The 167897-nt window shown below is 40.3% G+C and carries 157 protein-coding genes, 1 tRNA gene, 1 rRNA gene, 1 other RNA gene and 1 pseudogene; 138 read left to right on the plus strand and 23 right to left on the minus strand.

Features of this window, described 5'->3' with window-relative positions; all coding sequences use genetic code 11:
* The coding region (locus ACQ5H4_RS13735) for an IS3 family transposase (protein WP_430775524.1) at window positions 1-306 on the plus strand (306 nt) is incomplete at its 5' end.
* 187 nt (window positions 307-493) lie between these two features.
* Here the strand turns inward: ACQ5H4_RS13735 and ACQ5H4_RS13740 are convergent.
* Window positions 494-2149 carry a methyl-accepting chemotaxis protein gene (locus ACQ5H4_RS13740; RefSeq protein ID WP_430775525.1) on the minus strand — a complete coding sequence of 552 codons (1656 nt, stop codon included), beginning with the start codon at window positions 2147-2149 and terminating at the stop codon, window positions 494-496.
* A 12-nt stretch (window positions 2150-2161) separates the two neighbouring features.
* Window positions 2162-3136 carry a BMP family lipoprotein gene (locus ACQ5H4_RS13745; protein ID WP_430775526.1) on the minus strand — a complete coding sequence of 325 codons (975 nt, stop codon included), beginning with the start codon at window positions 3134-3136 and terminating at the stop codon, window positions 2162-2164.
* A gap of 175 nt (window positions 3137-3311) precedes the next feature.
* On the opposite strand from ACQ5H4_RS13745, the gene ACQ5H4_RS13750 reads away from it, so the two are divergent.
* The 6 genes from ACQ5H4_RS13750 (at window position 3312) to prfB (ending at window position 11231) form a co-directional block, all read left to right on the plus strand.
* Complete coding sequence (locus tag ACQ5H4_RS13750; protein WP_430775527.1) at window positions 3312-3881, plus strand: chromate transporter; 570 nt, start codon at window positions 3312-3314, stop codon at window positions 3879-3881.
* The gene (locus ACQ5H4_RS13755; protein WP_430775528.1) at window positions 3878-4408 is read left to right on the plus strand and encodes a chromate transporter; all 531 of its coding nucleotides are present in this window, start codon (window positions 3878-3880) and stop codon (window positions 4406-4408) included. The genes ACQ5H4_RS13750 and ACQ5H4_RS13755 overlap by 4 nt, the downstream gene beginning before the upstream one ends.
* Window positions 4409-4508: 100 nt before the next feature.
* Window positions 4509-5348 carry a DUF1028 domain-containing protein gene (locus ACQ5H4_RS13760; RefSeq protein WP_430775529.1) on the plus strand — a complete coding sequence of 280 codons (840 nt, stop codon included), beginning with the start codon at window positions 4509-4511 and terminating at the stop codon, window positions 5346-5348.
* A 332-nt stretch (window positions 5349-5680) separates the two neighbouring features.
* Window positions 5681-6769: an SEC-C metal-binding domain-containing protein gene (locus ACQ5H4_RS13765; RefSeq protein WP_430775530.1), complete on the plus strand. Its 1089-nt coding sequence runs from the start codon at window positions 5681-5683 to the stop codon at window positions 6767-6769.
* A gap of 410 nt (window positions 6770-7179) precedes the next feature.
* The gene (gene secA / locus ACQ5H4_RS13770; protein ID WP_430775532.1) at window positions 7180-9696 is read left to right on the plus strand and encodes a preprotein translocase subunit SecA; all 2517 of its coding nucleotides are present in this window, start codon (window positions 7180-7182) and stop codon (window positions 9694-9696) included.
* Window positions 9697-10126: 430 nt separating this feature from the next.
* Window positions 10127-11231 (plus strand): peptide chain release factor 2 gene (gene prfB / locus ACQ5H4_RS13775; protein ID WP_430775534.1). Its coding sequence is split into 2 segments (ribosomal slippage): window positions 10127-10198 and window positions 10200-11231, totalling 1104 coding nucleotides; the frame shifts between segments, so codons are not numbered across the junction.
* A 43-nt stretch (window positions 11232-11274) separates the two neighbouring features.
* Here the strand turns inward: prfB and ACQ5H4_RS13780 are convergent.
* Window positions 11275-12828, minus strand: coding sequence for a glycine betaine uptake BCCT transporter (locus ACQ5H4_RS13780; RefSeq protein WP_430775535.1), 1554 nt, complete (start codon window positions 12826-12828; stop codon window positions 11275-11277).
* A gap of 252 nt (window positions 12829-13080) precedes the next feature.
* On the opposite strand from ACQ5H4_RS13780, the gene ACQ5H4_RS13785 reads away from it, so the two are divergent.
* From ACQ5H4_RS13785 to ACQ5H4_RS13925, 29 genes are all read left to right on the plus strand, one after another.
* Complete coding sequence (locus ACQ5H4_RS13785; protein ID WP_430775536.1) at window positions 13081-13386, plus strand: hypothetical protein; 306 nt, start codon at window positions 13081-13083, stop codon at window positions 13384-13386.
* 556 nt (window positions 13387-13942) lie between these two features.
* Window positions 13943-14806, plus strand: coding sequence for a YitT family protein (locus ACQ5H4_RS13790; protein ID WP_430775538.1), 864 nt, complete (start codon window positions 13943-13945; stop codon window positions 14804-14806).
* Between the two features lie 52 nt (window positions 14807-14858).
* A complete protein-coding gene (cccB, locus tag ACQ5H4_RS13795; RefSeq protein ID WP_430775539.1) occupies window positions 14859-15176 on the plus strand; it encodes a cytochrome c551 in 318 nt (105 codons plus the stop codon).
* A gap of 480 nt (window positions 15177-15656) precedes the next feature.
* On the plus strand, window positions 15657-16343 hold the full coding sequence (gene ftsE / locus ACQ5H4_RS13800; RefSeq protein WP_430775540.1) for a cell division ATP-binding protein FtsE: 687 nt from the start codon (window positions 15657-15659) through the stop codon (window positions 16341-16343).
* Window positions 16333-17226 (plus strand): permease-like cell division protein FtsX, encoded by an 894-nt coding sequence (gene ftsX / locus ACQ5H4_RS13805; protein WP_430775541.1) that lies wholly within the window; start codon window positions 16333-16335, stop codon window positions 17224-17226. Before ftsE ends, ftsX begins: the two co-directional genes overlap by 11 nt.
* 111 nt (window positions 17227-17337) lie before the next feature.
* Window positions 17338-18624, plus strand: a complete 1287-nt coding sequence (locus ACQ5H4_RS13810; RefSeq protein ID WP_430775542.1) for a murein hydrolase activator EnvC family protein — start codon at window positions 17338-17340, stop codon at window positions 18622-18624.
* 287 nt (window positions 18625-18911) lie between these two features.
* Window positions 18912-19367 carry a hypothetical protein gene (locus tag ACQ5H4_RS13815; protein WP_430775543.1) on the plus strand — a complete coding sequence of 152 codons (456 nt, stop codon included), beginning with the start codon at window positions 18912-18914 and terminating at the stop codon, window positions 19365-19367.
* Window positions 19368-19617: 250 nt separating this feature from the next.
* Complete coding sequence (locus ACQ5H4_RS13820) at window positions 19618-20382, plus strand: alpha/beta hydrolase (RefSeq protein ID WP_430775544.1); 765 nt, start codon at window positions 19618-19620, stop codon at window positions 20380-20382.
* A gap of 420 nt (window positions 20383-20802) precedes the next feature.
* Window positions 20803-21810, plus strand: coding sequence for a sodium-dependent bicarbonate transport family permease (locus ACQ5H4_RS13825; RefSeq protein WP_430775545.1), 1008 nt, complete (start codon window positions 20803-20805; stop codon window positions 21808-21810).
* 12 nt (window positions 21811-21822) lie between these two features.
* Window positions 21823-22290 carry a carbonic anhydrase gene (locus tag ACQ5H4_RS13830; RefSeq protein WP_430775546.1) on the plus strand — a complete coding sequence of 156 codons (468 nt, stop codon included), beginning with the start codon at window positions 21823-21825 and terminating at the stop codon, window positions 22288-22290.
* Window positions 22291-22456: 166 nt separating this feature from the next.
* On the plus strand, window positions 22457-23521 hold the full coding sequence (locus tag ACQ5H4_RS13835) for an HD-GYP domain-containing protein (protein ID WP_430775547.1): 1065 nt from the start codon (window positions 22457-22459) through the stop codon (window positions 23519-23521).
* A 910-nt stretch (window positions 23522-24431) separates the two neighbouring features.
* Window positions 24432-25013, plus strand: coding sequence for a methyl-accepting chemotaxis protein (locus ACQ5H4_RS13840; RefSeq protein WP_430775703.1), 582 nt, complete (start codon window positions 24432-24434; stop codon window positions 25011-25013).
* A gap of 216 nt (window positions 25014-25229) precedes the next feature.
* Window positions 25230-26684, plus strand: a complete 1455-nt coding sequence (locus ACQ5H4_RS13845; protein WP_430775549.1) for a S41 family peptidase — start codon at window positions 25230-25232, stop codon at window positions 26682-26684.
* Window positions 26685-26859: 175 nt separating this feature from the next.
* Window positions 26860-28059 carry a PDZ domain-containing protein gene (locus ACQ5H4_RS13850; protein ID WP_430775550.1) on the plus strand — a complete coding sequence of 400 codons (1200 nt, stop codon included), beginning with the start codon at window positions 26860-26862 and terminating at the stop codon, window positions 28057-28059.
* 303 nt (window positions 28060-28362) lie between these two features.
* Window positions 28363-30417 (plus strand): BglG family transcription antiterminator, encoded by a 2055-nt coding sequence (locus tag ACQ5H4_RS13855; RefSeq protein ID WP_430775551.1) that lies wholly within the window; start codon window positions 28363-28365, stop codon window positions 30415-30417.
* An 80-nt stretch (window positions 30418-30497) separates the two neighbouring features.
* Window positions 30498-30962 carry a PTS sugar transporter subunit IIA gene (locus ACQ5H4_RS13860; RefSeq protein ID WP_430775552.1) on the plus strand — a complete coding sequence of 155 codons (465 nt, stop codon included), beginning with the start codon at window positions 30498-30500 and terminating at the stop codon, window positions 30960-30962.
* Window positions 30963-30979: 17 nt separating this feature from the next.
* The gene (locus ACQ5H4_RS13865; RefSeq protein ID WP_430775553.1) at window positions 30980-31264 is read left to right on the plus strand and encodes a PTS sugar transporter subunit IIB; all 285 of its coding nucleotides are present in this window, start codon (window positions 30980-30982) and stop codon (window positions 31262-31264) included.
* Between the two features lie 170 nt (window positions 31265-31434).
* Entirely contained in the window at window positions 31435-32697 is a 1263-nt protein-coding gene (locus ACQ5H4_RS13870; protein WP_430775555.1) for a PTS galactitol transporter subunit IIC, read from the plus strand.
* Window positions 32698-32984: 287 nt separating this feature from the next.
* Window positions 32985-34016, plus strand: coding sequence for a zinc-binding dehydrogenase (locus ACQ5H4_RS13875; RefSeq protein WP_430775556.1), 1032 nt, complete (start codon window positions 32985-32987; stop codon window positions 34014-34016).
* A 93-nt stretch (window positions 34017-34109) separates the two neighbouring features.
* Window positions 34110-34316, plus strand: a complete 207-nt coding sequence (locus ACQ5H4_RS13880; RefSeq protein WP_430775558.1) for a hypothetical protein — start codon at window positions 34110-34112, stop codon at window positions 34314-34316.
* 221 nt (window positions 34317-34537) lie between these two features.
* Window positions 34538-35611, plus strand: a complete 1074-nt coding sequence (locus ACQ5H4_RS13885) for a galactitol-1-phosphate 5-dehydrogenase (protein ID WP_430775560.1) — start codon at window positions 34538-34540, stop codon at window positions 35609-35611.
* Window positions 35612-35673: 62 nt separating this feature from the next.
* Window positions 35674-36333, plus strand: coding sequence for a ribulose-phosphate 3-epimerase (gene rpe / locus ACQ5H4_RS13890; RefSeq protein WP_430775561.1), 660 nt, complete (start codon window positions 35674-35676; stop codon window positions 36331-36333).
* A complete protein-coding gene (gene rpiB / locus ACQ5H4_RS13895) occupies window positions 36330-36788 on the plus strand; it encodes a ribose 5-phosphate isomerase B (protein WP_430775562.1) in 459 nt (152 codons plus the stop codon). The genes rpe and rpiB overlap by 4 nt, the downstream gene beginning before the upstream one ends.
* A 38-nt stretch (window positions 36789-36826) precedes the next feature.
* Window positions 36827-38848, plus strand: a complete 2022-nt coding sequence (gene tkt / locus ACQ5H4_RS13900) for a transketolase (protein ID WP_430775564.1) — start codon at window positions 36827-36829, stop codon at window positions 38846-38848.
* 307 nt (window positions 38849-39155) lie between these two features.
* On the plus strand, window positions 39156-39848 hold the full coding sequence (locus ACQ5H4_RS13905) for a hypothetical protein (RefSeq protein WP_430775566.1): 693 nt from the start codon (window positions 39156-39158) through the stop codon (window positions 39846-39848).
* A gap of 336 nt (window positions 39849-40184) precedes the next feature.
* Window positions 40185-40712 (plus strand): RNA polymerase sigma factor, encoded by a 528-nt coding sequence (locus ACQ5H4_RS13910; RefSeq protein WP_430775570.1) that lies wholly within the window; start codon window positions 40185-40187, stop codon window positions 40710-40712.
* Window positions 40696-41727, plus strand: a complete 1032-nt coding sequence (locus ACQ5H4_RS13915) for a hypothetical protein (RefSeq protein WP_430775571.1) — start codon at window positions 40696-40698, stop codon at window positions 41725-41727. The genes ACQ5H4_RS13910 and ACQ5H4_RS13915 overlap by 17 nt, the downstream gene beginning before the upstream one ends.
* A 102-nt stretch (window positions 41728-41829) precedes the next feature.
* On the plus strand, window positions 41830-42087 hold the full coding sequence (locus ACQ5H4_RS13920; protein ID WP_430775573.1) for a hypothetical protein: 258 nt from the start codon (window positions 41830-41832) through the stop codon (window positions 42085-42087).
* Window positions 42084-42254 carry a hypothetical protein gene (locus ACQ5H4_RS13925; RefSeq protein ID WP_430775575.1) on the plus strand — a complete coding sequence of 57 codons (171 nt, stop codon included), beginning with the start codon at window positions 42084-42086 and terminating at the stop codon, window positions 42252-42254. The genes ACQ5H4_RS13920 and ACQ5H4_RS13925 overlap by 4 nt, the downstream gene beginning before the upstream one ends.
* A 125-nt stretch (window positions 42255-42379) precedes the next feature.
* Here ACQ5H4_RS13925 and ACQ5H4_RS13930 read toward each other — a convergent pair whose 3' ends face one another.
* From ACQ5H4_RS13930 to dcuS, 4 genes are all read right to left on the minus strand, one after another.
* Complete coding sequence (locus ACQ5H4_RS13930) at window positions 42380-42592, minus strand: alpha/beta-type small acid-soluble spore protein (RefSeq protein WP_430775576.1); 213 nt, start codon at window positions 42590-42592, stop codon at window positions 42380-42382.
* 560 nt (window positions 42593-43152) lie between these two features.
* Window positions 43153-44349, minus strand: coding sequence for an NAD(P)-dependent malic enzyme (locus ACQ5H4_RS13935; RefSeq protein WP_430775704.1), 1197 nt, complete (start codon window positions 44347-44349; stop codon window positions 43153-43155).
* Window positions 44350-44464: 115 nt separating this feature from the next.
* Window positions 44465-45178, minus strand: a complete 714-nt coding sequence (locus ACQ5H4_RS13940) for a response regulator (RefSeq protein ID WP_430775577.1) — start codon at window positions 45176-45178, stop codon at window positions 44465-44467.
* Window positions 45175-46782, minus strand: coding sequence for a DcuS/MalK family sensor histidine kinase (gene dcuS, locus ACQ5H4_RS13945; protein WP_430775578.1), 1608 nt, complete (start codon window positions 46780-46782; stop codon window positions 45175-45177). Before dcuS ends, ACQ5H4_RS13940 begins: the two co-directional genes overlap by 4 nt.
* Window positions 46783-47022: 240 nt before the next feature.
* Here dcuS and ACQ5H4_RS13950 point away from each other — a divergent pair, with 240 nt between their 5' ends.
* From ACQ5H4_RS13950 to ACQ5H4_RS14055, 22 genes are all read left to right on the plus strand, one after another.
* Complete coding sequence (locus ACQ5H4_RS13950) at window positions 47023-48285, plus strand: dicarboxylate/amino acid:cation symporter (RefSeq protein WP_430775579.1); 1263 nt, start codon at window positions 47023-47025, stop codon at window positions 48283-48285.
* A gap of 727 nt (window positions 48286-49012) precedes the next feature.
* A complete protein-coding gene (locus ACQ5H4_RS13955; RefSeq protein WP_430775580.1) occupies window positions 49013-49675 on the plus strand; it encodes a DNA-binding response regulator in 663 nt (220 codons plus the stop codon).
* Between the two features lie 391 nt (window positions 49676-50066).
* A complete protein-coding gene (locus ACQ5H4_RS13960) occupies window positions 50067-50309 on the plus strand; it encodes a hypothetical protein (RefSeq protein ID WP_430775581.1) in 243 nt (80 codons plus the stop codon).
* Between the two features lie 217 nt (window positions 50310-50526).
* Window positions 50527-51837: an MFS transporter gene (locus tag ACQ5H4_RS13965; protein WP_430775582.1), complete on the plus strand. Its 1311-nt coding sequence runs from the start codon at window positions 50527-50529 to the stop codon at window positions 51835-51837.
* A gap of 213 nt (window positions 51838-52050) precedes the next feature.
* Window positions 52051-53085, plus strand: a complete 1035-nt coding sequence (locus tag ACQ5H4_RS13970) for a LacI family DNA-binding transcriptional regulator (protein WP_430775584.1) — start codon at window positions 52051-52053, stop codon at window positions 53083-53085.
* 48 nt (window positions 53086-53133) lie between these two features.
* Window positions 53134-54366, plus strand: coding sequence for an ABC transporter substrate-binding protein (locus ACQ5H4_RS13975; RefSeq protein ID WP_430775586.1), 1233 nt, complete (start codon window positions 53134-53136; stop codon window positions 54364-54366).
* A gap of 150 nt (window positions 54367-54516) precedes the next feature.
* Window positions 54517-55368 (plus strand): carbohydrate ABC transporter permease, encoded by an 852-nt coding sequence (locus ACQ5H4_RS13980; RefSeq protein ID WP_430775705.1) that lies wholly within the window; start codon window positions 54517-54519, stop codon window positions 55366-55368.
* A complete protein-coding gene (locus ACQ5H4_RS13985) occupies window positions 55368-56186 on the plus strand; it encodes a carbohydrate ABC transporter permease (RefSeq protein ID WP_430775587.1) in 819 nt (272 codons plus the stop codon). The genes ACQ5H4_RS13980 and ACQ5H4_RS13985 overlap by 1 nt, the downstream gene beginning before the upstream one ends.
* 27 nt (window positions 56187-56213) lie before the next feature.
* The gene (locus tag ACQ5H4_RS13990) at window positions 56214-58409 is read left to right on the plus strand and encodes an alpha-galactosidase (protein WP_430775589.1); all 2196 of its coding nucleotides are present in this window, start codon (window positions 56214-56216) and stop codon (window positions 58407-58409) included.
* A 234-nt stretch (window positions 58410-58643) separates the two neighbouring features.
* The gene (locus ACQ5H4_RS13995) at window positions 58644-59816 is read left to right on the plus strand and encodes a hypothetical protein (protein ID WP_430775590.1); all 1173 of its coding nucleotides are present in this window, start codon (window positions 58644-58646) and stop codon (window positions 59814-59816) included.
* Between the two features lie 138 nt (window positions 59817-59954).
* Complete coding sequence (locus ACQ5H4_RS14000) at window positions 59955-60902, plus strand: NAD-dependent epimerase/dehydratase family protein (protein WP_430775591.1); 948 nt, start codon at window positions 59955-59957, stop codon at window positions 60900-60902.
* Window positions 60886-61827: a lysylphosphatidylglycerol synthase transmembrane domain-containing protein gene (locus ACQ5H4_RS14005; RefSeq protein WP_430775592.1), complete on the plus strand. Its 942-nt coding sequence runs from the start codon at window positions 60886-60888 to the stop codon at window positions 61825-61827. The genes ACQ5H4_RS14000 and ACQ5H4_RS14005 overlap by 17 nt, the downstream gene beginning before the upstream one ends.
* Window positions 61824-63281 carry an alkaline phosphatase family protein gene (locus ACQ5H4_RS14010; protein ID WP_430775593.1) on the plus strand — a complete coding sequence of 486 codons (1458 nt, stop codon included), beginning with the start codon at window positions 61824-61826 and terminating at the stop codon, window positions 63279-63281. Before ACQ5H4_RS14005 ends, ACQ5H4_RS14010 begins: the two co-directional genes overlap by 4 nt.
* Window positions 63282-63283: 2 nt before the next feature.
* Window positions 63284-64084: a glycosyltransferase family 2 protein gene (locus ACQ5H4_RS14015; RefSeq protein ID WP_430775594.1), complete on the plus strand. Its 801-nt coding sequence runs from the start codon at window positions 63284-63286 to the stop codon at window positions 64082-64084.
* Window positions 64085-64147: 63 nt separating this feature from the next.
* On the plus strand, window positions 64148-64909 hold the full coding sequence (locus ACQ5H4_RS14020) for a hypothetical protein (RefSeq protein ID WP_430775596.1): 762 nt from the start codon (window positions 64148-64150) through the stop codon (window positions 64907-64909).
* Window positions 64910-64936: 27 nt separating this feature from the next.
* Window positions 64937-65848 (plus strand): FTR1 family iron permease, encoded by a 912-nt coding sequence (locus ACQ5H4_RS14025; protein WP_430775597.1) that lies wholly within the window; start codon window positions 64937-64939, stop codon window positions 65846-65848.
* A 73-nt stretch (window positions 65849-65921) separates the two neighbouring features.
* Window positions 65922-67382, plus strand: coding sequence for a hypothetical protein (locus tag ACQ5H4_RS14030; protein ID WP_430775598.1), 1461 nt, complete (start codon window positions 65922-65924; stop codon window positions 67380-67382).
* 159 nt (window positions 67383-67541) lie between these two features.
* Window positions 67542-68426, plus strand: coding sequence for an AraC family transcriptional regulator (locus ACQ5H4_RS14035; protein ID WP_430775599.1), 885 nt, complete (start codon window positions 67542-67544; stop codon window positions 68424-68426).
* Window positions 68427-68514: 88 nt separating this feature from the next.
* Window positions 68515-69840 (plus strand): prolyl oligopeptidase family serine peptidase, encoded by a 1326-nt coding sequence (locus ACQ5H4_RS14040; RefSeq protein WP_430775600.1) that lies wholly within the window; start codon window positions 68515-68517, stop codon window positions 69838-69840.
* 89 nt (window positions 69841-69929) lie between these two features.
* Entirely contained in the window at window positions 69930-70484 is a 555-nt protein-coding gene (locus ACQ5H4_RS14045; RefSeq protein ID WP_430775601.1) for a thioredoxin family protein, read from the plus strand.
* A gap of 59 nt (window positions 70485-70543) precedes the next feature.
* Window positions 70544-70792, plus strand: coding sequence for a GlsB/YeaQ/YmgE family stress response membrane protein (locus ACQ5H4_RS14050; protein ID WP_430775603.1), 249 nt, complete (start codon window positions 70544-70546; stop codon window positions 70790-70792).
* Between the two features lie 124 nt (window positions 70793-70916).
* The gene (locus tag ACQ5H4_RS14055) at window positions 70917-71384 is read left to right on the plus strand and encodes a hypothetical protein (RefSeq protein WP_430775604.1); all 468 of its coding nucleotides are present in this window, start codon (window positions 70917-70919) and stop codon (window positions 71382-71384) included.
* A gap of 68 nt (window positions 71385-71452) precedes the next feature.
* On the opposite strand, the gene ACQ5H4_RS14060 is transcribed toward ACQ5H4_RS14055, so the two are convergent.
* Window positions 71453-73072 (minus strand): PucR family transcriptional regulator, encoded by a 1620-nt coding sequence (locus tag ACQ5H4_RS14060; protein ID WP_430775605.1) that lies wholly within the window; start codon window positions 73070-73072, stop codon window positions 71453-71455.
* Between the two features lie 33 nt (window positions 73073-73105).
* Entirely contained in the window at window positions 73106-74104 is a 999-nt protein-coding gene (gene eutB, locus ACQ5H4_RS14065) for a hydroxyectoine utilization dehydratase EutB (RefSeq protein ID WP_430775607.1), read from the minus strand.
* 251 nt (window positions 74105-74355) lie between these two features.
* On the opposite strand from eutB, the gene ACQ5H4_RS14070 reads away from it, so the two are divergent.
* The 10 genes from ACQ5H4_RS14070 (at window position 74356) to ehuA (ending at window position 84835) form a co-directional block, all read left to right on the plus strand.
* Window positions 74356-75543, plus strand: a complete 1188-nt coding sequence (locus ACQ5H4_RS14070; protein WP_430775608.1) for a M24 family metallopeptidase — start codon at window positions 74356-74358, stop codon at window positions 75541-75543.
* Window positions 75544-75617: 74 nt separating this feature from the next.
* Entirely contained in the window at window positions 75618-76589 is a 972-nt protein-coding gene (locus ACQ5H4_RS14075) for a cyclodeaminase (RefSeq protein WP_430775609.1), read from the plus strand.
* Between the two features lie 23 nt (window positions 76590-76612).
* On the plus strand, window positions 76613-77827 hold the full coding sequence (locus ACQ5H4_RS14080) for a cystathionine gamma-synthase family protein (protein ID WP_430775610.1): 1215 nt from the start codon (window positions 76613-76615) through the stop codon (window positions 77825-77827).
* Window positions 77828-77847: 20 nt separating this feature from the next.
* Window positions 77848-79077, plus strand: a complete 1230-nt coding sequence (locus tag ACQ5H4_RS14085; RefSeq protein WP_430775611.1) for a M20 metallopeptidase family protein — start codon at window positions 77848-77850, stop codon at window positions 79075-79077.
* Window positions 79074-80138 carry a homoserine dehydrogenase gene (locus ACQ5H4_RS14090; RefSeq protein ID WP_430775612.1) on the plus strand — a complete coding sequence of 355 codons (1065 nt, stop codon included), beginning with the start codon at window positions 79074-79076 and terminating at the stop codon, window positions 80136-80138. The genes ACQ5H4_RS14085 and ACQ5H4_RS14090 overlap by 4 nt, the downstream gene beginning before the upstream one ends.
* A 13-nt stretch (window positions 80139-80151) precedes the next feature.
* The gene (locus ACQ5H4_RS14095) at window positions 80152-81618 is read left to right on the plus strand and encodes an aldehyde dehydrogenase family protein (protein WP_430775613.1); all 1467 of its coding nucleotides are present in this window, start codon (window positions 80152-80154) and stop codon (window positions 81616-81618) included.
* Window positions 81619-81660: 42 nt separating this feature from the next.
* Window positions 81661-82542: an ectoine/hydroxyectoine ABC transporter substrate-binding protein EhuB gene (ehuB, locus tag ACQ5H4_RS14100; RefSeq protein WP_430775614.1), complete on the plus strand. Its 882-nt coding sequence runs from the start codon at window positions 81661-81663 to the stop codon at window positions 82540-82542.
* Window positions 82543-82639: 97 nt separating this feature from the next.
* Window positions 82640-83287, plus strand: a complete 648-nt coding sequence (ehuC, locus tag ACQ5H4_RS14105; RefSeq protein ID WP_430775615.1) for an ectoine/hydroxyectoine ABC transporter permease subunit EhuC — start codon at window positions 82640-82642, stop codon at window positions 83285-83287.
* A gap of 2 nt (window positions 83288-83289) precedes the next feature.
* Window positions 83290-83955 carry an ectoine/hydroxyectoine ABC transporter permease subunit EhuD gene (ehuD, locus tag ACQ5H4_RS14110; protein ID WP_430775616.1) on the plus strand — a complete coding sequence of 222 codons (666 nt, stop codon included), beginning with the start codon at window positions 83290-83292 and terminating at the stop codon, window positions 83953-83955.
* 52 nt (window positions 83956-84007) lie between these two features.
* Complete coding sequence (gene ehuA, locus ACQ5H4_RS14115; protein WP_430775617.1) at window positions 84008-84835, plus strand: ectoine/hydroxyectoine ABC transporter ATP-binding protein EhuA; 828 nt, start codon at window positions 84008-84010, stop codon at window positions 84833-84835.
* Window positions 84836-85086: 251 nt separating this feature from the next.
* Here ehuA and ACQ5H4_RS14120 read toward each other — a convergent pair whose 3' ends face one another.
* Window positions 85087-86001, minus strand: a complete 915-nt coding sequence (locus tag ACQ5H4_RS14120) for a LysR family transcriptional regulator (protein WP_430775618.1) — start codon at window positions 85999-86001, stop codon at window positions 85087-85089.
* A gap of 141 nt (window positions 86002-86142) precedes the next feature.
* Here ACQ5H4_RS14120 and ACQ5H4_RS14125 point away from each other — a divergent pair, with 141 nt between their 5' ends.
* The gene (locus tag ACQ5H4_RS14125; RefSeq protein ID WP_430775619.1) at window positions 86143-87255 is read left to right on the plus strand and encodes a 5-methyltetrahydropteroyltriglutamate--homocysteine S-methyltransferase; all 1113 of its coding nucleotides are present in this window, start codon (window positions 86143-86145) and stop codon (window positions 87253-87255) included.
* 21 nt (window positions 87256-87276) lie between these two features.
* Window positions 87277-88614, plus strand: coding sequence for an MFS transporter (locus ACQ5H4_RS14130; protein WP_430775621.1), 1338 nt, complete (start codon window positions 87277-87279; stop codon window positions 88612-88614).
* A 56-nt stretch (window positions 88615-88670) separates the two neighbouring features.
* On the opposite strand, the gene ACQ5H4_RS14135 is transcribed toward ACQ5H4_RS14130, so the two are convergent.
* The 5 genes from ACQ5H4_RS14135 to ACQ5H4_RS14155 form a co-directional block, all read right to left on the minus strand.
* Window positions 88671-90131, minus strand: coding sequence for a DHA2 family efflux MFS transporter permease subunit (locus ACQ5H4_RS14135; RefSeq protein WP_430775623.1), 1461 nt, complete (start codon window positions 90129-90131; stop codon window positions 88671-88673).
* 12 nt (window positions 90132-90143) lie between these two features.
* Window positions 90144-90722, minus strand: coding sequence for a TetR/AcrR family transcriptional regulator (locus tag ACQ5H4_RS14140; protein WP_430775625.1), 579 nt, complete (start codon window positions 90720-90722; stop codon window positions 90144-90146).
* A 689-nt stretch (window positions 90723-91411) separates the two neighbouring features.
* Window positions 91412-91546 (minus strand): hypothetical protein, encoded by a 135-nt coding sequence (locus tag ACQ5H4_RS14145; RefSeq protein WP_430775627.1) that lies wholly within the window; start codon window positions 91544-91546, stop codon window positions 91412-91414.
* Window positions 91547-91568: 22 nt separating this feature from the next.
* Window positions 91569-91733: a hypothetical protein gene (locus ACQ5H4_RS14150; RefSeq protein WP_430775628.1), complete on the minus strand. Its 165-nt coding sequence runs from the start codon at window positions 91731-91733 to the stop codon at window positions 91569-91571.
* A gap of 74 nt (window positions 91734-91807) precedes the next feature.
* Complete coding sequence (locus ACQ5H4_RS14155; RefSeq protein WP_430775706.1) at window positions 91808-92107, minus strand: ArsR/SmtB family transcription factor; 300 nt, start codon at window positions 92105-92107, stop codon at window positions 91808-91810.
* Between the two features lie 297 nt (window positions 92108-92404).
* Here ACQ5H4_RS14155 and ACQ5H4_RS14160 point away from each other — a divergent pair, with 297 nt between their 5' ends.
* The 8 genes from ACQ5H4_RS14160 (at window position 92405) to ACQ5H4_RS14195 (ending at window position 98181) form a co-directional block, all read left to right on the plus strand.
* Complete coding sequence (locus tag ACQ5H4_RS14160) at window positions 92405-92755, plus strand: ArsR/SmtB family transcription factor (protein ID WP_430775629.1); 351 nt, start codon at window positions 92405-92407, stop codon at window positions 92753-92755.
* Between the two features lie 12 nt (window positions 92756-92767).
* Complete coding sequence (locus tag ACQ5H4_RS14165; protein ID WP_430775631.1) at window positions 92768-94066, plus strand: arsenic transporter; 1299 nt, start codon at window positions 92768-92770, stop codon at window positions 94064-94066.
* A 15-nt stretch (window positions 94067-94081) separates the two neighbouring features.
* Window positions 94082-94501: an arsenate reductase (thioredoxin) gene (arsC, locus tag ACQ5H4_RS14170; protein ID WP_430775632.1), complete on the plus strand. Its 420-nt coding sequence runs from the start codon at window positions 94082-94084 to the stop codon at window positions 94499-94501.
* Window positions 94502-94590: 89 nt separating this feature from the next.
* Window positions 94591-94944, plus strand: a complete 354-nt coding sequence (gene arsD, locus ACQ5H4_RS14175; RefSeq protein ID WP_430775633.1) for an arsenite efflux transporter metallochaperone ArsD — start codon at window positions 94591-94593, stop codon at window positions 94942-94944.
* Between the two features lie 20 nt (window positions 94945-94964).
* A complete protein-coding gene (gene arsA, locus ACQ5H4_RS14180; RefSeq protein WP_430775634.1) occupies window positions 94965-96731 on the plus strand; it encodes an arsenical pump-driving ATPase in 1767 nt (588 codons plus the stop codon).
* A 174-nt stretch (window positions 96732-96905) separates the two neighbouring features.
* A complete protein-coding gene (locus tag ACQ5H4_RS14185; RefSeq protein WP_430775636.1) occupies window positions 96906-97034 on the plus strand; it encodes a hypothetical protein in 129 nt (42 codons plus the stop codon).
* A gap of 15 nt (window positions 97035-97049) precedes the next feature.
* Window positions 97050-97478 carry a protein-tyrosine phosphatase family protein gene (locus ACQ5H4_RS14190; protein ID WP_430775638.1) on the plus strand — a complete coding sequence of 143 codons (429 nt, stop codon included), beginning with the start codon at window positions 97050-97052 and terminating at the stop codon, window positions 97476-97478.
* A 190-nt stretch (window positions 97479-97668) separates the two neighbouring features.
* Window positions 97669-98181, plus strand: a complete 513-nt coding sequence (locus ACQ5H4_RS14195; RefSeq protein WP_430775639.1) for a DoxX family protein — start codon at window positions 97669-97671, stop codon at window positions 98179-98181.
* A gap of 38 nt (window positions 98182-98219) precedes the next feature.
* Here ACQ5H4_RS14195 and ACQ5H4_RS14200 read toward each other — a convergent pair whose 3' ends face one another.
* Window positions 98220-98528: a winged helix-turn-helix transcriptional regulator gene (locus ACQ5H4_RS14200; RefSeq protein WP_430775640.1), complete on the minus strand. Its 309-nt coding sequence runs from the start codon at window positions 98526-98528 to the stop codon at window positions 98220-98222.
* A 205-nt stretch (window positions 98529-98733) separates the two neighbouring features.
* Here ACQ5H4_RS14200 and ACQ5H4_RS14205 point away from each other — a divergent pair, with 205 nt between their 5' ends.
* From ACQ5H4_RS14205 to ACQ5H4_RS14235, 7 genes are all read left to right on the plus strand, one after another.
* Window positions 98734-99585 carry a VOC family protein gene (locus ACQ5H4_RS14205; RefSeq protein WP_430775641.1) on the plus strand — a complete coding sequence of 284 codons (852 nt, stop codon included), beginning with the start codon at window positions 98734-98736 and terminating at the stop codon, window positions 99583-99585.
* Window positions 99586-100018: 433 nt separating this feature from the next.
* Window positions 100019-101401, plus strand: a complete 1383-nt coding sequence (nhaC, locus tag ACQ5H4_RS14210) for a Na+/H+ antiporter NhaC (RefSeq protein WP_430775642.1) — start codon at window positions 100019-100021, stop codon at window positions 101399-101401.
* 41 nt (window positions 101402-101442) lie between these two features.
* Entirely contained in the window at window positions 101443-101988 is a 546-nt protein-coding gene (locus tag ACQ5H4_RS14215) for a cysteine hydrolase family protein (protein ID WP_430775643.1), read from the plus strand.
* A gap of 173 nt (window positions 101989-102161) precedes the next feature.
* Complete coding sequence (gene ltaS, locus ACQ5H4_RS14220; RefSeq protein ID WP_430775644.1) at window positions 102162-104111, plus strand: lipoteichoic acid synthase; 1950 nt, start codon at window positions 102162-102164, stop codon at window positions 104109-104111.
* A 126-nt stretch (window positions 104112-104237) separates the two neighbouring features.
* Window positions 104238-104660 carry a MerR family transcriptional regulator gene (locus ACQ5H4_RS14225; RefSeq protein WP_430775645.1) on the plus strand — a complete coding sequence of 141 codons (423 nt, stop codon included), beginning with the start codon at window positions 104238-104240 and terminating at the stop codon, window positions 104658-104660.
* A 54-nt stretch (window positions 104661-104714) separates the two neighbouring features.
* A complete protein-coding gene (locus tag ACQ5H4_RS14230) occupies window positions 104715-106007 on the plus strand; it encodes a hemolysin family protein (RefSeq protein ID WP_430775646.1) in 1293 nt (430 codons plus the stop codon).
* Window positions 106008-106072: 65 nt separating this feature from the next.
* Complete coding sequence (locus ACQ5H4_RS14235) at window positions 106073-106888, plus strand: undecaprenyl-diphosphate phosphatase (protein WP_430775647.1); 816 nt, start codon at window positions 106073-106075, stop codon at window positions 106886-106888.
* 418 nt (window positions 106889-107306) lie between these two features.
* Here ACQ5H4_RS14235 and ACQ5H4_RS14240 read toward each other — a convergent pair whose 3' ends face one another.
* Window positions 107307-108746 carry a glycoside hydrolase family 1 protein gene (locus ACQ5H4_RS14240; protein WP_430775648.1) on the minus strand — a complete coding sequence of 480 codons (1440 nt, stop codon included), beginning with the start codon at window positions 108744-108746 and terminating at the stop codon, window positions 107307-107309.
* 588 nt (window positions 108747-109334) lie between these two features.
* On the opposite strand from ACQ5H4_RS14240, the gene ACQ5H4_RS14245 reads away from it, so the two are divergent.
* From ACQ5H4_RS14245 to ACQ5H4_RS14260, 4 genes are all read left to right on the plus strand, one after another.
* Window positions 109335-111254, plus strand: a complete 1920-nt coding sequence (locus ACQ5H4_RS14245; protein ID WP_430775649.1) for a beta-glucoside-specific PTS transporter subunit IIABC — start codon at window positions 109335-109337, stop codon at window positions 111252-111254.
* A 59-nt stretch (window positions 111255-111313) separates the two neighbouring features.
* On the plus strand, window positions 111314-112744 hold the full coding sequence (locus tag ACQ5H4_RS14250) for a 6-phospho-beta-glucosidase (protein WP_430775650.1): 1431 nt from the start codon (window positions 111314-111316) through the stop codon (window positions 112742-112744).
* 125 nt (window positions 112745-112869) lie between these two features.
* A complete protein-coding gene (gene licT / locus ACQ5H4_RS14255) occupies window positions 112870-113700 on the plus strand; it encodes a BglG family transcription antiterminator LicT (protein WP_430775651.1) in 831 nt (276 codons plus the stop codon).
* A gap of 61 nt (window positions 113701-113761) precedes the next feature.
* On the plus strand, window positions 113762-113899 hold the full coding sequence (locus tag ACQ5H4_RS14260) for a hypothetical protein (protein WP_430775652.1): 138 nt from the start codon (window positions 113762-113764) through the stop codon (window positions 113897-113899).
* 50 nt (window positions 113900-113949) lie between these two features.
* On the opposite strand, the gene ACQ5H4_RS14265 is transcribed toward ACQ5H4_RS14260, so the two are convergent.
* Entirely contained in the window at window positions 113950-114861 is a 912-nt protein-coding gene (locus ACQ5H4_RS14265) for a TIGR03943 family putative permease subunit (RefSeq protein ID WP_430775653.1), read from the minus strand.
* 13 nt (window positions 114862-114874) lie between these two features.
* On the minus strand, window positions 114875-115870 hold the full coding sequence (locus tag ACQ5H4_RS14270) for a permease (protein WP_430775654.1): 996 nt from the start codon (window positions 115868-115870) through the stop codon (window positions 114875-114877).
* 214 nt (window positions 115871-116084) lie between these two features.
* Here ACQ5H4_RS14270 and ACQ5H4_RS14275 point away from each other — a divergent pair, with 214 nt between their 5' ends.
* From ACQ5H4_RS14275 to ACQ5H4_RS14295, 5 genes and pseudogenes are all read left to right on the plus strand, one after another.
* Window positions 116085-116504, plus strand: coding sequence for a universal stress protein (locus tag ACQ5H4_RS14275; protein ID WP_430775656.1), 420 nt, complete (start codon window positions 116085-116087; stop codon window positions 116502-116504).
* Between the two features lie 535 nt (window positions 116505-117039).
* A pseudogene (locus ACQ5H4_RS14280) lies at window positions 117040-117582 on the plus strand (methyl-accepting chemotaxis protein); the annotation flags it as partial.
* A 273-nt stretch (window positions 117583-117855) separates the two neighbouring features.
* Window positions 117856-118293 carry a MarR family winged helix-turn-helix transcriptional regulator gene (locus ACQ5H4_RS14285; RefSeq protein WP_430775657.1) on the plus strand — a complete coding sequence of 146 codons (438 nt, stop codon included), beginning with the start codon at window positions 117856-117858 and terminating at the stop codon, window positions 118291-118293.
* 223 nt (window positions 118294-118516) lie between these two features.
* Window positions 118517-118915, plus strand: a complete 399-nt coding sequence (locus ACQ5H4_RS14290; RefSeq protein ID WP_430775658.1) for a DoxX family protein — start codon at window positions 118517-118519, stop codon at window positions 118913-118915.
* A gap of 201 nt (window positions 118916-119116) precedes the next feature.
* Window positions 119117-121480 carry an EAL domain-containing protein gene (locus ACQ5H4_RS14295; RefSeq protein ID WP_430775659.1) on the plus strand — a complete coding sequence of 788 codons (2364 nt, stop codon included), beginning with the start codon at window positions 119117-119119 and terminating at the stop codon, window positions 121478-121480.
* Between the two features lie 243 nt (window positions 121481-121723).
* On the opposite strand, the gene ACQ5H4_RS14300 is transcribed toward ACQ5H4_RS14295, so the two are convergent.
* Window positions 121724-122002: an alpha/beta-type small acid-soluble spore protein gene (locus ACQ5H4_RS14300; RefSeq protein ID WP_430775660.1), complete on the minus strand. Its 279-nt coding sequence runs from the start codon at window positions 122000-122002 to the stop codon at window positions 121724-121726.
* A 121-nt stretch (window positions 122003-122123) separates the two neighbouring features.
* On the opposite strand from ACQ5H4_RS14300, the gene ACQ5H4_RS14305 reads away from it, so the two are divergent.
* The 27 genes from ACQ5H4_RS14305 to ACQ5H4_RS14435 all read left to right on the plus strand — a co-directional run bounded on the left by ACQ5H4_RS14305 (window position 122124) and on the right by ACQ5H4_RS14435 (window position 149166).
* Window positions 122124-122351 carry a CsbA family protein gene (locus ACQ5H4_RS14305; RefSeq protein WP_119709995.1) on the plus strand — a complete coding sequence of 76 codons (228 nt, stop codon included), beginning with the start codon at window positions 122124-122126 and terminating at the stop codon, window positions 122349-122351.
* 294 nt (window positions 122352-122645) lie between these two features.
* A complete protein-coding gene (uvrB, locus tag ACQ5H4_RS14310) occupies window positions 122646-124625 on the plus strand; it encodes an excinuclease ABC subunit UvrB (RefSeq protein WP_430775661.1) in 1980 nt (659 codons plus the stop codon).
* A gap of 7 nt (window positions 124626-124632) precedes the next feature.
* A complete protein-coding gene (uvrA, locus tag ACQ5H4_RS14315) occupies window positions 124633-127512 on the plus strand; it encodes an excinuclease ABC subunit UvrA (protein ID WP_430775662.1) in 2880 nt (959 codons plus the stop codon).
* 110 nt (window positions 127513-127622) lie between these two features.
* Entirely contained in the window at window positions 127623-127949 is a 327-nt protein-coding gene (locus ACQ5H4_RS14320) for a magnetosome magnetite crystal formation protein family (RefSeq protein WP_430775663.1), read from the plus strand.
* A 21-nt stretch (window positions 127950-127970) separates the two neighbouring features.
* A complete protein-coding gene (locus ACQ5H4_RS14325; protein ID WP_430775664.1) occupies window positions 127971-129077 on the plus strand; it encodes a DUF4097 family beta strand repeat-containing protein in 1107 nt (368 codons plus the stop codon).
* A 15-nt stretch (window positions 129078-129092) separates the two neighbouring features.
* The gene (locus ACQ5H4_RS14330) at window positions 129093-129455 is read left to right on the plus strand and encodes a phage holin family protein (protein WP_430775665.1); all 363 of its coding nucleotides are present in this window, start codon (window positions 129093-129095) and stop codon (window positions 129453-129455) included.
* A 455-nt stretch (window positions 129456-129910) separates the two neighbouring features.
* A complete protein-coding gene (locus tag ACQ5H4_RS14335) occupies window positions 129911-131515 on the plus strand; it encodes an alkaline phosphatase (RefSeq protein ID WP_430775666.1) in 1605 nt (534 codons plus the stop codon).
* A gap of 130 nt (window positions 131516-131645) precedes the next feature.
* On the plus strand, window positions 131646-132584 hold the full coding sequence (hprK, locus tag ACQ5H4_RS14340) for an HPr(Ser) kinase/phosphatase (protein ID WP_160548664.1): 939 nt from the start codon (window positions 131646-131648) through the stop codon (window positions 132582-132584).
* A gap of 21 nt (window positions 132585-132605) precedes the next feature.
* A complete protein-coding gene (gene lgt, locus ACQ5H4_RS14345; protein ID WP_430775667.1) occupies window positions 132606-133424 on the plus strand; it encodes a prolipoprotein diacylglyceryl transferase in 819 nt (272 codons plus the stop codon).
* Window positions 133425-133621: 197 nt separating this feature from the next.
* On the plus strand, window positions 133622-134566 hold the full coding sequence (locus tag ACQ5H4_RS14350) for a nucleoside recognition domain-containing protein (RefSeq protein WP_430775668.1): 945 nt from the start codon (window positions 133622-133624) through the stop codon (window positions 134564-134566).
* Window positions 134556-135206, plus strand: coding sequence for a pyrophosphatase PpaX (gene ppaX / locus ACQ5H4_RS14355; protein WP_430775669.1), 651 nt, complete (start codon window positions 134556-134558; stop codon window positions 135204-135206). Before ACQ5H4_RS14350 ends, ppaX begins: the two co-directional genes overlap by 11 nt.
* A complete protein-coding gene (locus tag ACQ5H4_RS14360; protein ID WP_430775670.1) occupies window positions 135206-135745 on the plus strand; it encodes an acyltransferase in 540 nt (179 codons plus the stop codon). Before ppaX ends, ACQ5H4_RS14360 begins: the two co-directional genes overlap by 1 nt.
* 224 nt (window positions 135746-135969) lie before the next feature.
* Window positions 135970-137148: an ATP phosphoribosyltransferase regulatory subunit gene (locus tag ACQ5H4_RS14365; RefSeq protein WP_430775671.1), complete on the plus strand. Its 1179-nt coding sequence runs from the start codon at window positions 135970-135972 to the stop codon at window positions 137146-137148.
* Between the two features lie 11 nt (window positions 137149-137159).
* Window positions 137160-137789, plus strand: a complete 630-nt coding sequence (hisG, locus tag ACQ5H4_RS14370; protein ID WP_160548689.1) for an ATP phosphoribosyltransferase — start codon at window positions 137160-137162, stop codon at window positions 137787-137789.
* Between the two features lie 5 nt (window positions 137790-137794).
* On the plus strand, window positions 137795-139060 hold the full coding sequence (gene hisD / locus ACQ5H4_RS14375; RefSeq protein WP_430775672.1) for a histidinol dehydrogenase: 1266 nt from the start codon (window positions 137795-137797) through the stop codon (window positions 139058-139060).
* Window positions 139061-139172: 112 nt separating this feature from the next.
* On the plus strand, window positions 139173-139760 hold the full coding sequence (hisB, locus tag ACQ5H4_RS14380) for an imidazoleglycerol-phosphate dehydratase HisB (protein ID WP_430775673.1): 588 nt from the start codon (window positions 139173-139175) through the stop codon (window positions 139758-139760).
* A complete protein-coding gene (gene hisH / locus ACQ5H4_RS14385; protein ID WP_430775675.1) occupies window positions 139761-140396 on the plus strand; it encodes an imidazole glycerol phosphate synthase subunit HisH in 636 nt (211 codons plus the stop codon).
* Complete coding sequence (gene hisA, locus ACQ5H4_RS14390) at window positions 140393-141121, plus strand: 1-(5-phosphoribosyl)-5-[(5-phosphoribosylamino)methylideneamino]imidazole-4-carboxamide isomerase (protein WP_430775677.1); 729 nt, start codon at window positions 140393-140395, stop codon at window positions 141119-141121. Before hisH ends, hisA begins: the two co-directional genes overlap by 4 nt.
* 1 nt (window position 141122) lies before the next feature.
* Window positions 141123-141881, plus strand: a complete 759-nt coding sequence (gene hisF / locus ACQ5H4_RS14395) for an imidazole glycerol phosphate synthase subunit HisF (protein ID WP_430775678.1) — start codon at window positions 141123-141125, stop codon at window positions 141879-141881.
* Window positions 141878-142519: a bifunctional phosphoribosyl-AMP cyclohydrolase/phosphoribosyl-ATP diphosphatase HisIE gene (gene hisIE / locus ACQ5H4_RS14400; RefSeq protein ID WP_430775679.1), complete on the plus strand. Its 642-nt coding sequence runs from the start codon at window positions 141878-141880 to the stop codon at window positions 142517-142519. The genes hisF and hisIE overlap by 4 nt, the downstream gene beginning before the upstream one ends.
* A 176-nt stretch (window positions 142520-142695) precedes the next feature.
* Complete coding sequence (locus ACQ5H4_RS14405) at window positions 142696-144177, plus strand: tetratricopeptide repeat protein (RefSeq protein WP_430775680.1); 1482 nt, start codon at window positions 142696-142698, stop codon at window positions 144175-144177.
* A gap of 102 nt (window positions 144178-144279) precedes the next feature.
* Window positions 144280-145230: a thioredoxin-disulfide reductase gene (gene trxB / locus ACQ5H4_RS14410; protein ID WP_430775681.1), complete on the plus strand. Its 951-nt coding sequence runs from the start codon at window positions 144280-144282 to the stop codon at window positions 145228-145230.
* A gap of 302 nt (window positions 145231-145532) precedes the next feature.
* Window positions 145533-145991, plus strand: a complete 459-nt coding sequence (locus ACQ5H4_RS14415; protein WP_066058777.1) for an NUDIX hydrolase — start codon at window positions 145533-145535, stop codon at window positions 145989-145991.
* 12 nt (window positions 145992-146003) lie between these two features.
* Entirely contained in the window at window positions 146004-146897 is an 894-nt protein-coding gene (gene rapZ / locus ACQ5H4_RS14420) for an RNase adapter RapZ (protein ID WP_160548677.1), read from the plus strand.
* A complete protein-coding gene (locus ACQ5H4_RS14425; RefSeq protein ID WP_430775682.1) occupies window positions 146894-147877 on the plus strand; it encodes a gluconeogenesis factor YvcK family protein in 984 nt (327 codons plus the stop codon). Before rapZ ends, ACQ5H4_RS14425 begins: the two co-directional genes overlap by 4 nt.
* A gap of 37 nt (window positions 147878-147914) precedes the next feature.
* On the plus strand, window positions 147915-148868 hold the full coding sequence (gene whiA / locus ACQ5H4_RS14430; protein WP_430775683.1) for a DNA-binding protein WhiA: 954 nt from the start codon (window positions 147915-147917) through the stop codon (window positions 148866-148868).
* A 40-nt stretch (window positions 148869-148908) separates the two neighbouring features.
* Window positions 148909-149166, plus strand: a complete 258-nt coding sequence (locus ACQ5H4_RS14435; protein WP_119709969.1) for an HPr family phosphocarrier protein — start codon at window positions 148909-148911, stop codon at window positions 149164-149166.
* Between the two features lie 51 nt (window positions 149167-149217).
* On the opposite strand, the gene clpP is transcribed toward ACQ5H4_RS14435, so the two are convergent.
* Complete coding sequence (clpP, locus tag ACQ5H4_RS14440) at window positions 149218-149859, minus strand: ATP-dependent Clp endopeptidase proteolytic subunit ClpP (RefSeq protein WP_391559099.1); 642 nt, start codon at window positions 149857-149859, stop codon at window positions 149218-149220.
* 669 nt (window positions 149860-150528) lie between these two features.
* Between clpP and ACQ5H4_RS14445 the strand changes: the two genes are divergently transcribed.
* The 10 genes from ACQ5H4_RS14445 to eno all read left to right on the plus strand — a co-directional run bounded on the left by ACQ5H4_RS14445 (window position 150529) and on the right by eno (window position 160219).
* Window positions 150529-151077 (plus strand): DUF6241 domain-containing protein, encoded by a 549-nt coding sequence (locus tag ACQ5H4_RS14445; protein WP_430775686.1) that lies wholly within the window; start codon window positions 150529-150531, stop codon window positions 151075-151077.
* 90 nt (window positions 151078-151167) lie between these two features.
* Window positions 151168-151239, plus strand: a tRNA-Arg gene (locus ACQ5H4_RS14450).
* Between the two features lie 106 nt (window positions 151240-151345).
* Window positions 151346-152659, plus strand: coding sequence for an RNA polymerase factor sigma-54 (gene rpoN, locus ACQ5H4_RS14455; protein ID WP_430775688.1), 1314 nt, complete (start codon window positions 151346-151348; stop codon window positions 152657-152659).
* A 13-nt stretch (window positions 152660-152672) separates the two neighbouring features.
* The gene (locus tag ACQ5H4_RS14460; protein ID WP_430775690.1) at window positions 152673-152921 is read left to right on the plus strand and encodes a glutaredoxin family protein; all 249 of its coding nucleotides are present in this window, start codon (window positions 152673-152675) and stop codon (window positions 152919-152921) included.
* A gap of 127 nt (window positions 152922-153048) precedes the next feature.
* Window positions 153049-154068, plus strand: coding sequence for a sugar-binding transcriptional regulator (locus ACQ5H4_RS14465; RefSeq protein ID WP_430775692.1), 1020 nt, complete (start codon window positions 153049-153051; stop codon window positions 154066-154068).
* Between the two features lie 50 nt (window positions 154069-154118).
* Window positions 154119-155126, plus strand: a complete 1008-nt coding sequence (gene gap / locus ACQ5H4_RS14470) for a type I glyceraldehyde-3-phosphate dehydrogenase (protein WP_160549601.1) — start codon at window positions 154119-154121, stop codon at window positions 155124-155126.
* 153 nt (window positions 155127-155279) lie between these two features.
* Window positions 155280-156464, plus strand: a complete 1185-nt coding sequence (locus ACQ5H4_RS14475; RefSeq protein ID WP_430775694.1) for a phosphoglycerate kinase — start codon at window positions 155280-155282, stop codon at window positions 156462-156464.
* Window positions 156465-156487: 23 nt separating this feature from the next.
* The gene (gene tpiA / locus ACQ5H4_RS14480; protein ID WP_430775696.1) at window positions 156488-157249 is read left to right on the plus strand and encodes a triose-phosphate isomerase; all 762 of its coding nucleotides are present in this window, start codon (window positions 156488-156490) and stop codon (window positions 157247-157249) included.
* The gene (gene gpmI / locus ACQ5H4_RS14485) at window positions 157242-158777 is read left to right on the plus strand and encodes a 2,3-bisphosphoglycerate-independent phosphoglycerate mutase (RefSeq protein ID WP_430775697.1); all 1536 of its coding nucleotides are present in this window, start codon (window positions 157242-157244) and stop codon (window positions 158775-158777) included. Before tpiA ends, gpmI begins: the two co-directional genes overlap by 8 nt.
* Window positions 158778-158923: 146 nt before the next feature.
* Window positions 158924-160219 (plus strand): phosphopyruvate hydratase, encoded by a 1296-nt coding sequence (gene eno, locus ACQ5H4_RS14490; protein ID WP_066058826.1) that lies wholly within the window; start codon window positions 158924-158926, stop codon window positions 160217-160219.
* Between the two features lie 148 nt (window positions 160220-160367).
* Here eno and ACQ5H4_RS14495 read toward each other — a convergent pair whose 3' ends face one another.
* Window positions 160368-161402 carry a nuclease-related domain-containing protein gene (locus tag ACQ5H4_RS14495; protein ID WP_430775707.1) on the minus strand — a complete coding sequence of 345 codons (1035 nt, stop codon included), beginning with the start codon at window positions 161400-161402 and terminating at the stop codon, window positions 160368-160370.
* Window positions 161403-161500: 98 nt separating this feature from the next.
* Here ACQ5H4_RS14495 and secG point away from each other — a divergent pair, with 98 nt between their 5' ends.
* The 5 genes from secG (at window position 161501) to ssrA (ending at window position 166063) form a co-directional block, all read left to right on the plus strand.
* Window positions 161501-161731, plus strand: a complete 231-nt coding sequence (secG, locus tag ACQ5H4_RS14500) for a preprotein translocase subunit SecG (RefSeq protein WP_430775698.1) — start codon at window positions 161501-161503, stop codon at window positions 161729-161731.
* A 139-nt stretch (window positions 161732-161870) separates the two neighbouring features.
* The gene (locus ACQ5H4_RS14505; RefSeq protein WP_430775699.1) at window positions 161871-162617 is read left to right on the plus strand and encodes an alpha/beta hydrolase; all 747 of its coding nucleotides are present in this window, start codon (window positions 161871-161873) and stop codon (window positions 162615-162617) included.
* Window positions 162618-162636: 19 nt separating this feature from the next.
* Window positions 162637-165000, plus strand: a complete 2364-nt coding sequence (gene rnr, locus ACQ5H4_RS14510; protein ID WP_430775700.1) for a ribonuclease R — start codon at window positions 162637-162639, stop codon at window positions 164998-165000.
* Between the two features lie 99 nt (window positions 165001-165099).
* Window positions 165100-165564 (plus strand): SsrA-binding protein SmpB, encoded by a 465-nt coding sequence (gene smpB, locus ACQ5H4_RS14515; RefSeq protein ID WP_119709954.1) that lies wholly within the window; start codon window positions 165100-165102, stop codon window positions 165562-165564.
* A 163-nt stretch (window positions 165565-165727) separates the two neighbouring features.
* Window positions 165728-166063: a transfer-messenger RNA gene (gene ssrA / locus ACQ5H4_RS14520) on the plus strand.
* Window positions 166064-166172: 109 nt separating this feature from the next.
* Here ssrA and ACQ5H4_RS14525 read toward each other — a convergent pair.
* Window positions 166173-166343 (minus strand): hypothetical protein, encoded by a 171-nt coding sequence (locus ACQ5H4_RS14525; protein ID WP_430775701.1) that lies wholly within the window; start codon window positions 166341-166343, stop codon window positions 166173-166175.
* Between the two features lie 707 nt (window positions 166344-167050).
* Here ACQ5H4_RS14525 and ACQ5H4_RS14530 point away from each other — a divergent pair.
* Window positions 167051-167434, plus strand: coding sequence for a cupredoxin domain-containing protein (locus ACQ5H4_RS14530; protein ID WP_430775702.1), 384 nt, complete (start codon window positions 167051-167053; stop codon window positions 167432-167434).
* Window positions 167435-167818: 384 nt separating this feature from the next.
* Window positions 167819-167897: ribosomal RNA gene (locus tag ACQ5H4_RS14535) — 16S ribosomal RNA — on the plus strand; the annotation flags it as partial.

Here is a 167897-nt window from a genome sequence, read left to right on the forward strand (position 1 = left end):
CACCAGCTACTCATGCATTCTGATCAAGGGTGGCATTATCAGATGAAGCAATATCGTCACGCACTTAAATCAAGAAAGATAGTCCAAAGTATGTCTCGAAAAGTAAACTGTTATGACAACTCTGTCATGGAGAATTTCTTTGGAATTATGAAATCTGAGTTCCTCTACACAGAGGAATTTGAGAGTGTGGAACATTTTAAAATAGAATTACAAAAATATATCAATTACTATAATACGAAACGGATTAAGGCAAAATTAAAAATGAGTCCGGTACAATACCGAACTCATTTTACCCACGCTGCCTAATGAAATAACCGTGTCTAACTTTTAGGGGTCACTTCAGAGTAGGCATTATTTATGGTCCTAATATTAGGTTTGTTGCAACTTTCATTGGATTTCTTGCAACTCTGACTCAGTTTCTTGCATCTTCGATCGGTTTTGTTGCAACTTTTCCGATTCGACATACATTTCATACTAAACCGACAAAAATCACCTACAACCGAAACTTCGCCAATTCCTTCTTCATCTCCACCGTCAGCTCCTGCAGCTGCTCCATCTTCTCATTCACCTGCTCAAACGCCTGAAGCTGCGCATCCGTAGAAGCACTAATCTCTTCCGTTCCAGCCGCAGTTTCCTCGGTAACCGACGAAATATTCTCAATCGCAGATATAACAGAAGTACTCATGCTGCTAGAAGTTTTCATCCCCGCAACCAATGCATCCAATTGCTCATTGATCGCCATCACATTCATAGAAATCACTTCAAATGAAGATTCTGTTTCCTTCATAGATGACTGCTGTTGATTGGATAACTCATATCCAAGCTCCGTTGCTTCTACAATGGTCGCAATGCCTTTTTTCATATGGCTAACCATCGTTGTGATGTGTTCCGTTGCCTTAGTGGAGTCGTCTGCCAGCTTACGAACTTCGTCGGCTACAACGGCAAATCCTTTACCAGCCTCGCCAGCGCGTGCCGCTTCAATAGCCGCATTTAAGGCTAACAAATTCGTTTGATCAGCGATTTCACGTACGGAACGTGCTGCTTCCTCAATTTGTCCTGCGAATTGCGTGAAGCCCTCGACGGATGTTTTAATATGATCGGTTGACCTAGACAACTGTGAAGCGAGTTCAACTTGTTTTTCCAACGACACTCGACCAGTTTGAACCGAATTCAACGCAGCGGATCCAGCCTGTGATGATTGCTCGGTTTTATCCTGAACGCGAGAGAATTCTTCGTTCATCGCACCCATAGAGCCAGCTGTCGATTGAATGTCTTCTGAAACCGATTGGCTTCCGCGCGCAAGTTCTTCTGTTGAAACAGCCACCTGGTTGCTGATTTCACGCAAATTTACCATATGTCCAGATACTTCAGTGGTAAAGCCCGTCACTCGTTCGCCGACTTGTTCAATTGATTGAACGGTTTGTTTTACATTCGAAATCATTAACGAAAAAGCAGATTTTAGCTGATCTAGCTCGTAAGAACTATCTTCCTTTACTGATTCCACTTCCACAGTGAGGTCTCCGTCCGCCACTTTAATCGCGTGATCCACCACTTCACGTAATGGTTTCGCAATACGTCTAGCCAAGAACCAAGTTGAAAGGCTAGATAATACAATTAATATAACAATCGCAATGATTGAGAATAATACAACAAACTGAATCTTCTTCTCGGTTTGTTGGAGCATTTCGTCATACCATTCTCCAGTCTGTTTATCCAACAGGTATACATCATTCAAGACACCAGAAATACGAATCGATTGTCTTTTAATCGCCGAGGGGTCGTTACTTCCAAACCCCGCATCAACCTCAGACGATAGGGCGTCAAACTTTTCTTGTACTTTCCCTAGCGTTGCTTTCTGCTCATCCACTCTAATCACTTTTGTAAGTGCCGCCATTTGCTCATCAATGTTCTGTAATTGTGTCACAGCTTCTGATTTGTTTGCTTCACTTTGGTTGAATGTATAATTTGAGAGTGCTTGCTTGGCAACTACCAGCTCTCCTTGAATACCTTCCACCAATAATAAAACCTGTACATCATCCTTAGCGGAGCTTTGCATACTCACTAGCTGAGATATCATAAATCCAATAATCAATGTTGATAATAAAAGTGGAATGATGGCGATGATGAGTAAGCGAGATCTAAGTTTCATGTCATTCCCTCCTTATTCCATTTCGACAGTAATGTCGCCCGAAATGATTTTCTCTTTTGCTTCTTCAAGCTGGCTGTTTTCAGCATCTGTTAGTTGTACCACACGAATGTCCGCTAAGCCAACACCGTTTTCAGACAGACCGAGCACATATGCGGAAGAACCAATTTTTCCTGTTTCCTTCAATTCTTTAGCGATATCGTATACGGCCACGTCAATATTTTTTAACATAGAAGTGGTAACAGCCTTTTCAGCTACGAAAAATTGGTCAGAATCCACACCAGCTGCTAGCTTACCTAGTTTTTGAGCGGTCTGAAGTGCTCCGAAGCCAGTAAATCCAGCTGCAGGATAGATGAAATCCGCACCAGCTGCGATTTGTTTTTCGGCAATTGTCCCACCAAGTGTCGCGTCTCCAAAGGAATTCGCATACTCGACCATTACTTCTACATTCGGATTGACGTATTTGGCTCCTTGTATGTAGCCTACTTTAAAATGATTCACGACAGGCACATCAAAGCCACCGATAAATCCAATCTTTCCCGTGGTGCTCTTCATCGCAGCGACCATTCCTACTAAAAAGCTTCCTTCGTATTCCTTAAAGGTGAGGGATACGACGTTTTCAAGCTCGGAAACCTCATCTATAATCATAAATTGCTGATTTGGATGGTCCTTTGCCACCTTCTCCAACGCTTCCTTGACAGAGAAACCAAGACCGATAATCAGGTCATATTCTTCCTCGACAAGTTCCGTTAGTTTTTCTTCGAAGTCTCCATCTGGAGCTTCTTTATAGTCAAATAAAATTCCAAACTCATCGCGAGCACGTTCTAGACCTCGGAACGCCGAATCGTTAAAGGACTCGTCTCCAAGTCCACTATCAGATAAAAGAATTCCAATTTTATATTCTTTTTCTGTCTTTGTTTGCTGTGCTCCGAGTGAACATGCGCTTAAAACGTTCACGACTAGGAACAATAAGAATATTCTTTTTAGCATATTGCTGTCCTCCTCTTGGTTGTACATACCTCTTATGTATCGGACAAAATTCGACAAGTTTAAGTAAATTGTTTCGATTTTGTGAATATCTCGAATTCCGAAATAAACGGTTAACGAAAACACATAAGTTTGGTATGATGAAACTATCTGAATTTTTTAATTTAGGAGGAATGTTATGAAGCACAGACAGTTATTTATCGCCTTCTTCCGCTCAGGAATTCTGGGCTACGGTGGGGGGCCATCATCAATTCCTCTTGTGAAAAAGGAAGTTGTCGATACATTCAAATGGATGGATTCGGATGAGTTTGGGGATATTTTGGCACTTGCTAATGCCTTGCCAGGGCCGATTAATACGAAGATGGCCGGTTATATTGGGTATCGTGTGGGTGGTGTGTTAGGACTTTTAAACGCTCTTTTTGCCTCGATTTTACCGAGTATTTTTTTCATGATTATCTTGCTAAATGTACTAAATACCTACAAGGACGAACCATGGGTGCGAGGGATGTCGATGGCGGTAGTGCCGGTTGTTGCGGTGATGCTTGCAACATTAACTTGGGATTTTGTAAAAAAATCATCGAGCTCTAGTCTCGGTTGGGGCTGGACACTTCTTTTTGTTTTAGCGAGCCTTGTGTTACTTCAATTTTTAAACGTGCATCCTGCAATCATTATTTTTGCTTTATTACTCAGTGCTTTATTGAAAAAAGATCCTGAGAAGTCTAAGGAAAAGGAGAAGACGTCGGCATGATTTATTGGCAATTGTTTTTGGCGTTTTTTATTCCGGGAATTCTCGGGTATGGAGGGGGACCGGCTTCGATTCCACTGGTTGAAAATGAAGTGGTGGATCGGTATGAATGGTTGTCTGTTAATGAATTTAGTGAGGTGCTCGCGTTAGGGAATGCACTGCCAGGACCGATTGCGACCAAAATGGCCGGTTATATTGGTTATGAAGTGGGTGGTGTGTTCGGAGCAGTGGTTGCTGTATTTGCTACGGTGGCACCGTCGTTAATTTTGATGGTTACTTTACTCGGTTTATTGATGAAATATAAAGAATCACCAAAGGTTAAGCGACTCACCGTATTGGTGCGACCAGTCATTGCCGTCCTATTAGGGGTGATGACATATGATTTCTTTTTCTCCTCATATGAAGGAGCGGGCATTTGGCAGACGATAGGGATTGGTGTCATTGCCTTTGTGTTGATGGAAAGGCTGAAGGTTCATCCTGCCTATGTGATAGCGGGTGCGCTTGTTTATGGTGGGGTATTCTTAGGATAAGTCAGGATCAGTAGCACATTCCACAAGCTGGTGTTGCTAGCGCAACAAAGGCTTGCTTCATGTGCGACTGACCTTATTAGAAGCGTGAGGAGGCAGAAACATGACGTTTTCAATCGTAGGTTATGATCCAAAGGAAAAAGAATGGGGAATTGCGGTACAATCAAAGTTTCTTGGAGTCGGAGCCGTGGTTCCGTTTGCGAAGGCTGGAGTAGGTGCTGTTGCGACGCAGTCATATGCGAATACGGCGTATGGTCCGGAGGCACTTCAGTTATTTTCAGAAGGGAAGTCAGCAGAAGAGGTGATCGAAATCATTACCTCTCGTGATGAGGACAAGGATCTCCGACAGGTTGGAGTGATCGATGCTAAAGGAAATGCCGCTACTTTTACCGGTGAAAAATGCTATGACTGGGCCGGTGGAATCACTGGCGAGCATTTTGCTACACAGGGGAATATTTTAGTCGACGAAAAGACCGTACAAGCGATGGCAAACACGTTTCAAGAGACAAGTGGTACTCTGGCTGAACGTTTGCTTGCCGCGTTAAATGCGGGGCAAGAGGCTGGAGGTGACAGTCGTGGTCAGCAATCAGCGGCCCTATTAGTAGTGAAGGAAGCGGGTGGTTATGGTGGCTACAATGATCGTTTCATCGATCTTCGTGTCGACGATCATCCGGAGCCCATTAAAGAGCTCATTCGTGTGTTTGGTTTGCAGCAACTTTACTTTGCTCCTCCTAAGCAAGAGCGGATTGCTGCGATTGAAGGGCATGTGAAGGAAGAATTGGTTGCCTGCTTGAGACGTCACAGATATTTGGAACTGTATGTGGATGAGGAAAGTGTTCACAAGGCACTGACTCGTTATATACATACCGAGAACTTTGAAGCGCGTGAGTTAGAGCGTGGGAAAATTGACTTGGACGTTCTTGATTATATGAAAAAGCAATAGTTTTAATAGTGAGCACTTCTTCCTAGCCTAGAAGTGTTTTTTATTTTGAAAAACACGACCCATTTTCTCCTCTATCCCTTTTGTATTCCACCAGAATCGTTTACACTAAAGAGATAGATATTTGGATAAAGGCTATGTTCACATAGAGTGTTGTTAAAATCTAAAAGCCGATTTTAACGTAGAAACAAGCTATTTTGTGCTTGAAATTAAGAATGCAAGCTCTTTTCTTACAATTGGAGTCTATTTTGCTATATATTGTAGCTCAGGTTAAGCGTTTTTTATCTCCAACAATAAAGTTTAAGAAAAGAGCCTTGATAAAGAAGGAGAACCGAATGGCAGCATCATTTAACCGAAATGCACCATGTACATGTGGGAGCGGGAAAAAATATAAAAAATGTTGTGGCTTAAAAGAAGCCATTTCGATTAGCTCATTAATTGAACGTGAGATTGAGCAAATTCAGGCAAAGATCATCAGCGATGTGGATTATATGTACGGTGATGAAATAGACGAGGATTTTGATACATATGTCTTACCGGCGTTAGTGGACGATGAAAAGGAAATTGAATTTTTTGGTTTTATCCACACGGTGTGGTTTGCTCTTTTCAAGCTAGTGGACCAAAATAGGACGTTTTTACAAGACTTCATCGATCACCGTGATAAAACGGTCACAAGAGCGAGTTTGCGAGATATCGTCGCTTCCTGGCACAATCCTCGCCCGGTAGCAGGGAGAATGCTGGAGCTTACGCCAACAAGTGTAACGATGAAGGACACGTTGACTGATGAGCATCTACAGATAAAGCTTCTTCAGCCATCAGAGGCCGAGCCAAATTCCTTTATTTTCGGATTTATCGTTCCTTATCGTGACGAGTGGATCTTTTTCCCGACCTTCTTCGACCTTGAAGGGGAGTCTGATCAAAGAGATGAAGAGTTTATTAAGCAGGAGTTTGCTGAAAGCAAGTACGATGACCCCATCGAGTTTTTGAAAAATCAGCTTCTTTATGTGATGAACGAAATTCAATTTTTATCTGCTGAAGTGAACATCGACAATTTCAACTGGCCACTTCCTGTTCACAAGGTGGTAGCGGACCTTTTAGTTCAAGAGTTTAAGAGCTATGGTTCTCCACCAGAACTAACAGGAACGGGAATCGCACTTTGGAATCGTTATTGTCAAATCAAGCCGAAGCAGTTGAAAAACAAATCTGTGTACGTGGCGGCTGTTCAGTACGTGGCAATGGAGGTTCATCCGTTAGTCGATCTAACGATTAATGAGTTTGCCTTGGAGACGGGAGTATCTGCTACTAGTCTTGGAAGAATTGTCAGGGACTTAAAAACCACGCTCACTCCTGAGTTACGAGAACTCCGTGCGATGATTTTAGAAGACTTACAGATTGAACTAGAAGAGGACGAGTATTTAAAGTAGGTTGTTCTTTTCTGCGGAAACTCAGAACAATCATTCAAATATGTTCCATAATTTAAGAAAAGAGCCTTAGTAACACATTCAGGCTCTTATTGGCACTGATTACCCAAAAGTGATAAAATAATAGGTAAACATTCGAATAACGAAGGGTTCGCCAAGCTACCTGGCGAATTTATACATAATAGCCATAACCCAAGGCTCTTTTCTAAAACATTGTTGCTATATACACACTTTTTAGGAAATTAACTATTCGTTTCAATAGCCAATCAGAATATTTTTATCTTTAGAAAAGAGCTACTCTCCAAATAGACCAATAAAACCCAGCGTTATGCGGGGAAAAATCCGGCATTTGGGATTTTTACAAAACAACAAACTTTACGAAAACAACTTTATCCAAAAAGGAGCGTTTCTAAATGCTTGGAATGTTAAATAAAGTGTTTGATCCAAATAAAAGAGAATTAAAACGCCTAACCAAACTGAGTGAAGAAATTGAAAAATTGGCACCAAGAATGGAAGCGTTGAGCGATGACGAGCTTCGTGCTAAAACGGACGAGTTCAAGTCTCGCTATCAAGGTGGCGAGTCGTTGGATGATTTGCTTGTTGAAGCATTTGCCGTTGTTCGCGAAGGGGCCAAGCGAGTTCTAGGACTATACCCGTATCCTGTTCAGCTCATGGGGGGCGCGTCTCTTCATGAAGGGAACATTTCCGAGATGAAGACAGGGGAAGGGAAAACGTTAACGTCTACCATGCCTGTATATTTAAACGCCTTGTCTGGAAGAGGCGTTCACGTCGTAACGGTCAACGAATACTTGGCAAGCCGTGACGCGACAGAAATGGGTCAACTTTATACGTTCTTAGGCTTAACAGTGGGTCTAAACACAAACGGCCTTTCAAAAGAAGAAAAGCAAGCTGCGTATGCTTGTGATATTACTTATTCAACGAATAATGAACTTGGATTCGATTATCTTCGTGACAACATGGTTCTGTACAAAGAGCAAAAGGTACAGCGTCCGCTTTTCTATGCGGTCATTGACGAAGTCGACTCCATCCTCATCGACGAAGCGCGTACACCATTGATCATTTCTGGTTCGGCTCAAAAGTCGACAGCTCTTTATATTCAAGCGAATGCGTTTGTTCGTACGTTGAAAAAAGAAGAGGACTACACGTACGATGAAAAGACAAAGGGTGTTCAGCTGACGGAAGACGGAATCAACAGAGCAGAGCGCGCGTTTGGCATCGAGAACTTATTCGATATCCGTCATGTCGCGTTGAACCATCATATCGGACAAGCGCTTAAAGCACACGCGAGCATGCATTTAGATGTAGACTATGTGGTGCAAGACGGGGAAATCGTGATCGTTGACCAATTTACAGGTCGTCTCATGAAGGGACGTCGTTATAGCGATGGTCTTCACCAAGCGATTGAAGCGAAGGAAGGTCTGGAGGTTCAAAACGAGAGCATGACGCTTGCGACGATTACGTTCCAGAACTACTTCCGTATGTATGAAAAATTGTCAGGAATGACGGGTACAGCGAAAACAGAGGAAGAGGAATTCCGCAATATTTATAATATGAATGTTGTTGTCATTCCTACGAATCGTCCGATTGCCCGTGATGACCGTGCCGATTTAATCTACGCATCAATGGACGGGAAATTCCGTGCCGTTGTGGAGGATATTGCAGAGCGAAACAGCAAGGGCCAACCCGTTCTTGTTGGTACTGTTGCGATTGAAACATCTGAATTAATTTCAAAATACCTAACGAAAAAAGGTATTCGCCATAATGTATTAAATGCGAAGAATCACGAGCGCGAGGCAGAAATCATTGCAGAAGCAGGTTATAAAGGTGCGGTAACGATCGCTACCAACATGGCTGGTCGTGGTACAGATATTAAACTTGGTGAAGGTGTAAAAGAGGTTGGCGGCTTAGCCGTTATTGGTACGGAGCGCCATGAGAGCCGTCGTATCGATAATCAGCTTCGTGGACGTTCGGGTCGTCAGGGAGATCCAGGGGTCACACAGTTCTATCTATCAATGGAAGATGAGCTAATGCGCCGCTTCGGTTCAGACAATATGAAGGCAATGATGACACGTCTTGGCATGGACGATTCTCAGCCAATCCAAAGTAAAATGGTATCAAGAGCCGTAGAATCGGCGCAAAAACGTGTTGAAGGAAACAACTTCGATGCGCGTAAGCAGCTTCTTTCTTACGACGATGTGCTTCGTCAGCAGCGTGAAATTTTATACACGCAAAGAAATGAAGTGCTTGAGTCTGAGAATCTGCGTGAAATCGTAGAGAAAATGATTGAAACGGTTGTTAGCCGCAGCGTGGAAGTTCACACACCGAGCTTTGAGGATCGTGACAAATGGAACCTGCAAGGAATCATTGACTATGTGAACGGAAATCTTCTACACGAAGGTGTTGTAACAGTTGATGACCTGAAAAATAAAGAGCCAGAGGCCATGGCAGAATTGATTCTTGCGAAAGTGAAGGAGCGCTACGACGAAAAAGAAGAGCAGCTTTCATTCGAGCAAATGCGTGAATTCGAAAAAGTTGTCGTGCTTCGTGCTGTTGACTCGAAGTGGATTGATCACATCGATGCAATGGATCAGCTTCGTCAAGGAATTCACTTACGTGCGTACGGTCAAATTGACCCACTTCGCGAATATAACCACGAAGGCTTTGCGATGTTCGAAAGCATGATCGCAGCCATTGAAGAGGATGTGGCGAAGTACGTCATGAAGGCAGAAATCCGCAACAACCTAGAGCGCCAAGAGGTTGCCAAGGGCCAAGCAGTGAACCCAAAAGAAGACGGCGAAAAGGCAGTCAAGAAAAAGCCAGTAACCAAGGCAATGGATGTCGGTCGTAACGACCCATGTATTTGCGGAAGCGGCAAAAAGTATAAAAACTGCTGCGGAAGCTTAGACTAGAGGCAATAAAAGTGGCTGGATTTTTGGCATTAAGGTGATTTTAGGACAAGAATGGGCGGTTTTTAGTGAGTTTGCAGTAGTTTTGGGGAGAGAAAGTTTCGATTCTCAAGATTTACTTGGGATTTTAGAAATATATTTGCGATTACAAAAATATATTTGCGATTCTCAGGATTTACTTGCGATTGCAAAAATATATTTGCGATTCTCAAGATTTACTTGCGATTATAAAAATATATTTGCGATTCTCGAAAATTACTTGCGATCCTAACCATATATTTGCGATTCGCAAAAAATACTTGCGAAACAAAACCCAACTCACGTTCCAATCCCAAACAAACATAATAAAATAGAGGGTCGGTAGCAACAGATTCTACCGTCCTCTTTTTATGGAAAACGATCTTATTAAAATTCTTATAGAGGTGGCACAATTATGGAATTAGCAGATATTCGTAATGAGCTTGAAAAAACAGCTAAGAAATTAGCGGACTTTAGGGGGTCTCTTTGACTTAGAAAACAAAGAGGCACGAATTGCGGAGCTTGACGATGTCATGCTTCAACCTGAATTTTGGAATGACCAGCAAGCAGCGCAGGCGGTGATCTCGGAATCCAACGAATTAAAAGATCAGGTACATGAATTTCATGACCTGTACGAAGTGTACGAAAACTTAGATCTCACGTATGAACTTGTTCGTGAAGAAACAGATGAAGAAATGCAAAACGACCTGGCAACAGAGCTAAAAGAATTCTCGGAGCGTCTTGCTCAATTCGAATTACAACTCCTACTAAGTGAAGAATATGACAAAAACAATGCGATCCTTGAGCTTCATCCAGGTGCTGGCGGAACCGAGTCACAGGACTGGGGTTCGATGCTTCTTCGTATGTATACAAGGTGGGCAGAGAAGAAGGGCTTTAAGGTGGAGACGCTTGATTACCTACCAGGTGACGAAGCGGGGATTAAAAGTGTCACTTTAGCGATCAAAGGTCATAATGCGTACGGCTACCTAAAAGCAGAAAAAGGGGTCCATCGTCTAGTGCGTATTTCGCCGTTCGATTCATCAGGTCGCCGTCATACGTCCTTCGTTTCTTGTGAAGTGATGCCAGAATTCAACGATGAAATTGAAATCGACATCCGTACAGAAGATTTAAAAATTGATACGTACCGTGCGAGTGGTGCCGGTGGACAGCATATTAACACGACAGACTCTGCCGTTCGTATTACTCACTTACCAACGAATGTCGTGGTGACGTGTCAAACCGAGCGTTCGCAAATTAAAAACCGTGAGCGTGCGATGAAGATGCTTCAAGCCAAGCTTTATCAGAAAAAGATTGAAGAGCAAGAAGCAGAGCTGTTGGAAATTCGTGGCGAGCAGAAGGAAATTGGCTGGGGATCACAAATTCGGTCGTACGTATTCCACCCGTACTCGATGGTAAAAGACCACCGTACAAGCACGGAGACAGGAAATGTGCAAGCGGTTATGGATGGAGATCTTGAAATTTTCATCAATGCGTACTTGCGTTCGAAATTAAGCTTATAAAATAAGAAAGCCTTCTAAGCATCAAAGCTAGAAGGCTTTTTCTCTACAAATCACTTTCTCTTAACAGCTGGTCTAACTTTTTATTCCGACGCTTTTCAATCCTCTTCTGCTCTCGTACTTCCTCATTTAATGACATACTCAAGGAGACGACCATCAGTACCATAATCACCGCAAATGGCAAGGCAGCTACAATTGAAGCAGTTTGAAGCCCATTCAATCCTCCACTCCACAATAACACCGCAGCGATGCTTGATTGCAGGAAACCCCAAATGATTTTTGTAGAATTCGCGGGATTTAACACCCCTTTGGACGTGAGCATTCCAAGCACTAATGTAGCGGAGTCAGCAGAGGTAATGAAGAACGTAATAATTAACAATGTTCCTAAGCCTGCTAAAATGGTTCCAAGTGGGAACTGCTCTAAGGTGATGAAAAGGGCAGTTGTCACGTCGTTGCTCACCGCATCGACAATTCCTTTGTTTTCAAAAAGCTCAAAGAAAAGAGCGGAGCCTCCAAAAGCTGAAAACCAAATGGTACCGAATAAGGTTGGGACGAGCAAGACCCCTAGGACAAACTCCTTAATGGTTCTTCCTTTAGATACGCGAGCGATAAACGTTCCAACAAATGGCGCCCAGGATATCCACCATGCCCAGTAAAATAGGGTCCATGCGCCAACCCATGTTCCTTGTGTAAAAGGTGATAAACGGAAGCTCATTGGAATGATGTTTCCTATGTAGCCACCAATTGTAGTGGTTAAGGCATCAAATATAAAGGAGGTCGGTCCAACGACTATCACAAATAATAAGAGCGCGACTGCCAGTCCTAAATTCAAATTACTTAAGTAACGAATTCCTCTATCTAGTCCTGTGGTAGCAGAAACCATATAAAGGATGGTAACAATAGCGATAATGAACATTTGAATCGTCGTATTGTTTGGAATTCCAAATACATGGGAAAGGCCACTGTTAATTTGGAGGGTCCCTAATCCAAGTGAAGTCGCCACACCAAACGTCGTTGCGATTGTAGCAAATGTATCAATTCCCTTTCCAATCGGTCCCTCGACCCTGTTTCCAAGCAGAGGGCGAAAGGTTGAACTAATCAGTCCAGATTCCCCTTTTCTAAATTGTGAATAAGCAAGTCCAAGGGCAATGATGCAATAAATCGCCCAAGGGTGGAGCCCCCAGTGGAAAAAGGAGTATCGTAATGAATAACGAGCTGCTTCTGCTGTTTGACCTTCAGCCAAATCAAGCGGGGGATCAATATAATGAGTGATGGGTTCAGCTACTCCCCAAAAGACCAATCCAATCCCCATCCCTGCGGAAAATAACATGGCGAACCATGAAAAGTATGAGTATTCGGGGTCATCATCATCTTTCCCGAGCTTAATTTTTCCATATGGACCAAATGCTAAGTACGCCGCAAATACTAAAAAGATAAAGGCAGCTAATAGATAAAACCAGCCAAAAGTCCCCGTTGTAAAGGCGAGTGCCGCATTTGCAGAATTAGCCAAGTGATCTGGTGCGATTAATCCCCATAAAACAAATAAACTAATTATAATGACAGATATGTAAAATACCGAGCCTAGTTTCTTCTCTTGCACAGAATCATCCTTTCTACAGTTCTTTCTCACATAGTATACAATCTTTCTACTAATTCATACGTTTGTCAAGGAATTAGGAATGGCTGGAAAAAAAGCGGTGAAATTAATACCAAATGCCCTTGAAGGATAAAGGGTTTTCAAAAATAATAGAGAAAGGATCAAGAATTTTGTGAAGAAATAGGCACAACGCTAGTTTTTTGTTATCATAATGAAAGGAATGCGAACGTGCTGGACAGAGGTGAAAAAATAGTTATGATTAATGAGCAATCAATGCTCTATTTAACCGAAAAACTCCGCAAAGAGGATGAATTGGTGGAGCTAAAATATGAATATTATAAGCGACTTTTACGTGATGAACTCCGTACATATAAACAAATTAAAGTACCTACCGAAAATTATGCCATCTCCAATGAGGAATTTGTGGATTGGGCAATTGAGCTTTTAACGCCACAAGAGCTGCATGATGTGATTATGATGATCCGATATGCGAAAAATCGATCTACGAGCGTTCGTCCGTTTCTCGAAACGATCGCGGTTGGAATCGTGAATAAACAGTAATAAGACCGAGCATGGTGAATGCCCGGTCTTATTTTGTATCATATTAATAAAACGCTGTTGTCGTAATGTTTGTTGTTAAAATCTTAAAGCCGATTTTAACGTGGAGATAGCTATTTTGCGCTTAAGAATTTTGTTTACAGGCTCTTTTCTTATTAAATTTATACAAATTTTCTACGGAAACTTAGACAATCATTAAAATTATGATTCAAAAAGCAACAAAGTTTAAGAAAAGAGCAATATATAAGAAGGTTTTTTAACCCTTTAACACGGTGGTACAGTGGCATTTACAACCTTTTTCCTCCATGCTATACTCGCCTAGTTATTTATAAAGATTGTTTTCTTAAAGTTTGTTGTTTTGGAAAAATCCCAAATGCCGGATTTTTCCCCGCATAACGCTGGGTTTATTGGTCTATTTGGAGAGTAGCTCTTTTCTAAGGATGAAAATATTCTGAGTGGCTGTTGAAACAAATAGTTACTATCCTAAAAAGTGTGTATATAGCAACAATGTTTTAGAAAAGAGCCTTTGAAAAAGAGGTTGGTAAAGGAGACACGGTTAATGAATCGAAAAAAGACATCGGGAGTCCCTCCGAAGGTAGAAGTATTTTTAGAATACATATATGTACTAATTGGATCAGCTATTGTGGCGATTGCCTTTAACTTATTTTTATTACCCAATCAAATTGCTTCTGGTGGGGTAAGTGGGATATCCACCATTCTCTATTCTCTATTTGGATTTGAACCAGCTATTGTTCAGTGGACTTTTAATATTCCTTTATTTATTGCTGGTGTTCTTTTATTAGGGAAGAATTTTGGTGTGAAAACGCTGGTGGGAACGATTTTTCTGCCATTAGTCGTGTTTTTTACGAATGATTATGAGCCTTGGACGAATGATCCACTACTCGGTGCATTGTTCGGGGGAATTGGAGTGGGTCTAGGATTAGGAATCGTGTTCCGCGGCAAGGCGTCAACCGGTGGAACGGATCTGGCGGCTCAGATTATTAACAAATACACGGGTCTTACATTGGGAACATGTGTGGCAATTATCGATGGATTAATTGTTTTGTCTGCTGCGATTGTGTTTGATATTGAACGAGGCTTGTATGCATTGATTGCCTTGTATGTAACAACGAAAACGATTGACTTGGTTCAAGTTGGTCTCGGTCGTTCTAAGATGGCGATGATTATCACCAACAAGCAGGCGGAAGTACGTGAATGCATTCTGAATAAAATCGACCGTGGTGTGACAAAACTATCAGCATACGGTGGTTATACCGATCACGAGCGACCAATCCTGATGTGTGTTGTTGATCAAACAGAGTTCACGAAATTGAAACAACTAGTGAAAACCATTGACCCATCTGCATTTGTCATTGTTATGGATGCTTCCGAGGTGCTTGGTGAGGGTTTCAAACGAGCCTAGTCTTGGTATAATATTACCGACTATGTATTTTTTTCCTTAGGGGGGAGTTTGGATGAAAAAGAAGCTTCTTGCACTATTGATGGGATCATTATTTGTATTAGCTGCATGTGGCGGCGGTGAGGAAGCAAGCGATGACAGCGCAACAGCTAGTGGCGGAGACGCTGAAAAGCTTTACGGGCAAAAATGCTCAAGCTGTCACGGCGGAAACCTCGAAGGTGGAGTAGGACCGAAGCTTGATGCCATCGGTGCTAGTTTATCAAAAGAAGATATTGAAAATGTAATTGCCAATGGCCAAGGCGCTATGCCGAAGGGACTTCTACAAGGCGAAGATGCTTCCACTGTTGCGGAATGGCTAGCTGGAAAGAAATAATGGTAGATGAAAAACGTCCTGAGCGGGCGTTTTTTGTTTGTATCGGAGGTCGTTGATATATTTAAAAAGTCGCTGATAAAGTAGAGAAAGTCGCCGATATCATAGAAATGTCGCTGATATATGCTTGAATATCATGTTACTTTTCTAAAGTCCACCATAAAAATACAAAATTCCACAACATATCGCCCTCATAAAATAAAGGAATTCCACCAATCATGTCGAATCATTTACATGACTATTTCCAACTCTCACCATAATATGACAATACTTGAAAAGAAAATGTAATATTTTTATACCGCTTTTTGTATTAGGATAGTGCTATAATGTTTCTTGTATGTGATTTATGAAGAATACTGTCTAAAGTAGCGGTCAACTTTTGTCGAATTTCGACGATAATTCATTTGAGCATCATCCATGTAATGTACCAACATCCAAAGGCTAATTGATAGATATGACAAAAACAATATAGGTGATAGTTAAATGATACAAATGAAAGAAGTGTATAAAAAGTATCCAAACGGCGTAACAGCCGCAAATGGTATAGACGTAGAAATTCAGCAAGGTGAGTTTGTGTACGTGGTTGGGCCGAGTGGTGCGGGGAAGTCCACTTTTATTAAAATGATGTACCGGGAGGAAAAGCCCACAAAAGGTACGATTATGATAAATGGAATCAATCTTGCCACACTCAGACCCTCAAAAGTTCCACTGTTACGAAGAAATATTGGCGTGGTTTTCCAAGACTTTAAGTTACTTTCGACGTTAAATGTATATGAAAATGTTGCGTTTGCACTTGAAGTTATCGAAGAGCAGCCGAAATATATTAAGAAGCGAGTAATGGAGACGTTGGATCTCGTTGGCTTAAAGCATAAAGCGAGAATGCTGCCAACTGAGCTTTCTGGTGGAGAGCAGCAGCGTATTTCTATTGCCCGTTCGATTGTCAATGCACCCAAGCTTGTGATTGCCGATGAGCCGACAGGGAATCTTGATCCTGAGACTTCATGGGAAATTATGAACATCTTTGAAGAGATTAACACAAGAGGGACAACCATCGTGATGGCGACCCATAATAAGGATATTGTAAACACGATTAAGCATCGCGTGATTGCGATTGAAAGTGGAAAAATAGTTCGAGACCAAATGCGAGGTGACTACGGTTATGAAAGCTAGAACGATCCGTCGTCACATGAAAGAAAGCGTCAAAAATCTTGGTCGTAACGGTTGGATGACATTTGCGTCTGTTAGTGCCGTTACGGTTACATTGATTCTTGTTGGCGTGTTTTTAGTGTTAATGATGAACTTGAATAAGGTAGCCGATTCGATTGAAGAAGACGTGGAAATCCGCGTTCATATAGATATAGCAGCTACGAAAGAAGACCAGGCAGCGCTTGAGGAACAGATTAAGAGTCTCTCGAAAGTGGAAAGTGTCACCTTCTCTGCAAAAGAGGAAGAGCTTGATAATTTGATCTCTAGTCTTGGCGAAGAAGGAGAAGTGTTTAACCTTTTTGAGCAAGACAATCCTTTAAATGATGTATTTATCGTCAAAGCGAAAAATCCTACTGATACGATGAATGTCGCGAAACAAATTGATAAATTTGAGTACACGACAAAGGTGAAATATGGACAAGGCTCTGTTGAAAAGCTATTTAGCTTTTTATCCGTCAGCCGCAATGTTGGACTTGTGCTCATCGTTGGGTTGCTTTTTACAGCGATGTTCCTAATTTCCAACACGATTAAAATTACGATTATTGCTCGTAAACGTGAAATTGAAATTATGCGCTTAGTGGGAGCAACGAACTCGTTTATTCGTTGGCCGTTTTTCCTTGAAGGGCTTATGCTCGGAGTACTAGGTTCTATTATTCCTATCGCATTGATTTCAGTGTTATATACAGAAGCCCATGCTTATATTGCACCAAGATTAGAGGGCAATTTCATTCAAATATTAGATGTGAATCCATTTATTTTCCAAGTCGCTGGAATCCTTGTGATCATGGGCGCCTTTATTGGAATTTGGGGAAGCTTAATGTCCGTACGTAAATTCTTAAAAATATAAGGAAAAGGAATGTACGAAGTTCCTTTTCTACATAAATAATGGCTAGATTAATAGACTAGAATCTATCTGTCTATCGAACGACTAACTTAGCATTTGGAAGGAGAAATCGGAGTGAAAAAACAGATAACATATGTCACACTTGCTGCTGCAATAGGTTTCGGAAGTGTTCTTGTCTCTCCAGTAAAGGCGAACACCCTCGATGACCTTAAGGAAGAAAAGAGTCAAATTCAAGAAGAAAAATCAGAAGTAGAAACGAAGCTTGATGAAGCGGAACAAAAGCTTTCTGAAAATCAAGCCCAACAGGATAACATTCAAGCTCAAATTAAAGAGATTGATATGAAGGTAACAGATACGGAAAATAAGATTGCTGAAAAGAATGTTGAAATCGAGAACACAAAGGCTGAAATTGAAACATTAAAAGCAGAAATCGTTGTTCTAGAAGAGCGTATTGCCAAGCGAAATGAGTTGCTTAAGGACCGTGCTCGTAACTTCCAGGAAAACGGGAGTATGGTTAGTTATATCGATGTATTGATGGGGGCAAAGAGCTTTTCAGACTTTATCGATCGCATGAGTGCGGTGGCAACCATTGTGGAAGCTGACCAAGATATTTTAAGAGAGCATCAAGCAGATAAAGAAGAACTTGAAGCGAAGAAAAAAGAAGTAGAGGACAAGCTTGCTGGATTAGAAAAAATGCTTGCTGACCTTGAAGGAATGAAGCAGAGCCTTGAATCACAAAAGGCTGAAAAGGACAAGTTAATGGCGACTCTTCAACAAGAAGAGACCGAACTTCATAACCATCAAATGGCGCTAGCAGAAGAGCAGTCGATTTTAGCTAATCAAGCTGCTGCGATGCAAAAAGCCATCCAAATGGAGCAAGAACGTCAGGCCAAAGCAGCAGCTGCAGCAGCGGCCGCAGCAGCAGCCGCAAACAGTTCGTCAGGTGGCGGTAGTACAGAAAGTAGCGGCGGAGGAAGCACCGTTTCAGCTCCAGCTGTATCCGGTGGATCTTTCACAAGACCATCAGCGGGTTACCTGTCTTCAGGATTTGGTGTTCGTTGGGGTAAATTACATGCAGGGGTCGATATAGCAGCAAAAGGAACAGTACCTGTTGTATCAGCAGCGGATGGGGTAGTTATTCGTTCGTACTACTCTTCAAGTTACGGGAACGCGATCTTTATTGCACACAGCATTAACGGTCAAACCTATACAACGGTCTATGCTCACTTAAGCAGCCGTGCCGTGGGTGAAGGACAAGTCGTATCTAAAGGCCAATTTATAGGAAACATGGGTAACACAGGTGATTCCTATGGCCAGCATTTACACTTCGAGCTTCACCGTGGAGGATGGAACGCATCGAAGTCCAATGCGGTTAATCCGGTTGGAATCGTGCCATTGTAAAATTTACATGTCATAATAAAATGAAGTGCATCATGTCTACTCTCAATTATAGACATAATGTGCTTCTTTTTTTAGGATGGATATTTATTCAACAATTGTAGTCCTGCTTCAACATCTGTCTTTCGATTCTAATGCAATTGTAAACTGCTAATTTTATGATTAGCTAAAATAGGAATATCACCAGAATTTTAGGTTGAGAAACAGCAAGGGTTTAATTGATGATTAATTTAGAATCACTTCCAATTAACTGGGTAAATTATAAAATAAAAAGGAGAATTTATTTATAAATGCCCAATACAATTAGAATCATTCAGTTAGTATTGCCTTGGATAACCATCGTTTTCCTCCCAAAGAAATCATTTAGACAATATTTTCCTGTTTCAATTTTTGCCTCATTTCTGGTGACAGGCATGTGTTTACTGGCTATTCCATATAAGTGGTGGAGTGTTAAAGGAGGATGGAGAGCTAAGGTATTAAATGATTGGAGTTTTATTTTAGGACCATTTATTGTAGGTACTTTATGGATTTTTTATTTTACCTTTGGGAATTTTAAAAAATATTTTGTAGTTAATTTATTTATGGATTCATTATTCTCTTTCCCTTTAAGCTATTTGTTTCAAAGGTTAAAACTTTTTAAATTAGTTAACTTTAGACCGAAGCACATATTTATTACATTCATTAGCTTTTCCCTAATAATTTATGGTTTTGAATTGCTATTAAAAAGGATTAAATTAAACAAATAATTAGTAGTATTTAATGTAATTCAATTTTAAATTTACCTAATGGAAATATCTTTTTATGACAGCTATGTATAGTGGGATCTTTTCTATTTAAGGAACTATTTCTATTAGCATTATACCAGCGAAGGTATATATCCATGAAATGAGTTTTGTATTATTTCTGTTGAATATTTCAATTCCCAGTTTACAGATGGGTATAATGTGGATTATAGTAAGGTAACAGATAAAAAGCTTACTATTGGAGGCGAAACAGATGGCAGAAACATATCCGGTTATCGAGGGAGCAGAGGAATTTTTCTTCAAGGGAAGTCAAGTAGGAGTACTAATTTCTCATGGATTTCTTGGGACACCTCAAAGTGTACGGTATATTGGGGAAGAGTTTGCAAGATTAGGGTACTCGGTGTTAGCTCCTAGATTAAAGGGACACGGAACTCACTATAAAGATATGGAAGCTTGCTCATATCATGACTGGTTCTCTTCATTAGAAAAAGCTTATTTACAATTAAAACAACATTGTTCACATATTTATGTGATCGGACAGTCAATGGGTGGAACACTATCTCTTCGATTAGCTCATCGTCACAAAGAAATAAAGGGGCTTCTCTTAATAAACGCCGCTTTAGAAGTTCCAGCCTACGACTATTTAAAAGATCAAGTTGAACCAAGGTTTTTAGATGAGTCAGAACCAGATATTCATGCAAAGAATGTTCATGAAATTACTTATTCAAAGGTACCATTAAAAGCGGTTCATGAATTACAAAGGGTCATGAAGGATACGTTAAGCATCCTTCATGAGGTAGAGAGCCCGGTTTTAGGTATCCGCTCAAGTGTGGACCATGTGGTTCCGCCTGAAAATACCGATTATATCCTTCAAACGGTACACTCTACTAATAATGAGAGGCTCATATTACCAAATTCCTACCATGTGGCATCTATGGATTTTGATAAAGACGAAATTGTGAAAAGTGGACATCAGTTTATTCAACAGTTAGTCGCAAAGGAACTGGTATTCAGTTAAATTTGAAGTGAATATTTATAATAATTAAAATTTATTATTGAGTTTTGTTCCTTACATGGATATAATGAAACCATATATTACAATCGAGAGATCATTTCTTTAAACTTCTAACAGAATAGGTGTATTTAGCATATAGTTAATACCTTTATTGGCTATGTGAAAAATGAGTGAATCCTAAAGAATAGAAGGAAAAGGAATATAAATCGGTATATTTTCTGGACTTGTGCAGTCTTGGGAAATATACCTTTTTTGTTGGTGAGGAAATAAGAAGGGCTTCTATTCAGTGAAAGAACAGAAACAAAATAAAGGGAGATTCTCAGAAGGCACTTTTAGCTAGCTGAGGGTAAACCGACAACTCTCGGAAGATGGAATGCCATCCTTCTATTGTTGTCGGTTTTTTTATTAAATAGGGGGATTTAAATGCTAGAAATCATACTTCAAAATTTAATGTCGCCAGTAGTTTTATTTTTCATATTAGGTGTAATGGCGGCTGTAGTAAAATCTGATTTAAAAATTCCTAATGGTCTAAGTGAGGCATTAAGCATTTATTTATTAATTGCGATTGGTTTAAAAGGGGGAATAGAACTCTCGCACTATCCTATTGAAACCGTTGTAGGTCCTATTCTAGGAGCACTTTTTATCGGGTGCATTATCCCTATTATTACGCTATTTATCTTAAGATTCATTCAGATGGATGTGGAAAATTCCATTGGTTTAGCAGCTACATATGGCTCTATAAGTATAGTTACCTACGGTGCTGCACTTACCTTTTTAGACAAAAATGGAACCTCTTATGAAGGCTTTATGAATGCGATTGTTGTACTTATGGAAAGCCCGGCAATATTAGTTTCATTGCTTTTATACAAAATATTAGAGGCGAATAAGGGAACTGGAGCATTTTCTACTCGGAATCTAGGGTTTCTTCCTCCATCATCAAGATTGCTTAATAGAGAAGTTTTAAGGGAAAGTATTTTTGGGAAAAGTATCATTCTTCTAGTAGGAAGCTTATTCATTGGTCTATTTCTTGGTGAACGTGCTGTTTCAACAGTTAAACCTCTGTTTATTGATTTATATAGTAGTATTTTAATTCTATTCCTTTTAAATATGGGGTTGGTTGCCGGGAAACGGTTACCAGAAGTAAAAAAACATGGTCTATCATTGTTAATGTTTGGTATGCTTACTCCTCTTCTATTCGGAACGTTGGGGATCTTTGTAGGGGATCTCGTTGGACTCTCTTTAGGAGGCACTACCTTAATGGGAGTTTTAGCAGGAAGTGCGTCTTATATCGCTGCTCCAGCCGCTTTAAAAACATCTGTCCCAGAAGCAAACCCATCTATTTATCTTGGTTTATCTTTAGGAGTGACGTTCCCATTTAATCTAGTTATCGGGATACCTGTTTATTATGAAATAGCAAAATGGATGCACTAGGGGGAAGACTTTATGATAAAAAAGACTTTAATTATAACAAGTTTCAATGAGAAAATTCTACAATACATTCCAGAGATTTCACAAAAAACGACGGAAGAGCTACTTATTTTTAATAGTTTAGGAGAAGTAATATCCCAACCGTATGGGTGCTTAGTTAGGGATATTATTTTGGCCATAAACTTTGAAAATGTAGTTGAAATTTATGTAATAGGTGACGAAAATAAATCAAGCATTTCAGAAGAGGAACTTATCATTAGATTGGAAAAGTCTGGTGTTACCAAGCAAGCAATTGAAACGCTTGATTACATTAATTTTGTAGGGGATAGTACCATCAACTGGTTAAAAGGTCCACAGGTTACTAGAGACAAAATAAAAAGAAATGTAGATTTAATAAAGAAGCATCCACTTATTCCAAAATCACTACCGGTGAAAGGATTTATTGTTAACACAGAAAAAAATGAGATCGATTTGATTTCTTAAAGTAGAAGAGGAACTCCCTCTTCTTTTTTTATCTCAGAGTCGAAATTTGTAGAAATATTTTGAGCATTACGAAATAAAACCTCCCCCATTCCTATACTCAAAACTAGAATTTGGCACTATAATAGTAATAATTGCACAGGTAAAACGGACTATAGGGGTGTATGAAATGTTAACAGAGGGGAGTCTTTCCTTACAATTAGTAGGATCGGTGCTAGCGGAAGATGTGTATGCAAAAAACAAATCGATTCCACTACTACGAAGAGGCACGGTATTAAACGAAAGACATATCTTTGTTTTACAAAGTCACTTGAATCATAACAATTTGCGTTTGGATACGTGTTCAATTAACCAACCGTCTATTAGTGTTGAAAAACTAGAACAGAACTACAAGGAATCACTTGGACAGTTAAAAACGATTTTCGAAGATTTGGAAGCAACTATAAATGGTAGCGCTTCCAACCAACCATTACAAAAGCTCGAGCATATGTATACACCGATGCTGAATACGATTGTAGCGGAAGATGAGCATTTTGAGTTACTCAAACTCCTTAGGAAGGATGATGAGTTCACATATGTTCATTCGTTAAATGTAGCGGTCGTCTCTTCCATTATCGGAAAGCTATTAGCTATGGATAAATCAGAAATATTGCTGCTTGGGGAAACAGGAATATTACATGATATCGGCAAGCTTGCTATCCCACTTTCGGTGTTAAAAAAGAACGGAAAACTAGATCCTGAAGAATGGGAGCTGATCCGAAACCATACCGTTGAAGGGGTACAAATTCTGAAAAGTATGGGTGAGACTCGCTCGAAGGTGATTATGGGAACACTTATGCATCATGAAAGATTAGACGGTTCTGGGTATCCGTATGGTGTTCGAGAAGATGTTATTCCTTTTCATGCCCAAATCATCTCGGTTGCTGATACGTATGACGCCATTACGGCGGTCCGTCCGTATAAGGGGGAGCAGTCACCGATCGTTGCTGTCATGATTTTAATGGAGGAAACCGCAAAGGGAAAGTTCAACTCAGCGATTACAGTACCATTTACCAAATACTTAATGGACCAATTTATCGGAAAAAAAGTTGTGTTAAATACAGGGGAGCAAGGGACAATCATTACGGTGTACGAGGATATGCCACATTGTCCACTTGTGTATTTAGGTGATAATCATTATGTAGATTTACGTTATGACTTTACACGCTCATTAAAGGATGTTGTTTCATTTTAACAATGGGGGAATTGATATGGACAGAATTCAGTATATGCAGGAGAGAAACAAGCTCGTCACGATCTTACTATGGATTTGCTTTGCCTTAGGTCTTGCTAGTAACATTGCTGCAAACGTTAGCACACAGGGAATTGTTACGTTTGCCATTGTTGGTTTCACACTTGTTTCGATCATTACGACATTAACCGTAACCAAAAAGTTTACACTACATATTCATTACATCGTGGCTGTTGGGATCGCGATTCTTATTTTCTTTATGGTCTCTAGTTCTCCAAAGCTATCAAGCTACTTAATGATCTATTTTGCTTTAGCGGTTGTTATGATTTATAACCAAGTGGGATCCATGGCCATTACGGGAGTGATCGGCTTAGCTCTGAGCAATTATTTCTTTTTCAAATTTAATGATCAAATGTTTTACGGTGCTGACGTTTCGATCTTAATCTCATTGAATGTCATCAATATTGTGACGCTAATGATGTTCCTCACACAGGCTCGACTTACTTCAAGACTAACCCAAAAGGTGGAAGCCGACGGAATTGAGTTGAAGCAAGGTAAAGAACAAGTGGATGAATTGCTAGAGAAAGTAAAAGAGTCGGTAGGTGTGCTTCAAAACTTTAGTCACTCTTTTAAAAGAAATATTGAGAAAACCAATCAAATTTCTGTTGAGCTGACCTCAGCTTTCTCCGAAATATCAAAAGGAATGGAGACCCAAGCAAGCTCCGTAACCGGTATGAATGAGACGATGCAATTGTCAGGAGAGATGATTCGTAGGGTCGTAACATCCGCTCAAACGCTGCATCAAATCTCTCTAGAAACAGAGCACACGTCGCAGGTAGGCACAGAAAAAATTCACACGCTTGAAACAGAAATGAAAGATGTATATGACTCAGTCGAAAATACAAGTCAATTGATGAAAGAGCTCAATGATCAAACCCAGCAAATCGGGGCGATTGTTTTAAAAATTAGAGAAGTCACTAATCAAACGAACCTACTTGCCTTAAACGCAGCAATTGAAGCAGCGCGTGCAGGAGAAGCGGGTAAGGGCTTTGCGGTGGTAGCTGGAGAAGTTCGTAAGCTCGCAGAAACCTCTCAAGCATCCACACATGAAATCGAAGCCATTCTGGATGGAATCCAAAGACAGACGATGCAAGTAACCGGCCAAGTACAAGGCGGCCAGCTGGCGGTTGAAAAAGGGTTAGAAATGACCCAGCAAACAAGTCAAACCTTCCAGTCGATGCTCACCTCTTCAAAGCAAGGACTACAGCAAGCAGAAGAAGTAGAAAAAAGTCTCGTTAACTTCTCTAAAAACTCAGAAGTGGTTATCGACGAAATCTCCTCGCTATCCAGTGTTTCCGAGCAGTCCAGTGCAGCAGTAGAAGAAGTACTAGCAAGCGTCGAAGAGCAATCCAACCAAATCACCCAAGTAGTCGAGAGTTTCAAAGAACTAGAAACCTTAACACAACAACTCGCCACACTCGTCGTCCGGAATTAATTCATAACTCGTCCCTTTCACACATATAGTGGTTATACAAAGACATCTCACAACTTTGTGGGATGTTTTTTGTATAGTTAATAAAATGGGGCTATTTCTCCTGGAGGGAGCCTTTGTTGCGTAGTAACAACAGCTCTCGGAAGGAGAAATAGACCCTTAAACGGACACAAAGTTAACGCCGGAAAAATAGTGCTTTTCTTTTAGGGAGGATTTTTCATGAATCGAAAATGGGTCGCCTTGCTAATGACAGGATCATTGCTAACAGGTGCTGGAGGAACATATGGGTTTTTGCATTATACTGGTGCGTTAGCGGCAGAGTCCAAGGTGGAATTACATACCGGAAGTAATGACGAGGGAACTCCTCAGAATATTAATCTAGAAGAATTGGACAAAGTCGAAAAAGCCTACGAGTTAATTTTAAATAGTTATGTAGAAAGTGTGGATCAATCAAAGCTCATCGAAGGTGCGATTCAAGGCATGCTCACCACACTTGATGACCCGTATTCCGTGTACATGGATAAAGAAACGGCCAAGCAATTTAGCAGCACACTTGAATCTTCGTTTGAGGGGATTGGAGCAGAGGTTGGGCTAGTTGATGGCAAAATTGTCATCGTATCCCCATTTAAAGACTCGCCAGCTGAAAAAGCAGGCTTGCGTCCAAATGACCAAATCCTATCGGTGGATGGAGAAAGCTTGGACGGGGTGGACCTCTATGAAGCAACCCTAAAAATCCGAGGCGAAAAAGGAACAAAGGTAAAGCTGGAAATCGCACGTAGTGGCTTGAATGAGCCTCTTGTTGTCAACGTGAAGCGCGATGAAATTCCACAAATCACGGTGCATAGTGATGTGAAAAAGCAGAATGGGAAAGAAATAGGTTATCTTGAGATCACTACATTCTCAGAGGAAACGGCTAAAGAGTTTAAAAAGGAGTTAAAGGCGCTTGAAGATCAAGGGATCGATGGATTACTGATTGATGTGCGTGGCAATCCAGGTGGACTATTATCGAGCGTGGAGGAAATTTTAAAAGAATTCGTGTCAAAGGAAAAACCATTCGTCCAAATTGAGAAACGAGATGGCGAGAAGATGCGCTATTTTTCAAATCTAACCAAGGATAAGGACTATCCTGTTGCCGTGTTGATCGATAAAGGTAGTGCCTCTGCCTCGGAAATTCTTGCTGGTGCATTAAAGGAAGCGGAAGGGTTCCAACTGATCGGGGAAACCACATTCGGAAAAGGAACCGTTCAGCAGGCTGTGCCGATGGGAGATGGCAGCAATATTAAGCTGACGCTGTTTAAGTGGTTAACTCCTGATGGAAATTGGATCCACAAAAAGGGAATTGAACCCGATGTGAAGGTGGTTCAATCGGAGCTCTATCACACGCATCCGCTCCAGCTCACCGAGGCATTAGAAAAGGATATGAACAACGAGCAAATCAAAAACGCCCAGCAAATGCTGAAGGCACTTGGACTTGACCCAGGTCGAGAGGACGGCTACTTTAACGACCGTACTGAAACGAGCGTCATGGCCTTCCAACGTCAACATGATTTAGAGATGACGGGGAAAATTGACAGCAAAACAGCCAGTGCTCTAGAAAGTGCAGTGATTGAAGCAATGAAGAAGGATAGCAACGACACCCAGCTTCAGACGGGACTTCGGTTGTTGGCGAAATAAGATTGACCCTCTTATCCCTATGGATAAGAGGGGTGTTTTTGTTATGGAAGGTCCGCGAATATTCACCTAAAACCCCTTATCCACTATTATCCAAAATATTTCTAATATCGAATTCTCCTTTCATTTGGTAAAATAAAGATTAATAGGAAAGTTCGGAAATAGATTGATAAGGTTGGTGGCTAGTTTGGTTCTAGAGTGGCTATTAGAAATGGCTTGGGGATTCGCAAAACTATTAATACATCCAGTGTTTTACTTCACATTCCTACTCGCGGCATTTTTAGGAGTTTCTCGAGTAAAAAGGGAGCGAAGTCATTTTCACGTTCGAGCCGAAAATGCCTACTATGAGCTCCGTCAATTACTACCGCTCGGACTATTGCTCGGATCCGTACTCTCGATCATCATGATCGCCGCGGGAGTGGTCATTCCGCTTGCGGCCATCCTGTTTATCGCAGCAATTACCATAATCCTAAGCATACGTGTACGCCTGCTATCATCGGTATACACCGTGGGTCTCACCTTCTTCGCCCTCTTTTTCACAGCGGGCAAAGACTGGAGTATCCCGATTTTCCCAGAGCTCTTCAGCAGTCTAGAAGACAAGCTCTACCCGTCCATCACGGTCCTTCTAGCTCTACTAGTCATAGCAGAAGGCATTCTTATTTTGAAAAATGGAAAGAAGGGGACCTCGCCTAAGCTTATGAATAGCAAGCGCGGCCAACGAGTAGGCGTTCACGAACTCAAGCGAGTGTGGATGTTGCCGCTTCTTCTGTTGATCCCTGGAGATGCCCTCCAGCAGCTGCCGTTTGAATGGTGGCCAGTGTTTGATGTAGGTGGAGAAGGCTACGGACTACTACTAGTTCCGTTTGCGCTCGGTCATTATCAGCATATCCAAGGAGCACTGCCAACTCAGGCAGTCACACATGTTGGAAAACAAATCATGGCCCATGGTTTCGTTCTAACAGCCATCGCCATCGCTTCATACTGGGTGCCGATTTTATCATTAGCGGTCGTTGCGATCGGAATTCTTGGACGCGAAGTGATCTATTTTAGTCAAAAAACGAAAGAAGAAAGTGGTCCCTTCTATTTTTCCAAGCGCAATCAAGGTGTTATGATTTTAGGAGTGTTACCATATTCTCCTGCACAAAAAATGCAGCTATCCGTTGGGGAGATTGTTTCTAAGGTCAATGGAACCATCGTGCATAACGAAGCAGAGGTCTATGAGGCGTTGCAACGGAACCGTGCTCACTGTAAGCTTGAGGTGTTAGATGTTAATGGACAGATTCGCTTTGTTCAGCGAGCTCTTTATGAAGGTGATCATCACGAGTTAGGAATTCTGTTTGTTCAGGATGAGAAGAAGTGGGGAACGGAAGCAGTTTGATTTAAGTTTCCATAAGCGGAATATTCCAAATAGAAAAGAAACCTTCAACAAATAAGTTAGCAATTTAAATTTATAGGAATACTGCCTAATCAAGAGAACGCAATCAATCATTGCGTTCTTTTTATATTGTCAGCAACCTATTGACAAATCCCTATTAACGAAATCTTTTGACAGAATGTACAATGTGAGACAATACACATTGTACATCCCATTGATGTACATCACCATGGTAATAATTTGGAATGAAAACGTGTACATTTTTATTTTTATGAATGATACTATGTAACCAAGGAGGACATGACAATGGATTTAGACGAGAGAAGCAGTCAAATACTTCATGAAATTCTTATTAATCCGAGTATAAAAAACAAGGATCTGGAAGATCGGTTTTCTCTTAGCAGAAGACAGGTCGGATATAGCATTAACAAAATTAACGATTGGTTAATAGCGACAGGTTTACCTGAGATCAAAAGAACAAAGTCTGGATTATTTCTTCTAAATAAAGTGCATTTTACAACTCTCCTAAATGAAAATGCCTTAGATGAAACAGATGCATACATTCTTTCTGAAAACGAAAGAGTAAATCTATTGATACTCATGCTATTAAGCAGAAGTGAAGAACTTTCACTTTACCATTTTACTTCGTGCCTTAGTGTAAGTCGTAATACTATAATTAACGATCTAAAAAATGCTCAACTCCAGCTTGATATCTTTGATTTAACAATTAAGTACTATAGGCAGTATGGCTACCTTATCGAAGGTAAGGAGTTTAATAAGCGACAGCTATTGATTAACATTATCTTTAAAACGATTGAAATGACGAATGGAAAAAGGTGGATTGAAGAGTTAACTTCCATTCTACTATCAGAGATTGATACCTTTCATGAACGTGTGGAAGAGGTTGAAAGAAAATTAAATCTGAAGTTTACTGATGAAAAAATCGAATCAATGCCCTACATACTCATATTACTTCTAAGACGCATTACTCAAGGGAAATTAATTGAACCTTTTCACATTCATTATTATGAGCTGTCTGATACGAAGGAATTTCAAGCAGCAGAAGAGCTTTTACAGGATTTAGATCAAATCCCAATGGAAGAAAGATTATTTATCACATTACACCTTTTAACAACAAATGTATCCTCTTCCGAACGCAATGCAGACAATACATTTCCTGAATTATATCATTCTATTAGTCTTATGCTCTCTCTATTTGAGAAAAATGCATGTGTACGATTACAAGAGAAAGATCAGCTTTTAAATAAAATCCTTCTACATGTTAAACCAGCGTATTACAGAATTAAATATAAGCTATCGATTACAAACCCCTTAGAAAATACAGTAAGCAATGAATTTAAGGAGCTACATCATCTTGTAAGAAAATCTATGAGACCATTAGAACAGCTTATTGGAGGAAATATTCCGGAGAGCGAATCCACTTATTTTACAATGCTTATCGGCGGTTGGCTTTCTAGACAAGGGGATAGCCTCCAAAAGAAAATTAAAGCTCTCGTTGTTTGTCCGAAGGGGATTTGTGTATCAAGATTACTCGAAAGTACCTTACGAGAATTGTTTCCAGAGTTTGTATTTATTGATGCTTTGTCAGTCCGAGAATTTCATGTTTATACACTTGATTATGATCTTGTCTTTACTACCACTTTTCTACAAACGAATCGGAAACAAATCCTTGTTAAAACGTTTCTGGAAAGAGAAGAAAAATATCGGTTGCGAAAACAGGTAATGCAGGAGCTAAACGGCTACACACCATCGGTTATGAATGTGTATCACGTAATCGATATTATTGAAAAACATGCGACCATTGAAAGTCGAGAGCAGCTACAAAAGGAGCTTGAATCACATTTTCGTCTAGATCATTCACCGCATATGCCAAAACCTATGGAGCTACCGAAGAGAAATTTAAATGAGCTTATCGTACCTGAAACGATCACCTTAGAAAAAAGGATGAATTCGTGGCAGGAAGCACTTCAAATTTGCTCAAGACCTTTAGTTGAGAGTGGTAGTGTTACACCCTCTTATGTAGAGGAAATGCTTCGGTTGTACGACAGCGAAGACCCTTATATTATTATCGGGAACAATATAGCCATACCGCACGCAGATCCTGAAAGTGGTGTAAACGAGGTTAGTATGAGTCTTCTTAGATTAGAAGAACCTGTTCAATACAATGAATATTCAGTCCAAATAATTATTACAATTGCTGCTTTAGACAAGCACCAGCATTTAAGAGCTTTGATGCAGCTCATGAAGCTAGCTAGTAATCAGGAGGATACTAAGAGGCTAATAGAATCCAAGTCGTCAGATGATCTTCTCCAGGTGATTTCGAAATACTCAGCTGTCTAATAATCTATCTTATGAAAGGGGGAATGCTTAAAAATACAAACTTAGTAAAACTATAATCGAAAGTAAGGAGAAGAATGAAAATGGACACCGTTTGTCTAGAAGAATCACTCATAATGGTAGACTTGGATGGAACAACAAACGAAGAAGTTCTTCAAAACATGGCTAGAAATTTATACGAACAAGGTGTCGTCAAAGAAAGCTATATCTCTGCAGTGATCGAAAGAGAGAAGACTTTTCCAACAGGCCTGCCAACACTAGGATGTTCTGTCGCAATTCCACATACGGACATTGAGCATGTGAATAGAAAAGCCATTAGTGTGGCTGTTTTAAAAAACGAAGTGGATTTTGGAATTATGGGGGAAATGGGAAACGTTACTCCAGTGAAGCTTGTCTTTATGCTTGCAATGGATCAACAGCATGCTCAATTAAAATTACTTCAAAGCTTAATGCAAATCTTTCAAAATGAAGAAACATTGAATGAAATATCAAGGGAACATAGTAAAGAAAAAATCATTGATTTACTTGAAAGTAAATTAAATCATTAGAGGGGCAGGGGTTTTCTATGAAGAAAAAGACGATTTTAGTAGCATGTGGTGCAGGTATTGCAACTTCTACAGTGGTAAATGAGGCAATTCTAGAAATGTGTAGTGCAAACAACATCCAGGCTAACTTAGTTCAGTGCAAAATAACTGAGGTATCAGGATATTTAGATTCTGCTGACTTACTTGTGACAACAACTATAACTGGTAAGGATTACCCATTCCCAGTCATCAACGCAAGAGCTTTCTTAACAGGAATTGGATTAGATGATGTGAAGCAGCAGATTCTTGAGGAGATTAAAAAATGATTTAATCGTTTTTTATAACTGTTTTCGAAAGCAGTTGTTTCCTTAACGAAAATCAAGATTTTGTAAAACCCGTCTTCTTAACTATGGGTGAAAGATAGGTTCATGTGAAACGACTTATCCGAAAACAGAGTAGTAGAAAAGTATTGTACTTAGTTTGAGGAGGAAGAAATATGAAGGATATGGTTGAAGCTTTACAGGCATTTTTAGGACTAGGACCAACGGTTATTTTACCAGTAGCCATCTTTCTTCTAGGTATGCTTTTTGGTCAAAAGCCAGGGAAGGCATTTCGTTCAGGTTTAACGATCGGCGTTGGATTTATCGGTATTTTCATGGTCGTAGATTTGCTAGTTAATAATCTTGGACCTGCCGCTAATGGGATGGTTGAGAGGTTTGGAATAGAATTAAATGTGATTGACGTTGGTTGGCCAGGTGCAGCAACTATATCATGGGCATCACCAATCGCAGCATTTATTATTCCTCTAGGGTTAGTGATTAATATCATCATGCTTGTTACAAAAACGACGAAAACGATGATGGTAGATATTTGGAACTTCTGGCACTTTACATTTGCTGGTGCAGTAGTTTACGCATTATCAGGTAGTATCGTTCAAGCTTTAATTGCTGCAGTTATTTTCCAAATTATCATACTTAAAATTGCTGACTGGACAGCGCCTATGCTAGAAAACTACTTTCAGCTACCAGGAATTTCGATTCCAACAGGAAGTACAGCATCTTATGCACCAATTGGTATTCCACTTGTTTGGTTAATTCAGAAAATTCCCGGAATAAAAAATCTTCACGCTGATCCAGATACCATTCAAAAAAGATTTGGTGTTTTCGGTGAACCAATTTTTATGGGGCTTATTTTAGGTATTGGGCTTGGTGCACTGGCTGGTTATGGCGCTGGAGATATCATTAAGGTCGGAATGGCAATGGGTGGGGTAATGTTCCTTATGCCTAGAATGGTTAAAATTCTCATGGAAGGATTGCTGCCAGTATCAGAAGCTGCTCGTAATTTCTTAAGTAAAAAGTTCGATGCAGACAATATTTACATCGGGTTAGACGCGGCTGTAGCCATCGGACATCCATCAGTCATAGCAACAGCTCTTATTCTTGTGCCTATTACCGTTGCATTAGCAGTTATTTTACCTGGTAACAATCTATTACCATTCGGTGACTTGGCAACTATTCCATTTATCGTTGCGTTTATTGTCGGTGCCGCAAGAGGGAATATTATCCACTCTGTTATCGCAGGTACTGTAGTTATCGCATTATCACTTTACATGGCAACAGATCTTGCTCCGCTTCACACCCAAATGGCCATTGATGCACACTTTGATATGCCTGAAGGAACCAACATGATCTCTAGTATCGACCAAGGCGGTAACCTAGTAAACTATGTTGTTTATAAGCTCTTTGCACTTTTTAATTAGGGCTATAAATAGCAAGAGCTAATACATGCAAAAATGCAGCATTAGCTCTTGAAATCTCGACTTAAATTGGCGTTTAATTCGAGAGGCTTAGAGACGGGAATCTCTAAAAAATATAATTTGATTTAACAATACTATAATTAATACCTTTTGTCAAAATTGGCTATTTCTACCTTAGTTTTATACGTGATACTGACAGTAGTATACCGTATAGACAAGGATTGGCTATTGACAAAGAGTAGTCATTAGAAAACAGCCTTTTAAAAGAAATCCTTTTAGGAGGAAACTAAATGAAATCACTTGTAAAATTAGAACCAGGCTTCGGACACCTAGAATTAATAGACGTTGAGGAGCCAACGGTTGGCGAAGATCAGGTAAAAATACTTGTAAAATATGCTGGAGTTTGTGGTACTGACCTTCATACCTATGAGGGTAAATACAAAGTGAATGCACCAGTCACTCTAGGACATGAGTTTTCTGGAGAAGTAGTAGAGGTTGGTTTGAATGTTAAAGACATTCAAGTTGGAGATCGTGTGACTTCAGAGACGACCTTTACTATTTGTGGTAAATGTAAGTATTGTCAATCGAAGAATTATAATTTATGTAGTGATCGAAAGGGTTTAGGTACACAGCAAGATGGTGGATTTGCAAAATACGTAATTGCTAGGAAGGAAAGTGTTCATAAACTTCCTGAAAACGTTAGTTATTTATCAGCCTCATTAACTGAGCCCTTAGCTTGTTCACATCATGCGATTGAAAAAGGTCGTATCCAACCAGGTGAAGTTGTTGTCGTATTAGGTCCTGGACCAATCGGACTACTTACAGCTCAAATTGCAAAGCACAAAGGAGCAACAGTGGTAATTACAGGTCTAGAAAAAGATGAACACCGCTTAGAAAAAGCCGTTGAGCTTGGTATCGACCATATTGTTAATATTCAAGAAAAAGATGTAAAGCAAATTGTAAATGAAATAACAGAGGGCTATGGTGCGGATGTGGTGCTAGAGTGTACCGGTGCACCACCTGCCCTTTCCATGGGATTAGATTTGCTACGAAAGAAAGGGCGTTACGTCCAAGTAGGTATTTTTGCAACCCCTGAAATAGTAGTTGATTTTGAAAAAATCATTCAGAAAGAAATTGAAGTCATCGGTTGTAGAAGCCAAAACCCATTTGACTGGGAGCCTTCACTCCAATTAATGAACGAATCACGCGTAAAAGCGGATGCACTAGTGACCCATCAATTCACGATTTCGGAATGGCAAAAAGCGTATGAAACGATCAAAAGTGGCGAAGCAATTAAAGTAGTGTTAACACCTGTTGAATGAATAAACGCACAGGTAAACTATTAAGAATTACAGGCTAGTCTTCGAGTCCGTGGACTAGCCCGTAGTTTACGTGTGAAAAATTGAAGGAGTAAGGTGAATATTATGGTAGAAAGTATGATCGATTACGCATTAGGACCACATGGAAGATTTTTAAGTGAGTATTATATGCAATATCAATTTCCCATCAACAGTGCGGTTTTTGCTATTGCGGTCTATCGGTTAACTGTATCCAGATTGAAGAAAAGAAAGCTCCAGAATTCCACACGTGCTACGGGTCTCGAAGACATAAAAGTTGACTGATTGCGTTTCAGAAAAGCTGATTTCATAAAGATTGTTGTTAAAATCTTAAAGCCGATTTTAACGTGGAAATAGCTATTTTGCACTTTAAGAATTTAGTTTGCAGGCTCTTTTCTTATTAAATTCATGCTATTTTCTGCGGAAACTTAGTATTATCAATAAAATTCATTCCCAAAAATCAACAAAGTTAAAGAAAAGAGCCTTTAGAAAAGAGGAGGCCGAAGATGAAAGCAGCAGTTCTTTATTCTGAAAATTATTTTGTGTACGAAGAAGTTGATATTTCGCCTTGTCAAAAAGATGAAGTGAAAATAAAAGTAATGGCTGCGGGCATTTGTGGGTCAGACACACATAAAATGACAAGCAAATGGAAGTATGATCTTCCAGCTATCATGGGTCATGAATTCTCTGGTGTTGTTGTAGAAAAGGGTAGTGATGTTAGCCATTTAAATCTTGGGGAGAGAGTAGTTGGTATCCCTTTTCTACCATGCTATTCATGTGAATATTGCAAAAGAGGGCAATTTTCATTATGTGAAAATTACGGAATGATTGGTTCTAAGTCTCCAGGTGCGTTTGCCGAATATGTCAATATAAAAGCAACCAATGTTCTTCCGGTAGGAAATATGAGATTTGAAGAGGCGGCCATGATTGAACCTTTAGCTGTAGCCCTGCATGGTGTTTTGAATATTTCTTCGCGTATAGGTGATGTGGTGGCGGTATTTGGTGTTGGGACGATTGGAATACTCGTCATTGAATGGCTAAAAGTATCTGGTGTACAAGAAATCATTGCTATTGATATTTCGGAAGAGAAACTAGATTACGCTAAGTCAATCGGTTGTAAACGTACCATCAATCCATTAAGAGAAGATTTAGCAAGAAAAATAAAAGATTACACAAACGGTCTTGGTGTGGATATCGCCTTAGAGTGTGCCGGATCAAAAATTACGCAGGAACAATGCTTGCTTGTTATAAGGAAACAGGGGAAAGTTGGTTATCTAGGAATTGCTTATTCAGATGTTTTACTTTCGGAACAAGCATTTGAAAATATTTTTCGAAGAGAACTTACCTTAAAGGGCTTTTGGAATTCTTATTCTGCACCATTTCCTGGTGAGGAATGGACGAAAAGTATTGAGTTTCTTTTACAGAACAGAATTCAAATACGAGATCTTATATCTCACCGCTTTACTTTAGAGGAAACTCAAAAAGCATTCAATATGATCATAAATCGGGAAGAACCATTTAATAAGGTGTTGATTTTACCTAATGGGCAAGAAGCCATTGATCAAGAAGAGGCGATTTAGATATTAGTTGACTAAACATTGTTTTGTGAAGTAATGAACAATGAGAAAAAGAGGAGATTCATATGAAAATAGCGCCTTCAATACTAGCAGCAGATTTTTGCCATCTAGAGGACCAAATGCAGCTTTTAGAAAAAAGTAATATTAGCATGCTTCATATTGATGTAATGGACGGAAACTTTGTTCCCAATATTACTTTCGGTCCCGATCAAATCAAAATGCTTCGGCAACGTTCAAAGCTCATTTTTGATGTTCATTTAATGGTACAAAATCCAGATTGGATTATTCCGATTATAGCTGAGGCTGGGGCGGATATCATTACCATTCATCAGGAAGCAACAACGCATCTCCATCGAAGTTTGCAATTAATAAAGAAATACAATAGAAGAGCTGGTGTAGTCCTAAATCCTGCGACCCCGATTGAAACGATTAAGCATGTTCTAGATGAAATTGACATGATTCTACTTATGACCGTTAATCCAGGTTATGGTGGTCAGTGCTTCATTTCAAGTATGCTACCGAAAATTCAGGAAGCAAAAAAGCTTGTAGAAGGTAGAAATATAGACATCGAGGTTGATGGGGGAATTAACCTCGAAACAGCCAAGCTATGTGTAGAAGCAGGTGCCAATGTAATCGTTGCAGGTTCATACACATTTCATGGTGATGTTAAGGAGAATTTAGAGAAGCTAACTAGAGTAATAAACAAACAGGGGGCAACCGTATGAAAATCGCATTAGGCTGTGACCATGGTGGATATTTGTTGAAGGAGTCTATTAAGCATCACTTAGAGAAAAAAGGATTCGAATGCCTAGATTACGGAACTCACTTTACAGAAAGTGTTAATTATCCTTTATATGCAAAAAAAGTGGGAGATTCGGTTGCCAATCTAGAATGTGAATTAGGAATTCTTTGCTGTGGAACAGGTATTGGAATGTCCATTGCTGCTAATAAAATTCAAGGTGTTCGTGCGGCAGTTGTAAGTGATACATTTTCCGCGAGAGCAACCAGAGAGCACAATAACAGCAATGTGCTATGCCTAGGTGAGCGGGTATTAGGAGAGTCACTTGCACTAAACATTGTTGACATCTGGCTCGAAGCAGAATTTCAGGGTGGTCGACACCAAGAGCGACTAGCTTTAGTGGAACAGCTAGAAATATCTTTAAAATCTAAAAATATATAGATCTATTACGACGAACTGCTAACAAAAGGAGTGTCAGTATGAGTTCAATAGAAATGAAAAAAACAGTAGATGAATTAGCGATTAACACCATTCGCACATTATCCATCGACGCCATTGAAAAGGCAAATTCAGGACATCCGGGAATGCCAATGGGGGCTGCACCAATGGCTTACGCACTTTGGGCAAAGGAAATGATTCATAACCCCAAAAATCCTAATTGGTTCAACCGAGATCGCTTCGTTTTATCAGCGGGTCACGGATCCATGCTCCTATACAGCTTATTGCACTTGTTTGGTTATAATGTCACGCTAGATGACTTGAAAAATTTCCGCCAATATAAGAGTAAAACACCGGGTCATCCTGAATTCGGGCATACACCTGGTGTAGATGCAACAACAGGTCCACTTGGTCAAGGGATTGCGATGGCAACAGGGATGGCGATGGCCGAGCGTCATTTGGCAGAAACCTACAATCGCGAAGGCTATCCTATTGTCGATCATTTTACTTATTGCATCTGTGGTGATGGAGATCTGATGGAAGGAGTATCAGCAGAAGCTGCTTCATTAGCAGGTCATTTAAAGCTTGGACGCTTAGTAGTACTTTATGACTCAAATGATATTTCTTTAGACGGTGACTTGAGCCTTACATTCTCCGAGAATGTCCAACAACGTTTTGAAGCATATGGCTGGCAAGTGCTCAGAGTAGAGGATGGAAATGATGTAACTGCCGTCCAAAATGCTGTGGAACGTGCAAAGCTTGATGAACAAAGACCAACACTTATTGAAGTGAAAACAACCATTGGCTTTGGTTCTCCTAATAAAGGAGGGAAATCCGATTCTCACGGTTCTCCGCTTGGTCCCAAGGAGACGGAACTGACGAAAGCAGCCTATGAATGGGAAGAAAAAGAGCCATTCCATGTACCAAATGAAGTGAGAGAGCACTTCCAACAATTTGCAAGCATTGGTAAGCAATTTGAAGATCAATGGAACTCCCTTTTCGAGAGCTACAAACAACAATACCCAGAGCTTTCACAGCAGTTTGAGCGTGCAATCAAAGGTGAATTGCCTGAAGGCTGGGAACAAGATCTACCACAGTTTTCAAAAGGTGAAAAAATGGCAACTCGTGCATCTTCAGGGAAAATGCTAAATGCAATCGCAAAAAAACTCCCGCAATTAATTGGAGGTTCTGCTGATCTCGCGTGCTCGAATAAAACAACATTAACTTTTGAAGGAAACTTTGGTGTGGATGGATATCAAGCACGAAACATTTGGTTTGGAGTTCGAGAATTTGGAATGGGTGCGGCGTTAAACGGAATGGCTTTACATGGAGGAGTTAAAGTATTTGGGGCAACATTCTTTGTCTTCTCCGACTACTTAAGACCAGCAATGCGTCTGTCTGCATTAATGAAGCTACCTGTTACCTATGTATTTACTCATGATAGTATTGCAGTTGGTGAAGATGGGCCCACACATCAACCGATTGAGCATCTAGTATCATTACGTGCTATGCCAGGATTGTCATTAATTCGCCCTGCTGATTCAAAGGAAACTGCAGCAGCTTGGAGATTAGCTGTGGAAAGTGAGAGCAACCCAACCGCTCTAGTACTAACTCGTCAGGATCTACCAACACTTGAAATGTCTGAAGATGAAGTATTTGAAGGTGTTCAAAAAGGTGCCTATGTGGTATCTAAGGCAGCCAAAGAAGTAGAGGGCTTACTATTAGCTAGTGGATCAGAAGTGGCCCTCGCAATTGATGCACAAAAGCTTCTCGAACAAGATGGCATCTATGTTTCCGTTGTGAGCATGCCAAGCTGGGATCGTTTTGAGAAGCAAACGAAGGAATATCGCGAAAGCGTCCTTCCTAAAGGGCTTCTAGCAAAATTTGCAATCGAAACAGCATCTTCCTTTGGTTGGAGAGAATATATCGGAGAATATGGTGAGGTCTTATCTATTGACCACTTTGGCGAATCAGCGCCAGCGAGTCAGTTGCTTAAAGAATATGGATTTACTGCCAAGAATGTTGCAGAAAGGTTTAAAGCTCTTTCAGAAAAGATTAACTAAATTAATTTTCAAACCTCTATTTTTAACAGACTGTAGACAAACTCAAAGTATTTTGAGTTTGATTGCAGTCTTTTTACTTTATGGCTCTGTTAAATATAAATGTTGATATTTCTCCCTGTCAGGTTTCTTTGTAAAACACTTTTAAGAACGCACATTAAATAGGATCATTAAATATTTAATATACGAATCAAAGGTAAAAGGTCGAATGAGAAAAATAACCTCAATGGCCTATTTTAGCTATAGTTGAACGGGACTTTCCTATCAAATTAATATGTTAGTAAATCATAATTTACTAAATATGGTATATTTGTATAATGGTGTATTTGAAATTGTTGAAGTTTTTAACTTACATATTAATATGAAAAAGAAAAGAATTTGGTTGTTCATTGCAATGATAACTGTATTGATTTTAGTCGCTTGTGGAAAATCAGAAGAATCCTCAACAAAAGTAGTTGAAGAAACTAATGGTAAATCATCAGGTGAAAATAGTGAAGAAGACAAAGATGTGTTTGAATCTTCATCAAGCAAAGAAGAGGAGGTTCAACCTTCTAAAAATTTATTGGATAAAAACAAAGAGTTTAAATATGAAGATGGTTCGGTTGTCATGACACTTACAAAAGCCGAGTTTACTAAAAAATTTGGAGCATCAAACGCTGATCCAGAAGATACTTGGGCAAACCATGAGATCACCACTGATTCGGAAATTTATCTTCACTTAACTGGAACAATTAAAAACGATACAACTGACTTATTTTCTTTTGGGAATAAGCTTGGGGAAATAAATTTTTCTTTGTTATATGATGGGAAACATACATTTGAGAACACAAGTTCAGCGGAAGAAGAAAACGGAACAAAATTAGGCGCATCAAGTATCGATGCATTAAAGGAAGGGAATATCCATGTTTTCTTTCAAGTACCAAAGACGGTCTCTGAATCAGACAAACCTTTAGTTTTAACAGTAACATTGGGTGAAGAACCTTTTGAAATTCAGTTGCACTAAACGGATGAAGAGCCCCTCTCATATGAGAAGGGCTTTTATAGTAGTTTTTTGCTATTGTCTAGGCACGAGGAGAGGAGGACATTTGTTGGAAAACTATATGTTCAAAGGAAAGTGGGTTAACGAGTATCAATATTCATTACTGAGTTCGGAATGGGAGAAGAGTTAAAAGGCAAGTACAAGGTAAAAGAAGATCAATATTATTAGCGAAGAGCAGTAATCTGTCATGGTTAGTGTTCTTTTTCAATTTATAAAAAGATTTTAAATAAATTTATAATAAGTAAAACCTTTGACAGAGATATACGTCTAAACACTGTACTAGAAAAAGGAGGTTAATCTGTGGAAAGTGATAAAAGTAAGAATATACGAGATTGGTATGATGAATATAATGAACCTATTTTTAAATTTATATTTATGATGATTCAAGATTACCAACAAGCAGAGGATTTACGACATGAGACATTTATTAGGGCATTTGTAAATTATGAATCTTTTAAGCATCAATCTAGTCCTAAAACTTGGTTATATAGTATCGCGCATAATGTAACCGTTGATTTTATTCGAAAAAGAAAGCCTTTGATTATGTTAAAAGAAGTGCTTTTGTTAAAAAAAGATGGAGGACTTTTACCCTCTGAACAAATTGAAATTAAAGAATCCTCTTTGGAGTTATTCAGAGCGTTGGCCACTTTAAAGGATACATATAGAAAAGTAATCATTCTTCGAAAGGTCAAGGGCTTTTCCATACAAGAGACAGCCATCATATTAGATTGGTCAGAAAGTAAGGTAAAATCAACTTTGTTCCGAGCCATTCAAGCTTTGGAGAAGAAGATGCTTAAGGAGGACTTGTTAAATGAAAAAACAGTATGACTTTAGTTATCTTGATTATGCACTAAAACAACTAGAATCAAATATTGAATGGAAAAAAGCAAATGACATTGATTTAAAGCAGAAACTTATAAGGGAAATCAATAAACGCAAAACTAACGAAATATTTAAATCGGTGTTGGGTGTGGCCTATAGAGTCAGTATTGTTACGGTTGTTGTGTTGATCGTATTTATCATGGTGAAACAGGAGTCTTTACTCAATCAAAACACTTCTTCAAAATCCACAGCTACTTTTGAGCAAAAAGAACACGAAAAGAATGAAGAAAATACAGAATCAGTTCAATCTATAGTGGAAAAAATGGCAGGGAGTCCAGAACAAGCAAGAACTAATCTTGGAATGAAAGAGGAGCATTATAAAATGCTGTTAAATGAAGTAGCTGTTGCCCAAAAGTACTTGTCAAAGGGGGAATTTGAAAACCTGTATATCCCGTTAACTAGTAAAATTGTCGCTTTGGATGGGAAAGAACAAACTGGAGATCCGGATAAACCGTTTAATCCTGATTTACTTACTCCTGAAGAGAAAGCATCTTTAAAAGAGGCAACAAAAACAATTACACCTATTCGAAAAAAATTTTATTCGCGTTTTGTATATACACTGGAAGAGGCTCAAAGCTTAGTCGATTTTGCAATTAAAAAGCCTAGCTATACAGTTGAAGGTTATGAACTAGTAAAAGAAGAGTATAGATCGGAAATTACAACGGGAACACCAGAGCCTGTTAGTAGATGGGAGTATAATGGTGGTGAATTTGGGTATTACGTAAATCAAGCTTCTATTACAGCAGAGTCTCCTGCTTTATCTTCTTTTCTTGATGCAAAGTTGGAAACATATAGCCTTGAGGGTAAGCAAGTTACTTATGGTGATAACCCGAATTCAAATACGAATATGATAAAAATGATAGTGCCAGCACAAAAAGGAAATGAAGCATACCAAATAATTATTAATAGTGACATGCTAAACAAAACTGAATTAGAAAAAATCCTTATCTCAATGTTGTAATATACAAAATAACCTAACAAAAAGCAGCTAATATTTATTGTCTACTCCAAAGCCCTTTAAGATAATATTCTTAAAGGGCTTATTTGCTCTAAGGAGGTATCTATGAAAACAGTTCTACAAGCGGTTTTAGCATCAATCATTCTACATATCATTTATATATTGAACACGATAGGTATTGGTTATCTGAAAACAATGTATTATAAACCGAACCTACAAGGAGAAGGGTACCTCCTTCAAAATGAAGTAGTTTTTGTTATGGTGATTTCCCCCTATATTTATCTCATTTCATTGCTAGGAGTTTCTATTAGTTGCGCAAGTATCATAGTTTTTTATAAGAAAATAAAAAGGAGAGAATTATGAACTTCATCGCTAAACATTCCACTGTCATATTGTTTTCCGTAATTGCAGTAATGATCGTAAAAAATGCTCTTCCCATCTCTCAACTTTTAAAAGAAGTGTTAAGTATCGTCTCGCTCTTTGTTGTCCTATTGGTAGTAATTATCAAGAAAGGATTTAAGAGAACGTAAAGAATCATGTCGAATATTTCCAAGGAAATTACGACTTATTTCCTCAATTATTTACACGAAACTGGGAAACGCAACAAAATAAATAGGAGAGGTAAGTTAGATTACCTCTCCAAAGAATAAAAAAATTATCGAAAGTTACCGCCCATTGATTGTTCAGCCATTTGCACTAGGCGTTTTGTGATTTCTCCACCTACAGATCCGTTTGCACGAGCAGATGTTTCTGGTCCTAAATTTACACCAAATTCACTAGCAATTTCGTACTTCATTTGTTCAAGTGCTTGCTCAGCTCCAGGTACTACTAATTGATTAGAGTTATTTCCACGGTTGTTTCTGTCCATTTCAATCTCTCCTTTTCGTTGGTGTAGCTATATATTTTGCACCTTTAAAAAAAATATACATTCATATAAAAAATTATTGTAAAAGAAAAAATGCGGTTCCGTTTCTTGTCAAAAACAATAAAAATGTAAGTTAAAATGAGTCCCAATTTGTTTATTTGGATGGAGATAGCATATACAATTTATCTTACAAAAAAATAAGCGGAGGTTTTCCGGTTATACTGCAGAATAGAGCTCTGTTCAGGGTATATAAGGGGAGGTTTTCCGATTAAGTAAAGTGAAATTGCCCATTCTTCCGTTTTTTAAGCAAATAGCCGGAATCTCTCCGTCTATTTCTGCTATTTTCATTTCTATTAGATAAGTTAAGAGGAATTTCTCCGCTTAATTATCTACCCTGCTGAATCCCTCCTTGATGTCCGCTCTTTTATGGTTGGGAAGGGAGCTTAGTTTAACAAGAAACCAAAGATGGATATTAAAAATGGCTCAGTATTGTGAACTGAGCCATGCAGTACAAATGGGGCTACATTTTTGATTTTACTAATCTGTGACCAGAAAAGGGCGTTTTACGATACTGATACCGAACTTTTGCTTTTGTTCTGCTGAATAGCAGCAACCGAAACGGCTTTGGCCACCATTTTTGCCACTCTTTCATCCAGTGCGCTCGGAATGACATGGTCGGCTTTTAAATCTTTTTCTGAAACAGCCTCTGCAATCGCATAAGCGGCAGCCAATTTCATTTCTGTTGTAATATCCTTTGCTCCCACATCCATGGCGCCTCGGAAAATGCCAGGGAAGGCAAGTAAGTTATTTACCTGGTTCGGGTAATCGGATCGACCTGTTCCCACGACAGCGGCACCTGCAGCAAGGGCTTCTTCTGGGTAAATCTCTGGGATCGGGTTTGCCATAGCAAACACAATCGGATCCTTCGCCATGGATTGGATATGTTCTGGCTTCATCGCACCGGGTCCAGATACTCCAATAAACACATCTGCTCCATGGATCGCATTAGCTAATGTTCCGCGAACTCTTTTTAAATTGGTCACTTCTGCCATCTCTTGTTGGGCTGAATTCATCCATCTTTCGCCTTTGCTGACCACACCTTCAAGGCTTACAAGGGTAATGTCTTGAAATCCTGCCTGCATCAAAAGCTTGGCAATCGCAATTCCGGCTGCTCCTGCCCCGTTAATCACAATTTTAAGGGATCTGTGCTGTTTATTGACTACTTTTACTGCATTGATTAACGCAGCAAGAACGACAATGGCTGTACCGTGTTGATCATCGTGAAAAACGGGGATATCAAGTTCTTGCTTTAATCGTTCTTCAATTTCAAAGCAACGAGGAGCGGAAATATCCTCAAGATTTACTCCTCCAAAACTAGGAGATAGTGCCTTTATGATTCCGACAATCTCATCTACATTTTTCGTATCTAAGCAAAGTGGAAAAGCATCTACATTGGCAAACTTTTTAAAAAGAAGAGCTTTTCCTTCCATAACAGGGAGGGCTGCCTTTGGTCCGATATCGCCCAAGCCTAAAACGGCTGTCCCATCTGTCACAATAGCAACCATATGTCCTCTGGATGTTAACACATCAACTTGCTCTGGATTCTCCACTATTGCTTTACAAACGTCCGCTACTCCAGGTGTATATACGAGACTCAGTTGTTCCTCAGTTGTTACATCAATTTTGCTGACAATCTCAATTTTCCCCAAATGTTTTTTATGAAGCTTAATGGCTTCCTCTTTTAGATTTATCAATGATATCTACCCCTTTGGTAATCGCTTTCAATCTTCCTACATCGTAATGAAAATGACCAAGGTTTGATAGATTTTGTAACTATACAACTTTATTAAATTAAAAAAAGTGGAAATGCACTTTTTAAAGATACATGTCCACTTGGTTTAGTTTTTCTACTTGTAGTGTATATAAATATACCGGTCTACCAATTCCGTAGGTTAATGATTCCTTTAAAACACCTATCTGGGTTAAGAACTTTAAATATTTCCTTACTGATACACGGGAGATATATGTACTTTCTGAAATATCATCAGTAGAGAACGGGTGTGTTCCTTTTGTTTTCATCATCTCTACTACAACTTGTAGAGTGCTGCTCGTTAATCCTTTGGGTAAATCAATGATCGGTTCTTCAACCTGAGTTTGCTCTGTACTGAGAATTCGATCATCAAGATCTTCTTGTTTAAGCACGGCATGACTAGCGAAAAACATATATTTATCTTGAAACTTCAGCAGTGCTTGTTGAAATCGATCAAACTCAAATGGTTTGATTAAGTAGTCAACGGCACCGAGCCTAAGCGCCGTTTGAACTTTATCCTTCTCCCCGGCAGCGGTAATGAGGATCACATCTGTTTCTAGATGGTGTTCTCTGATATATTTGAGCAATACTAGTCCGCTATCACCTGGCATATACACATCTAGTAAAATAAGCTCAACGGATTCCTTTTGAAGAAAGGTGATCGCATCCTTTACATTATGTACCATGCCTGAGAGACGAAATCCTTTCATATCTTGGAGAAAACGTTTATTAATTTCAGCAACCATCGGATCATCTTCAACGATTAGAACCTTTATCATGATTCCACCTCTTTGCTTTTATAAGGTATTTTTATATAAATATTGGTTCCTAACATCCATTTCGAGTCGATTTGGAGTTCGCCACCGAGCGTTTGGACGCTCTTTTCTACTAAGTGTAGTCCATAGCCTCGGTTGTCTCCTTTAGTGGAGTAACCTTTTTCAAAGATTCGTTCCTGCGTTTCATCAGATATTCCCGGTCCGGAGTCCATCACTTCCATGTCCAGCCACTCACCATCATAGCTAAAACTCACTTCAAGCGTTTTTTCTTCGCAATCGACCATTGCCTCAATCGCATTATCGATCACATTCCCGAGAATAGTGATCAGCTCATGTGTGGTTGTTTGATCGGCAGGTTCAGGAATGACGGTCCCAGTTTTAATCGTGAGATCGACGTTTTGTTCCCTGGCAAAACTCAATTTTCCAAGAATAAACCCTCCGAGAGCAGGGTCCTTGAAATGTTCGGTGATGTTTCCAAATTCTTGGTTTCTGTAACTGACCAAAGTACGAATAAAGTCGGTGAGTTCACTGTAAGACTTTAACTCGATCATTCCTCGAATCACATGTAGGCGATTCATAAATTCATGAGATTGGGCCCGAAGCGCATCGGTATAGGCTCTAACTCCTGTTAATTGCTCAGCGAGCTGATTGACCTCTGTTTTATCACGGAAGGTGGAAATAGCTCCGACTACTTGTCCATTAACCAACAGTGGGACGCGATTGACGAGAATCGAGACTCCATTAATGTTCTGTTCCTCATCTAGTTCAGGCTCACCCGTTTGTAACACTCGATCCAATCCGGTGGAAGGCATATAGTCATGAATGTTCATCCCCACTGGATTAGAATCTAGGCCAGCTTTTTGAAAAATTTGAAGGGCGGACTTGTTAACGAGTGTGATCGTCGATTGATGATCCACCGCAATAATACCTTCATGAACGGATTGAAGCATCGTACTTCTTTCCTCTGTGATCTTTGCTATGGCAAAAGGCTCTAGCCCAAGTAGTGTCCTTTTAATATATCTCGCTAGTAAAATAGCGCCGATCACACCGACCAATAGTCCAAAAAACGTAACGATCAAGATGTTCCGATGGCTTCGTCCGAGTGCAGTCTCTACACTTTTTAACGATATTCCGACTGCTACTACTCCGATTTGTTCGTTATTTTTATTGTAAATGGGCGTAAATGCACGTACTGATTCACCTAACGTACCCTTTGAGATGGACACATACTCTTTTCCTTTTAGCGCCTGCTTTTCATCTCCTCCCACAAAATGCTTTCCGATTTCGTCCGGGTTTGGATGTGTTCTCCGTATGCCCTTCATATCCATCACCACAACGAACATCATTTCTGTGGCTGTTTGAATATCATTTGTATAGTCTTGAACGGAGTTGGAGTACGTTCTGTTTTCTAACGCGTCTATGACTATATGAGACTTTGAAACGGTTCTTGCGACGATCCTCGCTTTTTCCTCTGAATTGGCTTGTATGCTTTTACTAACTGAATGGCTGATTAATAGGTCAGTGATCATCAATGAAATGAGGACGACCAGACAGACAAGGAAGATGATCACCGTACTAAGTTTAAAACGAACATGCCGTATACGCACTTTCGTAACCTCCAAACCAAGGACTGTTGTTATTTTTAAACTATAAAATGAAATCGCTTTAAAATAAAGGATTTGTTTTTGGAAGAGTCTCAATAACCTCATTACTATGTTGCTTACATTAATTACAAAAAGATTTTATAAGTTTTATTAACTATTCTTAGTTTTCGCAAAATTGTAACATGTGTTTAACAGAATAAATGAAATCGTTTTCAAAATAATTTTATTTTAGGAGGAGACCACATGAGAATTAATTTTAAGAGTCTTACCACTCAAGTAATTCTAGGTATTATTCTGGGTATAACTGTCGGGTTCGTGTTTCCGGAGATTGGATCACAGTTAAAGGTGATCGCTGATATATTTATTAAGCTAGTAAAAATGGTCATCGCGCCAATTATTTTCCTAACGATTGTCATCGGGATTGCAGGAATGGGAGATTTAAAGAAGGTTGGAAAAATTGGTGGGAAAGCCTTACTATATTTTGAAATCGTCTCAACGATTGCGTTAGCGATTGGAATTATCGTTGCGAATGTGATTAAAGCAGGTAAGGGAATTGATGCGGAGGCAGGGAAGGGAGATATCTCTCAATACACAAAGGCTGCTGAAGAAACGAGTCACGGATTTATGGACTTTGTTGTTTCCATCATTCCTGATAGCTTTATTGGTGCGTTTGCGAATGGTGAACTGCTACCTGTTCTTTTATTGGCTTGTTTGTTTGGAATTTCTCTTGCTCATTTAGGAAAGAAAGGGAAACCAGTTATTGAGTTTTTTGAAAAGATCACAGAGGTGTTCTTCGGCATTGTAAATATCATCATGAAGGTTTCTCCGTTCGCTGCATTTGGAGCGATGGCGTATACGATTGGTGAATTCGGAATTGGCTCACTTGTTTATCTTGGAAAGCTGATGGGATCGGTTTATATCACCATGGCTCTATTTATTGTTCTTATTCTTGGTGGAATTGCTAAAATGTTCGGATTCAGTATCTTTAAGTTTATTGCATACATTAAAGAAGAAATTCTTCTTGTGATTGGGACTTCCTCGTCTGAAGCGGCTCTTCCTAAAATGATGGAAAAGCTTGAGAAGTACGGTTGCTCCAAGCCGGTGGTAGGACTTGTTCTTCCAACGGGGTATTCCTTTAATCTAGATGGAACATCCATTTACCTGTCAATGGCTGCATTATTTATTGCTCAGGCCTATGGGGTAGACCTAAGCATCTGGCAACAGCTGACCCTTCTAGGGGTATTGATGCTCACGTCGAAAGGTGCTGCTGGTGTTACCGGTTCAGGCTTTGTCACGCTAGCTGCTACATTAGCCGTATTCCCTTCGATTCCAGTAGAAGGTATGGCACTTATCCTTGGGGTTGACCGTTTCATGTCAGAAGCACGTGCTATCACGAACCTTATCGGTAACGGTGTTGCAACGGTTGTTATTTCAAAGACAGAAGGGGAGTTTAAACCCGTTCAAGAGATTGAGGCTACGGTGAATAAAAAGGAAATCACTGCGTAAGTATTTTCGGATGCTTTTTTCAGAAAAGATGTATGGATTTTGTCATACGTCTTTTCTTTATTTATTAACGTTTCCAAGATGGTCGGTTGGCGGATCAGGTTAAAAGCACCCGAGCTGATAAATAGACGGAGAAATTCCGCTTAATTAGAAATTATTATTAAAAAAGGGTTAAATAAACGGAGAGATTCCGACTATTGGCTCGAAAACTTCGAAAATAGGAGATTTTGCTTTGCATAAGCGGAAAACCTCCCCTTATTTACCCCCAAACGAGGCTCCATTTTGCATCTAACCGGAAATTCTCCGCTTAGTTTTGCTGGTCACTCGATTAGAGACAAGACATTTTATTTAAAAGAAAGTAATCTTATCTCCAAAAGTCCAAGAGCACCTCATTTTGATGAATGCTGACAGGATGGAGAAGTTAAAATGTTGTAGAAAGAAAAAAATGGATTGACAAATGTAAGATTTCTATTAATCTAAAAATAGTTCTATCCCCAAGTTATTCTCAAAATAGTCTTTTTTCTTAGCTACTCCGCAAGTCTTTATTTGTCGTTTACAATTCTCCAACCACATTAAACTTCTTTTTCACTCGCATTTACACTCATAAAGTTAATAATTTTTCCGAAGTTCAACTGAATAAATAATTGAATGATTCATTCGTAGCACCGATTATTAAATGCCCATGTTGTGGATGTTCTACATCAGTATTTAGATAGGAGGGAAAGATGTTATGGGATTTGAAGAAGAATACCAGGCCTTTTTGAATGCTCACTTGCAAGCAAGAACCGGTGAACGGTTGCGGCGTTTACAAGAAGGTCACAATCAGGCTGAAATGGTGTTTTTGAGGCAAGTGTGGTGGTCTTTATATCACCATTTCAAGTACCTTCATCCAGAATATGAAGTTGATGATTTCAAGGATGGCAAAAGGTATTTGGATTTTGCTTATATTCGTCCAGCCATCCGGATTTGCCTGGAAGTCGACGGGTATGGCCCGCACCTAAAGAGCATAAGCAGATGGCAATTTTCTGACAGCCTGGAACGTCAAAACCAGCTGGTGATTGATGGATGGACTGTGATCCGCTTTTCCTATGACCAAGTGAAAGAGCAGCCCCGTCGATGCCAACAGATTATTCAGCAAGTGATTGGCCGATGGCTGGGTGATGAACTAGACCAGACATCTCTGTCCTTTCTAGAAAAGGAAGTGCTTCGGCTAGCGATTCGAAAAGGAGAAGTTATATCCCCTAAAGAAGTTGAGATGTATTTGAAGCTAAGTGACAAGACGGTAAAAAAAATACTTTCTCAACTGGTCGCTAAAAAAATGCTGATTCCCGCATCTGGGACTATGAGGGTTCGCTCTTATCGGTTGGGAGATCAGGTTAAGCAGCCTATCTGATCAATAGACGGAAAAATTTCGCTTAAGTAGTAAATAATATAAAAAAAAAGTCCTAATAGACGGAGAAATTCCGCCTATTTCCTCGAAAAACGTAAGAATAGATGGTTTTGCTTTGCCTAACCGGAAAACCTCCCCTTATTTACCCCCAAACGAGGCTCCATTCTGCATCTAACCGGAAATTCTCCGCTTATTTACTGGATACCAATAACGATGCAAATACAACTGTATTTTATGAAAAGCACTCCAATAACGATCTCCCCTTAATTAAGTTGAGTCAGCATGTAGATTCAGGCTTAACAAAATCTCTTTCGCAAAGGCGTTCACCCATACCCAATAGGCTGGCGCCGCATATCCTTTTATTGTATTTAATTACAATAGAGGAGGAATTACCTTGAATAATGAACATCAAATGTTAACACATGATGTAAGAATTCGTCCTGGATTTGGTTATGGAAGAAGACCGTTTGGTAGACCAGGTTTCGGTCGTCCTGGCTTTGGAGGTTTTGGTCTAGGCTTCTTAGGAGGTCTTGCTGCAGGTGCATTATTAACTCCAGGGCCTGGTTTTGGATATGCGTACCCTTATCCTTATCCATACCCTTATTATCCGCCTTATCCGTATCCTTATTATTATTAATAATGTAAAATCATTTTCGCAGTAAAGGCTGTTTCGTAAACAGCCGTTTTTCTATGTAAAATGAAATTCCTTTATCTAAAAATACATATTTTGTATGATATGGTAGTCTTATATAATAGTGAGATGATGTTGGAAATAAGATTTATTATCTTACCAATTCATACCCCTAGTAGTATAATAGAGGGATCAGTACAATGGAGGAAAGGGGATTAGAAATATGTCAACTAAAACTGAAAACCATCCATCCTGGGTGCAGCCATACATTGACTCCAAAGAAAAGCAACAAGCACTATACAAACGAACGCTTCTGATCGTCGTGTTATCTCAAATTTTTGGAGGGGCGGGGCTTGCGTCGGGCATCACTGTGGGGGCGCTTCTTGCCAAGGATATGCTTGGGACGGATAGCTTCTCAGGTCTTCCGGTCGCATTGCTGACATTAGGATCTGCGGGTTCGGCATTGCTAGTTGGTCATCTTTCTGACCGATATGGACGCCGATTTGGTTTAGCTGCTGGCTTTTTAGCGGGAGGACTTGGAGCAATAGGTGTAGTCCTTGCTGCGGTAGCTAGCAATATCATCCTCCTTTTTGCTTCTCTGTTAATCTATGGAGCAGGAACGGCAACGAATTTACAGGCTCGCTATGCGGGAACTGATTTAGCCAATGCAAAACAACGAGCAACAGCCATTAGTATTGCGCTTGTGTCCACAACGTTTGGAGCGGTTGCGGGCCCGAACTTGGTTGGTCCTATGGGAGAGTTTGCTGCCTCAATTGGGGTACCGACATTAGCTGGTCCCTTCCTATTAGGTGCGGCTGCCTTCATCTTAGCGGGACTTATGATACTTATTTTTCTACGACACGATCCACTTATTGTCGCAAAGGCGATTGCTAAGAGAGAGAGTCAAAACAATCACCTTAACAAGGAGACTGCTGTAACGGCTATTAATAAAAAAGGAATCATTGCGGCTGCAACCATCATGGTGCTAACTCAAATAGTCATGGTAGCGATTATGACGATGACTCCCATTCATATGGGGCATCATGGCCATGGTTTACAAGAGGTAGGGATGGTTATTGGCTTTCATATCGGTGCCATGTACCTGCCATCTCTTTTAACGGGGATGCTTGTTGACAAGGTAGGACGGACCTCCATGGCGATTGCAGCAGGTAGCATTTTACTTGCCGCAGGGGTGATGGCTGCATTTGCTCCGACGGATAGCATGCTTGTTCTAACGTTCGCTCTTATTCTTTTGGGACTCGGTTGGAATATCGGTTTGATTAGTGGAACGACGATTTTAGTGGATGCGACAAGTCTTTCCACGCGTGTGAAGACACAAGGGACCATTGATGTTCTTGTTGCGTTATCAGGTGCATCAGGTGGGGTGCTTTCTGGGGTAGTGGTTGCGTATTCTAGCTATGCGGCACTTTCTATTGCGGGAGGAGTTCTTTCGTTACTGCTTATTCCGGTGGTAATGTGGTCGTTAAAGCAGCCTTTAGTGGAGGAACAGCTTAATCAAAAGGTAGGAATTTAGTAAACAAAAAGGGATCTTCCATAGGGAGATCTTTTTTTTGTCGGAATAACTAGTTAACGTAACTAAAATTATAAGTTATTTTACTAAGTATTTACTAAGATTCATGATAAAAATTCAATTATTTTATAAAAACCTATTGAATGAAACCGCTTTTACTGATATATTCTTAACAAGGAGTTTAGTAAACTTTACTTAATAAAAGGCTGTGATCACATGACTACAATCAAAGACATTGCGGTGCAAGCTAATGTCTCAACGGCAACGGTTTCGCGAATTTTAAATAATGACCCTACGCTTTCTGTTTCTGATATCACACGTAAAAGAGTTCAGGAAGTTGTTCATGAATTAAATTATAAGCCTGCAAGAAAAAAGAGTGTGAAAGCGGAAAAGGGTCCGGAAACACACAATATTGGGCTTTTGTTAACTACAACAAAGGAGGAGGAGGCGCGAGATCCATATTTTATGAGCATCCGTAATGGTGTAGAAATGGCTAGTGGAGAATATGGGTTAAATATTACCTCTGTGTTTAATGTTGGGTTAAGTGACATAAATCCCGCGGTCTTGTCTGGATTAAGCGGATTAATCGTTATTGGTAGAGTGAACGTTGAAGAACTGCAAGATGTTTACTTCGATAACAAGAAAATAGTTTTTGTCGACTCAGTTCCAGAGCAAAAGGGATATGACGTGGTGATCTCAGATTTAGAACATGCTACCGATGAAGTGCTCAAACATCTATTTGAGTTAGGACATAAGGATATTGCCTATATGGGTGGAGGAGTATTTTTCAAAGGCCTTTACAACCAAGAGTTTGTTGGAGATGAGGATGCTCGTAAGCTAGCATATGAAAAGATCATGAGGGAAAAAGGTTTTTATCAAGAAGAACGTGTGCTAGTGGGAGATTGGAGTCCGAATGGGGGCTATGTTCTGATGAATCAACTCATCGAGTCGGGGGAATTACCAAGTGCAGTGGTTTGTGCTTCAGACCCTATGGCTCTCGGGGCTTTCCGAGCCTTGCATGAAGCGGGGATCAAGGTTCCTGAAGACATATCCATCATCAGCTTTGACGATATTGATGCGGCTGCATATCTCCAACCAGCCCTTTCAACGGTGAAAATCCATTCATTTGAAATGGGAAAAACAGCCGTGAAACTACTGCAAGATCGAATTAAAGGAAGAGAACTTCCAATGAAGGTGATTCTTCCAACTGAACTCATCCTTAGGGAAAGCGCAGGAATGAAAAAAGTATGAACATGATGTTGGTTCCTAATAAAAATTAATCATAGGGGGATTTTTTTCATGAAAAAGACAATTGCAATTCTTTCTGCTGGTGTATTATCACTGTCTCTTCTAGCTGGTTGTGGTGGAGGGGATGCAGCTTCATCTGATGGCAAAGTAAAGATTGAGTTTTTCCATCATAAGCGTGAAGGAATGGAAACCATTGATAAGCTGATTGCTAAATTTGAAAAGGAAAATCCAAATATCGATGTGGAGCAAGCGAGCCCGCCTGAGCCATCGACTGTTTTAAGAACAAGAGTTTCTAAGAGTGATATTCCTGATATTATCGGAGTCGGTGGGGATATGACCTATAAGGATCTTTCCGAAGCTGGAGTTTTTACCGATATCTCTGATGATAAAAGTTTGGAAAAGATTCAACCAGCATACGTACAGATGCTAAAGGATGTGTCTGGCCTTGATGAAGTGTATGCGATTCCATTTGCTACAAATGCGGTAGGCGTCATTTACAATAGAGCTATTTTCACAGAGCTTGGTTTAGAAATTCCAAACACATGGGATGAATTCATTGAGGTCTCTGAAAAAATTAAAGCAGCAGAGAAAACGCCTTTCTTCCATACATATAAAGATGCATGGACAACCTTGCCTTCATTTAATGCACTAGTTGCGAACACACAGGGTGATGATTTCTACTCAGAATTAAACAAGGGCAAGATTCTTGCTGGTGAAAGATACGAAGAAGCAGCAGAGAAGATGATTCAATTAACGGAATATGGTCATAAAAATCAGCAGGGTGTTGGCTACAATGATGGAAACACAGCCTTTGCTAACGGAGAAGCAGCCATGTACTTACAAGGGGTTTGGGCAATTCCTGAAATTAAAAAGGCAAACCCGGATCTTGAACTAGGAGTATTTCCTTTCCCTGCCACCAACAATGCGGACGAAGTTAAAGTGATCTCTGGTGTGGACCTTATCTTAGGCTTAGCGGCATCTTCTAAACATCCTGAAGAAGCGAAAAAGTTTATTGAATTCCTATTAGAAGAGGAAAATGCGAAGCAATATATTCAGGAACAAAACTCCTTTTCTGCTTTAAATGGGATTACGCAGGATGACCCATCTGTAGAAGATCTAAAAGCGAGCTTTGAGAAGGGTGCTCTAACGGATTTCCCTGACCATTATATTCCTACGGGAGTGGCACCAGAGAAAACGCTACAAACATTAGTACTTGAGAAAGATGTGGATGCGTTCCTTGAAAAACTGCAAAAAGATTGGGAAAAAGTTCAAGATCGTAAATAAATTTTTAGGAGGAGAAATTGGGATTCCCAATTTCTTTTTCCTTACATTGGGAGTGGAAAACTGATGAAAGAAGACAACCCTGCTATCCAAGCGCAGAATATTTCTCCTAAGGTTGCTAATAAAACAAAGAGAAAAATCAAGTCTAGAGAAATGGCCTATTACTTAATGGTATTACCAGCCGTTATTCTATTTGCAGCATTTCACACATTCCCAGCTCTACAAGGAATTTATTATTCTTTTACGAATTGGAATGGAATCAGCTTAGATTATGATTTTGTTGGATTGAAGAACTATATCAATCTATTTAAAGATGTAACCGTACTAGATTCCTATCTTTTCACCTTTAAGTTCGCTATTTTTGCTGCCATTCTTGTCAATATCATTAGTTTGGCAGTTGCCATCGGATTAAATTCGAAAATTAAAGGGCGAAACTTTTTTAGAGCCGTTTATTTCTTGCCGAATGTGTTAAGTGTTTTGATCGTCGGCTTTATCTTTAATTTCTTTTTCACCAATATTCTTCCTGATCTAGGTGAAAAATACAAAATTGAGTTTTTAACAACCAATATTCTTGGAAGCGTAGACCTTGCCTGGATTGGAATTCTACTTGTGTTTGTATGGCAGGCTTGTGCATTTAATATCATTTTATATTTATCAGGCTTACAAACGGTTCCTTCTGAGCTTTATGAAGCCTCTAGCCTGGATGGAGCAAATAAGTGGCAACAATTTTGGAAGGTGACCTTCCCGATGATTGCTCCGTTTTTCACGATTAACATGGTGTTATCGATGAAGAATTCTTTGATGGTATTTGATCAGATTGTGGCGATGACCGGAGGAGGGCCTGGGAATTCGACTACATCAATCTCTTTACTCATTTATACTGGCGGGTTTAGTGGTGGAGAGTTTGCCTTCCAGTCTGCGAATGCAGTGATTTACTTTATTGTGATTATGCTAATCTCAGTGTTTCAGTTAAAAATTTTACAAAAAAGGGAGATGGATATGTGATGGAAAAAAGAACGAATTGGCCGGTAACGATACTCATCACTTTAGGCTCCTTACTCATCATTTTTCCGTTATATATGGCTATTTCTATTGCGCTGAAAAATCCTCAAGAGCTGGCTCAGTCAGCCTTGTCTTTCCCGATGAACTGGCACTGGGACAATTTCACGAGAGCGATCGAAGCGACTAACTTCTTTAGTGCCTTGAAAAATAGTGCGATTATTACGATTTTTACATTAGTGTTCACGATTTTATCAAACTCCATGGTTGCGTATGCAATTGCTAGAAATATGCATCGTAAGCTGTTTAAAACCCTGTATTTCTATTTCGTCAGTGCTTTGTTTATTCCGTTTCCCATAATCATGTTACCGGTTGTGAAACAAACGTCTGCACTAGGTTTGAATAATCCGGCTGGCTTGATTCTTCTTTATGTAGTGTACGGAATGGCAATGAATATCTTTATTTATGTAGGCTATATTCGTTCCATTCCACAAGAGCTGGAAGAGGCGGCGATTGTTGATGGTTGCAGTACCTGGGGAGTGTTCTGGAAGGTGATCTTTCCTCTCTTGACACCGATCAATGCGACTGTAGGAATCTTAACCTGCCTATGGGCTTGGAATGATTTCTTGCTTCCGTTAATTATTTTAAGTGATTCGGCTGACGCAACACTTCCACTCGTGCAATATGTGTTCCAAACAGAATTTGGAACGGATTATAATTTGGCATTTGCTTCTTATTTATTAGCGCTAGCTCCAATGGTTCTCGTGTATTTATTTGCACAAAGATGGATCATTGGTGGAGTGGTAAAAGGTGCGATCAAGTAAACTATTCAGTTAGGAGTTGTACTCAACATGGGAATTCAATATCGTTCGGAAGATAGCCTCTTTCATTTGCAGGCAAAAGATACAAGTTATGTGATACAAATCGCGAAAGGTGGCTATTTGCTTCATTTATACTGGGGTAAGAGAATTAAGGCATACCGTCATTCGAATTATATCCAACAGGTAGACCGTGGGTTCTCTGGAAATCCTTATGAACAAAAGGAGGATCGTACGTTTTCATTAGATACCTTGCCACAGGAATACCCTCAATACGGAAATACAGATTTTAGAAAGCCTGCTTACCAAATTCAATTGCCAAACGGATCGACGGTCTCTGACTTACGTTATGATTCGCATGTGATTTTTAAAGGGAAAAAGATGCTTGAGGGTCTGCCAGCTACCTATGTGGAGGACGAAAACGAAGCGGAGACTCTAGAGATCACCCTGAAGGATCGAGTAGCGGGGCTAACTGTTATCCTGAGCTATACAGTGTTTGAACAGCTGAATGTGATTACGAGGTCGGTCAGATTTAAAAATGAGAGCTCAGAAAATATGAATCTCTTGAGTGCGCTAAGTATGAGCGTTGATTTTATGGATGCAGACTTTGATTTCTTACATCTTCACGGTGCGCATGTGAAGGAAAGACATATTGCCAGACAGCCTCTTCGTCATGGCATTCAATCGATCGAAAGTACAAGAGGAGCAAGCTCTCATCAGCATAATCCGTTTATCGCTTTGTTACGAAAAGGGACAACGGAAGATGTAGGCGAAGTGTACGCATTTAATTTCGTGTACAGTGGGAATTTCCTGGCTCAGGCAGAAGTGGATCAGTTTAGCACCACCCGAGTGACGATGGGAATTAATCCATTCGATTTCAGTTGGAAACTGGAAGGTGGGGAAGAGTTTCAAGCTCCTGAGGTCGTCATGGTGTATTCCTCATCAGGTGTAGGTGATATGTCTAGAACCTTCCATGACCTTTATCGTTCACGACTAGTAAGAGGAACGTTTAGAGATAAAGAGCGTCCGATTTTAGTAAACAACTGGGAAGCGACGTATTTTGACTTTCATGCAGATAAAATTATGGATATTGCTAAAGCAGGAAATGAGTTAGGAATTGAGCTTTTTGTATTGGATGATGGTTGGTTTGGAAAAAGAGACAATGACAAGACATCATTAGGCGATTGGTTTGTTAATCATAACAAGCTCCCTAAAGGATTAAATCATCTTGCCAACGAAGTAAATTCGTTAGGAATGCAGTTCGGATTATGGTTCGAGCCTGAAATGATCTCAGTGGATAGCGACTTGTACCGCGAGCATCCAGATTGGTGTCTGCATGTGCCACATCGTCCGAATTCAGAAAGTAGAAACCAGTTAATCCTTGATTTTTCAAGAGAGGATGTGTGCGAGGAGATTACAAAAAGGGTCTGTGATATACTAGCAAGCGCCCCAATTTCTTATGTGAAATGGGATATGAACCGCCATATGACAGAAATCGGCTCTGCTCTTCTTCCACCGGACCGTCAAAGAGAGACGGCGCATCGATACATGCTTGGGTTGTATCAGGTGATGGAGGAGATTACTTCTTCCTTCCCAGATGTGTTATTCGAAAGCTGTTCAGGTGGTGGAGGAAGATTTGACCCTGGCATTCTGTACTATATGCCTCAAACATGGACGAGTGATAACACAGATGCCATTTCTCGCTTGAAAATTCAGTATGGAACGAGCCTTGTGTATCCAATCGTATCGATGGGGTCTCATGTATCGGCTGTTCCGAACCATCAAGTAGACCGAATCACCTCACTAGATATTCGAGGGGATGTGGCGATGTCAGGAAACTTAGGATACGAACTCGACTTAACCAAGCTGCCGGCAAGTGAAAAAGATGTGGTTAAAAAGCAGGTGGAATCATACAAGGAAATCAGAGGACTGGTCCAATTCGGACATTTTTACCGTCTATTAAGTCCGTTCGAAGGAAACGAAACTGCGTGGTTATTTACGAATGATGATCAATCGGAAGCTCTCGTTTTCTATTTCTCGGTTTTAGCAGAACCTGCGGCACCATTGAAATTTTTAAAGGTAACTGGTATTGATCCAAACAAGCAATATCAGTTGGTTGGAACGGATCAAGTGTTTGGTGGAGATGAGCTTATGTATGTAGGATTAAGTATTCCAGTGGAGCTTAGGGGAGATTTTCAAAGCTGTAGTTGGTATTTGAGGGAAAAATAATTATATAGAGAAAAACATTTTTTGTTAATAGGTAGCAGTAGATTCGGGAAGAATCTACTGCTTTTTTATGGTTTTTCCCCTATATGTATGTCGAAACTATGAAAGATGACCTAATTTATAAAATTATCTAAAAAATAGTATTGACGATGATAATCATTCTCTATTATAATCACAATTGTGAATGAAAATCATTATCAATGTTAAAGATAAATATGATCAACGGGGGATTATTTTATGAAAAAGAGAGAGTTAAAGAAAATTTTTGCAGGTTTCTTACTAGCTAGTTCAGTTTTAACAGCATGTAGCTCAACTACTTCTACAGAAAAGACAGAAGAAAAGAAACAAGAAGAAGTGAAAGAGGAAGAAGTACAAACGGAAGAAGTAAGCTATGGACAGGCATTCCAAGAAGCAGTTACAGAATTAGAAAAAGCAAAAGAAGACAAAGAAGTTGATTTCGATAAAGTGACTGAACTTTATACCACAAACCTTCAAGGTCTCGTAAAAGAAAGAGATGCAGAATTTGAAGATACGATTGACCAACATATTACAACGGCATTAGCGGCTGGTAAAGATGGTTCTATGGACAAAGTAGTTGTAAAACAACTTTTTGATAAATTAATGCAAAAGGTTTTCTATACAACGATTAAGCATGAGTTTACGGAAGTAACGGAAAACTGGGCGAATAAGGAAGCAGTAAAAGAAGAAGTTGAAGAAGCAAAAGAATTCTACTCAATTATTCAATCGACTGTTGAAAAGCGTGATGCTGCTTACGGTACAAACATGGTGGATGCGATCGCAGGTGGATTTGATGAGATCGAGAAAGCAGTAGAAGCTGACGATCAATTAGGCTTCAACCTTGGAAAGCAAGTAGTGGACAAAACATTGATGAAGACTTTCTACTTTGCAACGGGCGCAGTTCCGAACGGATATGCAACAAAAGCTGCTGCTGCAGCGAAGGAAAATGCGGAAGAAGCAAAAATTGAGCAAGCTGAAGGCTGGGCATTTTATCAATCAATTTTCACTTATCTAGATAAGCACGCAGAAGAAGATGCTGCATTCATCCTAAGTCAATTCGATCTTCAAACAGACGTAACAACACTTGATCCTGCAGCTGTAAACCAAGCTTTTGTACGTGGGTTCTCAAAAATTGCATTGCATGAGTATGCAGAGAGTGTGGAAACTTGGGGTGAAGACAAATCTGTTATCACTGCATTAGAAGGTGCTCTATTCATTGATGTTATTGGTGAAGATATTAAGACAATTATTGGTGAAGCGGAGTTTACTGCTTTAACTGAAAAGGCGCAAAAATATTTAGAAGCAGCAAAAGCACAAGATAAAGCGACTGCAGATGCTACGCTAGCTGAAATTCAAGCGACTCTAAATACGGTTATTAACAGCGCTAAATAATTCACACAGATAGTTAGGAGAAAACCTTGGCATGATCAAGGTTTTTTCCTTTTCACTAACCCTCTCCTAGCAAAACTGCTTTCCATTCTTACTTAAGATATAATAATTGGTAAAGTGTAAAACTAGAGGTGTTGTTTTATGAAGATTGTTGTAACGGGTGGAGCAGGATTTATCGGAAGCCATCTTTCTAGAAGATTATTATTAGAGCAACATGAAGTGTTTATTATCGATTGTCTTCATTCCTATTATTCTCCAGATAGAAAAAGAACGCATCTGGATGAAATAAAAAAGCTGGGTGCCTATCACTTTTTTAATTTAGACCTGCTTGATCGAGAGGGGACGATTCGGCTATTAAAGGAAATCTCTCCTGATGTCGTGATTCATCTTGCAGCTCTTCCAGGTGTTGCTTATTCCATAGATCAACCACTCGAATACGTGGATTATGATATCAAGGCAACGATTAATGTGTTAGAAGGAGCAGGAAAAGCGGGAACAAGACAAGTGATTTTTGCTTCCTCGTCCTCGGTTTATGGAAATCAAGAAGGGCCATTCCTTGAAGAAATGGCGATCGGAAAAGTCATATCTCCATACGCAGCTGCCAAATACTCTGCTGAATCCTTCTGCCATGTGTATGAGCATTTATATGGATTCCAAATGAATATACTGAGGTTTTTTACGGTATATGGCCCATGGGGAAGACCGGATATGGCGATTGGTCATTTTATTAAAAAGCTTATGAACGGCGAAAGTATTCGCGTGTTTGGCTCAGGGAGCGCACGTGACTATACGTATATTGAAGATATTATAGAAGGAATCAACTTGACGATGATGAAAAGCAAAGAAAGTGAAACGTTTAATATTGGCTCAGGAAGACCGATTACGATGGAGCATTTGTTATCTGAGTTACACATCCATTTTCCGAACATGGTCGTGAAAAGGGAAGGCAATCGAGTAGGGGATGTTCATCAAACATGGGCGGACATCTCAAAAGCTGCAAATCAGTTAGGTTATCAACCAAAGGTTGAGTTTTCATTAGGGCTAGAGGAAACGGTGAAATGGGCGAAAGAGTATGAGAGTTCTCTCTAAAAAAATCGTTAAGAATAGCATCTCATTGATCATCATTTTGATCTTTATTGTGCTGACCACCATGTTTTTTGATGCTAGCCATGTATGGAAGGCGGGTAAACTACTTGCTCATCATCCTTTTTGGCTTCTTTTCATGTTTGGTCTATATTTTCTTTCTTTTTTTTTAAAAGCGGTGGCTTGGAAGCTGTACCTAAAAGGGAAACCAAGCATTTTCTCTTGCTTATTAGGGATTCTTTATAGCTTATGTATTAATCACCTTCTTCCTATTAAGGTCGGTGATTTGGTTCGAGCGGAAGTGTTGAAAAACAGAGAAAAGGTAGTAAATAGAGAAGAAGCCTATCATTCTGTTATCGTCCTAAGGGCGATGGATATGGTCTGTTTAATCGGTATCACTTTTGTTGGGTTACTCGCTTTAGACATCATCTACAGTATCCCAACCTGGCTGATTCTCGGTGGGCTATTGCTTGTTTTGCTAGTTCTAATCATTAGTAGACAATTCTTTAGCAGGTTTTTTCAAAGGCAATTTGTTTTAATGAAGAGTGCGTTATTAGGATGGAACGGATTCGTTATTATTATTTCCACATTGATTAGTTGGATATTAGAAGCAGGGGTATTGTACGGTACAGTACATATTCTTACAGAAAAGGCGAGCTTACTAGAGTTAGCTTTTGTAAACAGCTTGACGATTGCTGGGCAAGTATTTCAAGTGACCCCTGGAGGAATCGCCAACTACGAAAGTGTCATGACCTTTGGTTTAGGTATCTTAGGAATGTCGTTGAAAATGGGATACACAATTGCGGTCTTTAATCATGCCATTAAGTTCTTTTTTTCCTATATCGTTGGAGCATTTTGTTTTTGGATTCATCCAATCAAATTAGACACCATTAAGAGTTTGGCAAGATCGAGAGGAGTTAGTAGAAAGTGAAAAGTGCTTCAAAGTTTGAAAAAGTGGCAGCCCGATGTTGGAACTTACTTAACGAAGGCAAGCCCTTTACACCTATTTTTGTATTAGGAACGTTTCTTTTGTTTCATTTTAGGGATATAGCTTCGGTCGCGAATCTATCTTCCATCTTTTTATCATTACTGGTGATTATCCCGATTTTAGCCTTGTATTTTATTTTTGATTTTCCTTTATTTTTAAGAAATTATTTATGGATTCCTTTCATTGCTTATTTAATGGTATGGAATGATGTTCATCTTCCATTATTACTGTTTGCGATAGGTCTTTATTTCTTTTTTACCGTCTTTTTCTGGGGTACTCTTTATTATCATTTAAGAATCGGGACATCGTGGTTAAATTTCACCCGTTTTTGGAAGCTAGTTATGAAAAATAGTGATTCAACCAGCGGGAATGCGCAGGAACAATTGCCGAAGTTTTTACTCGTGTTATCTATTTGGCAGGTAGTTTATGATAATTATCGTTCTGGCGAGCCTGTTGAGTATCTTTCCATCTTCGTGTTCTATGGTTTTATTTTCATTTTTGCTTGGATTTTACACCGTTACTTGTTTGATTGGAAGCCGGCGATGTATGCGGACTATACAAAGGATTCTAAGGTGCCACCAATGAAAGCTCTCTCTGATAAAGTCGTTGTCATCGTTATTGATGGGATGAGAAAGGAACGATTTTACGAGGCAAATACGCCTTTCCTCGACTACTTGAAGGAAAACGGGACGGAGTATACGAATATGGAGACGGTGTATCCGGCAAGAACAGTGGTTTGTTTTACGTCGATGTTTACAGGAACGTATCCATTTGAGCATGGGATTACGTCCAACATGGTTTGGAAGCTGGGGATCAAGGTAGAGAGTATTTTTGACTCGTTACGTAAGGTAGGGAAAAAAGGCAGGCTTTTAGGGATTGCCCATTTGGTTGATTCGATGGGAGACGATGTCGAAACCGTTACAGCTGTTATGCATAATGATGAAGCAGATCCGAACATCATGAAAAGGGCAAAAAAAATCATGAAGGAACAGGATCCGGACTTATTCATTGTACAAATGATTGCAACGGATCAAACAGGTCATTCAAGAGGGGTCCTGTATGATGAGTACATTCAAAAAATCGAAGAAGCAGACGTTTTGGTTAAGGACTTTGTTGGGTGGCTTGAAGCAGAAGGGAAAATGGAGAATACGACATTATTTATTTGTGCGGACCATGGACAGGCAGACGGAATTGGCGGACACGGTCACCTCGATGAAGGGGAGCGCTACGTCCCATTTTTTATCCACGGTCCACATATTGAGAGAGGCAAGAAAGTAGAGCAAAAGCATAGCCTCGTTTCTATGGCTCCAACATTAGCACATCTTTTAGGGGCACCATTCCCTAGCCACAGCCGGGGAAAAGTACTAATCGAAGCGATTAAGGAAAGTAGAGAGTAAAAATGAATAGACAGAAGGTAATCGTATTTTTACCCGCCTATAATGAGGAAGAATCAATTGGGGAAGTCATAAAAGGCATTCCCCGTGACTTCCATCATGCGGTCGAGGTTCGTGTATTAGTGATAGACGATGGTTCTACGGATGATACTGTTCAAGTAGCGAAACAAGCGGGTGCTGATTATATCGTAAGCTTTGAAAAAAATCAGGGTCTTGGAGCCGCGGTTCGAGCAGGGGTCAAGGAATGCTATAAGCATGGTGCTGATATTGGAGTCATGATTGACGCAGATGGAGAGTATCCAGCAAAGCAAATACCTGAATTGTTACAACCGATATTTTCAGGAGAAGCGGATTATACGATGGGCTCACGATTTTTAGGAACGATTAAAGGGATGAAAATCCATCGTCGACTTGGCAATTATTGTTTCACTTTCATTCAAAGTCTGTTATTGAAAAAGTGGATATACGATGGCCAATCCGGAATGAGAGCCTTCTCCCGACAAGCTCTTGAGCATGCGGAGATCATTCATGATTATAATTATGCACAAGTCATTACATTAAATTTAGTGAGAAAGGGATTCCGTGTCCAAGAAGTACCTATTCAATATCAAGTACGAACGACAGGAGAGTCATTCATTACCTTCAGAGGGTATCTTTCAACGGTACTTCCAGCAATTATAAAGGAAATGAGTAGACCCGTTCAGAAAGTAGAGATTGATTACTCAGCTCACATACTCAGTCAATCATCAAAGGATAGAAATCAATTGATTCAGGGGATTTATCCATCGAAATTACACGCAAAATAGATATAAAGTTTAAATTGACACTTATAATGATAATCATTATCATTGAAGGTAGGAGGAAGGTATATGTTTAAGAAGCTTTTGTTTTTTGGTTTACTAGTAATTCTAATTTTTACCAGTTTATTTACAACATCAGCTAGTGCCTATACGTACGGAGATCCAAACAAAGAAGAGGTGGCAGAAGCCTATAAAGAAATTCTCCTAAAGTTGGATCAAGATCCACCTAATTTTGCTGAGTCGAGAGAGATTTATGAGTCGGTAAAAGAAGAAATAGATATGCATATGGGAGCAGAGCCTTCTGAGTTTATTCTTGCTGGAATGGATTCCGAGGACAAAGAAGCTACTATTGAAAATATGGAAAAACTTTTAGTACTAAACATTGCAAGAAGAATGGTAAATATCGAGGGAAAATTTACCGAATATGACACAAGTAAAAAGTTATTAGCGAAGGCATTTGCTACATATGAAGCATTGTCACCTAGAGTTGAAGCGGAAAATCCTGAATTAGACGAGGAATTAAAGGCAAGCTTTGATGAAGCGTTGAATGCACTTGGTAATCCGGGACTATTCGGGGTTGGCAAGAAGGAATCAGACCTAGAGGCCTTTAAGACAAATAAGGAAGAAATCCTAACCAATTTGCAGAAGGAATTTCAGTTAAAAAGCTTGGAAGTAGGTCATTTTTCTGAAAGTGCAACAGAAACAGAGTCTGCGGGAAAGCAAGAATGGACGGACATCTCTAATATCCGAAATTGGATCCCGTTAATTCTGATAACTGCAGCGATTGTAGGGGTTATTGTCTTTACGATTCGAAAAAGAAACCGTAAATAAAATTCATCATGGGGAAGGTGAAAAACTGTGGAAATTCAGGCCTTGTTGATTACATTTCGTGAAGTACTTGAAGGACTTCTCATAATCGGAATCATCACAACTTATCTGAAAAGAATGGATCACGCGCAATACAATAAATATGTTTGGCTTGGTGCAGGTCTAGCGGTTATAGCGAGCGTTGGGGTTGCTATGCTATTTCAAGTGGTATTTACAGGTTTTGCAGCAATGGGGAATGAAATCTATTTGAAAATAGGAATTATGCTCGTGTCCACAATTCTCTTGACCCAGATGGTTTTTTGGATGGCAGAACATAGTAAGGATATCAAAGGAAACATGGAAGGAAAAATGAACAAATTTATTTCGACTGGTAATATTGTTGGTATGGTCATTCATTCCTTCTTAGTTGTCCTCCGTGAAGGGGTAGAAACAGTCTTCTTTTTTGCGGCTATTACAGGTGGAAATATTGGAGCCGCCTTACAAGGCTGGGGTGCTCTTACGGGAGTCATAATCGCGGCTGTTGTATCGTACTTCTTCTTTAAAGGTACGATGCGCATTTCATTAAAAACTTTCTTTAAAGTAACGGGAGCCTTCATTATTTTAATTGCGGCAGGGTTACTCGTTCAAGCAATATCTATGATGCAGGATGTTGGAATTATCGGCAGTGTCATTCCACATGTATACGATATTACCTGGTTTTTACCAGAGCACTCTATCGATCATGCTCATTATGTTAGAGACCATGGGGCTGAACCACTTCTGTCTGGTGATATAGGAATCTTCCTAAAAGCATTATTCGGATATTCATCCATGCCTTCAATAGAAGAAGTGATTGCTTATATTGGTTACTTTGTAGTGATCTATCTATTAACAGGGTATCAACCTAAAGAGAAGTCAAAAAGTGCTGCGGAAGTAACTACGTTCAACGCACAGGTAAAATAATTTTGTAAGGGTACAAGGCACATGTCTTGTACTTTTTCTTTAGAAGTTGCTTGAAATAAAGGTGTGATTTATGTTGAAAAATGTTAAACCAAATATCATTATTTCTCTGAGCCTTATGTTCATCATATGGATGCTTTTATCACAGGTGAAAAATCTAAATTCATTTGCTTCCACCTATGATCAAGTCGACTTTGCTTTAGCACTTGAGCGTTATGATCTTTTAGCTATGCAGCCTCATTTTCCTGGATATCCATATTTTATTCTAGGGGGCTATCTCGTGCACATTTGGGTACAAGATAAAGCGGCATCCTTGACGTTATTTAATATTCTTCTATACACGAGTGCCATGATCCCGATGTATAAAATATCGCGAGCTCATCTTTCCGGAGCAATAAGTGTTTTAGTCGCAACATTAACTTATTGTTCGGGGTTCGTTGTTCTTATGGTTAATCAGCCGATGTCGGAAGGGGCAGCGATTGCGGTACTATGGTGGTATGTTTGGAGTATCCATGTTGCATGGAAAAAACAAAGCTTTTGGTCACAGGTTATTCCGTTATTCTTATTAAGCATATTGCTAGGGATTCGATTATCATACCTTCCGTTCTCCATTGGTGTACTCTTTCTTTTGTATAAGCTATGGAGAAAAAAACAATTGCCACTGAAGGACATGGCGCCCCTAGGACTTCTAGCTGTTCTTTTTCAGTTGCTTTGGGTTAGTGGAGTCGCACTTACGGAGGGGGGCTTCGCCGGTTTTATGAAACTCGCTCTGTCTTTTACGAGCGGTCATTTCAATGATTGGGGTGGTGCAGCCACCTCGGTAGACCAACCAATTTTTAGCCGTATGTATCAACTAATCATCGAAAACATAGGCTGGACAGGGATTGGGATAAGGTCCTTTATTCTAATAAGTATGTTTGCAGTAATGTTTCTATATTTTTTTCGGGCTATCAGTTGGAAAAGGATCAAGTCAAACTATTTATTTCAACTTTTCACCATACTAATCGTTGTTTATTTTTTATGGGTGTTATTTGCGCAGAATGTAGAAAAGCCAAGGCATATTATTCCCCTGATTACTTTAGGGACATTTTGTTTATTTTCAATGGTTTTTTCGAAATGGAAAACCACCTTTATGATCGCCTTTTCATTATTCCTATTGTCTGTTCAAGCTTACCAAACTACGCTTTTATTAAAAGAGCAGGCAAGCGAGCTTCCAGCTACCTATCAATTGGGGGCTTATTTGGAGAATCAAACAGAACCTTTTGTTATTTATGCTTGGGAGGAATCGAGGGTTTTTACGTATTTAGATACGTCGTTTCCTCATAAGGAAATTAACACATACTCAAAATTTTTACATGATCAATCGTATTATAAAAATAAGGATATCTTGTTAACCAATAGTGTTCTCGAAGGATTTATATCACAAGGTGTAGATCTAACAGGTAAGGTGGAGGTAGTAGAGGAGTTTTCCTCAAACTCATTGTTTGACCCTGTCTATCATCATATTATTTTGTATAGGTGGAAGGGAGGGAAATGAGAGTAGCATCCGTAACTCTTACTTGGAAGGCAGAAGATATCTTGTAGATTTTTCTATGTATATAGTAAAAAACTTACAATGTTGAAAAAAAGGATTTTAACAGCCTTCAAGCGAAACCTAACTAAGATAGTCTGTTTGTATTTATCGAGGGGGGATTAGATGGAATACGCGTATGAATGGGTGGAAACAGATGGGCTCTTCCCAATTAAAATCATTTATCACGTATCGGACGAAGCAGGATATATCCCAAATCATTGGCATGAGAGTATTGAAATCTCCTATGTTCTTTCCGGAAAGATAGAGGAGATTTATGTTGATGGGAGAACCTATACCTCCCGTGAAGGAGATATTGTAGTCATTAACTCAAATTCAATCCATTCCTTTACGGTGGATAGAGGTCCGGGGCGAAAAGCTATATCGGTCTTTATCCCTCCTGAGTTGTTGAAAGAAAAGGGTGTAAAAATAGATGAAGTGGCTTTTAACTGTGTATCAGCCGGGGAGCGGGATGAAGACCGGCTTCAACAGCTTCATGAGTTACGGATGGTTTTAGATCAAATGACATACGCCTACTTGAACAGGGAGAAAGAACCTTTTTCTTTTGTGAAAATTACTGCTTTATCGTATGAATTACTGTACGTGTTATTAAAGTATTTTCAAGTCCCTAAGGAAAGGCACCCGAACATTCATTCTAAAAAGCATCTAGACCGGTTGGCGCAGATCTTTGATTTTATTAAAGAAAACTATCATCAGAAACTATCTTTATCGATGATCGCTAATGAATTTGGGATTACGACAGAATATTTATCTCGCTTTTTTACGAAGCATATTGGTGTCACTCTTCTGCATTATATCAATGCCGTTCGGCTCGAATATGCACACCGAGATCTTGTAAATACCGACCTTTCTATACTAGAGATTGCTTTAAAAAATGGCTTTCCGAATGAGAAGTCATTTAATAGAGTATTCAAGTCGGTGTATAAGCTCGCGCCTAGTCAATATCGCAGGGAGTCGAAAGTACCTAATCAAGAATTGACGTCATTTTAGCTAGAAAAGGACAAGACGAAAACGGTTATTCCTACTAAAATCAAAAATGTAAACGCTTAAATAATTGATTTCGTAGGAGGAATTTTCATTGTTAAAAAGAATGAAGAAACAAGCACGAAAGGCATTTCTATTATCACTAGTAGCATGTACGACTTTTTCTTTTAGTAGTGGAGTGATGGCAAAAGATTTGAAAACACAACCAACCTCTTATCAAACTGTAACAGAAATTGAAGACTGGGGACCCGCGATTACGAAGGTGATTGTGGATTTAGGAAGACCTGTTCCGGTTAATTCTGTATCCGAGGATACTTTTAACGTTCACGTGAAACTTAGTGATCCGCGTTTAAAGAGTCCATTCTTATTTGAAGGTGATCGAAAAATTACTAACGCGTATGTTTCTGATAAAGATGGCAATCCAGCCGTGGCCACAGGAAAATACGTAGTGTTAGAAATGAAATTTGGACCTAATGAACCTCTAGGTAATACCATGAATTATGATTGGCAGACAACTGGTTTTAATGATTGGACAGAAAACGAATATACAATCACACAGGAAGAAGATATTGTTACAAAAGCGGGAACGATCTCAGACCTTGTGATTGATCATTTCTCAGGTGGAGTAAGAGAGCTAGTGGATGAGTTCTCTACAGGTGAAGCTACATATGATGATGTGACACTAACATATGCGGATTTTGAGCCGAAGAAGGATAATAAGAAAAATCCTCTGGTCATCTGGCTACATGGTGCTGGCGAAGGTGGAACAGATCCAACGATTCCGATTTCAGGAAACAAGGCGGTGAACTGGGCTTCTGATGACATTCAAGCCTACTTTGGTGGAGCGTATGTGTTAGCCCCTCAAACACCAACGTTCTGGATGGATGGCGAAACTGGCTTTGGTGATGGAACGTCGAAATATGAAGATGCATTAATGAGCTTGATTCAAGACTATGTGTCTAACAATAAAGACATCGACACGGACCGTATTTATATCGGTGGAGATTCAAACGGTGGATACATGACGATGCTCATGATTCGTGATTATCCAGAATATTTCGCAGCGGCTATTCCAACTTGTGAAGCACTAGCGGACACACTCATTACAGATGAGCAAATTGAAAACATGAAAAACGTACCAACTTGGTTTGTTACTGCTGCGAACGATCCAGTTGTAAATGTGAACAATTATACGGTTCCAACGTATGAGCGTTTAGTCGAAGCGGGTGCTCCCAATGTACACTTATCACTATTCGATAACGTGGTAGATACTTCAGGCTTATACAAAAATGAAGATGGCACACCTTACGAGTACAACGGCCACTGGTCATGGATCTACGTGTACAACAACGATGTAAAAACAACAATCGATGGAAAAGAAATCACCCTTATGGAATGGTTAGCAAGCCAGTCTAAATAATATTCAAAAGCAGTGTGCTTCTAACAAGAATCACACTGCTTTTATTTGGTATAGTTAGTACATAGAATGAGAAGAGGGGTGCCTACTACGTGAAATCAGAACAGCAATATTTTGAAGAAGGAAAATCCATCCAAGCATATATGGACGAAATGAGTACATTAAAAGAGGAAAGCTTTGCGGTGTATGAGCAATTCCAATTACCTGATGACGGCTTGGTAGACACACTAAAACAACATTCACTTCACTTTTTAACGATTACAGAAGATTGGTGTGGAGATGCCATGATGATTAATCCGGTTATTCGCAAACTAGCTGAAGCGGCAAACATTGACATGCGTGTCACTTTACGTGACGTTGACACCGATTTGATTGACCGACACCTAACAAACGGTGGACGAGCAATTCCAATGATATTAATTCTAAATGAGCAAGGAGAGTTAGTGGGGAAATGGGGACCTCGTGCACCTGAAGTTCAACAAATGGTGGACGATCTCCGTGCCACTCTGCCAGCCAAAGAAGATCCAACTTTTGCGGAAAAACAAAAAGAACTCTTTGGCAAATTAAGAAAAAGCTATGTTGAAGACCAGACCCTTTGGTTATACGTGTATGAGAGCTTTAAGGGAAGAGTATTAGATGTGATGTAAGTTTAAATTTTTTATGATCCGGGTATTAGTCTACTACCATCACAAAGGAGGACATACATATGGGATTACTTCTTTATTTGATCGTAGGCGGTATCATCGGGTGGTTAGCGAGTTTAATTGCAGGAAACAATCTCCCCTATGGGATCATTGGGAATATTATTTGCGGAATTATAGGTGCGTGGATTGGTGGGATGCTTCTAGGAACATGGGGACCAGCATTTGCAGGCATTGCCATTTTACCAGCATTGGTCGGTAGTATATTGTTTGTTTTACTATTGCGGGTGATCTCAAATATTCTTTCCAAATAACGAGTGAAGGCAGCCTTAAGGGTTGTCTTTTTTTTGTTCCACCTACTGCTAAATGATGGATTTTTTTGTGGGAAATGGACAATTTAATAAAAATAACTAAAATTGGTTGAGGTGAAATCGTTACATGATCAAGAGAAGACATTTGCTTTTTAATCTAGCAATTATCGCCATTCCGTGGTTATCGTTATTGTTTATCGGAAAGAAAAGCTTCAAGCGGTATTCTTTTACCGGTTTATTTATTGTGGTATTTGAAATCATCAATCATATTTACGGTCATAGGAGGAACTGGTGGAAGTTTTACGATGGGTATAAATCTTTCTTTAAGGATGAACTTCCTTTTAGTATTGGCCCCTACATGCCTTTTACGATGTGGCTGTTGAAGTATTCGTATGGCAATTTTAAAAAGTTTGTATTACTTAATGTGATTGCAGATGGAGTCTTTGCTTTTGTAATGATGGATGTATTGAAAAAATGTAAAATCATCAGTCTAAATGGGCTAAGTCGTGTCCAGTTTTTCTTCTACATACACTATAAAGCGTATTTATTGTATGCTGTCCAGTATTTGATTGAAAAATATAGAAAAAGTCGCTAAAGGAAAGGGTAGAACGAGGACCTGTCCTTCAGATTTCAAGAAAAAAGCGGGGACAAGGAACATGTCCCCTAGGATTGAACGGCGAATCGGATTGACCATGATTTTAGGCTTAAGTGTAGTAGTAGTAGATCGTCTGGGTCTGTGAGTGTTTTGCCTGTGATGGATTCAATTTTCTTTAATCGATAGAGTAAAGATTGGCGGTGTAGGTTTAAGGCACGTGATGTTTGGCTGATGTTACCGAAATTGCTTATATAAGCAGTAAGTGTATTGATTAAGTCAAGTCCCCGTTTTTGCTCGTAATCGACGAGGGTGTAAATCAAGTTTTGAAGCACTTTGTGTGATTCTGGTGTGGTGGAGAGTGATAGCAGGATATTGTATAGCTCTGTGTCCGCGTAAGTCCCTCTATGTCCAGGGCCTTGTTGAGCCCGTCCAATTTCAAGGGCTGTTCGTGCATCCTTATAGCTTTCGGAGAATGTGTGTACACCTGCTCGATTTTCTCCGATTCCCCATGAGATCACAGCCTTCTGATCAATCCGTCCTTCGAAGTGATCAAGAAACTCCATCGCATCTTGACGGATGTGGTTTAATGGAATCTCTAAAAATAGTAAAAAGCGGCCACTTCTCACCGTTGACAAAATTCTTCTATCTAATATTGATGCAGCGGATGAAAGTTCGTTTTGGCCCATTCTTTCCCATTTTTCCAACCAGAAGTCAAAGGATTCATCTGTATGATCTCCGTCATACAATTGCTGACTGTTCTCAAGTTGTCCGATGAGGCAAACATAAGGTCTATCAATATCAAAAGAAAGGGCTTTTGCTTTGTTTAAAAATACTTCTGAATTGTCAAATGCATCGTTTGCTAGACTCCAAATAAAATCCTCTTTTATTTTTGCTAGAGTCGCCTCTGTTGATTCGTACCGCTGAAGCCATAAGCTTAGTGGCAAAATGGTTTGCTTAAGAATAAGAGATTGAAACATGTACATTTCAGAAAGAGCGGTTTGTTTTACAATGAGCAAATAGCCTAATATTTTTTGATTGGTCTCAATCACTAACTTAAATATTGTCTTCTTCCCGCTAGTGTATTTTTTCTTTTGAGAACGAATAAAAGAAATGATGCTTTCTGAAGGAAGGGAGTAATGATTGCTTTTTCCCTTTACTTGACCCTCCACATTGACTATGGCTACTTCCGCATTAATTTCTTCCGCTATTTCATTAGCAGCAGCGTCTAACGTTTCTCCGCTTAGGTACCTATTGAGCAAAGACCGTTGAACGATATCCGACTTTGTTTGAAGTTGTTGCTCCCAAATGTAGATATTCTCAATTATGGCACGAGTAATGTCTGAAAAGCGAATCTCCCATGGCAGTTGAATGAGAGGAAAGTGATGGTTCTGAGCAAATGTGATCACTTCACTTGGGATCTCCTTTACATGTCTTCCCACAGCAATAGCAAGGGCTGCAGCCCCTGAATGGTATACATCACGTACAAAGGATAAAAGAATTGAAGGGTTTTCACCACATCCAATGGCAGTCGTTAATACAAACTCATGTTTCCGAACAAAATCCTCGACGGGTATCTCTATGACTGAAACGGAGTTGACTAGATTTTCTTCTGTTCGGTGTTCAGCTGTTAGTAAAATAGCTCCCTCCATCATGGGGATTGACATTACGCTTTTTACATTAAAGGACACGGACATTCTCCTCCTTTTAGAAGACTACCTAATTTAGAATATTGGAACATGTAGCTTGATGGATTCAATATGGGAATCAAGATCCACATTGTTTCCGCTTAAAATAACAACTGTTGTATCGCCAGGCGGTTTTACCAATCCATCTATTAGGGCTCCAACTCCAATGGCAGCTGCTCCCTCGACGATCATTCGATGTTGCTCGTATAAAAGCGCCATTCCTTTGGCGATCGTTGATTCTGGGATAAGAACATAGTCATCCACATATTTCTTCACAAGTGGAAATGTGTACTGATTGTCTACCCCTATGCCTCCAAGTAAACTATCCGCTAAAGTATGGAATTCTTTTACTTCGACTGGTTGACCAGAAGCGATACTGGCATGCATAGCGGCTCCTTTTTCCATTGTTACTCCAATTATTTTAATAGACGGATCACTTTGTTTCATTGTTACTCCAACTCCAGAAAGTAAACCTCCTCCAGATAGCCCGCCGATCACCCCGTTCACATCAGGAAGCTCCTCGAGAATTTCCAAGGCCATCGTTCCTTGACCTCCGATTATTAGCGGATGGTCAAACGGGGGAATAATGGTGAGCCCTTCCTGGTAATGAAGCTCGTAGCATCGTTTTTCTGCATCATCCTGACCATCTCCATATATCTCAAGCTCAGCTCCCATTTTTAAAATTGCTTCGGATTTGGCTTTTGGAACCCTTGTAGAAACACAAATGACAGCTCGTATACCTAACTGCTTGGCAGCGTAAGCAACAGCAAGTCCGTGATTTCCAGTTGAAAAGGTTGTGACTCCTCGTGCTTTTTCCTCCGAAGAGAGGCTGTTAATCATATTAGTGGCCCCTCGAAGCTTAAAAGAACCTGTTTGATGAAGGTGCTCACACTTGAGATAGATGGAAGCACCACATTTTTCGGATAACACCGGCGAAAAAACGAGTGGGGTTTTTTGAACAATTCCTTGTATATTCTTTTTTGCTTTCCATACATCTCGTATCGTTAATTCTTTTGAAAACAGAACTGCTGACAAGTGTGAATCCTCCTTTATTTAGTAATTACAAATTTTTGTATGTAAAGAAAGATAACATAATTTATAGTCTAGTTCTACAAATTGCGTAAAAAATTTGGATAATTTTACTGACTCTTTTAAAAGTGTAGTAGAAATCGTGGCAAAACTTCATACATTTTTGCCAATAGTTATTAAATCTTCAGATAACTATAATGACAATATCAATAGATGTTACAAAAAGTTACATTAGATGTTAGGAGATGTGATGGTAAATGTTGGCGTTCGAGCGGGAGGAATTTTTAGAGCGATTAAAAAAAACGAAGCAAAGAATGAGTGACCAAGGAATTGATGTATTGCTAGTAACAGACCCTGCAAATATGAATTATCTAACAGGATATGATGGGTGGTCTTTCTACGTACACCAGTTATTAATGGTTATCATTGATGAAGAGCAGCCGTTTTGGATTGGGCGTTATCAAGATGCGAGCGCTGCGAAGGTAACGACTTGGTTAGATGAAACTCATATTATCCCTTATTCAGATGATTATGTTCAATCGTTAATCAAGCATCCGATGGATTTTGTGTGCGACATATTAAAAGAAATTGGTCAGGACAAGCGCAGTATTGGAGTGGAAATGGACACTTACTACTTTACGGCTAAATGCTTAGAGCAGCTAAGAAGCGGCCTGTCAAAATCAACCTTTAAGGATGCCACTAATCTAGTAAACCATGTTCGTATCATAAAATCTGATAGAGAAATTGAGTATATGAAAAGAGCAGCCAAGATTGTCGAAAAAGCCATGAAAACAGGTATAGACCGTATTCAAGAAGGGGTACGTGAATGCGATGTGGTAGCAGACATTTACCACACACAAATCTCAGGAACAGAAGAGTTCGGAGGGGATTATCCAGCGATTGTTCCACTTCTACCAGCTGGGGAAAAAACTTCGACACCACACATGACCTGGTCGGATAGCCGCTACAAAGTAGGGGAACCTGTGATATTAGAGCTTGCAGGCTGCTATAAGAGGTATCACTCACCACTTGCGAGAACTGTTTTTATCGGTGAACCAGATTCGAAAATCAAGTTCCTTTCTGATGTAGTTGTAGAAGGCTTGAATGCAGCACTAGATATCGTGAAGCCAGGGGTTACTTGTGAGGAGGTGGAGTTTGCTTGGAGAAAGGTTCTTGAAAAGAGTGGCTTTCAAAAGGAATCTAGAATCGGATATTCAATGGGCTTGAATTATCCTCCAGATTGGGGCGAGCATACAGCGTCTCTTCGACAAGGAGACCAAACAATTCTACAGCCAAATATGACCTTCCATTTGATCCCGGGAATGTGGCTAGATAACTATGGTATAGAAATTAGTGAATCCTTCCGGGTCACAGAAACAGGTTGTGAAGTATTTGCCAACTTCCCAAGACAGTTATTTATAAAAAAGGCGGAAGCCCGCGTTTAGATTGTTATAAGAGGATAGGGGTACTTAATACTTCCCCTCCCCCTTTTTAACTCATAGGACTGGAGGTGTAAAGAATGTATGTGTTTGATGAGAAGAGCATTCGTGAATATGTAAAAACAGATGATAAGATCCTTTCCGTTATTGAGGAAGGTTTTTCAAAGCTTGCAAACGGTGAGGTGACTCTTCCACCGATTATGCGCATTGATATACCGGAGAATAACGGCGAGGTCGATGTGAAAACAGCTTATATTAAAGGGTTTGATAAGTTTGCGATCAAGATATCCTCAGGTTTCTTTAATAACTCACAAAAAGGGTTGCAGAGCTTAAGTGGAATGATGATTTTGTTAAGTGCGGAAACGGGTTTCCCCCAGGCAATTTTTCAAGATAACGGGTATTTAACAGATGTTCGAACAGGTATCGCTGGAGCGATTGCGGCGAAGTATTTAGCAAAGTCATCCATCGATACGGTTGGTGTTATTGGAACAGGGACACAAGCCCGCTATCAAGTATTGGCATTATCACATGTTCGTGAATTCCGTGAGGTGATTGTGTACGGTCGCTCAGAGAGTAAGGCAAAGGAATATGCCGCCGAAATAGAGGAGCTACTTGGCGTAACTGTTACATGTACCAATAGTATTGAAGAGGTGATCAGGGGAAGTGAGGTTGTTATTTCGACCACCCCTTCGACCGCCCCGCTAATCAAAGCAGAATGGCTTCACCCAGGGCTTCATATTACAGCGGTGGGTTCAGATGCCGAACATAAACAAGAGCTTGACCCGAAGGTTTTTGATTTTGCTCATCTCATCTGTTGTGATGTCAAGGCACAGTGTGTTCGTTTAGGAGAGCTACATCATGCGGTGGATGCAGAGGTGGTTCGGTTAGATCAAGAAAATCTTATTGAGCTAGGACAACTTACAACCGGGTTGAAAAAGGGAAGAACGAGTGATCATGAGATTACAATTTGTGATTTAACTGGCACGGGGGTTCAAGATACGGCGATTGCCCTCTATGCCTACAAAAAATTAACGGCAAAAAACCTAGTATAGGAATTTAATTGGGAGGGAACGAAATGACAAACTTTGAAACGGCAAATCTAGGAACAAAATCGGTATGGGCTGGGGAGAAGGAAGTGCTTGTTCATGGTGCCACACAGGTTCCTGTTGTGGTAAGTGTGGCTTATAACTATGACGACATGGATGAATGGTATGAGGTTGCTGTTGGAAAGAGACAAGGCCATATTTATGGTCGCAATACAAACCCGACCGTACAAGCATTTGAAGATAAAGTGAAAATTATGGAGGGTGCTCAAGCAGCAACCAGCTTTTCAACCGGTATGGCGGCCATTAGCAATACACTGTATACATTTTTAAAACCGGGCGATCGTGTTGTTTCCATCAAGGACACGTACGGTGGGACAAACAAAATTTTCACTGAATTTTTACCAAAAATGCAAGTTGAGGTGGCGCTTTGTCCAACTGGTGATCATGACGCTATTGAGGTAGAAATTGCAAAGGGCTGTGACATTCTTTATTTAGAAACACCAACAAATCCGACGGTGAAAATAACGGATATTGAACGGATGGCCAAAGCTGGAAAAGCTGTCGGGGCGTTAGTAGTTGTTGATAATACGTTTGCGACTCCTATTAATCAAAATCCATTACAGCTAGGAGTGGACTTGGTGCTACATAGTGCTACCAAATTTTTAGGAGGTCATGCGGATGCCCTTGGTGGGGTTGTTTGTGGAAGCAAGGAACTAGTTGAGCAAATTTATCATTATCGTGAAATTAACGGAGCAACAATGGATCCTTGGGCAGCTTACTTAATTTTAAGAGGGATGAAAACTCTCAAGCTTCGAGTGGAGCAGCAAGCCAAAAGTGCGTTTGCAATCGCGAAGTTTTTGGAAAAAGAAGAGCTCGTTGAAGCGGTCTTTTATCCAGGACTAGAAACCCATGTGAACCATGACATAGCGAAAAAACAAATGCGCGGTTTTGGTGGAATGTTGAGTTTCGCGCTAAAAGGCGGAATGGATGCGGTTAGAATCCTTCTACCGAAATTACAATATGCGAATCGTGCGGCAAACCTAGGCGCGGTGGAAACAACGTATGGACCAGCAAGAACGACAAGCCACGTGGAGTGCACTCCAGAAGAGCGTGCAGCCATGGGAATTCCTGATGGACTTGTTCGTATCTCGGTGGGAATTGAAGATATTGAAGATTTGTTAAGTGATTTAGAGCAAGCATTTTCATATTTAAGAGAACATTCTGTGGCTGAAGCGACCAACTAATAGCTAAAGGAGGTGGAGATATGACTGTGCATACACATTCCATGGAGGAGCTAGTGGCTCAGATAAAAGAGAAAATCATCGGTTGGCGAAGACATCTCCATGCACACCCTGAGCTAAGCTTCTGTGAATATCAAACATCAGCGTTTATTGTTGACGTGTTGCAGAAAATCCCTGGTGTTCATATTGACACTAGTGTCGGGACGGAGACAGCGGTTGTTGCTACTCTTTCGAATGGTGAAGGACCGACGGTTGCTTTACGAGCGGATATGGATGCACTCCCGATTGTGGAAAAAAATGAGTGTGACTACCGCTCACTGAACGACGAGGTCATGCATGCTTGTGGACATGATGGCCACACATCCATCCTACTTGGCGTGGTACATGTATTAGCGGAATGCTTTGCAAGAGGAGAAATCACTGGAACTGTAAAATTTCTTTTTCAGCCTGCGGAAGAAGCGACCGATGAAAAAGGGCTGACTGGTGCTCCTTATATGATTCAGGCGGGTGTGCTAGATGGAGTGGATTGTGTCATGGCTCTTCATTTAAATCCTGAAAACCCAGTGGGTGAAGTGCTTGTTCATGATGGCTACAGCATGTCAAACGTTGATGTCTTTGAAGCGGTGATTTCTGGGGAAGGGGGGCATGGGGCATACCCACATTTAACAAAGGATCCCATCTGGCTGCTCGGTCCCGTCTTGCAAAGTTTGCATGGGATTGTGGCACGGAGAGTATCTGCCCTTGATCCTGCTGTAGTGAGTATAGGCAAGATTGAAGCTGGTTCAGCTAGCAATATTATTCCAACAGAGGTTCGGTTGGAAGGGACGATGAGAAGCTATCGTCCAGAGGTTCGTAGCTTACTAGAAAAAGAGCTGAAACGAGCTTTTTCCATTGTAGAACCACTTGGAGGTAGCTTTACCCTTAAGGTTACACACGGTGAGCCTGCCCTTTATAATCATCCCGAAGTAAATAATGACCTTCGGGAAACGATTCAAGATGTTTTTGACAATATGACAATCATTGATTCGTCGTTTGGACTGGGTGGGGAGGATTTTTCTCATATGACAAAAGTGGTGCCAGGAGCAATGATTTTCCTTGGATGTGCACTATCTGATGGGGTAAAGCGAGATCTGCACACACCTATCTTTGATATAGATGAGGAATGTCTCCCCATTGGGACCATGATACTTGCTGAGACAGCGTTTAGATATTTATCGGGCCAATACAAGCTACCTGGGGAGGGAAAAGAATGACACATCGAATTGCCATGCTGGGATTTGGCGTGGTAGGGCAAGGTTTTATTGAGATATTATTAAGGAAAAAGCAACTGCTACAGGAAAAATTTCTGTTAGATACAAAGGTAGTTGCTGTGTCAGATATTCGAAAAGGTTCTATTTACAACCCAAATGGATTAAAGCTTGATGTGTTATTGTCGACAGTTGTTGAAACGGGGAGTTTGGAAAGTTATCCGGATGAACCGGGATTGATTCGCCACTTTGATAGCTTTGAAACGATTGTGAACACCAATGCAGATACGATTATTGAGGCGACCTATACGGATGTGAAAACCGGTCAGCCTGCGATTGATCATTGTAAGGTTGCGTTTACTCATGGAAAACATGTCATCATGACAAATAAAGGTCCTGTTGCTTTAGCATATGAGGAATTGATCTCACTAGCAGAGAAAAATAATGTTCGATGGGGCTTTGAAGGATCAGTGATGAGTGGTACCCCTACTCTTAAGATGCCGGATGTATCTCTTGCAGGAAATGAAATTATCGAGATTAAAGGTATTTTAAATGGGACAACAAATTACATTTTAACGAAAATGGAAAACGGAATTTCGTACGAAGATGCGTTGGTGGAAGCGCAGCGTCTTGGTTACGCAGAGGCTGATCCAACCAGTGATGTTGAAGGATATGATGGACTCTATAAAATACTTATCCTCTCCAAGGTGGTGATGGGGCAACCGCTAAAGGGAGAAGAAATCTTGCGAAAAGGAATCTCTCATTTAACTATCGAGGATATTGAAGAGGCACGAATGGAGAATAAGCGCTGGAAGCTCATTGCGAAGGTGAAAAAAGATGGAGAGGAAGTCATTGCTTCAGTCATGCCAGAAAAGCTCCCATCAGACGACCCGCTTGCCAATATAGCGGGTGCCACAAATGCCATTACGTATACATGTGACCTCTCAGGTCCTATTACGGTTATCGGTGCGGGAGCTGGGAAGGTGGAGACAGGATACGCTTTGTTGATTGACTTATTAAATATTCATCGAGCTCAAGTGAAAGAAGTGACAAGTCTAGTGATGTAGGGAGGAGGAACATATGCAAGCACAAACATTGCTTAATAAACCGATGCTTTTAGCAGGGGAATGGGTTATGCGTGAAGAGACGATCGATGTGTTGGATCCGAAAGATAATGGCTTGATTGCGAAGGTACCAGCTGCATCAAAAGAGGATGCTATGTTTGCCATTCAAGCAGGGCTCGAGGGAGCAAAAGTTGCAGCAAATTTATCGAGCTTTGAAAGAATATCCATTCTAACCAAAGCGGCGAATTATGTGGAAAAGAATCATGAGGATTTTGCTCGGATGATTGCCCTTGAAGGTAGTAAAACGATTCGAGAAGCTCGAAAAGAAGTGACGCGCTGTGTGAATACCTTACGTGTAAGTGCAGAGGAAGTGCGTAGATTAAATGGGGAAACGATACCTTTTGATCAGATGAGTGGAAGTGAGGATCGTGTTGGTTATTATTATCGCATTCCAATCGGACTTATTGTAGCCATAACTCCTTTTAACGACCCGTTGAATCTTGTTGCTCATAAGATTGGTCCCGCAATTGCTTCTGGAAATGCCATAATCGTGAAGCCAGCAACGGTTACCCCCTTAAGTGCGTTAAAGCTTGCTGAAGCGTTTGTAAATGCAGGCTTGCCTAAGAAGGTGTTGACGATCATAACGGGACATTCAAAGGAGATCGGGGAAGAACTCGTTACCCACCCTGATGTCCGCATGGTTTCCTTTACAGGTGGAGTAGAAGCAGGAGAAAAAATTGCAAAAACAGCAGGGTTAAAAAAGCTTGCAATGGAGCTTGGTTCAAACTCTCCTTGTATTGTAATGGCTGATGCTGACGTAAATGAGGCGGTGAGTTCTCTTGTGTCTGGCTCGTTTTGGGCGGCTGGACAAAATTGCTTAGGTGTTCAACGGATTTATGTCGACGAACAAATATATGAAGAGTTTGAACGGAAATTTGTCTCACGTACGAGGGCGTATGTCATTGGAGATAAGCTTCTTGATACAACTGATATCGGCCCGATGATTACAGAAAAAGAGGCATTAAGGGTGGAAACTTGGGTCAACGAGGCTGTTGAAAAGGGTGCAACCATTTTATGTGGAGGGAAAAGAAACGGTGCTTATTATGACCCTACCATTGTCACAAGGCTTCCCTCGGATTGCACATTAGCAACAGAAGAGGTGTTTGGTCCGGTTGTCATCTTATATCCTATCAATAATATTAAGGAGGCGATTGAAAAGGCAAATGATGCAAAATATGGCCTGCAGGCAGGTATTTTTACAAAAAACTTAGACCATGCATTTTATGCGATTCGTCATATCGAGGTAGGGGGAATTATGGTAAATGACAGCAGTGATTATCGCATTGATTCCATGCCGTTTGGTGGTCTCAAGCAATCTGGCCTAGGTCGGGAAGGGGTCAAGTATTCCATCCTTGAAATGACCGAGCCGAAAGTGGTTTGTTTTAAAACAATGGCAGTCACGTTAGCCTCTGCCGGATTGTAATGGGGGCTGTTAGCTTAAAAATATTACAGGGGGTAATATGTGATGCGTAAATATATGAAAGCTTTTTTAACAGTACTGTTGATTTTCAGCTTAGTGGCATGTAGCCAAACAGAGGGGACGTCAGGAAGTGAAGAAAAGGGAGAAACTACGCTAGAAAAAGTAAAAAGTGAAGGCTTTGTTACCGTTGGATTTGCCAATGAAGTTCCGTACGCGTATGCCACTCCTGATGGAAAGCTAACAGGAGAAGCTGTTGAAGTAGCGCGTGCTGTGCTGAAAAAGATGGGGATTGAAGAAATGAATGGGGTTTTAACTGAGTTTGGTTCCCTCATTCCTGGTATTCAAGCGAAGCGTTTCGACTTAATTACTGCTGGGATGTATATTACACCTGAAAGAGCAAAGCAGGTGGACTTTGCGGATCCGGAGTATAGCATTGGGGAAGCGATTGCTGTTAAAACAGGGAATCCTTTAAATATTAAAAGCTATGAAGATATTAAAAATAACTCGGATATAAAAGTGGCAGTTATGAGTGGAGCTATTCAAAGTGATTACTTAAAGAGTGTTGGTGTAGACGAAAGTCAAATCCAAGTAGTTCCTGATAACCCGTCTGCCCTTGCCGCACTACAAGCTGGACATGTGGATGTCATCGCAATGACTGGTCCATCACTTCAGTCTGTGCTGGATGCAGCAAATGATCCTGACGTTGAACGTGTTATGGATTTTGAAGATCCAATCATTGATGGGAAGAGTGTTCGTGGATATGGTGCAACGGTATTCCGTCAAGAAGATGATGATTTTAGAGAAGCGTTTAACAAAGAGTTAGCTGCCATGAAGGAATCAGGAGAATTGCTAGAGATCATTAGCCAATTTGGATTTACGGAACAAGAGCTTCCAGGAGACGTGACTGCTGAAGAATTAAGCAAATAATTTTAATGTTCTATCTACCATAAGGGCTGCAACCGAGAGAGTTCCTTCTCTCGGTTTTACCTTAGCTATATTTTTCAAATAAAGGAGGGGTGCCTGAATGTATTCATTTGTTGATTTTATTCCGCCATTGCTAGACGGTGCGATTGTGACTTTAAAGGTCATGATATTCTCTATGCTTATTGCGTTGGTCTTTTCTTTTCTATTCGGATTTATGAAATTGTCAAAGTGGAAGGTAGTTAGATTTATTGCAAACGTCTATATTGAAGTGTTTCGTGGGACATCTCTTCTTATTCAATTGTTTTGGTTATATTTTGCACTCCCGATGCTGGGCGTAAGCATTCCTGCGATGACAGCAGGAATTCTTGCAATCGGCCTGAATTATGGAGCTTATGGAGCGGAGGTTGTTAGAAGCTCTATTTTAGCAGTGCCAAAGGGGCAAACAGAAGCATCCATTGCATTGAACATGACTCCGTTTCAAAGGTTACGATATATTGTTTTGCCTCAAGCTATGCTCATCATGCTTCCAACCTTCAGCAACTTATCAATCGAACTTTTAAAAGGGACTGCACTCGTTTCGTTAGTTACCTTGTCTGATTTAACCTTTCAAGCGATGTCTCTCCGGACGACAACGATGCAAACAACGGAAATTTTCACTTTGCTACTTGTCTTCTATTTTTTAATTGGCTATCCAATGACATTAGGTTTTAAATGGCTAGAGAGAAAATTATCCGTAGGGAGGGTGTAAGCATGTGGGATTCTAATTTTGCCATTTCAATTGTTCCTGATTTAGTTGACGCGATGTGGATTACGTTAGGTGCAACTGTTACGGCATTTATTGTTGCTGCACTTCTCGGGCTGGTGTGGACAGTGTGTAAACGATCAAACTTCAAGCCCTTGTTGTTTTTAGTAACTGCTTTTGTCGAGTTTATTCGTACCACTCCATTGCTCGTTCAATTGTTCTTCATTTTTTATGTTCTCCCTGAATTTGGAATATCGCTAACCCCTTTTGTGGCAGGTGTCATTGGACTGGGGATTCATTATAGTACGTATTTATCGGAAGTGTATCGCTCAGGGATTGAAGCAGTTCCAAAGGGTCAATGGGAAGCAGGTACTGCCCTTAATTTTACCAAGAGACAAACGTGGTTTCGTATCATTTTACCCCAGGCATTACCTCCTGTTTTCCCGATGCTAGGAAACTATTTCATTGTTATGTTTAAGGAAACTCCAATACTTTCGGCTATTACACTAGTAGAAATGATGCAGACGGCAAAAATCATTGGGTCTAGTTCTTTCAAGTATATCGAAGCTTTTACAATTGTAGGGCTATTGTTCTTCTTGTTAAGCTACCCTGCATCTCTTGTTGTCCGTTATTTAGAAAATAAAACGGCTAATCGTTTTAATCGAGCTGCATGACGTTTGTTGCATGGAGCTTGATGCTTTTAATTGAAAAGAAAGGAAGATGAGTATGAGCCAAACATCCATTCTACCAATCAAAATAAGCGAGGAGACGGGAAAACTAGAACAAACACCGATTGTTCGTTATACAAAAATAAGTAAATCTTATGGTGATCTCGAAATATTGAAAGAGCTTGACTTTACAATTGACCCAGGGGAAAAAGTCGCTATTATTGGGCCTAGTGGGTCAGGAAAAACGACACTCGCACGAATGCTCATGACTTTAGAACAACCTAGCTCTGGTACAATAGAGGTGAACGGTGAACAACTTTGGCACAAGACGGTGAACGGCAAACTCGTTCCTGCAGCAGAAAAGCAGATTAGCAAGGTGCGTGGAGATATTGGTATGGTCTTTCAGCATTACAATTTGTTTCCGCATATGACAATCCTACGAAATGTTACGGCAGCCCTCGTTCATGTGGCAGGTGTTGAGAAGAAGGAAGCGGAAAAACGCGCGATTGAAATGCTGAAGAAGGTTGGATTGGACCACAAGCTTGACGTGTATCCTTCGCAATTATCAGGTGGTCAGCAACAGCGTGTGGCCATTGCACGTGCCCTTGTAATGAAACCAAGAATCATGCTCTTTGATGAAGTCACTTCAGCCCTCGATCCAGAGCTGGTAGGAGAAGTACTCGAGGTCATTCGTGAGATTGCTGTACAAGGTGAAATGGCTATGCTATTAATCACACACGAAATGGACTTCGCTCGAGACATCGCGGACCGCGTAGTATTTATGGAAGGTGGAAAAATTGTCGAACAAGGCCCGCCACACATCCTATTCACCAAACCAAAGCACCAACGAACAAAAGAATTCCTAACCCGCTTCCACTCACGCTAAACTGGACCTTGGGACAGGCATGAAGTGACCCCGGAAGTTAGAGTCTATATTTAAACGGGTAATTGGCAGATATGAGTCCGGTATTTGAACCGGACTCATACCTGCCAATTTTTTGCTTTATATTCATAAAAAATTAATATAATCTACAATTCTTTGTTTTAATTCCTCAAGTGAGTCAGTGCATCCCCATAGTACATTCTTTTTTCTTCGGTGTGTTTATTTTCTATCCTTAGCTTATCACGTCCCCGTTGTTAATGTAAAAGATAAAAATCAATGATTTGCTTGAGCTCCTCTAAATACAATTTAGCGATCCGGCTAAGTTGTGTTTTTTTATTAACGACGCAGCCGACTGTAATCAGTTCGCCTTCCTCCAGTGGGACAGACACAATATTAGATCCATTTAAATCTTCACTTAAAATTCCAGTAGATATGGTATACCCATTCAACCCGATTAACAGATTAAAAAGGGTTGCTCGATCACTAACCTGAATGCTTTTTTTACAAGGAATGGTGCTGAATAGTTCTTCTGAATAATAAAACGAGTTATACTCCCCTTGTTCAAACGTAAGACGTGGAAATTCTTCTAGCTCCTCTAACGTGACCGTTGATTTCTTAGCCAGCGGATTATGAGTACTGACGAATATATGAGGTTTTGCTTGAAAAAGAACTTCAAAATCTAACCCTCGTTCTTTTAGTAAAGGCATCATGACTTTTTCATTAAAGGAACTCACATACAAAATGCCTATTTCGCTTCGTAGGTTTTTGACGTCTTCGATGATTTCATAGGTTCTCGTTTCCCTTAGTGTAAATTGGTATTTATCCTCACCATGTTTTTTAATCATTTCAACGAATGCGTTAACGGCAAATGCATAATGCTGGGTGGAAACGGAAAAGAGCTGCTCAGAAGGGGCCGTATTAAAGTAACGGCGCTCTAACAATTCCGCTTGTTCCACCACTTGCCTAGCATACCCAAGAAACTCCGCTCCATCTGGAGAGAGGGTAATTCCTGTCGATGTACGAGTGAAAATGGTAATCCCTATTTCTCTTTCAAGCTCTTTGATCGCTTTTGATAAGCTAGGTTGCGAGATATATAGTCTTCGCGCTGCTTCATTAATCGAACCGCATGCCACCACTTCTATCACATATTTTAGCTGCTGTAACTTCATCTTGATTCCCCGTTTTTCGTCTGTGTATTTCAGAACGTTATAGTTTTTGGTTATAACGACTGATTACTTTTATCAGTTACACTATAGCACGAAAATCGTGATAGGATACAAACAATAGAGAAACAGAAAAGAGGGAATATGATGACAGTAGAAACGAAGGGGAAGAATCAAACGATTTTTCGTGCCGATCAAGTTGGGAGTTTATTACGTTCAGATGTTATTAAAACAGCTCGATTACAGAGTGTAGCTGGTGAGATTACATTAGGTCAATTAAGAAAAATCGAGGATAAGGAAATTGCAAGGATCGTTGATAAACAAAAGGAGATCGGTCTACAGGCTGTGACGGATGGAGAATTTCGAAGAGCTTGGTGGCATTTTGACTTCTTAGAAAACTTGATTGGCGTGGAAGGATTTTGGTCAGGAAACGGAATTCAATTTCACCAAAAACAAACAAAATCTCGTGTCATTAAAGTGACTAGTAAACTAGACTTTGGAAATCATCCGATGCTAGAAGACTATCAATATCTTCATCAAGTAGCAGGGGACCATACAGCAAAGTTTACGATTCCAAGTCCAAGTATGCTTCATTTTCGTGGAGAAGTGGATGAATCGGTGTATCCAGACGAGGAAGAGTTATTTGCTGATTTAGCTGCCACTTATAAAAAGGCGATTCAAGCTTTCTACGATGCGGGTTGCCGTTATTTACAGTTAGATGATACCTCTTGGGCGTATTTATGTTCAGAGGAACAAAAGGAATTGCTTCGGGCCAAAGGATTAAACCCGGATTACTTAATTAAAATGTATTTACAAACGCTAAACAAAGCTGTAGCTGATCGTCCGGAAGATTTAAAAATTACGATGCATATTTGTCGTGGAAATTTCCGCTCCACATGGATTTCTTCTGGTGGATATGAGCCGGTTGCTGAACAATTATTCGGTCACTTAAATATCGACGGTTTCTTTTTAGAATATGATAACGATCGTTCAGGCGGGTTTGAACCACTTCGTTTTGTTACTAGACCGGACCTGCAAGTTGTTTTAGGCTTGGTTACTTCCAAATTTGGAGAACTAGAAAACAAGGATGTTATTAAAAAACGAATAGAAGAGGCGTCCAAATTTGTACCATTGGACCAATTATGTTTAAGTCCTCAATGCGGGTTTGCGTCAACGGAAGAAGGAAATCTTTTGACTGAGAAGCAACAATGGGCAAAGCTTCAGCATGTTGTTGACATCTCTAAGGAAGTTTGGAAATAAACACGAGATGAGGGGGATAACATGCGCATAGTTCAGGCTTCTCAAGTCGTTGCTGAAAGTAAGTTCAATCGATTTCATTTATTAGTATTTTTATGGTGTTTTTATGCCATCGCCTTTGATGGATTTGATATTGCTTTATACGGGATCGGTTTGTCTTCGATGATGAATGATTACGATTTAACCCTTGTAGAGGCTGGAGCGATTGGCAGCTACACGTTAGTCGGGATGATGCTTGGATCATTTATCCTTGGATCGCTTTCCGATCTTATCGGTCGGAAAAAGATACTAGCACTTTGTATGATCTTATTCAGTGTGTTTTCATTATTAGCTGGTTTAGCTCCCAATTCACTCACTTTTACAATTATGCGATTTATTGCTGCCTTAGGAATGGGGGGATTAATGCCAGCGGTCATTGCCATAATGACTGAATATTCACCTAAGAAAAAGCGAGCAATGATTGTTGCGACGATGTATTGTGGTTACTCCATTGGAGCGATATTGGCATCACTGATAGGCATGTATGTGATGGAAAGTCTTGGTTGGAGATTCTTGTATTGGCTAGGGATTATCCCATTATTCACGCTTCCAATCTTTCTAAAACAATTCCCTGAATCGCTTTCTTATTTGATCGTCCGTAACCGGGGAAAAGAAATCGCAGACATTTTAGACAAAGTAGATCCAAAAGGGAAATATGAAGCAACAGATGATTTTGAATATGTGGCTGTAAAAGAACGGGCAAAAGGCTTACCTGCGAAAAAATTATTCACCGACAATCGTGTGGTTAGTACATTGGCTTTTTGGACGATGGTATTTAGCTGTCTCCTTATGATTTATGGATTAAACACCTGGCTTCCAAAAATCATGCAAGGATCTGGATACGGAATCACGTCCAGCATATCCTTCAGCCTCGTGTTAGGAGTCGGGCAAATTGGTGGTTCTTTACTAGGTGGATATTTAGTGGATCGAGTCGGGCACCGAACAGTCCTATTATTTATGTTTATCATAGGGGCGATCTGCTTTGCTTCTTTAAGTATCACATCAAATACGTATCTTTTATATGTATTAATAGCCCTAGGTGGTGCTTGCACAGGAGGAACACAGAATCTAGTAAATCCTTATATTTCTGAATTTTACCCTCAAGAAATTCGAACGACAGGTCTTAGTGTAACCGTAGGAATTGGAAGAATCGGAGCGATTTTAGCTCCTCTGATCATTGGTCTGTTGCTAACGACCAATTTAGAGCCACAGCAGGCATTTATGGCCTTTGCCGTTCCAAGTATTATCGGTGGACTTGCCCTTTTAGCCGTTCAAGAGAAATACGGCAGTTTTGACATGGTACTAACTAAAGACAATAAATAAAAGTGCGTAAAGAAAAAACAGAGCTAATGGAAAAATAAAATTAGCTCTGTTTCTGTTTATGAAGCTTGATGCTCCACATGAACTCTTTTAATAAAGATACTAACGATCACCCCAACTACAGCAATGACAATGGCAAAAATAAAGGCATCCTGTACCCCTGAAGTGAAGGCTAGTAAGGGATTGAGTGGATTCGTTGCATCTGTCACGTTCTTCATATAATCTTCCACGCCAGAGGATAAAATCGAAATCGCAATGGCTGTTCCAATCGCACCAGCCACCTGCTGTAAGGTGTTCATAATGGCGGTTCCATCTGGATACAGTTCACGTGGCAATTGGTTTAATCCATTGGTTTGAGCTGGCATCATAATCATGGAAACGCCAACCATCATCAAGATATGCATCGCAATAAGGAATGCTGAAGACGTTTCTAAATCGATCGTTGAGAAGCCGAATAAGGAGCCAGTGACAATCACAAGACCAGGGATGACTAACCATTTTGGTCCAAATTTATCAAATAAGCTACCCATGACAGGTGATAATAATCCGTTCACAATTCCACCAGGTAATAGAAGAAGTCCGGCAGCAAATGTACTTAAAGCAAGAGATGTTTGTAAGTACAGCGGCAAAAGAATCATTGACGATAAAATAACCATCATACAAATGAGAACTAATAATAATCCAACCACAAACATCGGGTATTTAAAAGCACGAAGATTAAGCATCGGCTGATTCATTTTGGTTTGACGGATACAGAATAAAAGAAGTCCGATTAAACCTACTGAAATGGCAGTAATCACGGTTGGGTCTCCCCAGCCACCGCCTTCACCTGCAGAACTAAATCCGTACACTACTCCGCCAAATCCAATCGTTGATAAAACAATCGATAACACATCAATCTTTGGCTTCGTTGGTGTGGATACATTTTGCATATAAAAGTATCCAAAAACTAGAGCAACGATTAATAATGGAAGGCAAATCCAGAAAATCCAGTGCCATGTAAGATTTTTTAAAATAAGACCAGAAAGTGTTGGTCCAACTGCAGGGGCAAACATGATGACAAGTCCCATGAGTCCCATGATTTTCCCGCGTTTATACGGTGGAACAATTAATAAAATCGTGTTGAACATCAATGGCAACATTACCGCCGTTCCCATTGCTTGCACCACACGTGCTAACATTAAGACGGCGAAGGAAGGAGCAATCGCTGCGATAAATGTTCCAATAATGGAGAGGGCAAGTGAAACAATGAACAATTGTCGGGTTGAAAACCACTGTAAAATAAGACCGGATACTGGAACGAGAATTCCTAATGTTAATAAGTAACCAGTTGTTAGCCATTGAACCGTTGTTTCTTTGATTGCAAAGTCTTCTATTAAACTACCAAGTGCCATGTTTAAAGCTGTTTCACTGAATAAACCGATGAATCCAGCAATTAAGAAAGAGACAAGAATCGGGAGTATTTTATATTCACCCGTTTCTTTCCCCTGTGTTTTACTTACTTGAGCGTCGATATTCATTCTTTTTTCCTCCTAGTTCCTATGGCTAAGTAAGTTGGGAATTTGGTTAGCAATCAACCGTAAAGTATCCCCATTTTTACTAGTTAATGAAAGTGTTGTTGCACCCTCAAGCAGGGCATTGATGGTAACGGCAAGCTCTCGAGCCTTTGTGGTTTCGTAGCCATTTTGTTCAAGCTTTTCCGCGTAAAGATCCTGCCATTCTTTGAAGGTTTTTTCACAAGCAAGTCGAAGTGTTTCATGAGTATTCGCGGTTTCTGCAGCAAGTAAGCCAATTTTTAACCCTTCTAAGCTGCAAGGTGAATCAAAAAATAAAGCAATGTTGTTCACATGATGTTGAAAAGCATGAATCAGATTATCTGTGGAAGCAAGGTCTTGTGAGGTTTGCTCTAGAACATGTTGCTTCATTAGGTTAATTGCTTCTAAGGCAATTTCTTCTTTCCCCTTTGGAAAATGGTAATACAGAGAGCCTTTAGGAGTACCACTCTCCTCAATAATTTGATTAACCCCGGTCGCGCTATATCCTTGACGTTGAAACAAGCGAGAAGCGGTTTGTAAAATAATCTCTTTTGTATGTTCTTTTTTGGTTTTCATCGTATGAAGTCATCCTTTAGAAAATTATAGAGATCGGTCTATATAAATATAGTTAGAATTTGAGGGAATGTCAATTATTAAGTTGGGGGTGTTGTTAACTTGGTGGGGGAGGGGGATTTGAACAGGGTTCGCGGGAAAAAGGAAGATGGAGTCTGAATGGGAGGGTGATTAGGACAGGGGACGCTGGAAAAAGAAAGATGGAGTCTGAATGGGAGGGTGATTAGGACAGGGGAGGCTGGAAAAAGGAAGATCGAGTCCGAATGGGAGGGTGATTAGGACAGGGGAGGCTGGAAAAAGGAAGATCGAGTCCGAATGGGAGGGTGATTTGGACAGGAATCACCGAAAAAAGAAGGCTCGAGTCTGAATGCAGAGTTGATTCGGACAGGGGGCACGGAAAAAAGGAGGACAGAGTCCAAATGCAGAGCTGATTCGGACAGTAGTCGCGGAAAAAAGGAGGACAGAGTCCAAATGCAGAGTTGATTCGGACAGTAGTCGCGGGAAAAAAGGAGGACAGAGTCCAAATGCAGAGCTGATTCGGACAGTAGTCGCCGAAAAAAGAAGGCTCGAGTCCAAATGCAGTGGTGATTCAGACAGGAATCACCGAAAAAAGAAGGACAGAGTCCAAATACAAGCACCTAAAAAAGAATGGCACGAACATACCCATTCGAACCATTCCTAAAATATATCTATTAACAACACTTCGTCTGGTCGTCCCCACTACAGCAAGCGCTAGTCTTCTCATCTTTTTCACTAACTTCTTTGATTTCCACACCACAGCAATCTGAATTCTTATTGTTTTTTACTAGTTTCTTCAAAAAGCTCATTATTAGTCACCTCCTTTCAAAATTATGCGTTAGCTGGTGTAACACAGCAATTTGGATCTTTACGTGGAGCAGGGATGGAGATTTTTTTCGTTTCTTCTCTTTCAAAAAACTTCCAAGCGTGTCTAGCATTTCTTTCTACTTCCTGTTGCTTTAGCTTTGCGATTGTTTGATAGTCGTGATAAAACATGTGATCGTCTCCTTTAATCAAAATATATTGATTTATTAATCAAAAAAAATTGATTTAATCCTTTAAAAGAAAACCTAACAGCAGCTAGGTCTAAATAGGCAGCAAAGTTCAGGGGACAGTAGGTGATTGACTTCTTCGGTGTTTACTTGGTAATAGCTCCACGTACCTTTTGTTTCTTTTGTGATTAAACCGGCATCAAGCAAAATCTTTAAGTGATACGAAAGCTTGGATTGAGGCATGTCAATCAACTCACTCAAATCACAAACACAGCTCGAGTTTTGTTGAACCAAAAGGTGTAAGATGTATAGTCGTTTTTGATCTGCAAGGGCTTTGAATTTGGCTTCGTATGTTACAAGCTTGCTTTGCAAAGAAATCTCTTCATTAGTTGCATTACGAGTTACGTCCGTTAAGGGAATGAACTGTTTCACTTTTCGTTCTCCTTTAATCAAAAATACTTGATATACTGTATTATACTTCCAGTGGTAGGTTTTGGCAACTGTTAAATCAAAAAAAATTGATTTTATTTTTTCGACTTTACAAAAGCTTTACAAAAAACTGATTGAGCTATGTATATAAGTGTATTATTATATAAGTAATCGATTATATGATTATTTACATCAAATATTTGGGGAAGATAAACGTATTCTAATGGCCAATTAGGAGGTGTTTCCGTGCAACAAGAATCTGTCATTGAGATTGAAGAAGTCGCTAATGTCTTAAAGCTTCTAGGAGACAAAACACGATTAACGATCGTGAAAATATTAGATTCACACGACTGCTGTGTGTGTGAGTTTGTTGAGATTTTTAAAACCAGTCAGCCTGCGATTAGTCAGCATGTCCGAAAGCTAAAGGATAAGGGAATTGTTAAGGAATCAAGAAGAGGACAGTGGATTATTTATTCTTTAAATAAGGAAAGTGAATACTATCCATTCTTGCAGGATGTGCTTAAATCTTTACCCGATCAAGGCTTCAGACTGGATGAATTAGAAAAACAAGGTTTGCGTATTTCTTGTTGTGAATAAGGAGGTTCATTTGTGACATCTATTGTATTAGCATCAGTGATTTTTTTGCTGACATTAGTTTTAGTTATTTGGCAGCCGAAGGGGTTGTCGATTGGATGGTCCGCTTGTGGTGGGGCAATTCTAGCGTTGCTTGTTGGAGTGGTGGATTTTCAGGATGTTCTTGATGTAACAAGCATCGTTTGGAATGCGACATTAGCATTTATCGCCATTATTATTATTTCTTTAATTCTTGATGAAATTGGTTTCTTTGAGTGGTCTGCCCTTCATATGGCTCGTGCCGCTAAAGGTAACGGTGTTCTCATGTTTGTGTATGTTTCAATCCTAGGTGCAATCGTTGCGGCATTCTTTGCGAATGACGGAGCAGCGTTAATTCTCACACCAATCGTTCTGGCGATGGTTCGAAACTTACAATTCAATGAAAAGATGGTGTTTCCATTTATTATCGCGAGTGGATTTATCGCTGATACCACTTCATTACCACTTGTCGTTAGTAACCTGGTGAATATTGTTTCTGCTGACTTTTTTGGCATCGGCTTTGCTGAATTCGCCTCAAGGATGATTGTTCCAAACTTCTTTTCATTAGCAGCGAGCATTCTGGTTCTTTATCTTTATTTTCGAAAAAGTATTCCAAAATCCTATGACCTCACGCAGCTGAAACAACCGGTGGACGCCATACGAGATCAGAAAATGTTCCGTCTCTCTTGGCTAGTATTAGCGGTTCTACTCATTGGGTATTTTGCGAGTGAGTTTACAGGAATTCCTGTTTCCATTATCGCCGGAATTGTCGCGATCTTCTTCCTCTTCATGGGCAGAAGAAGTCCGGCTGTTAATACTCGCACCGTTGTAAAAGGAGCACCATGGGCGATTGTCTTTTTCTCGATTGGGATGTATGTGGTTGTTTACGGTCTGCGAAATGTAGGCTTAACGAATTTATTAGCAGACCTGATTCAGGTGACGGCTGATCAAGGATTGTTCGCAGCTACTGTAGGAATGGGCTTTATTGCTGCGATTTTATCGTCTGTGATGAACAATATGCCGACCGTAATGATTGATGCGTTAGCGATTGCTGACACCAATACAACGGGAGTCATTCGAGAGGCGCTCATCTATGCGAATGTGATTGGTTCGGACCTTGGACCGAAAATCACCCCGATTGGATCACTTGCGACGCTTTTATGGCTTCATGTTTTATCGCAAAAGGGAGTCAAAATTTCATGGGGCACTTATTTTAAAACAGGTATCATTCTAACCATCCCAACATTATTTATTACGTTAGTTGGGCTATATATTTGGTTATTAATCATCCACTAAAAGGAGAAGGAAAACATGACGAAAAAAACAATCTACTTTTTATGTACTGGAAATTCTTGCAGAAGCCAAATGGCTGAAGGTTGGGCGAAAAAGCATTTAGGAGAAGAGTGGGATGTAAAAAGTGCTGGACTTGAGGCACATGGTTTGAACCCAAATGCAGTAAAAGCAATGACAGAAGCAGGTATCGATATTTCCAATCAAACATCTGACACGATTGATCCTGAAATCTTAAATAAAGCGGACTTAGTGGTCACTCTATGTGGACACGCAGCAGATCATTGCCCAGTGACTCCTCCACATGTGAAGCGTGAGCATTGGGGCTTTGATGATCCTGCGAAAGCAGAAGGAACAGAAGAAGAAAAATGGGCATTTTTTCAACGTGTTCGTGATGAAATTGGCGATCGAATCAAAACATTTGCTGAAACAGGGAAATAAGCATAAAACCCGGGGATGAATACATCTCTGGGGTGTTTTCTACCTTATATATAAGTATATGCTTATAAAATTAAAGGGGGTGCTTTACCATGACCAAAGTAGAAATCTTTGACCCTGCACTATGCTGTCCAACAGGTGTGTGTGGACCAAGTGTTGATCCTGAATTAACAAGAATGGCCACTTCTGTGTTTATTTTAGAAAAAAAAGGCTTCGATATTACAAGGTATAACTTGGCGAGTGAACCGGGTAAGTTTGCTGAGAATACGAAGGTGAACCAATTGTTGCATGAAAAAGGTCCAGATTCGCTGCCAATTACGTTAGTCAATGGGGAAGTCAGTCAATCAGGAAGCTATCCATCAAATGAAATTCTGGCTCAGTGGTTTGGGATCAGTATGACTGAATTAGAGAAGAAGAAGGTTACGAATAAAATCAATCTAATCTAACCGATGGAAGGTGTAAGGTAATGTTCCAACCATTTGATCCCAAAACTGTTGTTCATACGCCGTTTCTGTTCTTTACCGGAAAAGGTGGGGTAGGAAAAACATCGACTGCCTGTGCAACGGCTGTTGCGCTTGCGGATGAAGGAAAGAAGGTTCTTCTTGTAAGCACAGATCCAGCTTCGAATCTTCAAGATGTTTTAGAACTCAAACTAACGAATATTCCAGTCGAAATTCCACAGGTGAAGAATTTATTTGCTTGTAATTTAGACCCGGAACAAGCAGCGAAAGCCTATCGTGAAAAGGTTGTTGGACCGTATCGAGGGGTACTACCCGATTCCGTCGTAGCCACGATGGAAGAGCAATTATCCGGAGCATGTACGGTAGAAATAGCGGCATTTGATGAATTTACCAGTCTTTTAGCTGACCCAGCGATTGTAGATGTTTTTGACCATATCATTTTTGATACGGCTCCAACGGGACACACGCTTCGGTTGCTTCAATTACCATCCGCTTGGAGTGGCTTTTTAGAGGAAAGTACTCATGGTGCTTCTTGTTTAGGACCGTTGTCAGGACTCGGGGAGAAAAAGGATTTATATGCAAAAACGGTTCAAGCATTATCCGATTCTGCTAAAACGATGCTCGTTCTTGTCGCTAGACCGGATGAATCATCGCTTTACGAGGCCAATCGGGCAGCAAAAGAACTAAAGGAAATTGGCATACAAAATCAAGCGTTAATTCTTAATGGAATCCTACAAACGTATTTTCCGGATGATAAGATTTCTACGGCTTTTTATAAAAAGCAAAGAAACGCGGTAAGTCAGTTGCCAGATGAATTAAAGCAGGCGGTCATCTACTCCTTGCCGTATGTTTCTTACTCTTTAACAGGGATAGAGCATTTGCGATACCTGCTGAAGCATTATTCGATTCCGCCTGTTCAATTAGCGGGAGAGCTTGAAAAAGGACACACCCTTCCCGACTTAGAACAACTAGTGACGTATTTTTCTACTCAACAAACCCTGGTGATTTTAACGATGGGAAAAGGGGGAGTAGGGAAAACGACGATTGCCTCGGCGATCGCGGTGGGCTTAGTGGAAAAAGGTCATAAAGTGCATGTAACCACAACAGACCCGGCGGCCCATTTGGAGTTAATGTTTGAAAATCAGGAATATCCCGATTTATCCATTAGCCGAATTGATCCGAAGCATGAGGTGGAGATGTATAAAAAAGAGGTACTTTCAACTGCTGGACAGAACTTGGATGAAGAAGGCCTTGCTTATTTGGAGGAGGATTTGAATTCACCGTGTACAGAGGAAATTGCCGTCTTTCGAGCGTTTGCTGAAGTGGTGGACCGATCACAGGATGAAATTGTAGTGATTGATACAGCTCCAACCGGACATACTTTGCTACTATTAGATGCGGCACAGTCGTATCATAAAGAGCTATCTCGATCAACGGGAGAAGTTCCAGAGAGTGTTCAAAAGCTTTTGCCACGCCTAAGAAATCCTCAGGAAACAGCGGTTGTGATCGTGACGTTAGCGGAAGCAACTCCCGTATTAGAAGCACAGCGTTTGCAAGAGGATTTGAAGAGAGCTGAGATCCTTCCACAGTGGTGGGTGATTAACCAAAGTCTTTATGCAACGAATACAAAGGATCCGGTGCTAAAGGGACGAGCCATCGCAGAGGAACAGTGGATTCAAAAGGTAGAAGATATTTCAAAGAAATGTGCCATTGTTCCACTGATGAATGAAGAACGATCAGGTTACGAACACTTAAAAGCAATGGTGGAGTAAAACATACTAGAGAGGATGAAGATGATGCAAATCACTAATGAAGCACGTGAACAATTAAAGCAAGTATTTGTAGAACAAGCGGCCAATGGTCTCCGCGTATATTTTGCGGGCTTTGGCTGAGGACGACCACAAGTAGGGCTGGCTCTGGATGAGCCGGAAGAAAATGATAAAGTAATGACAATTAATGAGATTCAAGTTGCAATCGATCCACATATTGAGGATCATATTGGAGATCTGATTTTAGGACTTAATGAAGAGCGAACCGCTTTTGTGCTTGTTGGAAACGAAAGCGATTGTTGCTAACAGGAGGATACCCAGATGAGTGAAAAAAACTATCAGGCTTTAATCAAGGATCGAATTTTTATCGGTGGGGCGGATCAAGTGGAAGAGGTTATGGAAAATGAGAAAGTCGACGTGATCTATGATTTGCGCGCGGAGGCTCCAACAGAAGAATCCCAATATAACCGAATTCATCAGCCCATTGTTGATGATGAAGAGCACCAAGAAGAGTCTGTAAAAAAGGCCATTAATGAAGTGATTTCTTCCTATAACGAAGGCAAGAAAGTGTATTTTCATTGCGGTGGAGGCAGCAACCGTACAGGTACAGTTGCGATTGGTACCTTGTTAGGATTAGGGCATGCTGAGAGAATCGACAAGGCGGAAGAAATGGCTCAAGGAATTCGTTCGAAAATTAAGGTAAAGCCGGAGATGAAGGCAACATTGAAAAAGATTTACCCGAATGCTTAATTGGAAATCGTACAGCTGACATATAGTCGGCTGTATTTTTCTTTAGTATACATTGTGATATTATTCACAAAAAGTCCATAACTTTGTAGCAGAAATTTGAACAATGCTTTGAAGTGATGATATTTGAAATTGAGAATGTTAATCTTAGGGCATAGAAATAATACATTTTATTGTTGAAAGGAAGATTCATATGATTAACAAATGGTGGAGAAACAACAATATTGCAGCAGGGATTGTTACAGTCATTCGATTGTATTTAGGATACGGCTTTCTAACAACAGGTTGGGGGAAAATAAGCGGAGGAGCATTTGATGCAAGTGGCTTTATTGGAAATGCCATTAAAAATCCGGTGGTCGGTCCAGATGGTAGTGCCGTGTTTGGTGCGTATACATCATTCCTAGAAAGTGTCGCTTTACCGAATGTGGAGTTATTTAATTTTATGGTTCCATGGGGCGAATTTTTAGTGGGCTTAGGCTTAATTTTAGGATGCTTAACAACAGCTGCTTCTTTCTTTGGAATGGTATTGAACTTTTCATTTTTATTAGCAGGTACAATTTCTCATAATCCTACAGATATCTTAATGGGCTTCTTAATTATCACTGCCGGTGCCAATGCTGGTTTATTCGGACTAGATCGTTATGCATTGCCATATTTACGCAAGTTAACAAAAAAAGGAAAAGAAAGTAAAATCGTAACAAACTAATGAAAAAGGGTTGCAATCTTTGAATTGCAACCCTTTTGTTATGCTTCTAGCCAGGATTGTGACCATTTTTCTATATCTCTCATAAGAGGCTCTAAGGCTACTCCCTTATCAGTTAGTGAATATTCAATTCGAACAGGAGTTTCTGGGAATACTTCGCGATTCACAATGCCTTCATTCTCCAGATCTTTTAACCTCTCTGAAAGTACACGACCACTTACACCAATAGAGGATTCTAGGCTACAAAAACGCTGTGGGCCACCTAGTAACTGGTAAATAATTAAGCCGGTCCATCTTTGGCTTAAAATACTCATCGCTTTTTCAAATCTAGGACAAATGGATTTATCCATGACAATCACTCCTTCCTTCTATTATAACCCCTTTTTTACATAATTAAATTATTTTTTATAAAATACTTACTTGAAGTTTGTTTGTTATTAAAATATAATTACTTACATAAAGTAAGTTACTAATAATTATTTCAAACCGGTTTTTAAAAGATAAACAGTAAATGATAACTATATATGTAGGAACATACTAAAGGAGAGATCGTAAATGGGATTTCATCGGGAACCAAATACATTTGTTAGCCAAGTAAAATTAAAAGTAGCAAACCTAGAACGTTCGCTTACGTTTTACCAAGAAGTCATTGGACTACAGGTGTTACAGCAAACAAACACTACAGCCGATCTAACAGCTGATGGTAAAACAGTGCTTGTTTCTATTCAACAACCGGTTAATGTCGTGTCAAAGCAAGGACGTACGACTGGACTGTATCACTTCGCATTATTATTACCGACACGTGCAGATTTAGGAAGATTATTAAAGCATTTTCTCCAGGTGCGTTATCCATTACAAGGCGCATCCGACCATTTGGTAAGTGAAGCGATCTATTTAGCTGACCCAGATGGGAATGGAATCGAAGTGTATGCGGACAGACCAGCTTCTAGTTGGAGTTGGAATAATGGAGAAGTGGAAATGCCCACGGTTGCGATAGATGCGGAAAGTCTTCTTGCTGAGGGAGAAGGAAAAGCATGGAACGGAATGCCAGCTGAAACGATTATGGGTCATATCCATCTTCATGTGTCAGAGTTACAGAAAACTGAGGAGTTTTATACAAAGGGACTCGGATTTGAAGTTGTTACTCGATACGGAGGCCAGGCCTTATTTATTTCTACTGGTAAATACCATCACCATATTGGATTGAACATTTGGAATGGTGTTGGTGCCCCGCCTGCTGCTGAAAACAGTGTGGGCATGGAATCTTATACAATGGTGTTTCCTAGTGACGAAAAGCGAAAGCAGATCCTCTCTAAGTTAAAGGAAATGGGCGTAACAGTTACAGAGGAGAAGGGTGCATATATTACGGCAGATCCTTCGGGAAATCGAATTCGATTAGTGGTTTAATGGTAAAAGCAGTGAGGTTCTTTTTAGGGCCCACTGCTTTTTGTTGTTTTTAGTTACCGTGGGGCTTTGTTTTTGAATTTGATGGGCAATGAAAGAGGAGTAGAGTGCCCGTGAGATGAAAATGTTGGTCATGGCGGTAACTGAAAGGGAGATAGAGTGCCCGTAAGCGAAAAAATTTGTGCGTCCCGGTAACTGCAAGAACAAGTAGCTAGCCAACATCGATTTCTCTTGACAGAAACCTAGTAAATTATTATATTAGTAACATACTTTAGTGCTAAAAAGCGTTTAAGTAAAATAGAGACTTTCTGTAGGGTTGAGAGCTGGAAAGTCTGCTATTCATATATAAATTAGGGTGGTAATATGGAGCTCCTTTGTCCCTATTGACGTGAGGGCTTTTTTTCTTTGCTCAAAACCCTTATTGGAGGAAAACATCATGAATCAAGACAGCGTACTAACATTAAAACCAATGGAAGCTTTTATTATTTCTTTGATCGTTATTGGGGGAATTAGCTATTCTCTTATATTTGCTGGTGCCGTTCCTCATATTCCGATTGTTTTAGCGATCATGGGATTGTTTGTTTACGGTATTTATAAGAAGGTTTCGGTTAACGAATTGGAAGAGGCGATCATTAATGGAGCGAAATCAGGAGCTGGAGCCGTATTTATTTTTCTCTTTATCGGGATGCTGATTAGTAGTTGGATGGAAAGTGGGACGATTCCTACTTTTATCTATTTGGCGCTTGAAGTTGTCAGTGACAAATGGTTCTATGCCATCGCATTTACCGTGTCTGCTATTATTGGCATGAGTATTGGAAGTTCGTTAACGACTGCAGCAACGATTGGCGTTGCCTTTATGAGTGTGTCCACTGCGCTGGGACTTTCAGATGCCATAACAGCTGGAGCCGTGATTTCAGGTGCGTTTTTTGGCGATAAAATGTCTCCTCTATCAGACACAACGATTTTGGCATCTTCTACTGTTCAAGTAGACTTGTTTGACCATATCAGAAATATGGCTTGGACAACGGTCCCGGCATTTGTCTTATCTTTCCTATTATTTGTTATGTTGTCACCGGCAGAATCTGCTGCGAATTTTGCTGATTTAGATCTTTTAAAAGAAAGTTTAAAAAATCATGATCTTGTACATTGGTACTCTTTATTACCATTTGTCGTGTTAGCACTGTTAGCGATTAAAAAAGTGCCAGCAATTATCACTTTAGCATCAGGAATTGCTACTTCTTTGATTGTTACGTTATTTGTACAAAAGGAGATCGATCTTCAGGGACTAATGAACACCCTATTTGCTGGATATTCTTCCAATACAGGAGTGGAGGAAATCGATTCCATGCTTTCTAGAGGTGGAATGGAGAGCATGATGTTTTCTGTTTCACTTATTCTTTTAGCATTAGCCATGGGTGGGTTATTTTTTAAGCTTGGAATTCTCCCAGCTTTGCTTGCAGGAATTAGCGGCATGTTGAATAAGGTGTGGAGCCTTGTGGTTTGGACGGCAGGAACAGCCGTTACCATTAATTTCTTAGTTGGGGAACAATATCTTTCCATCCTTTTAACAGGAAGTTCCTTTAAAGAAAGGTACAAAAAGATGGGTCTTCACGGGAAAAACCTTTCGAGAATATTGGAGGATGCGGGGACAGTAGTCAATCCACTTGTTCCATGGAGTGTGTGTGGAGTCTTTTTGACGGGGGTATTAGGAGTAGAAACATTATCTTATCTTCCTTTTACGTTCTTTTGTTTATTGAGTCCGATCATTACGATGATATTCGGTTTAACTGGCTTTAAACTTTCAAAGCTAGAGAAATAACCTTACAATGAACGTATGACGGATTCTTGAGGAGTGTAACGATGACGAAGAGAGCTTTGATTAATATCGATTATACGAATGATTTTGTTGTAGGTGCTTTGCCATGTGGAGAGCCTGGTATAGCTATCGAAGGAGAAATCACCAAGATTACTGAGGAATTTATTAATAAAGGCGAGTATGTGGTGTTCGCAATTGACCTTCATAAAGAAGGCGATCATTTTCATCCAGAAACAGAACTGTATCCTCCTCATAATATTGAAGGAACAGAGGGCAGACATTTGTATGGGACGTTAAACACGCTGTATCTTCAAAATCTTGAGAAGGAACATGTGTATTGGATGGATAAAACACGCTACAGTGCTTTTGCTGGAACGGATTTAGAAATCAAGCTAAGAGAGCGAGGCATCACAGAGGTCCACTTAGTTGGGGTTTGTACCGATATTTGCGTGCTACATACAGCTGTTGATGCTTATAACAAAGGCTTTAAAATCGTCGTACATGAAAATGCAGTAGCTAGCTTTAATCAAGCTGGACATGATTGGGCATTAGGGCATTTTAAAGGAAGCATGAATGCACGAATTAAATAATTATCTTTAGGCGTAATCACCATTGGTGGTTACGCTATTTTATTGTACAGCCAGTAGCTACAAGCTATGATCAATATTTGCGGAAAATTTACTAGTCTTCTAGAACTTCACTATATTTCAAGTTTCATGGTACACTGTTTTTTATATAATTATGAAATAGGAAGGAAGGTAATATGAAACTTCTAAATAAATTTCAGTTATTTAATAGTTTTACAGGAGTTTTCTTTTTAGCAGTTGTACTTTTATGGACTAAAACATATATCATTCAATATACACAATTTGATTTAGGAATTGAAAGTTCGCTACAGCAGTTTTTATTATTTCTGAATCCTTTAGGTTCGGCCATGCTATTTTTAGGCTTTTCCTTTTTTATAAAAGGAAAGGGCAAATATATAGGGTTACTCGTTTTACACACGTTGTTATCCCTCCTTTTATTTGCCAATGTATTGTACTATCGATTCTTTACTGATTTCCTTACATTGCCAACATTCACACAAACTCAAAATATCGGCGATGTTAGTGGAAGTATCACTTCGCTACTAAAGCCATTTGATCTATTCTTCTTTGTAGATACTTTATTGTTACTTGCAATAATTGTAATTGGGTTTCGGAAAATAGAAATGAAGCCGATGGCAAAGAGAAAAGTGGCAGCTGTCTTTTCCTTTGCTCTTGGTGTGTCTACGTTGAATTTAGCTTTAGCAGAGTCCGATCGACCGGAGCTATTAACAAGAGGTTTTGATCGTAACTATATTGTTAAGTATTTAGGGATGTATAATTACACGATTTATGATGCCGTGCAGAGTACAAAGGCTTCTGCTCAAAGAGCACTAGCAGACGGTGATGATACAACCGAAGTTATTAATTTTACGAAGTCTAATTATGCTGAACCGAATCCCAATTACTATGGGATAGGAAAAGGGATGAATGTGATTTATGTACACATGGAATCTATTCAAAACTTTCTGATTAATTACGAACTACATGGGGAAGAGGTCACTCCATTTTTAAATTCTTTAACGAAGGAAGAAAATACCCTTTATTTTAACAATTTCTTTCATCAAACTGCACAGGGAAAAACGGCAGATGCTGAATTTATGGTAGCAAATTCTCTTTATGGTTTACCACAGGGATCTGCTTTTACGATGAAGGGGATGAACACATATCAGGCAGCTCCTGCTCTTTTGGGGCAACAACAAGGTTATACGTCTGCTGTATTCCATGGTAATACTGGAAGCTTCTGGAATAGAAACGAAATATACAAGTCGTTAGGATATAATCACTTCTTTGACTCTAGCTTCTATGACATGAATGAAGAACAATTAGCAGATTATGGGTTAATGGACAAGCCATTTTTCCAGCAGTCTATGCCATATTTGGAATCATTGCCACAGCCATTCTATGCTAATTTTATTACGGTCACTCATCATTTTCCGTTTACCATTGATGAAAAAGAGGCAACTATCGCTCCTCATACGACAGGAAATAAAACGGTAGATAATTATTTCCAGACAGCACGTTACGCAGATGAAGCTCTTGAACAATTTTTTGTTTATCTAAAGGAATCGGGATTATACGATAATTCTATTATTATTATGTATGGAGACCATTATGGGATCTCAAAAAATCATAATAAGGCAATGAAAGAAGTGATTGGAAAGGAAATCACTCCTTTTGAAAGTGCTGGATTACAGCGGACTCCATTATTCATACGAGTTCCAGGTATGAATGGAGGGGTGAATGAAGAATACGCAGGACAAATTGATCTTCTTCCTACGCTTCTCCACCTGCTAGGTGTGGACTCAAAGGATTATGTACATCTTGGCACAGATTTGCTTTCTGAACAGCATGATGACGTGATTCCATTTAGAAATGGAGACTTCGTAAGCTCAGAAATCACTTCAGTTGATGGGATTTTTTATGATTCGAAAACTGGGGAAATACTAGCCAGCGAACGACTAGAAGAAGCGAAAACGTACCAGTTGTCAGCAGAACAAAAACTAGCCTATTCGGATATGATTGTAAACGGAGATTTATTGCGTTTTTATACACCAAATAACTTTACTCCAGTGGATCGGTCAATTTATGATTATAGTGTGACTAAGAATAAGAAATTGGTTGAATAATGTTGTAAGGCTGTCAATCATAAGGTTGGCAGTCTTTTTTTAAAGACTTTGAAACTATTTAAATAGGGATACCGTATTAGTTGTTAAAGATTATACTTCATTGTATAATGTTTACATAACTATCACGTGACGGTTTGGAGGGACTCCATTGGGGCTGGGAAGTTAAAAATTGGTGAATTGGCTGAAATCGCAAATGTTACTAAGAGAACAATTGATTATTATACCAATCTCGGACTATTGAAAGTAGAACGTTCCACTTCGAATTATCGCTATTACGACAAGTCGGCGGTAGAACGGCTACACTTTATTGAACAATGTAAGAAGGACGGAATGTCTCTTGAAGAGATTAAGAAAATAGTAGCAGAAAAAGACGCAGAAGAAATAGATGTGCTTGAGCTAAGACTAAAGATAAAAGGGTTAGAAAAAGAGGTTTCAGACGTACTGGCTCATCTTGATAAAAATGATTTAAAAAATATTGAATATGTGAAAAAGAATGTATCAAACGAAAGTCTTTCATTAATACAAACACTTTTGTTATTGCTCAATTAATTTATTTTTTTTACTATATTAGGAGGTGTAGGTCTTACTTTGTAAGACCGATCGTTGACAACTATTAATTTACTTTTGATTGCTTTATTAATTGCTTTAACCGCTTTTTTCGTAGCTACAGAGTTTGCTATTGTAAAGGTTCGTGTGTCGAGAATTGATCAATTGATTGCGGAAGGAAGAAAGGGTGCTGTATCGGCAAAACGAGTGGTAACCCATTTGGATGAATATTTATCGGCCTGTCAATTAGGGATTACAATTACCGCATTAGGTTTAGGGTGGTTAGGTGAACCGACTGTTGAAAAAATATTACATCCAGTATTTGAACATTTTCATTTAAATGAATCGTTGATTGGAATTCTGTCATTCGGGATTGCCTTTGCTTTAGTTACATTCCTGCATGTGGTTGTTGGTGAGCTTGCACCTAAGACGGTGGCTATTCAAAAAGCTGAAGCAGTTACATTGATGTTTGCTGTACCAATCATTTGGTTTTACCGTATCATGTATCCATTTATTTGGTTCTTAAACGGTTCTGCTCGTTTATTGGTTGGCGCATTTGGTTTGAAACCAGCATCCGAACACGAAGTAGCACACTCTGAAGAGGAACTTAGGATTTTACTATCTGAAAGTTATAAGAGTGGAGAAATTAACAAAAACGAACTAAAATATATGAACAATATTTTTGAATTTGACGAAAGAATAGCGAAAGAGATTATGGTTCCTCGAACAGAGATGGTATCCATTTCTATTGATGAGTCGTATGCTGATATTCTAGCAACTGTTAAATCTGAAAATTATACGCGATACCCAGTTGTCAATGGTGACAAAGATAATATTGTTGGCTTCATTAATGTGAAAGAGCTGTTAACAGCTGATATACCAGAAGAAGAACGGGCTGGCTTTACGATTGAGTCCTTTATTAACCCGATTATCCGTGTGATTGAGACCGTTCCAATTCATGACTTACTGGTAAAAATGCAAAAGGAACGTACACATATTGCGATTTTAATAGATGAGTATGGTGGAACATCTGGATTAGTTACTGTTGAAGACATTCTAGAAGAAATTGTTGGGGAAATTCGAGATGAGTTTGATGAGGATGAATTACCTGACATTCGAAAGGTAAACGAAAACCACTACATTGTAGATTCTAAATTGCTAGTTGAGGACGTTAACCATCTGTTAGAAACCACTTTATCAAATGAAGATGTGGATACCATTGGTGGATGGTTCATGACTCAGGATATGGAAGCACAGGTGGGTACAGAGCTAGAAGCAGAAGGATATGTGTTTAAAGTCCAGAAGAAGGATGGACACCATATTCAATATTTGGAAATTAAAAGAGCTTAATAGTATAATAATGTGGGCTTGGGTCATTTCCAAGCCTCTTTCAATTTTTGTCAAGGAGTGAGTCGGTGGAAGAGATACTTATCATAATAAAATATGCGTTTTTAGGAGCACTACAAGGTTTTACAGAACCTATTCCCATTTCCTCTAGCGGACACTTGGTGCTCGTTCAGGAATTTTTAGGAATTAATGTGGCTGAAGGCGATTTTAGCTTTGAAGTATTAATGAATTTCGCTTCCCTTTTGGCTGTATTGCTTATTTATCGAGACGATCTCATCAGATTAGTTAAAAACGGAAGCAATTATATGGTTAAAAAGGACCCCAGTGATAAGAATGATTTTCTCTTTATCGTTTATTTAATTATTGGTACCATTCCTGCGGGTGTGATCGGTATTTTATTAGAAGATACGATCTCTAGTTATTTCAGGGGGATTGCTCCGATTGGTGGAGCTTTACTCGTGACAGGGATAGCACTTTGGCTCATTAGAAATCTTAAGGGAACAAAAGGCGACAGAGGGTTAACCGTGAGAGATGCCCTAATTGTTGGTTGTGCTCAAGCAGTGGCATTAATTCCTGGAATTAGCCGCTCGGGTGCTACGATTGTTGCTGCGATGGGAATAGGGATGAAAAGGGAAACCGCCTTACGATTCTCATTCCTTCTATATATTCCTGTTAGCTTAGGGGCGATAGTGTTAAAAGTAGGCGACATGCAATTGGGCGACATGCTTATTCCTTATATCGTCGCGTTTGTAATGTCCCTTCTGTTATCTTATTACTCATTAAAATGGTTTATGGGGTTAATGGAGAGAGGGAATCTGAAGTATTTCGCGTATTATTGCTTTATTGTCGGCCCGTTGGTGTTGGTAATGTCGCAGTTTTCATAAGGGCTAGTGCAGCTTTTCGATGGATTGAGGGATAATGAGTTCAATGAGCTTATTAAGAGCAAAGAAATGTAGGACCCGATAGAAATGAAGTACATCGGGCTTATGAAAACCAGAAGAACTAGTTTAACTAGAAGAAACGGTCATCATTCTGGTTATGAAGACCAAAAGAAGCTAGGGAACAAGAAGAAACGGTCATCATTCTGGTTATGAAGACCGAAAGAAGCTAGGGAACTAGAAGAAACGGTCGTCATCCCGGTTATGAAGACCAAAAAGAGCCTGGAATCTAAGAAAAACAGTCGTTATCCCTCATTCCTAGGCCAACCCAACGCTCAATTGCCGAAAAAGCCAGCTATAAAAACCTTTTCACCCAAATAAAAAAGCATTGGCCCACCAAAATGGACCAATGCTTTCTTATTTATTATAGTTCTTGACCGTTCGTAGCAATAACATTCTTATACCAGTAGAAGGACTTCTTCTTACTACGCTCAAGTGTACCGCTTCCGTCGTCGTGCTTGTCTACATAGATGAAGCCATAACGCTTGGACAATTCACCTGTAGAAGCACTTACTAGATCAATACAGCCCCAAGAAGTGTAACCCATTAAATCTACGCCGTCTTCAATTGCTTCACCCATAGCTTCGATATGCTCACGAAGGTAATTGATACGGTAGTCGTCGTTGATGCTTCCATCTTCTTCAACCTTATCATATGCACCAAGTCCATTCTCAACGATGAATAAAGGAACACGGTAGCGGTCATATAATTCATTTAATGCAATTCGTAGACCAGTTGGGTCGATTTCCCAGCCCCAATCACTTGCTTTAAGGAATGGGTTTTTAACACCAGACATGATGTTTCCTGCTGATTTTTCTTCTTCTGTTTTCACTTTCTTTTCTGTACGTGACATATAGTAACTGAACGAAATAAAGTCAACAGGATATTGCTTGATCGTTTCTAAATCGCCTTCTTGCATATTGATTGAGATGCCGTTTTCTTTAAAGTAACGCTTAGAAAATGCTGGGTACTCTCCACGAACTTGTACATCTCCACAAATATTGTTAAAGATTTGCGCTTCTTGTAATGCATACAACACGTTCTCTGGATTACAGTCGACTGAGTAAACAGGAGCATAAATTAACATACAGCCGATTTGAGATCCAGGAATGATTTCGTGACAAGCTTTAACTGCTAAGCTGCTCGCTACAAATTGGTGGTGCAAGCCTTGGAAACTTTCTTGTAGGCGAACATCTTCTGTAGCTGGAGAGAAACCAAGACCAAATATTGGCATATGTGTTGCTCCATTAATTTCGTTAAAGGTTAACCAGTATTTTACTTTGTTTTTATAACGGTTAAATAAAGTCGTTGCATAGCGCTCAAAGAACCCAATCACTTCACGGCTTCTCCAACCGCCGTACTCTTTAATTAAATATAAAGGCATTTCATAGTGAGAGATCGTAACGACAGGTTCAATTCCGTGCTTAAGGCATTCATCAAATACTCTTTCGTAGAATGCTAGACCTTCTTCATTTGGCTCCAGCTCGTCTCCTTTAGGGAAAATACGAGACCAAGCGATTGACATACGGTATGTTTTAAAGCCCATCTCAGCAAAAAGAGCGATATCTTCTTTATAACGGTGATAGAAGTCAATTCCATCATGGTTCGGATAGGCATATTTTTCCTTATCGATCTCAAAGTCAAAACCAGGAGTCATGATCAACTTCAAACGTACTTTACCACCAGGCATTACGTCTGCAAGGTTCATTCCTTTGTTGCCTTCAAGATACCCACCTTCTAATTGGTTGGCAGCTGTAGCACCGCCCCATAAAAATCCTTCTGGAAATTGATATGTTTTTGTCATCTGGAATTACCTCCATTTATGTTTTTCTGGCTACGCTTTCACTGGAATAAAATAAAAAAACCTAAATCACGTAGAGAAGACATAATAGTCTCATAGATTACGTGATTTAGGTTTTGCCTGCATAACCAGTAACAATCCTAAAAAGGTTGTTTGTTTAATTGCGTTAACTATAACATGAATATTTTGTCGAAGCAAGAATTTTGTAAACGTTATTTTCAAAATTTGTCGGATGGGATCCAGGAACGAGCCTTTATTCCAAAGGAATAACAGCGAAGGATATGGAGCCCATCCGACATGCATCTCCTAGTTGAACATTATTTTTGCATTTATATATATATAAGAAATAAACCAGAAATCTATAAAATTATTTATTTTTTTAAAAAGAAAGCGTTGACACCTACCAAATTCCCGTGATAAATTACACGTATCAAATAAAACTTAATAAATTCCTTGAAGGAATGTTACCTTAAGTGGGCATAACCTGATCCGATTAGAACACGCTATCGCTAGCAGTGTGTGTTCCTAATTGGCTCAGGTTTTTTATTTGGAAAAAATAAATCAATCATATAAAAGAAGGAAGGGTCAAAAATGAAATATGAGCAATTAGCAAATGATATTATTGCCAATGTGGGCGGAAAAGAAAACGTTTCCAGTGTGGTCCACTGTATTACCCGCCTACGCTTTAAATTAAAAGATGAAAGCAAAGCAAACACAGAAGTGTTAAAAAATATGGATGATGTTGTAACTGTTATGAAAAGCGGTGGACAATATCAAGTAGTAATCGGAAACCATGTACCAGATGTGTACAAAGCAGTAACTACTGTTGGTGGATTCCAAGGTCAAACGCCTGTTGAAGAAGAGGAAGGTCCAAAAGGATCACTATTAAGTCGCTTTATTGATATAATTTCAAGCATCTTCACTCCTGTTCTTGGAGTTTTAGCAGCAACAGGGATGATTAAAGGATTTAACGCTTTATTTGTCGCATTTGGGTTGGTTGATAGTACATCAGGTACGTATCAAATTTTAAACGCAACTGGGGACGCATTGTTTTACTTCCTACCAATCTTCTTAGGTTATACAGCAATTAAGAAATTTGGTGGTAGCCCATTCGTAGGGATGGCGATCGGGGCAGCATTAGTGTATCCAACTTTATCAACACTAACAGCAGGTGAGCCTCTTTATACGGTATTTGCAGGAACCATGTTTGAATCACCAATTTTTGTTACATTCTTAGGTATTCCAGTTATTTTAATGTCTTATTCTTCATCTGTTATTCCGATTATTATCTCAGCATTCTTTGCAGCTAAAGTGGAAAAATGGTTAAAGACAGTTATTCCAGATGTAATTAAAGCATTCGTTGTACCAATGTTAACATTATTAATTGTTGTACCACTTACATTTATTGCAATTGGCCCGGTAGCAACATGGGCAGGAAGCTTATTAGGTCAAGGGACATTAGCAATCTATAACGTAAGCCCAATGATTGCAGGTCTGCTATTAGGTGGTTTCTGGCAAGTATTCGTTATCTTCGGTCTTCACTGGGGATTAGTACCAATCGCATTCAACAACCTAGCAACACTAGGTTATGACACAATCCTTGCAACAGTATTCGCAGCATCATTTGCTCAAACGGGTGCGGTACTAGCAATTTTAATCAAAACAAAGAACCAGAAATTAAAAACTTTAAGTATCCCGGCATTTATCTCAGGTATTTTTGGTGTAACTGAACCAGCTATTTATGGTATTACACTTCCATTAAAGAAAGCATTTATCATGAGCTGTATCGCTGCAGGTATTGGTGGAGCTATTGCAGGTGCTACAAATGTAACGGGTTACATTATTGGTGGTCTTGGGATTTTCGGAATTCCATCTTATATTAGCCCTGAAGGAATCGATTTCGGTTTCTATGGTGCAATCATCTCTATCGTAGTAGGTTTCATCGCAGGTTTCGTTCTAACATTATTATTCGGTGGAATTAACAAAGAACAAAACGCAACAACAGAAACAACGTCAGCAGCTAGTGAAGTAGCAGCAACAAAGGTTCAAGATGTTCAAAATGAAGAAGTAGTTAGTCCATTAAATGGTGAAGTAATTGCATTATCAGAAGTAAGAGACGCAGCATTTTCGTCAGGTGCATTAGGTCATGGTGTAGCGATTGAGCCAAGTGAAGGGAAATTAGTTGCACCAGTAGCAGGAACAGTTTCTGCACTATTCCCAACCAAGCATGCAATTGGTATTACAACAGATTCAGGTGCTGATCTTTTAATCCACATCGGTATGGATACCGTTCAATTAGAAGGGAAGTTTTTCACCGCTCATGTGTCTCAAGGTGATTACGTGAAAGCAGGTCAATTACTAATTGAGTTTGATATGGAGCAAATTAAGGAAGCTGGTAAGCCGTTAACCACTCCAATCGTTGTCACAAACCATAAAGAGTTCGATTTACAACTTGCGGATGCAAAACAAGTGAAAACAGGCGCACCATTATTTACACTAGATAGTAAGTAATCAACATGTTAGGAGAAAGGAAAAATACGTTTCCTTTCTTCCTGTTGTTTTAAGAAAGGATGGATAGAATGGCATTTCCAAAAGGATTTTTATGGGGCGGCGCTATTGCCGCAAACCAAGCAGAAGGTGCTTATTTAGCAGATGGCAAAGGATTAACAACGGTTGATTTAATGCCAACTGGAAAACTAAGATGGGAGATTTTATTAGGGAATCTACCATCGTATGAACCACTTGAAGGCGAATTTTACCCTTCTCATGAAGCGATTGATTTTTACAATCGTTATAAAGAGGATATCGCGCTTTTTGCAGAAATGGGTTTTAAAGCTTTGCGTTTATCAATCTCTTGGGCGAGAATTTTTCCAAATGGTGACGATGCAGAACCAAACGAAGCAGGACTTCAATTTTACGATAAAGTATTTGATGAATTATTAAAGTATGGCATCGAGCCTGTTGTGACGATTGCTCACTTTGATGTACCAGTGAACCTTGTAAAGAACTATGGCAGTTGGAGAAATCGCAAGCTTGTTACTTTCTTTGAAACGTATGCAACGACACTTTTTAAAAGATATAAGGACAAAGTAAAGTACTGGATGACGTTTAACGAAATCAATATGCTCCTACACTTGCCATTCGTTGGTGCCGGTCTTGTATTTGAAGAAGGCGAAGATAAGAAACAAGTGAAGTATCAAGCAGCACATCATCAGTTAGTTGCCAGTGCTTTGGCTGTAAAAGCAGGTCATGAAATCAATTCGGATATGAAAATTGGCTGTATGTTAGCAGCGGGTCAAACCTATCCATACTCTTGTAATCCGGATGATGTGTTTGATGCGATGGAAAAAGATCGTGATTCATTCTTCTTTATCGATGTTCAATCTCGCGGTCAATATCCTGGATATGCGAAGAGATTCTTCAAAGACAATAACTTGAATATTGTGATGGAAGCAGGCGATGAAGAGCTTCTTAAGAATCATACAGTAGATTATCTTGGCTTTAGTTACTATGCAAGTCGTACGACTAGTACAGATCCTGAAATTAACAAGACCACATCTGGAAACGTGTTTGGTTCGATTGAGAATCCATACTTAGAGAAGTCTGAATGGGGATGGACAATCGATCCAAAGGGCTTCCGTATTACAGCGAACCAATTATATGATCGTTATCAAAAACCTCTATTCGTTGTAGAAAATGGTCTTGGTGCGGTTGACGTTCCAGGTGAAAACGGTGAAGTGAACGACGATTACCGAATTGAATACTTACGTAAGCATGTATCGGAAATGTCAGAAGCGATTGAAGACGGTGTAGAAATCCTTGGATATACGAGCTGGGGCCCAATCGACCTTGTGAGTGCATCAACGGGTGAAATGAAAAAACGCTATGGCTATATTTATGTGGACAAGGATAATGAAGGCAATGGAACATTAGAGCGTTCTAAGAAGAAGAGCTTTGACTGGTATAAAGAAGTGATTGCTTCAAACGGGGAAAAACTATAGGTTGGATAAAAATGGGAAAGCTTTTAATTAGCTTTCCTTCTTTTGAATGTCTAAAGATTTTATAACGCTCACTATTTCCATTATAATAAAAATAAGAGAACCATAATAAACTTATAGGTGGTCAAATGAAAATAGCCAAAGTGTACAATAACAACGTTATCAGTGCGTTTAATGAAAAAAACGAAGAGTTAGTGGTTATGGGGAGAGGTTTGGCCTTTCAAAAAAAGCCAGGAGATTCTGTAGAAGAAGACAAAATTGAGAAGATTTTTGCTCTCAAAAATAATGATATGTCAGAAAAATTTAAAACTCTTTTATATGAAGTCCCGATTGAATATATGGAAGTTACAGAGGATATTATTAAGATTGCCAAATCAAGACTAGGACGAGACCTAAACGATAGTATCTATATATCTTTAACTGATCATATTCATTTTGCGGTCGAGCGTAATCAAAAAGGGTACGACATTAAAAATGCTCTTTTATGGGAAATTAAGCGATTTTATAAGCAAGAATTTGTCATTGGGATGGAAGCCTTGAAGATCATTCAGGAGAAACTGGGGGTCCTTTTACCAGAAGATGAAGCAAGCTTTATCGCGATGCATATCGTCAATGCTGAGCTCAACCAGGAAATGCCGAATGTCGCTAATATAACGAAAGTCATGCAGGATATTTTAAATATTGTTAAGTATCATTTTAAAATGGACTTTGACGAGGAATCATTAAATTATTTTAGATTTATTACGCATTTAAAATTTTTTGCCCAGCGATTATATAGCAAAACATATATCGAAGATGACGATCCGTTCTTATTCGAAACGGTGCGTGAGAAGCATCGAGCAGCTTTTGAATGTACGGAGAAAATTAATGAATATATCGAAAATCAATTCGATTACAGTCTTACGAATAACGAAAAATTATATTTAATCATCCATATCCAAAGAGTCGTGAACCGCTAACTGCATAATTGAGATAAGACATGGAAAAAATCTAATTATCACCTTAGAAAGGGGTACTTAGATGAGTGTGTATGAAAATTTTCCTGTAGCTGATCTTGAGAAAAGCCAATTAGACAAAATTACCTCTCTTGAGAAGGAATTGCGGAAGGAAACAAACGAAAATATCGTGCTAATCGCCTATGATGAAAAAGATGAATAATAGAAAAGGAGGGGAGAATGACTAATTGATGCCATTCTCCCCTTTATTTATTATAAAATCCGCACATTTAACGGAAATAGATAGGGTTCGGATGGTTCCTCAATCGTTTTCCAGTCGGTAATTTTGATAAAAGGCATCTCCGTCCCGTTATAGGTTGTCACATCTATTACACCAGTGGCTTCCACCCATGTGTCTTTTTCGAGAGTAGCTGCTTCATCAAATTGTGTTAAAAAACCGATAATGCTTGCATCCGCCACACAGTGTGTGATCAAGAAACGGGAGATGACAAGCTGATCCGTTTGAAAGCCTTCCTCTTTATAAACGAAGCCCTTTAAGGTGATTTCTCTTCCTTTAAAAGTTGCTACGTCCTTACTAATTTCTTCATAGTTTAAATAATACACATAATCATTCATGTCAATCGGATCACTTTGCTTTAGTTTTTGAACAAGAGAATTCATCTCATCTTGAGTGATTTCTCCATGCGGATTTGGAAGTACCTCCGTGTCGGATGGTTGAACATCTTCTTCATTTGTTGACTCATCGGTTGAAGGTGTTTCACTTTTTCCAGTAATCACCGCCATTCCCCCTTTTTTCTCTGCGATAGAGGAATCAAGCACTTTTGCTGGTATGGTAAAACCAGTAACGAGAGGAAAGGCAATAATGACGTACGAGAGCACTTTTTTTAGTGTCATAGGTGTATTTCCATGGTCATGGTTATGATCACAGTCGTGATTATGGCTGCACTCATGGTCGTGATGATGGTGATGAGTCTTTTTCTCCCAAATACGCGTGATTTGGATGAAGAACAAGATTAGGAACAGAACAGATGCGATCTGACTGAGTCCGATGTATTTTGGATTAATAAACTTGGTAATCTCACCCGTATAGTGAAATTTGAAAATTAATACCGTGAAAAAAAGCAATATGGCTGCACGTAGAGCTTGTTGTGCTTGGAAGACCATCTAAAATCCCTCCTTATAAAAAGCTCTGTACGAGCACAATGGATAGAAACACAGTCGTTGCAACAAAGAACAGTACACTAAAAACAAATTTTGCACGGAACACACTTAACATCATAAGTGTATTTTTTAAATCCATCATCGGTCCGAAAATTAGAAAGGCTAGGACAGATGGTGTTGGGAAAATGCTATTAAAGGATGAACCGATAAATGCATCTGCTTCCGAGCAAAGAGATAATACATAAGCAAGACCCATCATGACAGCGACGGAGGAAAAAGGACCATCTCCTGCTTCTAATAGGGATTTTGCTGGCATATACGTTTGAACAGCTGCAGCAAGTAAGGCTCCAAAAATTAAGAACTTCGCCATATCAAAAAACTCATCGATGGAGTGGGTAAGCATCGAGAAGAAACGCTTGATAAAAGATTCTTTTTTTCTACCTACAGGGATGGTTTGCGTACTAACAAGTGCCTGCTTGAATTGATGACCTCTGAAGAAAAAGCTCACTAGAAACGCAACAAAAAGAGCAACTGCAAATCCAAGTCCCATTCTCCACCCCGCAATGGCCGCGTTATTTCCAAACGCCATATACGTGGATGCAATCACGATCGGGTTAATCAGTGGCCCTGTTAGCATAAAGCCAATGGCTGCATATAGAGGGACCCCTTTAGCTACAAGTCGTCTAACAATCGGTACAATTCCACATTCGCAGGCAGGGAATAATGCACCGACCACACAACTCATGATAATCGCCTTTGTCCTGCTTTGAGGAATCCACCGCTGAATATGTTCTTCTGTTACAAAGATTTGAATCACACCTGCAATCAGAACACCAATAAGCACAAAAGGAAAAGCTTCTATTAATATACTTAGAAAAATGGTATTAAGATTTAAAAATGAAGAGGGAAGAACGTCCCCAACGTCTAATTTTAATGGTAGTAAAAGAAAAGCAGCTGCTAATAAAATCAATCCAGCGATATCAATCAAGTTCGTTCGAACAATTCGATTCATATGTCCCTCCTATGTATTAATTAAACCGTAATAATTACGTTTTATATTCTACCTTAAACTATATGGGCTTGTACATGGGAATATGTCTCTCTTTTTTTAATAGCAAGTATGTGAAGGAATGAGAGGGTGCGGTGAGGAACATCACTGCGATAATGATGCATTTCACGCATAATTAACATATTAGACTTTTTTAACAAAAGAAGGAGGTTATCCATTGTATAGAAATATTATCTTAGCCACCGACGGATCGGATCATGCGAAAAGAGCCGCAGAAAACGCTATGCATATGGCAAAATGCACCCCAGGGTCATTAGTAGAGATTGTTATTGTTGTTGATGCTGATAAAGTGAAATCAGACGTGCTGAGCCATTGGAACTCAGCAGACTTGGATGGAAAACGTAAAGAACGAATAAGAGAGGTCGAAAAAATGGCCAGAACCCATGAAGTATCCTATAAGGTAACGATTCTCCAGGGTGACCCGGGCCCTGCGATAGTTGAATATGCAAACAATCATCATGCAGACATTATTGTGATTGGCAGCAGAGGATTAAGTGGCTTGCAGGAATTTGTTCTCGGAAGTGTGAGTCATAAAGTAGCCAAACGAGCAAACTGTCCGGTGCTAATTGTGAAATGAACACCAAGCATTTAAAAATGCTTGGTGTTTTTTTGTACCTATGACATATATCACAAAAAGAGATATCTGAATGCGATATGATTTTACTATCATTTGATAAAAGGGGCATCTCTATATGTTTAGGACCATTCGTGAAAACAAAAGATTACAAAGTGAATTAGACTTTTTCAAAGCTGAATATATGAAAGCAAAACACAAAAATCAGGAGATGGAGAACCGGATGGAGGATTTTTTACATAGCTTGTATGGGGATTTGTTGTCAACAGTGAACCAGCACGAGGTTGTGAATGGACAGCATCATGATCTAGCAGAACTCGTCGAAAAAATTAAAAAAAGGTTCGATAAAGTGGAAGAAATCAGTCAACACTCTAATCAAATTTCGACCAAGATGCTTGTGATGGGACAAACTTTGATAGATTCCACGGAGGAAATGGTGAGAGAGTCGAAGGAGGGTAGAGAGTCTGTTGGAAAAGTAGAAACAATGATCAAGAAGCTTGGGGAGCAATCGAGCTTAGCGGCAACCAGTATGAATCACCTTAATATACGTTCAAAAGAAATTGAGGACATTGTCAAGGTCATTCATGCCATTGCCGAACAAACCAATTTGCTTGCCTTGAATGCATCAATTGAGGTAGCACGAGCAGGAGAACATGGAAAAGGCTTTGCTGTGGTCGCAAGTGAGGTGAGACAACTTGCGGAAAGTACAGCCAAAAGCACCATGGACATCGACGGCCTCACGAGAAGTATTCAGCAGGAAATTAACAAAGCGCTCACTGAAACACAAACAAGTCTGACAGTTGTTAATGAAGGAATTGAGCTTAGTACGGGAACAACCGCGAAGATTGATCATATCCTTGAGGTGATTGAAACGGTGCAAACCGAAGTACAATCGGTTCTCCACACCATTCAAGAACAAAAATCGTTTAGTGGAGATATCATTGAAGAAATCTGTATGACAAAAGAAGTGTTCAATAAAGTAAATGACGCGATTTTACAACATATCGACGACGCTCACATTGTTGATCAGCGATTGGAAGAAGGAATTATGCAGATTAAGGGGATTGGTCAGGAAGAGTGAAAATGGCATGAAGCGGTCTTAGTCTTATGACTCGTGGAGCTAGTTTTACTTGTGCATCAGGTCATAAAAGGCATCTTATGACCTGATGTATTTCATCTTAATGGTCTGTCACGTCATAAAGTCATGTTTATGACATTAGGAGGTAATTTTTCAAGGGCAAGCAGGTCATAAAAAAATTGCCACTCACCCATTGACAATATCTCGAATTCATAATATTATTATCTCATATTCAAGATATTTGAATCGAAGATAAAAAGACAAGGGGGTGAGCATATGGATAAGATTTGTTCTAATGAACCTTTTCTGCTCCTCATGCAAACAACAAAGGCGATTCAAGAATGTATAAAGTCCAATGTAACAAAACATGATCTAAGCGTGACAGAGTTTTCGGTTCTTGAAGTTCTTTATCATAAGGGGACGCAGACGATTCATCAAGTGGGGAGCAGCATTCTTGTGGCTAGCGGATCGATGACGTATGTAGTTGATAAGCTGGTACAAAAGGGTTTTTTAGAGCGGAATATTTGTCCAGGAGATCGGCGAGCCATTCATATTTCTTTGTCGGATAAAGGGAGAATAGTAATGGATACCCTTATTCCGGAGCATCAAGTACTGATTGATTCCATGTTTGCTTCATTAGATCATCAAGAGGTAAACAGTTTAATAGATGTACTAAGAAAAACGAAGAAGAAAGTAGAAGAGCTATCAAATTAACAAAGCTGTTTTCGTAAAGATTGTTGTTTTTGGAAAAATCCCAAATGCCGGATTTTTCCCCGTGTAACACTGTGTTTATTGGTCTATTGGGAGAGTAGCTCTTTTCTAAGGATGAAAAAATTCTGATTGGCTGTTGAAACATATAGTTAAAATCCTAAAAAGTGTGTTTATAGCAACAATGTTTAGAAAAGAGCCTTAATAAACAACTAGGAGGAATTACAAGATGTTAGATTTAGGATTATTATTGATTCGTGTCGTTATCGGTTTATTATTCATAGGTCATGGTGCACAGAAATTGTTTGGTTGGTTCGGTGGTTACGGACTAAAAGGGACCGGTGGCTGGATGGAGTCGCTTGGATTAAAGCCAGGTGTAACAATGGCTCTTCTTGCTGGTTTAGCAGAGTTGGTGGGTGGCTTATTCTTTGCTGTGGGATTCTTAACTCCACTTGCAGGTCTACTTATTGCTGCAACTATGGTTATGTCCATTGTAAAAGTTCACGGTGCCAATGGGTTATGGTCAACAGCAAATGGATATGAATACAACTTAACGTTATTAGTTATCGCTATTGGTGTTGCATTAACAGGTCCTGGAGCTTACGCAATCGACGCATTTATTTTCTAAATTATCTCGATTTTGAGAATCATGAAACTAGACGAAGACTCACCTTCAAATCAGGTGGGTCTTTCATTCGTTGATCGAATAAATAATCCCTTTTCCCTGCGAAAATAGTAGGATATTACTGTCGAATCATGGTAAAATGGAGTCCACAGTAGGTCGAAAAAGGGCAGTCTACTGAATTTTGCTCTGGGATGAGGGGTTACTTTGCTTGGGTCTGCCACATTTTATGTGTTCAATTTAAGCGATGTGTTGATTGCTATCTTCATTTCGATAATATGCTGTACACTTGGGGCAGAATTTTGTCGTCGGTTGAAGCTAGAAAATTATACGTTTATGAGAAGAGCAATATACTCGTTAATGCTTGGCTTTACTTTTTGGTTAGCGTTGTTATTGGTTTGTTTGGCAATGGAATTACCTTACTCTACAGGAAATATCAATTTATACTTTCAATTAAGTTTTTATTTTTGCTTTATCGGATCTTATATTGCTCTTGGGGTAACGAAACAGAGACTAAATAGTTCGATTCAGTATATATTTGCAGGATTGTTCGTTACGGTTTGTATTTTAGGTACACTTAGTCTTGGTTTTTATCTTCTATACTCGGATCATCTAGATATTAAGCCGATGCTAGGGACCATGACTGTATTTTTAACATTAGCAACGATGTTTTCCTTGCTTCGCTTTCTTATTCAAATAACGAATTCGGATATCTATCAATTCCTGTCTCGTTGGAAACTTGTTGGTAGTATTCTTGGCGGAGCTGCTTTTGCAGGAGTTCCTTTTATGGTTGTTGTATCTATGCTGAATCTTGAAGAAATTGGTGTGGGGAATACAAATCCATTGGTTATGCTTTTGCCTTTTACATATAGTGTCATTACGAATCTTGCTTTCATGCTAGTTCCTGACCTGTTTGGTGAACGTTTATTGATGCGTAACATTCAATCGTATTTATCACTATTTAATCATAATCCTGATGCCGTATTTGCCGTAAACTTGTCAGGCAACATTATGCATGCGAATAAGGAAGCCTTTAAACTTACAGGCTATGATCAAAAAGCGATTAAGGGATTGCATTTCAAGGAGCTATTAATCTGCGACGAAGAGGAATTCAATCACTATCTTCAAAGCTTCCTTCAAGAAGATATTCAATCGGTTGAAGTAAAACTTCGACATCGAGATGGCTTTTTTATTGATGTTAGAATTACACCTGTTCGAATCATTGTGAAAGAAGAACTGATCGGGGTATATGGAATTGTCCGAGATATTACAGAGAAGACGCATGCCGAGGAGACGATTCGTTACCTTGCTTATCACGATGATTTAACCAATTTACCGAATAAACGGAAGCTTGAAAAAGTGGCAGCAGAGGCGATTGATGAAAATAAACCTTTTTATCTTTTTTATATTGATTTTGATCGTTTTAAACGGATTAATGATACCTTTGGTCATTTTTTCGGTGATAAAATTCTTCAAGAAACCGGGAAAAAGCTTGAGGAGCTCATGCCTGAAAATTGTACGATTGCAAGGCTTGGGGGAGATGAGTTTGCTGCGTTACTACCTCATCCAGCAGACTATGATGAGGTTGCTCAAATGATTATTGAAGGTTTTCGAACCCCCATCGTACTCGATGGCTTTGACTTTTTACTTACAGCGAGTATCGGTGTGGCTTATTTTCCAAAAGATGGAGAAATGATTTTAGAATTATTGAAGGCGGCAGATCTTGCGATGTATCGTGCGAAAAATGAAGGATCCAATCGATATGTTGTGTATGAGGCGACGATGAAGGAACAATCACTTAATAAAATAAAGATAGAAAGTGATCTTCGAAGAGATATTGCGAATCGCAAGTTAACGGTTTATTATCAACCGAAATATGATACGGGTTCAAATCTATTGGTGGGATCCGAGGCACTCATTCGTTGGGAACATGAAGAGAACGGATTTATTCCTCCAAGTAAGTTTATTCCTATCGCCGAAGAAAGTAACTTAATTATTGATCTTGAGAGATTTGTAATTACGGAAGTATTCGAAACGATTGGGGAGTGGAAACGGAAAGGCATGCCGGTGCCTAGAACTTCTATTAATATTTCCGTCATTCATTTTTACCAAGAAGACTTTGTCGATTTTATCATAAAAAACTTAGCCTCCTATGAGATCGATGGCAGTGATATTGAGATTGAAATTACGGAAAGTGTTATTATGCGTGGAGAGGAGCGAGTCAATCGAAACCTGCTTGCCCTTAGAGAAGTCGGGGTTGAGATAAGTGTCGATGACTTTGGAACAGGGTATAGCTCCTTAAGTTATTTGCAAAAGTTATCTGTCGATCGTTTGAAAATTGACCAGTCCTTTATCGCTGATTATGAGAGCAATAAAGAAATTATATCTGCCATCATTTCGATGTCTCACAACCTAAATCTGAAGGTCATTGCAGAAGGTGTGGAAACGTCGAATCAAATCGGTTTCCTGCAAAACATGAATTGCTTCGAGGTGCAAGGTTATTTCTACTCCCCTCCAGTCAAGCGTTCTAATTATGAAGATATTTTATCTAAATACGGTAATGCTAGTTAAAAATGCCTCATTTAGAGGCATTCGGACTGTCGACAAAGGTAGTGAGAAGTTCTTCTCGCTGCCTTTTGTCATTTTTTTGTTCGGGATTGGTGGGAAAAGGGCTGATTTCCGCTCCGGGCGCTTGCTTTCCGGGGGGCGGGCAGTGAGCCTCCTCGTCGCTGACACTCCTGTGGGGTCTCACTTGTCCCGCTGATCCCCCAGGAGTCAAGCATCTTGCTCTGAATGTCTCATTTAGAGGCATTTTTATTCGTTTTGATTTCTCATTCTTTCTTGTGCAAGTCGGACCATTTCTTTGACCATGCTTCCACCGATTTGGCCACCGATCTTGCCTGCTTGATGGGAGGTAAGATTTCCGTTATTGCCTTTACTCAGTGGAATATGCATATCCGCTGCCACTTCGTATTTTACCTGGTCCGGGTTATCGTTAGGCACCATATACCCTCTCTGTTTCATCACATCTGCTTTTAACGAATCTAATGCCTCTCTAGCCTCTGGGATTAATGGACGTCTTTTTCTAGCCATATTCGTTATGCTCCTTTTACTTTTTTCTTAGTATGCACTTTCCATACGTGAAATACTTGTGCAACCGGAGTTGACCATATATTCTAGAACTATAAGTGGTAACAAAGAGGGGTTGAACGAGATGAAGTATGTATTGGGTCTTTTTATTCCTGGTGCTCTCGTTATTTTTTTCACAAGAGTTACATACAGCCATGTGATTGGTTTATTGCTTACAGTTGCACTAATAGCTGCATCGGTTTATAAGGGTTATACTGATTCCTTATCGCTCATTATTGTAGATGCATTGTCTTTAACGGTTGGGTTTGCGTATTCGAAAATGGTTCGAGAGAGGGCAAAAAAACGATCGTAGGTAGAAGCTTGTCGATAAAATTTTCGACAAGTTTTTTTATGCCATTTTCACTTACAGAGGGTGTTTGAATCATTTCAATCAAACGTTTGATTGACCTTTTTTCGACTGAGACTGACAGACTTCATCGTAAAAACGAAAAACATCGAATATTTGTTCGTATATTGTTGGTTTGTTTTCCCTTATTTGTGGTAGAATGATTAATATGAAAATATAGGATATTTACTCAGCCAGGTCCGTCGCAGCTAGTTACTATAGATGAAATTCTAATGGATACTTTTAATAGGAGGAGTACTTGTGAAGGACCAATTTGAATTAGTCTCTAAATACTCACCACAAGGAGATCAGCCTGCAGCCATTCAAAGGATTGCTGATGGAATACATAATGGTGAAAAACGTCAAACGTTGCTTGGAGCAACAGGGACTGGTAAAACATTTACGATCTCCAATGTGATTAAAGAAGTGAATAAGCCGACACTTGTGATCGCTCATAATAAAACACTTGCTGGCCAGCTTTATAGTGAGTTTAAGGAGTTTTTTCCGAATAACGCGGTCGAGTATTTTGTTAGCTATTACGATTATTATCAGCCAGAAGCGTATGTTCCTTCAACAGATACGTTTATCGAAAAAGATGCTAGTATCAATGACGAAATTGATAAGCTTCGTCACTCGGCTACATCCTCTTTGTTTGAAAGAAAAGATGTTATTATCATTGCGAGTGTTTCTTGCATTTACGGTCTAGGTTCTCCTGAGGAATATCGAGATCTTGTGCTCTCACTAAGAACGGGAATGGAAATTGAGCGAAATCAGCTCTTGCATCGCTTAGTGGATATTCAATATGAAAGAAACGATATTAACTTTCAGCGTGGAACATTTCGTGTTCGTGGCGATGTGGTCGAGATTTTCCCGGCTTCACGGGATGAGCATTGCTTGCGTGTAGAGCTATTTGGTGATGAAATTGATCGAATTCGAGAGGTTGATGCATTAACAGGGGAGATTCTTGGAGAAAGAGAACATGTTGCCATTTTCCCAGCTTCCCACTTCGTTACACGTGAAGAAAAACTCCTTGTTGCCATTGAAAATATTGAGAAGGAACTCGAAGAACGCCTAGCGGACATGCGTGAAAACGGAAAGCTTCTTGAGGCACAGCGATTAGAGCAACGTACACGTTATGACTTAGAAATGATGCGGGAAATGGGCTTCTGTTCGGGAATTGAAAACTACTCCCGACATTTAACTCTAAGACCACCTGGGTCAACACCATATACATTGATCGATTATTTTCCAGAAGACTTCTTAATTGTCATTGACGAGTCGCATGTGACGCTTCCGCAAATTCGTGGAATGTATAACGGCGACCAAGCGCGTAAGCAGGTTCTCGTGGATCATGGCTTCCGTCTGCCTTCAGCGATGGATAACCGACCTTTAACGTTTACAGAATTTGAGGAGAAGATCAATCAAATTGTGTTTGTTTCGGCAACACCGGGACCTTATGAGCTCGAGCACACGCCAGAAATGGTTCAACAAATCATTCGTCCAACAGGATTGCTTGATCCAACGATTGATGTTCGTCCGATTGAAGGGCAAATTGATGACCTTATCGGTGAGATTCATGAGCGGATTAAGAGGAATGAACGCGTTCTTGTCACAACGTTAACAAAAAAGATGTCCGAGGATTTAACAGATTACTTGAAAGAAATCGGTATCAAGGTACAATATCTACACTCTGAGGTAAAAACGCTCGAAAGAATTGAAATCATCCGAGAGCTAAGACTTGGAAAATATGATGTTCTTATAGGAATTAACTTGTTAAGGGAAGGTATAGATATTCCTGAGGTTTCGTTAGTAGCCATTTTGGATGCGGACAAAGAAGGCTTCCTTCGTTCAGAACGTTCGTTGATCCAAACCATAGGTCGTGCGGCGCGTAATTCCCGCGGTCATGTGGTGATGTATGCCGATCGAATGACAAACTCAATGGAGCTTGCGATTTCAGAAACGAAACGTCGTCGCGCCATTCAAGAAGAGTACAATGAAAAGCATGGAATCACACCGATGACAATCCAAAAAGATATAAGAGATGCCATTCGTGCAACACATGCGGCTGAGAATGAAGCAGAGTACAAGACAACAGAAAAGCTTACAAAGCTTACGAAAAAAGAGCGTGATAAGCTAATTGAGGATATGGAGAAGGAAATGAAAGAAGCAGCAAAGGCGCTCAACTTCGAGAGAGCAGCAGAGCTTCGTGATTTAATATTAGAGTTGAAAGCGGAAGGATGACGAATCAATGGCAATGGAAAAGCTCATAGTTAAAGGGGCTAGAGCTCATAATTTAAAGGATATCGATGTGACCATTCCGCGAGATAAGCTCGTTGTACTAACAGGACTTTCAGGCTCGGGGAAATCCTCTCTTGCATTTGATACGATATATGCTGAGGGGCAGAGACGCTATGTGGAATCGTTATCTGCGTACGCAAGGCAGTTTTTAGGGCAAATGGATAAACCGGATGTGGATATGATTGAAGGACTTTCACCGGCTATTTCAATTGATCAGAAAACAACGAGTCGTAATCCTCGTTCGACCGTCGGAACGGTTACGGAGATTTATGATTATTTACGATTATTATATGCAAGAGTGGGTCGCCCGACCTGTCCGAATCACGGGATTGAAATTAGCTCCCAAACGATCGAGCAAATGGTCGACCGAATTATGGAGTATCCTGAACGAACAAAGCTCCAAGTACTTGCACCGATTATTGCTGGACGCAAAGGGACACATGTGAAGGTTTTTGAAGATATTAAAAAGCAAGGCTTTGTTCGTGTTCGTGTGGACGGAGAAATGCTTGATCTTTCAGACGAAATTGAGCTGGAGAAAAACAAGAAACATACGATCGAAGTGGTTGTTGACCGAATTGTCGTTAAGGAGGGAGTCACTGCCCGTCTCGCTGATTCGCTTGAAACCGCTCTTGGTCTTGGGGAAGGAAAAGTAATTATTGATGTGATCGGCGAAGAGGAATTGCTTTTCAGCGAACACCATGCCTGTCCATTATGTGGCTTCTCGATCACGGAGCTTGAACCTCGTATGTTCTCGTTTAACAGTCCGTTCGGTGCCTGTCCTGACTGTGATGGATTAGGGTCAAAGCTCGAAGTGGATGTAGATCTTGTTGTTCCGAATAAAGAGTTATCCCTAAAACAGCATGCCATCGCACCGTGGGAGCCAACAAGCTCTCAATACTATCCACAGCTATTAGAAGCAGTGTGTAACCACTTTGGAATTGATATGGATATTCCTGTGCAGGATCTTCCAAAACATTTGTTTGACAAAGTGCTATTTGGATCAAAAGAAGACGATATTTACTTCCGGTACGAAAATGACTTCGGACAAATTCGTGAAGGCTATATCCAATTCGAAGGTGTCATTCGAAATGTGGAGCGACGTTACAAGGAGACTAGCTCTGATTATATTCGTGAGCAAATGGAAAAGTACATGGCTCAGCATCACTGTCCGACTTGTAAAGGAGACCGCCTGAAGAAGGAAACATTAGCGGTACTAATCAACAACCACCATATAGGGAAAGTGACGTCCTTCTCGATTCAAGAAGCTCATCATTTCTTTGACCATCTAGACTTAACGGAAAAAGAAACAAAAATTGCTAACTTAATTCTGCGTGAAATCAAAGAACGCCTTGGTTTCTTAATCAATGTTGGCCTCGATTATTTAACGTTGAACCGTGCGGCGGGTACTTTATCTGGAGGAGAGGCACAGCGAATTCGATTAGCCACACAAATCGGGTCAAGATTAACCGGTGTGTTGTACATTCTAGATGAACCCTCCATTGGACTTCATCAGCGAGACAATGACCGATTAATTGATACGTTGAAAAATATGCGTGATATTGGGAACACATTGATCGTTGTTGAGCATGATGAAGATACGATGCTTGCGGCTGATTACTTAATTGATGTTGGCCCAGGAGCAGGAGTTCATGGCGGACAAATTGTTTCTGCTGGAACCCCACAGGAGGTTATGGAGGATCCAAACTCACTAACCGGTCAGTATTTAGCAGGTAAGAAATTTATTCCGCTACCAATTGAGCGAAGAAAAAGTGATGGTAGATACGTCGAGATTAAAGGCGCTAAGGAAAATAACTTGAACAATGTAAACGTAAAGTTCCCGCTTGGCATGTTCATCGCAGTAACCGGTGTTTCTGGTTCAGGAAAAAGTACATTGATCAATGAAATTCTACATAAATCATTAGCTCAAAAGCTAAATCGTGCAAAAATCAAGCCTGGTCAGCATCGAGAAATCAAAGGGATCGAGCACTTGGATAAGGTCATTGATATCGATCAATCACCGATCGGGCGTACACCAAGATCGAATCCAGCAACTTATACTGGTGTGTTCGACGATGTTCGTGATGTGTTTGCATCGACTAATGAAGCCAAGGTTCGAGGATACAAAAAAGGTCGCTTTAGCTTTAACGTCAAAGGTGGCCGATGTGAGGCATGTCGTGGAGATGGAATTATCAAAATAGAGATGCACTTTTTACCGGATGTTTATGTCCCTTGTGAAGTGTGTCACGGCAAACGCTACAACCGTGAAACGCTAGAAGTAAAATATAAAGGTAAGAATATTTCGGATGTGCTAGATATGACAGTGGAAGATGCACTCGTTTATTTCGAAAATATCCCAAAAATTAAAAGGAAGCTTCAAACCATCTATGATGTGGGTCTTGGTTATATTACACTCGGTCAACCTGCCACGACTTTATCTGGTGGGGAAGCACAAAGGGTAAAACTAGCGTCTGAGCTTCATCGCCGTTCTACTGGTCGCTCGTTCTATATTCTCGATGAGCCGACCACAGGGTTACACGTGGATGATATTTCACGATTGCTTGTCGTCCTCCAGCGCCTGGTGGAAAATGGTGATACGGTATTAGTCATTGAGCATAATCTCGATGTCATTAAAGCAGCCGACTATATTATCGACCTCGGACCTGAGGGTGGCGATAAAGGTGGTACCATTATTGCCATGGGAACACCAGAACAAGTATCAGAAGTACCATTATCGTATACAGGGAAGTACTTAAAGCCGATACTCGACCGTGACCGTGAGCGAATGAAGAAGCAAATTCAACAAAAGGAAGAGCAAGTAACTAACGCGTAAAGGGGGGAGCAGTTCCGTAAGGAATTGCTCCTATTTGTATCACTCTCCTCAAAATTCATGAAACTTTTATTTATTAAGAACGTACATATGAGCAGAGGAGATGAAGGAAAATGAATACGAATAAAGTTTTGGCCGGTATGAGTTACTTGAGTATCTTTTTCGCTGGATTTATTTTTCCGTTGGTCGTATTTTTAGTTTCATCCAGTTCATATGTCAAACAGCATGCAAAGAAAGCCTTTTTATCGCATTTAATCCCAATTGTTCCCGTTCCGTTTCTAGTCGGTTCAGCGGTTTATCTAGATATGACGAATCAATTAACAGACACAGCACCGATTGCTATTATTGTAGGCGCGCTTTTAACTGGATTAATCGCCATCATCGTTACGGTATGGAATCTTGTAAAAGCGATTAAAGTCTTTGCGAGTGAAGATTATTAGTCCATTGAGGAGGGTATAGATATGAAAGAAGAGAGAAAACGCATCTTACAGATGGTAGAGGAAGGAAAGCTTAAGGTTGATGAAGCGTTACTGCTATTAGAAGAATTGGAGAAATCCAATACCTCTATGGAAGAAAAGCAACAAAAATTATACAATGAGCTTTCAACGGTTGTGAACTTTGAGGAAGGGAAAAAGTCGTCAGGTTTTTCTTATCAAAAGGCTCAATCTGCCAAGGAAAAAATACTAGAGTTTGTGGATGTTGCTTTTAAAAAGATTAAAGATTTTGATCTTGATTGGAATTTTGGTCAATCGGTAGATGTTTCTCATATTTATCAACAAACTCACGCAAGAGTAAAGGATATTGATATTGATGTGGCCAATGGTTCGGTGACCCTAATTCCGTGGAATCAATCGGATGTTCGTGTCGAATGTGAGGCAAAGGTGTATCGTGTGGAATCACCAGAGGAAGCGAAAAGTCTTTTTATCAAAGACGTGTTATTTTCGGTTGAAGGGGATAAACTACGTTTCGGAGCACAACAAAAGTGGATGAAGGTTCAGGCAAAGGTATATGTGCCTTCTACTGATTTTGAACATATTCGCATTCGCATGTTTAACGGGCCGATTACAAGTGAAAACCTAGTGGTGGCGTCGTTTAAAGCAAAAACAGCAAACGGAAAAGTGGATGTGTCAAACATTAAGGCATCAAAAGCAGAACTGGAAACAGCCAATGGGCAAATATCCGTTCAACAAAGTCAAATTGTAGACTTTGAAGGGGAAACAATTAATGGAGCGATCCGAGTGGACGGTACTTATAAAAAGCTCGATCTTCAATCCTTTAACGGAAATATTGAATGTGAGCTGGCTGGAGACCAATGTGATGTGGTGGTAACAAAAGCAACAACAGGATCCATCAAAGTGAAGGTACCTACTTCATGGGCATTAAGTGGTGAACTAAAGTCCAATCTGGGTGGTTTCCAAGTAGACGTAGACGATATTTCAGTTGTCGAAAATAAGAGCGAAGTTGTTCAAAAAATGTTTACTTTTAAATCTACAAGACCGTTAGATACCTTTACAACGATTCTTGCAGATACAAAGACCGGTTCGATTTCGTTGAAAAAAGTGAAATAAGAATGGATGATTGCGATGAGATGGCTTATAGGAATAGGAATTAATGCGATTTTGTTTATCGCTCTGGCAGGCTATTTTGAAAACTCCTTTTATATAGAAGGCTTTGGGGCGGCATTGGCCGCGAGTTTCATCTTAGCGATTTTAAATATGCTGGTTAGGCCTATTTTAATCATATTAACTTTGCCGATCACGATTGTGACGCTTGGTGCGTTCTTGCTAGTAATCAATGCATTGACACTTTTGCTCACCGATGAATTGGTTGGTTCCTCCTTTGAAATCGAAGGATTCTGGATGGCCTTCTTCATCGCGCTCATCATGTCGGTAGTAAATGTCATTCTTCAGAAAACTATTTTTTCGAGAAAAAAGGAAAATGACTAAGTTTCCACCCTCCTTTTAAAGCAAAGGAGGGTTTTTTATATGGAAAAGGGGGGATTTTAGTAGAAATCAATGGTTTTTAGGTTCACTTCAGTAGTTCAATGTGATTTTACTTGCGATTCTAGAGATTTATTTGCTATTTTAAAAACTTTTTTGCGATTCTAGCAATTTACTTGCGATTCTAGAGATTTATTTGCTATTCCAAAAATATATTTGCGATTGTGAGGAATTACTTGCGATCACAAGAGGATATTTGCGATTGTGAGGAATTACTTGCGATCACAAGAAGATATTTGCGATTAAGAGGAATTACTTGCGATCCAAGTACATATTAGCGATTCAAAAAAATTTATCCCCTATTCCCCGAAAGTTCAAGTTTTCCATCACGAATTTTCATTTTCCCGGTTACTTTCCCACAACCTGAGTAAAATAAACAACGATTGGGAAAGGAGGCTTTTATGAGCAAGAAACTACTGATTTCAACCTTAATATGCATGGTTTTAGTTTGGAGTGTAGGTTGTACAGAGATGAAAGCCCAGCAGCCGCATACCGAGTCCCCGAGGAATGTCATTATGATGGTGATGGATGGAACGAGTTCGGGAGCGGTCGCATTAGCCCGCTGGTATAAAGGTAGAGATCTTGCACTAGATCAAATCTTGACGGGAGGCGTGCGAACGTATTCTGCAGAATCTGCGATTACAGACTCGGCCGCTGCGGCTACCGCTCTAGCGACTGGAAATAAAACGGATGAGCATTATATTGGGCTACTTCCTTCGAAAATTACGACTCCAGGCAAACAGGAAGAGAAACCGAAGCATGCGCTCATGCCGGTGGCCAATGTCCTTGAAGGAGCAAAGAAAGTAGGGAAAGCGACGGGGATTGTTGCCACCTCTGAAATTCAACACGCCACACCGGCCGGATTTTCCACACATGTTCTGAGCCGAAAGCAGCAAGAAGATATTGCTGAACAACAGGTGTATCAAGGAATCGATGTTGTCCTTGGTGGCGGAAAAGTTCATTTAACAAATCGTAAAGATCAAGAAGATTTACAAAAGGTTATTGAAGAAAAAGGATATCAATGGGTCGATACGAGAAGTGAATTACAAAAGGCGAACGGTACAAAAATTTGGGGGAGCTTTGCTGATGAGTCACTAGCCTATGATATAGACCGTCCGGCAACCCAACCTTCTGAGCCCACTCTTGCTGAAATGACGAACAAGGCGATTCAAACCCTTTCGAAAGATGAAGATGGATTTTTCTTGTTTGTTGAAGGAAGCAAAATTGATTGGGCTGCGCACAAAAATGATATTGTTGGCATGATTAGTGATGTGTTAGCCTTTGACGAAGCGGTAAAGGAGGCAGTCACGTATGCTGAAAAAGATGGGAATACGATGGTGATTGCCGTGACCGATCATGGAAATAGTGGAATCTCGATAGGTAATCGGCAAACGTCTAGATCGTATGCGCATACTCCTGTTGAAAGCTTCATTCAGCCATTGAAAAAAGCCCAGCGGACGGTCGAGGGTGCACTGCAGGATCTAAAGCAGGATCGCTCTAATATCAAACAAGTGGCAAAGCTATATGGTCTAGATGATTTATCAAACAACGAAATAAGAATGCTGATTAACTCCAATCATGTTGGGGCAGACCTATCTGCTATGTTAGCCAAAAAAGCAAATCTTGGTTTTACAACAAGTGGACATACGGGGGAAGATGTATTTTTATACGCCTACGGTCCATCTCATCCAACCGGATACCTGGAAAACACGGAGTTACCTGAAAGAATGGCCGAATTCATGGGGGTTAATTTAGAAAAGTTGAGCCAATCGTTGTTTATGAATGCAAAGGAATTTTTTGAGAAACAAGGCTTCGTTACAAAAATTGACCAATCGAAAAATCATAACCCTATATTTGTAGCTGCTAAAAGAGACGTTTCCATTGAAATCCCTGCTAATAAAAATATCATTATGGTGAACGGAAAGTCACATTCGCTGAATGGGGTAGCAGTTTTCAATGGAAGACACTTTTTTGTAAGTGAACAAGTAAAAGAGTTTCTCCCGTAATTTCTATCCCTTCTCAATATTGAGGAGGGTCATTTTTTTGACAAAATATGAGGATCAAATTTGGTTCTTTTAAAAAAGATGGTAAAATAGATAGGAATTGTCTCTTTACATACAGAGGAGGAAGACGACCATGGCGAAAGTTCGTACAAAAGATATTATTGAAAAATTTGACCTAGAGTTACTTAGTGGAGAAGAAGGAATAAATCGCCCGATCACGATGAGTGATATCTCTAGACCGGGTATTGAAATAGCAGGTTTTTTCGATTATTATCCAGCCGAGCGAATTCAACTTCTTGGGAAAACAGAGCTAACCTTTGCGGAAAAATTGTCGCCAACAGAGCGTGCCATTCGTATGGAAAAGCTTTGTACGGATGTAACTCCTGGAATCATTGTGACAAGGGAGCTTGACGTACCTGAAGAGCTGATTGAAGCGTGTGAACGTGAGGCTGTGCCACTTATGCGGTCTAGACAGAAGACGACTCGTTTTTCTGGACGTTTGACGAACTTTTTAGAAAGCAAGCTTGCGCCTACAACAGCTGTTCATGGTGTTTTGATTGATATTTATGGAGTAGGGGTTCTAATCACGGGGAAAAGTGGAGTCGGGAAAAGTGAAACTGCCCTTGAACTTGTTAAACGTGGACACCGTTTGGTTGCCGACGATTGCGTAGAAATTCGTCAAGAGGATGAAGATACGCTCATTGGTAATTCTCCAGAATTGATTGAGCATTTACTAGAAATCCGTGGATTAGGAATCATTAACGTGATGACGCTATTCGGAGCGGGAGCGGTTCGAAGTCATAAACGAATTACTTTGGTCATTAACCTGGAGTTATGGGATCAAAACAAGCAATATGATCGTTTAGGATTAGATGAAGAAAAGTTGCGTATTATTGACACAGATTTAACAAAATTAACGGTTCCTGTTCGACCTGGTCGGAACTTAGCCGTTATTATTGAAGTAGCAGCGATGAACTTCCGTCTAAAACGAATGGGAGTGAACGCAGCGGAGCAGTTTACGAATCGATTGGCTGATGTGATTGAAGAAGGCGAGCATGACGAAGAACATTAATCCTAAGGGGGATGAGCTGTAATGGAATCAACTATTCAACCGATTGACCCAATTGCGGTGTCACTCGGTCCAATCCAGATCCATTGGTACGGTGTGATCATTGGGGTGGGTATTGCACTTGCATTATTTTTAGCGATGCGAGAAGGAGAAAGAAGGGGACTACATAAAGACATTTTCCCTGATTTGATGCTTTGGGCGATACCCATTGCGATTATTTCAGCACGTATTTATTATGTTGCATTTGAATGGGATTATTACTCTCAAAATCCAGGTGATATTATCAAGATTTGGAATGGTGGAATTGCCATTCATGGCGCACTAATCGGTTCGGTTATCACAGCGATTGTGTTTTCAAGGAAGAAAAATATTTCGTTTTGGAAGCTTGCGGATATTGCGGCACCAAGTATTATACTTGGGCAAGCCATCGGTCGTTGGGGGAATTTTATCAACCAAGAGGCGCATGGTGGCGAGGTAACAAGAAGCTTTTTAGAAGGATTATTCTTACCGGAGTTTATCATCAACCAAATGTATATTGATGGAGTCTATTATCATCCAACTTTCTTATATGAATCAATCTGGAATCTAGTAGGATTCGTTCTATTAATGTCATTAAGAAGGGTGAATTTACGACAAGGAGAGATTTTCCTTTCGTATGTGATTTGGTATTCCATCGGTCGCTACTTTGTGGAAGGAATGCGTACGGACAGCTTGATGCTAACAGAATCTTTACGTATTGCCCAAACAATTTCGATCGGCTTAATTGTTTTAGCAGTTGCATTAATCGTTTACCGAAGAGTAAAAGGATACGCGAAGGTTCGATATTTGGACCAGAGTGTGTAAATCATAGAGAGAGAAGGGTGCAATTTCTTCTTACGAAAGCTGCCCAATAAAGGCTTTCTTCCGGAGAAACTCCACCCCATAAGAAATAAGGGAGAGGGATAGTTTCCCCTTCCGCGAGCTGGTGTTCCTTTGGAACAAAGGCTAGCTTCAGGGGGAACTATCCCATCCTAATACGAATAAGGGAGCATGGAGAGAAGATGCTACAATCTACGAAAGCAGGGTTTTTCGTCGGTTTGAAGACCGTTTGGGCATTGGGGAAAATTATATTTCCGGTTGCCCTTATTGTTGCTTTGCTGCAACATACCCCTGTTCTGCCATGGGTGATTCAGTTAATTACTCCTTTGATGGGGATTTTTGGCCTTTCTGGTGACGCAGCGATTCCTCTTGTACTAGGAAACTTTCTGAACCTGTATGCGGCAATCGGAGCCATGCTAACGATTGATTTATCGGTAAAAGAAGTGTTTATCATCGCAGTTATGCTTTCTTTTTCACACAATATGCTCGTGGAATCGAGTGTCGCGATCAAAGTAGGCGTGAAGCTTTGGATTGTGCTAACCGTTAGAATTGGGTTGGCCATTTTTTCAGGAATTGTGATTAATCTAGTATGGCAAGGTGGAAACGAGCGTGCTCAATACGGGTTGGTGGCAGCGAAAGAAGAAACGGTGAGTGGAGTCATTCCGGTCCTTCTCGATGCTTTGCAAACAGCCGCACTTGGAATTGTTCAGTTAGCCATGATTGTTATGCCATTAATGATTGTGATTCAAGTATTAAAGGACTTACATTGGCTTCAAGTATTTTCACGCTGGATGGCACCAGTGACAAAAGCATTAGGAATGAAGGAAAATACGTCAACCACTCTAGCAGCAGGATTGATTTTCGGTCTTGCATATGGAGCCGGTGTCATGATTCAGGCCGTAAAAGAGGATGGGGTAAGCCAGAAGGACGTAACGATTGCGTTTATTTTCCTCGCAGCCTGCCACGCCGTTGTGGAAGATACCCTCATCTTTATACCATTAGGAATTCCTGTCCTTCCTTTGCTACTCATCCGTTTAGTATTGGCGATCGTATTGACCGCTATTGTGGTGAGAATATGGAAGCGAGTCGAGTTCTCAAAACGAAAGGAAACAGTATATGACCACTAAAACAACAACCATCTTATTTGATTTAGACGGAACATTAATCGATACAAATGAACTGATTATTCAATCCTTTTTACACACCTTACAGCACTACTATCCTGACCAGTACAAACGTGAGGATGTGATCCCGTTTATGGGACCAACGCTTGTAGAAACATTTGGTGGAATGAACCCGGAAAGTGTTGAGGAAATGATAAAGACATATCGTTCCTTTAACATTAGCAATCACGATTCACTTGTAAAAGAGTTCGAGGGTGTAAAAGAAACCGTTATTGCTTTAAAGGAAAAAGGGTATAAGATTGGAATCGTGACGTCTAAAATGTCTGACGTCGTGATGAAAGGATTGAAGCTTACTAAGCTAGATCCATATTTTGAAATCGTTGTGGCACTTGATCACGTCGAAAAAGCAAAGCCAGACCCAGGTCCGGTACGTATGGCTTTAGAAAAACTGCATTCTTCTCCAGAGGAAGCGATCATGGTTGGAGATAACCATCATGATATTTTAGGAGGGAGAAATGCGGGAGTAAGAACGGCTGCGGTTGCCTGGTCGATTAAAGGTCGTGATTATTTAGCCAAGTACAATCCAGACTATATGCTTGAAAACATGACTGATTTACTGGCCATTTTAGAGGCAGAAAGATAATGAGAAGGACGACTCGCTACCCCGTCGAAGGAGCGAACTCTCTATGGCATGTATACAAGACCGTCCCATTTGTAAAAGTCGTCAAAAACTTCATCGTCATCCAACTCGCACGATATACACCATTTTTAGGGATGAAAAATTGGTTGTATCGAACATTTCTAAAAATGAAAATTGGTGACCAAACCTCATTTGCTCTTATGGTCATGCTCGATATTATGTTTCCAGAAAAAATCAGCGTAGGCAAAAACACCGTCATCGGTTATAACACCACGATTCTTGCCCACGAATACTTAATCAAAGAGTATCGATTAGGAGAAGTGCAAATCGGAAGCGAAGTAATGATTGGAGCGAATACGACGATTCTCCCTGGTATCACCATTGGGGATGGAGCCATTGTGTCAGCAGGAACGCTCGTTCATAAGGATGTTCCTGCAGGAGCGTTCGTCGGTGGCAATCCCATGCGGGTAATTTACACAAAGGAAGAGCTCGCAACCAGATGGGAAGAAGATCCGATTTACGGAAAAGAAAAGCTTCATTAACAGTAGTTAGTGAGGCTTTTTTTATATCATTGTCTATTGGTGTACATAATCGAGCCTTTATTGCGCTAGCAATAACAGCGAAGAGAATGGGCACCAATTGACTTTGGTACCAATTTTTCAGTTGACGACCTCCTTGTGAAAGGAGTAAACTACATATAACTTCAATTTGCTAACATATTAGCGAACTAAAGGATTCGGAACATTTAGATATAGAGGTGATTGTCTTGAGTCGTTTATTTATGTTCGAAAAACCGCTTGGAATGAGGGATACCCTTCCAGGATTATATGAAACGAAAAGCATTGCTAGAAATGCGATACAATCAGAAATGAAGCGCTGGGGTTTTCAGTTTATTGAAACGCCTGCACTTGAATATTATGAAACGGTTGGAACAGCTTCAGCTATTCTTGACCAGCAGTTGTTTAAATTATTAGATTCACAAGGACATACACTTGTGCTAAGACCGGATATGACGGCACCGATCGCGCGTGTGGCAGCGTCAAAGCTGTTGAACGAAGACTTGCCGCTACGTTTAGCCTACTCGGCAAATGTATACAGAGCACAGCAAAGAGAAGGGGGCAGACCTGCAGAATTTGAGCAAATCGGTGTGGAGTGTATTGGCGACCATACAATTAGTGCAGATGGAGAGGTCATCGCTCTATTAATCTCGTCATTACGAGAAGTTGGACTACCAAAGTTCCAAATTTCCGTAGGTCATATCGGTTTTGTACAAACCTTGTTCCAGCAAATTCTTGGAACAGAAGAGCGGGCCCATGCATTAACGAAATTTCTATATGAAAAAAATTATGTAGGATACCGTGAGCATGTAAAAAACCTCGCGTTATCTTCCATTGATAAGCAAAGATTATTAGATTTCCTAAAGCTTCGCGGAGGCGAGGAGGTTCTAAGCTTTGCCAATGATATTATTGAAAATGAAAGTGGTCGTGAAGCACTTTCTCAGCTTCAGCAATTGTGGGAGATTGTCGTAGCCTTCGGTGAGGAAGATAAGCTGAAGTTTGATCTGACACTTATTAGTCATATGAGTTACTACACGGGAATTGTGTTTGAAGTTTACTCTCACGCGGTAGGTACACCGATTGGAAATGGCGGCAGATATGATCTTCTTTTAGAAAAGTTCGGGAAGGCAACGGGAGCGACCGGATTTGCTTTATACTTAGACCGCTTAATCGAAGCGCTTGGTGGAGTATCAGAAGAAACACCGATGACCTGTATTTTATTCAGTGATGAACGCCGACAGGAAGCTTATACAGTGGCAAAAGAAAAGCGTGCCATCGGAGAAAAGGTCGTATTACAAGATATCAATGGTGTGAAAAATATTGATGCATGCACGAATCAATATACAGATATCGTCTTTTTAATCGGAAAAGCAGGCAGGGGGTCTTAACAGTGAAGGAAATGCTAACAATTGCAATGCCGAAGGGGCGGATTTTTGACGAAGCAGTTGAGCTTCTTCGTCAAGCGGGCTTCAATCTTCCACCAGAGTTTGAAGACTCTCGCAAGCTCATAATCGATGTGGAACAAGAGCAATTTCGCTTTATTTTAGCGAAGCCGATGGACGTCCCGACTTATGTAGAACACGGTGTTGCTGATTTAGGGATTGCAGGGAAAGATGTTATGCTAGAAGAAGAACGTGATGTGTATGAACTATTAGATTTGAAAATTAGTGCCTGCTACTTGGCGGTTGCAGGTTTACCAAATACAAAGATGAACGATGTGGCTCCAAAGGTGGCTAGCAAGTATCCGAATGTGGCAGCAGCCTATTTCCGTGAACAAGGGGAACAGGTGGAGATCATCAAGCTGAATGGTTCGATCGAACTGGCACCGATTATCGGATTATCTGATCGCATCGTAGATATCGTGTCTACAGGAAAAACTTTGGTCGAAAATGGACTAGTAGAGTATGAACGCATTGCTGATATTACCTCTCGTCTGATCGTAAATCCGGTCAGCTACCGAACAAAGGATGAGCGAATTAGTGAGATCGTTGATAAATTAACAGACGTGATTCACGGTGTAAGGAGCTGAACAGGATGAGAATTCAAAGGGTGAGTGAGGCGGTTAGCATTAAGCGTTCGGTGGATGCGGGAACTGAGGAGCAACGCCAAACGGTAAAGATGATAATTGAAGATGTACGAAAAAATGGAGATACGGCTCTATTTGCCTATACAGAAAAATTTGATCGTGCGACGTTAACATCGATGCTGGTTTCAGAAGAAGAAATCCGTGAAGCATACGACGAAACTGGTGCGGAATATGTAGCAATTATTAAGGAAGCAGCGGAAAACATTCGCTATTTTCATGAAAAGCAGGTTCGTAATTCATGGCTGACGACAGAAGCGAATGGAACGATTCTTGGCCAAAAGGTCACTCCGCTTGATTCCGTTGGCGTGTACGTACCAGGTGGAACAGCGGCATACCCATCGTCTGTCCTTATGAATGTGATGCCGGCAAAAGTGGCTGGAGTTGAGCGCATCGTCATGGTTTCTCCTCCTGGTGCCAATGGAAAGTTACCAGCAGCCGTTGTTGTTGCGGCTCAAGAAGCTGGTGTGAAGGAGATTTTTAAGGTTGGGGGAGCACAAGCAGTTGCCGCTCTTGCTTATGGAACAGAAGCGATTAAGCCGGTTGATAAAATCGTCGGACCGGGAAACATTTATGTGGCCCTGGCCAAGCGTGAAGTTTTCGGTGACGTGGATATTGATATGATTGCAGGTCCTAGTGAAATTGCGGTTTTGGCAGATGACACGGCTCGAGCAAGCGAAGTGGCAGCCGATCTTCTTTCTCAAGCAGAGCATGATGAAAGAGCATGCTGTGTGCTTGTTACCACTTCACAAGAATTAGCTGAAAAGGTTTCTGAGGAGGTTGTTCGTCAGCTTGAAACACTTCCTCGTAAGGCGATTGCCGAACAATCGATCGCAGATTACGGAGCGATTTATGTGGCTGACACATTAGAAGAAGCGATTGCCACAATTAACACATTGGCGCCAGAGCATTTAGAAGTGATGACGGCTAACCCAATGGAGCTTTTAGGACAAATCAAACATGCGGGTGCCATTTTTATCGGCCGATTTAGTTCCGAACCAGTCGGAGACTATTTCGCAGGCCCTAACCACGTGCTACCAACAAACGGAACCGCCCGTTTCTCAAGCCCATTAAACGTAGACGATTTCCAAAAGAAATCAAGCATTATCTCATACAGTGAACAAGCATTACAACAAAACGTCGAAAAAATCGCCGCCTTCGCAAGACTTGAAGGCTTAGAAGCTCACGCTAGAGCGGTAGAATCACGATTTAAATAAATGGAATAGGGGGCGTTTCCACCCTAAGAAGCCTTTGTTGCGTAGCAACACCAGCGCACGGAGGGTGAAACGACCCCTTGACCAACACTTTTTTGAACAGGAGGATTCGACAATGACAAGGACTGCAAGCATTACAAGAAAAACAGGTGAAACAAATATAGAACTTTCTTTAACGATTGATGGAGAAGGGAAATCAGAACTAGAGACGGGCGTTCCTTTCATGACACATATGCTGGATTTATTTACCAAGCATGGTCAGTTTGATTTAACCATCAACGCAAAAGGTGACACAGAGGTGGACGATCACCATACAACAGAAGACATCGGCATCTGTTTAGGACAAGTCCTTCGTGAAGCATTAGGCGATAAAAAGGGAATCAAGCGCTATGGTAATGCTTTTGTACCAATGGATGAGACACTTGCGCAAGTAGTCGTTGACTTAAGCAACCGTCCACATCTAGAAATGCGCGCGCACTTCCCAAGTCAAAAAGTAGGAACCTTTGATACAGAGTTAGTTCACGAATTTCTTTGGAAGCTTGCCCTTGAAGCACGAATGAACCTCCATGTGATCGTTCACTATGGTCAAAATACACACCATATCATCGAGGCCATTTTTAAAGCATTAGCTAGAGCGTTGGATGAAGCAACCACGATTGACCCAAGAATAAAGGGCGTTCCATCAACGAAAGGGATGTTGTAAATGATCGGAATTATTGATTATGGAATGGGGAATTTATTCAGTGTTTCGAAGGCCCTTGAACGGCTCGAAGCTCCTTACTTCATTTCAGAAGATGCTAGCGAACTGCTACAGGCTGATAGCTTAATCTTACCAGGGGTTGGATCGTTTAAAGATGCTATGGAAAAGCTGAACGAATCAGGCTTGACTGCGATGATCAAGGAATATGTGAAAACAGGAAAGCCTTTGCTTGGTATTTGCCTTGGAATGCAACTATTATTTGAAGAAAGCGAAGAGAACGGATTAACAAAGGGATTAGCGTTATTACCAGGAAACGTAGTTCGTTTTCCAGGAGAAACGCCTGAGGGAAAGGCGTACAAGGTCCCGCATATGGGATGGAACAATATTCACTTCTTCCGTACGTCGCCAATTTTAGAAAATATTCATGAAGACTTTGTATATTTTGTTCACTCGTATTACGTAAATACGCCGGATCATGAGGTCGTCATCGCTAGCTGCGATTATGACGTTGAAGTACCTGCTGTTGTAGGACGTGGAAATGTATTCGGAATGCAATTTCACCCCGAAAAAAGCAGCAAGCTAGGCATGGAATTATTGCGTAATTTTACTGAGCTAACGAAAGAAAGGGTGGCACGATGAGCTTTACTATTTATCCAGCGATTGATATGCGCGGAGGCAAATGCGTCCGCCTTTTACAAGGAGATTATAATCAAGAAACCGTGTATGGAGATTCCCCATTTGATATGGCGAAAAGCTTTGCCGATGCAGGAGCCGAGTGGATACATATGGTCGATCTTGACGGAGCAAAGGATGGCAAGCGTGTGAACGACCGGTTTGTGATCGAGGCTGCTCAAAAGCATGATGCGAAAGTACAAATTGGTGGTGGGATTCGTACCGAGGAAGATATTCTTCATTACCTTAACAATGGCGTGTCACGTGTCATTATCGGGAGTGTGGCCGTGTCAAACCCAGAGTTCGCTATTGAAATGATTCAAAAGTACGGTGAGAAGATTGCAATTGGACTTGATGCGAAGGATGGCTATGTCGCAACGCATGGTTGGCTCGATACTTCTTCAGTCACAGCGGTTGAGCTTGGAAAGCGACTGGCTGAAGCGGGTGCAGAGACATTTATTTTTACAGATATCGCAACAGATGGAATGCTTTCTGGCCCAAACTTATTGGCTGTGGAGAAACTGGCGGTTGAAACAGGTAAAAGCGTCATCGCCTCTGGTGGAGTAAGTGAGTTAGCTGATCTACGGGCATTGAAGGAGCTTGTAGGAAAAGGTGTGAGCGGTGCAATTGTCGGAAAAGCCATTTATGAAGGAAGATTCTCTGTTCCTGAAGCATTGAAAGAGGTGAAGTAACATGCTAACCAAGCGTATTATTCCATGCCTGGATGTGAAGGACGGTCGTGTGGTAAAAGGAATTCAGTTCGTACAGCTGCGCGATGCAGGAGACCCCGTCGAACTGGCTCGTTTTTACGATGAGCAGGGAGCAGATGAGTTAGTTTTTTTAGATATTTCTGCTTCGCATGAAGGCCGCGGTACGATGGTGGATGTGGTAAAATCTGTTGCTTCCGAGTTAGCAATTCCGTTTACTGTAGGTGGAGGGATCAATTCCCTTGAAGACATGAAACGCATTTTACGTGCTGGTGCGGACAAAGTGTCATTGAATACGGCTGCTGTGCTAAATCCTGAGCTTATTACTGAAGGAGCGAACTTCTTCGGCACACAATGTATTGTCGTTGCCATTGATGCAAAATACGACGAAGCGCTTGGTTCGTGGCGTGTTTTCACGCATGGTGGTCGAAAAGCAACCGATTATGAAGTCGTTCAATGGGCAAAAGAAGCGGTTCGCCTTGGTGCAGGAGAGATCCTGTTAACGAGCATGGATAGTGACGGAGAAAAGAAGGGCTTTGATGTGGCGTTAACTCGTGCCGTAAGCGAGGCGGTATCGGTTCCGGTCATTGCTTCTGGTGGAGCAGGAAACTCTGAGCATTTTGCAGAAGCCTTTTTAGAAGCAAAGGCAGATGCAGCTTTAGCGGCATCAATTTTCCACTACAAGGAAACATCAGTTGAAGAAGTGAAATCATTTTTAAAAGAAAAAGGGGTGAATGTACGATGAATGTAAAATTTGATGAAAACGGCTTGCTGCCGGCAATCGTTCAGGATGCAGTGACGAAGGAAGTATTAACACTTGCGTATATGAACAAGGAATCTTTAGATAAATCGATTGAAACACGTGAAACATGGTTTTACAGTCGTTCACGTCAGGAGCTTTGGCATAAAGGAGCAACAAGCGGGAATACACAGAAAATCGTTGATATGAAGTTCGATTGTGATCAAGATGCCGTGGTTATATTGGTAGAAGCAGCTGGTCCTGCTTGTCACAACGGAACAACCAGCTGTTTTACAGAGAGTGTGTTCACAGGTGAGGAAGCAGCGTCTGGTGCAGAAAGCCTAGCAGACTACCAAATTTTATTTGAACTTGAGCAGTTGATTCGCAACCGTGAAAAAGAACGTCCAGAGGGTGCATACACGACGTACCTGTTTGAAAAAGGCGTTGATAAGATTTTGAAAAAGGTCGGGGAAGAAGCATCTGAAGTCATCATTGCTGCAAAAAACCGTGATGCTGAGGAGCTAAAGTGGGAAGCAGCCGATTTAATGTACCACTTATACGTACTGTTGGTGGAGCAAGGCTTGCCAGCTCGAGACGTATTGTCCGTATTAAATAAGCGACATGAAAAATCTGCAGCAAAATAACCAGCCGAGGGGCTGGTTATTTGTTTTTTGGACAAAGCTTCCTTGATCGCCTTTCTATATTCATGGTTTCAGCAACATAGGACTTATGATATAATAATTAGGTTAAACATATTCTTTTTATAAATTACTTCATTACATCTAAGAAGTGCTTGTAAACACGTTAAATGGAGGATTTCATGAGCAAAGACTCTAAAGCATATCAACCTAAAGGTAAATTATTGTCTTTTCATCCAACTGGTGAATACTACTTTGCTAAAGGCTTAAAGGCGTATCAACGGAGGGATTTTTATAAATCAAAAAAATATTTGGAGCGTGCGATTCAGTTAGAGCCGGGCGAGCCGATGATTTATTGTCAGCTGGCGATTGTTTGTACGGAGCTTGGTGACTATCAGCAGTCCAATCGCTATTTGCACGAAATTTTAGAAGAGCTGGATGAGCATATGCTGGAGTGCCATTATTTCTTGGCTAACAACTACGCACATCTCGGCCTTTTTAAAGATGCATACACACACGCGTCGCTGTATTTAAAGCTGGATCAGGACGGAGAGTTTGTCGAGGATACGGAAGAACTAATCGACTTACTCACTCTTGAAGCCGAGGAGCTTGATGAGGACCTGTACGAAGAGGATGACTTAATCGTAAAGCAGGATGAGGCGCGCCGTTTATTAGAATCAGGACATTTCCCAAGAGCGGTTGACCTTTTAGAAGAGGTGATCGAGGAATTTCCTGAATACTGGTCAGCCTACAATAACCTAGCCCTTGCCTATTTCTATCTAGGAGAAACAGACAAGGCCGACAGCATTCTTGAGGATGTACTCACGAAAAATCCAGGCAACCTGCATGCGCTTTGCAACAAGCTTGTGTTTGCTTTTTATCTGAAGGATAAAGAGAACGTGAATAGCCTGAAGGACGTGTTGAAAAAGATTAAGCCGATGCTGCAAGAACATCAATTCAAACTTGGAGCGAGCTTTGCGCTTGTTGGAGAGTATGAGCTGGCTTACGGATGGCTAAGAAAGCTGCAACGAGTAGGATTTGAAGGGGATGGACCATTTTATTACTGGCTATCCTACTCTGCGTATCATACTGATCGTCAATCCACGGCTGAGCAAGCGTGGAAAAGAGTTCTTGAATTCAGCCCTGAAAAAGAAGGACATGAGCCATGGGAAAAGAATAAGCCAGAAGCAGCTGGCTTTGAGCATATTCCAAAAGCGATTCATCAAAAGCTAGAAAGCAGCTTCATTGAAGAGCGTTTATTCGGGTTATTCCTTGCTTCCTTATCGGGAGAAAAAGAAAAACTTTTAACTTCTATGAAGCCGAAGTACTCGATAGAAAAGGAATATGTCGATCTTTTAAGCATGGAAACATGTGAAAAACCTATCATGCGTTCTGGACATGAGACGGCACTGGAGCTTTATAAGCAGCATCAACCGATTGGTACGACACAGTCGAGCTTGTTTTTATTATGGTTTACCATTTTGCCAGGACTTATGAAAGAAAATGTGCAAGCAAACAACTCGAAGGCGTTGGCAGCGGCAACCGAATATATGTGGAGAAAGCAACGTGGGGAGCGTACATCTCAGCAACAGATGGCAAAGCTTTACAGTCTATCCAGCTCCACCCTCCAGAAATATGTCAAAATTGTAAAAGGGCTCATTTAGTGAGCATATATTTGGACTCCACTCACTTTGTTTTATAGGATAAGGGTAACAAGGAAATACTATTACAAGTATTGTTTTCTTTTTTAAAAGGAGTGAATAAACGTGTCTGAAGAAAAAATTTATGATGTCATTATTGCTGGTGCCGGTCCTGCTGGGATGACGGCTGCTGTGTATACATCACGTGCGAATTTATCTACATTGATGATTGAGCGCGGTGTGCCAGGTGGACAAATGGCTAACACAGAAGAGGTTGAAAACTATCCGGGGTTTGACCATATTTTAGGACCTGAGCTTTCTACAAAAATGTTTGATCACGCGAAAAAGTTTGGTGCAGAGTACGCGTATGGCGATATAAAAGAAGTCATTGATGGTGAAGAGTATAAGACGGTTGTTGCGGGTTCAAAGCAGTATAAAGCTCGTGCCGTGATTATTACAACTGGTGCTGAATATAAGAAAATTGGCGTTCCTGGTGAAAAAGAGCTTGGTGGCCGTGGGGTTTCTTACTGTGCGGTTTGTGATGGCGCATTTTTCAAAGGAAAAGAACTTGTCGTTGTTGGTGGAGGAGACTCTGCGGTGGAAGAAGGAGTGTACTTAACTCGCTTCGCTTCTAAAGTAACGATCGTTCACCGTCGTGACGAGCTTCGTGCCCAAAAAATTCTTCAGCAACGTGCGTTTGACAATGAAAAAATTGATTTCATCTGGAATCACACCGTGAAGCAAATCAATGGCAAAGAAGGTAAGGTAGGTAGTGTTACTCTTGTGTCAACACAAGACGGCGCAGAGCAGGAATTCCAAGCGGATGGCGTATTCATCTACATCGGAATGGTTCCTCTATCAAAACCATTTGCGAACCTTGGTATTACTAACAGTGACGGATACATTGAAACCAATGACCGTATGGAAACGAAGGTTCCTGGCATTTTCGCTGCTGGAGATATTCGCGAAAAAACACTTCGTCAAATTGTTACGGCAACAGGTGACGGAAGTATCGCTGCTCAAGCTGCGCAACACTATGTAGAAGAACTAATGGAATCATTAAAGCAAAAAGCATAACATAAGAAAAGCTAGCCTTTTGGGGTTAGCTTTTTCATATTCAACTAAATGGTGCATCCCTTCATCCATTTTTTACAAAACGTAATCTCCAATTAATTATACTGTAACAGTAGTGAAACATTGTTCGTGTAGAATAAGAATTGAAATTGACCCCCTTTTAAGATATATATCTTTGGCACAGGAACATGTCCTGTGCTCTTTTTTTATATTTGTCCATTTCCTATTCATTGTGAGCCCATTGTAAAAATAGTATAATAGAAAGAATAAAAGTCGTTAAATCTAGTCTCTGAGGTGATTGAAGCGTGCAACGAGTGACAAATTGTGTATTAGTAAAGGATAATAAAGTCTTGCTGCTCCAAAAGCCTAGACGTGGCTGGTGGGTGGCTCCCGGTGGAAAGATGGAGCCCGGTGAATCAGTGAGGGACTGCTGTATTCGAGAGTACCGTGAAGAGACGGGTATTTACTTGAGAAATCCCAATATTAAGGGCATTTTTACATTTATCATGAAAGATGGAGACCAAGTTGTTTCAGAGTGGATGATGTTCACCTTTTTTGGAACAGAAGCTGATGGTATCAATCTGGATGAGTCAGAGGAAGGGAAGCTTGCTTGGCATGACTTTCATCAGATTAAAGATTTACCGATGGCAGAAGGGGATTATCATATATTGGACTACATGATCCACGGTCAAGGAATCATCTATGGCACGTTTACATATACAACCGATTTTCAGTTAATTCAATATCGTCTTGATCCTAGCTAAGGAGGAATTTTTATGAGTACAGGAGCGACACAAGATACACAAATGGTGATTATAACGGGGATGTCTGGGGCAGGGAAAACAGTCGCCATTCAAAGCTTTGAAGATCTAGGTTTTTTCTGTGTGGATAACCTGCCACCAACCTTATTGCCAAAATTTCTTGAACTTATGAAAGAGTCCGGAAATAAGATGAATAAGGTAGCGCTTGTAATGGATTTAAGGGGGAGGGAGTTTTTCGACCACTTATTCAAGGCGCTCGATGATCTTGCTGAAACATCATGGGTGACACCGCAAATTCTATACTTAGATGCGGACGATTCCACGCTTGTTCGTCGCTACAAGGAAACTCGACGTACTCATCCGCTTGCTCCGTCCGGACTTCCATTAGAAGGTATTCAGCTGGAGCGTGAACTGCTTGAGGAATTAAAGGGAAGAGCACAGCTCATTTACAATAGCTCACAAATGAAGCCGAAAGAATTACGCGAAAAAATCTTAACGGAATTTTCAGCGAATAAGCAAACGATCTTTACGGTTAATGTGATGAGCTTTGGGTTTAAGTACGGAATTCCGATTGACGCAGACTTAGTTTTCGATGTTCGCTTTTTACCGAACCCGCACTATATCGAGTCGATGAGACCAAAGACGGGTCTTGATGAGGATGTTTCAAAATATGTACTGAAGTGGAATGAAACGACGAAGTTCTTAGAAAAAGTAACGGAGCTGTTAGCCTTTATGCTTCCTCATTATAAACGTGAGGGGAAAGCGCAGCTCGTGGTGGCCATCGGATGTACAGGTGGGCAGCATCGATCCGTGGCATTGACTGAAACCATTGCACACCACTTTGAAAAAGATTATGAAACTCGAATCACTCATCGTGACATCGAAAGGAGAAAGGAACAAACTACATGACGAAGATTCGACAGCCTCGAATTGTGATTATTGGGGGCGGAACAGGGTTGCCGGTGTTGCTTCGCGGTTTAAAGAAGTTTCCCGTTGATATTACGGCCATCGTTACGGTTGCTGACGATGGCGGTAGCTCTGGACGCCTTCGAGATGAAATGGACATTCCTCCTCCGGGAGATGTTCGCAATGTACTAGCGGCATTATCAGATGTAGAACCGTTAATTGAGGAAATGTTTCAGCATCGTTTTGCAACTGCTAATGAATTATCTGGTCATTCACTTGGTAATTTAATTTTAGCAGCGATGACATCCATCACAGGGAATTTTACTCATGCCATACAAGAGATGAGCAAGGTATTGAACGTACGTGGGAAGGTACTTCCAGCTGCTACACAAAGTGTGGTGTTACATGCTGAAATGGAGGACGGCACGATCGTTTCCGGGGAATCGAAAATTCCTTACTCCGGAAAACGGATCAAGAGAGTGTTTTTAACACCTGGTAATGCGACTCCGCTACCGGAGACTCTTCATGCCATTCGAAAAGCGGATTTAATCGTCATTGGACCAGGAAGCTTGTATACTAGTATCTTACCTAATCTTCTTGTCCCAAAGCTTGGTGAGGAAGTGTGCCGTGCAAAGGCGAAGAAGGTGTATATTTGCAATTTAATGACTCAAGCGGGTGAGACGCTTGATTATTCCGCAAGCGACCATGTGAAAGCGATTTACGACCATATGAAGAGGGATTTCATGAACACGATTTTAGTAAATAGGGAACATATCCCAGAAGAGGTTCTTACTCGCTATAGCGAAGAGCTAGCAAAACCTGTACACTTTGATTTAACTACTCTATATGATTTAGGACTCGAAGTGGTAGAGGGAGAAATCATGAGCCTTGAAAATGGAGTAATCCGCCATGACACAAGGGAAGTAGCAAATATTTTATATTCTCTATTAATAAATGAAACCCGCAAGCGGTCTAAAGCGTAGAAACACTTAAGCAACCGTTTGTATAGGAGGTGAAGATGTGTCATTCGCTTCGGAAACGAAAAAAGAGTTAACGAATATTGAAGGAAAAGAATGTTGCGGGAAAGCGGAGCTGTCCGCTTTGATTCGAATGAATGGCTCATTGTCCTTCTCTAATCGAAAATTAGTGGTCGATATCCAAACGGAAAATGCTGCGATTGCCCGAAGAATTTATACGTTGGTAAAACGATATTACGACGTTCAAGTAGAACTTCTAGTTCGAAAGAAAATGAGATTGAAAAAGAACAATGTGTATATTGTAAGGCTATCACAGGATGCAAAGATGATCTTAGAGGATTTATTTATCCTAGAAGAAGGATTTGTGTTTGCTCACAATATTGCTGAGGCACTTATTAAAAAGAAATGCTGTAAGCGCTCCTATTTACGTGGAGCATTTTTAGCAGGAGGTTCGGTGAATAACCCGGAAACTTCCTCTTATCATCTCGAAATTTTTTCACTTTATAAAGAGCATAATGACTCTTTATGTGAATTGATGAATACATTTGGTTTAAACAGCAAAACGCTTGAAAGAAAAAAGGGCTTCATTACGTATTTAAAGGAAGCTGAAAAAATCACCGAATTCTTAAATATTATCGGTGCTCATAATGCACTACTAAGGTTTGAGGATATTCGGATTGTCCGTGACATGCGTAACTCGGTGAATAGGCTAGTTAATTGTGAAACAGCGAACTTAAACAAGACGATTGGTGCGTCCTTACGACAGGTCGAAAATATCAGGTTTATACAAGATAATGTAGGTCTTCATATTTTACCTGAAAAGCTTAGAGAAATTGCAGAGCTTCGTATTGCTTACCAAGATGTCACGTTGAAGGAACTAGGGGAAATGGTATCTGGAGGAACCATCAGTAAATCAGGTATCAATCATCGTCTTCGTAAAATTGACGAAATTGCCGAAAAGCTTCGAGTCGGGGAAAACGTGAGTAAAACCATGTAATGATATAGATAAAAGATAAGGATAGGGGAGGAAAGCAAGTATGGTGGAAAAACAAGTGGTAGTAAAGTTAAAGACGGGTTTACAGGCACGCCCTGCAGCGTTGTTTGTACAAGAAGCAAATCGTTTTTCGTCAGAAGTATTTTTAGAGAAAGACGGTAAAAAGGTAAATGCTAAGAGCATTATGGGACTTATGAGCTTAGCTGTTAGCTCAGGTTCATCTGTGAATTTGATCGTTAATGGAACGGATGAAGAAGCAGCACTTGAAGCGTTAGAAAAATACGTTCAAAAAGAAGCATAATAAAGAAAACTCGCTCCAGAGAATGAGAGCGAGTTTTTTACTGTTGAAATTTTATTTTTCTTCCTTCTTCGTTTCAAGCGTGTTGCGTGAAATGATATGGTCTACTAGGCCATATTCTTTTGCACGATCAGCTGTCATGAAGTTATCGCGGTCTGTGTCTTTAGAAATGACTTCCATTGGTTGACCAGTACGCTCAGCAAGAATGCCATTTAACTTTTCACGAAGGAAAAGGATGCGCTTCGCAGCGATTTCGATTTCTGTTGCTTGACCTTGTGCTCCACCAAGCGGTTGGTGAATCATTACTTCTGCATTTGGAAGGGCGTAACGCTTTCCTTTTGTACCAGCAGCAAGAAGGAATGCACCCATTGATGCCGCCATACCGATACAAATCGTTTGAACGTCAGGCTTAATGAACTGCATCGTGTCGTAGATCGCCATCCCAGCTGTAATACTACCACCTGGTGAGTTAATGTAGATGGATATGTCTTTTTCAGGATTTTCCGCTTCTAAAAATAATAACTGAGCGACGATTGAATTAGCCACATTATCGTCAATTCCACTTCCAAGCATGATAATGCGGTCTTTTAATAGGCGTGAGTAAATATCGTATGCACGCTCTCCACGGTTCGTTTGCTCAATAACTGTAGGGATTAAATTCATTTCTTTTTCCTCCTTTAAATGAGAGTCAAACATACAATTGGTTAAGTATGTTTAAAGTGTAACTGTATGTATTTTCATGATACACTCATGGTCAATAAAGGTCAAACAAATAGCTACAGAATTGTTCGACACAAATTGCTATGTACTTATAAACCCACTTTCCATCATACCCACTGGGCGGTTTTTTAAACAAGAATTTGAACTTTTCCACTATACTGAAAATGGGAACTGTTGTAAAATGTAGGGTAATGATAATGAGGGAATTGGGTAGTGGTGGATGGGTTTGGGGTAGTGGGATCGGTTGAATGCGAATGAGGGTTAGTAATCGCAAATATTGTCGGGGAATCGCAAGTAACTTTTGTGAATTGCAAATAAAAGCTGAAGATCGCAAGTAAAATTTCAGAATCGCAAATAAAAGCTGAAGATCGCAAGTAAAATCTTAGAATCGCAAATAAAATCTGAAGATCGCAAATAAAATCTCAGAATCGCAAATAAAATTTCAGAATCTCAAGTAAAATCTCAGAATCGTAAGTAAAAATTCCAAAATCACTAATAAATTCACAGAATCACCAAACAAACTCTATGAATCTAAAAGAATCACTCTCTTATTCGCGAAAAAACCATCAAAAACACTCTAAGCCCCACGAAATCAAGCAATTCAACATTATAAAATGTAGAAAAATTAGCAGAGGAGTGGAAAACGTGGAAACGAAAAAGACCTTCAAACTAAACAAAATACAAATCGCAGCAATTAGTGCAGGCCTCGTGATCATGGCTGGTTTTGGTGTGTTTTCGTATTGGACAAATGCCACTCCATCAAGCGGTGGGACCGACCGGGTGCTCAAGCAAGCAGAGGAAGCAGAGGCATCCGTTGAAGAAGGAGGACTTGAAATCCAAATAGATGAAAACGTGGAGCAAGTATTTCCGAGTGATTTAAAAGAATTTGAAGTGCAATCTGCTATTCATCATATGTCACATCAAAAGGTGGAAGCCGAAAAGAAATGGGGAGCCATTCTTATTACGGAAGAACGAGTCAAGCGCCTTTACGATGTGGTGGTCGCCAATCAAAATGAATATAAGTATGCTAACACGTATATCAAGATTCTTGAACGATGGCTTGAAGGAGATTTTTCCCAAGCAGTTAGTGACCATAATACAATATGGGAAATACAGGACGGAAATGTTGGAAAAGCGACTGGCCTGTTAAGTATGAAAGAGGAAGAGAAATTTATAGAGAAGTATATGAAGTAGAGTGGAAGCAGGGGACGACTAGTCGTTGACAGCATTACGAATCATCTAGTATGATGTAAGAGCGCTTATTTTGCATATAAGCACTTTTCTGCCCTCGTGGTGCAACGGATAGCACGTAAGATTCCGGTTCTTGAAATGGGGGTTCGATTCCCTCCGAGGGCGTCATTTATATGGAGAAACACTTGTCACTATAGACAGGTGTTTTTTTATTTACTACCCATTCAATTCCTTCTTATCTTCATGTAAAATAGATAGTGGGGGTGAGAAGATGAATTTAAAAGCAGGATTGTGGCAACAGCAGACATTAAAATTAAAGATGACGCAAGAGCTTTCACAGGCGATTACGCTACTTCAGTATTCTTCCCAGGAGCTTACGGCTTTTTTAGAAAGCAAAGCATTGGAAAATCCCCTTATCCAGATTGAAACCTCCCATGTTAAAACGATGGATCCCCGCAAAGATCGACCGAAAAAAACGAGAGTCATAGATAAAGATCAGCAAAACTGGATTGAGCAAATAGGAAAAACGGCCGCTACTTTATTTGACCATCTATATGCTCAAGTAGTGAACCACTCGGATGTGGGGCTGCTTAAGACTTTTTTAGAATATATTGATGGAAACGGTTACATTGTAATGAGCAACGAATCTATTGTTACTACATTAGGCATTTCACGCGAGAAAGTAGACTCGTTAGTTTCTATTATCCAAGACCTTGAACCAGCTGGGGTAGGTGCGAGGTCGTTAGGGGAGTGTTTATTCTTACAGCTAATTCGTATGCCGAACCGAAATCCTTTAGCGGAAAAATTGGTCAGTGATCATTTTGAAGAGTTTGCAGAAAAGAAATGGAAAACACTATCCAAACGACTAAACGTAAGTCTTTCTGATATCCAAGCGGCTTTTGACTTGATTCAAACATTAAATCCGCGCCCAGGGGCTGACTTTCATGAAGAAGCACCTTCCTATGTGATACCAGATGTATCGGTTAAATGGGATGGGAAGCATTTTGAAATCAGTGTGTACGATGACGTGCTCCCGAAGCTTTCGTTCCAGCAGGAATATTATCAACAATTTTCATCCGTAAAAGATGCAAGTCTCAACAAATACTTGCAAGAAAAGCAACAGGACTACTCGTGGATTGTCAGAAGCTTAGAGCAACGAAAGGAAACAATAACTAAGGTGTCACTTGCAATTGTGCAAAGACAGCAAAACTTTTTCGAAAAAGGGCCTTTGCACTTAAAGCCGATGACGATGAGAGAAATTGCAGAGGAAATAGATGTTCATGAGTCCACTGTTAGCCGGGCGGTCCGTGAAAAATATATGCAAACCCCGTTTGGAACATTTGAGCTTAAATCGTTCTTTACAAACATGGTATCCACGACCAATTCAGAGGCCACTTCGTCAAACCAGGTGAAGGATGCCATTAAGAAATTGGTTGATGGGGAAGATAAAGCAAAGCCTTATTCCGATCAGGAAATTTTAGATATATTAAAAGAAAATGATGGATTTGTGATATCTAGACGGACGGTAGCCAAATACAGGGACCAGCTCGGAATTCCATCTTCGTCCAAGCGAAAGAGATTTTAAAGGAGATTGTCTAATGATTATTGAGTTTTATACTAGAAAAAGATGTCCTTTATGCGAAAAAGGAAAAGCGATCCTTACCGAACTACAGGAAAGCTGGGAGTTTGAAATCATCGAGAAGGATATTGATACGAATGATGAATGGACAGAGCGCTATGGATTAATGATCCCTGTCGTTGTTTTGGACGGAGAGGAGCTTCAATATGGACAGTTAGACAAAATGTTCATAAACGAAGCGCTTACAAAAAAAATACACCGTATATGAGTTGAAAAGGGAAATCGCACCTGTTAGAATAAGTTTTGTAGCAGGGGTGATTTTTTTTACCTTCAGCGGGACACATTATGTCTATGAGGGACATATAATGTCCATATAGGATGAAGGAGACATCAATATGCAGTCGATCATTGATATCCAAAAAAGATTATTACCTGATTTGCTCTCTGTTATGCAGGAACGTTTTCATATTTTACAGTACATAGGTTCCATGGAGCCAGTAGGTCGTCGAAGCTTATCTGTCAGTCTCGGTGTAACAGAACGAGTCCTCAGAAGTGAAGTTTCCTTTCTGAAAGAGCAAGACTTAATCACTATATCAAGTGTAGGAATGAGTCTTACTGAAGATGGAAGGGAATTACTAGAGGGATTAGAAGCGGTTATGCGTGAGATATCAGGTATCGACAAAATGGAAGAAAGACTCCGAAGGAAACTTGGTATTCAGCAAGTGATCATTGTAGCAGGTAACAGTGATGAGTCACCATGGGTAAAAAGCGAATTAGGAAGAGCTTGTGCTCTTTGCATGAAAAATTCGTTACAGGGAAAAAATATCATCGCAGTTACTGGTGGTACAACAATGGCAACTGTAGCAGAGATGCTAACTCCAGACCTCGGCAAAGATCTTCTTTTTGTACCGGGACGCGGGGGAATTGGGGAAGATGTTCAAAATCAAGCTAACACCATCTGTGCCAAAATGGCAGAAAGAACTAAATCAAGCCACAAGGTGCTCTATGTCCCTGATCAAGTAAGCAGTGAAACGTACCACATGATGTTAAAGGAACCTCATATTAAAGAAGTTCTTGGTTTAATCAAATCTGCAAGCATGGTTTTACACGGAGTAGGAGACGCTATGACAATGGCCCAACGCCGACGAACAAGCGTGGAGGACTTACGTAAAATCGAAGAAAGACAAGCGGTTGGTGAAGCATTCGGGTATTATTTTAACGAAGCAGGAGAAGTGGTCCACAAAGTAAGAACAGTTGGACTTCAACTTGATGATCTGGCAAAAACAGGGCATGTGCTCGCTGTTGCTGGAGGAGCTTCAAAAGAAAAGGCAATTCGCTCTTATATGCAGCAAGCTCCCAAAAACACCGTATTAATTACGGATGAAGGAGCCGCAAAACAGTTATTACAGGGCTAACCCCCTTAAATAAAAAAATATCCTTATTCAATTAAAGGAGGAAACAAATCATGGCAGTAAAATTAGGTATTAATGGATTTGGTAGAATTGGACGTAACGTTTTCCGCGCAGCATTAACAAACCCTAACGTAGAGGTTGTAGCAGTAAACGACTTAACTGATGCAAACACACTTGCTCACCTTTTAAAATATGACACAGTTCACGGCAAGCTTAAAGAAGACGTAACTGTTGACGGCGACTACCTAGTAGTTGGCGGAACGAAAGTAAAAGTTATCGCTGAGCGCGACCCAGCTCAACTTGGATGGGGAGACCTTGGAGTTGAAGTAGTAGTTGAATCTACTGGTCGTTTCACTAAGCGTTCTGACGCTGCTAAGCACTTAGAAGCTGGCGCTAAGAAAGTAATCATCTCTGCTCCTGCAACTGATGAAGATATCACAATCGTTATGGGTGTAAACGACGATAAGTACGATGCAGCTAACCACCACGTTATCTCTAACGCATCTTGTACTACAAACTGTTTAGCTCCATTTGCTAAAGTTCTTAACGACAACTTCGGTGTTCGTCGTGGTATGATGACAACTGTTCACTCTTACACAAACGACCAACAAATCTTAGACTTACCACACAAAGATTTACGTCGTGCTCGTGCAGCTGCTGAAAACATCATCCCTACATCTACTGGTGCTGCTAAAGCTGTATCTTTAGTTCTTCCTGAACTTAAAGGTAAGTTAAACGGTGGAGCTATGCGTGTTCCAACTCCTAACGTTTCTTTAGTAGACTTAGTTGTTGAACTTGACAAAGATGTAACTGTTGACGAAATCAACGCAGCTCTTAAAGCAGCATCTGAAGGTGACTTAAAAGGAATTCTTGATTACTCTGAAGAGCCACTAGTTTCTACTGACTACAACGGTAGCCCAGCTTCTTCTACAATCGATGCTCTTTCTACAATGGTTATGGAAGGCAACATGGCGAAAGTTATCTCTTGGTATGACAACGAGTCTGGTTACTCTAACCGCGTAGTTGACCTTGCTGAATACATCGCTTCTAAAGGTCTTTAATCTTAAGGAAAAAAAACTTCAATTGCGACAATAAATGGATTATGGGTTTAACTCTTGCCATTTTGAAGCAAAATAGGTTTAAAAAGGGGAGAGGGGAACAAATCCCCCTCCTTTTCTATGTTCAAAGCTTATGCTAAATAGGAGGATTTTCCGATGAACAAAAAGAGTGTAAAAGACATTGAATTAAAAGGTAAAAGAGTATTTTGCCGAGTGGATTTCAACGTACCTATGAAAGATGGACAGATTACGGACGAAACTCGTATTCGTGCAGCTCTTCCAACCATCCAATACCTAACTGAGCAAGGCGCAAAAGTAATCCTTGCTAGCCACCTTGGTCGTCCAAAGGGTGCAGTAGTAGAAGAAATGCGTTTAACTCCGGTGGCTGGTCGTTTATCTGAACTTCTTGGTAAAGATGTGAAGAAGGCGGACGAAGCTTACGGTGATAGCGTAAAAGCTTTAGTTTCTGAAATGGCTGAAGGCGATGTTCTTTTATTAGAAAACGTTCGTTTCTATGCTGGGGAAGAAAAGAATGATCCTGAATTAGCAAAAGCATTTGCTGAGCTAGCTGATGTATATGTAAATGACGCATTTGGTGCTGCTCACCGTGCACATGCTTCAACAGAAGGTATTGCACACCACCTACCAGCTGTTTCTGGTCTATTAATGGAAAAAGAACTTGATGTTCTTGGAAAAGCTCTATCTAATCCGGAAAGACCATTTACTGCAATCATCGGTGGAGCAAAAGTAAAAGACAAGATTGGTGTAATCGACAATCTTTTAGAAAAAGTAGACAACCTAATCATCGGCGGTGGCTTAGCTTATACATTTATTAAAGCTCAAGGTCACGAGATTGGTAAGTCACTTTTAGAAGCTGACAAAATGGATTTAGCTCTTTCTTTCATTAAGAAGGCGGAAGAAAAAGGCGTTAAGTTCTATATGCCAGTTGATGCAATTGTTGCTGACGATTTCTCTGATAGTGCAAACAAAAAAGCGGTAGGAATCGATGAGATCCCTGCGGATTGGGAAGCACTTGATATCGGACCAAAAACAGCTGAGCTTTACAGCAATGTCATTAAAGAGTCTAAGCTTGTTATTTGGAACGGACCAATGGGTGTATTCGAATTAGATTCGTTTGCAAACGGAACAAAGGCAGTAGCAGAAGCATTAGCAGCATCTGAAGGTACATATTCTGTTATCGGCGGTGGAGATTCAGCTGCAGCCGTTGAAAAATTCAACCTTGCTGACAAAATGAGCCATATCTCAACAGGTGGCGGAGCTTCTCTTGAGTTCATGGAAGGTAAAGTTCTTCCTGGAGTCGTTGCATTAAACGATAAGTAATATTTTTAGAGAGGATGAAAACCATGCGTAAACCTATTATTGCAGGTAACTGGAAAATGCATAAAACTCTTTCAGAAGCGACGAGCTTTTTGAATGAAGTAAAGTCAATCGTTCCTTCTTCTGAAAAAGTGGATTCTGTAATCTGTGCTCCAGCATTATTTTTAGAGCGTTTAGTTGACGGAGCAAAAGGAACAGAAGTGAAAATCGGTGCTCAAAACATGCACTTTGAAGAAAGCGGAGCATTCACAGGTGAAGTTTCTGCACCAGCTCTTGCTGATCTTGGTGTTCAATATGTGATCATTGGTCACTCTGAGCGTCGTGAAATGTTCAATGAAACAGACGAGTCTGTGAATAAGAAAACTCTTGCTGCATTCAAGCATGGTATTACACCAATCGTTTGCTGTGGGGAAACTTTAGAGCAACGTGAAGCTGGTGAAACCAATACGCTTGTGGGCGATCAAGTGAAAAAAGCACTTGTTGGCTTAACAGAAGAGCAAGTTAAGCAAACGGTTATCGCTTATGAGCCAATCTGGGCAATTGGAACAGGTAAATCTTCTACTGCTGAAGATGCAAACGAAGTATGTGCACATATTCGCCAAGTAGTTGCAGACAACTACTCTAACGAAGTAGCAGCTGCTGTTCGCATCCAATACGGCGGAAGTGTAAAACCAGGTAACATCGCTGAGTACATGGCACAGCCAGATATCGACGGCGCTTTAGTTGGTGGAGCAAGCTTAGAAGCTGATTCGTTTGTACAATTATTGGAGGCAGGTAAGAATGAGTAAGTCTCCTGTTGCGTTAATCATCCTTGACGGCTTTGCACTTCGTGGCGAGCGTATGGGAAATGCAGTTGCACAATCGAACAAACCAAATTTTGAACGTTTTTGGAACAGCTATCCACACGCACAGCTAATTGCTTCTGGGGAAGCGGTAGGATTACCTGAAGGTCAAATGGGTAACTCCGAAGTAGGCCACTTAAACATCGGTGCAGGACGTATTGTGTACCAAAGCTTAACACGTGTGAATGTATCGATTCGTGAAGGTGAATTCGAGCGTAATGAAACATTCTTAAATGCGATCAATCACGTGAAAAAGAACGGAACAAATCTTCACTTATTCGGATTATTGTCTGATGGTGGAGTTCATAGTCATATTCAGCATTTATTTGCGCTACTCAAGTTAGCTGCTCAGGAAGGTGTGAAGAACGTATACGTTCATGCATTCTTAGACGGCCGCGACGTAGCACCACAGTCTGCTGGTGACTTTATCAAGCAAGCTGAAGAAAAGATGAAAGAATACGGTGTTGGTCAGTTTGCAACGATTTCTGGTCGTTACTACTCGATGGACCGTGACAAGCGTTGGGAACGTGTAGAAAAATCTTACCGTGCAATGGTGTACGGAGAAGGTCCTGCCTACTCAAACGCTATGGATGTTGTAGAAGACTCTTACAACAACGGAATCTTCGACGAATTCGTTCTTCCATCTGTTTTGAAAAAGGAAAATGGAGAGCCGGTTGCAACGATTTCTGATAATGACGCAGTTATTTTCTATAACTTCCGTCCAGACCGTGCAATCCAAATTTCTAACACGTTTACAAATAAAGATTTCCGTTCGTTCGACCGCGGCGATAAGCATCCACAACACTTAAACTTCGTGTGCTTAACACACTTTAGTGAAACGGTTGATGGATATGTAGCCTTTGAACCTACAAACCTTGATAACACACTTGGTGAAGTGTTATCTCAAAACAATCTGTCACAGCTTCGTATCGCTGAAACAGAAAAATACCCACACGTAACGTTCTTCATGAGCGGTGGACGTGAGGCGGAATTCCCTGGTGAAAAGCGTATCTTGATCAACTCACCGAAAGTTGCAACATATGACCTTCAACCAGAAATGAGTGCTTATGAAGTAACAGACGCGTTAGTAAAAGAGATCGAGGAAGATAACTTCGATGCGATTATCTTAAACTTCGCTAATCCTGATATGGTAGGTCACTCTGGAATGTTAGAGCCAACAATTAAAGCGATTGAAACGGTAGATGAGTGCCTTGGTCGTATTGTTGATCTCATCATTAAAAAAGGTGGAACAGCGATAATCACAGCCGATCATGGGAATGCTGATGAAGTAGTGACATTAGAGGGTAACCCAATGACTGCTCACACCACAAACCCAGTTCCAGTTATTGTTACTAAGGAAGGCATAGAGCTTCGTGAAGACGGAATCCTTGGCGACCTTGCACCAACGATGCTTGAACTATTAAACGTAGCACAACCAGCTGAAATGACTGGGAAGACATTACTTAAGAAGTAATTTGGTATCGATTGTGGATGCCGGACCTGCTAGCACATGGCGGAAGCAAACGTTACTGACCATTTTTCAAAAGTAAAAAGGCAGTTTACGTCTTTGACGAAACTGACCATGACTATTAAAAAACCATTTTAAGGAGAGATTTTATTATGCCATATATTCAACATGTATACGCTCGTGAAGTATTAGATTCACGCGGAAATCCAACTGTAGAAGTAGAAGTAATTACGGAGTCTGGTTCATTCGGACGCGCAATCGTTCCATCTGGTGCATCAACTGGTGAGCACGAAGCAGTAGAACTACGTGACGGCGACAAGTCACGCTACCTTGGAAAAGGTGTTCAAAAAGCGGTAGATAACGTAAACAATATTATCGCTGAAGAAATCATCGGTATGGATGTAACTGACCAAGTTGGAATCGACCGTACAATGATTCAATTAGACGGAACTGAAAACAAAGGTAAGCTAGGCGCTAACGCAATCCTAGGTGTTTCTATGGCTGTTGCACACGCTGCTGCTGAATTTGTTGGTCTTCCATTATACCGTTACCTTGGTGGATTCAACGCGAAGCAACTTCCAACTCCAATGATGAACATCATCAACGGTGGATCTCATGCTGACAACAACGTTGACTTCCAAGAATTTATGATTTTACCAGTAGGAGCTCCTACTTTCAAAGAAGCTATCCGTATGGGTGCTGAAATTTTCCACTCATTAAAGAAAGTTCTTTCTGACAAAGGTCTTAACACAGCTGTAGGTGACGAAGGTGGATTCGCTCCAAACCTTGGTTCAAACCGTGAAGCTCTACAAGTGATCATGGAAGCAATCAAAAATGCTGGTTACGAGCCTGGAAAAGACATTTTCTTAGGTATGGACGTAGCGTCTTCTGAGTTCTTCAACAAAGAAACAAAACAATATGACCTAGCTGGAGAAGGCCGCACTGGTTTATCTTCTGAAGCAATGGTTAACTTCTACGAAGAATTAGTTAACGAATTCCCAATCATCTCAATTGAAGATGGTTTAGACGAAAACGACTGGGAAGGCCACAAGCTATTAACTGAGCGCATCGGTGACCGCGTTCAATTAGTTGGTGACGACCTATTCGTTACAAACACAAAGAAGCTTGCTGAAGGTATCGAAAAAGGAATTGCTAACTCAATCCTTATCAAAGTGAACCAAATCGGTACTCTTACTGAAACTTTCGAAGCAATCGAAATGGCGAAGCGCGCTGGTTACACAGCAGTTGTTTCTCACCGTTCTGGTGAAACTGAAGATGCAACAATCGCTGACATCGCAGTAGCTACAAACGCTGGTCAAATCAAGACTGGTTCTATGAGCCGTACAGACCGTATTGCTAAGTACAACCAACTTCTTCGCATCGAAGACGAGCTTGGCGAACTAGCTGTATACGATGGAATGAAATCACTTTATAACTTGAAGAAGTAATTTGAGTTAATGGGCGGGCCTTTTGTTGGGCCCGCTTTTTTGTGAGTTCAGTTGGACGATTAGGAGTGTGGTAGTCGCTGATATATTGGTGAAAGTCGCCGATATATTCAAAAACTCGCTGATATAGTTGCAAAAGTCGCTGATATATTTATAAACTCGCTGATATTTCCTCTACGCTGGCTTTTGGATAATAGATTCGCCCCTTATTTGATCCGGAATAGTCCAGGTTTAACTCGTTTAATAGACGTTTAGCCACATCCGGAGACTCTAACAACATAAATTCCCGAAATTCCTGGTTCGTTATCGTCGGTTTTATTAAATAAAAGTAGTCTTTCAGTGCAGAAATATGTGCATTAGCATCGTTATTGTCACAATACGCACAATACCACTTCCCATACAATCGCTCCATCCTCAATCTACCACAAGCACCGCATTTCACCCCTTTACAAATATCAGCAGGAGATAACCCAAATCGACCAAGTGCATTATATTCAGCAGGCCGATGACTCTTTAAAAGAAGCTTACTTACTCTTTTAACTCCACGTTGATCCAAAATATCCATTTTGAATTTACTATTCAGTCCGTTAATTCGCTCTGGTAACTTATCACTATGAATAACACACTGAAACAAGTATGCTTTACCAGGATCAGTTCGTATAATGGAAGCTGGGTTGCTTACCACCACAAAGTACTCTATTGAAATACGCAAACCACAGTGTTTCAATAACCACGCTCCCAACTTCTCTTGTTGTCTCTTCGCCTGTGTGATTGGGTCCTGAAATCCGTTTTCCTCCCCATCTTTCATGCGAATCAGTTGACCAAATGCTGAATCAAAAAACAACGTACCCATAATATTTTTCGTTTCGAGTAGCAATGCAAATCTAGTAGTTAGAACTAGGAAATCAATTTGAAAGTAGAATTCTCCTAATGGAAGACGTAAATTGTGGAAAATAAAGTACTCTTTTTCGGGGAGTTGTTGAAGATAATACAAGAGGGATTGCTCACCTTTATGTCCGGCAAGTCTTCTAGCTAATTCACTCGTCACTTCAGCTTTCACGCATTGACCTGCATTTAACCGTTTTTCCAATGCCATTAACTTATAAATGGCTAAAGGCATCTCAAAATCCTTAACAAACAATAACACCACTCCAATCAAAATGATCTCCTCTACCATTTCTCCCATCACCCCCACATTTCCTCCAAAAGGAAACTATTGTTTATAAACTTGTGTTATGGTACATTTAAACTACTGCAATGTGCGTTTTAGGAGGTGGACTTTTTATGGAAACATTAGTTACTGTATTACTTGTGGTCGTTTCGATCGCTTTGATTGTGGTTGTGCTTCTTCAGTCTGGAAAAAGTACAGGTCTTTCTGGTGCTATCTCGGGTGGAGCGGAACAGTTATTCGGGAAGCAAAAAGCACGTGGACTTGACCTATACCTCCACCGTGCGACAATCGTTTTATCGGTATTCTTCTTTATCCTAACGGTTTTACTAGCGTACGTTTTTTAAGAGTCTACAAACCTGGCCACTTTCGGGGTCAGGTTTTTTTGTGGCTGTTGTGAAATGTTCGAACATATCATTGGAATGTCGTCGCAAACTATGATTACAATAATTAAATAGATACGAACAGTTTAAAGGAGTTTTACATATGAAAATTGCTATGCCAAAGCCATTTACGTTTGAAGGGGGATCACGAGCGGTTCTTCTCCTACACGGATTTACAGGAAACAGTGCAGACGTACGAATTCTAGGTCGTTTTTTAGAAAAAAGAGGGTACACCTGTCATGCGCCGCACTACAAAGGGCATGGAGTTCCACCGGAAGAACTTGTCCATACGGGACCTGAAGACTGGTGGGAGGACGTGACAGAGGCGTACGAGTACCTGAAAAATAAGGGCCACAAGGAAATTGCTGTGGCTGGGCTGTCTCTAGGTGGCGTATTTTCACTGAAATTGGGTTACACTGTACCTATTAAGGGAATTGTTCCAATGTGTGCCCCGATGTACATAAAAAGTGAAGAAGTCATGTATGAGGGAATCCTGGATTACGCTCGGGAATTTAAAAGACGTGAAGGAAAATCAGCTGAACAAGTCGAAGCAGAGATGGATGACTTTAAAAAGACGCCAATGAACACATTGAAGGCACTACAAAACCTTATTGCTGATGTTCGTGATCATGTGGATCATATTTACGCTCCAACCTTTGTTGTTCAAGCACGCCATGATCATATGATCAATACAGACAGTGCCAACATTATTTACAACGGAATTGAATCTGATGAAAAGTCTATTAAATGGTACGAAGAATCTGGACACGTCATCACCCTAGATAAAGAGAAGGAACAGTTACACGAAGACGTTTTTCAGTTTTTAGAAAGTTTAAATTGGGAAGAATAAGTGAAAAGGAGGGTTTACTATGGACGAAAGTATTAAACAACACGTCGATAAACTTCTTCATTATATGAAGGACGAAGCCTACAAGCCTCTAACTGTACAGGAGCTGGAAGAAGCATTTGGGATCCAGGACTCTGGTGATTTTAAAGATTTTGTAAAAGCACTTGTACATATGGAAGAAAAGGGACTTGTCGTCCGAACAAGAAGCAATCGTTACGGACTGCCAGACAAGATGAACCTAATAAGAGGAAAATTAACAGGACACTCGAAGGGATTTGCATTCGTTATTCCTGAAGAACCAGGAATGGATGATATCTTTATCCCGCCAAATGAAACGAATAATGCCATGCACGGTGATACCGTATTAGCACGTGTAAACTCAGAAACCTCTGGCCAGAGGAGAGAAGGAACGATCGTACGAATTCTTGAGCGTGGTATTCAGCAAGTGGTTGGAACCTATACAGAAAGCAAGCATTTTGGCTTTGTGATTCCAGATGATAAAAAGTTTACGAGTGATATTTTTATTCCTAAAGCTGCTGCAAAAGGGGCAGTGGAAGGACATAAAGTTGTCGTGCTTCTCACGATGTATCCAGAAGGAAGAAAAAGCGCAGAAGGTGAAGTTATTGAAATTCTTGGACATAAAAATGATCCAGGAGTTGATATTCTTTCAGTCATTCATAAGCATGGACTTCCAGGGCCATTTCCAGAAGAAGCCATCAAGCAAGCAAATGAGACTCCAGATGAAATTGATGAAAAGGATCTCGTAGGTCGCCGCGATCTTCGTGACCAAGATATCGTTACCATTGACGGTGCCGATGCAAAAGACTTGGACGATGCTGTAACGGTTACAAAGCTTCCTAACGGAAATTACAAGCTGGGCGTACATATTGCTGACGTATCACATTATGTAACGGAGGAGTCTCCGATTGATCGTGAAGCTGCCGATAGAGGGACAAGTGTGTACCTTGTGGACCGTGTGATTCCGATGATTCCGCACCGCTTGTCAAATGGGATCTGCTCTTTGAATCCACAGGTTAACCGTCTAACGCTTTCTTGTGAGATGGAGATAACATCGACGGGGGAAGTCGTTAATCACGAAATTTTCCAAAGTGTGATCAAAACAAAAGAACGTATGACCTATAGTGACGTGAATAAAATCTTAACCGACAAAGACGAGGAGCTCTTGAATCGTTACGAGCCACTTATCCCTATGTTTGAGATGATGGAAGAGCTAGCAGCTATCCTACGTAATAAGAGGATGAATCGAGGAGCTATTGACTTTGACTTTAAAGAAGCAAAGGTTCTTGTTGAAGAGGATGGCAAACCAACGGATGTGGTCATTCGTGAGCGTTCCGTTGCGGAAAGGTTAATTGAAGAATTCATGCTTGCGGCAAACGAAACAATTGCTGAGCATTTCCATTGGCTGGAGGTGCCATTTATCTATCGTATTCACGAAGATCCAAAGGAAGATAAACTACGTAAGTTTTTCGAGTTTATCACGAATTTTGGCTATATCGTAAAAGGAACAGCGAATTCGGTTCATCCTCGTGCGCTTCAGGAAATCATTGAAGAAGTACAAGGAAAGCCTGAAGAGATGGTTGTTTCAACCGTTATGCTTCGCTCGATGCAGCAGGCGAAGTACGATCCAGAAAGTCTTGGTCATTTTGGACTATCAACGGAGTTCTATACGCACTTTACGTCACCAATCCGTCGTTACCCAGACTTAATCGTTCATCGCCTCATTCGAACGTATCTTATTGAGGGTAAGCTTGATCAAGCAACGCGTGAAAAATGGGATGCTCGCTTACCAGACATTGCAGAACATACCTCTAAGATGGAACGTCGTGCAGTTGATGCCGAGCGTGAGACAGATGAGCTGAAAAAAGCGGAATATATGATGGATAAAATCGGTGAGGAATACGATGGCATGATTAGTTCGGTGACAAACTTTGGAATGTTTGTTGAGTTGCCGAATACGATTGAAGGTTTGGTTCACGTTAGCTATATGACGGATGATTATTATCGCTTTGATGAGCGTCACTATGCAATGATCGGTGAACGTACCGGGAAGGTCTACCGAATTGGAGACGAAATTACTGTACGTGTCGTAAAAGTTGATAAAGACGAGCGTTCCATCGACTTTGAAGTCGTTGGTATGAAGGGAGCTCGTCCAGTTGATCGCGATCGTACACCTAGGGTATTTAAAACAGGCAGTACCGAGAAAAAGCCTCGCAGGAAAGCAGGTGCTGGGGACCCAAGAGGCGGATCTGGCGGATCTGCTGGCTCGAAGCCGCGTGGTGGATCAGGTTCTAGCCCTGGCTCTGCTCGTAAGAAAAAGAAGCATTTCGAAAATGCTCCTAAAGCGAAGCGTAAGAAAAAACGGTAATCATACAGAGAGAGCCATTCAGTATGGCTCTCTTCTTCCCTCTATTGGGGAAGTTTGCTACAATAGAGAAACAGACGAGCACGAAAGGAGGAGAATATCGTGCCAAAAGGAATGGGGAAGGTCGTTGCCCAAAATAAAAAGGCAAATCACGACTACTTTATTGAAGAAACATATGAGGCAGGAATGGTTCTCCAAGGAACGGAAATTAAATCGATTCGTAATGGTCGTATAAACTTAAAAGATTCGTATGCAAGAATTCAAAACGGCGAAATCTATCTATTAAATGCTCATATTAGCCCATACGAGCAAGGAAATCGCTACAACCACGACCCTCTTCGCCAACGTAAGTTATTGCTTCATAAGAGAGAAATTGATAAACTATTAGGCGAAACAAAGGAAGCGGGTTATGCGCTAGTTCCTCTGAAAGTATACTTGAAAAATGGCTACGCAAAGATTTTAATTGGTCTTGGAAAAGGGAAGAAGAACTACGATAAGCGTGAAGATCTGAAAAAGAAGGAAGCAAAGCGTGACATCGAACGAGCTTTCCGAGAAAGACAGAAATAAGTTACTTACAAAAACTTACAATTGAAATCGTAAAGAAGTATGCTATAATAACTTATGTCGGGTAACTGACAAACATATTCTTAGCTCTGAAGCTTACCTTCAGACTTTCCTAACGTACGCTAGCGTGAAATACCAATAGCGCACCTTTAACTTGAGGGGACGTTACGGATTCGACAGGGGTAGTTCGAGCTTAGGTTGCGAGTCGAGGGGATCGGCCTCGTTAAAACGTCAAAGCCTATAACTGGCAAAACAAACAACAACTTAGCTTTCGCTGCTTAATAGCGCGTAGCTGTTCCTCCCTCCATCGTCCATGTGGTAGGGTAAGGGACTCACTTTAAGTGGACTACGCCGGATCCCACCGTCTGAGGGTGAAGGAAGAGAACAACCAGACTAGCTGACCGGGCGCCTGTCGATAGGCAGATGGTTCAGCGAAATACGAATATGTCGACTACACTCGTAGACGCTTAAGTGGCGATATCTTTGGACGTGGGTTCGATTAGTTCATAGTCGCCTTGTGTGGTAACATACAAGTGAAAATTCGGCTTTATCGGTGAAACCTAAGTCGCACTCGTGGCGATAAGGCAATGCCGAGCGGTATGTGAAGCAATTCAACAGCCGTGTATCGACTTATAGGCTGCCAATATGGTAGTACTAGGATGCAGCATCCTGCTTGTGAAGCAAGCAAAACTACGATCTGCATAATACGCCGAAGAACCTGTAACTAACAGGTTTAAGATATAGTCAGTGCCATCTCGAAAGAATGGAATAGCACGTCCCACCGTCTCCACCAAATACATATTTGGTGGTTTTTATTTTGTCTAAAAAGCTATAACTGAAAAAATTCCTCTTTGAATTGTAGTTTTTGTTTTAATAATGTGGGTGAATATTTCCCGTTTCTTCGACTAACATTATCATAAAATCTTAGAATCCAAAGGGCATGTGCTCGTTTTTTGTTAACCCTTAAATAGGGGTGTGTTTTTTCCAATACTTCAAACACCTTTTCTTTTTTCTTAATAGTTAATGTGTAGGAGTCTTTATGTCTTTCAGGATTATAATTTTTTTTATTGTATATTACTCCATCTGTTAAGCTTTTTATGTAAATCAATAATTCTTTATCAGTAGAGGAGATCGAAATACAAGGTCACCTAAATTCCCCTTTATGCATTCTGGTTAGGCTTATAGAACCTTCACCATCAATAGTTCCAGCTATATATGAAGCTTCCCATTCCTTCAATTAGCTTCCTCTTCTCTTATGGAACAAATGTTCCTATATTATTATATAGCATAGTAAAGATGTTTGACTTAACGAAATAAGTACAATTTATTAAATAATGAAATAAGTGCTGTGTGAAGTTGATTCATAGGTCGATCGATAATCTTTGTCTCAGTTATTGTAAAAAGCTCTATTTAGAAGGAAGTTGGAAAACAAATTTAAAGTGATAATATTTTACGAATTAGAAGAAAATAGTTCTTAGGAAAGGAGGGATTGTCTATGAAAATGAGGTTAACAGGGTTAGTCGTTTTGCTTTCGATGATTCTGGTTATGACTACACCATTCGGTGTGTTTGCCAAAGTCGGTGACGTTACGCAACCTATGGAAATGGAGAAAGCGATTGAGGTCGAGTTAAACGATGATTACTTTAATCCAAAAGCCATTACTATCCCCAATGGAAAAACGACAACGTTGATATTGAAAAACAAAGGTAAGAAAGAGCATACCTTTACAGTGGAAAAGCTCGGAATTGACGCAGAAGTTCAGCCGGGTAAAGAAAAAACAATTACTGTAAATCCGAAAACCCCTGGTACATACGAACTAATATGTAGGTACCATGTCAAGGAAGGTATGGTTGGAAAAGTAATAGTCAATTAACTAGCAGGGCCATTCGTGCCTTGCTTTTATATTTGACAACTTTTGCTGGTTATTATTTTAGTGTACAAATATATGATAAACCTCTTGTTTTTTATAAAAGAATTATGTAATATGTAATCCTTGGCTTCAGATGTTGAAGCCTCTTGAAAAAATAATTTTAAAACAGAAGTTGACTTCTGCGAATTAAGATGATATAGTATTACTTGTAGCCGACAACAACGACTTGAAAATAACGATTAAAAAAGTTTTTTCGCAGAAGTTGACAACGGTGAAATGATATAGTAAGATAATCAAGTGCTTAATTGAACCTTGAAAACTGAACAAGACAACAACAAACGTCAACGTTTTAACTAAGTTTTAAACTTTAAGAGCTAATCTTACTCTTTATTGGAGAGTTTGATCCTGGCTCAGGACGAACGCTGGCGGCGTGCCTAATACATGCAAGTCGAGCGGATCTTTGGGA

This window comes from Bacillus coreaensis (assembly GCF_050586445.1).
Taxonomy (GTDB): Bacteria; Bacillota; Bacilli; order Bacillales; family Cytobacillaceae; genus Robertmurraya_A; species Robertmurraya_A coreaensis.

Coding starts and splice junctions, on each gene's coding strand:
- ACQ5H4_RS13740 (WP_430775525.1), bottom strand. CDS start 2,149: ATGAAACTTAGATCTCGCTTACTCATCATCGCCATCATTCCACTTTTA.
- ACQ5H4_RS13745 (WP_430775526.1), bottom strand. CDS start 3,136: ATGCTAAAAAGAATATTCTTATTGTTCCTAGTCGTGAACGTTTTAAGC.
- ACQ5H4_RS13750 (WP_430775527.1), top strand. CDS start 3,312: ATGAAGCACAGACAGTTATTTATCGCCTTCTTCCGCTCAGGAATTCTG.
- ACQ5H4_RS13755 (WP_430775528.1), top strand. CDS start 3,878: ATGATTTATTGGCAATTGTTTTTGGCGTTTTTTATTCCGGGAATTCTC.
- ACQ5H4_RS13760 (WP_430775529.1), top strand. CDS start 4,509: ATGACGTTTTCAATCGTAGGTTATGATCCAAAGGAAAAAGAATGGGGA.
- ACQ5H4_RS13765 (WP_430775530.1), top strand. CDS start 5,681: ATGGCAGCATCATTTAACCGAAATGCACCATGTACATGTGGGAGCGGG.
- secA (WP_430775532.1), top strand. CDS start 7,180: ATGCTTGGAATGTTAAATAAAGTGTTTGATCCAAATAAAAGAGAATTA.
- ACQ5H4_RS13785 (WP_430775536.1), top strand. CDS start 13,081: ATGATTAATGAGCAATCAATGCTCTATTTAACCGAAAAACTCCGCAAA.
- ACQ5H4_RS13790 (WP_430775538.1), top strand. CDS start 13,943: ATGAATCGAAAAAAGACATCGGGAGTCCCTCCGAAGGTAGAAGTATTT.
- cccB (WP_430775539.1), top strand. CDS start 14,859: ATGAAAAAGAAGCTTCTTGCACTATTGATGGGATCATTATTTGTATTA.
- ftsE (WP_430775540.1), top strand. CDS start 15,657: ATGATACAAATGAAAGAAGTGTATAAAAAGTATCCAAACGGCGTAACA.
- ftsX (WP_430775541.1), top strand. CDS start 16,333: ATGAAAGCTAGAACGATCCGTCGTCACATGAAAGAAAGCGTCAAAAAT.
- ACQ5H4_RS13815 (WP_430775543.1), top strand. CDS start 18,912: ATGCCCAATACAATTAGAATCATTCAGTTAGTATTGCCTTGGATAACC.
- ACQ5H4_RS13820 (WP_430775544.1), top strand. CDS start 19,618: ATGGCAGAAACATATCCGGTTATCGAGGGAGCAGAGGAATTTTTCTTC.
- ACQ5H4_RS13825 (WP_430775545.1), top strand. CDS start 20,803: ATGCTAGAAATCATACTTCAAAATTTAATGTCGCCAGTAGTTTTATTT.
- ACQ5H4_RS13830 (WP_430775546.1), top strand. CDS start 21,823: ATGATAAAAAAGACTTTAATTATAACAAGTTTCAATGAGAAAATTCTA.
- ACQ5H4_RS13835 (WP_430775547.1), top strand. CDS start 22,457: ATGTTAACAGAGGGGAGTCTTTCCTTACAATTAGTAGGATCGGTGCTA.
- ACQ5H4_RS13840 (WP_430775703.1), top strand. CDS start 24,432: ATGAAAGAGCTCAATGATCAAACCCAGCAAATCGGGGCGATTGTTTTA.
- ACQ5H4_RS13845 (WP_430775549.1), top strand. CDS start 25,230: ATGAATCGAAAATGGGTCGCCTTGCTAATGACAGGATCATTGCTAACA.
- ACQ5H4_RS13855 (WP_430775551.1), top strand. CDS start 28,363: ATGGATTTAGACGAGAGAAGCAGTCAAATACTTCATGAAATTCTTATT.
- ACQ5H4_RS13860 (WP_430775552.1), top strand. CDS start 30,498: ATGGACACCGTTTGTCTAGAAGAATCACTCATAATGGTAGACTTGGAT.
- ACQ5H4_RS13865 (WP_430775553.1), top strand. CDS start 30,980: ATGAAGAAAAAGACGATTTTAGTAGCATGTGGTGCAGGTATTGCAACT.
- ACQ5H4_RS13870 (WP_430775555.1), top strand. CDS start 31,435: ATGAAGGATATGGTTGAAGCTTTACAGGCATTTTTAGGACTAGGACCA.
- ACQ5H4_RS13875 (WP_430775556.1), top strand. CDS start 32,985: ATGAAATCACTTGTAAAATTAGAACCAGGCTTCGGACACCTAGAATTA.
- ACQ5H4_RS13885 (WP_430775560.1), top strand. CDS start 34,538: ATGAAAGCAGCAGTTCTTTATTCTGAAAATTATTTTGTGTACGAAGAA.
- rpe (WP_430775561.1), top strand. CDS start 35,674: ATGAAAATAGCGCCTTCAATACTAGCAGCAGATTTTTGCCATCTAGAG.
- rpiB (WP_430775562.1), top strand. CDS start 36,330: ATGAAAATCGCATTAGGCTGTGACCATGGTGGATATTTGTTGAAGGAG.
- tkt (WP_430775564.1), top strand. CDS start 36,827: ATGAGTTCAATAGAAATGAAAAAAACAGTAGATGAATTAGCGATTAAC.
- ACQ5H4_RS13915 (WP_430775571.1), top strand. CDS start 40,696: ATGAAAAAACAGTATGACTTTAGTTATCTTGATTATGCACTAAAACAA.
- ACQ5H4_RS13920 (WP_430775573.1), top strand. CDS start 41,830: ATGAAAACAGTTCTACAAGCGGTTTTAGCATCAATCATTCTACATATC.
- ACQ5H4_RS13925 (WP_430775575.1), top strand. CDS start 42,084: ATGAACTTCATCGCTAAACATTCCACTGTCATATTGTTTTCCGTAATT.
- ACQ5H4_RS13930 (WP_430775576.1), bottom strand. CDS start 42,592: ATGGACAGAAACAACCGTGGAAATAACTCTAATCAATTAGTAGTACCT.
- ACQ5H4_RS13940 (WP_430775577.1), bottom strand. CDS start 45,178: ATGATAAAGGTTCTAATCGTTGAAGATGATCCGATGGTTGCTGAAATT.
- ACQ5H4_RS13950 (WP_430775579.1), top strand. CDS start 47,023: ATGAGAATTAATTTTAAGAGTCTTACCACTCAAGTAATTCTAGGTATT.
- ACQ5H4_RS13955 (WP_430775580.1), top strand. CDS start 49,013: ATGGGATTTGAAGAAGAATACCAGGCCTTTTTGAATGCTCACTTGCAA.
- ACQ5H4_RS13965 (WP_430775582.1), top strand. CDS start 50,527: ATGTCAACTAAAACTGAAAACCATCCATCCTGGGTGCAGCCATACATT.
- ACQ5H4_RS13970 (WP_430775584.1), top strand. CDS start 52,051: ATGACTACAATCAAAGACATTGCGGTGCAAGCTAATGTCTCAACGGCA.
- ACQ5H4_RS13975 (WP_430775586.1), top strand. CDS start 53,134: ATGAAAAAGACAATTGCAATTCTTTCTGCTGGTGTATTATCACTGTCT.
- ACQ5H4_RS13980 (WP_430775705.1), top strand. CDS start 54,517: ATGGCCTATTACTTAATGGTATTACCAGCCGTTATTCTATTTGCAGCA.
- ACQ5H4_RS13985 (WP_430775587.1), top strand. CDS start 55,368: ATGGAAAAAAGAACGAATTGGCCGGTAACGATACTCATCACTTTAGGC.
- ACQ5H4_RS13990 (WP_430775589.1), top strand. CDS start 56,214: ATGGGAATTCAATATCGTTCGGAAGATAGCCTCTTTCATTTGCAGGCA.
- ACQ5H4_RS13995 (WP_430775590.1), top strand. CDS start 58,644: ATGAAAAAGAGAGAGTTAAAGAAAATTTTTGCAGGTTTCTTACTAGCT.
- ACQ5H4_RS14000 (WP_430775591.1), top strand. CDS start 59,955: ATGAAGATTGTTGTAACGGGTGGAGCAGGATTTATCGGAAGCCATCTT.
- ACQ5H4_RS14005 (WP_430775592.1), top strand. CDS start 60,886: ATGAGAGTTCTCTCTAAAAAAATCGTTAAGAATAGCATCTCATTGATC.
- ACQ5H4_RS14015 (WP_430775594.1), top strand. CDS start 63,284: ATGAATAGACAGAAGGTAATCGTATTTTTACCCGCCTATAATGAGGAA.
- ACQ5H4_RS14020 (WP_430775596.1), top strand. CDS start 64,148: ATGTTTAAGAAGCTTTTGTTTTTTGGTTTACTAGTAATTCTAATTTTT.
- ACQ5H4_RS14035 (WP_430775599.1), top strand. CDS start 67,542: ATGGAATACGCGTATGAATGGGTGGAAACAGATGGGCTCTTCCCAATT.
- ACQ5H4_RS14050 (WP_430775603.1), top strand. CDS start 70,544: ATGGGATTACTTCTTTATTTGATCGTAGGCGGTATCATCGGGTGGTTA.
- ACQ5H4_RS14055 (WP_430775604.1), top strand. CDS start 70,917: ATGATCAAGAGAAGACATTTGCTTTTTAATCTAGCAATTATCGCCATT.
- ACQ5H4_RS14070 (WP_430775608.1), top strand. CDS start 74,356: ATGTTGGCGTTCGAGCGGGAGGAATTTTTAGAGCGATTAAAAAAAACG.
- ACQ5H4_RS14075 (WP_430775609.1), top strand. CDS start 75,618: ATGTATGTGTTTGATGAGAAGAGCATTCGTGAATATGTAAAAACAGAT.
- ACQ5H4_RS14080 (WP_430775610.1), top strand. CDS start 76,613: ATGACAAACTTTGAAACGGCAAATCTAGGAACAAAATCGGTATGGGCT.
- ACQ5H4_RS14085 (WP_430775611.1), top strand. CDS start 77,848: ATGACTGTGCATACACATTCCATGGAGGAGCTAGTGGCTCAGATAAAA.
- ACQ5H4_RS14090 (WP_430775612.1), top strand. CDS start 79,074: ATGACACATCGAATTGCCATGCTGGGATTTGGCGTGGTAGGGCAAGGT.
- ACQ5H4_RS14095 (WP_430775613.1), top strand. CDS start 80,152: ATGCAAGCACAAACATTGCTTAATAAACCGATGCTTTTAGCAGGGGAA.
- ehuB (WP_430775614.1), top strand. CDS start 81,661: ATGCGTAAATATATGAAAGCTTTTTTAACAGTACTGTTGATTTTCAGC.
- ehuC (WP_430775615.1), top strand. CDS start 82,640: ATGTATTCATTTGTTGATTTTATTCCGCCATTGCTAGACGGTGCGATT.
- ehuD (WP_430775616.1), top strand. CDS start 83,290: ATGTGGGATTCTAATTTTGCCATTTCAATTGTTCCTGATTTAGTTGAC.
- ehuA (WP_430775617.1), top strand. CDS start 84,008: ATGAGCCAAACATCCATTCTACCAATCAAAATAAGCGAGGAGACGGGA.
- ACQ5H4_RS14120 (WP_430775618.1), bottom strand. CDS start 86,001: ATGAAGTTACAGCAGCTAAAATATGTGATAGAAGTGGTGGCATGCGGT.
- ACQ5H4_RS14125 (WP_430775619.1), top strand. CDS start 86,143: ATGACAGTAGAAACGAAGGGGAAGAATCAAACGATTTTTCGTGCCGAT.
- ACQ5H4_RS14130 (WP_430775621.1), top strand. CDS start 87,277: ATGCGCATAGTTCAGGCTTCTCAAGTCGTTGCTGAAAGTAAGTTCAAT.
- ACQ5H4_RS14135 (WP_430775623.1), bottom strand. CDS start 90,131: ATGAATATCGACGCTCAAGTAAGTAAAACACAGGGGAAAGAAACGGGT.
- ACQ5H4_RS14140 (WP_430775625.1), bottom strand. CDS start 90,722: ATGAAAACCAAAAAAGAACATACAAAAGAGATTATTTTACAAACCGCT.
- ACQ5H4_RS14145 (WP_430775627.1), bottom strand. CDS start 91,546: ATGAGCTTTTTGAAGAAACTAGTAAAAAACAATAAGAATTCAGATTGC.
- ACQ5H4_RS14150 (WP_430775628.1), bottom strand. CDS start 91,733: ATGTTTTATCACGACTATCAAACAATCGCAAAGCTAAAGCAACAGGAA.
- arsC (WP_430775632.1), top strand. CDS start 94,082: ATGACGAAAAAAACAATCTACTTTTTATGTACTGGAAATTCTTGCAGA.
- arsD (WP_430775633.1), top strand. CDS start 94,591: ATGACCAAAGTAGAAATCTTTGACCCTGCACTATGCTGTCCAACAGGT.
- arsA (WP_430775634.1), top strand. CDS start 94,965: ATGTTCCAACCATTTGATCCCAAAACTGTTGTTCATACGCCGTTTCTG.
- ACQ5H4_RS14185 (WP_430775636.1), top strand. CDS start 96,906: ATGACAATTAATGAGATTCAAGTTGCAATCGATCCACATATTGAGGAT.
- ACQ5H4_RS14190 (WP_430775638.1), top strand. CDS start 97,050: ATGAGTGAAAAAAACTATCAGGCTTTAATCAAGGATCGAATTTTTATC.
- ACQ5H4_RS14195 (WP_430775639.1), top strand. CDS start 97,669: ATGATTAACAAATGGTGGAGAAACAACAATATTGCAGCAGGGATTGTT.
- ACQ5H4_RS14200 (WP_430775640.1), bottom strand. CDS start 98,528: ATGGATAAATCCATTTGTCCTAGATTTGAAAAAGCGATGAGTATTTTA.
- ACQ5H4_RS14205 (WP_430775641.1), top strand. CDS start 98,734: ATGGGATTTCATCGGGAACCAAATACATTTGTTAGCCAAGTAAAATTA.
- nhaC (WP_430775642.1), top strand. CDS start 100,019: ATGAATCAAGACAGCGTACTAACATTAAAACCAATGGAAGCTTTTATT.
- ACQ5H4_RS14215 (WP_430775643.1), top strand. CDS start 101,443: ATGACGAAGAGAGCTTTGATTAATATCGATTATACGAATGATTTTGTT.
- ltaS (WP_430775644.1), top strand. CDS start 102,162: ATGAAACTTCTAAATAAATTTCAGTTATTTAATAGTTTTACAGGAGTT.
- ACQ5H4_RS14240 (WP_430775648.1), bottom strand. CDS start 108,746: ATGACAAAAACATATCAATTTCCAGAAGGATTTTTATGGGGCGGTGCT.
- ACQ5H4_RS14245 (WP_430775649.1), top strand. CDS start 109,335: ATGAAATATGAGCAATTAGCAAATGATATTATTGCCAATGTGGGCGGA.
- ACQ5H4_RS14250 (WP_430775650.1), top strand. CDS start 111,314: ATGGATAGAATGGCATTTCCAAAAGGATTTTTATGGGGCGGCGCTATT.
- licT (WP_430775651.1), top strand. CDS start 112,870: ATGAAAATAGCCAAAGTGTACAATAACAACGTTATCAGTGCGTTTAAT.
- ACQ5H4_RS14260 (WP_430775652.1), top strand. CDS start 113,762: ATGAGTGTGTATGAAAATTTTCCTGTAGCTGATCTTGAGAAAAGCCAA.
- ACQ5H4_RS14265 (WP_430775653.1), bottom strand. CDS start 114,861: ATGGTCTTCCAAGCACAACAAGCTCTACGTGCAGCCATATTGCTTTTT.
- ACQ5H4_RS14270 (WP_430775654.1), bottom strand. CDS start 115,870: ATGAATCGAATTGTTCGAACGAACTTGATTGATATCGCTGGATTGATT.
- ACQ5H4_RS14285 (WP_430775657.1), top strand. CDS start 117,856: ATGGATAAGATTTGTTCTAATGAACCTTTTCTGCTCCTCATGCAAACA.
- ACQ5H4_RS14290 (WP_430775658.1), top strand. CDS start 118,517: ATGTTAGATTTAGGATTATTATTGATTCGTGTCGTTATCGGTTTATTA.
- ACQ5H4_RS14300 (WP_430775660.1), bottom strand. CDS start 122,002: ATGGCTAGAAAAAGACGTCCATTAATCCCAGAGGCTAGAGAGGCATTA.
- ACQ5H4_RS14305 (WP_119709995.1), top strand. CDS start 122,124: ATGAAGTATGTATTGGGTCTTTTTATTCCTGGTGCTCTCGTTATTTTT.
- uvrA (WP_430775662.1), top strand. CDS start 124,633: ATGGCAATGGAAAAGCTCATAGTTAAAGGGGCTAGAGCTCATAATTTA.
- ACQ5H4_RS14320 (WP_430775663.1), top strand. CDS start 127,623: ATGAATACGAATAAAGTTTTGGCCGGTATGAGTTACTTGAGTATCTTT.
- ACQ5H4_RS14325 (WP_430775664.1), top strand. CDS start 127,971: ATGAAAGAAGAGAGAAAACGCATCTTACAGATGGTAGAGGAAGGAAAG.
- ACQ5H4_RS14330 (WP_430775665.1), top strand. CDS start 129,093: ATGAGATGGCTTATAGGAATAGGAATTAATGCGATTTTGTTTATCGCT.
- ACQ5H4_RS14335 (WP_430775666.1), top strand. CDS start 129,911: ATGAGCAAGAAACTACTGATTTCAACCTTAATATGCATGGTTTTAGTT.
- hprK (WP_160548664.1), top strand. CDS start 131,646: ATGGCGAAAGTTCGTACAAAAGATATTATTGAAAAATTTGACCTAGAG.
- lgt (WP_430775667.1), top strand. CDS start 132,606: ATGGAATCAACTATTCAACCGATTGACCCAATTGCGGTGTCACTCGGT.
- ACQ5H4_RS14350 (WP_430775668.1), top strand. CDS start 133,622: ATGCTACAATCTACGAAAGCAGGGTTTTTCGTCGGTTTGAAGACCGTT.
- ppaX (WP_430775669.1), top strand. CDS start 134,556: ATGACCACTAAAACAACAACCATCTTATTTGATTTAGACGGAACATTA.
- ACQ5H4_RS14360 (WP_430775670.1), top strand. CDS start 135,206: ATGAGAAGGACGACTCGCTACCCCGTCGAAGGAGCGAACTCTCTATGG.
- hisG (WP_160548689.1), top strand. CDS start 137,160: ATGCTAACAATTGCAATGCCGAAGGGGCGGATTTTTGACGAAGCAGTT.
- hisD (WP_430775672.1), top strand. CDS start 137,795: ATGAGAATTCAAAGGGTGAGTGAGGCGGTTAGCATTAAGCGTTCGGTG.
- hisB (WP_430775673.1), top strand. CDS start 139,173: ATGACAAGGACTGCAAGCATTACAAGAAAAACAGGTGAAACAAATATA.
- hisH (WP_430775675.1), top strand. CDS start 139,761: ATGATCGGAATTATTGATTATGGAATGGGGAATTTATTCAGTGTTTCG.
- hisA (WP_430775677.1), top strand. CDS start 140,393: ATGAGCTTTACTATTTATCCAGCGATTGATATGCGCGGAGGCAAATGC.
- hisF (WP_430775678.1), top strand. CDS start 141,123: ATGCTAACCAAGCGTATTATTCCATGCCTGGATGTGAAGGACGGTCGT.
- hisIE (WP_430775679.1), top strand. CDS start 141,878: ATGAATGTAAAATTTGATGAAAACGGCTTGCTGCCGGCAATCGTTCAG.
- ACQ5H4_RS14405 (WP_430775680.1), top strand. CDS start 142,696: ATGAGCAAAGACTCTAAAGCATATCAACCTAAAGGTAAATTATTGTCT.
- rapZ (WP_160548677.1), top strand. CDS start 146,004: ATGAGTACAGGAGCGACACAAGATACACAAATGGTGATTATAACGGGG.
- ACQ5H4_RS14425 (WP_430775682.1), top strand. CDS start 146,894: ATGACGAAGATTCGACAGCCTCGAATTGTGATTATTGGGGGCGGAACA.
- ACQ5H4_RS14435 (WP_119709969.1), top strand. CDS start 148,909: ATGGTGGAAAAACAAGTGGTAGTAAAGTTAAAGACGGGTTTACAGGCA.
- clpP (WP_391559099.1), bottom strand. CDS start 149,859: ATGTTTGACTCTCATTTAAAGGAGGAAAAAGAAATGAATTTAATCCCT.
- rpoN (WP_430775688.1), top strand. CDS start 151,346: ATGAATTTAAAAGCAGGATTGTGGCAACAGCAGACATTAAAATTAAAG.
- ACQ5H4_RS14460 (WP_430775690.1), top strand. CDS start 152,673: ATGATTATTGAGTTTTATACTAGAAAAAGATGTCCTTTATGCGAAAAA.
- ACQ5H4_RS14465 (WP_430775692.1), top strand. CDS start 153,049: ATGCAGTCGATCATTGATATCCAAAAAAGATTATTACCTGATTTGCTC.
- gap (WP_160549601.1), top strand. CDS start 154,119: ATGGCAGTAAAATTAGGTATTAATGGATTTGGTAGAATTGGACGTAAC.
- ACQ5H4_RS14475 (WP_430775694.1), top strand. CDS start 155,280: ATGAACAAAAAGAGTGTAAAAGACATTGAATTAAAAGGTAAAAGAGTA.
- tpiA (WP_430775696.1), top strand. CDS start 156,488: ATGCGTAAACCTATTATTGCAGGTAACTGGAAAATGCATAAAACTCTT.
- gpmI (WP_430775697.1), top strand. CDS start 157,242: ATGAGTAAGTCTCCTGTTGCGTTAATCATCCTTGACGGCTTTGCACTT.
- eno (WP_066058826.1), top strand. CDS start 158,924: ATGCCATATATTCAACATGTATACGCTCGTGAAGTATTAGATTCACGC.
- ACQ5H4_RS14495 (WP_430775707.1), bottom strand. CDS start 161,402: ATGGGAGAAATGGTAGAGGAGATCATTTTGATTGGAGTGGTGTTATTG.
- secG (WP_430775698.1), top strand. CDS start 161,501: ATGGAAACATTAGTTACTGTATTACTTGTGGTCGTTTCGATCGCTTTG.
- ACQ5H4_RS14505 (WP_430775699.1), top strand. CDS start 161,871: ATGAAAATTGCTATGCCAAAGCCATTTACGTTTGAAGGGGGATCACGA.
- rnr (WP_430775700.1), top strand. CDS start 162,637: ATGGACGAAAGTATTAAACAACACGTCGATAAACTTCTTCATTATATG.